Source organism: Streptomyces sp. NPDC001068, from assembly GCF_042897315.1.
Lineage (GTDB): Bacteria > Actinomycetota > Actinomycetes > Streptomycetales > Streptomycetaceae > Streptomyces.
Genome location: NZ_JBIAYD010000002.1, coordinates 1 through 229239, shown reverse-complemented (window position 1 = coordinate 229239; position 229239 = coordinate 1). Strand labels below are relative to the sequence as shown.

Here is a 229239-nt window from a genome sequence, read left to right as displayed (position 1 = left end):
GCTCACCACGTAGTCGATGCCGCGGTGCCGCGCCTCCTGTTCCGTGAGGCCGACGCAGGCGATCTGCGGGCTGGTGAACACCGCGTGCGGCGCCACGTTGTTCGACAGCGTCCGTACGTCCTGCGGGTGGAGGATGTTGTGCCGCACCACCCGTGACTCGGCGTTCGCCACGTGCTTGAGCTGGAAGTGGTTCACCGCGTCACCGAGTGCCCACACCCCGGGTACGGAGGTGCGGTAGGCGTCGTCGGTGACGACGTGACCGTGTTCGTCCAACTGCAGCCCGCCGGCGGCGGCCCGCAGCCGGTCGGTGTTCGGCCTGCGCCCGACGCACACCAGCAGCATGCCGGCCTCGACGTCGTGCTCGCCGTCCGGTCCCGCCACCCGTGCCGTGACGCCGTCGCCCTTCGGTTCGACCGCGGTGACCTCGGAGTCGAGCAGCAGGCGTTGCCGCTGGGCGGCGAGTTCGGTGAAGCGCTGCGACACCTGCTCGTCCTCCGCCATGAGCAGGCGCGGCCCGCGCTGCACGATCGTGACGTCCACCCCGAACGAAGAGAACACGTGACCGAACTCGGCCGCGATGAAGCCGCCGCCCAGCACCAGCATCGACGCGGGCAGGTCGTCGATGCGCATGATCGTGTCCGAGGTGTGGAAGGCGACGGTGTCGAGGCCGGGGATGTCCGGCACCACCGGTCGCGATCCGACCGCCACGACGATCGTCTCGGCGGTGATCCGCTCCGTCCCGACCTCGAGGACCTTGGGGGCGACGAAGCGGGCCGCTTCGGTGAACACGTCGACGCCCTTGCCCCTGCGGTACTCCACCGCGCTCTCGTGCAGCGGATCGATGCGGTTGAACACGCGGTCCCGGACGGACTTCCAGTCGACGTGCGACACGCTCGCGTGGACACCGAGACGCTGCGCCGTCCGGGCGTCCTCGGCGGCGTCCGCGGCGACGACGAACATCTTGCTCGGAATGCATCCCCGGTTCAGACACGTGCCGCCGAACCGGTCCGGGTCGACGATGGCGGTCCGCAAACCGTCGAATTCCTCGGACAGCAGCATGTTGCCGCTGCCCGCCCCCAGGACGACGAGATCGTATTGCCGCATGTCTGGCCACCTTCCGTGGGCGGGACACCGGCCGCGTGGCCGTGAGAGCGCGGTCGCACCGATCACAATTCTGTGCGCGCACGCCGCTTTCCACCACCGCCGGACCCGAGCCCGGCACCTCCTGGCAGCCGCCGCCGGGTCCGAGCCCGGCACGTGGTGGCAGCCGCCGCAGGCACCGGGGCGGAGCCTCGCGGGCCGTCGGCTACAGGTCGTACTGGTACTGGTGGGTGACGTGGGTGGGCCGGTAGCCGAGAGCGTCGTTGACACGCCTGATGTGGCGGTTGCCGTCGGCGGTCTCCGTGAGCAGGGCGCGGAGGAGGGGGTGGACCTCGCGCGTCCGCCGGACGGACGCGGCCTTCATCCACAGGCCCAGGCCGTGTCCCCGGTGCTCGGGGAGTACGGCGGTGCCGTAGTGCCGGGCGTCACCCCGGCCGTCGCCCGGCACGGCCAGTTCGGTGTAGCCGGCGATCGTGCCGTCCGACTCGCTGACGGCGACGACGGTGTGAAGGACCTCGCCGCGTTCCGCGACCGCCGCGACCGCCGCCCGTACCCGCTCCGAATCCCAGGGCACGGCCCGGAAGTCGACCCCGCCGGACGGGGTGTCGTCCATGGCACGGCGGGATGCCACGAAGGTGCCGGTGAACCCTTCCGGGACCATGCCGTCCCAGGACGCGAGCCGGTACCCGGGGTGCGGCCGGTCGACGGCGGCGGACAGGGCGGTGAGGTCCACCTCGGCCAGGGCCAGGCGTGCGGCCGTCAGGGTCAGCACCCGGTGGAATCCCCGGGCGGTGAGGAGCCGCTCGGGGAGGGAGCCGTCGCCGGTGTGGGCGATGACCCGCCGCCGCGCGTGCTCCCGCGCGGCGGCGAGGACCTCGTCCAGCAGGCGGGGGCCGGTGTCCGACGGCGAGTCGTCCGGGCGCACGTGCAGTTCCAGCTCGGCGAGATGCTCCTGGCCGGGACGGGTGTACACGCGGAGGAAGGCCGAGCCGACGGGGAGGCCGGCGGTGTCGGAGGCGAGCCACGCCAGACGGTGGCTCGTGGTGGTGGCGTCGGGTTCGACCAGCGCGGTGATGCGGGCGGGCAAGGCGTGTCCCTGGGGTGTCGTGGGGGCTGGCGGACGTGTGCGATGCGTCAGTTCACGACGCGCGCCGCGCCGCGCAGCCGGCGCCAGGTGTGTCCGACGGACGCCACCGCGCCGCGCCTTGCGCCGGGACCGTCGGCCTGCCAGGTCCGTGCGGACTCGGTGAACGTGCCGGTCGACGGGCCCGGGGCCGCCCGGCGCGCCTGCACGGCCCGTGCGGCGCGCCGAAGTTCCTCCGGCCCGATCGTGTCGAGCCGCGCCCGGACATGGCTGAGCAGGGTTGCGCAGGCGTCGCCTATCGCCGCCTCACCGAGCGGTCGCGCCGGAAGGCTCAGCCCTTCGTGGAGGCACTCCTGGAGGACCGCCCGCAGGTCCGGTACGGAGATGTCGCGGATCGTCAGCGACAGGTGGGCGGACAAGCCGTCCGCGCCGACCGCGCGGTGCGCGAAGCCCCGGGGGACGTAGAGCACGCTGCCGGGCACCAGGTCGCTGTTGAGGAGCAGGGGAGAGCGTTCGCCGTCCGGCAGCTCACCCAGTGTCCAGTCCGCCACCGCCGGTGCGTCGTGCACGTACCAGCTCTTGCGTCCGGACACTTGGAGGACGAAGACGTCGGCGTCGTCGCGGTGGAGGGCGAGACCCTGGCCGCCCGCGGGCGTGACGAAGAAGAACGCCTCGACGTGCCGGCCGAGCTCCTCGGACAACCGTGCCACCAGCCGGCCCGTAGGCCCGTGCCACTGGTCGACGTAGCGCAGGAGCAGTGTCGCCCCGGTACGCAGCAGGGAGAGGACCCTCGCGCGGTCGGCGAAACCGTGCTGCGCGGTGCCCTGGACCGTGCGTGACGTGGTGTAGGCGTCGGCCGGTACGACGACCTTGTCGGAGCGGACCATCTCCAGGTACGGCGTGCGCAGCAGCCCGCTGTCGAAGGCCGCGTCCAGTTCGGCGAGGTCGAAAGGCGAGGTGAACCCCTCGGGCGTGTAGAGGGCGGGTTCGCGCTGCCATCGCCGGCCCGCGAAGCTCTCGACGTCGCCGACCCAGTCGGCCAGCGTGGGTGATTCCATGGTGTTTCCCGTGGTCGGTGCGAGTGGACGCCGCGCGTGGCCGGCGGTGCCGGCGGTCGGCGAGGGGGGCGGTCGGCAAGGGGGGTGGTCGGCAAGGGGGGCGGTCGTGTCGGCGCTCCGCGCCCGTGTCCGGTGTCGGCGGGATGCCGAAGCGCGGTGGCGTCGGGTCACACGCCGGTGTCCGCCTCGAACCGGACCGACAGCAGGGAACGCAGGGGTACGTGCGTCTCCCGCGGTGTGCCGCGCAGGGCGAGCCGGTGGTCGAGGGCGACGTCGAGGAGGCGCTCGGCCAGCGGTACGACCAGGTGCTTGGCCCAGCAGCGGGCCCCGTCGAACCCGAACGGCATGAACGCCGGTGTCTTCTCCGGGTCCGCCACACCCGCCCACCGTTCCGGCCGGAACTCCAGCGGATCGGTCCAGTGGTCCGGATCCCGGTGCATCAGGAGGGGGAAGAGCGCGAGGTCGTCCTCGGGGCGGATTCCGGGGTGGAGCCCGGCGTACCCGGGGCCGCCCTTGCGGAACAGCATCCACGCCGGCGGGAGCAGTCGCAGCGTCTCCCACAGGACCGTGGTGAGGCCGGCCCCGGATTCCTCCCGCGCACGGGCCGGCCCCATGAGCCACAGGGCGTTGGCCGCCAGGGCGGCCACACCGTCGCACAGGGTGGCCGTCGCCCGCCGGTACAGGGCGACGGCCTGTCTTCGGTCCCGGTCGCCGGTGGCGTCGTGGATCAGCCCGGCCAGCGCGGTGCTTCCGCTCCCGGCGCCGGATCCCGGCCACAGGGTGACCGCACGGTCGGCGAGGCGCGAGAGCCCGTCGGAGCGTGTGACGCCGCGTTTCGACAGCAACGAGACCGGAAGCGGGTCGGACGCGAAGAGCCAGGTGCGCAGGTACGAGGTGGCCGATTCGGGCCAGGCGCCGGACAGTCCGCGCGCCGGCGGGGGGAGGAGTCCGGACGCCCGCCATGACGTCCTGCCCCAGTGCGCGGATCGTGCGCGTCGCGCTGTCGTGGTCGACGTCCGCTCCCGCGGCCGGCTTGTAGACCGAGCGTTCCGACGCCAATACGGGGCGCGCGGCGACGATGTCGGAGAGAAGGCGGAAGTCGGAGACGCCGACCGTGGTCGCGTCGATCCGGAAGACCTTGTCCTGTCTCGCGAGCAGGTCCTGGATCCGTGGCGCGAACACGACGCCATGGCCGTGCACCGCTGCGGGCGCCAGTTGTTCCACGGGTGGATCCGCCTTCGGTGGAGGGGAATGGAGGGGAATGCAGGGGATTGCAGAGAACTGGAGGAACCTGTGAGCGATGCCGTCCGGCCCGCGGCTGCGGGCCGGACGGCGACGGAGTACGGCACGGCGGTTCCGGCCGGCCGTACTCCGCCCGCGGACCGCCGGCGGAGGCAGCGTCGTGTCCCTGCCCTCCGCCGGCGATGCGCATCAGATGACGTGGTAGGGCCACGCGTTGGTGGCGAGGTCCTCGTCCTGCTTGAACTTCTTCACGATCGCCTTGATCATCTTCATGGTTTCTCCGTTTCCGGGTGCCGGGCAGGCCGGTACGGCGATGCCCCGCACCTCATTCGATGTGCGGCGTTCCAGGCTCGGAGGCCGAACGACCTCATCGAAACCCAGCCGGAGACCGGAAACGAGGGGCCCTGACACGCCCTTGATGGACAACCCCACGATCTTGGCGGCATGCTCACGCCGGGGGACGCCCCCCGCGGGTGCCTCAGCTCGCGGGACCGCCGCCGTCAGGGATGCCGAGGCGGCGGGCCACGGTGGTCAGAGCCGTTCCCAGGGGGAGCGCGACCCTGGTGAGGGCATGGGTGTCGCCTCGGGTCGGGTCGCGGTTGATGATCAGAACCGGCTTGTTCTCCTGATGCGCCTGACGGACGAACCGGAGTCCGGACATCACCGTCAACGACGATCCGAGAACCAGCAGTGCGGAGGCCTCACGGACCAGCTGTCGGCAGTGCTCGACGCGCGCCGGCGGAACCGCCTCGCCGAAGAACACCACGTCCGGTTTGAGGACGCCTCCGCAGTCGGCGCAGGGCACGGTGCGGAAGTCCCCGACCTGGGCGTCGGTGAGGTCGGCGTCGCCGTCCGGGTTGATCCCGGCGGCCACCGGGTCGAAACCCGGGTTCGCGGCCTCCAGCCGCCGGGCGAGTTCGCCGCGCGCGCTGAAGGTGCCGCAGGAGAGGCAGACGACCCGGTCCAGGCTGCCGTGGAGTTCCACGACTCCCTCGCTGCCGGCGGCCTGGTGCAGACCGTCGACGTTCTGGGTGATCACGCCGGAGAGGTGGGCGTGCCGTGCGAAGGCGGCCACGGCCAGGTGACCGGCGTTCGGGACGGCGCGGCCGAAGGTACGCCGGCCGAGGTGGCTGCGCGCCCAGTAGCGGCGCCGCGCGTCGGCGCCACCGGTGAAGTCCTGGTAGGTCATCGGGGTGTGCCGGCTCAGGCTCCCGCCCTCGCCCCGGTAGTCCGGGATGCCCGACTCCGTGGAGAGGCCCGCGCCGCTGAGCACCAGCACACCGCCGGTGCCCAGCGCGTCGACGACCGGTTCCAGGTCGGTGGTACCCGGCGGCAGGTCCGCGGCTGGGGTCCAGCTCAGGGTGGGGCGCATGCGCATGCCGCCAGGGTACGGAGTCGGCGTCGGCTCAGGGCCGGCGCAGGTGGCTGCCGAAGAAACGGATGGCGGCAGCGGTGCTGGTCTCGAAGCCGTCGAGGTACGGATCGAAGTGGCCGCCGGGGATGAGGACCAGTTCCTTCGGTTCCAGGGCGCGTTCGTAGGCCCGCAGGGCGAGGTCCGCGGGGGCGACCGTGTCGCCGGTGGCCACGAGCATCATCAGCGGGGTGGGTGCGATCTGGTCGATCCAGTGGCCAGGGTCGTAGGACCGGAAGCGCCGGTTGGACTGGACGGTGACCTTGTTCTCCCACAGGCCTTCCGGTGCGTTGTGCCCGAGATAGAACGCGATGGCGTCCGTCGCCCGGTAGGACGCGGTCGTGGACCCGTCGTCACTGACGAACGCCTGGGTCGCCGGGGGTTCGCCCTGGGCCTGGGCGAGTTCGTCGGCGGCGAAGGACTCCTCCAGCTGTCGCGTCAGGTGCGGCGGTACGCGTCGGCGTCCCGTCTCGGAGCCGCTCACGGTGGGGACCTGTGAGTAGACGGCCTTGATCCTGCGGTCGGTGGCGGCCAGGACGAAGGCGTGTCCGCCCGAGTAGCTGGAGCCCCACAGCCCTATGCGGTCGGCGTCGACGGCGGGGAGCGTGCGGAGGTGCGAGACGACCCGGCGCCAGTCCTCGATCTGCTGGTAGGGGTCGATGTCGTGACGGGGCGTGCCTCCGCTGTCGCCGAAGCCGCGGTGGTCGTGGAGCGAGACCGCGAAACCGGCAGCCGCGAGCTCCCGGGCGATGGGCTCGATGTTGTGGTACTTCGTGCCGCCGAAGCCGTGCGCCATGGTGACGGCCGGATGGGGGCCGGGGCCCTCCGGCAGGAACAGCCATGCGTGCAGCACGGTGCCGTCGGGCAGCCGGATGTGTTCGTCGGTGCGGTTGAACATGGGGTTCTCCTCGGGGGGTTCGATCGGTCTGTGGCGGCCATCTGGTTGCAACTTTAAACCACCACTGTCACGATAGAGCCGTCGGATCGTGAATCGCAATGGACTTCGGACTGTTTCGTGCGACATCGACCGTCTCGACCGTCTTGAGGCGGAATTCACCGGCATCAATCGGATCAATTCGGATCAATGAGGAGAGAGTCATATGCGTACCTACGAAACGATCACCACCGAACTGGCCGACGGTGTGCTGTGGGCGACGATCGACAACCCGCCGCTCAACCTGATCGACGAGCGGTTCGTCGCGGACCTGGTAGCCCTGCTCGACGACTCGGAGGCCGACGGCGGCCCGCGGGTCGTGGTGTTCCGCAGCGCCGACCCCGACTTCTTCCTTCCGCACGTCGACGTCAGGCGGATCCCGCAGTACACGGCCGCGGCGGCGACCTCCGGCGGCCCCGACGACGTCAGCCTCGGCGCGCTGTACCGCAGGCTCAGCGAGGCGCGCCCCGTCACCATCGCGGCCCTGGAGGGCCGGGCCCGCGGCGCGGGGGCCGAGTTCCTCTACGCGTGCGACATGCGGTTCGCGTCCCTGGAGCGCGCCGTGATCGGCCAGATCGAGGTGGGCACCGGTCTCTTCCCGGGAGCCGGCGCCGTCCAGCAGCTCGTCCGGCTCGCCGGCCGTGGTCAGGCCATGCAGGTGATCCTGGGCTCCGAGGACCTGGACGGGCGCGAGGCCGAGCGGATCGGCGTGGTCAACAAGGCCCTGCCGGACGGGGAGCTGATCCCCTACGTGGAGCGTCTCGCGGGTCGCATCGCGGGCTTCCCGGAGGCCGCGGTACGGCTCGCGAAGCGCCGGATCAACGCGGCCGGCCTGGCGCCGAAGGAGGACGTCCAGGTGGACTCGGGCTTCTTCCAGATCCTGGCGCGCGACCCCTCGGGCGCCGCGCGGCTGGGGGCCCTCATGGAGCGCGGTATGCAGGAGCGCTCCCGCACCGAGCTCGAGTTCGGCGCGGCGCTCGGCGAGCTCTGAGGGTCCCGCCCGCGGTCAGCTGGTGGTGCTGCGGATCTCCACGTCGTCGGGGTCCAGGACGCGACCGTCCTGGGCGTGCATCGAGAGGCGGGCGACCGGGAGCCCGTCGCGCCGGTCGACGAGGCTCAGCCGTTCCTCGTCCGCCTCGAACAGGTGCTCCTCGCCCCACTGCCGCAGCGCGACCAGCGGAACGCGCAGCGCCTTCCCCTTCTCGGTCAGCCGGTACTCCTTGTAGGCGCTCCCGTCGGCCGCCGGAGCCAGGGTCAGCACGCCCCGTTCGACGAGCTTGGCCAGACGGGTGCTCAGGATGTTCTTGGCACAGCCGAGGCTGCGCTGGAACTCGCTGAACCGGGTCGTGCCCGCGAGCGCGTCCCGGACGATGAGCAGCGACCACCAGTCGCCGATGTCGCTGAGCGAGCGGGCGATGGGACAGGACTCGCCACTGAGGTCGGTCTTGCGCATGTGCGTCCTCCTCCCGGAGCTGAAGGTTTCAATATTAAACCATGCAGGCGGATCCATGCCCGGGACGTCCGGCCCTCCGCCCCGCCCCATGCCGCCGCGGGGCGGACCGGTCGGGAGACCGGTGCCCGCATGTCAGAAACTCGCCGCCTGTCTCGTCAGACGTGGTGAAGGCGGGTTCCGGACGGAGCCCGCGCCGAAGCCTCGACCACAGGGAGCGGATGATGAACGAGGGGAGCGCGCGCCGTGAGGTCGCGCTGGTCACCGGGGCGAACAGGGGAATCGGCCGGGGCGTCGCCGAGCAGCTCGCCGCGCTGGGCATGACGGTCGTGATCGGGGCCCGGGACCCGCTGCGCGGCGAGAAGGCCGCCGCGGCGGTCCGCGCGACCGGCGGCGACGCGCACGCGGTCGCCCTGGACGTCACCGACCGGACCACCGTCCAGGAGGCCGCGAAACGGATCGAGGAGCGCTTCGGGCGGCTGGACGTACTGGTCAACAACGCCGGGATCAGCGGCTCGGGACAGGTGTCGCCCCAGGACGCCCACGACCAGGTTCCCAGCTCCGTCGACCTGGACATGGTCCGGGCGGTGTTCGAGACCAACGTCCTGGGGGTGATCGCGGTGACGAACGCGATGCTCCCGCTGTTGCGGCGGTCGCCGGCGCCCCGTGTCGTCAACGTCAGCAGCCACGCCGCGTCGCTCACGCTCACCAGCGATCCGGACGGCCCCTTCACCGCACTGCCGCCGTCCGCCGCCTACGCCCCGTCCAAGAGCGCGCTGTCGGCCCTGACCGTGCAGTACGCCAACGAGCTGCGGAGCGACGGCATCCTGGTCAACGCGGTCGCCCCCGGATTCGTCGACACGGACGGCAACAACCACACCGGGATCCTCACGGTCGCCCAGGGCGCCGCGACCGTGGTGCGCCTGGCCACGCTCTCCACGGACGGTCCGACCGGCGGATTCCTCGCCGCGGAGGGGCCGGTGCCCTGGTGAAGGCCGCGGCGGACCGCCGCCGGACGGGCGGTCGGCGCTGGAGCGGGCCCGTACCCCGGGGCCGTACCCCGGGCCGTACGGCATTCCGGCGAACCGGGAGGATCCGGCGTGACACCGACTGAGGAGTTCCAGGAGCTGCGGCCGCTGCTGTTCTCGATCGCCTACCGGATCCTGGGCAGTGTGAGCGAGGCGGAGGACGCGGTCCAGGAGACATGGCTGCGCTACCAGGCCGTCGGCACGCCGCCCGAGTCGCCCAGGGCGTTCCTGTCGACCGTGGTCACCCGGATCTCGATCGACGTGCTGCGTTCGGCCCGCGTCCGGCGGGAGGAGTACGCCGGACCGTGGCTCCCCGAACCACTGCTGACCGACCCGTACGAGGATCCGGTGCGGTCGGCGGAGCTGGCGGACTCGGTGTCGATGGCGGCGCTGCTCCTGCTGGAGCGGCTCACCCCGCTGGAGCGCGCGGTCTTCGTGCTGAGGGAGGTGTTCGCCTTCGGCTTCCCGGAGATCGCGGCGGCCGTGGGCCGGTCGGAGGCGGCATGTCACCAGCTCGCGGTGCGGGCCCGCCGGCACATGGACGAGGGCCGGGTCCGGTTCGACGCGGACCGCGAGGAACGCGAGAGACTCGCGGCCCGCTTCTTCGACGCGTTCCGCGAGGGCGACGTCGACGGCCTGGCCGAACTGCTGGCCGCCGACGTCCGGATGATCGGGGACAGCGGCGGCAAGGCGCCCCGGTTCAAGCCGGTGATCCTCGGCGCCGGGCACGTGCTCCGGGTGCTGGCGGCGTTCGCGCCCCTGGTGATCAGGGGCGGAGGCGTTCTCGAACCGCGACAGGTGAACGGACAGCCCGGCTCGGTCTTCCGTGACCGGGACGGACAGGTCCTCAGTACCTGGGCACTTGACGTCCTCGACGGGCGGATCCAGACGATCCGCACGGTCAACAACCCCGACAAGCTCGCCCACGTCGGTCCGGTGGCGGATGCCCGGCAGGCCCTGCGCGAGGCGAACCGGGCGCGCGGGTCCGCGAACTGACCGGGCGTCACAGCCAGGGCCGGGGAGAATCCGGGCGCGGCCCACCGCGTGCGGCGGCAGTCGGGGTGCGAGTCACTCCAGCCAGCCGCGACGGGCCGCCTGGGCCGCGGCCTGGAAGCGGGTGGCCGCGCCCAGTTCCGTCATCAGACGACGGATACGGCGCTGGGTGGTGCGCTCGCTCCAGCCCTGCGTACGGGCGATGGCCGCGTCCGTGCACCCGGAAGCGAGCAGTCCCAGAAGTGCACGGGTGGCGGCGTCCGGGCCGTCGCCCCGGCCGGCCGGCGGGGTGGTGTCGCGCAACGGGGTGGCGCGTTCCCACTCGGCCTCGAAGAGCGCCTCCAACGCGGCGAGTATGGGCGAGCGGTGGACGAGGTAGGCCACCGAGTGGCCGCCGGTGGCCAGACTGAAGGGGATGATCGCCGACCGGTCGTCGGCGATCACCAGCTTCAGCGGCAACTCCGCCCGCACCCGGGCCTCTTCGCCGGTCCGCACGCTCGGCAGGATGTCGTCGCGCAGCCGGCCCGGCCACGCCACGGCGGCCCGGTCGTAGACGACGCGGTGGGCGACTCCGGTGTGCTGCCGCCGCCGCTGGTTCTCCAGGTCGCTGCCGGGGCGGTTCACGTACGGAGGCCGGTCGAAGGCGCGCACCTGCTGCCGGGCGCTCCCGGTGAGCCGCCGGAAGGCCGAGTTGATGTCCTCGTGACCGGTGAGCAGTTCGACCGCGATGCTCGGGTCGCTGATCCGGTGGGCCTCGCGATGCGTCTCGGCGAGCCGGCGCACCAGGAACCGGGCGGCGTCGAGCCGCCGTTCGCCCTCCCGGATGAGCTCGGTGACGGCCACGTCCGGCGCGGCGGCCGTGAAACGAGGCGGACGGCCCGTCGACTTGATCGCGAGACCGTCCTTCACCAGGGCGGACAGCTGACGGCCGGCCGCCACCGCACCCATCCCGCAGGCTTCGGCGATCTCGGAGGCGCTGCCCCGGGGCAGCCCGACCAGTGCCGTGTAGACGAGCTGCGATGCGTCGCTGAGGCCGACGACGTCCAATTCCAATTCCGGCTCCGGTCTCTGCTCTCCACCGGCCGCCACCTGGCACGACGCGGCCACCGCGCCATCCTCGCGCACGGTCCGCTCCCGCCCGCCTCCGCCCCTGGGGCAGGCGGGGTCCGCGGTGCCGGGCGCCTTTGGTGGCCGATCACCGCCAGCTGACGGAAGTCCGCCACCGCCGTCATCTTGTGCGGGTTCCCGCGGGTTGACAGATTCCCCACGCGTCGGTGCCGTTCAGCCGGCCGACGCCCGATCTTTCCCCGATCTCCTCACGCGAGAAGTGGAGCGCCCATGAAACGGCGGAGACGAGCGGTCGCTCGTGGCGTCGGCGCCCTGGCCACCGCGGCCCTGCTGCTCGGCACACCCGTGCAGTACGCGGCCGCGACCGGTGCGACCGCCACGGCGCCCGGCACCGGTCCGAGGGCCGCGTTCGCCACGTCCGGCCCGGCAGCCGTACCCGGGGCGTCCGCCCTCGGGCCGCTGCGCTCCTTCCTGAAGCCCACGCCCGTACGGACCACGCCGGACAGCCCGCAGCAGGTGCTCGTCGTGCTGGGACCCGACGCCCGGGTGACCGGCGCACAGCGGAGCGGCCGACGCGAGTTGCGGGCCCGTACCCCCGTCACCTCCGACGCCGGGGTCAACTCCGCGCTCCGGCGCGCGCACGCCGTCTCCATCCGGCCCCTGGTCCCGGGACTCACCACCGAGCAGGGCCGCCTCCTGCACACGGCCGCCCGGGCGCGGCTCGGCGCCGCGGCCATCGACCTGTCCAGCGTCCAGGTCGTCCAGCTGGCCGGAGGCGACGCCGCCACCGCCGCCCGGGCACTGGCCGCCACCCCCGGCGTCCGCTACGCGGAACCCGACCTGACCGTCTCGCCGATGAACACCGGCGCCGTGCCCCTGCCCGGGACCGCCGCCGCCGCCGGCACCGGCGCCCGGAACACCCCGAAGGCCCGGCACGACGGTGCGACCGGCGCCGGCGGAATCCCCGGCAACGCCGCCCTCGCCACTTCGACGCAGAGCTTCCTCAACGCCGGCGGTGTCGACGCGACGGCCGCCTACAGCCTGCTCGGGAAGAAGTTCGGCCAGCTGCCCGGCACCGGCGAGACCATCACCAACGTCTCGGTCGGCGACCTCACCGACGAGTCGACGCCCGACCTCGGCCCGACAGGCCCGACCACCGTCGTCCGCGACGGCCGCCGGTACCTGGACATCCCCACGATGCCGCTGATCCCCACCTACACGGCGGACCCCACCGGCGCCCTCGACCCGGCCGGCTCGACGCAGGGGCAGGACCCGGCGCTCGGTGAGGTGCTGCTCGACTTCTCGGTGATGGCGCCGCTGCCGCACGAGGCGCAGCGCCCCGGCATGCAGGGCAGCGGTGACTCCGACCTGCTGGGCATCGCACCCGGAGCCAGGTACCGGCTCGTCGTCCCGCAGGAACCGACCTTCAGCCAGATCGCCGTGGCGCTGCTGGCCGCGGCCCGCCAGACACCACGGCCCGACGTGATCACCGCCAGCCTCGGCTACGGCACCGACGCCTACGGCATGCCCGGCCGCTACCTGGAGGACGATCCCCTCCAGCAGTCGGTGATCGCGTCCATCGTGCGCCGGTACGGCATCACCGTCGTCGTCTCCTCGAACGACGGGACCCGGCTCTACACCAACGCCGCCGTCGGACCGGACGGCGGCAGCACACCGACCGACGTGACACACGAGCCCGCCGGCACCACGCGGATCGACGACGACCGGATGTCGACCACGCCCAGCGAGGTCCTCGACTCCGGGGCCATCGCCGCGGGCGCCACCACGACCGACGACACCCTCGCCGTCCCTCCGCGGAGCGGCGGCGCCGACTCGGCGACCGGTACCTGGGCGACCACCCGGCTCAACGGCTCCGGCGTCTACTCGTCGGGGTTCGGCACCCGCGTCGACGTCTCGGCGCCCGGTGACGGCATACCCGCCTTCGAGCACCAGGGACAGACCGCGCAGTCCGTCGCGGAGGTCCTCAGCGGCGGCACCTCCGCCTCCGCGCCGGAGATAGCCGCGGCCGCCGCGGTCGTGCTCCAGACCTCCCGGCTGACCGGACAGCACCCGTCACCGGACGACGTGCGCTCACTGCTGGAACGCACCGGCCGCGCCGTGCCCACGCCACCGCAGATCGACCGGCCGCTGCACGTGGGCCCGCAACTCGACGTCACGGCGGCCGTCCAGGCCGTACTGGCCAAGGCGCACGGCGGTCCGGTCGCCACCGGGGCACCGCGGATCGTGCGGCTCTCCGTCGCGCACCGCCAGACCATCGGTGGCCTCGGCGGCTCCTACCTGGAGTCCACCGACCCCGGCCGCATCGACCTGGCCGGACCGGGCACGGGCTCCGGCGCGACCGGCGAGGGCCTGGTCGGACCGGTGACGATCGGCGCCGACGTGACCGGGCTGACCGGCCCGAGCGGGCACCAGGGCATCCGGTACGTGCTGCGCGTCGGGAAGCGGGAGTTCACCTCCGCCACCCCGGCGATCCGGCTGACTCCCGCACAGATGCTGACCGCGGCGGGCCTGCCCGTCGCCTCCACGGCGGACCGCCGGCTCTCCCTCACCTTCGAGGTGCGCCGCGGCCACCAGGTACTCTGCGCGGCCCGCCGCGAGCTGACCTTCGGGCCCACCGACGGGGGATACGCCGAGGCACTCGCCCCGGTGGTCCGGCCCGTCGTCGAGGCCGGGCACTCGGTGCGGGTGCACTACGACCTCACCGGAGTGCGCGACGTCGACTCGCCCGAACTCGTCGTCTCCGGAGTCGGTCACTTCAGCCCGGCTGCGGCCCCCATATTCTCCGCCTCCTACACCACCCCGCTGACCGCGCCGAGCGGGACGGTCACCGTGCCGGCCACCGCGTTCACCGCGGGCGGCGGCCTCTACGGGATCGGCGTCGTCCAGAACCCCACCGGCGGCGCCAGGGGCGTCCCGCTGTATGGGGAGTTCGCCTCGGTCCGCGTCGACGGCGGAACTCCCGCGCGACGCCCCGCCGCACCGACCCTGGCCGCCGAGCCGTCCGGTGAGCCCGGCCACCTGCTGGAGATCACCCGGGCCGCCCCCCGGTTCTCCGTCCACTACGACGTCTCCCGGGTCAAGGGCGCGACCGGCACCCTGCTGGAGTTCTCCGCCCCCGGCCCGAACATGTACGGCTCCTACAACCTCGTCGCCAACCAGGACGGGACCGTCCGCGACCACGACGGAGTGGACAGCCCGGCCACACTGCACAGCACGCTGAAGGGCACGCGGGGCACGGCGGGGCTGGACGCCCGGTCACTGAGGCTGCCCTCGTCCGACGCCTACGACCTGCGGGTCTTCGCCCTCGACCGGCACGGCGACATCGTCGGGCAGGGATCCCCGACGTCGCTGCTGGCCTACGACGACGGCCTCGCACCGGACGGCACCAACCTCACCGACTTCGCCGTCGTCCCCGGCGGAACCTCCGTGGCGTCGGTCGAGAGCCCCACCGGCGAGGGCTCGGTCTACGACTACGACGCGGCCGACGGAACCTACGGACGCAAGCTCACCGGCGACCCCGAACACGGCTCCGTGTACGAGGTGTTCGGCGTCGACTCCGCACACCACGTGCTCGTGCTGCACAAGCGGACCACCACCGGCGAGCAGTGGCTGGAGACCTACGACACGAGCACCGGTGCCCTCGTCGGACGTCCCGCCCGCGTCGACGACCAGTACGTCGTGACCGGCGGACGGGTGGACGACGCACGTCATCGGGCCGCCGTGCTCGCCTCCCGCGCCGGGGACCGGGCGGGCTTCGTCCTGCCCGTGGACACGGCCACCGGCACCCCCGGCACGCCCCTCCAACTCGATTCCGCCCCGGTGGCCGGCGCCCCCTACGGCCTGCTCGAACTGGACCGGAAGACCGGTGTGTTCACCGCGCAGAGGACCGGCTCCACCGTCAACTGCCTCGCCGGAATGGGCTCGGGCACGGTGGCGGAGGTCGACCTGGACTCCGGCACGGTCACCCAGAGCCCCGGTGGCACCCCGTGCGCCGCGACCCTCGCGTCCGACGACAAGGGCCACCTCTACGAGACCTGGTACCACTCCCTGAGCGTCAACTTCCCCGGTACCGGGTATCTGGCGCAGCTGGGCGGCGGCGACCCGGTGAGCGTGGGGACGGCACAGGCACCCGTCGCCCTCGCCGTCGACGGTGAACACCAACTGGCGCTCCTCGCCTTCCGCTTCCCGGACCTGAAACCCACCGGCGGCTTCCAGCAGTACGGCTTCACCGACAACAACGCCACCGGCCGCGTCGCCGTCGTCGACCTGAGGACGGGCCGGACGGTGGGCACGGTCAGCGGTGTGGAGTACCCGCAGTTCGGCGCCTACAACGGACGGCTCGACTCGCATCACGAGCGTGCCGTCCAGCTCGACCCGGCGACCCGCACCGGCTGGACGTACGCGGGCGACGGCAGCCAGATCCAGCAGTTCTCCTACTGATCCGGCCCACCGGCCGGCCGTCCCGGGTCCGCGGGCACCCTGGTGCCCGCGGACCCCGGCACACCCGCTCAGGGCACGATGTGGCCCGCGGCGCGGAAGAGTTCGTACCACTCCGCACGGGTCAGCGGTACGTCCGATCCGAGGGCCGCGTCCGCGACCCGCTGGGGTGTGGTCGTGCCGATGACCACCTGCATCCGGGCGGGATGGCGGGTGATCCAGGCCGTCGCGACCGCGATGGGCGGCACCCCGTACTTCGCGGCCAGCCGGTCGATGACGGCGTTGAGGTCGGCGTGGTGCTCCGAGCCCAGGAACGGTCCGTCGAAGAAGCCCGCCTGGAACGGTGACCACGCCTGCACGGTGATGTCGTGCAGCCGGCAGTAGTCCAGCAGCCCGTCGTCACGGCTGACCGACTGGTCCAGGCCCTGCATGTTGGCGGCGACGCCCTGCGCGACGAGCGGGGCGTGCGTGATCGAGAGCTGCAGCTGGTTCACCACCAGCGGCTGCCTGACGTAGCGGGTCAGCAGGTCGATCTGCCGGGGGGTGTGGTTCGAGACGCCGAAGGCCCGTACCTTGCCCGCGGTGGCGAGTTCGTCGAAGGCGCGCGCGACCTCCTCGGGTTCCACCAGGGCGTCCGGACGGTGCAGCAGCAGGATGTCGAGGTAGTCGGTGCCGAGAGCTTCGAGCGAGCCGTCCACCGACTCCATGATGTGCTCGTAGGAGAAGTCGAAGTAGGGGCCTTCGCGGACGATGCCCGCCTTCGACTGGATGACCAGCTTCTCCCGCTGCGCGGAGCTGAGCCCCATCGCCTCGGCGAAACGGCGCTCGCAGCCGTGCAGCTCACTGCCGTACACGTCCGCGTGATCGAGGAAGGTGATGCCGGCGTCCATGGCGGTGGCGAGGAGTTCGCGCACCTCCGCGTCGCTCTTGTGCTGGATGCGCATCAGACCGAGCACGATGTTCGGGACGACCATGTCGGTGCCCGGGAGCTTGAACGTCTTCACGATCGGGTCCTTGTCCGTGAGTGGGTGTGCGCCTCAGGCCGCCGACAGGCGGGAGATCTGGTCCGGGGTGAGCACGACCTCGGCGGCCGCCGCCGAGTCACGGATGCTCTCGGGGCGGGAGGATCCGGGGATCGGCACCACCACGGGTGCGAGGGCGAGCTCCCAGGCCAGGGTCACCCGGTAGACGCTGACGCCCGTCTCGTCCGCGACCTCTCGGAAAACGGCCTGCTGCGCCGAGAGTTCGGGCGCGTTCGCGATACCGCCCAGGGGGCTCCAGGGGAGGAACGCGATTCCCAGTCCGGCGCAGTGTTCCAACTCGCCCAGACTGGAGCGGAACCTGGGCGAGAACTGGTTCTGGACCGAGTCGAGACGACCGCCCAGGATCTCGTTGGCCTCGTCGATCTGCGCCACGGTCGCGTTCGAGATGCCGGCCATGCGGATCACGCCCTCGTCGAGCAGATCACGGATCGCGCCGAGCGAATCGGCGTAGGGCACGCGCGGGTCGGGGCGGTGGAACTGGTAGAGGCCGATCGCCTCGACGCCCAGCCGCCTGGCCGACTCCTTGGCCGCCTGCCTGAGATGGGCCGGGTCGCCGTTCACGGTCCAGCTGCCGTCGCCGGGCCGCAGATGGCCGCCCTTGGTCGCGACGAGCACCTCGTCCGCTCCCGGGCCGTACGAGCGCAGGGCCCGCGCGATGAGCTCCTCGTTGTGTCCGACCTCGCCGGCGTCGCGGTGGTACGCGTCGGCCGTGTCGACGAGGGTGACACCGGCGTCGAGCGCGGCGTGGATCGTCTCGATCGACCTGCGGGCGTCGGGGCGGCCCTCGATGGACATCGGCATACCGCCGAGCCCGATCGCCGACACCGTCCGTCCGCCGATCGTGCGTTGCTTCATCGGATGTCTCCTCCGGATGTGGAAGACAAGTGGTCAGGTCCTCTGTCCGGAAGACCTGCCCGGCCGAGCCTAGGAATCGACGATTCAGAAGTCCAACAGCTGTCGGTCATCGCGTTGAGAAGGGGAACCGATGAATCGCGGGGCGGGGTCTACCGGTAGAGCCGCACACCGCCGTTCGACCCGAGGGCGCTGAGTTCCAGCACGCCGCCGTCCGGAGTGACGTAGACCGTGCCCGAGACGAAGTCCCACTTCCCGGTCCCGGCCGGCAGTCCCGCGACCGGGGTGGCGGCACCCGAGCGCGGGTCGATGGTGACGAGCTGCGCGGAGCCGGACGTGGTCACGGCGTACACCTTGTCGCCCTCGCGGGAGGCCGGGACGGCGAGCGCGGCGGACCGGTGGGTCCAGAGCCTGGCGCCGGTGGTGATGTCGAAGCCGTCGATCGCCGTGCCGCCGGCGACCGAGGCCGGGGTGACCAGGACGTCGCCGATGAGCCGCGCCGAGTGGTCGGCCCCGGTGCCGTTGCCGTCGGTGAGCTCGTCGTCGCCCACGGCCAGTTTGCGGCCGGTGCCGGTGGTGCCGAGCACCCGCACGGCGTCCTGGCGGGCCGTGTGGACGGCGGCCACCAGAGGAGCGCCGGACAGGATGTGCGTCACCTCGGAGTGCGCGCTCTGGGCTCTTCGCCAGATCCGCTTCCCGGTCCTGCCGTCGTACGCGGTGAGGGTGAACCTGGTCTTGCGGTCGAGGCAGAAGTCGTCCACCAGCACGGTGCCGCCGGTGCCCCAGCCGTAGGCGTTGCAGTAGTGACCGCGGGCCTTGTAGCCCCATGCGCGGCTGCCGGTGCGGATGTTCACGCCGCCGAGGAAGTTCTCGCCGACGACGGTGGCGACATCGCCCTGCAGGTACGTCGTGACGGTCGTCGCGGTGGGGTGCCGCGCGCTGGTCAGGGGTATGGACCAGAGGATCTTCCCGCTGGAGGCCTGGACGCCGGCCAGCCAGGTGCAGGTGCTGCCGTCCTTGCCGAAGGCGACGGTGCCGATGCCACGGGGGCCGGTCGTCGGGGACATCGCACAGGGGACGGTGCCGCGTTCGGCGTCGGCGGCGGAGGGAGTGGCGCTCCACACCTGCCGTCCGTCGGTGAGGTCGTAGGCGCGCAGGCCGCCCCGGCTGCCGGCGCGGACGAGCAGGCCGTCGGTGAGCCAGCTGCCGATCAGCGTGTCGTCGGCCCCGGCGGCCGGGGCCTGCCACGCCGGCGTCAGCTGCTTCGCGGCGACGGCGGTCGCGTCCTCCTGCTCGACCAGGGCGGCGGCGCCCCCGCCGACGGCGACGAGGACGGCGAGGGTGAGCGCGATCCGCCCCACCGGCCTGGGCCTGCGGGCTTGTTCGCGGCCGGCGTCCGCGTCCGCGGGGTGGTTCGGCCGCGCGGAGGCGGTGGCGGGGAGGGGACGGGAGACCGCCCGGGGACCGGGCTCGGGAACGGCCTCGTGTGCGCCTTCGCGTGGCTGGGGGAAACGCAGCGGCATGGTGGTGTCCCACCGGGTGCCCAGGGGTGTTCCGTACGGCTCGGCCGACGGGCCGCCGTCCCGGGACGGGTCCGTTTCCGGCCGCCACCGGTCCTCGTACGAGTGCGCCGCGGTGGCCGGCCTGCGGGGCCGGGGCCGGAAGGCCCAGCCGGCTTCCTCCTGCGAAGTCCCCTGGCCCGGCGACGATTCCGTCGTCATCTCCGTGATCCCCCCTGATCGGGATTGGCACCCGCGTGTTCCGGTCGCACCGGTGCGAGGTGATGAGCGTCCTTCTTGTGGGCCTGTGCCCGATGTGCCCTGCCCGCTCCGGGTCAGTCGTTCCTGAACGGATGGCCGAAGCCGCTGCGGCCCGACTCCACCTGGAACGCGGCCAGTGCCCCGGTCGAGGTGCCGATCCGCCAGTCCATCAGCTGGTCGCCGCCCGGCCAGTCCTTGCGCTGGTCGTACCAGACGAGGCCGATGACGCCGGCCTTCGCGGCACCCTGGAACAGGTCCCGGATGTGCGCCGCCTTGTCCGCGCCCTGCGCCACCCCGGTCTCCGCGATCAGGACCGGTTTGCCGGAGAAGTCCGCGACCCGGCGCAGGGTCGGGGTGAACAGGCTGGAGAAGGCGACGCCGTCGATCGGCCCGTAGTAGCCGATGAGCCCGACCCAGTCGACGTAGGCGTCGCCCGGGTAGTAGGGGCGGAGGGCCGCGGTGGTGCCCGAGTCGACGACGTGCGGTGTCCACACCCAGATCACGTTGGTGACGCCCTGTGCGGTGAAGACGTCGTGCACGCGCTTCCAGGCCGCGACGAAATCCGCGGGCTCGGCGTGCCGGGGGCCCCAGGAGTTCCACGGACCGTTCATCTCGCCGGCGAAGGAGAGGGCCAAGGGCCCGTCGTAGGCCGCGACCTGACCCGCGAGGCGGCGGATGTAGGCGTCGGCGGTGCCCTGCGCGATGTCGGCGAGCGACGTGTCGGAGGGAACCAGCGCCATCATCGGCAGCTGCCCGTGCCGCCAGAGGAAGGCGTTGCCCTCGGCGTCGAAGTCGTCGCCCCAGGAGCTGTAGTACTCGCGGATGTCGGGGGCCCGTCCCGCCTCCTTGGTGAAGGTGGTGACGATGCCGTACTGCCAGGGCGTCTTGTCGTCGACGACGCCCAGTGCGCGGCCGGACGGCCTGAGCATGGACGAGACCTGGAAGCGCGCGGCCTCGGTGGCGGCCGTACCCGACTTGGCGCCCCCCTCGCTCCCGGCGTCGCCGCAGGCACCCGCCAGGAAGGCGACGGCGACCATGAGGATGGCGGCGACCGTCGGGCGGTTGCGGCGGGCTGTGGCCATGCGGGAGGTCCGATCGGGCTGGAGGCAAGCTGATCAGCAGGAACTCTACGAGACCCGCGTGACATTCACTGAATCTCCATACTAATCTGGCGGCAAGATCGGGAGCGGGTGGGATGACCTCCTTGCCTCGCATATTGATCATTTCTTCTTACTATTTATTGCTTTTGGCAGCGCCGAGCCGGCAGTTGCACCACGACCAAAGGAAGCTCGAGGCTGTCGATGACCACTGCCTCCACGGAGGCCGAGTCGGCTCCCGTCTTTGTGGACCAGACCGGTCTGCGCGGCCGCCGCCTGCGCGGTCTCGGCTGGCTGCTGGGTCTCGTCTGCACCGGATTCGTGGTCGCGATGATCTCGGGACTCGCGGGAACCCAGTCGCAGGCACCCGCGCTCACCGTCCCCGGCACCGCGGACACCACGCCCCCCGGCCAGTACCTCGACGCGCCGCTCCCCGCCGCCCCCGGCGCCGCCGGGTCCGCACCGGCCACCACCGCGGTGACCACGCCCGACGCCACCGCGTCGGACGCCGGAACGGCGTTGTCCGGCACGGTGGCGTCGAGCCCCGCGACAGCCACCGCGCAGTAGTCCAGACGCGACCGACCAGGAAGTCCATGTCCCGCTCCCGCCGCCAACGCTCCCGGCAGTCCATCGCGCGCCCCCGCCGGCTCGCCGCACCACCCTTGCGCTTCTTCCTGCCGGTGACCGTGCTGGCGACCCTGCTGGCGCTGATGGTCCTTCGGGGCATGGCCAACAACGAGGTCTTCCACGACGAGCGCATCGCCGTCTCGGTGGACAAGGGCACGGTCCCGACCAGCGTGCTGGAGGGCGGGCCGATCGTCGACGCGCGCGGCGACCGGAACACCGAACCGGTCAACTACACGATCCCGGACAAGACCGTCGTCCTCTCCTTCGACGACGGACCGTCCGCCCAGTGGACGCCGAAGATCCTCAAGGTGCTCAAGGAGGAGAACGTCGGCGCCGACTTCTTCGTCACCGGCTCGATGGTCACCCGCAACCCGGAGCTGATCCGGCAGATCGTGGCCGACGGCCACGAGATCGGTCTGCACACCTTCACCCACCCCGACCTCGCGCTGCACTCCGGAACCCGGCTCACCTGGGAACTGGGCGAGACCCAGCTCGCGCTGGCCGGAGTCGCGGGCATCCACTCCAGCCTGTTCCGGCCGCCCTACTCCTCCACCGTGGACGCGCTGGACGACTGGTCGTGGCCGGTGACCCGGCAGGCCGGGTCGGAGGGGTACCTGACCGCCTTCATCGACAAGGACACCGACGACTGGAAGCGCCCCGGCGTCGACGCCATCGTCAAGTCCGCCATGCCCGACCTGCCCGGCCAGGGCGAGATGATCCTGCTTCACGACGCGGGCGGCAACCGTGCGCAGACGCTGGCCGCGCTGCCGGTCATCATCCACAAACTCAAGGCGGAGGGCTACACCTTCAGGACGATCGGCCAGGCACTCGGCACCGGCTCCGCCAACACCAGAGTCACCAGCTACAACCTCTGGGTCGGCAAGGCGTTCCTGTGGTGCACCACGTTCTCGGTACGCCTGCTGCCGTGGCTGGTCGGCCTCCTCGCCGTCGTCGGCGTGCTGGTCATGGCGCGGTTCGGGCTCATGCTGGTGCTGTCCACCATCCACGTTCGGCGCATCCGCAGACCGGGCTTCTCCTGGGGCGAACCCGTCACCGAACCGGTCACGGTGGTGGTACCGGCGTACAACGAGCAGGAGTGCATCGCCAACACCCTGCTCTCACTGGCCAGAAGCGACCACCCCATCGAAGTGATCGTGGTCGACGACGGGTCGACCGACGACACCTCCGCCATCGTGGAGGAGCTCGGCCTGCCGATGGTCCGGCTGATCCGGCAGCCGAACAGCGGCAAGCCGACCGCCCTCAACACCGGTGTGGCCGCCGCCTCGTACGACCTGATCGTCATGATGGACGGAGACACGGTCTTCGAACCCGTCACCGTCCGGGAACTGGTCCAGCCCTTCGGGAACCCGCGCGTCGGCGCGGTGGCCGGCAACGCCAAGGTCGGCAACCGCGACACACTGATCGGTGCCTGGCAGCACATCGAGTACGTGATGGGCTTCAACCTCGACCGACGCATGTACGACGTGCTCAACTGCATGCCGACCATCCCCGGCGCGATCGGCGCCTTCCGCCGCACGGCGCTCCAGCAGGTGGGCGGCATGAGCGACGACACGCTCGCCGAGGACACCGACGTGACCATGGGACTGCACCGGGCCGGCTGGAAGGTCGTCTACGCCGAGAACGCGCGCGCCTGGACCGAGGCGCCGGTGAGCATGAAGCAACTGTGGTCGCAGCGCTACCGCTGGAGCTACGGCACCATGCAGGCGATGTGGAAGCACCGGCACGCGGTGCTGGAGCGCGGTGCCGCCGGGCACTTCGGCCGGGTGGGCCTGCCGTTCGTCGCCCTGTTCATGGTGGTCACCCCGATGCTCGCGCCCGCCATCGACATCGGCATGGTCTACGGCGTGGTCTTCGTCGACGCGTACCGGACGCTCGCCGCCTGGTTCGCCGTGATGGCCCTGCAGGCCGTCTGCGCCTGGTGGTCGTTCCGCCTGGACAAGGAGAAGGCGTGGCACCTGATCACGCTCCCGGCCCAGCAGGTCGTCTACCGGGTGCTCATGTACATGGTGCTGCTGCAGTCCTTCATCACGGCGCTCACCGGCGGCCGGTTGCGCTGGCAGAAGCTGCGGCGCACCGGTGAGGTGGGGCTCGACGTCACCACGGGGGCGACATCCTCATGAGTACCGCGGAACGGGACGCCTTCGGCGTCCAGGACTCCTCCACCGTCGCCCTGCGGGTGATCGACCCCGCCGCGCTGCCCGCGCCGCGCGCCGCGCGGTCCGAGGAACCCGAGGAGGCGACCCCGGCCCCCGCACGGAGACCGGGCCGCGACCGCTACCTCGACCTGCTGCGCGCGCTCGCCCTGGTCCGCGTGGTCGTCTACCACAACTTCAGCTGGACCTGGCTGCCGATCGTCTTCCCGTCCATGGGCGTCATGTTCGCGCTGGCCGGATCACTCATGGTGCGCTCCCTCGAACGGCCGGCGCTGAGCGTGATCCGCGGCAGGCTGCGCCGACTGCTGCCGCCCATGTGGCTGTTCGGCGCGGTCGTGGTGCCGCTCATGCTGCTGGAGGGCTGGGGCCCCCACTACGACCACCACCCCCACTGGTGGTGGGCTGAACTGGCCTACTGGGTCCTGCCGCTCAGCGAGCCGCCGTTCGGGGCCTCGCTGCACACCTTCGGCGGGCACCTGCCCGCCTCCTGGGCCGAACAGATCTGTGTGCCGCTGTGGTACCTGCGCGCCTATCTCTGGTACGTGCTGCTGTCGCCGCTCATGCTCAAGGCGATGCGCCGCCTGCCCTGGGTCACCCTGCTGGTGCCGCTGGCACTCGCGTTCCTCGTCAACTCGGGCCTGGTCGACCAGGCCGGTCGGCTGATGGAGGCCGCCACCGACTTCACCACCTTCGGCGCCTGCTGGCTGCTCGGCATGGCCCACCAGGAGGGGCTGCTCCGCCGGATTCCGCAGTACGTCGTGCCGTCCCTGGCACCGCTGGTGCTGCTGTTCGGCTACTGGTGGCTGCTGCGGTCCCCGGTGGACAACCCGCGCCTCGGGCACGACCTCGAGGCGGTGCCGGTCGCCCAGGCGCTCTGGTCGTTCGGGGCGGTACTGCTGCTGCTCCACCTCAGCCCGTCGTGGGAGCGGTGGCCCAAACCGCTGGAGCGGTTCAACGGCGTGATCAGCCTGCTCAACTCCCGCGCGGTGACGGTCTACCTGTGGCACTCCTTCGCCCTCGTGCTGACCGAGCCGCTGATCGACCCACTGTGGAGCAACGCCTTCTTCTACGATCACGCGCAGTGGCTGCTGGCGAGCCAGTGGACGCCGCTCGTGATCGCCGTACCGCTGATATGCCTGGCGATCCTCCTCTTCGGCTGGGTCGAGGACGTCGCGGCCAAGCGCCGCCCCCGCCTCTTCCCCTACCCGCGCCGGCCCAAGGGGCGCCGGCGCGGACAGGCCCCGTCCGGCGGATCACGAGGCCAGAGGGTCTGACCGTGACCGGTCTCCGAGTCCGAAGCGGGACGGGACCGGGCCCGGGGCCGGGACACGCGCGCCGAGCGGGTGGGCGGGAGCCAGGAGCACGCTCGGCGCAAGCGGCCTCGACGACGTCCCGGCCGGGGGGTCGGCCACCGGCGCAGTCACCGTGGCCCGGAACTTCGGGACACCACGCTCGGGTGGTTTACCCGGCGTGCCCCTCCAGCGATGACATGCCCTCACCTAGCTTCATTCCGTAGTCGTCCGACTACCTTGAGTGAATGGAGAACGCGGATGCGTCCGATGTCCAGGGGCCGACCGGCAGCCGTGGCCCTGCCGTCCCGTCCCAGGGGAGCCCTGCGGCCCCCCGTCTCCCGCCTGCGGACGAGGGCACTGGCCGTGGGTCTCGCCCTGGCGGTGTCCGCGCTGGTGCCCGCGGGTTCCGCCGGCGCGGCTGATCACTATCAGTGGGCCGCGCTGGGCGACTCGTACACCGCCGGCGGGTTCGTCGGAGCCCCGCAGCCCCCGCTCGGCGATGCGTCGCGGGACGGCTGTGACCGCACCGGCGACGCCTACCCCGGCGTCGTCGAGCGGGAGCTCGACGAGTTCCCGCCGGGCAAGCCCGTCCACCTCACCAACGTCAGCTGCGGCAACGCCACCATCGCCGACGTCGCCGACACCAGGCAGACGCCGATCAGCCCGGTCCAGCCCCCGGCCGGAGGCTGGACCGCGGTGGACCCGCAGATCCAGCGGGCGAGGCTCAACGACCAGACCGACATCGTCACCGTCGGTGTCGGCGGCAACAGCCTGCCGTTCGGCGGCATGCTCCTCAAGTGCCTCGAACTGGGCGCGACGCCCGGCAAGTCCTGCCGCGAGTACTTCACCAGTCCTCCCGAGGGGGAGGAGAACATCCAGGACAAACTGGCGCGGGTCCAGGACGAGTACATCCAGATGCTGGCCAAGGTCCACCAGGCCGCGCCCAACGCCAAGGTGATCACCGTCGGGTATCCCGCCGTCCTGCCGCAGGAGGGCACCGCCTGCAACCGCCTCTCCCTCACCGAGCTGGGCGCGGTCAAACACGCCGACGTCGACTGGCTCCGCGACCACGTCCTCGAACCGCTGAACAGCAGCATCAAGCGCGTCACGGACTTCTTCGGTGACCGCTACGTCGACGTCTACTCATCCAGCGTGGGCCACGACGCCTGCCAGCCCGCCGGCACCAAGTGGGTCGAGGGAATCTGCGGCGACGCCGCGGACTACTGGCCCGCCAAGCTCTCCGGCACCCTGCTCAACTGCGCTCCCATCAACAAGCGCGTCACCCTGGTCCACCCCAACGCCGACGGCTACGCCAACACCGCGGCCCACGTCGAACGAGCCATCCGCATCGCCCTCCTCGACCACTGACCAACAGGCCGAACCCGAAAGGAGGGCCGCGTGAACGCCGTCTGCGGATCCCCTCGGCGGATCCGCAGACCGCGGAACCGGGGCGGAGTCCTGGCCGAGTCCACGCGCAGGGGCATCACGGCGGGTTCGCCGTCTCCTCCAGACGACTGACCGATGCTGTTCCCATGTGTGGCTCCGTCTCGGGTGGTTCGCAACGTGGTGGGACGATCCTCTCGCGAGCCGGGTCGCCCTGCGCTTGACGCGGCCCCGTCAAGCCGGTTCACTGCCTTGTTGGTGGAGGCGGGGCGGAGAGGGGCGGTCCCGGGGCCGGCCCGGCAGGGGTCCTCGGTCTGCGCCGTGCACGCCGACCGTCGTTGCCTATCGTGAAATCGAGGCGGGTGCCGATGTTCTCGCGCAGCTCGGACATCGTTGTCAGGTGGCGGGTGCTCGGTGTGCTGGTGGCGACCGCCCTCGCGTTCGCCGGCCTGGTGCCGGTCGCGACACCGGCCTTTGCCGCGACCCAGGTCTGCGTACTGGCCTGCGACACGCTCGACCCCTCCCAGGCCCGCCAGGAGACCTTCCCGGTACCGAACAAGGATCTCAACGGCCGCCGCCTGGAACTGCACGTGTCCGACGCGGACGACATGGCCTGGGCCAGCATCGACGCCGGGGTGACCGGGGACTCCGTGTGGCTGGACCGCTCCTGGGACGGCGGCGCCACCTGGGAGGGGCTGCTCGGAAAGGCGAGCATCCCGGGCACCTGGACCGGCACCAGAACGCTGATGTACAACATCACGGACCCCCGCAACCACCGGCGCGGACTCGTCAGGGCGTGCGGCGACGCGGCCGGGGTCGGCTGCACGAACTGGGTGTATCCCACCGTGTGCGACACCCTGTGCGACGGCACGAGTGCCGGCCAGGCGTCCGGCGACGACCAGCCGGTCCCGTCCACCACCCTCCACGGCCGCACGATCCGGCTGCACCTGGACCAGAGGAACGCCATGGCCTGGGCGAGCATCGACACCGGCGGCGCCGGCGACGAGATCTGGCTCGACCGCTCCTGGGACGGCGGTACGACCTGGCCGGACGGCTCCTCCCTCGGCCGGACCGCGACGCCTTCCGGAGCCACCGGCACCCGCACCACGATGTACGCGACCCGCGACCCGCGCGGGCTCCTCTACGGCGGGGCGGTGCGCGCCTGCGGCCGGGAAGCGAGCCACAGCGACGGCAGTTGCACGGCGTGGGTGAGGCCCGTACCGACGAGGGCGCGCGCGGCGGCGGACGCCCTCATGGCGTCGTACGACCCCTACAACGGCTGGTGGCCGAGCAGTTGGTGGAACTCGGCCGCGACCCTCACCGCCCTGATCGACTTCGCCAGGACCACCGGCACGCACGACTACGACTGGGTCGTCGCGCGTACCTTCGACCGGAACAAGGGTGTCTTCGCCGCCGGGGTACGCAGTTCGGACGCGATCGAGGGCGACTTCATCAGCCGCAGCATCGACGATTCCGGCTGGTGGGCGATCGCCTGGATCGACGCGTACGACCTCACCCACGACCCCCGGTACCTCGACGAGGCCGTCACCATCGCCAACTACATCCAGGGATTCTGGGATCCCGGCACCTGCGGCGGTGGCGTGTGGTGGGACCGGGAGCGGACCTACAAGAACGCGGTGACGAACGGTCAGTACCTCTGGCTGACCACCGCACTGCACCAGCGCCTGCCCGGCGACACGGTGTGGCTCCAGCGGGCGACGACGTCCGCGGCCTGGTACCGGGCCAGCGGGATGATCGACTCATCGGGTCTCGTGAACGACGGCCTCACCTCGGCATGCGCCAACAACGGTTCCACCGTGTGGAGTTACAACCAGGGACTCGCCATCGGCGGCTTCACCGAACTGTGGAGGTCGACCGGGGACGGTTCCCTGCTGACCACCGCCCGCACCCTGGCCGACGCCGCGATCGGCAACCCGGCGCTGACCAGCGGGGGAGTGCTCACCGAGTCCTGCGACGTAGGTTCGGCGTCCTGCGACGACAACCAGAAGCAGTTCAAGGGCATCTTCATGCGCCACCTCGCCGACCTCGCGGCGGCCACCGGCTCCTCCGCCTACCGGAGTTACGCCCAGAAGCAGGCCGACACCCTGTGGACACGGGACCGCAGCCCCCTCAACACCCTCGGCGAACGCTGGGCCGGCGGCACCCCCAACCAGTCCGACTGGCGAACCCAGGCGAGTGCGCTCGGGGCCCTGACCGCGGCGACGGGGTGAGGAACGGCTCCGTCAGGTCCGGGGAGGTCGAGGAAGCCTGTCGTGAGCTCGGGATCGTGCTGGCCCGCACCGGTTTGCGGCTCTTCCACCACTGACGGCGGCCGGTTGCTCCCTCTCGAAGCGGCGGCTTCGGGCGGGGCCGGGAACTCAGTGCCCGGCCGGCGGGTCAGGGCGCGCCGACCGGCCCTCATCCGCCGGATGCCGGTAGTCCGGCACCACCAGCAGGGCGAGCCCCGTGCCGCGTCCCCGGGCGAAGCAGGCGTGTGCCTCGCACTGGGCGTGCTCCAGGGCGGCGGCCCGTGCGGCGTCCTCGCCGTCGTACCGCGTCACGTCGAGCCGCTCGTGGCCCTCCCCGGAACCGGCGGCGGTCTGCTCGGCTCGGAGCGCCGGACAGCCGTCCCAGCCGTGGTACTTGTCACCGCGCTCGCTCACCCAGAAGTACCTCATGACGCGGAGTCTGCCACGAGCGGTCATTTCCGGTCAGCGGCTCGACGATCGCCGCGACGCCCTCTCGATAGCCGACGCCGGAGGCCTACGCGCGGGAGTACCGGGGGAGAACCGTCCGCCAGGACGCGGACCCGAGGGGCGACCGGCGAAAGAGGGGCCTCGGGCATGGTGATCCGGGCTTCCCGAGGGCTACCTGTGCCCGCCCGCTGGTGTGGACGACTGCCGAGTGCTTCGATGGGGCGGTCAGCGCGGGGGTGTGATGAGGCTTCTCCTTACCGATTCCGGTGTCAGGAACGCGAGCATCCGGGCCGCGCTGCTCGAACTGCTCGGCAAGCCGCTCTCCGAGGCCGACGCCCTGTGCATTCCGACCGCGGGATACGGAGGTCCGTACGGGGACCCGGGCGGGCCATGGCGTTTCGTCAGCGGCCGGTCGCCCAGCCCGATGACCGGGCTGGGCTGGCGGTCGGTGGGAGTGCTGGAGCTCACCGCCCTGCCCGGCATCGACACGGAACGCTGGGTCTCCTGGGTCCGGGAGGCGGACGTCCTGCTGGTGAACGGCGGCGATCCGCTGTACCTGTGTCACTGGATGCGGGAGTCGGGACTGGCCGCGCTCTTCCCCTCGCTGCGCGACACGGTCTACGTCGGACTCAGTGCCGGGAGCATGGTGCTGACTCCCCGTGTGGGGGAGGAGTTCGTCGGCTGGCGGCCGCCCACGGGTGACGACAGCGCGCTGGGAGTCGTCGACTTCTCCGTCTTCCCGCATCTCGACAGTCCCGACTGTCCGGAGAACACCATGGCCGCGGCGGAGCGATGGGCTGCCGCGATGCGGGGCCCGGCGTACGCGATGGACGCGCAGACCGCCATCAAGGTCACCGAGGACGGCGTCGAGGTCGTCTCCGAGGGGCACTGGAAGCTGTTCAACGCCGAATAGTGCGCGGCTTTACCCGATCCGCTCCCGCCGGTCAAGTCACGACCCCTCGGAACGTGACCGTGCGCCGGCCGCGGGGCCTACTTGAGGTGCGGGCCCAACCGGAAATCGGAACTCCGGAAACGTGAACGAGGCCCGGCACATCCTCCCGGTGCGGCGATCCAGTCGTAAATGATCCGCCGGCCGTTGTTTCGTCAGGAGAAATACCATGAACCGTTTCTTTTCGGCCGGCAGCAATTTCCGGTCCGGCGGCCGTGCCGCCCGCCCCGGTGTCCGTTCCAGGCGGCGGGGCCTCGTCCTGGCGACGTTCGCCGCCTCGGCCGCGGTCGTCACCGGAGCCGTTGTCCTGCCGGCGTCGGCCGCGACCGCCGCCCCGATGCCCGCGACGCGGGTGGCGGCACTCGTCCAGGGCGGCGGGGCCGGTGGTGACGGAGGTGCCGGTGGCGGCGGCCTGATCGGTGGCGGCGGGGGCTCCGGCGGCTCGGGCGGCGGCAGCGTCCTTGGCGTCGGAGGTGACGGCGGCAGGGGTGGCAGCGGCGGCGACGGCATCCTCTCCGGGGGTGGCGGCGGTGGCGGTGGCGGCGGCGGTGACGGGGTCATCGGCGGTGACGGCGGCTCCGGCGGTCGCGGCGGCACGGGCCTGTTCGGTGGTGGCGCCGGTTCCGGTGGCTCCGGCGGCGACGGCCTCCTGCAGGGCGGCAACGGCGGCAGGGGCGGCAACGGCGGCTTCGGCGTCCTCCAGGGCGGCAGCGGAGGCAGGGGCGGTGCGGGAGGCCTCGGCGTGCTCTTCGGCGGCGTGGGCGGAGCCGGTGGCGCCGGCGGCGGCAGCATCTTCTGACGCGGACCCCGGCCAGGTGGGGTGGGCGGGCGGAGGGCCGCTCACGGTACCCGCTCCCCACCCCCCCCGATGATCAAGGAACACGGAGAACTCTCATGTCCACAACTCGCTGGCAGCGTCCACTGGTCCTGGCGGTGGCCTCGCTGGCCCTTGCCACCGGTACCGCGTGTACCGCCCACGCCGCGCCGGGTGCCGCCGTCACCGGTCACACGGCCCCGGCCGCCGCCCCGTCCCTGTGCGGGCACGGCGGGGAGGGCGGCCGGGGTGGGGAGGGCGGGAAGGGCGGCGCGCCCGGGCGGCCGGGGGAACCCGGGAAGCCGGGAAAGCCGGGCTGTCTCACGTTCGGTGACCTGCCCGACAAACCCGGGTCGGACCTGTCGGGCCTGGACAAGGTACGGATCGTGCTGGCCGTCGAGTCCGGGAACGCGGACAGGGCCGACGTGGTCAGGAAGTACAAGATCTCCGAGAAGGAGTTCGACACCTGGGACAGGAAATTCCGCGACGGGAACTGGGCCGCGAACTGGGACGCCCTGCTCGGCCTGAATTCACTCTTCGGCTCCTGAGGAATTCAGGAATTCCCCCACCGCTGCTTTCGGATGCTCCAGCCCATTGCGGGCCGGAGCATCCGAAAGGAACGGGAATCGCACCACGGTGCGCCACCGTACGGAAAAACGCCCCGGAATGAGGAAAGCCATGCGTACACGTTCTTGGACCGCCCGCCTCGGTCTCACGGTCTCCGCCGCTCTGGCCGCCGGTGTCGCGGTCGGCGCGACGGCACCGACCGCGTCGGCGGCACCGATGGCGCACGGCCGCCCGGCCCCGGTAGCCGGTCGGCCGCTTCCCGCCGACGGTGTCCCGCCGGGCGCCGGCATCGGCCGGTTCACCGACGCCCGGTTCGGGCCCGTCCGAGCGGGCGACGGAAGTGTGCGGATCGGCGACCGGCTGTGCGCGGGCAGTTGCGACGGCACCGTCAACGGCAGCGACGGCGGCCGTGGCGGGATCTGCGCCGGACTGTGCAACGGCAGCGCGGGCGGTGGCACCGGCACGACCGGTGCGCCCGGCCGTCAGGGTGGCACCGGCGGCGCCGGCGGGATCTGCGCCGGGATCTGCGGCGGCAGCGCGGGCGGCGGTACGGGCGGCACGGGCGGAGCCGCGGTGGGCAGCGGCGACGGCGGCCGTGGCGGGGACGGAGGCACCGGCGGGATCTGTCTGGGCCTCGGCTGCGGGGGCGGCGCGGCGGGCGGCGCGGGCGGCCGTGGCGGCGCGGGCTGACGAGGATCGCTCCGGGACCTCACGTCTCGGGATCTCCGGGATCTCCGGGCAGTCCGGGATCTCCGGGCAGTCCGGGAGGTCCAGGCGGTCCAGGAGGTCCGGAGGGCGACCGGCGGGGCGGCATCGTCTCCGGGCCCGTGTCGGGATCGACCCGCACCCACGGCAGGTCCGTGAACCGCGCGATGATCCGGCGCCAGCCGTCACTGCGTGCTCCGCCGGTGGGAGCGGAGTCGTCCAGCCAGATCTCCGTGCCCGGCGGGAGGTCCTCCGGTCCGCGCTCGGTGCCGATGACGAGGGTGAACTCGGGATCGTCCGGATGGCTCCGGCTGAAGTAGGTGTCGCCGTCCCGCCACGCCTCCATCGCGAAGTCCGCCAGGATCGCCCGCCCGTGCCGGTACCCGGGGAAGAGAAGCAGCAGGGTGTCGCCCCGCACGGGTACCTCGGAGTCGGCGACGCGGGCCGCCAACTCCTTGATGGAGACGGCGGGTTCGACCTGGAGGCCGAAGCCGGAGCGGTGCGAGCCGGTCACGGTGACGATGTGGTAGGGCACGCCCGATCCTCCCATCGCCGTAGGGCCGTTCCGCAAGCCGGGCACCGGCATCGCCCGCCCGGGACGGGAGTCGGCACACCGGCCCGCCGGACGCCCCCGGAAGGCCCCTCAGGCCGGTGTCTGTGTCGTCGTCCCGGACTCCAGCAGTCTCCTGGACTCGGCGACCACCGCCGGGTCGGTCACGAAGTGGGTGTCCTGGTCGGCCGACGACCCGGCGGCGCCCAGCGGGATCCACGCGGCCCGGGGCCGGGGTGCGGCCCGGCGCTTCGCGGAGAGGTGGACGGCGGCCACCCCGGCGGCGGTCAGTCGCGGGATGTCGGCCGGGTGCACCCCGCCGCCCGCCATCACCTCGACCCCGGGTGCGGCTTCGACCATGGCGGCGAGGCGGGCCAGGCCCTGTACGGCCGTCGGGGCGCCGCCCGAGGTGAGCACCCGGGTGAGCCCCAGGGCGGGCAACAGCGCGGCGGCGGCGACGGGGTCCGCGGACTGGTCGATCGCGCGGTGCAGGGTCACCTCGACGGGGCGGCCCGTGTCGTGTGCCGCCGCGGCGAGGCGGGAGACGGCGTTGGTGTCGAGGCCGCCGTCGGTGCCGAGCGCGCCGACGACCACCCCGGAGGCGCCGGAGGCGATCACCGAGCGCACCTCTGCCGCCATCAGGGCGATCTCCTCGGGGGCGTAGACGAAGTCCCCCGGCCGGCAGCGGACCAGTACCTGCACCGGCAGACCCACCGCGGCGACCGCCTCGACCAGGGCCGCGGACGGGGTGAGTCCGCCCAGTTCCAGACCGGTGCAGAGTTCGAGGCGATCGGCTCCGTGGTCGAGGGCGACCCGGGCGCCGGCCACCGAGGTGACGGCGATCTCCAGCGCGGGCCTGGTGGTGTGCGCCCTCACTCGTCGTCCCCGGTGAGCGGCTCGTCGGAGGCCGGGATGACACGGGCCGTCAGGTCCGGGGCCGGCATGTCACGGTCGAAGGGGAACATCGGGCGGCGGATGCGGCGGTGCCCGAGGCGCGCCAGGTCCTGGTCGACCCCACCGGGGGTGAGGGCCATCTTCCAGCCGACCGACATGTCGAACAGCTCGGGTTCGAGGTAGCCGATCTTGACGATCACGATGTCGGCGGAGCGCGGATCGAGGCCGAGGTCGGTGAAGTCGTGCTCGTGGTGGTAGGGCTTGCGCAGCCTGGTGAGGATCGCGTACACGCTGCCGACGCGGATGACGACCTCGGTCTCGGCGTCCCGGTCGCCGTGCCGTATCGCGTGGACCACGCCGGTGAGGGTGACGGGGCCGGCGTGCCGGTCGTCGACGTCGGCGCCGGCGGTGACGGTGACCGTGGCGCCGGTCCCGGCGGCGACGGCGGTGTCGATCGCGGCGGGGCCGGGCACCGAGGCGTAGATGACGGTGGGCCCGTCCTCCTTCTGGAACTCCGGACGTTCCAGGAGCCGGGTCAGGCCCCAGGTGACGTCGCCCGCGCCGCCCGCAGTGGGGTTGTCGCCGGTGTCGCTGATGAAGTACGGCCGCCGGTCGGAGGCGAGCGCCTCGTCGAGGAGTCCGTCGTAGGTGCCGGTCGGGGCGACGAAGTCGAAGTCGTCGCGGGCGTCCCAGAATCCCTGGGCGAGCCGTTCGGCCCCGGCCGTCACCGCCGCCGTGTCGTCGCCGGTGACGACGACGACGGCGCGGTTGCGGGGCTCGTCCGCCCAGGCGTAGCCCACCCAGATCGCCGCGTCGGTCACACCCGCGGTGGCCTCGACCTCGTCGACCGCCGCGTAGACGCTCCTCGCGGGTTCGATCCGGGTGGAGGTCTGCTCGCCGGCCAGCAGGACGGGGACCGGCACCCAGGCCTTGACCGGGCGGGGGCCGCCGGTGACCAGGAGGTCGACCAGGTTGCGCACGGCGCGCTCCTTGGTCTCCATGTGGTCCTCGTGCGGGGCCATCCGGTAGCAGGTGATCAGGTCGCTGCCGTGGGCGAGTTCACGGGAGACGTTGCCGTGCAGGTCCATCGAGGTGGAGACGATCGCGTCCGGGCCGACGGTGGCGCGGATGCGGTCCAGCAGCACCGCCTCGGCGTCGTCGACGCCCTCCACGGTCATGGCGCCGTGGATGTCGTACCAGAGGCCGTCCAGCCGGGGCAGCGCGGCAAGGCGCTCGATCAGTTCGTCGGTGAGCGCGGTCCAGGCGGCGGCGGTGACGGTGCCGCCCGGCAGCGACTTGCCGACCAGGGCGCCGTGCCATTCGGCGGCCTCGCGCAGTTCCTCGCCCGGGGCGAGGAAGGGGTAGCGGTCGAACACTTCGGCGCCCCGCGCGGGATGGAAGGCGGGTGCCTCGGTACGGGCGGGGGAGAAGGTCGAGGACTCGATGCCGAGGCCGGCGACGGCGATGACGGGGTGGGCGACGGCGGTGCGGGTGTGCGTCATGGCTCCTCGTACGGGTGGTGCGCGGTGGATGGGTTTCTCCGGGCGGTTCCGGGCTGCCGGCCGGGCCCGGGGCGGGGCTCCGGCCGTGGACGGCGGTCCCGGCCCGGACTTTCTTCGCTTCCTCGCGGGCTTCGTTCCCGGCGGCGGCCCGCTGCCGAGGGCCCCGTCCCGGTGGGACGCGGCCCGGCGCGGGATTTCCCTTCGGGGGACGGGAGTTGTGGCCGGTGTCAGCCGTTTCCGGGGGACAGGGCGGGGTGGAATCGGTCCGTTCCGGTGCCACCCGCGTCGCCCAGGGCGCGGGCCAGGGCGCGCTGCAGGGCGAAGAGCCCGACTCCCACGAGTCCGGCGTCGGCGCCGAGGATGGCCCGCTCGATGGTGAGGTGTTCGGTCGCCAGCGGGTGGCAGCTCTCGTAGAGCTGGCTGCGCACCGCCGCGACGAACGGTTCGAGGGTGGAGAGGATACCGCCGAGGTAGACGGCCTCCGGGTTGAAGAAGTTGACGTTGGCGGCGAGCACCTGGCCGAGGTGCTCGCCGGCCCTGCGGACGGCGCGGGTCGCCTCCGGGTCGGCGTCGGTGGCGAGCTGGACCACGTCCTCGGTGCTGGTGATGTCCAGTCCGCGTTCGCGCAGGATGCGGACGAGCGCGGCGCCGGACGCCACGGTCTCCAGGCAGCCCGTGTTGCCGCAGGAGCAGGGGATGTCGGCGCCGCTCTCGATGCGGATGTGGGTGATGTCGCCGGCCGCTCCGGTGGCGCCCCGGTAGAGGTGGCCGTCGATGATGACGCCGGCGCCGATGGCAGAGCCGATCTTCACCGTGATCGTCCGCCGGTGCGCGACGGGCCGGACGCTCTGCTCGCCGACGGCCATGCAGTTGGCGTCGTTGTCGACGACGGCGGGGACGCCGAAGCGCTCCTCCAGCCAGGCGGCGACCGGGAAGCGGTTCCACCCGGGCATCCGGGACGGCAGGACGACCGCGCCGGCCGCCACGTCCACGGGCCCGGGCAGGGAGAGTCCGACGCCCCTGAGCCGGTCGCGTCCGCGGAGTTCGGCGAGGGACTCCAGGTGGTCGGCGAGTCTCGGCAGCGCGGCCTCGGGGCCGTCGGCGATCTCGAAGGGGACGTTGGCGACGTCGCGGACTCCGCTGCCCGGGAGCACCACACCGATCCGGGCATGGCGGCCGCCGACGTCGGCGGCGACGGCGAACTCGTCGGTGCTGCCGGCCCTGAGCACCCTGCGGGGCCGGCCACCGGTCGAGGACTGGGTGCCCTCTTCGGCGATGAGCCCGCGCTCGACCAGCTCGGCCACGGTCAGGGAGATGGTGGAGGCGGCCGTGCCGAGGAGTTTCGCGAGTTCGGCGCGGGACGACGCCTGCCCCGACGCGACGAGTTCGAGGACCCGCGTGGCGAGGGCGGTGCCCTTCGGTGCGGTGCCTTTCGGGTTCACGCCCTTGGTGCCCTTGCGGTCCCGTGCACTTATTTCAGTCATGTACGAAGTAACTTCCGCGGTGGTGGGTGTGGCGGAGACAGTACGCCCGTTCCGGCCGACGGGGAACGGCTCTCCTGGGAAAGCCGCGAGCGCTGACGCAGATCAAATCTATCTCAAATCGGTACATAGCTACCGATTAAGGCGCCCGGAACGAGGGGATCGGACTTTTTTCGAGATCGCAGTAACTTAGTTGTTATTCGTTTTTGTTTGTTTGTTCGGCGTGTCCGTCGTTGACTGTCGCCATACGCAGCGCCGACCCCGCGGCGCCGGTTTGGGACCTCCCATGACGTTTGCGGGTTCTTTCACTCTGAGGAGAGCCATGTTCCTTGCTCCCACGGCCGCCGGCCGCCGCTGGGCCCTCGTCGCGGGTGCCGCCGTCATCACCGGCGCGCTGGTCACCGGCTGTTCCGGCGGTGGCACCTCGTCGTCCGGTCCGGCGTCTTCGGACACCATCGACTACGCGCTGCCGGCGAACTTCACGCCGAACTGGATCCTCCCGATCGGCACCGCCGCGCACCTGAACACCAACAACTCCTCCATATCCCAGGCCGCCTGGGAGCCGCTGATCGCGTACGACGGCTCCACCGGCACGGTCGGCTGGAACAAGGACAACTCGCTGGCCACCGACGCGAAGTTCGCCGCGGACAGCAAGAGCGTGACGATCACCCTCGGGCAGCGGCACTGGAGCGACGGCAAGCCGATCACCTCCCGCGACGTCGAGTTCTGGTTCAACCTGGTCAAGGCGAACAAGGCGGACTGGGCGAGCTACAGCCCGGGCAAGGCGCCGGACAACTGGACGTCCTTCAAGACGGTCGACGACACGCACTTCACGATCACCTTCGACAAGGCCTACAACCAGCAGTGGATGCTCGCCAACGAGCTGAGCATGATCCGCCCGATCCCGCAGCACGTCTGGGACAAGACCGGCGACTCGGGTGCCGTCTCCGACCTGGACCGTACCGCCGCCGGCGCCAAGCAGGTGTGGACCTACCTCAACAACGCCGCCAAGAAGATCTCCGGCTACGCGAGCGACCCGCTGTGGAAGACGGTCAGCGGCCCGTACACCATCAAGTCGTTCTCCACCGCGGGCCGGGTCGAGCTGACCGCCAACGCGAAGTACGACGGCGGCGGCAAGGCCAACATCAAGAACGTCAACCTGCTGCCCTTCACCACCACCGAGGCCGAGGAGAACGCCCTCCGCGCGGGCACCGTCGACTACGGCTACATCAACGCCTCGGACCTCGGCCAGGAGGCCGCCTTCAAGGCCAAGGGCTACTCGGTCAAGCCGTGGAGCGGCTGGGCGATCACCTACATGCCGTACAACTTCAACAACCCCGCCATGGGGCCGGTGTTCAAGCAGCTGTACGCCCGCCAGGCGATCCAGATGTCGGTGGACCAGACGACCCTGTCCAAGGTGGTCTTCAACGGCAGCGCCGTCTCCACCTACGGCCCGATCCCGCAGGGCCAGGAGTCGTCCTTCGTCTCGTCCGACCAGAAGAACAACCCCTACCCCTTCGACACCGCCAAGGCGAAGAAGCTGCTCACCGACCACGGTTGGACCGAGCAGGGCGGCACCATGGTGTGCAACACCCCCGGCACCGGCGCGAACCAGTGCGGCGCGGGCGTCGACAAGGGCACCAAGTTCGAGATGCAGGTGCTGTCCCAGTCCGGCTCGACCGTGACCGACAACATGATGAGCGCCCTGCAGTCGTCGTTCGCGAAGACCGGCATCAAGTTCGGCATCAAGACCGCCCCGGTCAACTCCGTGCTCTCGCAGGCCGGTCAGTGCAAGTCCGGCGATGCCGGCTGCTCCTGGCAGCTGTCCTTCTTCGGCACCGCGGGCAGCTGGTACTTCCCGGCCTACCCCAGCGGTGACTCGCTCTTCGCCACGGGCGGCGGCTCCAACTTCGGCAGCTACTCCAACGCCGCCGTCGACAAGCTGATCACCCAGACCACGACGTCCTCCTCGGACGAGGCGGTGCAGAACTACAGCGCCGCGCTCGCCAAGGACCTCCCGGTGATCTGGCTGCCGGAGCCCGACTACCAGATCTCCGTGGTCAGGAACGGTCTCGGCGGCTTCTCCCAGGACTCGCTCGCCAACTTCCACCCGGCCATGTGGAAGTGGACCAAGTAGGCCGGTCGGTGCCCGCGCGGGCCCGGGGCGCCCGGCCGCACCGGCGGCCGGCCCGGGCCCGCGCCCACCCCTCGCGCACCCGCGTCACCCCGGCATCCCTGCCGCGGTGACGCCCCTGTCCAGGTGACGCCCGCGCGCCACAGAGACGAAGCGACCGGAAAACACATGAGTACTTCCTCGTATCTGATCAGACGTGTCCTCCAGGCCGTCGCGGTGATCGTCATCGTGACCATCGTCGTCTTCGGCCTGCTGCACGCGCTTCCCGGCGGCCCCGCGCGCGGGATCCTCGGCCCCCAGGCGACCGCACAGCAGATCGCCGCCTTCAACCACGAACAGGGCCTCGACAAGTCCCTGCCCGTGCAGTACTTCCACTACCTGGGACAGCTGCTGCGCGGGGACCTCGGAACCTCCTACACCCTCAACGAGCCGGTCTCCCAGCTCATCGGCGAACGACTGCCGAAGACCCTGGTCCTCACCCTGCTGTCGGCCGTCGTGGGTCTCGTCCTCGCCATCCCGATGGGCATGTGGCAGGCCGTGCGCCGCAACAAGGCCGCGGACTACGTCATCACCACGCTGAGCTTCATCGCGTACTCCACGCCCGTGTACTTCCTCGGGCTGATCCTGGTGCTCGTCTTCAGCCAGGAGCTGGCGTGGTTCCCCTCGCAGGCTCCGCAGGGCGAGACCCTGGGCCAGGTCTTCTCCGACCCGCAGGGCCTGGTGCTGCCGGTATTCGCGGGAGCGGCCTCCATGATCGCCGTGTTCAGCCGGTACATGCGGGCCGCCACCCTGGAGAACCTCTCCGAGGACTACGTCCGCACCGCCAGGGCGGGCGGCTCCCGGTCCCGCGCCATCCTGGTGCGGCACGTGTTCCGCAACTCCCTGACACCCGTGGTGGCCATGCTCGGCTACTACATCCCCGTCCTCTTCGGCGGTGCGCTGGTCGTCGAGCAGCTCTTCAACTACCCCGGCATGGGGCTGCTGTTCTGGACGGCGGCGCAGTCCTCCGACTACCCCGTACTGCTGGGCTGCGTCCTGGTGATCGCCGTCGCCACCGTCACCGGCACGCTGCTCGCCGACATCGTCCAGCGGATCATCGACCCCCGAGTGAAGGCAGGCCGGGCATGAGCGCCGTCATCCAGCCGGACGCGGTCCCGACGAAGGCGGCCGAGCCGCGAGAGGCCACCGGCGCACGACTCGCCGTCCGGCGCTTCCTGCGCAACAGACTGGCCGTCGTCGGACTCGCCGTCGTGGTCTTCTTCTTCCTGTTCTGCTTCGCCGGTCCGCTGGTGTACTCCACCGACCAGACCCACACCCTGCTCGAACAGGTCAACCTCGCCCCCAGCGGCGGCCACTGGCTCGGCACCGACGCCGTCGGCCACGACGAGCTGGGCCGGCTCATGTACGGCGGCAAGGTCTCGCTGATCGTCGGCCTCGCCGCGGGCATCCTCGCCACCTGCATCGGCACGCTGTGGGGGGCCGCCGCCGGATACGCGGGCGGCTGGATCGACGCCGTGATGATGCGGATCGTCGACGCGGGCATCGCGATCCCCGCGCTCTTCATCCTGCTGGTGGTCTCCGCCATCACCACCCCCGGCCTCGCCGGACTCGTCCTCATCCTCGGCCTCGTGTCCTGGCTGGTGCCCTCCCGGCTGGTCCGTGCCGAGACCCTGACCCTGAAGAACCGGGACTACGTCCTGACCCTGCGCGCCATCGGCGGCACGCACGCCCGGGCGATCCTGCGGCACATCCTGCCGAACTCGGTCTCGACAGTGATCGTCGCCGCCACCTTCCAGGTCGCCGACGCCATCCTGCTGGTCGCGTACGTCTCCTACCTCGGCATGGGGGTCAGGCCGCCGCAGACCGACTGGGGCGGCATGCTCTCCGCCGGTCTCACCGCCGCCTACTCCGGCTACTGGTGGCTGATCCTGCCGCCCGGCCTGGCCATCATCCTGGTGGTGTGGGCGTTCAACGCGATCGGGGACGGACTCCGCGACGCATTCGATGTGAGGGGACGCGGATGACCGCCACCACGAACGGCTCCCACGACCGCGCCGCGGCCCCCGAGCCGATCCTCGAACTCGACGGCCTCGGCGTCGTCTTCACCACCGAGACCGGTGAGATACCGGCGGTCAGGGGCGTGTCCCTCCAGGTCCGCCCGGGCGAGACGCTGGCCCTGGTCGGCGAGTCCGGCTCCGGCAAGTCGACGATCGCGCTCGCCGCGATGGGCCTGCTCACCGCGAACGCCCGCGCCACCGGCAGCGCCGTGATCGACGGCACCCAGATCGTCGGTACCCCGGAGAACGATCTCGCGGCGCTGCGCGGAAGGACCGTCTCCATGGTCTTCCAGGAGCCGGCCACCGCGCTCGACCCGCTCACCCGGATCGGCAGGCAGATCGCCGAGGTGATCCGCAACCACCGCGAGGTGAGTGCCAGGGACGCGGCCGCCGAGGCCGTCGAACTGCTGCGCCGGGTCGGCATCCCGGACCCGGGCAAGCGGGCCCGCGCCTACCCGTTCCAGCTCTCCGGCGGGCAGCGTCAGCGCGTCGTCATCGCCATGGCCATCGCCAACGAGCCCCGGCTGCTCATCGCCGACGAGCCGACCACCGCCCTCGACGTGACCGTGCAGGCCGAGATCCTCGACCTGCTGCGTCGGCTGGCCGCCGAGACCGGCACCGGCGTGCTGCTCGTCACCCACAACATGGGCGTCGTCGCGGACTTCGCGGACCGGGTCGCCGTCATGTACCACGGGGAGATCGTGGAGACCGGGCCGGTCGAGGATGTCCTCCTGCGCCCGGCCCACGACTACACCCGGCGCCTGCTGGCCGCCGTACCCCGGCTGTCCGTCGCCGAGCCCGCGACAGCGACCGACGAACCCGCGGGGACGGGGCCGGACGCCGCCCGCACCGCGTCGGACACGGCGGGGACCGCGCCGGACGCTGAGCGCACCGCGACGGACACCGCAGGGACCGCGCCGGACGCCGCGCACACCGCGTCGGACACCGCGCGCACCGCGTCGGACACCGCGCGCACCGCGTCGGCCGCACGGCCGGCCGCGGGCCCCGGCGAGAGCGTGGGCGAACCGGTGGTCGAACTGCGCGACATCAGCGTGGTGTTCGGCCGTGGCGGGAGCGCCGTGCACGCCCTCGACAAGGTGTCGTTCCGGGTCGGGCCGGCCCAGACCCTCGGCCTGGTCGGCGAGTCCGGCTCGGGCAAGTCGACGGCGGCCCGGGTCGCCCTCGGGCTGATCCCGCCCACCTCCGGCACCGTCTCCCTGTTCGGAACCGACCTCGGCCGCGCCCGTGCCCGCGCCCGGCGCGCACTGCGGGCCGGCATCGGCGTCGTCCTCCAGGACCCGGTGGCCTCCCTCGACGCCCGGATGACGATCGGCGAGTGCGTGGCCGAACCGCTGCGCGTACACCGTCGGAACCTGACCGCCAAGGACCGGCAGACCAGGGTCGCCGCCGTCCTCGACCAGGTACGGCTGCCCCGTGAGGTGGCCCGCAGAGCGCCCCGGGAACTGTCCGGGGGACAGCGTCAGCGGGTCAGCCTGGCCCGCGCCCTGGTGCTCGAACCCCGGCTGCTGGTCGCGGACGAACCCACCAGCGCGCTCGACGTGAGCGTGCAGGAAGCCGTCCTGGAAGTGATCACCGAACTCCAGGGCGAACTGGGCTTCGCCTGCCTGTTCGTCTCCCACGACCTGGCCGTCGTACAGAACTTCGCCCAGCAGGTCGTCGTGATGCGCGCGGGCCGGATCGAGGAGCAGGGCTCCACCGGGACGACCCTGCTGCACCCGGAGACCGACTACACCCGACGCCTGCTGGCCGCCGTGCCGGTGCCCGACCCGCTGGTGCAGCGGGCCCGCAGGGCCGAGCGCCTGGCCGCACTCGCGGCCGGCCGTGCGGAGGCCCAGGCGTGACCCGACCCGTTCCCTCCCCCCACGAACCGCAGGACCCTGCCATGCCCAGCTCACCCCGGCCGCTGTTCGCCGGCATCGACATCGGCGGCACCACCACGCAGGTGGTGGTCTGCTCGGACGACCTGACGGTCCTCGACCGGGCGGAGACCGCCACCCCCGCGCGCGACGGCGGCCGGGCCATGGTCGGCGCCGCGCTCGACGCCCTCGCCCCGCTGCTGGCCCGGGTCCCGGGCCGCCTGGTGGGCGCCGGGATCGGTGCCGCCGGGGTGGTGGACTCCGCGAACGGCCGCATCCTGGTCGCGAGCGACTCCTTCCACGGCTGGGCCGGTTTCGCCGTCACCGCCGCCGTCGAGGACGGCCTCGGTGTCCCGGCCTACCTGGACAACGACGTCAACGCCTTCCTCTACGGAGAGGTCAACGGCGGGGCGGTGCAAGGCGAGACCGACGTCCTCGGCATGACGCTGGGGACCGGTGTCGGCGGCGCCCTGTGGACCAACGGCTCCCTGTACGCAGGCCCGCACGGCGCGGCCGGGGAGATCGGGCACATCCCCGGCTTCGGGGACCTGCCCTGCTCCTGCGGAGGCCGCGGCCACCTGGAGACGCTGGCCTCCGGCCGCGCCGTCGCGGCCCGTTACGCCGACCGCACCGGCCGCCATCGCACCGCCCGTGAGGTGGCCGAGGCCGCCGCCCTCGGCGACGAGAACGCCCTCGCCGTGTACCGGGAGGCGGGAGCGGGGGTCGCCCGCGCCATCGTGATCACGGCGGGCGTCGCCGACATCACCACGGTGGTCGTCGGCGGTGGCGTCAGCCGGGCCTGGTCCCTGCTGGACCCCTTCATCCGGTCCGCCCTCGCCGCCGACCCCCCGGTCAGCGGTCACCCCGTCCGTCTGGTGCGGGCCGCCCTGGCCTCCGACGCAGTTCCCGTCGGCGCCGCCGCCCGCGCGCGCGGCGAACTGGCCGCGAGGCCCGGGGTGACGGCTTAACGACGGCGGTCCGCGGAAATCGGCCCGCAAGAAATCGACTTGCACTTGCAGAATCTCAACTGATTCATGGAAGTTCGAGTCTGACGTCTTGTCGGCCGTTCCTCGGCGCCCTAATGTCCCGGTACGCAGCGGCACGGCCCTACCCGTCGCGCCGCCGTGCACCGAGCTGCCCTCGGTGTCCTCCGCTCCCAGAGAAACGAGAACCCGATGGCGCGACACACCGTCCACGCGAGTGCGGAGCGGATCCGGGACCGCGCGCGAAGACCGGCCCGGACGCTCGTGGCACTGACCGCCGCCGGCGCCGGACTCCTGCTCGGACTCGGCACACCCGTCCCGGCGGCGGCGTCGGGGCACGGTGGCGGCGGGCCGGCCGCCCCGGTGGTGACCCGCGCCGGGCTCGATCCCGCCCTCGTCGCGGGCCGGGGGGCCGCGGTGGACTTCGCCGAGCAGGAGGCGGAGAACGCGGCGACGAACGGCACCGTCATCGGCCCCGACCGCACCGCCTACACGCTGCCCTCGGAGGCCTCCGGGCGCACGGCGGTGCGCCTGGAGCCCGGCCAGTACGTCGAGTTCACCCTCCCGCGCGCGGCCAACGCCCTCACCGTGCGCTACAGCATCCCCGACGCCGCGCGGGGCGGCGGCATCACCGCACCCCTCGACGTCTCCGTGGGCGGCGGCCGGCCCACCACGATGACCCTCACCTCGCGGTACTCCTGGCTCTACAACCAGTACCCGTTCAGCAACGACCCCCAGGGCGACCTGCTGCACCCCGACTGGTGGATCACCGAGTGCGGCTGCGTGCCCGCCGCCACCACCCCCGCGCCCGCCATCGACAAACCGTTCCGGCCGAGCCACTTCTACGACGAACAGCGACTGCTGCTCGGCAGGCGGTACGCGGCCGGCGACACCGTCCGCCTCACCGCGCCGAAGCACAGCGCCGCCGCCTGGACCGTGATCGACCTCCTCGACACCCAGCTCGTCGGCGCGCCGCACGTCGAGAAGCACGCCGCGAACGTCATCGCGTTCGGGGCCGACCCCACCGGCCGGCGCGACGCCGGCGACGCCTTCGACCGGGCCGTCGCGTACGCCGAGAAGCGGCACCTCAAGGTGTACCTGCCACCGGGCACGTACCAGGTGAACCGCCACATCACCGTGGACGACGTGACGATCGTCGGGGCCGGCAGCTGGTACACCACCGTCAAGGGCCACCAGGTCACTCTCGACACGCCCGCCCCCGACGGCTCGGTGCACACCGGGGTGGGCTTCTACGGCAAGGACGCGGCGGACGGCGGCAGCCACCACGTCCACCTCTCGGGATTCGCCGTCGAGGGCGACGTACGCGAACGCGTCGACACCGACCAGGTCAACGCCATCGGCGGGGCGCTGAGCGACTCGACGATCGACGGTCTCTACCTCCACCACACCAAGGTCGGCATGTGGTTCGACGGCCCGATGACCCGGCTGCGGGTCACCCGCACCGTGATCGCCGACCAGATCGCCGACGGCCTCAACTTCCATACCGGCGTGACCGATTCCAGCGTCTCGGACACCTTCGTGCGCAACACCGGCGACGACGGTCTGGCCATGTGGTCGGAGAAGACCGGCGACGCGCGCAACGTCTTCGCCCACAACACCGTGCAGTCCCCGGTCCTCGCCAACGGCATCGCCCTGTACGGCGGCACCGACAACACCGTCACCGGCAACCTCGTGGCCGACCCCGTCAGGGAGGGCAGCGCCATCCAGGTCGGCTCCCGGTTCGGCGCCGAGCCGTTCACCGGACGGCTGAGGATCACGGACAACACGACCGTCCGCTCGGGTCCGTTCGAACTCAACTGGAAGATCGGTCTGGGAGCCATCTGGTTCTACGCCCTGGAGCGGGACATCGACGCCGACATCCAGGTCACCGGCGACCACTTCCTCGACAACACCTACAACGCGGTCATGCTGGTGTCCGACTTCCCGGTGAAGGACAAGTACGCGATCCGAGGCGTCCGTTTCAAGGACATCCAGGTGGACGGCACCGGCACCTCCGTGCTCAGCGCCCGCTCCGCCGGTTCGGCGTCGTTCGAGAACGTGGACGCCCGCAACGTCGGCGCGGTCGGCGTCAACAACTGCGGCTCCTTCAACTTCCCCGCCACCGGCTCCGAGTTCACGGTGAACGACCTCGGCGGCAACGACGGGGGCGGTACGACGGGCCCCTGGCTGGCGTCCTGGGAACTGCCGAACACCATCACCTGCGACGACCGCCCGGCGGTGGTGCCGCCTCCGGCGCCGACGCCCTGGTGAAGGACCGGCACCGGCGAGGAACCCGGCCGTCGTCGTCGTTGCCGTCCATGGTCGTGCCGACGGACACACGGCGCGGACTACTCCCGCGGGAGTAACGGCCCCCGCACAGCGCCGTGCGGAGTAACGGAGGATTCAGACGTCGGCGGGACGCGGGGGCGGGGACCGGGCCGGAAGGCTGGTGCCCATGGAAAGCACTCGATCATCTCGGAAAAGATGGTTGCCCTGGGCCGTACTGGCACTCTGGGTCGCCGTGGTGGCGCTCGCGCTGCCCTTCGCCGGCGCGCTGGGCGGCGAGACGAAGGACGGCGAGGTGGACTACCTGCCGGCCGCCGCCCAGTCGACGAAGGTCGCGAGGATCGTGGCCGAGATGCCGGGCGGCGGCACGACGGACCTGGTCCTCGTCTACCGGCGGGCCGGCGGGCTGACGCCCGCCGACCGGGCCGTCGCGGCGCGTCAGGCCGCCGCCGTGGACAGGGAGTTCGACCTGGTCGGCGGCGCGCCGAAGCAGATCGTGGCTGACGACGGCGGCACCCTGATGGTGCCGGTGGCGATCGCCGCGTCGGAGGAGGACGGCAAGGACGTCGTCCGGGAGGTGCGCACCCTCGCGGCCGACGGACGTACCGGCGGTCTGATCGTGCGCGTCGGCGGGCCGGGCGCCCTGGCCTCGGACATGGACGAGACCTACGGCCGGATCGACGGCATCCTGCTCGTGGTCACCCTCGTCGTCGTGGCCGTACTGCTGGTCCTCACGTACCGAAGCCCCTTCCTGTGGCTGCTGCCCCTGCTGTGCACCGGGGTGGCGGCGGTCGGCGCGATGGCATCCGCGTACGCGCTGGTCGACGCGTTCGGGCTGACTGTCAACACGATGAGCAGCGCCGTCATGACCATCCTGGTCTTCGGCGCCGGAACCGACTACGCCCTGCTTCTCATCGCCCGCTACCGGGAGGAACTGCGCCGTACCGAGAGGGCGTACGACGCGATGCGCCGGGCCTGGCGAAACACCATGCCGGCCATCGTGACGTCCGCGGGCACCGTGGTGGCGGGGCTCGCCGTGCTCCTGCTCGCCGACCTCAACAGCACGCGGGCCATGGGGCCGACCGGCGCGGTCGGCGTGCTGTGCGCGCTGGCGGTGATGACCACGCTGCTGCCGGCGGTGCTGGTGATGCTGGGGCGGCGCGTCTTCTGGCCGCTCATTCCCGCGTACGCCGGCGAGGCCGCCACCCGGCGCGGGATGTACGACCGGATCGGCGGCCTCGTCACCCGGCGTCCCGTCGCCGTCCTGCTGACGGGCACGATCGTGGTCGGCGCGCTGGCCCTCGGCGCTCACGGCCTCCCCGGCCAGCTGCGCAGGGAGGACGCCTTCACGACCCGGCCCGAGTCCGTGACGGTCATGCGGGAACTCGCCCGGGCCTTCCCCGAGCGGAGCAGCCAGCCCGTCACGGTACTGGCGCACACGACGGACGCGCACTCCGTCGTCGCGGACGTGCGCGGGGTACCGGGCGTCACCTCCGCGACCACCGTCCGGGACGCCTCGGGCTGGGCGGAGATCAGTGTCACCACGACGGCCCAGCCGGAAAGCGGGGCGGAGGCCGCGACCATCACCAGGCTGCGCACCACGCTGGGCGACCGGGCCCTGGTCGGCGGCCACAGCGCCCAGGACATCGACACCGCGGCCTCGGTCGCGAGCGATCGCGGCCTGGTGATCCCCCTGGTCCTGGCCGTGGTCTTCGTCCTGCTCGCGCTCCTGCTGCGCAGCCTCGTCGCACCCTTGCTGCTGCTGGGTGCGGTGGTGGCCGTGTGGGGGGCGGCGCTGGGAGTCGGCGTCCTGGTCTTCGGCCCGCTCCTCGGCTTCGCGGGCGCGGACGCGACACTGCCCACCCTCAGCTTCGTCTTCCTGGTGGCGCTCGGGGTGGACTACGGCATCTTCCTGCTGCACAGGGTGCGGCAGGAGGGCGCGGTGATCCCGGCGCTCACCGCGACCGGCGGTGTCATCGCCTCGGCGGGAATCGTCCTGGCGGCGACATTCAGCGTGCTGACGGTTCTCCCGCTGGTGTCCATGGTCGAGCTGGGTCTCGTCATCGCTGTCGGCGTTCTGCTGGACACCTTCCTGGTCCGGCCGTTCCTGGTGCCGGCCGCGGCACAACTGCTCGGGCGGCGTCTTTGGTGGCCCGCCCGGCCGGCCCGGACCGGCGGCGGGCAGACTTGCCTCGTGGGCGGTGTGCCGGAACCGGCGCGCACGCCGGGCGACACCGCGTCCAGCGCCGTCTGAACGGCGGCCGGGCCGCCTCGCCCGGCCCGCCGCTTCCGAACCCGGCTGCGTGACGGCAGCCGGTGATGGCAGCCCGTGATGGAGGGGAATCGTGTCGGTGGTGTCGAAGACGCCTCGCATCACGCGTCAGGACATCGTGCTCGCGGTCGGCACCTGCGCGGTGCAGTCGGTGCTCGCCGTGGCCTCCGGGAGCGGGGGGCGCGGTCCGGACGCGCTGGGCTGGGGACTGCTCACCGGCAGCGCGGCCGTCCTGGCGTGGCGGCGGCACCGGCCGATGGCCGTCATGCTCGCGATAGTCGTCCTGATCGCCCCCTACCACGCGCTCGACTACGTCCATCAGGCCGCGCTGCCGGCCAGCCTCGTCGCGCTGTACTCGGTGGCCGTCGCGGGACCTCGACCGCGGACGTACGCCACCCTGGTCGGGTCCGTCACCCTCATGGCCGGGGTGATGACCGTGGTCGCCGGGCGGGGCGGGGCATGGGACGTACTGCGCGTCGGCGGCTGGATCCTCGCGGTGGTGGTGCTGGGCGACGCCGTGCGGATCAACCGCCGGTACGTCGCCTCGGTCCTGGAACGTGCCGAGCGCGCCGAGCTGAGCCGCGAGGAGGAGGCGGCCCGGCGGGTGGTGGATGAACGCATGCGGATCGCCCGGGACCTGCACGACCTGCTGGCGCACAGCATCACCGTGATCGGGGTGCAGGCGTCGGTCGCGGGGCACGTGCTCCGGGAGGATCCGGAGCTGCTCGACCGGGCGCAGCTGGCCCAGACCCTGGAGGGCATCTCGGACACCTGCCGGGACGCCCGGGCCGAGCTGCGCGCCACCCTGGAGGTGCTGCGGGCGGGGCAGGCGGACGAACGCCCCGGACCGGTGCCGAGCCTGGCGGGGCTTCCCGACCTGGCCAGGGTGGCGGAGGCGGCAGGCCTGACGGTCGACCTCGGCGACGCCGAGCCGCCGGCGGTTCCTCCGGCCGTCGGGGTCGCCGCGTACCGAATCGTCCAGGAGGCTCTGACCAACGCCGTACGCCATGCTCCCGGATGCCGGGTACGGGTCGCGCTGGCCGTGAACGGGGGGCGGTTGCGCCTCACCGTCGAGGACGACGGTCCGCGGGTCCTGGTGCGGGACACGGCAGCCCGGCCGCCGTCTCCGGGATACGGGCTGATCGGGATGCGTGAGCGCGCCCGCAGTGTGGGCGGCACGCTCACCACCGGACCGCGTCCGGCGAACGACGGCTTCGCCATCAGCGCCGATCTGCCGCTGTGCGCGACCCTGGAGGCCACACGATGAACGACGACGCGGCGCGGAGGATCCGGGTGGTCCTCGCCGACGACCAGGCCCTGGTACGCGGGGCCTTCGCGATGCTCGTCGGGGCGAGCCGGGACATGGAGGTCGTCGGCGAGGCCCGAACCGGCCGGGAGGCCGTCGCGCTGGCACGCACCGCCGGCGCCGATGTCATCGTCATGGACATCCGGATGCCGGATCTCGACGGAATCGAGGCCACCCGCCTGATCGCCGCCGACAAGAGCCTGGCCGGGGTCAGGGTGCTGGTGCTGACCACGTACGACACCGACGACCACGTCGTCGACGCACTGCGCGCGGGCGCCGGCGGCTTCCTGGTCAAGGACACCCGCCCGGCCGAGCTGCTCGAGGGGATCCGTACGGTCGCGGCGGGCGACGCGCTGCTCTCGCCCGGCCCCACGGCCCGGATCATCGCCCGGGCTCTACGGCTGCCGGAGGCCGCCGTCGCGCCGGGCGCCGCCGTCTCCGAGCGACTGGGGTCGCTGTCGCCGCGCGAACGGGGCGTCCTGACCCTGGTCGCGCGGGGCCTCAACAACGTCGAGATCGCGGGGGTGCTGCACCTGAGCCCGCTCACCGTCAAGACGCACGTCAGCCGCATCATGGGCCGGCTCGGTGCGCGCGACCGGGCCCAACTGGTGATCCTGGGATACGAATCGGGTCTCGTCGTGCCCGGCAGTCCGGACCGACCGCACGCGGACCCGGACACCGCAGCCGTCGAGCCTTGACCGTCAGGTGTCCGACGGGTGCGTACGACGGTGTGCGGAACGCCGACCGCCGAGGCGGCCGGTGCCCTTCCGCGCCGTACCGTCCGGCAGTCGGCGGTCTTCATCGGGGGAGAGGGCCGCGATGGGCGCCCGGCTGCCCCAGGAAGGCCACGGCGGTCGCCACGAACCGGTCCGGGTCGTCGAGCCACGGGAAGTGCCCGGCTCCGGGCTGGACCGCGAACTCGGCACGCGGGAACAGCCCGGCGAGTTCCGCCGACGTGGACGGAGGGGCACCCGGGTCGACCTCACCGGCCAGCACGAGGACCGGTGACCCGAACCGGGTCAGCAAGGCGCGGGTGGTGTCCGGAGTGAAGGCACCCTCGGCGTTGAAGGCGGCCACGACCCTCCCGTCCAGCCGCTCCTCCTCGGCGGCCCGGTGGGCCCGGGCCGCCTCGTCCCAGCGGCCGTAGGAGAACGGCGCGACGGCCTGCCAGGAGGCCGGGGTGGCCCGGCCCGCCCCGATCGCCTCCAGAGCCGCGAAGGCCTCCGGGAACCACGGCTCGTCCCGGCGCGACCGGACGGTGTCGCGGCGCAGCTCTCCGGAGATCTCGATGCCGACGGCCCGGACGCTCGGTGTGATCAGCGCGAGCCTGCCCACGCGGTGCGGCAGGCGGCTCACGTACTGCACGGCCAGATTCGCGCCGGCGCAGTGCGCGAGCAGGTCCATCCGGTCCAGGCCCAGGTGCTCGCGAAGCGCCTCCAGGTCGTCGACCAGCCGGTCGCAGCGGCAGGAGGCGAGGTCCGCGGGCATCGCGGACCGCCCCGTGCCGCGAAGGTCCGGCATGATCAGGCGCCGGTGCGCGGACAGGCCGCCGAGCTCGCCCAGGTAGGCCGACTCCTGTGGTCCGCCCGGCAGGCACACCACGGGCGGGCCGTCCCCGCTCACGCGACAGGCGAGCCTGGTTCCGTCGTACGAGGTGAAGAATTCCATGCCGGACAGCGTGGGGGCGACGACGTGGGACCGCCTATCGTTCAGCCACAGCTACATGATGGGCGGCACGGATGGCGGTCGAGATCAGGTTCACCGCGGCGTCGGTCGCGAGGGTGCGGTTCGCCGTCTCGCCGCTGGGCGAGACCGTGCTGGCCGTTCGGATCCTGCTGGGCACGGCCGGGCACGCGGTGCACCAGCCGTGGGTGCGCGCCGCGCGGCCGCTGCTGGCGGGCGAGCGTGAACTGCCGCTGCTGCGGGCGCTGATCGGTGGGCCGCTGCCGTCGTTCCTGTTCCCGGTGCCGCCGGAGCGGCTGCCTTCAGTGACGGCCGAGTTGGACCTGCTGCGGGCCACGGAAGAGGCATTCTTCCGGCGGGAGTACGGCGCCGTCGTGGGCGTGCCGGCGGAGGAGGCCCCCGGGCCGGCGGCGGTGCTGCCGCGGCTCGCGGAAGCGCTCCTGCGCTGCCACGACCTCCTGATCGCCCCGCAGTGGGGGCGGATGCGCGCGGTGCTGGAATCCGACATCGGCAGGCGGGCGCTCACCCTGGTGGACGGCGGAGTCCACGCGCTCCTCGCCGGGCTGCACCGGGATGTCGCCTGGGACGAAGGCCAGTTGGTGGTGCACGGACGGCGCACCCCGCACTCGGTGCACACGGTCGACGCGGGCGGTCACGGCCTGGTCCTGCTGCCCAGCGTGTTCAACTGGCCGAACGTGGGCGTCGACAAGTCCCCGGTGGCGGCCGCGTCGATCCGCTATCCGGCGGAGGGCGTCGGTCTGCTCCGGGAGCCTTCCACCGAGGCCCCGGCGGGGCTCGCCCCGGTGCTCGGCCGCACCAGGACGGCACTTCTCGCCGCGCTGGCGGAGCCCCTGACCACGGGGGCGCTCGCCGGCCGGCTGGGCATCACCCCGAGCGCGGTCTCCCAGCACCTGGGCGCGCTGCGCGGCGCCGGTCTGGTGTCGACACGGCGCACCGGCCGCACGGCGCTCCATCAGCGCACGGAACGCGCGAACCACCTGCTGGGCGAATCCGGTTGAGAGTCGCGCGGTGTTCCCCGCCCCCACTGCTCGCAGGGGACGGGAAACTCCGCACGCGGTGCGGGGACCGGACTCGGTGAGCCGTGGGCCCCCGGCGATCAGTGACGGTCCGGCATCAGGAAGACGGGGTTGGTGAGCGCGGCCATGGGGCCGAACATCAGGGCGTCGCCCATCGTGTTGCCCTGCCCCGGCGACCCGTTCGCCATCGGGTGCCGCACCTCGGCGCGGACGTAGGCGGCCAGCGAAGCCGTCGTACGCCACACCACCGTGCCCTCGCCCGCGGCGTTCACCGACTCCTGGTGCATCTGGCCCTCGTCCGTGATGAAGCGGACCGTGCCGTTGGGGACACCCTTGACGTCCAGCCGGATGTCCACCGGAGCCTCGGCGGGCACCGTCAGCGTCTCGCCGATACCGGCCTGGCGGGCGTCGCCGCTGGCGGTGAACGTGAGCTGGACGGCCGAGGATTCGGCGATCCAGCTGCGTCCGGCGCGGATGCCGTCCATGACGGCGTCGGTGCTCAGGTCGTCGGCGAGGACGACGTTGTGGGGCAGACCGATCACCTGCGGAACGCTGTGCGCGTCGCTGTTGCCCATGGCGGGGATCCAACGTCCGCCCGAGCGGACGGCCTCGCCGATCTTCTGGTCCCAGGTGCTGATGGCGTGCTCGTCGTCGTACGTCCACGGGCCGGTCCACACCTCGGTGGCGTCGGCGTCGTCGAAGCCGAACTTCCACTGGCTCGCAACGTAGGCGCAGTACATGTGGGCGGGGACCACGATGCCGCCGGCGCGGCGCACCTTGCGCGCGAAGCGGGGGAACGCGTCGTCACGGTTGCGGTAGCGCCAGTCGATCCAGTCGCCGGGAGGCAGGCCGAGGGCCAGCCAGTGCCCGTTGCGGGTGGTGACCTCCTCGCCGGTGATGATCAGCAGGTCCGCGTCGGCGTAGTCGCCCCACACCGCGTGCGCGGACGACGTGTTGTGGTCGGTGGAGACCATGAAGTCGAGGCCGGCGGCACGCGCTCCCGTCGCCACCTCCGCGGGCAGGCGCTTGCCGTCGGAGTGGACCGTGTGCAGGTGGCAGTCGCCGCGGTACCAGGCGCGACCGCGTCCCTTGGCCCGCTGCGGCGGGTAGTTGGCCGGCGCGGCGGGGCCGGCCGGACCGTAGGTCAGGGTGATCTGCACCTGGTAGTTCAGGCCCTGCGGTGCCACCTGGTAGGGGCCCAGCACGACGTGCCAGGTGCCGTGGCCGACGGGTCCCGGGAGATATCCCGGCGTGGCCTCGCTGTTGCTGATCTCGAACGAGGTGCGGGCGCCGCCGGACCAGCCGCGGAAGCCGCGGCCGCCGAGCGCGATGCCCCGGTCGTCGAAGACGCCGATGTCACAGGAGTTGCCCGGCGTGCCCGAGGGGACGGCCGGCTTGTCGTAGGAGTACGACACGGAGATCTTCTGCACGCCGCGCGGCACGTCGACCGGCAGGTAGACGAAGTCCGCCACGCCGGTGTCCAGGTGGCCGGTGACGGTGCGGGTCTCCACGCCCGACTCCGGCGGCGTGCCCTGCGCCGCGGCGTCGGCACTCGGCGCGAAGGAGACCGACTCCAGGGTGAGGGCGGCGGCACCGGCGGCGGCCGCGGCCAGGAAGCGGCGGCGCCCGGGGGCGCTCACCGCCGCGTCGGTCTGCTCGACGTGGAGGACGTCCACCTCGTGTTCGCAATGTCCGTCAAGACACATGTGCCCTCTTCGTGATGCGTGGTTGCTACATGGATGCGCGCCGACTGTTCAGGTGTGTCGTGAACGGCGGATGAGCAAAGAGCGGCCGGACCGGCAATTGCCGTAGGAATATCTACGACAGCGTGTCCACTCCGTTCGTACGAAGTGACCGGTCTCCGTGTTCGTCACCGAGGTGACCGCCGACGGTCCCCGGATCTTCGCTTCAGGAGCACCGGGCCCGCGAACTATGCTGGTTTCGTGGCTTTGGTGTTCGGTCGGGACGCCGTGCTGGAGCAGGCGTGGGGATCGCTCGTCGGGTGTGATCCGGTACTACTCACAGGGCCGGCCGGGATCGGCAAGAGCGCCCTGTGGCGCGCGTTGGTGGACAGGGCGCATCAGACGGGCTGGACGGTCCTGGCGTGCGCGCCGGCCGAGTCGGAGTCCGCGCTGGCGTTCGCGGCGCTGGCCGACCTGCTCCAACCGGTCGGACACCAGGTGGCCGGGCTGCCCGCACCGCAACGCGCGGCCGTCGAGGCCGCACTGCTCACCTCGACGGTGGACGCCACGGTCGACGAGCGGGCGCTGGCGGCGGCCACGCGCTCCCTGCTCGCCACCGCCGCGGCCGGTGACCGCCGGGTCCTCGTGGCCGTCGACGACGCGCCGTGGCTGGACCCGGCCAGCGAGCGGGCCCTCAAGTACGCGCTGCGGCGAGCCCCCCAGGTGGCGATCCTGGTCAGCGCCCGCGGTGACGACACCGTCCCCGCGCCGCTGGAACTGCACCGGCTGGCCGGGCGGATGCGCCGGATCGACGTGGAGCCGCTCGGGGTCGGGGCACTGCACCACGTGCTGCGGGACCGGCTGGACGTGACGCTCGGCCGGCCGCTGCTGGCCCGTATCGTCCGGGACTCCGGCGGCAACCCGCTGCTGGTGATGGAACTGGCCCGCGCGGTACTGCGGTTGCCCCGGCTGCCGTCCCCCGGCGAGGACCTGCCGTTCTCCGCGACGATGTCGAAGGTGCTGGCCGAGACCGTCGGCGCGCTGCCGACGGAGAGCCGTGACGCGATCCGGCTCGCCGCACTCCTGTCCGTCGCCCGTCTGCGTGACCTGCGCGCCGCCGGGGTGGACCTCGGCGACCTCGACGCGGCGGAGGACGCCCGGCTGCTCACCGTCGCCGAGAGCGCGGTGCACTTCAGCCACCCGCTCTACGCCGCGGCGGTCCGCGCGGACATACCGGCGGGCCTGCGACGCCGTCTGCACCGCCGGCTGGCCGACGTCGTCCCCGATCCCGACGAGCGGGCGCGCCAGCTCGCCGCGTGCGTGGTGGAGCCGGAGGAGGCCGTGGCCGCCGAACTCGAGGCCTCCGCGGAACGGCAGCGGCGCCGGGGCGCGCCACAGATCGCGGCCGGCCTGTACGAACAGGCGGCACGGCTGACTCCCGCCCGGCCGGCCGGTACCCGGGGCCGCCGGAGGCTGGCGGCCGCCCGCTGCCGCTACGACAGCGGAGACTACGGGCCGGCGGCCGAGGCCGCGGAGCAGGTCGCCGAGGCGGGCGACGGCGACCTGCGGGCGCAGGCGTTGCTGCTGCGCGCCGAGGTGGCCTGGAGCGCCGACGAACCGCTCTCGGTGGCGGCCGAGACGGCCGAACGGGCGCTGGCCGCGACACCGGACCCGGCGTCCGCGGCGGCCGGACGTATCCACGCCTACCTGAGCCTGTTCCAGGACTCGCCCGAATCGGCCCGGCGCCATGCCGAGGCGGCCTGCGCGTTCCTGGCCGGCCCGCCGCCCGAGGACGTCGAGCTGCTGTCGGGATCGTTGCTCCAGCTCTTCTTCAACGAGGTCCGCGGCGGGCGCCCGCCCCGGCTCGAATTACTCGACCGGGCACTGGCGTTGGAGGGGGAGCGTCCGTCCTGGCTGGGTGGCACCGTCCCGGCGATCTGGTGGCGGGCCGTCGACGAGCACGACAAGGCGCGGGCTCGGCTGACGAGCATGCTGGAGCAGGCCGTCGCCCTCGGCGACGAACCGGCGCAGCACGAACTGCTGAGCCACCTCGGGGAGACCGAACTCGTCGCCGGACACTACGACGCGGCCGCCCGCACCATCGCCGAGGCCCGGGACCTCGGTGAACAGCTCGGCACCGGGCTGGTGGGCGAGACGTGGCTGGCCGGCCTGCTCGACGCGCACCGGGGAGAGGTGCGGCGGGCCCGGCAGGTGGCGGAGGCGGGACTGCGGCGGGCCGAGACCGTCGACGACCCGTGGGCGCGCCGGATCCACCTCGCCCTGTCCGCCTTCACCGCGCTGTCGGACGGCCGCACGGCCGATGCCGCGGGGGCTTACCGGGCGCTGGCCGCCGAGGCCGACGCGACGGGCCTCGCCGAGCCGCTGTCGCAACGGTTCGAGCCGGACTGGATCGAGGCCTGCGCCGCCGTCGGTGACCTGGACACCGCCCATCACGTCCTCGACCGGCTCGTCGTACGGCACGAGCGGCTGCCCCGGCCGTGGACGACGCTGGCGCTCGCGCGCAGCCGGGCCCTGCTGGCCGCCGTGCGGGGCGAGGACGCCGCCCGGGCCGTCGGCAGCCTGGAAGAGGCCAGGTCCGCGGTTCCCGCGCACGTGCTGCCGCTGGACCGCGCGCGGTGTCTGCTGGTGGCCGGGGTCGTGCACCGGCGCGCCAGACGAAGGCGGGCCGCTCGCACGGCACTTGAGGGCGCGGCGGCCGAGTTCGCCGCGATCGGGGCCCTGGCGTTCGAACGCCGGGCCAGGGCCGAACTGGCCCGGATCGGGGGCCGGACGCCGTCCGCGCCGGAGCTGACCCCCACCGAGGAACGCGTGGCCCTGCTGGCCGCCCGGGGCCGGACCAACCGGGTCATCGCGGACGAGTTGTTCATCAGCCCGAAGACCGTCGAGGCGAACCTCGCCCGGGTCTACCAGAAGCTCGGTATCTCCAGCCGTGCCGAACTGGGCGCGGCGATGGCCCGACGGGCCGGGAACAACCCGTAGCGGAGCGGGGAGAGTCGGCGGCCGCCCGGGGGGCGGCCTTCATTACGTAGGGAAACACCCGATTCGGCGGCGCCCCGTCCGGACCTAGCGTCGTCTTCGTGACCAGCCGACTCTTCGCCGTGGAACGCTACGACGACTCCGGTGGCGGGGCCATGTGGCAACTGCCCGCACCGGTGGCCGACTCCGTGCGCCTGGTCGCCGTCGTACATCTGCACACCGACGAGGTCGTGCTGGCGCTCGTCGAGGGTCCGGACGCCGATGCCGTGGCGGCGGCCCTGGCCGAGGTCGGCTGGCCGACCCATCGCGTCAGCCCGGCAACCTGGCTTTATCCATGGGGGAACCAGAAATGAAGCGCACCACCCTGACCATGTCCCTGATCGTCTCGCTGGCCCTGGGGACCGCCGCCTGCGGCTCCTCGACCGGCACACCGTCCGCCGCCGACCGGGCCGCGGGCAAGCCCTCGGCCGCCCCGGCCGCGCGGGACGACGCGGGCAAGGGCACGCCGCTCGACGCCTGCACGCTGCTCGAACCCGCGGAGGTGACACCCGTCATCGGCAGGAACGACGGCGGCCGGCCCACCTCGGGAGTGGGCGACAGCGTGTGCGGCTGGGAGAACCCGGACACCTACCACTCGATCACGGTGAGCGTCGGCGGCCCGGGCACGGCCGCCTCGGGCCGGCTCGCCGACCAACCCGGCGTCACCGAGGAGGCGGGGCCCGACGGAATCCGCTTCCTGAGCGGCGGAGTCGCGCGGTTCGCCGCGGGCGACCGCGACTGCCAGGTCCAGGTCGTCACCGCGGCCGGCGGCACCGGTGACCGGGCGACCGCCGTCAAGCTCGTCGGCCTGCTGCGCGACCGGATCTGAGAGAGGACGCCCCGTCATGCGCCGCATGTTCATCGCCGTACCCGTGCTCCTGGCCGTGCTCACCGGATGCGCCGGCCAGGGCGCGCCGGCCCCCACCGTCACCGTCACCACCACCGCGCCGCCGCCCGCGACCGCCACCCCGCCACCGAGTCAGGACGCGGACCCGTCGGCCCCCGCGACCACCGCCGTCAAGGCGTGTGAACTCCTGCTGAAGGAGGACGCGGAGACGCTCGCGACCGTCCCGCTCGAGGACGGCGTGGAGAGCCCCCCGACCAGCCCGGGATGCCGGTACACCGGGCCGACCGACGGCCCGCTGGCCCAGGTCGAGATCTACCTGGGCGACGGGGCCAAGAAGATCTACGACATCGACCGCCAACTCGGGCACACCTTCAGGCCCGTCTCCGGCGCCGGCGAAGTGGCGTACGCGGAGGACGACGCGGTCTTCTTCCGCAAGGCCACCACCTGGGTCGCGATCCGACTGGTCCGGCTCAACGATCCCGCCGAGAACCGCGGGCCCATCGAGGACCTCGCGCGCAAGGTGGCGGGGCGGCTGTGAGAAGGGCTGCGGACAGCGCGAGCACCACGCGCGCCGAGGAGTCGCGCGGGCGAGTTAATCGGACCGTGCGGCTCGCCGCCACGGTCGGGGCCCTGCTCCTTCTCGTCCCGCTGGCCGGGTGCACGTCCTCGAACGGAGGGCCGGACGGGGGCCACGGGAGCTCGGCGTCCCCGGCGGGAGGGAACAGCGGGTCAGGAGGTGCGGACGACACGGCGGCGGCCCGTACCTACGGGGCGGCACCCATCCAGGACGGGTCGGTGACCTACCGGCCCGACGTGGTCCTCGTGAAGGGCGGCGCGAGCGCGATCCGGGCCACCGGCCCGGACGGGCTGACCTGGACGATCGACGGACGGGCACCGGGCGCGGCCGAACTCGCGGTCGGCAAGGTCATGTACGTCACGAGCAGAGCGGTCGGCCGGGTCGTCGCGATGCGTACGGACGGCGGCGATCCCACGGTCACCCTGGCACCGGTCGACCTCACGGAGGTCTTCCTCGACGCGCACTTCCACGACGACCTCGCGATCGACGCGCGCTCCACCCTCTACCAGGAGGTGCCCGACCGTCCCGGAGCGGTGTCCGAACCGGCGGCCGGCACCGCGGGCACGTCACCTTCGGTGGACCCGGCCCTGTTCACGGGACGGGCGGGCGTGGCGCCGGCGAGGGCGGGAGCGGTCCTCGCGGTCGGCCGGCCGCGGCTCCTGCCGGCCGACGGCCCGGACCGGCTGCCGCCGGCCCGGGAGAACAGCGTCACCTGGAGCCACGGGGGCTGGGAGGTGCAACCGGAGGCGTCACCGGGACAACTCGGGCTGAAGATCGGCCACGAGGCGGGCGACGGTCTCAAGGTCTTCGTCGACTTCGCGCTGCGGACCAGCGACCTGCGTGTCCGGTCCGACGTGTCGATAGCGAACGGCAGGCTGGGGTCGGGATCGACCTTCGTCGTCGAAGGGGTCGACGGCTTCTCGATCGCCGTCTCCGCGGGCGCCGCCGACGGTGCCGACGACAACAAGAGGATCAGGGTGGAGGTGCCCGTGGAGCTCACCGTCCCCGTGGTGCCGGGGGAGCCGCTGATGTACAGCAACACCTGGAAGTTCGTCGTCGGCACCGCGCTGAGCGGCCGGAACACGACGGTGACCGCCGGTGGCAGGTGGCGGCTGGACGGCCCGCTGGGCCTCGTCGACGGCAAGATGGTCACACCGCACCTGAGTGTCGAGAAATCCATCATGGACTCGATCGGCGGGGTGTCCGTCGGCGTCAGCGGGGTCGCCGCCGCGGTCGAGGCCAAGTTCCAGCTCGGTCTCGGGATTCCCGCCGCGTTCGCCGGTCCCTACGCCAAGTTCGTCATGGACACGGGAGTGACCAACGGCTCCGCGCTCGGCACCCCGCTGGCGCGGTGCAGATCGGCGAAGCTGGAGGCCAAGGCCGGTGCGGGGGTCGGTATCTCGGTGTCGTCGGAGGTACTCCAGGCGCTGCGAAGACTGCTTCCCTCCGGCGCGAAGCTGGAGATGGAGAGCGAAAGCCTCAAGTCGTATTTCAAGGCGTCCCAGATCCTTCCGAAGGTGCCGCTGTGCGTCGGCTCCGGCTGACCCTGGCGGCGGAGGCGGGCCCACGGGAAGGGCCCGGCCGTACTTCGGGCACATCACTCGACTGGACCGCCGGTTCGGGAACTCGACAGTGCGTCACTCACGGGGGGAAACGAAATGACTTCGGACAGGCCGGCGCCGAACGGCGAACCCGGACCGAGGCCGCTGCTGCGCAAGGGCCTGAGAACCGTCGGCGTACTGGCCGCGATGGCCGCGGCGCTGCTGGTGGCGCGGACGGTGCTGGCCCCCTGGGCGTATCCGCTGCCGGGCCGGCCCAGCCTGACCGGTTACTGGCAGGGGCGGATCGTCTACTCGCCGACCGACAGCCGGCAGATCCTGCTGCGGATCCGCTACGAGGAGAACTGCTCCATGGCCTGTTCCATGACCGGCCGGGTCAAGGTGTGCGGGGCCGGCCGGAACACCGCCGGAGATCTCACGGGCGACGTGCACACCTGGAGCGGCCGCCGCTTCTCGCTCTACCTCCACCTGCCCGCGGCCAGGGACGACGTGCGCATCCAGACCCTCGACGGCGACTGGTACGGCGACGCGGTCCGTATGCGGGCGAAGGTCGACTACTACGACGCCGCGGGTACCTGGAGCTCCTCGCAACAACCGCCCGCGCCGGGGGCGTTCGGGATGCGGCGGATCGACGGGGGACATTTCGACGCCGCGTGCGCGAGTCCCTGACGCCGCGTACACGGTGGCACGAGGCCGGGTGCTGGCGCTTGTCACAGGTCACTGATGTAATTGCCCCATGCGTGTTTCATCACTTACGGGTGTGACTGTCGTCGAGGACTGGGTCTCCGGCTGGGTGGTCTCGCGGGGTGCCTCCGATCCCATGCCGCGGCCGTGGGGCTGGACCGTCGACGTGGGGCAGCAGGGCCAGGTCGCGCGGCAGGTGATCGTCGACGCGGACGAGGCGCGCGTGCGCGAGGCCGCCGCGCAGGCCCGGGGGGAGGGATGGTGGCTCAAGGTCTTCCTGCCCGAGCCGTGCGAGGAGCCGGAGACACGGATCGCCGGATGGCTCGGACCGGCGTGGACGTCCGGCGGGACGGCATCCCTGATGTCGGTCGAGCTGGCACCCGCCACGCCCGGTCCGCTTCCGCCCGACTACACGCTGCGCGGCTGGACCCGGGGCGACGTGGTCCGCGTGGTCGTCGCGGCTCCCGACGGATCGCTCGCCGCACGCGGGCAGATGGGCCTGGCTGGGGAGGTGGCGGTGGCCGACCAGATCCTCACCACGCCGGCCCACCGACGCCGTGGCCTCGGCTCCGTCGTCATGCGCGCGCTCCAGCAGCAGGCCCTGGCCGCGGGCGCCACCCGAGGCGTGTTGGGCGCGACGCCCCAGGGCCGAGCCCTGTACGAGTCCCTCGGCTGGCGCACCCGCACGGCCTTCGTCAGCCTCTGCCGCACCGCACCGCGCACGGAGCCGACCTAGCCCCCTCCGACGGCCCACGCCCCGAGCCGCCGCCGCGACGGCCGGCCGACGTCCCCAACCGTGCGGGCCGCTCCCCGCACGGCGGCACTGGAGCCGGCACGCGGAGCAGCGCCCTCGCCAACCGGCGGCTCCGCCGGGCCGGTGAGTCCTCGAACTCGGCCGCGGCGCAGGCCATGGGCCCAGAGCGCTCGCCGCCAAGGGTGCCGGCATGGCCGGACTCGGCCTGTCCGAGGCCCGACTCCCCGCTGCGCCCGGCTGCCGGGTCAGTCCAAGGTCTGCGTCAGCTCGCTCCGGCCTGCCGAGTGAACGATGCGACCGTGCGCCCCGTTGACGATCGGCATGTGCGGTGGGACGTGGCCGCACTCGACGTCGGCGATGATCGGCACGTTCAGACGGCCGAGGGCGTCGAGGACGGCTTCGTGCTGGCTGAGGGAGCTGCTGTCCGGCGCGTTGGTCCGGCCGACGAGCACGGCGTTCGCGTGGTCGAAGAATCCGGCGAGCCTCATCCCGTGCAGGTTCCGGCAGATGGTGAAGGCGTCGTCTTCGGCCGCTTCCACGTACACCAGCAGCCCTTCTGGGGACTGGTCCCGCGTGAAGGCCGAGACGTCGAGGCAGGGCGTTCCCGCGAGATTGCTGAGCGTCTCGATGCAGCCGCCGATCAGCCGTCCCTCGGCTTCGACATCGCCGTCGCCGTCGAGCCGGATCCACGCACCCCGGGAGTCGAGGGTGTACTCGCGTACGTCAGGGAGAGCGGCGTAGTCGTCGAAGCCCGTGCCCCGGTGGCGACCGGGCGGGCTCTGCGTGAACCGGTGGCCCGAGGGTGCGGTGACGATGTCGAGCCATGACAGCAGTCCCTCGGGCACGCGGTAGGGCGTGTCCATCAGGTTGTTGCCGTGAACGGTCGCCGTTCCCGTGAGAAGCGTCAGCGGTGTGATGAGGGTCGAGAGGTCGGAGAACCCGACGAGCCAGGTCGGTTCTGTTTCCCGGAGTTGGCGCCAGTCGAGCAGGGGGATCAGGTCGATCGCGGTCTCGCCGCCCCACGGAGGAACGACGGCCCTGATGGTGGGGTCGGTCAGCATCGACATCAGTTCGCTCGCGCGGTCGGCAGCCGGAGCGCTCACATGCCCGGCGCCGTCCATGCACCGGCCGACGACGACTTCGTATCCCCGGGCTTGTACGTCACGGACGGCAACGTTCAGCCGCTCACGCATTCCCTTCCCGACTCCGCTCGACGGAGCGGTGACACCGACACGGTCACCGGAGCGCAGAGGGCGCGGGTATCGAACTGGCATGCGCCGGATTTTGGCACAGCGCCGTGTCCGGACGACAGCGAGTTCTCTCCGGGCGGGGCGAAATTCCGAGCAGGCTCCCCCAGGGATGCCTTACGGTGGAGTCACCGGCGCGGGGTGGAGCAGCTCGGTAGCTCGCTGGGCTCATAACCCAGAGGTCGCGTGGTTCGAATCCCGCCCCCGCTACCAATGTTCGGCCCCCTCCGACGCACACGGTCGGAGGGGGCCGACGCCGTGCGGGGGCGTCGTACCGCAAGGACGGACGTAGCCTCCACGGATCGGTCAGGGCCTCCGGCCCGCGGCTCGGCGGCCCGCTCCGGCGCTACCTGCCGTGGGTGGACAGCACGTGGAACAGGCGCGGCTGCACGTCGGTCGCGATGGTCGCGGCCTCGTCCATGTGGGCGCGGGCCTCGGGGTTGGCCAGCATCGCGCGGTAGTGCTGCTCGCTCTCCCACTGGGCGTAGTTGATGACGCGTTCGCCGTCCTGGGAGGCGTGGAAGTTGGCGCAGATGAAGCCGGGCTGGCGCCTCATGGTCTCCTCGGTGGCACGGGCGAGCAGCGCGATCAGCTCGGCCTGACGGTCGGGGGGGACCGTGAAGACGTTGATGAGCGTGGCCACCGGACGGGAGCTGTCGATCTGTGCGCTAACAGTCATGGGTCCAGTCCTCCCCGCGCTCGTCCTGTGAACGGCGGCCGGTGGCGGACATTCCTCCAATCGGACCAGTGATCCGCCCCGCGTGCCGGTGCCGATGTCGAGCACGGGCCTTGGTGCCGGGGCGAGTTGAGTGGCGGGCGACCGCTGCCCGGCGCCGGTTCGGGTGAACCTCCACCGCGGATGTTCAGGAACTGTTCCACGATGGCGATGGCCTCCTGCGGTGCGGTCCTCGCGGCACGCGGACGCCGGTCATCGGGCGGCCACGGTCGGCGGGTGGAGCGCGGCGTACTGGCGTGCCAAGGGGCGCCGACGGGGCGGCCGGCACTTCCCGCGCAGCGGTTCGGGGACCACGCCGGCGTCGTGCCGGGGGTGCCGGTCCTTCCTCGCCGCCACCGCGGGCCCCGGCTGTCGGCCGCCCCGGACGAGTCCGGCGCCGGATCCGTCGCGGGACGACTCGGCGACCGACGCGGTCGGAGAAGCCATGCCACACCTTCCTGCGCTGAGTGCGTTATTGCGAGTAGTGTGCAATAAAGTGGCTCCGGACGCGAAGCCGGACTCGCCGCCCTCGGTCGCGTGTCGGCCGGGTGGACGGCGTTCTCGGCTCGCTGCAACTAGCGTGCAGTTGCATATGTATGGCAATAATGGTGGAGGATGTTGGACATGGCGGTTTACACGCTCCCGGAGCTTCCCTACGACTACTCGGCGCTGGCGCCGGTGATCAGCCCGGAGATCATCGAGCTGCACCACGACAAGCACCACGCGGCCTACGTGAAGGGTGCCAACGACACGCTGGAGCAGCTCGCGGAGGCGCGGGACAAGGAGACCTGGGGCTCGGTCAACGGCCTGGAGAAGAACCTGGCCTTCCACCTCTCGGGCCACATCCTCCACTCGATCTACTGGCAGAACATGACCGGCCCGAAGGACGGCGGCGGCGAGCCGCTGGCCGCCGACGGCGTCGGTGACCTCGCGGACGCGATCGCGGAGTCCTTCGGTTCCTTCGCCGGTTTCAAGGCCCAGCTCACCAAGGCGGCGGCCACCACGCAGGGTTCGGGCTGGGGCGTCCTCGCCCACGAGCCCCTCAGCGGCCGGCTGATCGTCGAACAGGTCTACGACCATCAGGGCAACGTCGGCCAGGGCTCGACCCCGGTCCTGGTCTTCGACGCCTGGGAGCACGCCTTCTACCTGCAGTACAGGAACCAGAAGGTCGACTTCATCGACGCCATGTGGGCCGTCGTCAACTGGCAGGACGTGGCCAGGCGCTACACCGCGGCCAAGGAGCGCGGTGACAGCCTGCTGCTCCGCCCGTGACGCCGTAGCCGCGTCGGCGCAGACGTCCTGCTCGTGATCGTCTTCTCAACCTTCACCTGCAGGCGGTAGGAGGAAGGGCCCCGTGAGCCGGATGCTCGCGGGGCCCTTCTGTCGCAGGGTCGGAACTCGGTGGCTAGGCGCTGGGCGCGATGCGCTCCAGCACCTCTGCCGCGGCGGCGAGGTCGCACCCGTCGAGGCGTGAGAACACGTGCCGGCGGACGCTCTGGAGGTTGGTGGGCCACGCCTGCTTCAGTTGCGCCCAGCCCGCGGGGGTGAGCACGGCGAGCCACGCCCTGCCGTCGTCCGGGGACTTGTGCCGGACCACCAGCGACTGCGACTGCAACCGGTGTACGACTCTGGTCATCCCGCTGAGGGAGAGTCCGCACATGTTGGCCAGCTCGCTCATGCGCATCTGGTTCTGCGGCGCCTCGGAGAGGTGCACCAGAACGGTGTACTCGGTGCTGGTGATCGAATGTTCCTCGAGCATGTCCGCGTCGACGACCCTGGGCAGGAACGTCATCACTCTGCCGAGAGCCCGCAGGAAGGCCTCCTCATCGCGGTTGAGGGGCTCGATGGTCGTCGCGTCTGCCATGAGCACAGTGTAGGAGCCCCGGCCTCGTCGACCTTGCGGCCTCGGCCTCGGCCTCCACGGGAGTCGCTCGGAGTCGCTCCCGGGGAGGGACCTTGCGTTCCCTCGGTCTCACCGCACGCCCACCGGTTGAGCGACCGTCAGGGCGACCGGGGGTGGTGGCCCGTCCCCGACCGACGGGGGCGGACACGTCCAGTCCGGTTCCCCGTCGGTCGGACACCGGCGACCGGCGACCGGGGTCAGGCTGCCCGGAGCGGCGCCAGGGCCTTCGACCAGGCCACGACCTGGTCCAGGGTCGTGACGAGCGTGTCACGCTGGATGTCGGCCGGCTTGAACGTGGCGAAGTCCTCGAAGTCGGTGAACAGGGAGAGGGCGACGTGGGCCCGCACGTCGGCGAGCTGCATCTCGCCCGCGATGCCGCGGAGATGTTCCACGGCCCTGGCACCGCCGACCGAACCGTAGCTGACGAAGCCCACGGCCTTGTTGTTCCACTCGGCGTAGATGAAGTCGATGGCGTTCTTGAGCGCCCCCGGCACGGAACGGTTGTACTCGCCGGTGACGACGATGAAGCCGTCGAGCGAACCGATCTTCTCGGCCCACGCCTGCGTGTGCGGCTGGGTGTAGTTGCCGAGGGACGCCGGGTAGACCTCGTCGAGGAGCGGCAGCTTGTAGTCCAGCAGATCGACGATCTCGAACTCGGCGTCGGTGCGCTGGGAGGCGATGTCGTACACCCAGCGGGCGACGGCCTCGGCGTTCCGGCCGGGCCTGGTGCTGCCCACGATGATTCCGATCCTGGTCATGTCCTGATCCTTCGCACGGGGAGAAGCGGCGTGGATGCACGCCCGCTGCGGCAGGAACTGCCGACGAGACTCACATGCTAGATGATTGACGCGTCAAGTAAAGCGCCGAGCAGGTGCGTGTGTGGAATCGTGCCGCGGCTCACACTTCGCCGGTTCCGTGAAGTGTGAGTACGGTCATGTGATTGATGCGACAAGTATGTGGGTGACGCCGTGCTGCACTCCCTCGTCGAAGTGATCACTAGTTTGGACGGTGATGTGCGGCGATCGCGTGACGGTTTGACCTGCGTCCAAGTGGCCGCAGACTCGTTGTGAAGATGTGCGTCACTAGTTTGACTGGTGACTGCGAGCGTGAATTGGTCAGGGCCAACCGCGGTCGGCGGACCCCCGTAGGAGGCTTTTTCATGATCGACAGGCGTACCTTCAACAAGGCCCTCGGTGTCGGCACCGGTGCGGCGGCGGTCTCGCTGACCGGACTCCAGCTGGACGCGCACGCCGCGCAGAGCCGCACCGCGGGCACGTCGCCGGCGCCGGTGGTGCCCACGGTGACTCCGGGTGCCCGCACCTCGTTCGCCCGGCTGAAGCAGGTCCGGGCGGGCGTGCTGGACATCGGGTACGCGGAGGAGGGACCCCGGCACGGTCCGGTCGTGATCTGTCTGCACGGCTGGCCCTACGACATCCACAGCTACGTCGACGTCGCTCCGCTGCTCGCGGCCCAGGGCTACCGCGTCATCGTCCCGTACCTGCGTGGCCACGGCACGACGACGTTCCTTTCCTCGCGGACCGTCCGCAACGCCCGGCAGTCGGCCGTCACCCTGGACATCATCGCCCTGATGGACGTCCTCAAGATCGACAAGGCGCTGCTGGCCGGCTTCGACTGGGGCTCTCGTACCGCCGACATCATCGCGGCCCTGTGGCCGGAGCGCGTGAAGGGACTGGTGTCCGTCAGCGGATACCTCGTCACGAACGTCGAGGCGCAGAAGCAGCCGCTGGCACCCGAGGCCGAGCACACCTGGTGGTACCAGTACTACTTCGCCACCGAACGCGGCCGCCTCGCCATGGAGAACAGGACCGACCGGCACGACCTGTGCCGGCTCGTCTGGGACACCGTCTCCCCGACATGGAACTTCGACGATGCCACGTTCGAACGCACCGCCGCCGCGTTCGAGAACCCCGACTACGCGGCCATCGTGATCCACAACTACCGCTGGCGACTGGGGCTCGCGGACGGCGAGCGCCGCTACGACCGGTACGAGGGGGTGCTGGCCACCCGCCCCGTCATCACGGTGCCCGCGATCACGCTGGACCCGGAACGCGACCCCTTCACCGCCCCCGGTGACGGCGCCTCCTACCGGGACCGCTTCACCGGCAGGTACGTCCACCGCACACTCGCCGGTATCGGCCACAACCTGCCGCAGGAGGCACCCACCGCCTTCGCCCAGGCGGTCGTCGACGTCGACCGCCTCTGAGGCCGCACCCGGGACGGGTGCCACGGGCCACGCGGACGGGAGGGCCGCCGCACCGGGGATGCGTGGCCGGCGCGTCCGTACGAGGATGGAGGCATGGCATATCCACTCGTGCCTCCTGGGGAGACTCCGCCGGCCGAAGGCTGCATCGCGGAGACACATGAGGAACGCGCGGACGGCGGCCTGTGGGAGCACCCCGCCGTCTGGCTGGGCTTGATCCTCATCGGTGTCGTGGTCGTGGCGGCGTACTTCATCGCGCGCATCTTCCCCATGTAGGCCACCGTCGCGTCCTGCCTGCCGTAGCCGTCGGGCGGGGTCAGTCCGAGGTGAGCGCGGCGCGGTCGCGGGCCGCCAGCACCTCGCCGGCGTGCGCCTCGGCCCGCTCGCGCACCCCGGCGATGGACTCCAGCAGGCTCCGGCCCAGGCCGGTGAGGCGGTACTCCACCTTGGGCGGGACCACCGGGTAGACGGTGCGCGCGACCAGCCCGTCACGCTCCAGCGCGCGCAGCGTCTGGGTGAGGACCTTCGGTGTGATCACGGCGATCCGGTCGCGCAGTTCCGAGAACCGGTGCACTCCTCCGCTGAGCGCGAAGATGATCAGCATCGTCGGCCGGTGACGTGTTCGACGGGACCGGCAGGCCCTATGTGCACACCAGCGGAATGTGGGTGTACGGCGGCGGTGCCGCCATCACCGAGGGCAGCCCCGTCGATCCGGTGGCCGCCCTCGCCTGGCGGCCGCAGGTCGCGCAGGAGGTGCTGAGGATCGCCACGCGCACCGGCATCGTGTTCCCGGGGGTCGTCTACGGGCACGGCGGCGGCCTTCCCGACCTCGTCGCCCGGGCGCCGCGTTCCGCCTCGGGTGCCTTCACCCTGATCGGCGGCGGCGATCAGCGCTGGGTCACCGTGCACGTGGACGACCTCGCCGACCTCTATGTCCGGGTACTTCTGCACGGCCGCACCGGTTCGTGCTGGATAGCGTCCGACGGCAGGAACCCGAGTGTCCGAGCGCTCGGCGAAGCCGCCGCCCGAGCCGCCGGCGTGCCGGGTGAGGTGACCGCGGAGACGGCCGAGGACACCCGCCGGCGGCTGGGCGTGTTCGCGGAGGGGCTGCTGCGCAGCCAGGCGGCGACCGCAGCCAAGGCCCGCTCGGAACTGGGCTGGAACCCCGGCCGTCCGTCCCTCGTCGAGGAGTTGGAGCACGGCAGCTACGCGCCCGGTGGACAGGGCCGGACACCGCGCGCACTCGAAACCGCCGCAGGGGAGGCCGGTCAGGCCGTTTCTTGACGGATCAACTACCTGGGCTTCATGCTTGTCGCGTCAAGTGTGAGCCGACACGGGACGACCGTGTCGGAGCGCGCCGGCCGGGTCCCCTTCCCGGCCGGCGCGTCCGGCCCGCGCCGCCCGGCAGGGCCGGGCAGGTGCAGGTGTGCGAGGTCGGCGTCGACCACGACCAGGACGATCAGGTGGCCGCCGGGACCGGGGCGGTGGATCCGCGAAGGCGCAGTTCGGGTTCGACGAGGATCTCGTCCGTGCTGACGGCGCGGTTCGCGATGAGCGACGTGACGATGCGGGCGACGTTCTCGGCGATCCGCTCGATCGGCTGGCGGACGGTCGTGAGCGGCGGCCCGATGAAGTCGAGGACGGGGGAGTCGTCGTACCCGACGACCGAGACGTCCTTCGGCACGCTCAGCCCCGCACGCTCCGCGGCCCGGTAGGCCCCGAAGGCCATCTCGTCGCTCGACGCGACGATGCCGGTCATGCCCTGGGCGAGCAGGGTCGCCGCGGCCTGCTGTCCGCCTTCGACGTTGAAGTGCTGGCGCACCACGAACTGTTCGGGATCGTCGACGCCGTGGCGCTGCAGAGCCCGGAGGAACCCCTCGACGCGCCGGTCGGCGGGGAGGTTGCCGGTCGGGCCGGCGAGCAGGCCGATCCTCCGGTGCCCGAGGTCGCGCAGGTGCCCGACCGCCAGTTCGGCGGCACGCCAGTCGTCGGTGGAGACGACCGGGGCCTCGTACTCGACGAAACCGCCGTTGATGCTCACGTAGGGGATGCCGCGGGACTCGACGAACTGCACGACGCGGTGGTCCTCGTCGCGCAGGGTGTTGCTCGACGACAGGAAGACGATGGCCGCGACGCCCGCGTCGACGAGCGACTCGACGTAGTCGCGCTCGCGCGGCGTGCCGGGGTACACGGGGCAGATGATCGACGTCAGCCCGAACGGGTTGAGTTCGTTCTCGACGCGTTCGGCCTGCAGGGCGAAGATCGGGTTCTTCAGGTTGGGGGTCAGCATGACGACGAGCCGGTTGTCGAGGGGACGCTCGTAGCCGACCTGCTTCAGCGCCTCCTCGACCGCCTGCCGGGTGGCCGGGGCGACACCGTACTTGCGGTTGATGACCCGGCTGACCGTGGCCTCGCTGACGTCGGCGGCCTGCGCGATTTGAGCGAGTGTCGTGGAACCGATGGGCGCACGAGATCCCTTCCGCCGCTTCGGCGGTTCGGTGCCATTTCCTGTCGTCATCTCAAACCTTCCCGGGTCACGACCCGTACGTGATAGTCCGTCATGTCGAGCGCCGTGGCTCGGGTGTTCACTGTTTCACGGAGCCCGCCAGCAGACCCGCCACGAAGTACCGCTGGAGGAAGAGGAACAGGACCAGGACGGGCACGACCGAGATCAGCGTGCCGGTGAGCAGTTGTCCGTAGTCCGTCGACTGGACGCCGTGCAGTGTCGCCAGGGAGACGGGGACCGTGTAGGCCTCCGGGGTCCGCTGGACGATGAGCGGGTACACGAAGTCGTTCCACTGCCCGAGGAACAGGAAGATGGCGAGCGCCGCCAGCGCCGGCCGCATCGTGGGAATGACGATCTGGAAGAACGTGCGCAGCTCGCCCGCCCCGTCCACGCGCGCCGCCTGGATGAGCTCGTCGGGCACGGACTGCATCGCCTGGCGCATGAGGAAGATACCGAACGGCAGCGCGAGGTTCGGCAGGATGAGCCCCTGGTAGGAGTTGAGCCAGCCGAGCGCGACCATCATCTTGAACAGCGGGACGAGCGTGACCTGCCCCGGCAGGGCCAGCGAGGCGATGATCACGGTGAACATGGCGTCGCGGCCCCGGAACCGGAACTTCGCGAAGGCGTATCCGGCCGTGCTGCACACCAGCATGCCCAGTCCCGTGTACACGGCGGACACCACGAGTGAGTTGCGGAGCGCCTCGCCGAACTGCAACGACGTGAACAGCCCGCTCAGGTTGGTCCAGAAACGGTCGCCGGGCAGGAGCGCCGGCGGCGAGGAGAAGATCTCGCTCGTCGAGTGCGTCGAGGCGACGACGAGCCAGACGAACGGGACCAGCATGAGCACGGCGCCGAGCGCGACGACCCCGGTGAGGACGGCGCTGAGCGACTTCGTCGAGCCGGACTCCCGGCGCCGGTGTCGCACCGGAGGTGATGTGGCGGTCACTGGGCACGCCTCCTCAGGACGAGCATCTGGATGACGGAGACGGCGGTGACGATCAGGGCCAGGACGTACCCGATCGCGGACGCGTATCCGAAGTCGAAGTTCTTGAAGGCGCTGTCGTAGAGGTACATGCCGATGGTGAGCGTGGCGTTGTCGGGGCCGCCGCCGGTGAGCACGTACGGCTCGTCGAAGAGCTGGAGCGTGCCGATCGTCGACAGCACCACGGTGAGCAGGATCGCCGGCCGCAGTCCGGGGACGGTGACGTGCCAGAACTGCTGGCGCCGGTTCGCGCCGTCCATCTGCGCCGCCTCGTACAGCTCGTCGGGGATCGACTGCAGCTGCGCCAGGTACATCACCGTACTCTGGCCCGTGTAGTGCCAGGTCATCGCCATGATGATCGACGCCTTGGCCCAGAACGGGTCGGTGAGCCACGGGATGCGGGGCAACCCCACCGAGGTGAGCAGGTAGTTGATGAACCCGTTCTGGTAGTTGAGGAGCGCGGAGAAGAGGATGCCGTACGCGACGAGTCCCATGACGATGGGGACGAAGTAGGCGACCCGGAAGAACGAACGCCACTTCAGCAGCTTGGAGTTGAGGGCGACGGCGAGCACGACCGCGAGACCGAGCATCAACGGCACCTGGATCACCAGGATCTCGAGTGTGTTGCGCAGCGCCGTCCAGAACAGCGGATCGTGCAGGAGCCGTCCGTAGTTCGCGCCACCGACGAACTCGGTGACGCCTCCCACGTTCCGGGTGAAACTGAGGACCAGGGCGTAGACGACCGGGTAGACCTTGAAGCCGAGGAACAGCACGATCACGGGCGCCAGGAACACGAACGGTGTCGCGCGGGCGCGCAGGGTCCGGCCGGCCGGCCGCCGGCGGGGCGGCACGGCGGCGGACCTGGAGGTGGCGGCAGCCTCCCCGGCCGGGGGCCGGGGGCTGGATTTCGTCGTGGTGGACATGATGCGGGCCGGTCAGTCCCTCGCGGTCTTCCGGCCGGTCTGCTGCGCGAGCAGCGTCGCGGCCTGCTGGAGTGCCGTCCTGGGATCGGCGCCCTTGACCAGGACCTGGGTCTGCGCGTCGTCGTAGACCTTGAGCGCCTTGGGGAAGTCCTTCGTGTAGTGGTCCGGGGGAGTGTCCTGGCTCAGTGCCTTGGTGACGAGCTGGTTGGTGTTGATGCCGAAGTAGGGGTTGGACTCCTTGAAGCCGGCGGTGTCCCACATCGGTTCGTAGCTCGGGAAGAGGCCGTCGGCCTTGGTGATGACCTTCTGCCCGGCGAGCGTCGCCATGCTGTACTTCACGAACTCGTAGGCGAGTTCCCGCTGCTTGCTCGACTTGGCGACGGTGAGGTAGGTCCCGCCGGCGGAGGAGGCCGTGTACCCGCCTTCCTTCATCGCCGGTGACATCCGCACGCCCCACTTGCCCTTCATCTCGGGGGCGGTGCTCGCGAAGCTGCCGACCATCCAGGAGGCGCCCGGCATGATCGCGACCGGCGCCTGTCCCTTCATCTGGGACGTGGTGCCCTGGCTCTGCGGGATGTCCACGACGAGGTGCTTGTCGTTAGCCTCCTTGAGGAAGGTCAGCGCGTTGACGCTGCCCTCGTCGGCCAGGGATATCTCGCCCTTGCCGTTGAAGAAGAACGTGCCCTCCAGGCGGGCGAGCATCTCGAAGAAGTTCGCGGAGTCGGCCTGCGAGGCGGCCTTGTCGACGGCGAGGAGGTCGGCGCCGGTCGTCTTCTTGATCTTCACTCCGGCGGCCAGCATCTGGTCCCAGGTGTGGATCGCGTCGATGTCGACGCCGGCCTTCTGGAAGAGGTCCGCGCGGTAGTACAGGAGGTTGGTGTTCACCTCGAAGGGCATGCCGAACTGCCGTCCCTTCGCGTCCTGACCGCCCTTCCACAGGCCGCTCGGGAAGTCCTTGGCCAGCGGGCCCGCACCCAGGTCGCCGAGGTCGGCGAAGCCGTCGGGGAACGTCTCCAGGTAGTTGCTCATGTAGTCGCCGCCGATGTCCATGACATCGGGCAGGCCCTGGCCGCCGGCCGCCATCCCGGTGGTGATCTTGTCCCAGATGGCGGGGTTGCCGACGTCCTGGACCTTCACGGTGACGCCGGGATGGGACTTCTCGAACTCCTTCGCGGTGGCCTTCAGGCCGGCCGCGGGTGATCCCCAGGCCCAGGCGGTCAGCGTGTTCTTGCCGGCCGCGTCGTCCGAGGACGACATGGAGCAGCCGGTCAGGAGCCCGGTCGACAGGGCGGTGACTGCGGTGAATGCGCCGACCCGGGCGCGCCAGCGGCGACGCGGCGAAGCGGTCATGGCTATCGATCCTCCTCGATCGAGGTGCAGCACTCGGCGTGGTGGGCGTCATCATGACCCGGCTTGCCGCCACCTTGCAAGATTGTCTTGCAAACTTCCAACGCGGATTTGCATACTGATCGACGACAGCCACCGTCACGTTCGGCGGGAACGCCCTCGCACGAAGGAAGTCACGACACCGATGCCACTGATCGCCCCGGACCGCGCACTGCCCACCGACGGGACACCGACACGCGTCGACGCACGCACGTGGACGGTGAAGGCGGCCGAGGGCCCGTCCCGGATCCGCTTCGAGGCACCCGCGGGCCCGAGCGTGCTCCTGGCCCGCGACGAGGCCGGCGGCCGCCGCCTGCTGCCGGACGACGGCTCCGGCCCCGTCGACCTCACCGGAACCGGCGCGTGCTGGCTGCTGCCCCCCGACCCGGGCGCGGCCGAACCCGCCTGGCACGTCACGGGCGAGGGCGTGATCGAACTGCACGGTGACGGCGCGGGCCGCACCCTCACCGTGCACGCCGGCACCGTGACCCTCGTGGCGCACCGGGCACGCCCGCACGCCGACGTCGACGGCGCGGAGTTCGCCCTCGGCCTGGCCGGCGGGGACACCCTCGCCGACGCCCTCGCGGGGTTCTACTGGGGCACCGTGCTGCCCTGCGTCGTCGAGCGGACCACCGCCACCGGCTACCCGGACTCCGACGGCTACGTGATCAGCACCCTCGCCGACAAGTACGTCGGCACCTATCCGGACGTCGACCACGAGTTCCAGATCAAGGGCCGGATCGCGTGGGGCAGCGACACCGACCTCGACGTCGTACGGCGCATGCTCGACCTGCAACTGCGTCTGATGCGCGAGGACCCCCAGCAGCTCTGGCGCGACCCCTGCGCGGTCCAGCCGGACGGCGACCGGGAGTACCACGTGCGCAGGAACAGCCTCGACGGCTCGCGCAACGCCGTCATGTTCCTCGTGACCGGCAACGTCGAGGTGCTCGAGTCCGCCTGGCTGTACTTCGCCCGTACCAAGGACACCACCTGGCTGCGGGAGCGCATCGAGGACCTGGAGGGCGCCGCGTCCTGCGTCGTCGACTGCATGGACCGGCAGGGACGGCTGTGGTCCGACGTGTACTACGAGGACCAGGTCATCAAGGACGGCCGGGAGACCATGGCCGCCTCGCTCGCCGCCAACTCCTTCGAACTCCTCGCCGCGCTGGAGGACGTGCTCGGGCGCGACGAGCGGGCCCGCGGCTACCGGGAGTCCGCCGGACGCCTCGCACAGGCCGTGCGCGCCCCGCTCCCGGCCGGCCACTGGGACGACGCCGGCCACCGCTTCGTGGACTGGGTCGACCGGTCAGGACAGGTCCACGACCACATCCACCTCCTCGCCAACGTGCTCCCGGCGATGTTCGGGCACGCCGACCGCGCCCAGACCGAGCACGTCCTCACGCTCGTCGACCGGGAACTCGACGAGTTCCAGCGGTTCCCGACCTTCCTCGCCGCACGCGTCCAGGACTACACCGACGACGAGATCGGCGACGGCGGCCCCTACGACCTGTGCGCCGCCGGCAGGTACTGGTGCTGGGACGCCGCCTTCTGGTCCTGGCGCCGCGACGGGGCCATGCTCCGGCAACAGCTGGAGACCGTCGCCGCGCAGGGCGCCTCGGACGACTACGTCATGGGCGAGCGCTACGACATGAACCACGTCTACTACACCGACGGCACCGACTGGCACGGCGCCGCGCACTACTACGAGTACCCGTGCGTCTACGCCTGGGTCCTGCTCACCGAATACCTCGGTGTGCGCGCCACCCTCACCGCGGACCTGCGCATCGCACCCCGGGTCGTCGGACACGGCACCGTGACGCTCGGACAGCGGGCCTACGAACTCACCTACCGCGTCGACGAACACGGCTTCGAACTCGTCAACGACGCCGCCCGGCCCCGCACCTTCGAGGTGGACCTCTCGGCGCTCGCGGCCCCCGGCACGGACCCGGCGGCCGCCGCGGAAGCGCGCACGGTCGCTCTGGGACCGGGCGAGTCGGTCCGGTTCGCACTGCCGGGCACCGCCACCGAGGCCGGGACGGAGGACCGCGCGTGACCACCGCACCCGAACTCGGCATCGACCTCGGCACCACCCCGTTCAGCCGCCGCGGATCCTACTTCGCCGTCTCCCGCGTCACCGACCAGCGGGACGTGGGCGTCTACCTGCGCACCGTGCGCGGCGACGCCCGGCACCGCGAGATCGTCCGCCTCCTCCTGGACGGCGGCACCGAGGCCCACTCCCGGGCCACCGCGGGGCAGTTGACCCTCACCCACGGCACCACCCGGGCCGACGTCGTCCTCGACGGGCCGGGCCGGGCCCACCTCCGCGTCCAGGGCGGCTCGCTCACCCTCGACTTCCGCGCGATCTCGCAGTACGACTCCGTCCTCCAGGAGAACGAGCACACCTGGCGGTACATCGACAGCGGGGCCAACCGCAACTACCGCGTCCGCGTCATCGGCGGCAGGACCCGGTTCGACGCCCGGTGGGACGGCGTCCGCAACTCCGAGGCCCGGCTGCGGATCGCCGCGCACGAGGACACCGCGACCGTCGTCGTGGACGAATACGGCAGCGCCGTGCCCACCGGGCCGCTCGCCGACCCGGACGTCCTCGCCGCCGCCGCACAGGCCGACTTCGACGTGTGGTGCCGCACCCACGGCGGTGACGAACGCGACGACCCGGAGATCGGCGACAGCGTCCGCCTGGCCGCGTTCGTCACCTGGGCCGCCCTCGTGCCCCCGGGCGGCGCACTGCGACGCGAGTCCATGCTGATGTCCAAGAACCGCATGACCAACGTCTGGAGCTGGGACCACTGCTTCAACGCCATGGCGTTGTGGCGGGACCCGCGGGCGGCGGCCGACCAGCTCCTCGCCGTCTTCGACCACCAGGACGAGCACGGCTGCCTCCCCGACTACGTCAACGACGCCGGTGTGGAACGCAACTTCGTCAAGCCGCCCATCCACGGCTGGTCCATCGCCCACCTCATCGACCGCGGCGGCCTCGACGACACGGCCGTGGCCGCCCTGTACGAACCGCTGCGGCGGTGGACCGAGTGGTGGTTCGCGCACCGCGTCTACGGCGACGACGGCATCCCGTCGTACAACCACGGCAACGACTCCGGATGGGACAACGCCACGACCTTCGGCGTCGGGGTGCCCGTGCAGAGCCCGGACCTGCTCGCCTACCTCGCGCTGCAGATGCAGACACTCGCGCGGATGGCCCGCCGCACCGGCCGCCGCGAGGAGGCGACGGAATGGAGCCGACGGGCCGACGCCACCGTACGCACGCTGTGCGAACGGTTCTGGACCGGGGACCGCTTCGTCGCCCGGGACACCCGGACCGGCCGGGCCGTCGACTCGCGGAGCCTGCTCACCTTCATGCCCCTGGTCCTCGGCGAACTCCTGCCCCAGGCCCTGCGCGAGACCACCGTGAGGCGGCTCCTCGACGGCGGCTACCTCACCCCGCACGGTCCCGCCACCGAGCCCCCGGACAGCCCGCACTACGAATCCGACGGCTACTGGCGCGGTCCCGTCTGGGCGCCGTCCACCATGCTGCTCGCGGACGGACTGCGCCGAAGCGGGCGGCCCGACCTCGCCGACGACATCGAGACCCGCTTCATGGCGACCTGCGAGGGAGCCGGCATGGCCGAGAACTTCGACGCCGTGACCGGGGCCGGCCTGCGCGACCGCAGCATGACCTGGACCGCCTCCGTCTACCTCTCGATGGCCTCCGAACGCGCCGCCCGCCGCGCGCTCGCCGACCACACCCCCTGTGAGCGTGCGTCATGAGCCGATTCACCGTCGGAGACCGGGACTTCCTCCTCGACGGCGCCCCGCACCGGGTGCTCTCCGGGGCGATCCACTACTTCCGTGTCCACCCCGACCACTGGCACGACCGGGTCCGCAAGGCCCGGCTCATGGGACTCAACACCGTGGAGACCTACGTGCCGTGGAACCTCCACGAACCACGGCCCGGCGAGTGGACGGACTCCGGGGCGCTCGACCTCGGACGGTTCCTGCGGACCGTCGCCGACGAGGGAATGCACGCGATCGTGCGGCCGGGACCCTACATCTGCGCCGAGTTCACCAACGGGGGCCTGCCGACCTGGCTGTTCACCGATCCCACGGTGGGCGTGCGCCGCAACGAGCCCCGCTTCATGCGGGCGATCGAGGCGTACCTGACGCGCGTGCTGGACCTCGTGGCTCCGCTCCAGATCGACGCCGGGGGACCGGTGGTCCTCGTCCAGGTGGAGAACGAGTACGGCGCGTATGGCGACGACGCCGACTATCTCGACGCGCTCACCGCCATGGTCCGCGGCGCCGGCATCACCGTACCGCTGACCACCGTCGACCAGCCGCGGCCGCACATGCTGGAGAACGGCTCACGGCCCGGGCTGCACACCACTGCCTCGTTCGGGTCCCGGTCGCTGGAGCGGCTGACGACCCTGCGCCGGCACCAGCCGAGCGGACCGCTCATGTCGTCCGAGTACTGGGACGGCTGGTTCGACTCCTGGGGGATGTACCACCACACGACGTCCGCAGAGGAGTCCGCCACGGACCTCGACGCCCTGCTCGGCACCGGCGCGTCGGTCAACCTCTACATGTTCCACGGCGGCACCAACTTCGGCCTGACCAACGGCGCCAACGACAAGGGCGTCTACCAGCCCATCGCCACCACCTACGACTACGACGCCCCGCTCGACGAAGCGGGGCGGCCGACGGCGAAGTACTGGGCGTACCGCGAGGTCCTGGCGAAGTACACCCAGGTGCCCGACGAGGTTCCGGCCGACGCCGGACCGGCCCCGACCGGCGAGGTCGCCCTCACCCCCGTCGCCTCCTTTCCCGAGGCCGCGTTCCTGGCGATGCCCGTCACCGCCACCAGCGCCGTCCCCACGTTCGCCGGGACACGCGACGACGCCGTGTACGTCATCCACCGGGCCGGGTTCGAGCGTCCGTCGGTGTCGGTCCTCACCGTGGGCGAGGTCCGTGACCGCGTGCACGTCGTCGTCGACGGGCACCCGGTCGGAGTCCTCCGGCGCGAGGACGGCGAGACCGCCCTCACCCTGCCGCCCGTCGTCGCGGAACTGGTCCTCGTCGTCGAGGACCAGGGACGCGTCAACTACGGTCCGCGACTGGGCGAGGACAAGGGTCTCATCGGCGGCGTGCGCGTGGACGGCGCGCCGGTGACCGGATGGGAGACCGTCGCCCTCACCGCGGACGACATCGTCCGACTCCCGCGTACGGCAGTGGACGTGAGGGAGTCCGGGGCGATCCCGGCACTGACCCTGGCGGCCGGCACGTTCGAGGCCGAGGACGATCGCGACCGGTTCCTCGACGTCTCCACGCTCGGCAAGGGCGTCGCGTGGATCAACGGGTTCTGTCTCGGCAGGTACTGGTCCCGCGGACCGCAGCGCACGCTGTTCGTCCCCGGGCCCGTACTCCGTCCCGGGGGTGAGAACACGCTGTTCGTCCTCGAACTCGACACCGCCCCGGCCGCCGTCGTCCGATTCGTGACCGACCACGACCTGGGACCGGTCGAGGACTGACGCGGTTACGTCGAGGGGCCTCGCCGGTTGAGGCCCGGCCCCTCGACGTGTCCCGGCTCAGTCGGCGAGCCCGCTCGTCCCCCTCACGCCAGGGCGAACTTCTGGGCGCCGGAGCCGTTGCAGTCCCAGATCTGCAGGCGGGTGCCGTTGTCGGTGGCGCCCGACGGTGAGTCGACGCAGCGGCCGGTGACCGGGTTCGACATCGAGCCGTCGGCGTTGGCCACCCAGTTCTGGTAGGCACCGCCGTTGCAGGTGGCCAACTGGAGCTTGGTGCCCGCCGCGTTGACACCGCCGGCGATGTCCAGGCACTTGCCCAGGGAGCGCAGCGTCTGGCCGTTCCAGGTCCACTTCTGGTCCAGCGAGGTGGCCTGCTGGCAGTCCCACAGCTGGACCGCGGTGCCGTCGCCTCCGGTGTCGTCGCCCGCCACGTCCACGCACTTGCCGCCCGGACCGTAGACCGGGGTGCCGATGGCGAACTTCTGGGCGTCGGAGCCGTTGCAGTCCCAGATCTGCAGGCGGGTGCCGTTGGCGGTGGCACCCGACGGCGAGTCGACGCACCTGCCGCTCGTGGGGTTCCTCAGCGAGCCGTCGGTCTGACGCACCCACGTTTGATAGCCGCCGCTGTTGCAGGTGGCGAGCTGCAGCTTCGTCCCCGCCGCGCTGTTGCCGCCGGCGATGTCCAGGCACTTGCCGAGGGTCTGCAGGGTCTGCCCGCTCCAGGTCCAGTGCTGGTCCTTGGCCCCGGACTGGCAGTCCCACAGCTGGACCGCGGTGCCGTCGCCGCCCGTGTCGTCACCTGACACGTCCACACACTTGCCGCCCGGTCCGGTGATCGTCTGGCCGGTCACCGATCCACCGCCGCCTCCACCGGAGCCCGGACCCTTGTTGTAGACGGCCACCGAGTCGACGACCAGCTTGCCACCGGACACCGTGGCCGAGTTCGGGCCCCCGCCGAAGGCGTCCGGGAACCCGCCGCCGATCGCCAGGTCGTAGATGATGAAGAACGGGTGATCGACGGCGTCGGACCAGGTCGTCGCGTCCACCTGGTTGGCGTTGACGGTGAAGAAGTTGTTCCCGTCGAGGTAGAACCGGATCTGCTCCGGCGACACCGAGCGGTCGATCTCCACGGCGTAGTCGTGGAAGCCGGTCTGGCAGCCCCCGCAGGCGCGTTCGCCCGAGCCGATGCCGGTCGACTCGTTGCACGGGCCGCCCGGGTTCACGCCGCAGTGGAGGGTGCCGAAGACGGAGCTGCGGCCGTTGATGTCCTCCATGATGTCGATCTCGCCGGACTTCGGCCAGGTCACACCGGAGCGCAACGGCGCGCCGAGCATCCAGAACGCCGGCCAGTAGCCCGCTCCGTTGGCGGTGGTGACGTTGGGCTGCTGGAGGAGGGACTCCATGCGCACGACACCGCCGGCCGGGGCACCGAAGGACGCCGACTGGGTCTCCACGCGACCGGAGGTCCAGCCGGCCCGCGGATCGGACCCGGAGTGCTGCGCCTGGAGCACCAGATGGCCCTGACCGTCGTAGTAGACGTTCGAGGTGCTGTTGGTCATGGTCTCGATCTCACCGGTGCCGAAACTGCTGCCCGGACCGGTGTCGTACTTCCACAGGCTCTGGTCGATGCCGGTGCCGGACGCGCCGTTGAAGTCGTCGCTCCAGGTGAGCGTGAAGCCCGACGGGGTCGGGGGTACCGCCGCCTGCGCGGTCGGCGTCGTGGTGGCGTTGGTCGCCACCACGACGGCGACGACGGGAAGCAGGGCGAGAAGTCTTCGCCACCTGCTGCCCAAAGGTCGTGCGATCCTCGATCGCATAGGTCTGTCCTCCAGGAGAGAGATTTTCTGCGCCACTCGCTCAGCTGCCACCGGCACACCGGCGACAACACGCGACGATCAGCGGGCAGCCCCGCCCCGGTGCGGTGGCCTGCCGGAATTCCCCCGACGGAACCGCCGTCAGCCTGCGCCGGAGTCGCCGCCGGTGCCCGGGGTGATGCACCAGGACGTGGGTGCGCCCTCCTGGATGTGGCCGTCGACGCGGGCGGCCGGCGGCGGGAACGGGGCGAGGACAACTGCCGCGGTGGCAGCGTCGGCCACGGCCGGTGCGGAACGTCGGGAAACCACGGGAGGCCCTCCCGGAGGATGTGATGGTCAGTCAACAGACTGACAAGTGTGGGGTGTTGGTTCGTGGGGGGGTCTGAGCGGAGGGGACGCTATTGGACTGAACCAATCCCGTCAAGGTGTCGCGGCCCACGAGTCCCTCCCGATGCCTGCCCCACGGCGACTCCCGTGGCGACGGAACGCGGTGGCGGCCGGGCCGGCTTCATCAAAGCTCTGGACACGACCGGCACTTGGTGGTGTCCTGCTGCTTGAAGCGACCCGTTCCCGGCCCGGCGTGAATCTCCGCTTCGGCAAGATGCTCGCCGTCGACGGGATGCGGCGCCGCCGACGCCGCCCTGGTCACCCCGTGCGGGACGACGGTTCCGTCGACCACCCGTGGCGCTTCATCCGATCTCCGACCGGACACCCTCCTGTCCGGCTCGCCCGCGCGAGCCGGATCCCGTCCCGTCTCCCGGCGCACACGGTGCACCGGACCCCCGGCTCATCCAGCGGATTCGGCCTGGGCCTCGTCCGTCGCGGCCGCCTCCTGTTCCGGCGCGTCGGCAGCGGTGTAGAAGACGGAGGAGCCCTGCTTGGAACGGTGGACGCGGCTCCTGGCGACCAGGTTCTCGAGGGTGGTGCGCACCACCTTGGTGTCGATGGTGCGGTCGGTGTGTGCCGACCTGACGGCCTCCGCGATCTCCGCCGCGGACCGCGGTTCGCTCTGCTCGACCACCTGCTGATGGATGAGTTCGACCAGCGTGGGCCCGGCCGGCTTCCCGGCCTCGGACGGGCGCGCCGCTGCCTTCTTGGCCGGCCGCCGCCTCCCGGTCGCGGGCGCGTTCGCCGTCGCGGACGCGGTCTTCTTCCTGGGGGAGGGCACCGTGGCGGCTTCCGCGCTCTCGGCGTCGGCCGGCTGACGGGGCGCGTCCGGGACGCCGAGTGCCTGCCGCATGTTGACCAACACCGTGTGGTTCTGCTGCAGGGTGACCAACTGGTCCTGAAGTACGGCTAGTTCAGCCGTGATGCGGTCCTGTTCCTTGATGTTGTGTTCGAGATCGCCGGTCACCTGGCTGAGGTACTGCGAAGCCAACTCGGTTGCGTGAGCCGTGTTCTCGGGCATCCGTCTCTCCTCGGTTCGTGGCCGGGCCGAAGCGCCGGCGGATGGCTGCGGCGAGTTCGGAACGGAGACGTCGGCCGCAGTAGGCCCCCGATGGAGCGATATTACGGGTGGGAAGTTCTGTTTCCTCTCCATACGCCTGAGAAGTCGCCCTCGGGAGCCCCGACGACCGCTCGTCAACGGCGCGTGCTACTTCTGTTCGAAGGCGCTGAGGTGTCGTCAATCCCTTTGCGGGGCTGCGAAGGCGGTGTCTAACGTGCGGCACACAGGAAACGTGCGGCAGGGCAGCACGGGACGCGAACGAGGAGCGATCGCCGTGGGAGTGATGGTCTCGGTCCGGGGCTGGCTGGAGTGCGACGAGGAACAACTGGCCCGGATCAAGGAGATCGTGACGGCCGACGATCCGGAAAGTACCTACAGCGGGGGCTGGGCCTTTCCCGTCAGGCAGTACAACTTCGTCAAGTGGGCTTTCTACGGCGCCGACATCCGGGCGGTGGCCCTCGAATGGTTCGAGGAGCGGCTGCGCCGGATCGCCGAGATCCCGGCCTCGTTCCAGGACGAGGAGTACGACGAGAGGCCCAGGGGGCTGTTCCTGGTCAGTCACGAGGTGGACGGCATGAGCGAGTGGAGGGTCCGCGACGGCGTCCTGGTGATCGGCCGCCCGGAAGGGGACTACCGCTACCTCGACGCGTAGGGGGAGCAACTGCGGCGCTGTGGACGCCCGGAGCCCCGGCGTCGTACGTCCCGGGCGCCGGGTGGGGTGGTGGTGCCGGGGCAGGCCGCGACGTGCCGTTCGGCACGGCACACGCGAGGCGGGGCCACGGCGTGGTCGGGATCTCCCCGCTGCGCCGTGGCCCCGTGCCCTTCATCCCGTCCAGCGGGTCAGGCGTGCCGGTGCGAATGCCGGTTGCCGGTGACGACGCGGTAGAGGATGAGCAGGATCAGGGAGCCCACGATCGCGGCTATCCAGGTGGAGAGGTCGAAGAACCCGTCGATGGAGTCGACACCGAAGATCACCTTGCCGAGCCATCCGCCGAGGAGACCGCCGACGATGCCGATGAGCATGGTGACGATGATGCCGCCCGGGTCCTTGCCCGGCATGAGGAGCTTGGCGATGGCTCCGGCGAGCAGACCGATGACGATCCAGGCGATGATGCCCACGATGTGTCTCCACTTCCTCGAAAAGCGGCTGGTGTCAGCTCATCGTGTGCACCGATCCGGCCCGAACAAACGTCTCGGCTGGGTCACGGTGCCGCCGGGATGCCATGGGCGGGCGCGCTGCCCGTCACAGTCCGGCGATGTCCCCGACCGCCTTGCGCACGGAGTCCAGTGCGTCCACCACGGCGTTGTTCCGACTCGCGCGCGCCGCCCTGTCCGCCGGCACCAGCCGCGCGGCGACCCGCACGGCGTGGGCGTCCGGGTCACCGAAGGCGGTCCGCGGTTCCTCCTCCGAGTCCTCGCAGTGGGCCGTGACCTCCTTGACCGCCCGCAGGACGACTGCCCGGTCCACCCCCGGCTGCTGGACCAGGCGTACTTGGAAGCGCGCCAACCACTTCTCGCGGTCCTTCTCCCGCGCCGCGTCCGTCGTCCGTCCCGTCTCGTTCTTCTTCGCCACGTGCTCTCCCAGGCGTTCGGCGGTCGTCCGTCACCGACTGGGACGTCGGGACGGCGAAGCGGGTTGCCGGAGGGCGGTCCTGATCTCCTGAGCGGTGCCGGTTCCTCAGACCCGGTCGGGTCCCGAGGGCGGTAGCAGGTCCCGGGACCAGCGGACGGGGTGGTCGCCCGTGCCGTGGGTGAGCCAGGTGCCGTCGCCCAGGGGCCTGAGTTCGTACGGGTTGACCACCTCGATGCCGATCTCGCCGCCGTGCCGGCCCGTGCGCACGTCGATGAGGTGGTGGCGGAACCATTCGTCCCCGTCCTGGGTCTCACCGCCCAGGGTGACGATGGCCGTCTCCGGGGTCAGGTAGCCGCCGCTCCACTCCACGAAGGTGTCCTCCGGGTCGTACCCGAAGGCTTCGACGGGAAGGGTGAGGAGGGTCTCCCCGGTGGGGTGGCGGTGGAAGGCGACATCCCCCTGACCGTGGTCGACGGTCATGAACTGTTCCCCGTCCGGCGCCAGGTCGATCACGATCCGGTCGTCCCACGGGTACGTCATGAACTCCGGTTCGCCGCCGTCCCCGGTCCTACCCCTGAGAACGACGGAACCGTCCTGACCCTCGCCGACGTCGAGGTAGATGCTGCCGTCCACGGGGTGCACGAGATGCTCCGCGCCGTGTCCCACCGTCTCCAGCCCGTGCCGGGCCAGGACCGCGCCGGTGTCCGCGTCGTACACGACCCACTGGTCCGCGCCGCCGCGACGGGCCATCGCGTCCGGCCGGTAGACCCACACCGTCCCGCCGTCCGCCGACAACGTACAGCCAGGCCGGTGACCGTGACGCACGTCCGAGTGCGGTTCGAAGTCCGACGCCCACACGAGGTCACCGGTGCGCGTCAGGCAGACGACCCGATGCAACGTCGTGTACACGACGCGCTCGAGATCGGGCCGGACCGCCGACTCCACGACCTCGTCGCCGGCCAGCGGCCGGTACACGGCGGCGGGTTCCAGGGGACCGAACGCGGCGGAGTCCACCACGTAGGCGTGGATGTGCCCGCCGCGGTGGCGTGTGATGACCTTCGGAGACCGTGCAGCAGTCATCCGCCGAGGCTAGCCCCTCGGCTCAGGCCCGTCACGAGCCGGGATACGGTCCGGAACCGCACGACCTGGCATGTCCGCCGTACTTGGCTAGACTCTGTGCAGAGTTCACCGTTCGCACAGGTGAAACCCGCCGGAGTCGCCCTGTCGCGACGCGTCACCGGAACCGGACCTCCGTCCCCACGACCCGGTCGGAACGACCCGCTCGAAAGCCCGGAAGCGATGCGGTCGACATGATCTTCGCGATGGCATTCGCCGTGCTCGCCGCAGGCAGCAACGCCTGGGGCACGGTCCTGCAACGACGCGCGGCGACGGCCACCCCCGAGTCGCGTTCCCCCTTCGCGCTCGTCCTGGCCCTGGTGCGCAATCCCGTCTGGCTCGGCGGCATCCTCGGAGTGGTCGGCTCGGCGTTGTTCCAGGCGCTCGCACTCAATTTCGGCAGCCTGGCCGCCGTCCAGCCGATCTTCATCCTCGAGCTCCCGCTCGCACTCGTCTTCGGAAGCCTCGTCTTTCACGTCCAGGTCTCCCGGAAGGCGTGGGGGTGCGTCGTCGCCATCTTCGCGGGCTTGGCGATCAGTCTCTTCTCCGCCGCCCCCACCGGGGGCCGGGAGCAGGTGCCCGGCATGTGGTGGATCCCGACGGTCGTCGCCGTGGCCGTGGTGGAGACCGTCCTCATCGGCGTCGGCCTGCGCCGCCCGCACGGCCTGGCCCGTGCCGCCTGCCTGGCCGCGGCGGCCGCCGTCGGCAACGCCCTCACGGCGGCCTTCGTGAAGTCCGCGACGCACATCCTGTCCCGGCAGGGAACCGCCGCCTTCTTCCTGGCATGGCAGACCTACGCCTTCGCGGTCGTCGGCTCGCTCTCCATCATCCTGCTCGGCTACGCCATGCAGGGCGGTCCCCTCATCGCCTCGCAGCCCGCGCTCACCCTCGGGGACGCCGTGGTCAGCTTCTGCCTCGGCGTCACGCTCTTCGCCGAGTCGCCCCGCCAGGGCATGTGGCTCATGCCCGCCTTCCTGGGGGTCGCCCTGCTCTCGTACGGCGTCTTCGTGCTCTCCCGCACCCGGTGCCTGGCGAAGTGCGTCGACCGGGACGAGGGGGACGAGGCGGACCAGGCGCGGGATCGCACCGCGACGACGGTTCTGTAGCCGCCCGGCCGGTCCACACCGCCCTCGGCCCGGCCGCTCCGTACCGCCCTCGGCCCGGCCGCTCCGCGGGCCCGCCCTCGGCCTGGATCCGGCGTTCAGGGCCTGTGGTAGGCGTGTCACACTGTGGGCATGCCGTGGGGTGCGTTCAGGCGGGGGAGGGCGGTGCCGCTCGCGATTGCGGCGCTCTGCCTGGGAGTTGCGGTGGTGGGGGGCTGTTCGCTGGGCGGCGAGATATCCGACGCCCGCACCATCGACGCCGCACCCGTACGGGTCCACGGGGTCATAGACCGCGTCGAGCCGGTCAAAGGGGGCAAGACGTACTGGGTGTCGTACCGGTTCGGGGGTCGTCGGTTCACCACCGCGAATCTTCCGGTGGGTTCAGGTGCCGGGCCGATGGACCCCACGACGGGCTCCTCGGTGTGCCTCGAAGCCTCGGGCGAGCACCCGGGGACCGTACGCCTGTGCGGCCAGCGGTACCCGGGCGGCGACGACCTGATCCCCGCCGAAGGGCTCATCGTGCTGGCAGGTGTCGTGGGCGTCCTGATGGCAGCCGGCTGGATCCTGAAGATCAGGGACACCGGTCGGGACGCGCGGTCGGTCGCGGCCCGCTGACGGCTCCGGGTCCCATGGGCGCCGTGGTTTGCCGATCCGGCAATTTCGCGGGCCGTTCGGCGAGAGCCGGGGCATTGTCGACGACGCGCCCCGCATGCCGGGGCGCGGCAGCTGACCAGCCGTGTGGCACGGCACCATGAGCAACGGGAGGCGTCCGATGGCAGGACACCACGAGCACGGCCGAAGCGGCGCCGACGACGCGCAGGGGGCCGCGGCGATGTTCGAGCCGACGGGATGGGACGAGCGGTACGCGGGGCAGGAGCGGTTCTGGAGCGGCGAGCCCAACCCCCAACTGGTCGCCGCCGCCGAGCGGCTTGCCCCCGGGGCCGCGCTCGACGTCGGCTGTGGTGAGGGCGGCGACGTCGTGTGGCTGGCCGGGCAGGGCTGGCGGGTGACCGGCGCCGACTTCTCGGCCGAGGGCCTTGCCCGTGCCTCCCGGCACACCGAGGACGCGGGCGTGGCCGAGCGCGTCGACTGGTGGCAGGTCGACGCCCGGACCTTCGAGGCCGCAGGCCGGGTGTACGACCTGGTCACCAGTCACTACCTGCATGCTCCCGACGGCGGCATGGTCGACGTGACCCGCCGTCTCGCCACGGCCGTCGCCCCCGGCGGGCTGCTCCTGGTCGTGGGTCACGCGCCCTCCCACGAGTTCACCCAGCTCTCCGAGAGCCACCGCAACGCGATGTTCCTGGCCGCGGAACTCCTCCCCGGCCTGCCGGACGACTTCGAGCCCGTCGCCGTGGAGCAGCGCCGTCGCACACTCGAGCGGGACGGCGGGCCGGTCGAGGCGGAGGACTCGGTCCTGCTGGCTCGCCGCGCGACGCGCTGACGCGGCCCGGACCTGCGACTCCAGGCCGCGCCGCGAGCGCTCAGTAGACCGTGACGTCCCAGTGGTTGCCCTCGTCGCAGTACAGGTTGCCGGAGGCGGCCTGCCACTGCGGGTAGCCGTCACCGCGGTAGCCGATGTAGGTGAAGCTGTTGTGCACGTACCCGTCGAGACACGAGTTGTGTGCCAGGTCGACCTTGTACCCGTTGTAGTGGCTGTAGGTGCCGGAGGCGTGGCCGACCTCCGTGCCGCCGGTGATGTTGACGGCACAGCCACTGGACCGCTTCAGCGTGATCACGGTGTCGACGGTGCCGGAGTTGATCTGGTCGAACGACGTGCACGTCGAGTTGGAGCGAGTGGTGCAGTTGCCGCTGGAGCTCCAGGTGACGCCCGCGGCGGAGAGTTTGGCGGCCGCCGCCGACTGGGTCATCTTGGTGCCGCTGGCCTGGGCGGCCGGAGTGGCGAGGGCGAGGGCGGCCACCGTGAGCAGAGCGGGGACGGCGAGCCGGCGAGGACGGATGGGCACGGAGCCTCCTGAAGTGGGGGAGAGGCGGGACCTGTTGACCTTGCGCCCACCAAGCTAGCGGGATTCGTCGGCGGGACAAGTACGCCTCGTCGCCGCGCGCGTGGCCCCGGAAGCCGCCGGACCGTTGACGGACGTCCGGCGCACATGCGCGCCCGTGATCCTACGGGCGGTGCGGGTGGGCACACTTCGCGCGGCCGGGTGGCGTGCGGGAGGGTGGCGGTCCAGGGTGGGTGGTGTCCGGGAGCGCCGCCGGTGACGCCGGGATCCGGCCGGGCTCGCGGCGGGAAGGGGTTGTCGCTGTGATCGACACCAACGAGCTGGTCGAACGGAATGCCGTTGTCGCCGGTGGCGGGAGGTTCGCCGGTCTGGGGCTCATGCCCAGCGCGGGTCTGACGGTCATCGGATGCGTGGATCCCCGTGTCGACCCGAGCGCAGTGCTCGGGCTCGGGCTCGGCGAGGCCGCGGTGATCCGCAACGTCGGGGGACGGGTCACGCCCGCGACACTCCGGACGCTGGGAATGCTGGCGGAGGTGGTCCAGGCACGCACCGGCGGGTCCGGCCCGGGGATCGGACATTACGCGGTCCTGCACCACACCGACTGCGGGATCACCGACCTGGCCGCGTTCCCCGACCTGCTGGCCGAGTACTTCGAGGTGCCGGCCGCGGATCTGGACGCCAAGGCGGTCACCGACCCGGTGGCGGCAGTCCGCGTCGACACCGAGATCCTCCGACGGCGGCTTCGGCCGGGCGTGTCGGTCTCGGGACTCGTGTACGACGTGGCCACCGGGCTCATCGACGTCGTCGTCCCGGCCGCGGGAGCGGATTCGTGACGTCCGAGCGCGCCCGCGCCAGGCACGGCATGGACGGATCCGAGGTGTGTGCCGGCGGCCGCTCGCCCGGCCCGCGCCGGTGGTCCCGGCGGGAGGTCGTCCCCCGGAATGTGTGACGATCACGGGCATTCGACGGCCGAGGCGGCGTGGTCGGCGCCGCGCGGCGCACCGGGCGCGGCTGTCGACCCGGTGACGCTGCCCGAGGTCGACGAGGTCAGGGTCACGACGATGGTCGACAACACCTTCGACGCCCTGCTGGCCTCCGCCGACGGAGTCACCCGGGCGTCGATGGGCGCCGGGCGGACGGCCGCGCGCGCCTTCGCCGGCGGCGAGACCGTCGCGGGGCTGCGTGCCGAGCACGGGTTCTCCGCCATGGTCACGGTCCGCCGCGGGAACGTCACCAGCACGCTCCTGTTCGACACCGGCGCCTCCCCGGACGCGCTGGCGGTGAACGCCGAGCGCCTGGGCGTCGAGGTCGGCGGCCTGCTGGGCGTCGTACTCAGCCACGGACACTTCGACCACGCGGGCGGCTTCGACGGCCTGGCCCGGTTGCGCGGGCGCTCCGGCCTACCCCTGACCGTGCATCCCGCGGTGTGGACCCGCCGCCGCCTGGCACCGCCCTCCGGCCAGGGTCTGGAGTTGCCGACGCTGTCCCGGGGCGCACTGGAGCGCGAGGGGTTCGAGGTGATCGAGCGGCGGCAGCCGTCCCTGCTGGCCGGCGGCATCCTGATCACCGGCGAGGTGGACCGGGTCACCGAGTTCGAGCGCGGCATGCCACCGGCACACCAGGCCTGGGACGGGGACGGCTGGCGTCACGACCCCACCGTCATCGACGACCAGGCACTCGTCGTCAACGTGCGCGGCCGAGGCCTTGTCGTCGTCACCGGCTGCGGTCACGCCGGGGTGGTCAACATCGTCCGGCACGCCATGAGACTGACCGGCGTGGGCACGCTCCTGGCGCTCGTCGGCGGCTTCCATCTGAGCGGACCCGCCTTCGAGCCGGTCATCGGCCCGACGGTGGCCGCGCTCACCGACCTCGCACCCGAGCTGATCGTCCCCGGCCACTGCACCGGCTGGCGCGCCCAGCACGCCCTCGCCGCGGCCCTTCCGGACGCGTGGGTGCAGACCAGCGTCGGAACCACCTACGCCCTCACCGCGCCGACGGCGGGCGACGCCTGACCAGCTCGCCCGGAACCCCGCCGGAGACCCGATGCGCTGTGCGGTCGCCGGCCTCCCGGATCGTGAGCCGGTCTCCAGGTCCGATCGCGAGCCGGTCCGCGGACCAGGTGGCGAGCCGGTCCGCGGGCGCCAGGTCGTGAGCCCGCCTCGGCGTCAGATCGTGAGGTGGAGGGAGTCCAGTACGGCGGTGACGTCCCGGCGCGCGGATTCGTCCAGGCCGCGCAGGGGACGCGGCAGGTTCGGCTCCGACACCAGGCCGAGGTGCGACGCCGCGGCGGAAAGCACCCGCAGACCACCGTGCCGGCGGAACAGGACCCACAACGGTTCCAGCGCGTCGGACGACTCCGTGGCCCGGTCGGCGTCACCGGCCAGGGCCGCGCGGGCGAGGGCGAGCGCGGTTCGGGGGAACAGGCCGCCCACGGCCGAGTACCAGACGTCGCACCCGGCGTTCAGTCCGCGCACCCCCGCCCAGTCGCCGCTGACCCCGATGGCGACCGTCTCGGGGATCGCCGCACGGAGCGCGTCGATCCGGGCCCTGGCCTGGCCGAAGTCGTCCGGAACAGCGGGGATCTTGACGGACCGGACGTTCGGGAGCCGGGAGATGCGACCGTGCAGTTCGTCGGTGAAGTGCACCTTGGTGGTGCGCGGGTTGTCGTAGACGCACAGCGGCACGGACAGCTCGCGGGTGACGTCCTCGTACAGGCCGAACACCTCGTCGTCCGTGAGCGGTTGGTACGTCACCGGTGCGAGCAGTACCGCCTGCGCGCCGGCCTTCTGGGCGTCCTCGGCCAGAGCCAGGACGTGAGAGGTGCGGGGCGCGCCGATGGCGACCATGACGGGAACACCGTCGGCGGCGTCCACCGCGACCTTCGCGGCGCGGGCGCGCTGTTCGCGGGTGAGGTAGGCGTAACCGCCGGTGGAGCCGAGCGCTCCTACGGAGTCCACTCCGGCGTCCGCGAGCCGGGCGACGAGTGCCGCGTACGCGGTGTAGTCGATGCCCTGCTCGTCGGTGGGTGTGAGGGGAAAGGCGCTGAGGCCGTGGAACATGATGGCTGGCTCGGCAATCGGTCGAAGTGATCCGGGTCGCGGACGGGTGTGCCAGGGGCACGGTTCAGTCGTGAAGCCAGCATGTCACCAGCGCGGGTCGGTCCCGGCGAGCTGGAGCTCGCCCCTCCCGAACGAGAAGTTCTCGTTCGGGACCGGGATCAGGGCGATGAACACGTCGTCGGGTGAGATGCCCAGGGCCTCGACCACCAGTCTGTTGATGGCCGCGGCCACGGCCCGCTTGTTCTCGAGCGGCCGGTGGGCACCCAGGAGAAGGGTGATGATCATGGCGTCGTCGCCGCGCCGCATCCCCATGAAGGCCGGGTCGAGGTACAGCTCGTTCTCGCCGTGCTCGCTGATCATGATGAACCGGTCGCCCTCGGGGATTCCGAGGCCCTCCACCAGCGACTGGTTGAGCGCGTCGGCGAGTGCGCGCTTCTGGTCCGGTGAGTAGCGGCCGGCGGGAACGTGGGCGTTGAAGACGGGCATGACGTGCTCCTGGGGCGGTGGGAGGGTCTCGCGGGCGCCGCCGGCCCTCGTGCGTCGAGGGGGGGCGGGCTTCCTGGCGTGTCTCGCGTTCGCGCGAGGCGGCGGCATGTCCCAGGCTGACATTATTGGTTTAATAATGCAACCAAAGGGGTCGGCCGATTTGCTCGACGGACTTCTTCACGGGGGGCGTGTCCGGCGTACTCCCGGGTCTGTCGGACACCGCCTCGTCGGAGGGGGAGCAGAGGATGCTCTTGTCGGTGCGCGCGGGGCGGGCTCTGCCCGAGGCCCTCAAGCGCGCTGTTCCTCGCCGTCATCCTCGGCCTGGTCGTCCACCTGTCGGTCACCCGGAAGGACGCGCGGGAGCCGGGGCCCACCGCGCGACACGCGCTTTGAGCAGGTGACGGCGGGCGGTGGCCCGCATGCGGACGGACACTGCCAGGGCCGACCGCGGCGACCGCCCCCAGGGTCGCCTCTTCCCACCTGACTCCGGCCCCCGACCCGGGGCCGGAGTCAGGTCGCACTCTCGAACGGAGCCCCCACCGTGGAACGACCGGAACTCCTCACCGATCCCAGCGCGGCGAACAGGACCAGGTCGGTGATGAAGCGACTCCCGGAGGTGACCCTCGCGTTCTGGATCATGAAGATCGCCGCGACCACCCTCGGCGAGACCGCCGGCGACCTCTTCGCGCAGACCCTGGGACTCGGCTACTTCCTTGCCACGGTCGCGCTGTTCCTCCTCTTCGTGGTGACACTCGTCGCGCAGCTCGGAGCCGGCCGCTACCACCCGTTCCTCTACTGGGCCGTGATCCTGTCCACCAGCATGGCCGGCACCACCATGTCCGACTTCATGAACCGGGACGCCGGCGCCAAGTACCTCTCCGGCGGGGCCACTTCGCTCGGCTGGGGGCCGCAGGGCCTCGGCCTCGGCTATCCGGCGGGCGCCGCGATCCTGGTCTCGGTCCTGCTGGCCGTCTTCGCGGTCTGGCGGCTGACCGGGACGACCTTCCGGATCGGGGACATCGTCACCTTCCGCGCCGAGGCCCTGTTCTGGTCGGCGATCCTCGTCTCCAACACGCTCGGCACCTCGATGGGCGACTTCCTCTCCGACAGCTCCGGCCTCGGCTACGGCGGCGGTGCGCTGCTGGTGACCGGGGCGCTCGCCGTGCTGGTCGCGCTGATGAGGGTGCCGGTGGTGCCGAACGTACTGCTCTTCTGGATCGCCTTCGTCCTGACCCGCCCGCTGGGCGCGACCGCGGGCGACCTCCTGACCAAGCCGGCCGCCAAGGGCGGCCTGAACCTCGGCACCATGGGCTCCTCGGCCGTACTGCTGGCCGTCCTCGTCGGCATGGTGGCCCACGCGCAGATCCGCGAGCGCCGGACCGCCACCGCGCAGCCGCGGGGGTGAGAGCCGGTCGCCCCGCGGTCCGACGGGGACGCGCGTCACCCGGACGGCAGGTCGACCAGGAAGCACGCTCCGGCGGCGTGCCCGGGATCGTGGGTCACGTCACCGCCCACGGCCCTGGCCAGTCGCCGGGCGAGCGGCAGCCCGAGTCCCGCGCCGTCGTGGGCGTCGTCGGGGTCGGCGCGGCGGCCGGGCTGGAAGAGGTCGTGGAGGAAGGCTTCCGGTACGCCGGGACCGTCGTCGGTGACGGTGATCCGCACGCCGCCGTGGCGCGGCCGCGCGGAGACGGTCACGGTGGAGCGGGCGTACCGGAGGGCGTTGGCCAGCAGTGGGCTCACCACGCGTTCGAGGAGCGCGGGCGCGACCCCGGCTTCCAGCCGGGCGTCCGGCACGTCGACGGCGGTTCTGATCCGGTTCGGCGTGTCCAGGTGCTGCGCCAGCCGGTCGAGGACCGGTGCGACGGCGGTGGTGCCGGGGGCCGCGGAGGGCGTGTGCGCGCTCTCGCGCGTGTGATCGAGCAGGGTGTCGCAGATCGTGCGCATCGACTGGGCGGCCTCGGCGATCACCTCGTGCGTGGCGCGGGTGTCGGCCTCCGAGCGCGGGCGGGCCCGCCACCAGTCGAGTTCGATGATGATGCGGGTGAGCGGGGTGCGCAGTTCGTGGGACAGCTCGCCGGTCAGCTGCTGCTCGTGCCGCAGCACGGTGCGGATGCGGTCCAGGAGGGCGTCCAACGAGGCGCCGAGGCGGGCGAGTTCGACCGGGTGACGGGCCGCGCCGAAGCGTTCGTCGGAGCCGACGGCGCTCCACTGGGTGGCCTGGTCGGTCATCGTCCGCACGGGACGCAGCGCCCGGCCGACGGCCAGGCGTGTCAGCACATAGGTGCACAGGAGCATGACCGCGTCCAGGACCAGCGACCCGAGCAGCACGGTCCTCGCCGAGTTGCGGAAGGGTGCGAGGTCCAGGGCCGTGACGACGGTGGCGGTGCCCAGGGCTCCCGGCACGGTCCCCGAACACAGGCGTACGAAGCGCGGGTTCACGGCCCGTACGGTCGTACAGAACGGTGATCCGCCGGCGGCGAGCCGGCCGGCGGCCCGGGTGAGGGTGTCGTCGGAGGAGGCCGTCGGCGGCCGTTCCAGCAGCCGAGTCCCGTCGTAGATCCACACGTTGGCGTCGAGGAGGCGGTCGTTGACGCTCTTAACGACCCGCACCCGCGGGCCGCCCGTGTCGACGGTGGTGGCGACGGCGGCCGCGCGGTTGCGCAGTTCGTCGTCCGCCTGGTGCCGCAGATGCCGGTCCATGACGGTGTTGAACGCCACGGTCAGGACGGTCATCAGGAGCGCTGCCGTGGCCAGCGCCACGAGGGAGAGCCGCCCGCGCAGGGTGTGCGGGGCGGGCAGGCGTGGGAGCCGGTTCATGCCAGCCGGTGCCCGACGCCTCGTACCGTGCTGAGGCTCAGGTCGACGGCCGCCTCGCGCAGCCTGCGGCGCAGCCTGCTCAGGTACTGGTCCAGCGTGTTGTCACTGACCTGCGCGCCGTCCGGCCAGGCCGTCCTGACCAGGGCGCGCCGGCTCACGATGCCGCCGTCCGCGGCCACGAGGGCGGCCAGCAGCCGGAACTCCGTCGGGGACAGGTCCAGGTGCGCCTCGCCGGCCGTCGCGCTGTGCCGGGTGGCGTCCAGCGCCAGGTTCCCGGCCCTGACCACGGCCGGCGGCCCGGCACGGCGGAGCGCGACCCGCAGTCGGGCGACGAGTTCGGCGAGGTGGAACGGCTTGGGCAGGTAGTCGTCGGCTCCGGCGGAGAACCCGGAGAGCCGGTCGGTGAGGTGCCTGCGGGCCGTCAGGAAGATGATCGGGGCCGTGAACCCGTTGGCGCGCATCGCCTGGCACACGTCCCTGCCGTCCGCGTCCGGCAGCCCGACGTCCAGGACCACCGCCGCGACGCCGTCGGCGGCCAGCCGCAGGGCGGTGGCACCGTCGGCGGCGGGCAGCGGATCGAACCCTTCGTCGGCCAGGCCGCGGCGCAGCACGTCACGCAGGGCGTGATCGTCCTCGACGACGAGGATCTTGTGCCGCATGGTCCTCCGTCCGGTACATGTGCGCGGGGGCGTGGGGCGAGGCCGGGCGAACGGCACGGCCTGGTCGGGAACGCGGCGTCACGCCCGCTCGTGACCGGTGCGGCGGCGCGCGCGGCGGAACTCGGCGGCCAGCGGGATCAGCGACACGACGACGATCAGGGCCACGATCGGCAGCAGGTAACGGTCGACGTTCGGGATCGACGAGCCCAGCGCGTATCCCGCGAGGGTGAGGCCCAGGCTCCACACGAGCCCGCCGACGACCTGCCACAGCGTGAAGGTCCGCACCGGTACCTCCAGCGCGCCCGCCATCGGGTTCAGCACGGTCCGGACCACGGGTACGAAACGGGCCAGCACGACGGCCTTCGCGTGCCCGTACCGCTCCAGCAGCTCCTCGGCGCGTTTCGCACCCTCGTGCAGGCGCTGCGAGCGGCTGCGTGCCAGCAGGGCCCCGCCCGCCTTCCGGCCGAGCAGATATCCGCACTGCGCCCCGGCCAGCGCGCCGATCGCCGCCGCTGCCAGCAGCGGCCCCAGGGACAGGTGCACGCCCCCGCCCGCCGTGCCCGTGCACAGCAGGCCGGCCGTGAACAGCAGCGAGTCGCCCGGCAGGAAGAAGCCGATCAGCAGGCCCGTCTCGGCGAACATCACCACGCCGACGCCCAGCACACCGAAGGCGGCCAGCAGCGAGTGGGCGTCGAGCACGTTGACGGCCAGCTCTGACGCGAGGGGGAACGGTGTGGTCATGGTCGAGATCCTTTTCCTGCGGACGATCCCACGCGAGCGGTGCGGCGACTACAGCCTTGTAGACCGCACGGGAGAACTGTAGACGATCGAGCGGGGTGCGTGCGGTAGCCGTTCCGGCGCGAGGCGCCCGTATATCAGCAGCAAAACCGGTTTGACCAGGGGATTCGTCGACGCGTTCAGGTTGTGGTCAGGTTCGCCGCACCGCTGTGAAAGTCATTCACCGCAACGCCCAAAGCATTGGCAAAGGCCTCTGTGGCGACGGGAGCCCGCCGTGTCATCGTGCGGGCCATGACCACAGAGCACCTCCTTCACGACCGACCGCTCGCCCGCCACCGCGCCCTGGCGATCAAGGTGCCGGAAGTGACCGTCTACTTCTGGATCATCAAGGTGCTCACCACCGGGATGGGCGAGACCGCGTCGGACTTCCTCGCCCACGTGTTCGGCCCGATACCCGCGGTCGCGCTCGGGGGTCTCGCCCTCGCGGCGGCCCTGACCGTCCAGTTCGCCGTCCGCCGCTACATCGCGTGGGTCTACTGGACGGCGATCGTCATGGTCAGCGTCTTCGGAACCATGGCCGCCGACGTCCTCCACGTAGGCCTCGGCGTGCCCTACGCGCTGTCCACCCCGGTCTTCCTCGTCGCCCTGGTCGCGGTGTTCGCCCTCTGGTACGCCGTCGAGCGCACCCTGTCCATCCACAGCATCCGCACCCGCCGCCGCGAGGTCTTCTACTGGGCCGCCGTCCTCGCCACCTTCGCCCTCGGCACCGCGGCGGGCGACCTCACCGCCACCGCGGGCCTCGGCTACCTCGGCTCGGCCGTCCTCTTCGCCGCGGCGATCTGCGTGCCCGCCCTGGCTCACCGCGCCCGGGCGCTGGGCGCCGTGACCGCGTTCTGGTCGGCCTACGTCATCACCCGCCCGCTCGGTGCCTCCCTCGCCGACTGGATGGCGGTCGGCCACGACAGGGGCGGCCTGGGCCTCGGCCTGGGACCGGTGACCCTCGCCTGGACGGCGGCCATCGTCTGCTTCGTCGGATACCTGGCCGTCTCACGCCGGGACGTGCAGGGCTGAGGCGCCGGGCCCTCCGTGAGGTCGGTCCCGAGGTGTCCGTCGGTGCGGTGGGCGCCGTGGATCAAGGGCCGATGGTGACGAAGGTGTCCGCGATGCGGTCGGCGTCGGTCGGGTGGGCGGCGAGGGCGATGATGCGCCAGGTGCCCGAACCGTCGCGTCGGACCTCGAAGTGCACGCCGAGACGCTCGATCTCGGTGTCGTCGGCGGTGCGGCGCGACCAGATCACGTCGATCCCGGCGGAATGCGAGCCGTACGCGGTCACCCGACTGTCCGGGACCTCGGTGTGGGTGTAGCCGGCGGCCTTCAACGGATCCTGCTGCGCGGCCAGGCACGCCAGGACCGCGTCCGCGTCGGGGCACCAGCCGTGCACGGCCCGGGCCGGGTCGGGGTCGTCGACCGAGACGCTGAGCGGGGGCATCCAGTAGGTCAGCACGGACCGGGGGTCGGCGGACGGGTCCGCGGCCGCGGCGGTCCAGGCGGGGAGGTACACGTCGAAGAACCAGTCGCGGGCCTCTTCGGCCGCACGGGCCGCGATGTCCTCGTACCGTCCGCGCTCCACTTCGTTCCTCCGCCTCTCCGACGGCGGCGGGGAGCCTTCGTCAGGCTGCCGTTCTCCGCTGGTGCGACACGTGTTGACTGCATAGCGTGATCTTATGATCGCAGAAACGGACCGCCCCGCCCTCGACGACCGGCGGTGGAAAGCGCTCGGGGTCTGTCTGACCGCGGGCTTCATCTCGCTGCTCGACGTCTCGATCGTGAACGTGGCCCTCCCCTCGATGGAACGCGGGCTCGGCGCCTCGGAAGCCGCCCAGTCCTGGGTGGTGTCCGGGTACGCCCTCGCCTTCGGGCTTGCCCTGGCGCCCGCGGGACGCCTGGGCGACCTGCGTGGGCGACGGCAGGCCCTGCTGTTCGGCCTCGGCGTCTTCACGGCCGCGTCGGTGGGGTGCGGTCTCGCTTCCGGCGCCACCTGGCTGGTGGTGTTCCGCCTCGTTCAGGGCGCGGCAGCCGGTGTGGTGGCACCGCAGATCTCCGGGTTGATCCAGCAGATGTTCCACGGCGCCGAGCGGGCCCGCGCCTTCGGTCTCCACGGCAGCGTCGTCGCCGTCTCCACCGCGGTGGGCCCGCTCGTGGGCGGGCTGCTGATCCAGGCCTTCGGCACGGACGACGGCTGGCGCTGGGTGTTCTTCGTCAACGTACCCATCGGGGTGGCCGCCCTCGTCGCGGGGCATCGGCTGCTGCCCCGCTTCCCCCAGCCGACCGGCAGGGTCGAGAAGTTCGATCCGCTGGGCGTGCTGCTGCTCGGCACGGGCGTGCTCGCGGTGCTGCTTCCCCTGGTCCAGGAACAGCAGTGGCAGGGACGGGCGAAGTGGGCGCTGCTCCCGGTGGGCGCCGTCCTGTTGGGGGCGTTCTGGGTGTGGGAGAGGAACCTGGGCCGCCGGGGCAAGGCACCGCTGGTCGACCTCGGGCTCTTCACCCTGCGGTCGTTCACGCTCGGCACCCTGATCAGCCTCACGTTCTTCGCCGGGCTCACCACCATCTTCTTCGTCCTGTCCCTCTTCCTGCAGAACTCCGAGGCGTACAGCGCCCTCGGCGCCGGGCTGACGATCCTGCCGTTCGCGGTCGCGTCCGCGGTGGGCGCGGCCTGCGGGGGACGACTGGTGCTGCGCTACGGCCGGAGCCTGGTCGTGATCGGCCTGAGTGCGGTGGTCCTCGGGCTGTTCGGTGTCGTGTTGGCCGTCCGGCAGGTGCCCGGCGAAGGCGTCGGCTGGGCCATGGCACTGCCGTTGGTCGTCGCCGGGATCGGTTCCGGTCTCACGGTCTCGCCCAACACGACTCTCACCCTGATGCTCGTGCCGGTACGGCGGGCCGGTGCGGCCGGCGGGGTGATGCAGACCGGCCAGCGCATCGGCTCGGCCGTGGGCATCGCCGTGGTCGGCGCCGTGTATTTCGCCCACCTCTCCAACCACGGCCCCGCGACGACGGCCATTGAGCTCGGGTTGCTCACCGCCATGGGGATCATCCTCGTCGCCCTGGTCCTCGCCGTGGTCGACCTGCGTGAGCGCCGGGCGCGGCCCGGCGGGAACGACCTCGCGGCGGCTCCGCAGCCGGACGTACGGGAGAGCGGACCCGGCGAGAAGGCGGGCCAAGGGGTCTGAGAACGGGCCCGGGAACGGGCCGGGCCCGAGGCCGGAAGGGCCTCGGGCCGGGCGGTTCTCAGCGGCAGCGGGATGACGGCCGTGCGTCAGCCTTTCGAGGCGCACGGCAGTTGCCGTGCCGCGAAAAGGACCATCGTAATCTTCAGCGCGGTCGAAATGGTCAGGGCCTGCAGGAAAGGCATACCCATGAGCCAAAGTGCCACCATCATGACCGTGAGGACCAGGAGAATCGGGAGCAGGTTTGTGCGCGAGGCCGCGGAACGCAGGAAATTCGTGCGTGTGCGCTGCTGATCGGCCGAATCGATCGCCCCGACGCGGATCTCTTCTTCGTCTACGTGCGGCATTCTCTTTCCTTCCCGCGGGCTCGTTTCCGCTAGCGAGCCTAGGTAGGGCCCGGCCGGGGTGCCACCGGTGCTACGCCGACCACGCCGATGTCGTCCCGTCGATGAAAGGGCAGTGCCCCTTCGCGTCGGTTCCGCGTCCGCGGACGAAGGGGCACTGCCGTTGCACCGGTTGCCGAGAGTGGCCGTGCGGCGGTTGCGGGCGGGCTCAGGCGGGTGCGAGCGCGGGCAGCAGGCGCAGGGCGTTCCCGCGGTTGATGTGGCCGCGTTCCTGTGCGCCGAGGGCGGGATCCGCGTCCAGGGCGGGGGTGGTCACCTCGGTGACCACCCGAGTGGGCGTGGGCGGCCAGTCGCTTCCGTACAGGATCCGGGAGGATCCCGCGGCGGCCAGCAGGGTGGGCGTGGCCGACGGGGACATGGGCGCGGCCGTGTCGTAGTAGAAGCGGTGCAGGTAGTCGCGGACGCGGCCGGGGTCGACGGCGGGGACCAGCTGGCGCCCGAAGACCTCGATGCGGCCCGCGATGTAGGGCAGGTAGCCGCCCCCGTGCGGGAGGATGAAGGTGAGCCGCGGGAAGCGGTCCAGCGTGCCGTTCATGATGAGGCTGAGGGCGGCGCGGGTGGTGTCCATGAGGAAGTCGCACACGAACGGCGGAACGCCCGCGGGGGCGCCGGTGGTGTTCACCTGCATGGGGTGCGTGCTGATCACCGCGGCGCGTTCGTCCAGTTCCGCCATGACCGGGTCGAGGGCGGGGTCTCCCAGGTAGGTGTCGCCCGTACTGGTGCGCGCGCTGACGCCCACGGCCCCGAGCTGGTCCATCCCGTGCGAGACGGACCAGCGGGAGAGTTCGGCGTCGTCGAGGAAGAGGGGCGTGAAGAAGGCGAAGCGCCCCGGGTGTCTGGCGACCAGGGCGCCGGCCGCGTCGAGGGAGACCCGGGTGCTCTCCTTGCGGGCGGCCGCCTCCTTGAAGCGGCCCAGCATGGCGACGGTGAGGACGCTGGTGCGTGTACCGGTCCGGTCCATCAGGTCCAGAGCGGCGGCTTCGTCCCACCGGGTCCACGGCGGCAGGCTGTCGCGGCCGGCGACCCCGTTCTCCTCGGCCCACCGCACCCACTCGGGTGCGGTGTAGTGGTGGTGGACGTCGATTCGTTCGTTTCGTGCGTCGTCGCTCGCACCCGTGCGGTCGGCTATGTGGCCCGGCGCCTGCAGGTCGGTGGACATGTGAGGGCTCCCTACGGTGAAAGGGTCCGGAGGCTTGGGAGAACGGGTCAGCGGCTGAGGATGCCTTCGAGGACGCCCGTCAGTTCGGCCGTGGGGTTCGCGGGGAGGCCCGCGGAGCGCCAGGCGACCATTCCGTCGGGACGGACGAGCACCGCACCCTGCGCGGTCACGCCGTGGACCTCGGCCCAGTCGGCGCCGCCACCGGCTTCGCCGCCTCCGGCGGACGTGGTGTCCAGGTCGAAGTCCGGGCCCGCGCCGACGCGGTAGGACACCAGCGGTACGCCGAACTCGGCCGCCGCCGCCTGGGCGGCCGACTGCCAGGGCCCGTCGGGAACTCCGGAGAGCAGCACGAAGGACCGCTCGTACAGGTCGACGGTCGACTTGGTCTCCCCGTCGTGCACGACGGGCATGTGCGGCGCCCGGGTGCCCGGGTCCGCCTGCAGGTGGAGTGTCTGCGGGATGGTCGGCGCCTCGGTGTCCGCTCCGGACACGGCCGTGGAGAGGTAGCGGTAGCCGAGGGCCACGGTCATCAGGTCCGTGCTCTGGCCAGGGCCCTGCGCGTTGGCGTACCCGGGGTGCTCCTCACGGGCTGCCTGCTCGATGGCCCGCGCGATGGTGGCCAGGGCGACCGGGCGCCGTTCGCTCTCGTAGGTGTCCAGCAGGCCCTCACCCGCCCAGCCGTGCAGCACCGCGGTGATCTTCCAGGCCAGGTTGTGAGCGTCCTGGATGCCCGTGTTGGACCCGAACGCGCCGGTGGGGGGCATCTCGTGGGCGGAGTCACCGATGAGGAAGACGCGCCCCTTGCGGTAGCGGTCGGCGACCCGGTCCGCCGCGTGCCACGGGGCACGGCCGGTGACCTCCACGTCCAGGTCCCGCACGCCGGCGGCGGCCCTGATGTGGTCCCTGACGCGCGTGTCGGTGAAGTGCTCGAGCGTCTGGCCGCGCTCGGGGAACCACGGGATGTGGAAGACCCACTTCTCCTCGTTGTCGACGGGCAGCAGGACCCCGTCGCCCTCGTCCCCGTTCAGGTAGCAGACGAGGAAGCGCTGGTCGCCCACCACCTCGCGCAGGAGCTTGCTGCGGAAGGTGACGCTGACGTTGTGGAACAGGTCGCCCCCGCCGCTCTGTCCGATGCCCAGGCTTTCGCGTACGGGGCTGCGCGGCCCGTCGGCCGCCAGCAGGTAGGCCGAGCGCATCGTGTAGGTCCGGCCGCTCTCGCGCTCGCGCAGTTCGCACGTGACGCCGTCCCGGTCCTCGGTGAAGGAGACCAGTTCCGTCCCGAAGCGCACGTCCCCGCCGAGCTGTCGGGCGTGGTCGAGCAGGACCGGCTCCAGGTCGTTCTGGCTGCACGCGCACCTGTTGGTGGAGCACATGTCCTTCTCGGGAGTGCCGCCGGTGAGCCGGGCCGACAGCCAGCGGCTGTCACCGCCGGACAGCCTGTCCGTCTGCATGATGCCGTGATTGCGGGACAGCGGAGCGGCTGCCTTCCTGATGTCCGGCTCCACGCCGGCGGTGCGGAACAACTCCATGGTCCGCATGTTGTTCCCCCGGCCCCGGGGGTGTTCGGAAGTGGCGGCCCGGCGTTCGGCGACCATGTGGCTGACGCCCAGTCTTCCCAGAAACACCGACGCGGACAGTCCGACAAGCGAACCGCCCACGATCAGTACCGGCACCATTTCTTCGTCGCGTCTGTCCACGGCCGTCCTTTTCCATTGACCCGGCGGAATGTGGGGCAGCGAATCGCACTCATGGCGGCCCTCGTTCCGAACCTGTCATACGGCCACCGGGTCGGCAATCGAGCCTTACCTCAGACGGCGTACTCGTCAGGTGCGTGCCCTTACCGTGCCGATGAGGTCGGCCAGCGTCAGAGTGAATCGCGTTTTCCCGCTACGAGGCGCGTCAATGCATTTCCTTGTTGCAGCGCTCGGCCGACTTGTGCCACCGCGGAAAGAGAAGAAGGAAGGGCCGTCGATGACTCAGTTGCAGGAGCAGGAGACCGCGGACGAGACAGCCCGGGCAGTGGACGCGGCGTCCCGCGGGTGCCCCGTGTACCGGTCCAACCCGCACCCGCTGTACCAGCACCTGCGGGAGAACGCGCCGGTCTCCCGTCTCACTCCGCCCCACGGTGTGGACTCGTTCCTCATCACGCGGTTCGAGGACGCGAAGGCGGCGCTGGCCGACCCGCGGATCAGCAAGGACATGTACGCGGCCATCGACGCCTACCGTTCCATCTTCGGCGACTCCTCGATCGCCCTGGACGACAACATGCTGTTCGCCGACCCGCCGAAGCACACGCGGCTGCGCCGGATCGTCAGCCGTGCCTTCGTCCCCCGCCGTATCGAGGCCCTGCGCCCGCGGGTCCAGGAGATCACCGACGCGCTGCTCGACCGGTGCTCGACCCTGGAGCCCGTCGACCTGCTGTCGGCCTTCGCGTTCCCGCTGCCCCTCCAGGTCATCTGCGAGCTGATCGGCGTGCCCGAGGAGGAGCGGCAGGAGGTCCAGCGGCAGTGCAGCGTCGTCGCGCGCACCGGATTCAGCAAGAAGGACAAGGACCGGCTCAACGAGGCGGAGACCGCGCTGCGCGAGTACTTCGAGGTCCTGATCGCCCGTAAGCGCAAGGCCCCCGAGGACGACCTGCTGAGCGTGCTCATCCAGACGAGCGACGAGCAGGAGTCACTGACGGACGGCGAGTTGCTGTCCACGCTGTGGGTCCTGCTGTTCGCCGGCCACAAGACGACCGCCTACCTCATCGGCAATGCCGTCTACACCCTGCTCACGCATCCCGAGCAGCTCAAGCAGGTGATCGAATCGCCGGAACTCCTCCCGAACGCCGTCGAGGAGATCATCCGCTTCGAGGGCTCGGTCGAGAACGCGACCTTCCGGCACGCGCTCGAGGACATCACCATCGCGGGGACACTCATCCCCAAGGGTTCGCTGGTGCAGATCGCGGTCACCTCGGCCAACCGGGACGCGGCCGCGTTCGACAGCCCCGACACCTTCGACATCACCCGCCCGGGCGTGCAGAGCAACCATCTGGGATTCGGTACGGGGCCGCACTACTGCCTCGGCGCCCCCCTGGCCAGGATGGAGATGCAGATCGCGCTGACCTCGCTCTTCCAGCGCTTCCCCGAACTCGCCCTGGCCAAGCCCGCCGACGAGGCCAAGTGGCTGACCGTCCCGTTCCCGGCGTTCCGCGGCCTGACGGAGCTGCCGGTGGCGCTGTCCCCCTCCAGGCTCGTGAACGACTGGGCCTCCGGGATGCCCCGTACCGACTGACTCCCCCCTCACCGCCGCGCGAGCACCCGGAACTCGTTGCCGTCGGGGTCGGCCAGCAGCACCGTGCCGCCCCCGACGCGCGCGGAGTCGAGACGCGTGGAGTCGAGACGCCTCGCGCCGAGGGAGAGGAGCCGTTCGACCTCGGCCTGCTGGTCGCCGTCCGGCGCGAGGTCCAGGTGCAGGTCCCTGCCCGGGTCCGGCATGAGCGGCGGACCGCCCCACGTGAGCTTCGTACCGCCGTCCGGTGACTGGACGGCGGTCTCCTCGTCCTGGTCCCAGACCAGCGGCCAGCCCAGCGCCGCGCTCCAGAAGTAGCCCACCGCCCGCGAACCGTCGCAGGCGAGCGCTCCGAGGCGGCCGCAGCCGGCGAGGAAGTCGTTGCCCGGCTCGATGACACAGAACTCGTTGCCCTCGGGGTCGGCGAGCACCGTATGGGACGCGTCGGGTCCCTGGCCGACGTCACAGTGCCGTGCGCCGAGTTCGAGCGCCCTGGCCACGGTCTCCTGCTGGTCACTTGCGGAGGAACTGGGCAGGTCGAAGTGCAGCCGGTTCTGGGCGGTCTTGCGGGACTCGGCCGGACGGAAGCCGAGGCGGTAGCCGGCGTCGTTCCCGGACAGCAGGGCGACGCCGTCGAAGGAGTCGTCGGCCTCGTCGGCCCGCTTGAGTCCGAGGAGGCCGGACCAGAAACGCGCCAGGTGCTCGGGCCGGTGCGCGTCGAAGGATATTGCGAAGAGTCGGCTGCTCATTGCGCCACGCATCCTCGGTCCGTTGACTGCCGACGGCCGGCAGGGCGCCGTCCCGGCGCCTCGACCGGGGATCCTACGGGCGGCCCGCCCGCCGCCGCAGCCGAGTTTTCCTCAACCGCGGCGGCGAGGTCCGGTACCGCTCGGTCATGGCCGTCCGGCGCCGGAGCAGCGGCCGGGAGCGCGGACACCGCATCCTGCTGCGGGCGCGACATGTGGTCGCCGTACCATCGGAAGACGATCCACAGGTTCCGTGACATGGCCTGATGCCCGCCTGCTGCCGTGCACCGCGACCAGCGGTGCGGTCGTCGAGGGCGCCGGCCCGGGCGGGGAGCCGACAGCAGGGACAGGCAACGTTGAGCGAGCAGCGCGACCCCACCGCCTCCGCAGATCAGGGCGCCAGGGCATTCATACCGGACAGTTCCACGCTGCACCGCCGTCGCCGGAGGGCGGTCAGGCAGTTCGCCCTGTGCGTGATCGTGCTCGTTCCCTGGACGGTCTACCTGGCGGTCTCGCTGCCCGACCGCTTCGAGGCCCGGTACTGGCCCCTGGTGTGGGTGGGCTTCGACATCATGCTGCTCGTCTCGCTGGCCGGCGCCGGGGCGGCGTTCTGGCTGCGCCGGCAGGCCCTGGTCCCGCTGTCCTTCGTGGCTGCCACACTCCTGGTCTGCGACGCCTGGTTCGACGTCTCCCTGAACGTGGGGCGAGGGGACGTGTGGGGAAGCGTGGCTTCGGCCGTGCTGGTGGAGCTGCCGCTCGCCCTCCTGCTGGTCCTGCGCGCGCGACGGGTGCTGAAGGTCTCCGCTCGGCTGGCCTGGCAGCGGCTGGGGCTGACCGGTGAACCCCCGCCGCTGTACAGGATGCCGCTGTTCGTCGCCCTGGCGTCGTCACGCGTCACCCGGTCGGACGTGGAGGACGGCAAGGGCGGCGAGGGCGATCAGTGTGACAAGGGCGAACAGGACGGCAAGGGCGACAAGGACGCCTGACGGCAACTGGCTCGGTCGAGACTCCCACGGGCAGGGCGCGGTGACGCCGGGTATCAGGCTGTCGCGATCGTCATCGGTGCGGTGGGGGCTGGGCAGCCGAGGCCGGGTGGCGGGGGGCTGGGCGGCCGGGGCGACGCGCCGTCATCCACCCGGAATCCGGGACGCCGTGTCTCCCCGGGCCGTTCCGAACCTTTTATTGAACGCGTTCAAAAAATGGGGCTACGCTGATGTCGAACGAAGGAGCCCTGGAGGTTCGATGAAGGTAGTGCTGCCCGGAGGAACCGGACAGGTGGGCGCGATCCTCGACCGCGCGCTGACGGCCGCCGGCCACGAGGTCACCGTGGTGACCCGGCGTCCCGTGCGAGCGCACGACATCGGATGGGACGGGGCCACGCTCGGCCGGTGGGCGGCGGCGATCGACGGCTGCGACGTGGTGATCAACCTTGCCGGGCGCAGTGTCTCCTGCCGATACACCCCCGAGAACCTGCGAGCCATGATGGACTCCCGGGTGGACTCCACGCGGGTCGTCGGCCAGGCCGTCGCCGCCGCCGCGAGGCCACCTCGGGTCTGGCTGCAGATGAGTACGGCGACGATCTACGCGCACCGCTTCGACGCGGCGAACGACGAGGCGACCGGAGTGATCGCGGGCTCGGAGACCGGTGTGCCGGACTACTGGGCCTACAGCGCCGAGATCGCGCGGAACTGGGAACGGGCGCAGAGCGAGGCTCCCACTCCCGAGACCCGCAAGGTGGCGCTGCGTTCGGCGATGGTCATGAGCCCGGACCGGGGCGGTGTGTTCGACGTGCTGTCGATGCTGGCCCGCCTCGGACTGGGCGGGCCGGTGGCCGGCGGCGCCCAGTACGTCTCGTGGATCCACGACGAGGACTTCGTGAGAGCCGTCGAGTTCCTGATCGCCCGGGACGACATCGAGGGTCCGGTGAACCTGTCCGCACCCGGTCCGCTCCCGCACCGGGACTTCATGCGGGCGCTGCGCACGGCCTGGGGTGTCCCGGTGGGGCTGCCCGCGACCCGCTGGATGGCCGAGGTGGGGGCGTTCGCCCTGCGCTCGGACACGGAACTGCTGCTCAAGAGCCGTCGCGTGGTGCCGGGCCGGCTGCGTGCGGCGGGGTTCGAATTCGCCTGTCCCGAGTGGGAGCCGGCCGCCGGAGACCTCGTGCGGCGGGCGAGGCTGCTTCGCACGGCCTCCGGGCGGGCCCGCGGATCGAGCGGCCGAGCCCGGGAGGCGACCACCGGAGCCGGAGCGGAGGAACGGCGCCGTCCCGCGGAGTCCTGATCGTCCTTCGGGAACTCCCTCCCCCTCGGGCCTGGTTGACCGTCGCCGCCCGCTGACACCGACGGCGGCCGCCGCGCCGGGGCGTCCCAACTCCGGTCCGGCACCGCCTTTTCCGCCCTGGTGACCGCTCAGACGTTTCTTCCTGATAATTTCAGCAGCGCGGGTATCACCCTGGTGGTCACGTCAAGTGGCTGTCAGAGTGGGGTTGTTGGCAACTCCTCGGGAGGTTGGGCGTGAGCGGGGCCCGTTCCAGCGCCGGCGCGGCGAGAAACCCGCGCACGGTTCGTGGGTGTTTGGTGGAGGACATACGGATACGGGCCGTACGCCAAGTCCCCGACCACGCCTACGCCGTACCGCGTGGCGGGTTGCCGAGAAGCAGCGAGAGCGCGCCGGTGAACCGCGTGAGGCTCCGGCAACGGCCGCGCGCTCGCACGCTGACGGAGCGGGAGGACGCTCCCTACGGGCAGGCGCCCCACTCCGGAGGTCGCGTGCCGGACCGGCGGCCGACAGCCCCGGCCGGACCGGCGCCCGCGTGCGTGCCGGAGGGCCCCGCCGTATTCGTTCGCCGGCCGAGGAGGGCCCGGCGGAACTCTTGGCCGCCGGGTGACCGGCGGCAGGTGGAAGGGACGACGACACCGGTCCCGTTCCTGGCCTGCGGGCCGTCAGACACACGCGCGAAGGGGAGAACATGACCACCAGCCAGGCCGGCCGGGAACTCGACACGAGCAAGGCGCACTCGGCCCGCATGTACGACTACTTCCTCGGTGGCAAGGACCACTTCGAGATCGACAAGGCGGCGGCCCTGGTCGCCGCCGAAGCGCACCCCGGCATCTACGTGACCGCCCGCGAGAACCGGGCGTTCATGCACCGGGCCACCGGGGTCCTGGCGCAGGAGTACGGCATCCGCCAGTGGCTCGACATCGGCACGGGCATCCCGACCGAGCCCAACCTGCACCAGGTCGCCCAGTCGGTAGCGACCGACGCGCGTGTCGTGTACGCCGACAACGACCCCCTCGTCCTGAAGTACGCCGAACGCCTCATGCGCAGCACGACCCAGGGCCGCACGGCCTACGTCGAGGCCGACATCAGGGACCCCGACGCGCTGATGAGCGCCGTGGAGGATGCGGAGGTGCTGGACTTCGACCAGCCCATCGCCCTCTCCCTCAACGCGCTCATGCACTTCATCACCGACCCGCACGACCCGTACGCCATCATCCGCCGGCTGCTCGATCCGCTCCCCGTCGGCAGCGCCCTCGCCATGAACCACTGCACGCCCGACTTCGACCCCGTCACCTGGAACAAGGTCGCGGAGGTCTACACCAAGTCCGGGGCCCCCGTGCAGTTCCGTTCGCACAGCGACGTTCGCCGTTTCTTCGACGGCCTCGACCTGATCGAGCCCGGCATCGTGTGCTGCCACCGTTGGCGGCCCACCGTTCCGGCCGACGGCACGGAGCCCACGGACGCTCAGATCAGCCTGTTGGCGGGCGTGGGCATCAAGCGCTAGCCGGGCCGGCCGGCGGTTCGAGCGGCCGGACTCCCGCGCCGGTCGGCCGAGTTGCCGGTCCAGGGGCTCAGCCGGTGCCGGGCTGCCGACCCCGCCTGCTCCAAGGATGCGGAGCAGGCGGGGATGAAGGCGGACGGCGCCCGGGCAGGGCCGCGCATTGCGTGCGCCGCCGCCGGTCTCCACCGCGATGTTCCCCCGACCGGCCGGTCAGGTCACGTCCGTGGAACGAGGCGGAACGGAATGGAACGCCGCAACAGGAGACGGGGTTGGACCTCTCCTGGGAGACATGGCGTGGGTATCTCACGAAGAACGCTTCTGACGACGACCGGTGTGAGCGTGGTGGCGGCGGCCATCGACGCCGGCGGTTTCCGTGCCGCCGCCGAAGCCGCGACCTCGGTCGGCACCGGCAGAGCGGCGGCGGCCGCGTCGGACGCGCGGATCGTCACCACGTGGGACCAGACGGTGCAGCGGGCGAGTTACGCCCAGGGCGCGGGATACCAGCGGCTCGTCGCCGGGCCGGGGGAGCCGCACACCATCCGTACCGATCTCTGGTCCCGCTTCGGCCCTCCGACGCTGGCGCTGGCGACGTTCGCGCAGATGACCGACCTGCACATCGTGGACGACCAGTCGCCGGCCCGCCTCGAGTTCATGGACCGCTACGCCGACGCCGGGGCCCCGCACTACGGCTCGTACCCCACCGATTCGGCCTACCGGGGCCACGAGTTCCTCTCGACCCAGGTCGTCGACGCGATGTGCCAGGCCATCGCCGGGATCGGCAAGGGCCCGCGGAGCAGGAAGCCGCTGCAGTTCACCATCGTCACCGGCGACGCGATCGACAACTGCCAGCACAACGAGAACCGCTGGTACATCGACCTGCTCGACGGCGGCCAGACCATCGTCCCGGACTCCGGCCAGATCGGCCTGGACCAGAGCTTCGCCGGCGGCGTCCTGACCGGCGGCGGCACCGCGGACGACCACTACTACTATCCGTCGGTGCCGCCGCAACAGGTCCCCGGCAACCGGTACACCGGCACGTCTGGGCTCGGATTCCCCTATGTTCCGGGGCTGTTGAACGCGAGCGGAGTGGTGGGCGCGGCTCGTCGCCCCTTCGTCTCGCACGGCCTGGGCATGCCCTGGTACGCGGCGTACGGCAACCACGACGGGCTGTGGCAGGGCAACGAGCCCATCGACAACAACCTCATCGACGTCCAGGGCATGACGACCGGCTCGTCCAAGACCACCGGTACCTCCGCCGACCTGCCGGACGACTACAGCGACCTCGGCACCTTCGGCAAGCTGATGGTCGCGTGGGAGCTGGAGGGGACCCGGGTCGCCGCGGACCCCAACCGGCGGCTGCTCACCCGCAAGGCGTTCATCCAGGACCACTTCAACACCGCGGGTCTGCCGGTCGGTCACGGATTCCAGGGCGTCGGCGTCGACAAGGCCTACTACGCGATCCCGTCGGGCTCCGGTGACCTGGTCCGCTACATCACCCTGGACTCCACCAACACCAACACCGACGGCTTCGGCTCCGGCGCCGCCGGCGGGTCGATCGACACCGACCAGCTCAACTGGCTGGAGCAGCAGCTCAGGGCGAACAGCTCACGCTACATCGACACCAACAACCGGATCGTCACGCAGAGCGGTGTGCAGGACAAGATGTACGTCCTGTTCTGCCATCACACGCTCAACACCATGGACAACCTCGACGACGGCATCTTCGGTGGCATCTTCGGCGACCGGCACACCGGGGACGAACTCAAGTCGCTGCTGCTGCGCTATCCGAACGTGATCGCCATGGTCAACGGGCACACCCACGCCAACAAGATCGTCCCCCATCCGACGCCGTCCTCCAGCCCCATATCCGGCGGCTTCTGGGAGATCTCCACGGCCTCGCACATCGACTGGCCGATCCAGAGCCGCATCATCGAGATCATGGCGAGCCCCGACGCGCAGAACGCGGGCGAGTTCGGCTCAGCCGCCGGCCCCGCCACCATCTCGATCTTCACCACCATGGTCGACCCCGCCGCGCCGCTGTCCTTCGGGGGTGACACCAGCACCCCCGCGCAACTCGCCTCGCTGGCGCGGGAGCTGGCCACCAACGACCCGCAGGAGGTGAGCCACGGCATCACCAACCGGATGGGCGTCAACCAGGACCGCAACACCCAGCTGCTGCTGCCGGCGCCCTTCCCGCTGCACGCCCCGCACCCCCTCGGTTCCCCGGTCGCCGCGGCGCGCAACAAGGACGGGCGGCTGGAGCTGTTCGGCACGGACGCCCAGGGCAATCTGTGGAACACCAGCCAGCAGACGGCCGGCGGCAGCCTGCAGGCCTGGACGAAGCTGGCCGCCGGCCCGGGATGGCAGTCCGTCACCGCCAGTACCCACCAGGACGGCCGGGTCGAGGTGTTCGCCATCGACCAGAACGGCTACGTGACCCGTCGCGCGCAGACCAGCGCGGGCAGCAGCACGTACACGGCGCCCCAGCAGTTCGACTCCGGCTTCACCTCGGCGACCGCGGTCCAGGACCAGTGGGGCGGCATGCAGGTCTACGCGACCCGCGCCGACAACACCATCCGCCACCGCTGGCAGGACTTCCTTAACGACGACACCCCTTCGAACGGCTGGTTCACGCCCTGGACCCAGCTCGGCGGCACCGCCATCCAGCTCGCCGTCGAGACCGGTGCCGACGGGCGTGCCGTCCTGGTCGCCATCAAGGAGGACGGTCTCCTCATCCAGCGCCGGATGAACGTCCCCAACGCCCAGACGGAGAGCGAGTGGGGCGGGGTGCTGCCCGTCGACGGCATCCTCGACTCCGTCGACATGGCCCGGAACCTCGACGGACGTCTGGCGATCTTCGGCACCAATCCCGACGGGATGCTCTGGCGCCGCTTCGAGACCGCCCCGGCGAGCGGCACATGGCAGTCCTGGGCCCAGATCCCGACCCTGTCCGGCACCACCACCCTGCGCATGCGCCACGTCTGCGCGGAGCGGAACGGGGCCGGGAAGATCGAACTGTTCGCCGTCGACGACACGGGCACGCTCTACCACAGCTCGCAGACCGACGCCAACAGCACCACGTGGTCACCCTGGGAGTCGTGCCAGTTCCAGCTGCGCTCCACCCACACCTTCGTGGGGCTGTGACGAGCCCGGACCCGGCGACACCGGGCCCCTCCCGTTCCTCCGCCTGAACGCAGGCGCCGGCCCCACCGCACAGCGGCGGGGCCGGCACCTGCGCCCTGCACCGACTCCGTTCCGCCCTACTCGGTGGCCGCCGTCGAAGGGCGTCGAATCTCCAGGACGACGGCCGTTCCGGCGACCGTTCTGTCCTCGTGCATCGTGATCACCTGTCCGGGCTCGAGGTGCTGCCACCGCGAGGGGTCGAGAGGAGCGAGCCGCACCGAGGACCGCCCACCAGGCGCCAGGAAGGGCATGAACTCCACCCAGATTCCGGCGATGTTGAGAGCGGGCTCGCCGGTCGGGGTGCGATTTCCGATGTTCCACATCGGTCGCAGAACACCGGCACCGTCGAAGGGGCATTGCCGTCGAGACGTAGAGGCCGGCCGCAGGGTGAGGTCGGCCCGAATGATGCCGTTGCGGGTCTCGCAGCAGCGCCAGTGGCACCAGGCCGCGCTCCTCTCCAGGCGCATCTGCTCGGCTGCGGTTGCCATGGTCTCCCAGAAGCCGACCGGGAGCGAATGGACGTCGCCGAGTTCCTCCAGCAGCCCGAGGGCCACCTCCCACTCGTCTTCCCCGAGGTACTCCCAGACGTCCCGCACCGTGATGTCGTTCTCCGTGGCGATCTCCTCGGGGACAAGCAGAGTCGCGGCTTCGAGCAGCTTGAGGACGTCCATCCCCCGATTCTGGCCCAGGGGCTCCTTAAAGTCCCCAGCTGTCGCTGTCCTGGACGCCTCCTCGCAGGCCCCACTCGTCCAGGCCCGAGTAGATCAACGCAGTGCGGCCCCGCGGATAGGAGAGGGCCTCGGCCTCCCCCGAATGGATCGCCACAAGCGAGTCGGCTCCTCGCCACCAGGTGTCGGCCAAGCCCCTCACTTCGCGCACCGGCTCGTACCCGTCCAGCACGATGCCGTCGACATCGTCCCCGGTGACCTTGACGATCTGCTTCGCGCACACGGACGCGTGGTGAGCCAGCGCGAGTGATTCCACCCAGCCGGCGACGGTGGCATGGAGGGGCACCCACCCACCCGCGTGAATGCCGAACTCACCCGACGGCCCGATCATGAACGAGTACGGGACGGCGGTCCGCTGCATCCCGGCTTCGAACGACCACCCAGCGGAGGTCGAGCCCTCGGGCGAGTCCGCCTGGAGGTACCTGGGGCCGCCGTCATATCGCGGTGAGGGGGGCAGTACCAGGCCACCCCACTGCTCCTCGTAGGCCGCCATCCGGTCGATGACCGCCGCCGGGACGTCCCGCTCCAGCCACCACCGCCGGTGCTCCTCGATGGGCCGGATGTCGACCTTGACACCGTGCGCGCGGACGAACGACCGGGCTCGCAGAGTCAGGCCATCAGGAACATCGTCGAAGAGGTTGAGATTCACCGGGCTGACGCTACCCAGTACCCGGGGGATCGCCGACGGTGGGCCGCTCATCGCCCCCTGCGGGAACAGGGTCTGCACTCCGTGCAGGTTCAGTTCCGGATCACGCGCCGTCCGCTTCGCGACCGTGCGCCGCAGGTCGTGCGGGAACGGTACGGACGTACCGTCACGTGGGCCAGTAGGAGCACCGTAGGCCCGTGTGCACGGCGTGGCGCAGGTGCTCGCCGATGAACGGGTCGGCGTCCGTGACCCGTTGCATCACGCGGCGGATCGCCTTGCCCACGGCGATCCGTGCTCGTTCGTCCTCCTCGGCGAGGCGGTGCCGGCGCCCACCCGGTTCTGGGGCGGCGGCCGACCGGCCCACCGGCCGCTCGCGTTCGCGGCCCGGAGCGTCCTCGTGCTCGTCCCGTGGCTCCGGATCGGCCTTCCCGGTCCCGGCACGCTCCGAGAACGCGGTCCTGCCGGCCGCCCCCTCAAGGGCGGTCAGCCCCGCCACCAGGTCCACGGCCCGGATCTCCTGACGCGGGTTGGAGATGAGGACCGCGAGGTGGAACATCCCGATGCCGTGCTCGACCAGGACGCTCCGGCCGCCCAGAGCGATCCGCCATCTACGGCCCTGACGGACACAGGTCGCCTCCGCCTCCGACGGCTCGTCCGCCGCGGTAGCGGGCGGCTCGTCGCCCCGCAGCGCCGCGGCCTCCTCCGCGGCGGTCGCCAACTCCCGCCTGGCGGCCACGTCGTCGCCCGGACGGGCCCGGCCGGCGAGGGCCCGCGCGAGCAACTGCCGGGACGCCATGACCGCGGGCCAGTGCGCCAGGGCGAGGTTGTGCCGCACCGCCGTACGGAGGTGTTCCACGGCCCTGTCCAGATCTCCCGTGGTCAACGACGCGACCCCGAGAGCGTGCTGCACCGAGCCGAAGCAGGTGACGGCGAGGCTGCCCGCCATCGGCAGGTGGGCGAACGGCTTGAGCAGGTCGTACGCCCGTGCCGACGTCTCGACGTCGGCAAGCAGGTGGGCCGCCTGCACGACACCGTTCATCGTCACCAGCCAACTGCTGGAACGCGGCAGGCCGGAAAGGTCGCGGCCGCACAGGGTGGCCAGCGCGCCGACCGCCGTGCGCCGGTCCCCGGCCACCGCCGCGGCCACCGCGAGCGCGGCCAGGCCATGATTGTCGACCGGGCTGAGCTTGGGAGAACGCACCAGGTCCCGGAGGAGCGGCAGCAGTTCCGCGACGCGTCCCTGGTACCACCGGATCGTCAGCAGCTGCCCGTCGAGCCAGACCGTGGCGTCCACGTCACCGGCGGCGGCCCCGTGCTCCGCACACGCGCGTGCGAGTGTCTCGGCCTCGTCGAGGCGTCCCGCCCGCACCGCGAGCATGACCTCGATGGCGCTCACCACGAAGCCGACCGCGAGGTGGTCCCGCTCGGCCAGCAGCTCCCGCAGCTCGGCCAGGCAACGCCCCGCGTGCGGATCGCCGTCGAGGAACAGGTCGACCGTCTGCCACAGCAGGCCCATCAGCAGATCGCTGCGGCGGGACGTCCGGAAGCTCTCCGCGACGAGATCGACCGACAGTCTTCGGCGTAAGGCGCTGTGATCCGGGCCGAGCACGCAGTGGTGGGCGAGGCTGAGGGCCTCGGCCCGCGCCACCGGATCGGCGGTCAGCCCGGCCTCGTCGAGCAGGGCGAACATCGCGGCATGCCCACCGGTCCGGTAGTCGCTCTCACCGGCGAGGCGGACCCGCAGGCGCAGCGCGAGGGGGGAGTCCGGGGCGAGCAGCGACAGGGCGTGAAGCAGCCGTGACCGCAGCAGTGCGGACCCCGCGACGGTGCGGTGTTCGTGGACCCAGAGACCGCCGAAGCCGAGCGCGGCCATGGCCATCGCCCGGCCGTCACCCGTCGACTCGGCGCTTCGGTAGGCCGCGTCGAACCACCGCCGGCCGGTCCGCAGGTCACCCTCGTCGACGAGCGCCCGGGTGGCCGCCGCGAGCAGCGTCTCAGGGCCGCCCGCCGGCTCGGCGCCGCGTCCCGTCGGGCCCGGACCGTCCTCGACCGGTGCGTCCATCGCCGTCCTGGCTCCACTTCACTTCCCGGCGGGCCGCCTTCCCGTCCGGCGCCTTCCCGCTGACTTCCGGTATCCACCGATACCCCGACGCGGCCGGTGCGACAGATTCCCGGCCACGCCGGATTCTGCCGCACCGGCCACCGCACCCCGGTGACCGGGAGCGTCCTCCAGCGGCCGGGACCGGGGGCCGGACCCGGGTTCTGGAGGGTCAGGCGGGCCAGTAGGAACAGCGCACCCCGGTGCGCACCGTGAGCCGCAGATGTTCACCGATCACCGGATCCGCCTCCGCGATCCGGTCCAACGCCCTGCGGATGGCCTTCCGCACCGCGACCCGCGAGCGCTCGTCGCCCTCGGGAAAGCGGCGGACGCGACCACCCATGCCGGTGGCGCCCGCCAACTGGCCAACCAGCCAGTCGTGTTCGACCCGTGCGGCAGCGGCGCGCTCCGGTTCGCCGGCCGCCTCGAGCTCGTCCAGTTCGGCGCGCAGCCGGGCCAGCCGGTCGCGGTACTCCCGCGTCGCCACCTGGTCCAGTACCGGCTGCCCCGACAGGGCCGTGTGCTCGGCGGCCCCGTTGAGCGAGGTCAGACCCGCCACCAGGTCGACGGCGCGGATCTCCTGACGCGGGTTGGCGATCAGCACCACCAGATGCAGCATCCCCACGCTGTGCTCCACCAGGACCCGGCGCCCGCCGAAGTCGATCCGCCACTTGCGTCCCAGCCGGGTACAGAGCAACGCGGGCTGGACCTGGCCGTGTCCGCCCCGTCGGCCCGCGCCGTCGCTCCCGTCGGGCTCCGGCGACGCCGGCGGTCCTTCCTCGGCCGCCACCGCGAACTCCCGGCGGACGGCGTCCGCTTCGGCCTGCCGGCCGTTGCGTTCGAGCGTCTCGGCGAGCCGGTCCGCGGAGGCCCTGACCGCGGGCCAGTGCGCGAGGGCCAGATTCTGCCGTACCGCGTCCCGCAGATGGGCCACCGCCCGGTCGACGTCTCCCAGGGTCAACGCGGCGACCCCCAGGGCGTGCTGGGCCGAACCGAAACAGGCGATGGCGAGGCTGCCCACCATCGGCAGATGACCGTAGGGACTCAGCAGCTCGTAGACCCGCGCCGCCGTGGCGGTGTCGTCGAGGAGGTGGGCGGCCTCCGCGACACCGTGCATCGTCACCATCCAACTGCTCGACATCGGCAGGTCACCGAGGTCGCGGCCGCACAGCATGGCCAGCGCACTGGCCGCCTTGCGCCGGTCCCCGGCCGTCGCCGCGGCCACCGCCAGCGCGGCCTGCGCGTGATCGTCGACGGCGCTCAGCGTGGGGGAGTTGACCACCTCGCTGAGAAGCGGCACGAGTTCGACGACCCGGCCCTGGTACCAGCGGATGGTCACCAGTTGCGCGGCATGCCAGACCGTGGCGTTGACGTCACCGGCGGCCACTCCGCGTTCGGTGCACGCCGCGGCCAGGACCTCGGCCTCGTCGAGCCGCCCCGCGCGGACGGCGAGCATGACCTCCATCGCGCTCACGACGAAGCCAACCGCGAGATGGTCCCGCTCGGCCAGCAGACCGCGCAGCTCCGCCAGACAGCGCTCCGCGTGCGGGTCACCGTCCAGGAACATGTCGACCGTCTGCCACAACAGGCCCATCAGCAGATCGCTGCGGCGGGAGGTGCGGAAACTCTCCGCGACCAGGTCGGCGGCCAGCTCCCGGCGGAGGGCGCCGTGCCGCGGGCCGACCAGGCAGTGGTGGGCGAGGCTGAGAGCCTCCGCGCGCGCCATCGGGTTCTGCCGCGACCTGGCCTGTTCGAGCAGCGCGAGTACCGCCGAGTTGTCCCTGCTGCGGTAGTCGCCCTCACCGGCCAGCCGGATCCGCAACCGCAGCGCCAGGGAGGACCGCGGGTCGATCGACTCCAGTGCCCGGCGGATCTGCGACTCCAGGAGTACCGAGCCCGCGACCGTCCGGTGCTCGTGCGCCCACAGGCCGCCGAAACCCAGGGCGGCCACCGCCATCGCGTGTTCGTCGCCCATGGAATCGGCGAGCCGGAAGGCGCGTTCGAAGCGGTCCCGGCCGGTGCGCAGGTCACCGTCGTCGACCACGGCGAGGGTGCCCTCCGCGAGCAGGTCCCGAAGGTCGCCGGACCGGGGGGCGCCGGGTCCGGCCGGACCGCGTGCGTCCCGCACAGGCGCATCGACATTGTTCACGGCTGTGCTTCACTCCTGGGTGCACTCGGTCAACGCCAGGGGAGGCCGGCCGGACCGCCGCGTCGGTCGTGATCGGTGGCCTTGCCACAGGCGGGGGACGACGGTGTGTGAGCCTAACGCAGAGTCCGTGACGGGGGAACAGCCATGACCTGTACGGGATGTGGACATCGCGCCACGTGCGGCTTCGACGGGGCCGAGCGCGACGGCGGGCCCGCCCACGGCCCAAGGCCGGGGACCGGCCCGTGTGATCCGCGAGCCCTCCGGTGGAGTCGCCCGGATAACCGGCTCTCGCGTTGTCCTCTCCCCGGGTGAGGTCTAGCGTGGAAACGGTGATTCGGGCCATATGTCGTGGGGCATCGCGCCGTCCAGGAAGATCTCACTCCGGCTCTGCGGTGTTCCGCAGTCCCGCGCCGAACGGCGCTTGGAGGTCGATGTGCTTCCCACGCACCACAGGACAGCCACCATCCACGGGCAGAAGGTCTTCTACCGCGAGGCGGGACCGGGTGACGCCCCGGTCGTGGTGCTGCTGCACGGATTCCCGAGCAGCTCGCACATGTTCCGCCACCTGGTACCCGCCCTCGCCGACGACTACCACGTGATCGCGACCGATCACATCGGGTTCGGACACTCGGCCATGCCGAAGGTCGACGCGTTCGGATACACCTTCGACAACCTGGCGAAGGTCACCGCGGGGTTGCTCGAGCATCTCGGCATCAACCGCTTCGCCGTCTACGTCCACGACTACGGCGCGCCCATCGGGTGGCGCCTCGCGGTCGATCCGGCCTTCGACGTCACCGCGATCATCTCGCAGAGCGGCAACGCGTACATGGAGGGCTTCGCCAAGCCCTTCTGGGACGACCTGTTCGCGTACGCCACCGACCCCGGTCGGGAGACGGAACCGGGCGCCAGGGCGAAGTTCAGCCCCAGCACCACTCGTTGGCAGTACGAGAACGGCGCCCCGGACCCGAGCCTGGTGAGCCCGGACACCTGGACCCTCGACCAACTGCTGCTGGAACGGCCCGGCAACGACGAGATCCAGCTGGCGCTGTTCCGCGACTACCCGACGAACATCGAGGGGTACCCGCGGCTGCAGGAGTACTTCCGGAAGAGCCAGGTGCCACTGCTCGCCGTATGGGGCGAGCGGGACGAGATCTTCGGGCCGGACGGCGCACGGGCGTTCTCCCGTGATCTGCCGGACGCCGAGGTCCACCTGCTGCCGGCCGGTCACTTCGCCCTGGAGACACACCTGGACGCCATCAGCGGATACATCCACGGATTCCTCGGGCGGGTCCTCACGTGAACGCGGGCCGTGCCCGACCGGCGACCGCGTCGATCCTCGACGCACCGGGCCGCCCTCCCACGGAATGAACGCGCCGTATGGGCGGGGCCGCCGGCCGCGGTCCCGCCCACACGGTGCCGTCCCGGGCGACTTCCCGGGGTGTCACCTCATCGCAGACCGAAGGCCCTGGTGATCGTCTGCGAGACGGTGTTGCCGGCGCTGTCCCTGGCGCCCACCCGCAGGGTGGCGAAGCCGGCCCCCCGCGGAGCGCGCAGGTTCGTCCGCCATCCGTCACCGCACCGGCTCAGCTCGGACCGCTGCCAGGTCGCACCGTCGTCGTACGACACCTCGACGGACGGCTTGCCGATGGCGGCGGTGGTGCCCGGCAGGTGCGAGGCGGTCACCGTCAGCCCGGCGTGCCGGTCGGCCCGGCCGGACCTGTCGGTGTCCACGCCGTAGTCGAGCTGGATCAGCGGCAGTGACGCCGCCGACTCGCTGCCGGTCGCCGCGGAGGTGAAGTCCCACTCGGTCAGGGTGTGCGTCGAGTAGGGGGCGGCCCAGGCGCCACGGTCGTTGTCGAGGACCAGCCGGTAGGGCAGCCGCTCCGCGGCGAGCCCGGGAACCTGCAGGTACTCGGCGTTGCCCCAGTCGAGCTGCTGATCGCCCTGGTAGAGCGACATCCAGTCCCTGACGTCGAAGTTCGCGCCGGCCTCGCCGACGTGGCCGGCGCCGGAGTCCCCCCAGCCGGGCGCGGTGATGTACATCGTGTCCAGATAGCGCACGGGCTGATAGTTCACCGGGCCCATGCGGGGCCGCTGGATCGGGCCGAACCAGCTCACCTTGCCGGTCTCGCGCGCCGAGTACCGCACCGGTTCGATCGAGTGCTGTCCGGTCTCTCCCTGGATGAAGGCGTCGTCCAGCCAGGTGGTGCCGGAGGTGACCCAGTCGGTGCGCTCGCCCTGGGCGGGCGCCGTGAGCTGGTTGCCGACGGCCCAGCCCCGCCAGACGTCCGGGCGGAACTCCATCGCCTTGCCCTGCCGGTAGTTCCGGAAGGAGACGTTCACCCGGCCGAGGTCGCCCGGCTCCTCACGCCAGGACGGATCCGCCGGGACGGCTCCGGTCCAGTGGTGCACCACGTCGTAGACGTAGTCCGTCGTGGGATGCGAGGTGACGCTCAGCGACACCGCGCCGTGCCGGAGCGAGCCGATCAGCTCCGCGCCCTGGTCGGCGGTGAGCGTCGCCACCGTCACCGGTGCCGGGCTCTCCGGGCTCCAGGGGTTCTCGTCCCAGGGCTGCAGACGGCCGACGCCGTCGTTGACGACCAGCAGCAGCCGGGCACCCGCCGCCGCGGCGGCCGCCGCCTGCGCCTTGACGCCCTCCGTGCCGGCACCACGCACCACGACCGCCCTGCCCCGCACGTTCTGCCGCGCGAGCTCCTCGGCCGTGCCGTCGCCGGCGAAGACCGCCGTCAGGTTCCGGGTCCCGGCGGGAAGCGGCGTGGCCGCGCGCTTGACCAGCGGGTCGTCGAAGGTGGTGGATTTGGTGCTCACGGTCAGCGCGGGCTGCTCCAGACGGAAGCGGGCGCCGGCCTCGAACTCGCCGTCGGTGACCTTCCTGCCGGTCGGGAGTGCCCAGACGCTGTCGTACGACGGGTCCGGCAGCATCGACGTCTCCACCAGGCTGTCGCCGTAGGACCGGTGGGCGTCCAGGCGGGGCGCTACGGCGGTGGTCTGCCGTGGCACGTGCGCCAGGATCCGGCGAGCCTTGCGGCCGTCCAGCGTGACGGTGCGGTCCTGGTCGAGCTTCACGTCGTTGAAGGCGAGCAGCGCCATGCCGCGCGAGTGCGGACCCCCGGCGCCCTGCACGTCACCGGTGAGCCAGCCGCTGTAGCTGCCGACGGGCAGCCGGGCCGTGCCGGTGCCGGACGCGTCGAGGTCCATCACCGTGAAGAGGTGCTCGGCGCTCAGGACGACCCGGCCCGTCAGCGGCTTGCCCGAACGGTCCTTGGCGACCACGGTCAGATTCTGCCGTTGGCCCTCCCGGGCCGCGCCGATCAGAGTCCGGGCGCGGACCGCTCCGCTGCCGTCCGTACCGGTGATCATGGCGCTGACCGACTGGTCGCCGCCCAGCTTGTCCAGATCCGCCGTGAGGGTCACCGTGGCGGTGCCGTGGGCGGGCACGGTGACGTGGTCGGCGGACAGGCTGAACAGCCCTGCCGGGACGGTGCCGTCGACCGCCAGGCCCAGGGTGGCCGGCGAGTCGCCGACGTTGGTGTACGTCACCGTCCGGGTGTCGGTCTGTCCCGGCTTCGGCGGCCACGTGTAGAAGCCGGAGTAGGCGCTCGTGGTGGCGAAGAGCGTGGTGTGTACGGCGGCGAGTGCGTCGAGCCGTCCGGCGCCCGCCTGGTACGGGGTGTACGCCGGAGTCGCCTTGGCGCTGCTGACCAGCGCCTCCTTGAGCTGAGCGCCGGTCCAGTCGGGGTGCTCGGAGGCGAGGAGCGCGGCGGCACCGGCGACATGCGGCGTCGCCATCGACGTACCGCTCATCGTGGTGTAGTAGCCGGAGCCGCGCTTGTAGTGCGAGCGCGCCGCGACGATGTCCACGCCCGGCGCGGTGATCTCCGGCTTCAGCCCGCCGTCGCCGTCCCGCGGGCCCTGGCTGGAGAAGTCGGCGAGCGTGTCGGTGGAGTCGACGGCGCCGACGGTCAGCGCGGAGTCGGCGGCACCGGGGCTGCTGATGGAGTGCGGGCCGCCGTTGCCCGCCGCGATCACGAACAGCGCGCCCGTCTCCTGGCTGAGTTCGTCGACGGCCTGGCTCATCGGGTCGCTCTTGTCGCCGGCCCCGCCCAGACTCATGCTGATGATCCGGGCCTTCTGGTCGCGGGCGGCCCACTCCATGCCCGCGATGATCCACGACTCCTGGCCGCTGCCCTCGGAGTTGAGCACCTTGCCGACGGCCAGCCGGGCGCCGGAGGCGACCCCCCGCTCCTTGCCGTCGGAGGCGCTGCCCGTCCCGACGATGGTCGACGCGACATGCGTGCCATGGCCGTTGTAGTCGGCGATGTCGTCCTCGTCGGGAACGAAGCTGGCGCTGTCGGACACCTGCCCGACCAGGTCCGGGTGCTCGGTGTCCGCGCCGCTGTCGAGCATCGCGACCTTCACGCCCTGGCCGGTGTCGCCCTCCGCCCATACCTTCTGCGCGCCGATCTGCGCCGTGGAGTCGGCGAGGTCGGCCTTCACCCGGCCGTCGAGCCACACATGAGCGACGCCGCCCGCCAGGGACGGCTCCGCGGACCGGGCCGCCGCGCCGGAACCGCCGGTGAGCGCGGCCCAGAACGCCGGTGCCTGCCCGTGGTTCTGGGCGAGAGCCGCGCCCTGGATGCTGTCCAGGCGGCGCACGTCGTCCGAGCCGGCCAGCTTCGTCCGGGTGCGGGCCTTCGCGGCAGCCGCGGTGTAGCGCACGATCAGCGGCAGTCGGGAGCTGTGGGCGTCGTCGTAGCCCTCGGCTATCAGCCGCGTCACGTTGAAGAGCTGCTTGTCGAGCTTCCCGGCGCTCACGTACGGCAGGGCCGAGTCGGGGTAGACGTAGGTGGCGCCGTCCAGGACGGCGCGGTGGAAGCCGGTGGTGGCTCCGTTCGCGGCCTGGAACGAACGCACGACGGTGCCGTCGGCGGCGGTGCCGATGGTGACCTTGTCACCCGTGATCAGGGTGACGGTGTGCGTGCCGGGGCTGCCGGGGGCGTGGTGTCCGGCGTCGTCGTGCGACACCTCGGCGGCGGAGTACGCGGACTCGGCGGCGGTCGCCGGTAGGGCGCCGAGAGCCAGCGCGGCTGCCACGGCGAGGGCGATCGGCCCGGGCCGGGGGATGGGAACCTTGGGCAAGGAAGACTCCTGAGACGCGGCGGAGAGCGGAAGATCACTGGATCCTCCGGCCGCCCCTGCCGTCGTTCAAGGGGTCGCACGCGGCGGTCTTGTGCCATGGCGCAGTTGCGCCGCGGGGAGAGACCGTCGGCGGTCACATCTTCTGTACCTCGGCCGATACCGTGAATCCTTCTCGGCGACAGGCGTCGAGGACCGTCGCCGTGGCGTGGGTCCAGAAGAAGTAGCGGTGGCCCTGGACGGTGCGGAATCCGACACCTTGTGTAGCAAGGCGGCCGCGGCAGGGGAAAATCTCGACGATGTCCTCCGGTGTGCCGTCCAGCGGACGCGCTCCGGACAGCTGCCACATGGGAGCGAACAGGCGCATCCTCAGGCGCAGTCGCCCCGGGTCGACGGTGAGTACGCCGAACGGCCAGGTCGCGTTGAGCCGTCCCTCACCGAAGAGCGTTGTCGGGAAATTCGCCCCACCTGTCATCTGCATCCGCCCAGCATCCCCAAGGCGGGCCAGTGGCTCTCCATCGGGGTGGCATCTCGGTTCCTTCACCATGAAGATCACTACCTGCGGCGGGCGTACTAGTCTCATCGGCCATGAAGCAGCGGCAGCAGAAGAAGCTCTCCCACCGCCTTTTCGAGGCGGTCCTGTCGGCTGACGCCACGAGCGTGAAGGACCTGCTGCGCCGGGGGGCGGATCCGGCGAGGAGGAACACCGACGGCACCACTCCGCTGTACCTGGCATCCGTACAGGGCGAGGCCGAGGTGGCCCGACTGCTCATGGAGGCCGGGGCCTCTCCCGACGCCGAGAGCAGCGGCCCCGGCTCGGAGGGCACGCCGTTGTGCGCCGCTGCCTGCTGGGGGCACGTCGCGACGGTCCGGGAACTGTTGGCGCACGGCGCCGATCCCGGCCTTCGCGAAGACCACGGCGTAGGCTGGTCACCGCTGGACTGGGCGGAGAACGGTCCCCACCCCGACACGGCCGAAACCCTGAGGGCCGCCGGGGCACGGGCGACGGCGAAGGCCCACCAGGTTCCGTAACAGGCGGGATCACTCACTCGCCTTCGCCACAGGCCACCGGCCATGGGCCTGTGTCCGTCCTGCCGGTGTGTGTTTCGGATCCGGTGCGCGGAGCGATGATTTCGACCGCGGATCACAGTCCGAGCTCTGCAACCGGCGGATGGGAGTGGAGATGGGCAAGCTGCAGCAGGTGGCCGACGGCGTCTGGGTCCGGCAGAGCGAGTGGGTCTGGTCCAATTCCGTCGTGGTGCGCGGGGAGGACGGTCTGATCATGATCGATCCCGGCATCAACGGCTCCGAGTTGGACCGACTCGCCGATGACGTCGATGCACTCGGTGTTCCGGTCATCGCCGGGTTCGCCACTCACCCCCACTGGGACCACCTCCTCTGGCATTCCCGGTTCGGCGATGTGCCGCGCTACGCCACCCCGGCCGCCGCCCGCGTGGCCGGCCAGGCGCGGGAGCGGGCGCAGGCCATGGCGGCGGAGAGCGCGGCAGGCGTCCCGCTCGACCTGGTCGCACTGGTCACCCCGCTGCCCGCGGACGGCGGACCGGTGCCGGGCGAGATCATCGAGCACCAGGCGCACGCCATGGGCCACGCCGCGGTCCTCCTGGCGGACCGAGGCGTCCTGCTGGCCGGCGACATGCTCTCCGACGTCCTGATCCCGCTCTTCGACATTCGCCAGGACGGCCAGGTGGGAGCCTACGAGGCCGCGCTCGACCGGCTGGGTGAGGCCGCCGCTCGTGCCGATGTCGTGATCCCCGGCCACGGCGCCGTCGGCACGGGCCCCGAGGTGGCGGCTCGCATCGCCGCCGACCGTGCCTACGTCGACGCGGTCCGGCGAGGATCGGAACCGGTCGACGCGCGCCTGGGCCCGCACGCGGACTGGCTGTTCGCGCCCCACCGGTCGAACCTGCAGCAGCCCAAGAACTCCTGACGAGGTCTCTTGCGGTGCGATGCGGGCCGGGATCTTCTGCCACGAGGGGGTCGCGCCCGCCCGGTCCGGTCGCCGCCTCGTGCCGGGCGTCCGCTCGGTCCCGGTCGCTGCCTCGTGCCGGTTGCCTCGGGGAGTGCGGCCCGAGCGCTCGCACGGATCGGTCCTGCGGTTGGCCTCCGGTGTCCCGTCAGCCGTAACCCTGCTTGATTCTCAGGTGGATCGGCCCCCGGAGAACGGGGCTGGGCCGGTACGGCGGTGGGTCGGTTATCAGCCGGGGGTGGTCGAGTCGCCGTGCCAGTTCGGTCAGCGCGATCTGGGTCTCCCGGCGGGCCAGCGGGGCACCGAAGCACAGGTGGATGCCGCTGCCGAACCCGAGATGCTGGTTGTCGCGCCGATCCGGGTCGAAGCGGTCGGGATCGTGGAAGCGTCGCGGATCGCGGCTGCCCGAGGCCAGCATGAGCATGATCTGCGAGCCCCGGGGGATGACGGTGTCGGCGACCGTGATGTCGCTGTACGCGGCCCGCCAGGGAATGATCTGCACCGGCGGTTCGTAGCGCAGCAGTTCCTCGACCAGCGGCACGACGAGGCGCGGTTCGTCGCGCAGCCGTCGCAGCACGTGCGGGTGGCGCAGCAGCGTCAGCATGCCGTTGGCGATGAGGTTGACGGTCGTCTCGTGGCCGGCGACGAGGAGCAGTTTGGCGGTGGCGACGATGTCGTCGTCGGCCATCCGGCCGTCGGGCCCGTCGTCGTTGGCCAGCCGTGAGAGCAGGCCGTCTCCCGGCCGACGATGGCTCCGTTCCACCAGGTCGGCGAGGCACCGGCGTAGATCCCTGCGCGCCCGTACGCCCTTGTCCCGTTTCTCCTTCGGATCGGTCTCGGGGTCGTAGTCGACCGAGTCCATGAGGTCCCTCACCCACAGGTGGAACATCGGCTCGTCCTCGGAAGGCACCCCGAGCAGGCGGCAGGTCACGGTGACGGGGAGCGGGACGGCGAAGTCGTCGACGACGTCGATCCGCTCCCTGCCCGCCAGTTCGTCGATCAGGCCACCGATGGTGGTGGTCAGGAAGCCTTCGAAGCCGTTCACCAGACCCGGGGTGTGCGGAGGGCCGAAGTGACGGGTCGCCAGGCGCCGGAGGCGGTCGTGCCCGGGGGAGTCCATGTGGATGAACGACGACGCGGCTCCTCCCTCGGCCGGAGGCATCGGGCTCGACAGGTTGCGGACGTCGGAACTCAGATGCGGGTCGTTGAGGACGTCCTTGATCTCGCGATAGGTGCTGATGACGTAGCTGCCGTCCTCCTGCAGGGCCACCGGAGTCCTGCGCAACTCGGCGTACAGCGGGTAGGGGTCGGCCCGGGCCGAGCAGTCGAAGATCCGTCGCAGCGTTCCGGGCATGGTCCCCCGGCGGCCCTTCTGCCCGTGCCCGTCCCCGTTTGCGTCCTCGTGGCCTGACCGATGGGGATGTGCTCGCCGGTCCTGGTGCGGAGGTGTGCGGCGGTGTTCACCCGGGTCATGGCCGGTGACGACCGGCGTGGCACCCGGCGCGAGCGCGGCGGGGCCGGGGAAGCGGACGGGGAGCGGATTCGTGTCCGGCGGCCGGTCCGGTGTGGGACCGGGAGGCGGGAAAGGTGCGGCCGTCTCGACCAGCCGGCGGTAGTGGTGCAGCCACTTGCCGTTGTTGAAGCTCACCGCGGCGGTGACGTGTCCCCGGTAGCCGTATGCGGCGACGAAGCGGTGGTCCTCCAGCGATCCTTGGGCGACGACCACTTCGTCGGCGACGGCGGGCACGCCGACGGATTTGATGTTGACGCCGAACTGGCTCGACCAGAACATCGGGACGGACAGGTGGGTCCGGCGGTCCGTGCCGGAGCTGACCATGTTGTGTGCCGCGACCTCTGCCTGCGCGACGGCGTTGGCCCAGTGCTCCAGTGAGACGAGTGGGCGTGCGTAGGTCGGACTCGGGCAACGGGCCACGTCACCCGCGGCGAAGACGCCGTCGGCGACACGGCCGTCGACGCCCAGGGCACGGCACCCCGCGTCACAGGTGACTCCCCACCCGTCCGCCGCCAGTCCGGAGTTCCGCAGCCACTCGGTGTTGGGGATGCTCCCGAAGGCCACGACCACGACGCCGGCGTCGACCGTACTGCCGTCGGCGAAGTGAGCGCGGCGAAACCGGCCCCGCGCGTCGCCCTCCAGCCGGGTCACGTCGACGCCGCACCGCAGGTCGACACCATGGGTGCGCTGCAGGCCGGCCGCCACTTCGCCGATCACGGTGCCGAGCGCCCCGGCCAGCGGGGCCGGCGCGAGTTCGGCGACGGTGACCGCGATGTCCAGCTCGCGGCAGACGGAGGCGATCTCGGAGCCGGTGAATCCGGCGCCGATGACCAGTACGCGGGACGGCCCGGCGGCGAGGGCCCGCCGCAGTCGCTCGGCGTGCTCGCGCGTGCGTACGACGAACACGCCGTCCAGGGCCGCCTCCGACGCCACGGGCCAGGGCCGGGCCCTGACCCCGGTGCAGATCAGCGCCCTGTCGAAGGGAACCTCCCGTCCGTCGGCGAGGCGGACGTGCTTCGTCACCAGGTCCAGGCCACTGGCGGGCACGCCCCGCAGCCACCGCGCGTCGACGGCACGCCGCCGGGGCAGAGCGGTGCCGTCGGCCGGCACCCACCCGGTCAGCACCTGTTTGGACAGCGGCGGCCGGTCGTAGGGCTCGCCCGACTCGTCACCGATCATGGTCAGCGACCCGGTGAATCCCTCGTCGCGCAGCGTCTCCGCGGCCCGCAGCCCCGCCAGCGAAGCCCCGACCACCACGATGCGGCCCTCGCGCCGGAACGTGTGGAGGTCGTCGGCCCCGGTCATGACGGTGGGGCCGCCGCCGACGGGTGCCGTGCCTCGGGCCGGTCGGCCGGGTTCGCCCGCACGGGGCCGGCGGCCGCGGATCGCGGCACCCGGTCGTGCCGGGCCGCGGCGGGGGTCGGGTCGTGGCCGAGTGCTGCCTCGCGGTGCATCGGGAACGCCATCGGAGCGAGGGACGCGCGCTGTGGGTGTCCCGCGCACCGGGAAAGATCGGCGAATGTTTTCACCCCGGCCTCCCTGCGGAGTGGAGTTCCGGACCTTCAGGCCGGCGTCACGGCGGGCGCGCGGTGACGGGCAATGACGTCGAACAATCAGCGTAACAGCGGCAGGGCTCCCGTCCCGGGACTCCGTCGCGGTGTGCCTTCGGGTCGTGTGCGCACGGCAGCGTGATCAAATGAGACATGGCATCGTCCTGGACCGGTCATCGGGTACGTCTGCGCGCTGTGGAGCCCGACGACTGGACGGCGTTCATGCGCTTCGCGGAGGACGACGGGTGGCCAGGCAGCGGGCTGGATCTGCCACGGTCCGCCGAGAGCCACCGTGTCGGGGCGAGGGAACAGGCCGTCGCCGAATGCGATGACGACCGCTTCCTGCTGGTGGTGGAGGCGACGGCCACCGGAGAATCGGTCGGCACCGTCGGTTCGCATCGCACCGGCCGTCGTTCGGGCTGGTTCGAGTGCGAGGTCAGGATCGGCGCGGAACATCGACGTCGGGGATATGCGACAGAAGCGGTGGAGTTGCTGCTGCGCTACATGTTCGGCGAGCGGCGCTATCACAAGTGCCTCGCCGCGGTCCTCGCCCACAACGAGGCGTCGCTGGCCCTCTTCCGGCGGCTCGGCTTCACCGAGGAGGGGCGCTTGCGGAAACACGTCTTCTTCGCCGGCCGGCATCACGACCTCGTCCTGATGGGCCTGCTCGCCGAGGAGTTCCGCGGGTGACACACGGTGAGCGCACCGTGAACCGGTCTGAACCGCGTGTTCAGTGGCCGACGCCCAGGGCCGTTCAGTGGCCGACGCCCAGGGCCGCCGTCAGTCGCGCACGGTGGCGCGCAGCCGCAGGCCGACCGTCGCGAGGCCCTCGAGGGTGCTGACCTGGTAGCCGGGCTCCGGTCCGGGGGGCTCGCTCAAGTGGCAGCGGCGGGCGGTCTGCGCGGTCAGGAGCGTCAGCATCGTCATGGCCAGGGCGGCTCCCTCGCAGCCGTGCGGCCCCGTGCCGAAGGCGAGGAAGACCCCCGGTCCCGCCGGCGAGTCCGGATCACCGAGCCAGCGCTCCGGCCGAAACCGGTCCGGCTCGTCGTACTCCCGTGCGTCCCGGTGGGCGGTGTACGGGCAGACGAGAACGGTGGACCCGGCGTCGATGGTGTAGTCGGCGAGCTGGGTCTGTCGGGCGGCACGCCGTGTCAGCAGCCAGCTCGGCGGGTAGAGCCGGAGGACCTCGCTCACCACTGCCTGGGTGTACGGCAGACCACCGAGGTGGGCGCTGGTCGTCGCGGCCGGGTCCGCGGGCAGCGAGGCGGCTTCGGCCGCGACCCGGTCGGCGGCCCGGGGGTGCCGGGCCAGGTGCAGCAGGATCCATCCGGCGGCCCGGGACGGGGTCTCGAAAGTGGCGACGGTGATGCCGGGGAGCGTGTCGAGGACGGCCTCTTCCGGCAGCAGGCCGTAGTGCGGGGAGGGCCGGAGCATCTGGCCCAGCATGTCGTCACCGAGTCGGCCCGACGAGCGGCGTCGCCGCACGACGGGCCGCAGGGCGTCGGTGAAGGCGATCTGCTGCCGGGTACGGAACCGGCGGGCCGGCGTGGGGACCCAGCGTGGCCACATCCACCGCGAGGGGCGCACCAGGGCCTCCCTGGCCAGGAAGAGCTGCGAGGCGTACGGCAGCAGGGCGGGAGCGTCTTCGGAGAAGAGGTAGCTCACGCCGATGTCCGCCAGGGCGTGCCGTACCAGGGGCAGAATCTCCACGTCCTGGAGGGTGGGCAGATGGCCGGCGAAACGGGCGGTCCGGGGTGCGATCTCACCGACCCGGTCCGCGACCGCCTGTGCCCGAAGTCCACGCATGCGCGCCGCGTGAGCGTACGAACGCTGCTCGGGTGTCGGTGCCCCCTCCGGGCGCTTCAGCGGCGGGAAGAGCGGCGCGGACGCCTTGGGGAAGTCCTGCGCGCGCCGCAGGACGGCCTCGCACGGCCCGGCAGCGGCGGCCACGTAGACCCCCGGCTCCAGTTGCCATACGTCTCCGCACTCCTCGGCGCCGCGGCGGGCGCACGCCAGCCGGTCGCGGCTCCAGGCCGCGAAGCTGCCTCCGGCCAGCCGAGGCGGCTCGTTCCTTCCGCCCATGAGAACGTCCCTGGCTCCAGCGCCTGTCCAGGCCGATGTCGTCCGGATGAACGCTCGAAGCCGACGGGCGCCCTCGGTGCCCGCCGGCAGTGAGATCAGTCCCTAGTCGTCACCGGCGTACGCGTCCCATTCGTGGGCCCCGTACGCGCCGTAGTGGCGCGTGAAGGACAGCTTGCCGAGCAGCCTGGCGATCATGGTGAACTCCTCTCGCCTGTGGGCAGCACCAAAAGCCACACACGACATATTGCCACATACGTCATATATGCGATACGGGACATGTTCCGGCCGCCGGGAGTGGGAGTGGTGGTGCGAGAGCCCCCGGGGCGGTCCGGCCGATACCGGATCGTTCGTGCCGCTCCGGGGAGTTCAGGCTTCGACGAGATCGCCGGGCGTGGGCTCGTGTCCGGCGACGGCGGCCGTGCGTCGCCGGGCCAGCACTCCCGAGTACCAGTAACCGCCGATCATCAGGGCGATGAGGACGAGGGTCTCGGTGCTTCCCAGCACCCAGGTGGAGAGGCCGGCGGCCTTGTCGGCGATCCTCGGCAGGTCCTCCTGCGGGATCACGGTCGCGGAGTGCTTCGCCGTCTCGGCCTGGAACGCCTGGTTGCGCGCCGAGCCGTGCAGGAACGGCGCGACGAAGAGGAGCGCCATGCCGAGGAGCGTCTCGACGGTGACCACCGCGGGGAACTGGCGCAGCAGGATGGTGCCCAGCGGGCGTTCGTCACCGCCGGCCCGCAGCGCGTCGATCCGGGGGTGCAGCCAGAACTGGTTGAAGACGCCGAGCAGCAGCAGGGTTCCGAAGATCAGGATCTTCACGCCCAGGACGCGGCCGTACATCGTGGTGAACAGCTGTGACGGCCCGTCGACGTGCTCCCAGTACAGGAACAGCCCGGACAGGGTGATGGCGGTGACGCTGCCCATGGCGGCGGCGGAGAAGCGGCGGATGGCGGGTGACCAGAAGGCGGCGCGTGCGGTGGGCGGCACGGCGCCGGGGACGGCCAGCAGCGCCAGTCCGGCCAGTCCGCCCAACCAGACGGCCCCGCCGAAGAGATGGAGCATCCACATGGCTGTCTCGAAGACGGTGCGACCCCAGTCGTCGGGTGCCGAGTCCGGGAACTTGGTGGTGCCCAGGGCGATCAGTCCCGTGCCGAGACCTGCCGCGAGCAGACTCGTGCGCATGCGGCCGACCGTCGCCGCACGGAAGGTGAGAGGGGCGGTGACTGCCGCGCCGACGAGCAGCATCGTCACCTCCAGGCCGGACAGCCGGCCCGCGCCGGTGCCGTCGTAGAGCAGGTTCCACGCGTCCCGGTAGTGAAATCCGCCGGCGTCTTCGGAGTGGGCGAGATCGGTGAGCACCGCGGCGGCCGCGAGCAGGGCCAGGGCGAAGGCCGCGCGGGCGAGTCGGGTCGTCACCGCGCCGAGGGTGTCGGCGCCGATCCGGCGTGCCGCCGGTCCCGCGGCCGTCAGGGCCAGAGTCGTCACCCCGACCAGTCCCATCAGGGTCACCCACGTCGCCCACGCCACGGCACTGTCCTCGAACGGGCCGAGCGGGGTCGACGGTGCCGGTGCCGCGAACAGCGGCGAACCGGACGACGGATCGGGCAGGGGCATGACTGGCCACCTCTTGAGAGCGGGGAGGGTTACAAGAGCGACTTAGGTTAGGCATGCCTTATTTGAAGCGTCAACTGGTTGAGTGTGGCTCCGACATCGCAAGGGGTGTCCGCTCACGGTCGCGGCCCCGCCCGCGCCGGAGCGACGGCAGCGGACCGGACGACCACCGGTCGCCCGGACGCCCTGGACGGGACGGGCGGGGGAGGGGATGGGACGCTGGAGGGAGGGGCCCGCGAAGGGAGTTCCGAGTGCCTCTCGTACGGTCCGGGGCGCTCGCCCTCAGCCTGGCGACTGTCTCCCGGCGCGTGCCGGCGCGGCTCGGCTCGACGGACGCGGCGCGGAACGGTGCGCGGCGCCGGGCGGCGGTGGCGCCGTACGGACCCGGCCCGTCGGAAACAGGCCCCTGCGCCAACCAGGAAGGCAGGTACGTCCCATGCGCACGTCGACCCGTATCGCCGGTGCTCTCACCGGCCTGACCCTCACCCTCGGTGGTGCGGTCCTCGCCGCCCCCGCGGCCCGGGCGGACATCCCCGCCTGCACCAAGATGGCCGAACTGGCCGGTGCCGGCGCTTCCGACGCCGTCACGGCGGCCTGCGGCCGTGGCGTGGTCGGAGACCTGCAGACTTGCGTGACGGGGCTGACCGGGGCCGGAGTGGCGGGCGGCGCCGCGACCGGTGCCTGTCGGGCGGCCGCCCACGAACCGCGCTGACCGACAGACCGGGGGAGTCGCCCTCCGGCACCTCATGCCTGTCCGCCCCGCTGCGGTGTGCGGTGCCCGGCCCCGCGGCCTTGCCGAGCGGGCCCCATGCGGAGCGCCCATGCTGAGAAGGAAGGCGCCGTCGATTCGAGGCATGTCCTTCCCGAAGGCCGGACGAGGGCGCCTGGGAGGAGGAGCACACCATGCGCGTACGAAGAATCCTGGGCCTCGCCCTGGCCGCGGCAACCCTCGTCGGCGCGAGCCTCGTCGGCGCCGCCGGCGCCGGGGCCGCCTCATACCCGAACATCTCCAGGGACGACTGCACGGCCGCCGGCGGACATGTCGTCGCCCGCGCCTACGCCGGCGAAGCCTGCGCGCTGCCGGACGGAACCACGCCGGCGATCACCTGACCGGTCGGCGCACGGCCGGGCAACCGGTCCGGCCGGCGCACCCGGCGCGATGCGCACGGAGTCAAGTAACGACCCCCGCACCACCGTCGGGCGGATCCCCGCCCAGCTCCGCCGCGCCCCGCCCGAGTTGTGCCACCCCGTCGCACCCTGACGTGCTTGCGAGGATCGAGCCTTCCCTCTCGCGCGGGCGGTGATCGCGCCGGTCCGCGTGGAGCGCGCTCCGCCCTGTCCGCGGCACACACGACCCGCGCTCCGCCCCGTCCGCGGCACACACGACCCGCGCTCCGCCCCGTCCGCGGCCCGCACGACCCCGCGTGAATCGGCGACCGGCACGCGGACTTTGACCTTCTCCGCTCTCCGGAGTCGACGAGACGGCGCCGCAACAGCACGACCCGAGGAGCCGACCGGCACGGCAACCGCCGATCGGCTCCTCTGTCGTGCGCCTCGACGTCCCCCGGACGACTTCTTCGTCCGGCCCCTCCAGGGCACCGGCCGCAACGCCGAATAGGGGACCAACACGGCCTACGGGGATCGGACTTCTCCGGTGGAAAGTTCGACGCCGTCCAGCTCGTGCGGTCCGTCGACCACGGGAGTACCTGGGGGAGACACGGAGCTGATCAGCCCCGAGGGCGTTCCGGACCCGTACACCCGCGGTCTCCCGGCCGGCTGACACCGCCGGCCCGGACCGCCGCGGAGTCCTCGGCCGGAGCCCGGGGCGGACTGGCCGTGGTCGGTGATTCCCCTGCTGCTGGGGTCGGTTGCGCAGGCCTCCGGAGAGCGACCTTCCATTCTCCGGCTGTACGGCCGCGTGTCAGACGGCAATCTCCGTCCCGTACGCGGAGGGCGCTGTCCTTGGGGCGCCGCTCGACTCCCCTTCACCCGCAGAGGTCGTCACGCCATGGCAGAAGTCAATCGTCGCAGGTTCCTGCAGATCGCCGGCGGCACCGCCGCTTCCGCGATCCTGAACGAGAGCATCGCGCGAGCCGCCGCGATCCAGGCACAGGTCTCCACCGGCACGATCCAGGACATCGAGCACATCGTCGTCCTCATGCAGGAGAACCGGTCCTTCGACCAGTACTTCGGGACGATGAAGGGGGTGCGCGGCTTCGGCGATCCGCGGCCGGTCCTCCAGGACAACGGCAAGTCGGTCTTCTACCAGTCCAACGGGACGAAGGACATCCTGCCCTTCAACCCGCAGGCCAACAACCTGGGCATGCAGTTCGTGGAGGGCCTCAACCACGACTGGGCCGGTGGCCACCAGGCCTACAACAACGGCAAGTACGACAAGTGGGTGCCGGCCAAGACCACCACGACCATGTCGTACATGACCCGCAAGGACATCCCGTTCCACTACGCCCTCGCCGACGCCTTCACGGTGTGCGACGCCTACCACTGCTCGCTGATCGGGGCCACCGACCCGAACCGCTACTACCTGTGGTCCGGCCACACCGGCAACGACGGCGTCGGCGGCGGCCCGGTCCTCGGCAACCAGGAGGCCGGCTACGGCTGGAAGACGTACCCCGAGCGCCTGGAGGCGGCCGGCGTCTCGTGGAAGATCTACCAGGACATCGGAGACGGCCTGAACGCCGCCGGTTCCTGGGGCTGGATCAGCGACGCCTTCCGCGGCAACTACGGCGACAACTCGCTGCTCTACTTCAACAACTACCGCAACGCCCAGCCCGGCAGCGCCCTGTACGAGAAGGCCCGTACCGGCACCAACGCCAAGGCGGGCGACGGGTACTTCGACCGGCTGCGCGCCGACGTGGCGGCCGGCACGCTGCCCCAGGTCTCGTGGATCGCCGCCCCGGAGGCCTTCAGCGAGCACCCGAACTGGCCCGTGAACTTCGGTGCCTGGTACATCTCGCAGGTCCTGGACGCGCTGACCGCGAACCCGGCGGTATGGGCGAAGACGGCGCTCTTCATCACCTACGACGAGAACGACGGGTTCTTCGACCACGTGGTTCCGCCCTACCCGCCGGCCTCGGCCGCGTGGGGCCTGTCCACGGCCGACGTCTCGAAGGACCTGTACGCCGGTGGCGGCGGTTACGCGGCCGGGCCTTACGGCCTCGGCCCGCGCGTCCCGATGATCGTGGTCTCCCCGTGGAGCAAGGGCGGTTACGTCTGCTCCGAGACCTTCGACCACACCTCGGTGATCCGCTTCATGGAGAAGCGCTTCGGAGTGCAGGAGCCCAACATCTCCCCGTGGCGTCGCGCGGTCTGCGGCGACCTGACCTCGGCCTTCGACTTCAGCCGTACCGACGCCTCCCCGGCCGCCCTCCCCTCGACGGCCGGCTACGTCCCGCCGGACCACAACACCCACCCGTCCTACCACCCGGTGCCGCCGGCCACGGGCACCCTGCCGAAGCAGGAGACCGGCACCAAGCCGACCCGCGCCCTCGGCTACAACCCCTACGTGGACGGCAAGGCCACCGTCTCCACAGGCCAGTTCACCCTGTCCTTCGCCGGCGGACCAGTGCTCGGCGCCCACTTCCACACCACCTCGGGCAACCGCACGGACGGCCCCTGGCCCTACACCGTCGAGGCGGGCAAGACCCTCTCGGACACCTGGAGCACCAGCAGTTCCACCGGTAACCAGATCAATCTCACCGCGTGGGGCCCGAACGGCTTCCTGCGCACCTGGAAGGGGCCGACGAAGACCGCCGGCCCCGAGGTCACGGCCCGGCACGTCGCCTCCACCGGCAACCTGGCCCTCACCATGACCAACTCCGGCGCCGCCGCGGTCAACCTCACCGTGACCAACGCCTACGGGGGCACGGCCCAGACCTTCAAGGTCGGTCCCGGAGCCACCGTCACCTCCACGGTGGACCTGACCGCCACGAGCCGCTGGTACGACGTCAAGGTCGTCTCGGACGCGGACAGCACCTTCCTGCGCCGCTTCGCCGGACATGTCGAGACGGGCGCCCCGGGCGTCTCCGATCCGGCGATCAGGACCGCCTGACCCGGTCACCCGCTCTGCGCGGCCCCCGTCGTGCGCCGCCCGCCGGCCGCGCGCCGCCGACGGGGGTCGCGCCCGAACGGTTCCGTGGGCGCCGGATGCCGCGTCACGGGTGGAATCGCCACCGGCCTTCCGAGACGACGTCCGGACGGCCGTCCCGGACTCGGACGGCCGTCTCGTCGTCGATGAAGTAGATCGGGAAGTCGGCCCGGGCGGCGATGCTGTCGGCCCAGGCGTCGTCCCGTTCGGGGAAGTCCGGCGAGTACAGGTGGGGCTTGAGGTACCAGTCGAAGAGACCGAACGGCGGCTCCACGGTCGTCGCGCCGAGCGCGTGGAGGTCCGTGGTGTCTCCGATGACGTCGGCGGAGTGCCCGGTGAGGTGACGGCTGAAGATCATCGATCCGGCGCTGACCCCCACGTAGACCCGGTTCTCCAGCGCCTCCAGGAAGCCCTCGGCCAGGCCGTTGCCGGTGATGCTGCGCGCGAGGTGGTAGTGGTTGCCGCCCTCGACGTAGACGACGTCGGCGTGGAGCAGCCGGTCGACCACCGTCCGCCGGGGCAGGCCGTTCAGCTCCAGGATGTCGAACTCCCGCCAGCCGAGGCCGTGCAGCCGGTTCATGTCCCGGAGAACCCAGCCGTGGTCCCCGGGTTCGGCGACCGATGCCGTGGGAACGAACACGACCTTCGCCGATTCGAACGGCTTTCCCAGCATGTCCCGCAGCGCGTCGCGCAGGGTGTCGTTGCGCAGGCCGCTCGCCGTCAGCAGAAGGTTCATCGAGCGAGCCAATCACGGCAGGGAGGTGCGCGCAACGAGCCCGCGATCATGACCTGCCGCGTCACGAAGGGCCCGCCAGACGTCTTCGACCGGGAGAGCGGCAGGTGATCACCGGCAGGTGTGTGCCGCCCAAGCCGACACCGTCGTCAGATCTCAGGCGACCCGTCGGACCGGCCCCCGAACCGATCGTGCGCGGCTTGGAGTCGCAGCAACTCCTCCTCGAACGGGTGCTTCTGCTGCGTCGTTCCGTACGGCAGCGGCAGCGGGACCCTGGATCCGTCGCGCAGCACCGCGACCGCCCTCAGCCGTTCGCCCCTGCGCCCGCTGTCCGCCCACTTCACCTGCGCCCGCTCGATGCCGGCGACCTCGATCCAGGCCAGGCGCCGCCACCGCAGCACGGTCCGGAAGCGCAGCCCTCCCCGGTCGGCCACGAGCCCCCGCTGGAACCCGACGGTCGCGCAGCCGATGTACACGACGACCATGGCCGCGGCGGCAAGGCCCGCCACCACCCTGACCCGGCTGTGGGAGAGGGCGATCGCCGACCCCACCGCGAGCACCGTCAGCGCCGCCAGCACGAAGTGGGCGCGCTTGGTCCACCACCGCAGGATGAGCTCGTCTCCAGGAGTCACAGCCTGATTCTGACACCGGAACACCTGTGCCCCACCCCGGAACCGGCAGCCGCCGCGGCCCGTGGGACGGGTTCGCCGCGTCGCCTGTCACAGATGGGGAGGCTGTCTTGTCATTGCGGATGACAGTTCTGTTTGGAGGAACACATGAGTGCCGACCACACGCACCTGCCCCCCGGGGTCGAGATCATCGCGACCCGGCCGGACGCGGCGTCCGGGATCCCGGAGGGCGCCGAGGCCAGGACCGTCAGGGTCACCCTGAACCCCGGTGACCCGGGCGCACCGCCGCACCGGCACCCCGGGCCGATCTTCGGCTATGTGACGGAGGGTGAGGTCCTCTTCGAGCTGGAGGGGCAGCCGCCCCGGGTGCTCAAGGCCGGCGACGCCCTGTTCGAGCCGGGCGGTGACGTGATCCATTACCAGGGCGCCAACAACCTTCCGGACGCGCGCTCGCAGATGGTGGTGACCATGTTCGCGCCTCCTGGTACCCCGATTCTGACCATCGTCGGTGCGGAGGAACTGGCCGAGCGCCGGCACCTGCGGGTCTCCCGACCCTGACGACCGCCGGACGCGGCTCCCTCGACGTGCGGCGTGTCGTCGCTGGTCAACGGGGTGCGGGACGGTGCGGGCAGCCGAGCCGACGCAAGCGGACTGTCCGCTCGTCCCCGAGCCGCCGAAATGGGCACTTCGGCGTTCTTTCCGAAGTATGGGCGCTGGCGTAAAGGTGACTTGACGTCTGCTGGACAGGGCAGACTGCTGACCTCGCCGGTCGGCGGCACCACGCTGTCCTCCCATGAGAGACATGAACAGCAGGTGGCGTCGCGGGGGCAGCACGCCCCGGCCTCGGCACATGGCGGTGACCGGTGCCCTCGTGGCGCTCCTGGCCGGTCTGACCGCCACCCCCGGCGCCGCCCAGGAGCACGGCCCCCACAACGCGCGCACGGAGGCGGTCGCGCGGCCCGGAACCGCCCGGTCGCCGATCACCTCCCGGCACGAGGTCACTCTGATCACCGGCGACCACGTCACGCTGGAGACGGACATCTCGGGCAGGCAGAGTGTGACGGTCGCGCCGGCCAAGGGCCGCGAACGGACGGCGTTCATCAAGCGCCAGAGCGGCCGCGACTGGACCGTCATACCGGCCGACACCCTCCCGCTCCTCGCGACGGGGCGCCTGGACAAGTCGCTGTTCAACGTCTCCGCCCTGGTCCGCGGCAAGTACGCGCAGCGGTCGAGCCTGCCGCTGATCGTCGAGTACGCCGGTGACGCGGCCACCGCCCGACGGCAGTTGACCGCCGCCGGTGCCGACGCCGTCCGCCCCGTCGGCGGAACACCCTTCGCGACCCTCGGCGAGCACTACGCGGACGCCACCGGGTTCTGGAAGGACATCGCCCCCGGCCGGGCGGGCACCACCACCTTCGGCGCGGGCGTGCGCAGGGTCTGGCTGGACGGCCGCTCCAGGATCCAGCTCGACAGCACGGTGCCGCGGATCGGCGCCCCGCACGCCTGGGAGAAGGGCTACACCGGCACCGGCGTCAAGGTCGCCGTGCTCGACACCGGTTACGACGCCGGCCACCCGGATCTCAAGGGGCTCGTCACCGAGTCCGCGAACTTCACCACCGAGCCCGACACCGACGACCTCAACGGTCACGGCACCCACGTGACCTCCACGGTCGCCGGTTCCGGCGCGGCCTCCGACGGCAAGTTCAAGGGCGTGGCGCCCGGCGTGCAGATCCTGTCCGGCAAGGTGTGCACCGCCGACGGCAACTGCGACAACTCCGACATCGTCGAGGGACTGGCCTGGGCGGCGCAGCACGGCGCCAAGGTGATCAACCTGAGCCTGGGCGACACCGACACGCCGGAGACCGACGCCCTCGAGGCCATGGTCGACACCGTGAGCCGCGACTACGGCACGCTGGTCGTCGCCGCGGCGGGCAACAACGGGCCCGGGAAGGTCTCCTCGCCCGCCTCCGACGACCGGGCGCTGGCCGTCGGAGCGGCCGAGGAGGACGACGACCTCGCCTCCTTCAGCTCGGTCGGCCCGCGGGTGGGCGACTCCGGTCTCAAGCCGGACCTCATCGCCCCCGGCGTCAACGTCGTCGCCGCCCAGGCCGGCGGCACCACCGCGGACGACGGCTACGTCGCGATGAGCGGCACGTCGATGGCCGCACCCCAGGTGACCGGTGCCGCCGCCATCCTCTTCCAGCAGCACCCGGACTGGACGGCGGAGCAGGTCAAGCGCCAGCTGATGCAGTCCGCGACCGGCGGCAAGGAGCACGGCGCCTACCTCCAGGGCAGCGGACGTGTCGACATCGCGCGCGCGGTCGACCAGGACGTCAGCGCCGACACCACCTCGGTGGACTTCGGGCTGGTCCGCTGGACCGACGGCACCCGTCCCCCGGTGACCAGGACCATCACCTACCGCAACCCGGGCGCCGCACCGGTCACCCTGCGGGTGACGGACAACCCGAGCAGCGGGAAGAAGGACGTGCCGGCTCCCGCCGGAGTGTTCCGGCTCAGCGCCGACACGGTCACCGTGCCCGCGCACGGAACAGCGGACGTCACCCTCACCGCCACCCCGGAAGCCGCCCCGTACGCCGCGTACAGCGGTGTGGTGGCGGCAGACACCGCGGACGGCCGGGTGTCGGTGCGCGTCCCGTTCGGCATGGACGTCGAGCAGCCGTCGTACGACCTGCGCATCGGCATGAGGAGCCGCACCGGTGCGGCACCCGACAACGCCTACCTGCTGGTCAACTCCGCCGACGGCAAGGCGTACGAGGTCGAGGCGCTCGGGAAGAGCAGCACGGTGGTGCGGCTGCCGAAGGACACCTACTCGGTGAGCGGCTTCTACTTCGACGCGTCCTTCACCGAGGGCACCATCGTCGGGGTGCCGCAGGTCGTGATGGACGCCGACCGCCAGGTGACCATCGACGCCCGCCGGGCGAAGCCCGTCACGGTGTCGGCGCCGAGCCGCTCCGCGCGCATCATGTCGGCCGAGATCGGCACGATCAGCATGGCCGACCAACTGCTCTCGGTCACCATGAACAACGCGATCGGCACCGACCACATCGACGGCGTGTACGCGGTGCCCACGGCCCGGTCCAAGGACTCGAAGTTCACCTACCTCGTCACCAGCGTCTGGGGCGAGCCGACCGGCCCGGACGGCAACCCCGCCTCGGTCTACTACCTGACGCGGCCGGTGCACGGCGCCATCCCGGCGGATCCCGCCTACCACCCCAGCAGGTCCGAACTGGCGAAGGTCGACACCACCTTCGCCGCCACCACGCCCGGGACCACGGCCACGCGCATCGTGTGGACGTACGTCGACAACGTCCGCTTCAGCGGCCGGGCGATGGAGGGCATCCCCGTCCCGGCCCGGCGCGTCGACTACTTCTCGGCGGGCGACGGCCTGCGGTGGCAGACGGCCTTCGACCAGAACAGCTTCCTCGACCCGAACGCGCACGGGCAGAGCTACCTCAGCGACCTGCACGGCTACCGGGCCGGCTCCCATGTCGAGGAGCGCTGGAACGGCGGCGTCCAGGCCGTCGGTCTCTCCTCCCAGATGGCCGCCTTCCGTGAAGGCGACACGATGTACCGTCCCTTCCAGTCGGCCGCGAACGGCAACCTCGACCTGGTGGCCGACACCACCTCCGGCCTGCCCGAGGTGAAGCTGTGGCGCAACGGTGAACTGGTCTCCCAGGACTGGAGCATGAGCGACGTCCCGGCCGACGCCACCCCCGCCGACTACCGCCTGACGGTCGAGCACGACCGTGACCTGGCCCCCAGCTCGGTTTCCACGAGCGTACGTGCGGAATGGCGCTTCCGGTCCGGGACCACGGCGACCAGGCAGGCGCTCCCGCTGTACGCGGTCCGCATGGCACCGCGCCTGGACGAGTGGAACCGGGCCGAGGCCGGCCGTACGGTCGACATCCCGGTGCTGATCCAGCGGACGGCCGGCGCCCCGGCGTCAGCGATCCGTGTCTTCACCACCGAGGTCTCCTTCGACGAGGGCAGGACCTGGCGGTCGGCCCGCGTCAGCGGCTCCGGAACGCAGCGCACCGTGACGGTGGACCACCCGCGCCGCGCCGCGGGCGGCTCGGTCAGCCTGCGCGTCCACGTCGAGGACGCGGCGGGCAACTCCTTCAAGGAGACCGTCATCAGGGGCTACCTGCTCAAGTAGTCGCCCGCGCGAGCCGTCACGCCGTGGGCGGCCGCCGCCGCGAGCAGTGCGGCCCGGCCACGCCGGGCTGCCGGACAGGGCCCACCGGACACATCCGGTGGGCCCTGTCCACGTCCGTGGCGCGTCTAGGGGCCGACGTGCTCAGAGCCAGTCGCGGCGGGCCGCGTGCCAGCCCAGCTGCATCCGGGTGGCGACACCCGCCAGGCTCATCAGGCCCTGGATGCGCCGCTGGACGGTGCGCTTGCTGACCCGCAGCTGTCCGGCTATCGCCTCGTCCGTCATGCCGGCGACCATGAGGGAGAGCAGGTGCCGGTCCTCGCCGACCGGCGAGGCCGGGTCCGTGAGGCCGGCGCCGCCGATCTGACCCTCATCGGTCACCCGGAGCGGGGCACCGATCTCCCAGTGATGTTCGAACAGGGCGATGAGCGCGTCCAGCAGACTGCTCTCCCGCACCACCGCCGCCCGCAGTTCGCTCGGGATGCGGGAGGTGCCCGCGGCGGCCAGCGGCAGGATCGCCACCGAACGGTCGGCGATCGCCATCCGCAGCGGCAGCCGGGGAGTCGCCCGGGCGACCTCGCCCGCGCGCACGCCCTTGACGACGTAGTCCACCGAGTCGGGGTCGTCGAAGTACTCCTGCTCGTACAGGGCCCGGTAGAGCACACCCCGCTCGAGCGCGTCGAACTCCTCCTGATTGCTCTCCGGGGACATGGCCACGTACTGGGCCTTCACGAACCACATCATCTCCCGGCCGGCCCCGTACTGGAGCTGCCGAAGATGCTGGCGCAGTGCCGCCGCGCCGGTGATGATCTCGACGGCCTCGCCCGTGCTCCGGGCCCATGCGCCGCGGCGGTGTGTCTCCGCCAGTTCGTGGACGACGGCCCGGGTCTGTTCCAGGGCGTCGAAGTGGCGTTGCAGCCGGGGCATGAGGGCCACCTGCGGCGGCACGGCCGTGAACCACTCGGGACTGTCCTCGGCCGCCGACGCCAGGCCCTTCTGCTCCAGCGCGCGGAGCAGCAGCAGTGCGCTCGCGACGTCGAGGGCCGAGCGGCCGGAGATGTCCCGGGCGGACGCCGTACCGGTGGCGACCAGGAGGCGGTACACCTCGCTCTCGTCGGCCGTCAGGCCCACCGTCTCCAGCATGTCGCTACCTTTCTCACCGTCCGGGGCGCCTGCACCGTGGTTCCCGTGGCGGGAACGCGGTCGGCCCGGCGCATGATGCCACCAGCGCGGCGACCGGACACCGCGACGTTCGTCACCTCGGACACCAGCACACCACGGTCACCTCTGCCGCCTCCGATGCCGACTCCGTAGGGACGGACGTGGAGCCGGTCCGCCGGCCGCCGGGGTGGGCACGGGAAGTCGAAAGCCCGGCCTAATCGATCGTCGCCGGGCCCGACCGGTCCCAGCCGGGCACGAGGTCCTCCCGGTGGACGTCCTCACCGTGGACCCGCTCCCCGCAGGTCTCGCACACGGTCCGGGTGACCAGTTCATGATCATGGTGCCTGATCCGGCCGGGCGGTTCGGTGACGACCCACCGGTCGCCCCAGCCGATCAGCTCGCGGGTGATGGCACCCAGATCACGCCCGGCCTCGGTGAGGTAGTAGCCGCTGTAGCGGGCGTCGTCCGGCAGCGGGCGCCGCTCCAGGACTCCGCTCTCCACCAGGGCCTTCAGCCGCGCGGCGAGCCGGTCCGTGGGAGCGCCTGTGTTCCTGGCGATCTGCCGGAAACGATGGTTGCCCAGCATGATCTCGCGGATCGCCGGCAGCGCCCAGCGGTCGCCGATGACCTGGAGGGCCGCGGCGAGGGAGCACGGGCGCCCCGCCAGGTCCCGGGGATCGATACGTGTGCTCATTTCCCCATTGTGACGCGAGGGGGTTTGATTTCCAAATCACCCTGTGCTTTGGTGGCCGCATGTCCACGATGCTTCGATTTTCAAAGCACCCACGGGTGGCCGCCGCGGTCGTCCTGGTGGCCGTCTTCATGACCAACCTGGATCTGCTGATCGTCAACGTCGCGCTGCCCGCCGTGGGGGAGGACTTCTCCGGGAACGGCGGTGCGGCGGCCCTCGGATCACTGTCCTGGGTCCTCAACGCCTACGCGATCACCTTCGCCGCGCTGCTGGTGGTGGCCGGCCGCGCCGGTGACCGGATAGGCCAGCGCCCGGTCTTCCTCGCGGGGATCGCCGTCTTCACCCTCGCGTCGCTGGGCTGCGCACTGGCCCCGGACCTGGGAACCCTCATCCTGGCCCGGGTGGTGCAGGCCGCAGGGGCCGCGGCGCAGATCCCGACCTCCCTGGCGCTGCTGCTCGCGTCGGTGCCGGCCGAGCGCCGCACCCGGGCCACCCGCGGCTGGGCGGCGATCGGCGGGCTCGCCGCGGCCGCCGGCCCGGTCGTCGGCGGTCTGCTGACCGAGCTGGACTGGCGCTGGGTCTTCGCCGTCAACCTGCCCATCGGCGTGGCGGCGCTCGTCCTCGGCCGGTCCGCGCTGCCGAAGCCGGCCGCTCGGGAGAGCGGACCGCTGCCCGACCTCCTCGGCGCCGTCCTGGTCATCGTCTCCATCGCGTCGCTGTCCGGGGCGCTGGTGCAGGCACCCGACCAGGGCTGGACGAGCCCCGAGACCGTGACCCTGCTGGCCGTCGCCGTGCTCGGCGGCGCCGCGTTCGTGGTCCGGTCCCTGCGGCACCCCCGTCCGCTGTTCGAGCTGGACCTGCTGCGGCTGCCACGCTTCGGCGCGGCGAACGCCGGCAGCCTGCTGTTCGGTGTCGCCTTCTCGATCATGCTGCTGTCCAACGTGCTCTGGTGCCAGGAGGTCTGGCACTGGAACGCGTTGCGTACCGGGCTCGCCCTCGCCCCCGGACCCGCGCTCGTGCCGGTCGTCACGGTGCTGACCACCCGCGCCGCACAGCGTCACGGGCACGGACCACTGGTCGCGGCGGGCGGCGTGCTGTTCGCGGGTGGCATGGTGTGGTTCGCGGCCCTCGCGTCGGTCACACCGGACTACGCCGTCGAGCTGCTCCCGAGCCAGCTGCTGACCGGTGCGGGAGTGGGCCTGGCCCTGGGCACGCTGGTGGCCGCCGGTGTCCAGGCGGTACCCGGACACCGCGCGGCGACCGGATCGGCGCTCGTCAACTCGGTGCGCCAGATCTCCGCCACGCTGGGCGTCGCCGTCCTGGTCGCGGTCGTAGGCTCCCATGTCGACGCCGCCTCGACCCGCGACTTCCGGGCCGTCTGGTACACGGCCGCGGCACTGGGTCTGGCGACGACGGCGGTCGGGATACAACTCAGCCGCGGCCGGGGTCGACCGGGACCCGCCACGCCGCAGGAATCCGAGGCGACGGGGCGAACCGTGCCGCAGACCTCCTGAACCGCCGCGAGCCGGGACTTGAGTGAGTGTCAGGTCCATCATGCCCGCTCGGACGTGATCTGCGGTAGGACGGAGCGCACGTCCGTTTGACCTTGTCCCGGGTGGTGGCCCGCCCGCAGACTCGTCGTCATCCACTCTCCGACGTCCGTGTCGGCATCCGTTCCCGGGTGCCGGTGCGTTCGTCGTGCTGTCCCGTCGTGGGACGGGTGCAGGTGGGGGTGTGCGAACGGAGGGGGACCGATGGACAAGGACATCGTCGTACGGGCGAGGGTTCAGTTGCTCAGCGCCAACCGGCGGGTGGTGCGCGGCACCGAGGGGTTGCGGATCTACCGCCTGCTGACGCAGGTCCAGCCGGAGGTGTACGGGTCGAAGCTGGCGTACGTCCTGGTGGAGGCGAGCATGTCGGCGCAGGTTCTCGAGATGCCCGGGCAGCGGCTGGCCCTGTTGGACGAGGCGATCGCGGTGGCCTCCGCACTGGACACCGCGAATCCCTACCGGGACATGGTGCTGGGGAGGGCACTCGCCGCCAGGCGGGAACTCGAGGAGCGGCGGACACCGGAGGTCTGACGGCCACGTTCTCCCGGAGCGGGCGGCGCCGTCGCCCGCTCCCGGGTGTGCCGCACGTGGCGGGAGCGGTGTCGTCGGAGCCGGGTTTCCCGAGTCCGACCGAGCGGATCACCGTGCCGGAGCACGCGCACCGCCGAGCCGGAGCCGGCCCGAACGGCCCTGTCGGGAGCGGCGGGTCCCGGTCAGGCCTCGCCGTGCGCCGGCGGTGCGGCCGCCCCTCCGCCGGCATTCCGCTCCGCCGCGCGCCTCAGTGCCTCGTCGAGCGCGGCCTGCCATCGGCTGTCGACCTCCGCGGGCCTCTGGTACCCGCACTCGACGCGGTTCCCTTTCCCGTCGACGATCTCCGCGTCGGGACCGCCGTTCTCGATCCAGACGGCGACGTTCTCGATCCCCGCCGCCCGATCGTCGTCACCGACGAAGTAGGAGACCGAGAAGGCGAGTTCGTCGCCGCTGTAGTCGGAGCGAACCCGGAACGCCTCGTCCGGCCTGAGCCATCGGTCCTCACCGAGCGGCTCGAGCCACATGATGAGCCAACCTTCGGAATCGTTGCGCACATCCATGACGGCCATGGCCACACCCTAAGGCCCGGGGGACGTCGGTGACTTCCGGCCCCGCCGCCTCAGGCCGCCGCGAGATCCTGTTCGGCCCAGATGGTCTTCCCGTCGGCGCCGAACCTGGTTCCCCAGCGGTCGGTCAGCTCCGCGATGAGGAACAGACCCCGCCCTCCCTCGTCACTGGAGCGCGCGTACCGCAGGTGCGGCGCCGTGGCGCTGCCGTCGGAGACCTCGCAGATGAGCACCTGACGGTCGCGGATCATCCGCAGCCCGAAGGGGCCGCGCCCGTAACGGATCGCGTTGGTGACCAGCTCGCTCACCACGAGTTCGGTCGTGAACGCCGCCGCGTCGAGTCCCCAGACACACAACTGGTGCTCGACCAGGCTGCGGGCCGTCGCGACGACGGCGGGATCGGCGGGGAACTCCCATGTGGAGACGTTGTCGTCGCTCAGGCGCTGGGTGCGCGCCAGCAGCAACACCTCTCCCGCGGAGCCCGGAGGGGAAGACGAAGAGGAGGGTGAGGAAGCGGAGGAGGATGCGGAGGCGGCGCGGGTGCTTGCCAGCACCTTCTCCTTCAACTCCTGCAACGGTGCGGTCGCCGCTGCCGACAGTGTCCGCATCAGGCGCTCCTGAACGTCGGCAGGGGAGGCCGCATCGCTGAAGGACGACGAGAACACCAGGGTGCTGCCCGCCTCCAGACCGAGTTCCTCGGCCTTGGCACGCATGTCCGCGGTGCCCAGTGGTGGGCCGACCGCCGCCGGCGGCACGTACAACTCGCCGTCCGGCCGGGCGACGACCGGCAGCCGGTGCCCCGCGCTCGACATGACCAGGCCGCCCGTGGCCGGGTCGTACACGGCGTACACGCACCGGAGGTCCATGGCCGCCGCGCCGCCCCTGTGATCGTCCGGGTCGGGGGCCTGGAAGCCCGAAATGCTCTTCACCACGCCGTCCAGGCGGGCCAGTACCTCCTCAGGGCTCAGATCCAGATGCGTGAGGGTGTGCACCGCCGCTCCGAGGCGGCCCACGGTGGCCGCGCCGCGCAGTCCGGCTTCGTCCGTCGTGGCGAGGACCAGCGCGACGCGGGCGCCCGAGAGGGGAATGACGTCGAACCAGTTCGCCTCCGACGAGGTGGGGGCGAAGTAGTGCGCCGTCTCCACGGCGGCGTGGTCGACGACGCCCTGCGGAGCGAAGTCGCGTTGCATCCCGCGGGCGGTGTCGTGCTCACGCGTGTACTGCCGCGCGTTGTCGATGCACAGGGCGGCCCTGGAGACCAGTTCCCCACAGGTCATGACGTCGAACTCGGTGAACGGATCGGTCAGCCCGAATTTGTAGAACGACACGAAACCCAGGACCGTCCCCCGCGCGGTCACGGGCATGACCAGCGAATACGCGGAACGTCTGCCGCCCGTTCCCCGGTACAGCGGCTCCCCGTCGTCGGCCGGCAGTTCGGTGACCTCGTGACGCGGCTCGGGCGTCCGCACCAGCGAGGCCACCGAAGACGGGTAGGGGAGCCCGGGACGTCCGGAACCGGCGAGGTCGAAACGGTCGCAGGCGAAGCGCATGCCGACACGCAGGAGGTCTCCGGACGTGAGAACGGGCGGCGGGGAGGCGGGCGACGTGGGGGCCGGGTCCTCCCCGGCGAGTACCGGCGCGAACAGATCGACGGCGATGGCGTCCGCGAGGCCGGGGACGCTGACGTCGGCCAGCTGCTGTCCGGTCTCCATCACGTCCAGCGACGTCCCGATCACCGAGCTGGCCTGCGCGAGCAGCGCGATGTGCTGTTCGGCGCGACGCTGCTCCGTGATCTCCACCGCCGTGGTCGCCAGTCCCAGGACGTCTCCGGAGGGATCCTCCAGCCTGAAGATGGAGGTCCTGAACACGTGCTCGTGCTCACGGTCTTCCGGCGGGCGGCCGCGCTTTTCGAATTCGATCCGCGGGACGCCGGTCTCCAGGACCCGTCGCATGTCGATCTCGAAGGCGTCGGCGTTGGAGTCCGGCCAGATCTCGTCAGGGGTCCGGCCGACGGAGTCCTCGTCGAAGACGCCCTGCATGCCCCGCGCGGCCGGGTTGAAGCGTCGCAGCCTGAGTTCCGGGTCGTAGACGCACAGACTCGTGGGAGAGCGGTTGAACAGCGCGTCGAGGACGGCGTCGTCCACCGCCCGTGCCGTCGAGATCTCGGTCATGGGGGTGAGAGCCACGTTCCAGCCGCCGGGATGATCGGCGGCGGGACAGATGCGGACCTGGAAGGCCGCCGTGCTGCCGTCGCGGCAGCGCAGGGCGACCGGCGCCTCCCGGCCCCGGCACGCGCGATCCGGTTCGTCCGGCCGCGCCGCCTGCCGGGCGGCCAGGAGGTCGCAGGCCGCCCGGCCCTCGACCTCCGAGGCCGTGAAACCGAGGCAGCGCTCGGCCGCCGCACTCCACTTCGCGATCACGCCGAACTGATCGACGACCACGTCAGCCGTGGTGGTGCCGGATTCGAGCGATTGTCGCGGTGTCTCGTCTGTGGCGCTCACCTCAGCCACTTCCCTCCATGCCCCGGCCAATTCAGCATGGCAAACGTCGGTGTGCCGGGCATCCGGGGCCGGACCGGAGACGAGGGCGCGGTGCGGGGCGACGGGCTCGTTGAGCAACGGCGCGGGCCACGGGGCGGGGGCGCCGGGGTTCCGGGCGGCATCTGGAATGCTCACCGTCCGACACCTCGTCCGTGTCAGGGAGGCGCTCGCGTCCGTCGACGGCCGGGTCGCCGTACTCACGCATGGAGACCGCCGGGAACCGCACCCGCCCCCTCCGGGAGACCGGTGCGGCTCGCGGCCGAGGTCGCCCGGCACGGTGGTCACGCCCGGCTCTCCGGGCTGCGGCTCCGCTCCGGCCGGGACGGCTTGGACTCGGATGCCTGACCCGTGGACCAACTGGTCAGGAAGGCCAGCGCCTCGGCGGAGTGGGAACCGGGTTCGGCGGTGTAGACCAGCAGCGACTGATCGGATCCGCCCCGGATGTCGAGCACCTGGAAGTCGAGTTCGAGGTCGCCGGCCACCGGGTGGTGGAACCGCTTGCGGCCCTGCCGCTGGGCCCGGACCCGGTGACCGGACCACCACGCGCCGAAGTCCTCGTCCCTCAGGGACAGTTCGCCGACGAGCTGGGCGAGTCCGGGGTCGTCCGGGTAGCGCGCGGCGTCCATGCGCAGGTAGGCCACGCACTCCTGCGCCACCTTCGCCCAGTCCGCGTACAGCCCCCGGACCCGCGGGTCCAGGAAGGCCAGCCAGATGTGGTTGCGCTGCCGCGGGGGCAGCGCGCCGAAGTCGGTGAAGAGTGCCGCCCCGAGCCTGTTCCAGGCGAGGACGTCCATGCGCCGGCCGAGGAGCAACGCCGGTACGTTGACCAGACCGTCCAGCAGGACCCGTGTCGCGGACGACACCTGCTGGCCCTTCGGTGTCGCCCGCGCCGACCTGCCCGAGACGGCCGCCTCGTCGGCGAGGCGCAGGAGGTAATCCCGCTCGTCCGGTTGCAGGCGCAGCGCGTCGGCCAGCGAGAGCAGAACCGAGGGCGACGCGGATCGCACCCGCCCCTGTTCGAGGCGCACGATGTAGTCCACGCTGACGCCGGCGAGCGAGGCCAGTTCCTCCCGGCGCAGTCCGGGCACCCGGCGGCGGCCGACCGCCGGGAGCCCCAGCTCCTCCGCACTGACCCGGGCCCGGCACGCCCGCAGGTACTCACTCAGCTGAGCCATCGGACCCTCCAGAACTCCGCCGGGTCCGGGACACCGCCCGGTCGTCCCGGACCCCGCTGTGCCGGCCGTGCCGGGATCATCCGCGTACGGCGACGTCGTCGTGATCCGTCGACAGCGCGAGGTACCGCCAGGCGTCCGCCTCCGCGGTGAGGTCCGCGATCTTCTGCTCCATCGCCGCCGCGCAGTCGCTGCCGAGCTGTGCGCGCAGCGGGGGCGCGTCGGCGTCGGCGAGTTCCAGGATGGCGGTGGCGCCCTTCACGGGGTCGCCGGGCTGGGAGTGGTTGAGACCCGGGACGATGCCGCGGACGGCGCCGGCCGACGTCTCGTAGTCAGGGATGACCCGCTCCTCGACGTGCAGGCTCGAACCGTCGAGGAAGTCGGTCCGGAAGTATCCGGGCTCGACGACCGTCACCCTGATCCCCAGGGGTGAGACCTCGTCGTGCAGGGCCTCTGACAGACCCTCGACCGCGAACTTCGTCGAGCAGTACACGCCGAAGCCGGCCGCCGCCTGGAAGCCGCCGACGGAACTCAGGTTGAGGACGCGGCCGGCGCGCTGCGCCCGCATGACGGGGAGGACGGCGCGGGTGACGTTGAGAAGCCCGAACACGTTGGTGTCGAAGACACCGCGGGCGGCGGCGTCGGAGGTCTCCTCGACGGCGCCCAGGACGCCTCGTCCCGCGTTGTTGACGAGAACGTCGATCGCGCCGAACGCGTCCATGGCGGCCCTGACCGCGGCGGCCGCCTGCGCCTCGTCGGTGACGTCCAGAGGGACGGCGAGCAGCCGGTCCCCGTGGCCGGTGAGCGCCTGCTCGATGTCACGCGGCCGCCGGGCGGTGGCCACGACCTTGTCGCCGCGTTCCAGTGCCTGGCGGGCGATCTCCAGGCCGAAGCCCCGGGAGGCGCCGGTGATGAACCAAACGGTCATGGGAATTCTCCATCACGAGTTTTTCTGTGGTGTGCAGTCCAATCGTCGGCCGACGGCGAGCGGTCAGCCAGGGAAGGATTTCCACAGGATGCGGTTCCCGTGTCCACGGGCGGCAAGCAGGCGGACCAGGCGTTCCGGTTCTACCATCGGACAGATACCGCTCCGGGCGGTGAAAGCGTTCCCCTGAGCTGGATATCAAGAGCTGGATATCAAGAGCTGAGGCGCCATGAAGTACGTCGAGACCGCGGCGCGCCCCGGAAAAGCAGCTTCCGGCACTCCCGATGTGGACGTCGCCCTGCACGTCAACGGCGATGTCTACCGGCTGCGGATCGATCCACGGGTGACACTCCTCGACGCGCTCCGTGACCACCTGGGTCTCACGGGTGCCAAGAAGGGCTGTGACCAGGGAGCCTGCGGGGCCTGCACGGTCCTCGTCGACGGACGGCGCGTCGTCGCCTGCCTGGCGCTCGCCGCTCAGTACGACGGGCGGGAGATCACCACGATCGAGGGACTGTCGGACGGCGATCGACCGCACCCGATGCAGGCCGCGTTCGCGCGGCACGACGCGTTCCAGTGCGGCTACTGCACCCCCGGGCAGATCATGTCCGCCGTCTCGCTGCTGGCCGAGGGCCGGGCGGGCAGCGAGGAGGACGTACGCGAGTTCATGAGCGGCAACATCTGCCGCTGCGGGGCGTATCCCGGTATCCGAGCGGCGATCCGCGAGGTCGCCTCGGAGGCCGCCAAGGAGGCCGCCTCGGACGTCGCCACGGAGGCGGCCTCGGAGGTTGACACGGAGGCGGCCTCGGAGGTTGACACGGAGGCGGCCTCGGAGGTTGACACGGAGGCGGCCTCGGACGTCGCCTCGGAGGGAAACGATGCATCCCTTTGAGTACGTGCGCCCCTCGGCGGCCGACGAGGCGGTCGCGACCGTGTCCCGCGACCGGCACGCGTCGTACCTCGCGGGCGGGACGACCCAGCTCGACCTGATGAAGGACGGCGTCCTTCGCCCCGAGCGGCTGGTCGACATCACGAGGCTGCCGCTCCGGGGGATCATGCACACGACCACGTCGGTGCACGTCGGCGCGCTGACCACCATGGAGGAGCTCGCCGCCGACCCGGTCCTCGCCGAACGGCTCCCGTTCGTCCGCGAGGCCCTGCTGCTCGGCGCGTCGCCCCAGCTCAGGAACATGGCCACCATCGGCGGCAACCTGCTCCAGCGCGCCCGGTGCCGGTACTTCAGGGACCCGGCGGTCGCCGCGTGCAACAAGCGGACACCCGGATCGGGGTGCGCCGCGTTCACCGGAACCCAGCGCATGCACGCGATCCTCGGCACCAGCCCGCACTGCGTCGCCCTGCACGCCTCGGACGTCGCCGTCCCGCTGGTGGCGCTCGACGCGGTCGTCAGGGCGCGGGGCGAGGACGGACCGCGTGCCGTCCCGCTCACCCGGTTCTACCTGCCGCCCGGAACCACCCCCGACGTCGAGAACATGCTGCGGCATGGCGAGCTGATCACCGAGGTCGAGATCCCCCTGCTTCCCGAGGGCACCCGGTCCCACTACCTCAAGGTCCGCGACCGGGTCTCCTACGAGTTCGCGCTCGTGTCCGCTGGTGTGGCCGTGCGCCTCGACGGCGACATGATCACCGAGGCCCGGGTCGCACTGGGCGGTGTGGGCACGATCCCCTGGCGGGCCTGGGGCGCGGAGAGCGTGCTCCGCGGCTGCCGGGTCGACGGCGAGAACTTCAGGGCGGCCGCCGAGGCGGCCCTGGAGGGCGCCGTGCCCCTGCCGGGCACCGCGTTCAAGGTCGAGCTGGCCAAGCGCACCCTGGTGCGCGCCCTGGAAACCGTCACGGGAGGCCGGCCATGACGACCCTCGAAACCCCCACCACCGTCGGACCGGGCCTCGACCGGGTGGACGCCCCCCTGAAGACCACGGGGACGGCCCACTACCCCAACGACTTCAGCTATCCGGGTCTGGTGCACGCCGCCCTGGTGGGCAGCACGATCGCGGCCGGCCGCATCCGGGCCATCGACGCCTGCGCCGCACAGGCGGCGCCGGGCGTCCTCACCGTCATCACCCACCTGACCGCGCCCCGGCTGGAACGCGGACCCATGACCCTGCTCGGGCAGTCCCCGCCCGCCCCGCTGCAGGACGACCGGATCCTGCACCACGGCCAGCACGTCGCGGTCGTGGTGGCGGACAGCCCGGAGCGGGCCCGGTACGCCGCCTCCTTGGTGCGTGTCACCTACGAACCCGCCGAACCGCTCCTGGACGTGACCGACCCCCGGGCGGAGACCGTCGAGAACCCGTGGGGGCTGGACACCCGGCGCGGCGACGTGGCCGCCGGGCTCGACAGGGCCGACGTGGTGATCGAGGGCGACTACACGACCCCGGACAACACCAACAACCCGCTCGGGCTCATGACCACCATCGCCTCCTGGCACGGCGACTCCGTCACCGTCCACGACTCGACCCAGTGGCCGCACAACGTCCGCACCTCGATCGCCCGGATCTTCGGCATTCCCGAGAGCGGCATCCGGGTCCTCGCGCCCTTCGTGGGCGGCGGCTTCGGCGCCGGACTGCGGGTGTGGTCGCACACCGTGCTGGCCGTCCTGGCGGCACGCGAGGTGAGGCATCCGGTCGAACTGGTCCTGACCCGGCCGCAGATGTTCACCTCGGTCGGCCACCGCCCCAACAGCGTCCAGCACATCAGGATCGGCGCCACCTCCTCCGGTGACCTCGTCGCCGTCGAACATCACGGCCTCTCCTCGGTCGCCATGGAGGACAACGACTACGAACCCGTCTCCCACTGCTCGGCGGTGTCCTACGCCTGCCCCAACGTCGTCACCCGCGACCGCCAGGCCAGGCTCAACATCCCGTGTCCGGGATCCATGCGCGCGCCCGCGGAGGCACAGGGGAACTTCGCCCTCGAGTCCGCGATGGACGAACTGGCCCACACCCTCGGCATCGACCCGCTCGAACTCCGCCTGCGCAACTTCGCCGAGGTCCATCCCGTGCTGGGGCTGCCGTGGTCGAGCAACGCCCTGCGGGAGTGCTACGCCGTGGGCGCCGAACGGTTCGGCTGGTCCCGCCGCACACCGGGGATCGGCTCGATGCGCGACGGCCGGTGGCTGATCGGCCACGGCATGGCGAGTGTGTCGTACCCCTTCTTCCAAGTGCCCTGTCAGGCGCGGGCGTCGCTGCGCCACGACGGCTCGGCCTATGTGCGCAGCGCCGCCACGGACATCGGAACCGGCACGTACACGGTCATGACGCAACTGGCGGCCGAACTCCTGGGCCTGGACATCGGGAAGGTCCGCTTCGACCTCGGCGACTCCGACATGCCGTACGCGCCGATGGCCGGCGGGTCCGGGCTGACCGGGGCGCTGGCGAACGCCGTACGCACCGCCTGCCGCAACCTCGTCGGGGAGTTCCTCCAGGTGGTGCGGGACGACGACGCCTCCCCGCTGCGCGGCGCGGAGCCGGACCGCGTGACGGCCACCGACGGGCGACTGCACCTCGTCGGCGACCCCGGCGCCGGCGAGTCCTTCAGCGACATCCTGGCCCGTCACGGACTGGAGGAACTCAGCGCGGACGGCCGCAGCACACCGCCCGACGCGCGGCGGCTCGGCATGGCCACCGCGGGCGCCTTCGGCGCCAAGTTCGTCGAGGTGCGCATCGACCCGCAGCTCGGACTGTTGCGGGTGGCACGCGTCGTGTCGGCGATCGACGGCGGGCGCATCCTCAACGAGAAGACCGCCACCAGCCAGATCGTCGGCGGCACCGTCGGCGGCATCAGCCAGGCGATCTTCGAGGAGACCGTCACCGACGCCGGGACCGGACGCATAGCCAACGCGACCTTCGGCGACTACCTGATGCCGGTGAACGCGGACATCCCGGACGTGGAGGTCGTCTTCTGCGGCCGGCCAGACCGGGCTAGCGAGGTGGGGACCAAAGGGGTCGGCGAGGTCGGCCTGGTCGGGCTCGCGGCGGCCATCGGCAACGCCGTGCACCACGCCACGGGCCGCCGCCTTCGCTCGCTTCCGTTCACCATCGACCAGCTGATGCTCTGAGACGGCGCACCGAGCGTCTCATGTGCGGCGCACCGAGCGTCTCGATCGTGCGGCGCACCGCGCGTCTCGATCGTACGGGGCGCACCGAGCGGCTCACCCCGCGCTGTTCCGGGCCCCGGGACGCTCGGTACTCCAGCGGGCGAGCGGCAGGAGGGCGGCCACCAGGCTCTCGCCGTCGGGTGCCAGCCGGTACCGGATCTGCACGGGAGTGCTGGGAATCACCGTGCGTTCGACGAGGCCCGCGGCCTCCAGTTCCCTCAGCCGCTGCGACAGCAGACGGTCGGAGATCCCGTCGATCATCGCGCGGTACTCGCCGAAACGCCTGGCGCCCCGGCCGGCGGCCTGCAGTACGGAGCCGGTCCAGCGGCGGCCGACGAGTTCGAGGGTGTCCTCGAAGCGCGGGCAGGAGTCGTCGTGAATGGTGCTCACTTACGAAAGATTAGTTACTTACGGGCAGCTTTGTCGAGGCGCGTCCCCGGCGCAGGGTGGACGCATGACCGACTACCGACGTCCCCTCTCCTTCGGTCTGAGCCTCGACCCCACCGCCGGGTCCTGGGCGCAGACCCGGCAGCTCGCGCAGACCGCGGAGCGCCTCGGCCTCGACCACCTCGCCGTCCAGGACCACCCCTACCAGCCCGACCACCTGGACGCCTGGACCCTGATCTCGCATCTCTCCGCCCTCACCGAACGCATCGGCTTCGTCACGGACGTCGCCGATCTCCAGCTCCGGCCCCCGGTGATGCTCGCCAAGGCGGCCGTGTCGCTGAGCGTGCTCACGGGCGGACGGGTCCGGCTCGGCGTCGGCGGCGGCGGCATCCCCGACGCCATCGCCTCCATGGGCGGCCCGGCGCGACGCGGGCCCGACATGGTGGCCTACGCCGAGGAGTCGGTCGAACTGCTGCGCAGGGCCCTGAACGGCGAGGTCGTCGAGCACCACAGCCCGTACCACTCCGTCGGCGGCTACCAGGCCGGGCCGATGCCTCCCCGGCCCGTCGAACTGTGGCTCGGCGCCCAGAAGCGCCGCATGCTGACCGTCACCGGGCGGCACGCGGACGGCTGGATCTCCCCCCTCAACATCTACGTCACACCGCGGGAGGTGCCCGCCCGGCAACAGATCATCGACGAGGCGGCCGTATCGGCCGGCCGCGACCCCCGGACCCTGCGGCGCGTCTACAACGTGATCGGCGCGATCGGCGGCCCCGCGAGCGGCCCCGGACTCGTCGGCGACACCGCACGCTGGGTCGACACCCTCACGGAGTGGGCCGTCGACCTCGGATTCGACACGTTCGTCCTGTGGCCCGTGGCCGAACCGGAGCGCCAGGCCGCCCTGTTCGCCCACGAGATCGTCCCGGCGGTGCGTGAGCAGGTCGAAGCGATCAGGAGCGCCTGGTGAAGGACATCCTCCGTGCCGCCCCGGCCCGGCTCGCGGGCAGGATCGTCACACCTGACGACAAGCGCTACCCACGCCTGCGGTCCACCTATACGACGGTGGGCCGGCCTGCCGCCGTGGTGCTGCCCGAGTCCGCGGACGACATCGCGGCGGCACTGCGGACCGCACAGGAGGCGGGGCTCCGGGTGGCCGTCCGCAGCGGCGGCCACGGGCTCGCGGGCACCGGAACCAACGACGACGGGCTCGTCATCGACCTGAGCGCACTGCACCGGGTCGACGTCATCGACCGCGGCGCCGGGCTGGTCCGCGTCGAGGCGGGTGCGCGCTGGGCCGGGGTGGCGCAGGCGCTCGCCCCGCACGGCCTCGCCATCAGCTCCGGCGACCACGGCAACGTGGGAGTCGGAGGCATCGCCACCGGCGGCGGCGTCGGTTGGCTCGTGCGACGGTACGGGCTCACGATCGACCGGGTCCGGGCCGTCGAGGTGGTCCTCGCCGACGGAACGGTCGTACGCGCCGACCCGCAGACCGATCCCGACCTGCTGTGGGTGATGCGCGGAGCCGGGGCGGGCGCCGGGATCGCGGTCGCCTTCGAGATCGAGGCGATGGAACTCGGCGCGGTCGGCTACGCGCATCTGGTCGCCGCGGTGGATCCGGCGGGGGAGACCCTGCGCCGCTGGGCGGACGTCGTCACCCGAGCCCCACGCGAGCTGTCCACGGCGGTGATGCTGGCCCCCCAGGGCACCACCGCGGCCGCCTTCATCACCGCCGTCGTGGCCTCCGACGACGAGGGGACCGTGCAACGGGCGCTGGCGCCACTGCTGGACATAGGCGAAGTCGCCGTCCAGCAGGCGCGGATGGTCCACTACACCGACCTCGTGCCCACGGCCCATCTGCACGACAACGCGGCGCAGATGCCGTCGAGCACCACCAACGGCATGCTCACCGGCGTCTCCCGGGACGCGGCGCGCGCCCTGGTGCGCGCCACGACCGCCGCGGACCCCGTCCTCGTACAGCTGCGGTCCCTCGGCGGCGCGACCCACGATCCCGACCCCGCCGACACGGCGTTCGCCCACCGCCACCAGGACGTCCTCGTCGTCGCCTCCGCGTTCCCACCGCACGACAGGGCCCGGCTCGCCGCCGGCTGGGCGCATCTCGCACCGCATGTCGACGGCGCCTACGTCAACTTCGAGTCCAGCCCCGGCAGGGCGACGTTCCGGCGGACCTACCCCGGCATGACCGGCGACCGCGTGCTCGACCTGTGGAAGCGCTACGACCCGGAAGGCGTCCTGCGCCCCCGGCCACGGCCGCCCCTCCCCAGGTGATGGCGGTCGTCGCCGCCGGACCGCCGACGGCAGCCGTTTCCGCCGCCTGCCACGTCGACGGCACCAGGACGGCCGCCCCGCCCGGGCCCCGCGTCCGTCAGGTCGCGACCAGTTCCCAGGTGTCCACCGCGAAGTGGACGGTCATGCCGTGGCGTTCGTACAGCTTGGGCGCCCCGGTCGCGTTCGCGGTGTCCACGCCGAGCCCCACGGTGTCCCGGCCGCGCGCGGCGAAGGCCGCGAACGCGTGCCGGAGCAGCAGTCCGCCGAGGCCCTGCGCACGGGCCTCGCGCAGTACACCGATGCTACGGATCCACCCCATGGCCTCCCGGTCGTCCTGCGCGACGAGGAAACCCGCGTCCCCCAGCGTCCCGGTGCCGGCGATCCACACCAGCGACCAGTCGAGCCCCTCGGCGTCGATGTCGCTCAGCCACTGCCGGTAGGTCCGCGGCCGGAAGTCGAAGTGCCCGACGAAGGCCGCCTGGTGCAGCGCGTACACGGCTTCCCGGTCTCCCTCACCGGAACACGGCCGCACCCGGACGCCGGCGGGCGGCTCGGGCCGGAGGCCCTCGGCGGGTTGCAGGGTCTTCTCCAGCACGTGGTACCGGCGTACGACGGTCCAGTCCCGCGTCCGAAGCAGCGCCTGGTCGATGGTGGGCGTCGCGTTGAGGTACAGGTGCAGCACGGCTCGGCGGGCACCGTTGGCCCGGGCCATCTCCAGCGCCCTGGCCTCGAGGGCCGCCAGCAGCACCCGCCCGGCGTGCTGCTGGTCGGGCAGCACGTAGTGGTCGGCGTCGATCCGCTCGCCCTGCGACTTGTCCCACACCAGCGCGTACGCCACCAGCCGCTCGCCGTCGAAGGCCAGCCAGGAGTCGCGTGACAGGTCGCTGCCGGGCCGCTTGAAGTCGGCCTCCACCGTGTGCAGGTCGGTCTCGGGCCGCCCGATCTCGATGCGGTCGATCTGGTTGAGGAGTTCGGTGACGGCCGGAGCGTCGGCGAGCGTGGCGGGCCGCACGAAAGGGGACATGGGGCCAGCCTGCGGGAGGAGACCGCGCGGCCACAATCGAGTTTGCCACCGCAGCGTGACCGAGGCGGGGCGGTCGGCCGGCTCACAGCTCGTTGCTCCGCGCCGCACGGCGCCCCGTCAAGCGGGTGCCACCGGGCGGGCAGGAACCTCGAAGAGGAGTTCACGGCCGTCCTCCTCGTCCCACTGCTCTCCGACCTCGACGAAGCCGAACCCCGAAATCGCGGCCAGGGACGCCACGTTGTCGGGGCTGATCGCCGCGCGTACGGTCGTGACCGCGGTCTCGGCCGCCGCCCTGCGCAGCAACTCGGTCAGCGTGGACCGGGCGTATCCCCGTCGGCGGAAGTCCGGAGCGACGGAGTAGCCGATCTCGACCATGCCGGCCTCGTCAGGTGGTCCGTGGAAACCGGCGTGCCCGACGACGAGGCCGTGGTCACCGACGACCGCGTGCCGCACCATCCACCGCGCATGCTCCGGATCGGCGGCCATCTGCTCGAGCCGCAGCCGCCACAGCCACCGTGCGCTGTCGGTCACGAAGTACCCGCTCAGCGAAACCCCGGCCACCCTGCCGGCTTCGGACAGGTCGCCGTCGAGCAGGGCGGACATCACCCGACCGGACAACTCGACGAAACGCACGCCCCTCGGTCCGCCCGCGAGAGGCCCCCGGCCGTCGGCAACATCGTTCACCCACGGATACTCACCGACCGCTCCTGCCGGCGTCCAGCGCCCGGCCGCCCGAGAACTCCGAAGGCAGGCAGCCGACTTCGGTGACGGGCTCCGGACCGCCGGTCACACGTAGGCCACCACCCTCGCCCTCGGCTCCGATCCCCTCTTCGCTCACCGGCCCGATCCGGAAACTCGTGCGGAGACGCCGCGGTACGGCCGCCCTCGGACACACCGACGCACACCTCTGGGCCTTTCCCGGCGCCCTCGCGGGACGCCCGATGAGAGAGCGACTTCTGGGCGCCGGCTCGACGGGATCGGGCTCGGAGTTCGTGCCGGCCGCAACGTGCAGCCGAACTCGCTCGAGCACATGAGCACGGGACAACCTCAGGAGTCGCTGAGTCGAAGAAGGGCTCAGTCCCACGTCGGTCAAGGAGACTTGACCGACGTGACCGATGGAGCCCACCGATGCGACATGGTCTTCGTCTGCTCGGCAGCGGTTCAGAGTGGCGGGACCTGTGTGGAGTCGTGGCTCCACACAGTGAGGGTGTCGGGATGATCGGGGCCGAGCACCTGCACCATGGCGGCCAGCAGGGTTCCAGTGGTGGTCTGGTCGCCAGTGTAGTTACTCCAGTAGGCGATCTGATGGCGGTTGGTGCGAGTGTGCGGGTGGTCGGGGCCGAGTACTCGAAGGCGGTCGGTCAGGAGCTCCTCGAACTCCTTGACCGCACCGTCTGGGTCGCCAGACATCGCTCTCCAGTAGGCGAGACTGCCTCGGGTGATCATTGTGTGCGGGTGGTCGGGGCCGAGTACTCGAAGGCGGTCGGTGTGGACCGCTCGCAAGGCGGCCAGCGCGTGGGAGGGATCCCCTGCTGCGCCCTGCCACCAGGCGAGGTTGTTCCGGGTGGTCAAGGTGCGTGGGTGGTCGGGGCCGAGTACCCGCACGAGGTCGGGGAGGAGGGCACGAAACCCGTCGACCGCGCCGTTGGGATCGCCAGCGAGCCCTTGCCACCAGGCCAGGTCATTCCTTGTGATCATTGAATGCAGGTGGTTGGGCCCCAGTGCCCGCTGCCGGTCAGCGAGCAATGCTCGTAGCGCCACAGCCGCCCCGGCCGGGTCACCCGCCTTTCCCCGCCACCAAGCCAGGTCGTTGCGGGTGGTGAGCGTGTCGGGGTGATCGGCGCCTAGCAGCCGCACCATGTCGATCAGCAGGGCTTCGAACGCGGTCGCAGCCCCAGCGGGATCGCCGGACTCGCCTTGCCAGTAGGCCAGGTTGTGCCGGGTGGTGAGGGTGTCAGGGTGGTCGGCCCCCAGCACCCGCAACCGGTCCGTCAGCAGGGCTGCGGTGGCGGTGAAGGCGCCGGCGGCGTCACCTGCCTCGCCCCGCCACCGTGCATGGCCGGCACGGACGGCGAGAGTGTGGACGTGCTCGGTGCCGAGCTGCTGCACTGCCGTGGAGACCAGGTCGCCGTAGTAGGTGGCGGCCGCCGAAACCAGACCGGACTCACCCAGACTGATGCCGGCGGTGAACAGTACGCGGTGGGCACCGGTTTTGGCGTTCCACAAGGCCAGGCCTGCTGTGCCGCGCAGGGCTGTTGCGTTGGCTCGTAGCACCTGCCCACGGGAAGAGTCGCACTCAATGTCCGGCCAGATCGACACGAGAGCATCGGCTGCGGCCGTCGCCAACGCGATGGTGTGTCCCGGTTCCGTAGACTCGCGGACCGCACGCTGGATCAGGGCGTGCACGCGGATGGTTGGATCGACCGGATCGAGTGAGAGCAAGCTGAGACGGTGCAGGCTGTGCAGTACGTCTCGCACATCATCGGCCTCGACTGACTCCGGGGAATTGCGGCGGCCGTCGAGATAGGTGGTGACCCCGGCCGTGGTCAACACCTCAGCTGGGATCGCGTTGGGGTCGAGCAGTGCTGCCAGCTCCAGGATGGGGCGGCCCAGCCCTCGTGGGGGCAAGGTATCGGCATGGTCGATGGACAGGGACCACGTGGCAGCAACGGTGGCTCGGTGCTCATCCGGGAGAGCTGCGGGCTCGGGGGTAAGGTCCGCCAGGCCCCTGCGGGCGTCCTTGAGGCGGCGCCGATAGTCAGCGCAGGTCAATCCCCGATCGAGGATGTATGCCCCGGCCTGAGCCAGTGCCAGCGGTAGATGTCCGAGATCTTGTGCCAGCCCGTCGGCCTCGGCGAGCTGATCGCCGTGACCGCCCAGCCGGGCGCTCAGGTAGGCCGTCGACTGTCTGGGCGTGAATAGACCCACCTCCACGACGCACCGCCCGCTCGACAGGGCAGCATCACGGCGACGAGTGGTGACTACCGCTCGGCCGGAGGGGACCGTCGGAGGCCAGAGCCCATTGAGATCCGCGGGGGTCTGCAGGTCGTCCAGCACGATCAGCCATCGTCGGCGATGCGGTTCGGACAGCCATGCGAGGAAGCGCGCTGCACCCTGTTCGGGGTCATCGTCCTGTAGTCCAGTGACGTCGGCAGCGGCCTGCGCGTAGGCGATGACGACGGCGTCTCGAGACGCAGCGGTCACCCAGAGGAGAAGGTCGACCTGTCGCGCCCGCCAGGCACGTTGAGCGAGAGCTGCGGCGAGTTGCGTCTTGCCGACGCCACCCATTCCCGACAACACCTGCCACACCACGGCGGCATCGCTTTCGGTTGCCATGAACGCGTTTAGGTCGTGGTCAGCGGGGCGCGTCTGGCGGCAGTCGGCCAGCAGGGGCAGGACCCCCACCTGGTGTGGCCACGGCTGCGGCCGGTGCGCCGCTCCGGTGATGCCCTCAGCCGTGCGCGGTGCAGTCGTGGTGCGGTGAGCGCCTCGGGGGCGGTGGCTGTCGGCGTAGCGGTCACGCCAGGTGTCGAGGTGAACTTCCGTGGGGTCGAGTGTGATGGAGGGATGGCGGGTGCGGGCATGCCGGGCGCAGGCCCGGACGAACGCCTCTACTGTTTCGAGGCGTGTGGGCTTGCCGTTCAGCAGGTTGCCGAAGGTGGATCTCGATGTCGCGGATCCTTCGGTCTGAGCGTGCCGGGCGAGTGTTTCCAGCGATGGATACCCGACCAGAGCGTGCAACCGTTTCAGGTTGTCGAGCATCCGCATTCCCCCCAGAAGCGGTCGCGTGCAAGAGACGTCTTTGGTGACCAGCGTCCAGATTTCCAGGTTAGCCGAAAGTGGCCGCTCCCACGCTCACCGTAAAAGCATCGGTTCTCTGAGCGAAGGAGCTCGCGATGTCGTTCACGACGATCACTGCCTGGACAGAGTCAATCTGGACGGTGCTTCCCCAGATCACGATGCTATTGAAGTTCGTGACCGCGGCTGCCAGCTTCTACGTGTCCTGCCCACCGGTGCACCGGCGGTTGCGGCAGCGATCGCGCACGACCGGTGAGGCCACCGACGTAGGTGAGGACACGCAGCAGCGGGGCCCGGAGGGGAGCTGACCAACCTCGGAGGCGCAGACTTCGTCACCAATCTGAATTATGTGGGCTTGGACCTTCCTGCCCGAGGGTTTTCAGACAACTGACGGATCCAACCTCACGCGCGCTGTCGAGGAACTGCTACGTGACCAGCTTGACCTTATTGGCTTGGGGTCGAAACGGCATTCGGATAAGGTGCCCGGATGGCTTCTCAGGGCTTGTTGCTGCCGCGTCTGACACCGGCCGCCTCGGGAATATCGTCCCGGTCGATCGCCGCGCTGCTGGATCGGCTCGAAGCACGATCCGTCGAGTGTCACTCCCTCATGGTCGTACACCACGGTCACGTCGTGGCCGAAGGCTGGTGGGCGCCGTACTCGGCCGAACGCCCGCACCTCCTCTACTCGCTGACCAAGTCCTTCACCTCGGTCGCCGTGGGGCTCGCGATCGCCGACGGGCTGCTCTCACTGGACGATCGGGTGGTGCGCGTATTGCCTGATCACGTCCCGACCGGCATCTCGGAACACGGAAGCCGCATCACCGTTCACCACCTGCTGTCCATGACAGTGGGGTACCCGACGGACAGCCTCGCCGAGGCCTGGGAGCTGGAACCCGACGACCTGGTGAAGGGTTTCCTGGGCCTGTCATTCGCCGAGGCCGAGGGAACACGGCATACCTACGACAACTCGACCACCTTCATCCTGGCCCGGATGGTGGAGCGGGTGACGGGCCGCGGTCTCGCGGAATTCCTCGACGAGCGCCTCTTCAATCCGATGGGCGTCGACCACGCGGAATGGGACCGGGTGAAGAGCGGTGCCGTCTTCGGATTCCACGGACTCCATCTCACGACCGAGGCTGTCGCCGCCTTCGGTGAGCTGCTCCTGCGCGGAGGGGTGTGGGGCGCCCGGCAGCTCGTCCCGCGTGAATGGGTGGAGCTCGCGACCCGACGGCAGATCAACTGCGCGCCGGACGAGGAGGGAGGGAACAACGCCGACTTCTCCTGTGGCTACGGCTACCAGTTCTGGATGTCGCGTCACGGGTACCACGGCCACGGCTCCTTCGGACAGCAGTGTGTGGTGGTCCCGTCGCACGACCTCGTGGTCGCCGTGACCGCCCAAGGAGAATCGCAGGAGGTTTTCGACGCCCTGTGGGAGTGCCTGCTGCCCGCCGTGAACCATGCGGGAAACGCCCGGGACGACGAGATCCTCGCCCATCGGCTGCGGCGACTGTCATTGTCGCCGGTGCCGGGTTCGGCAGGCCCGGCGCATTCGGTCGGCGCGACACTCGACGCCTCCGCTGAGGGCTCGGCCCTGCCCGACGGAACGGGGGTCATCGTCGATCCCGCCGACGGCGGATGGACCGTACGGTTCGAGTCGCATCTGGACGTAGAGGTCGGCCATGGCCACTGGCGGGAGAGCTCCCCACTTGGCCGCCCCGTCGCTGCGGCCGGCGCGTGGCAGGGCCACACGTTCGTCGCCGATCTCTATGTCGTCACCACCCCGCACCGGGTTCGGTTGGTCGCCGACGCCGAGACGGGGACCGCGTCGGCGACTTGGAGCACCGTACCCCTGACCGGCCCCAGCCTGGAGTTGCACGTGCGGTCGCCGCTGATGACACGGCCCGATGTCGCGTAGACGTGGCTTGGTGCGTATTGATCGTGCCGCGGGCGTTCATTCCCAGACGGTCAGTTGGAAGCCGCGTTCATGAGGTCGAGGGCGCTGTGCTGCCGGGCGGCGTCGGTGGAGTCCAGGGGGCCGTACCAGTGGAGGCCGTACTGGTCGAGGGCGTTGCGGTCGCCGCCGTAGGCGAGGTTGGCCTGGCGTTGCAGGTAGGCCGTGTAGGGGTGGTCGGTCAGCGCGGCGTTGAGCTGCGCCAGGCCCCGGACGTCGGCACCCTTGAAGGAGGGGCCGTCGGCTCCGCAACCGCTTCCCTCGCAGGGGTCCTTGAGGATGCCGTCGGCCGTGTTGAGCAGGGACGAGGTGGTGTTGGCGTCGGCGATGCGCCGGGCGGTGTCCAGCAGGCCGCTGTCACCGGTGGCGGTGCGGAGTTCGGTGAGGGCCGCGACGAGGACGCCCTGGTTGTAGGACCACACTGTGGTGTCGCCGGTCTTGCAGGTGGACAGCGACAGACCGTCGGAGACGGTGTTGGCGGCGGTGACGAGTCCGGTGCCCTTCAGCCACGACCAACCCGCCCGGGCCCGTCCCAGGTAGGCGGTGTCACCCGGAAGCCGGTTGTGCAGGGCCGCGTTGAGCTGGATGTAGAGGGAGTTCGGGATGGCGTTCTTCGTCGACTTCGCGGTGCTCCAGTACACCCCGCCTCCGCAGACCGAGTCCCAGTACGACGCCATGTGGTCCGCGTCCGCCCGGGCGGTGTCGAGATAGCGGCTGTCCCCGGTGAGGTCGTAGGCCGCCACCCAGGCCAGGCCCCACCAGCCCGTGTCGTCGATGTAGGCGTTCCTGAACCGACCGCCCTGGGCGTTGACGTTGAGGTCGTACGTCCGTCCGACGGCGTACTGGTAACTCGTGATGCCGGTCGTGCGGATGTTGCCGATCAGGGAGGTCAGCGCGTTGGCCGAGTTCCACCAGCCGGTCGTCGCGAACAGCCCGGTGCCGTAGTCGTAGAACTCCATGAGGGCGGTGGCCGCGGCGCCCCGCCGGTCCGCGGCGTTCCAGGTGGTACGAGCCCAGGGTGTGCACGCGATGTCGGTGCGGTCGCCCGCCTTGCCGCAGGCCCGCAGGGCACCCACCCCGTGGTTGTTCCAGTCGTCGGCGTTGTACATGAGGGTGCGCCATCCCCGCTGACCCGACGGAACGGTGGTGTCGCCCAGCCGGCTGCCCGAACTCCAGGTGCGGCCGCCGTCGAAGGACCGGTCGAGCCAGACTTCGTCGGTCGGGCTTCCGTTGTCGATGGAGGCCCAGCCCATGTCGTCGGCGTCGTCGAGGTGCAGCGTGATGGAGCGCGAGAAGAGGGTGGTGGTCACGGGCGTCCGGTCGCCGGGGGAGAGCGCCGGGTCCCTGCCGTCGCAGTACTTGTCGCACACGGTGCCGGCGGCCTGGGCCACGCCGGGCCCGAGGACTACTGCTGACATCGTTGTCAGTGCGCTGAGGGCCAGCGCGGTGACGACGTTGCGGATACTGTGCATGTGGGCTCCTGTGGGGGACGGCGCGCCATGCTGTGCACGCGGGCGGGAGCGTGCGGGGGGTGCTGTCGTGGTCGGTGCCGACAGCTCCGCCCGTAGCATCGGAGTACCGCATGCCCCTGTCAACAGTCTCCGGCCGGCGTTCTCGAACGGCCCCCGCGACACGGGACGACGGCGGGGCGTTCCGTCAGCCGGGGCGGGCGGCTACCACGGTGCGGCCGTGTCGGGTGCCATGCCCGGTGCGAGGCCTCCCGCGTGAGCCCTGCCGGGAGCGGCGGGTGAGTCCAGGGAGAGACGGGAGACGATGCGGTAGCGGTCACCCCGGTAGATGGAGTGGACGTATTCGACGGGCCGGCCGGCGGAGTCCGAGGTCAGGCGCTCGAACAGCAGCGCGGGGGAGAGGTGGGGAACCTCCAGCAGCTTCGACTCGGCCGGGCTGACGACGGTGGGCTCTATCGTCTGTACGGCCTTGCTCACCTGGACCTGATGCCGCTCCCGCAGGTGCTCGTACAGGTCGCCGGCCTCCAGCTCGCCCGCGGTGAGGGCGGGCGCCGTCGCCGCCGGAATGTGCAGATGCTCGATCGCCATGGGGGCGCCGTCCACGAGGCGCAGTCGCGCGGCGTAGATGATGTCGGCCGCGGGCGACACGTGCAGTCTGCGGCCCACACGGGCGCCGGCGGCGTGGGTGGTGAACTCCAGCAGGCGGCTCGACCAGGTGCCGGACGCCTGGGGGAGGGCCATGCCCGCCGAGTCGGCGACGAGTTCCTGGGTGATCTTCTCCGGTGCCACGAACATGCCGCGGCCGTGTCTGCGGACGAGCACCCCCGCCGCGACGAGTTCGTCGACCGCGGCGCGCAGGGTCGGCCGGGAGACCTGCAGGCTGTCGCACAGGGACCGTTCGGAGGGGATGGCGTCCCCGGGATGCAGTGACTCGGTGAGCTGAAGGATGTGGTCCCGTACCCGTTCACGCTTGAGGACCGCTCCTGAACCGTCCGCCTTCATGTAGACCGCTCCTGCCCCGCCGTCCGAGAAATTCACCGGCACCAGTCGGTGCGGTCTTTACCACTGACTGCCACTGGTCAGGTGCAGTGTAGTCGCTCATCGGCCCGGTTGGTGAAGATCCTTGACTGGTGATGTGTCAAAAGTGCCTTGGGCGTGGGGGGTTGACGCCTCAATTGGTCTATGCCACCTTCATCCACCACTGACAGGTCACCTGTCCAGTTGTCCAACTGGTCAGGTCTCTTGGTGTCATCCCTTCAGAGGTGAACTGTGAAGCTCCGCATGCTTGCAGGTGTGACCGCACTGGTGATCGCCGCAGGACTCAGTGCCTGTGGCGGCAACTCCGGATCGTCCGGGGACGGCACGACCACGATCGACGTCTGGCTCATGCGCGACAGCGTCTCCGCCCGGTTCCAGAAGGAGTTCGTCGCCGGATTCGAGGCCGCGCACCCGCGGATCAAGGCGAAGGTCCAGATCCAGGAGTGGGACGGAATCGGCGAGAAGGTCACCGCGGCACTCGCCAGCAACGACGCACCCGACGTCATCGAGACGGGCAACACCCAGGTCGCGCAGTTCGCCCAGAGCGGCGGTCTGCTCGACCTCAGCGACAAGGTCGGCGAACTGGGCGGCGGCACCTGGCTCAAGGGGCTTGCCGAGCCGGGCGCGTACGAGGGCAAGCAGTACGGCATTCCGTACTACGCCGCCAACCGCGTCGTGATCTACCGGACCGACCTGTTCAAGAAGGCCGGCATCGACCCGGCGGCCGTGAAGACCCGGGACCAGTGGATCGCGGCCACCAAGAAGCTCAACACCGGGCACAACCAGGGCATCTACCTGCCGGGCCAGATGTGGTACGCCCTGGCGGGGTTCATCTGGGACGAGGGCGGCGACCTCGCCGCACAGACCGGCGGCTCCTGGAAGGGCACCCTCGACACCCCGCAGGCGCTGAGCGGAATGGACTTCTACAAGCGGCTCCAGGCACTCGGCAAGGGCCCCAAGGACTCCGACGAGGCGCAACCGCCGCAGGCCGAGGTCATGGCCAAGGGCCAGGTGGCACAGATCATCTCCACTCCCGGCGGAGCCAACGTGATCACCGAGAACAACCCCGAACTCAAGGGCAAGCTCGGCTTCTTCCCGATTCCGGGGAAGACCGCCGACCATCCCGGGTCCGTGTTCATCGGCGGTTCCGACCTCGTCATCCCCGCCGCATCCGGCAAACAGGACGCGGCCTTCACCTTCGTCAAGGACCTCACCGGAGACACCTGGCAGCGCAAGCTCGCCGCCGCCATGAGCTACGTGCCGAACAAGACCAACCTCGCCGACGCGGTCGCCTCCGACCCCGGCGCCTCCGCGATGGCCGCGGGCGCCGCCGTCGGCCGGGCGACGCCCAACACCCCCGGCTGGGCCGCGGTCGAGGCGAAGAACCCCATCAAGGACTACATGACCGCGGTACTCACGGGCGCCGACGAACAGGGCGAGGCCGCCAAGGCCTCCGCCGCGATCACCGACGCCATGAAGGGCAGTTCCTGAGCCGCGACGGCCTGCGCCGCGTACCCGCGGCGCGGGCCCCCGCCCGCACACCGACAGGAGAGGAAGCCGTGTCGATCGTCCACGAACGGAGCGCGGCGCCGGCCGGGAACCGGCCGCGCGGGCCCGCGCCGTCCCTCGCCCGGCAACCAGGCGGCGACGAGGGCCACGACCGCGGCGGACTCTGGCCCTACCTGCTGATCGCGCCCACGGTCCTGGGCATGCTGTACCTGCTCGCCTACCCCCTGGCCCGAGCCGTACTGATGTCGCTCCAGGACTTCCAGCTGCGTCAGCTCATCTCCGGTCACGCCCGGTTCGTCGGACTGCGCAACTACGACACGCTGCTGACCGACGCGCGGTTCTGGCAGGTGGTCCGCCGCACCTTCGTGTTCATGGCGGTCAACGTCGTCCTCATCATGGTGCTCGCCACCCTCGTCGCCCTGCTCATCGAACGGCTCGGCCGCGGGTGGCGGCTGGCCCTGCTCAGCTCGCTCGTGCTGGCCTGGGCCATGCCGGTCATCGCCGCCACCACGGTCTTCCAGTGGCTGTTCCACTCCGAGTTCGGCATCGTGAACTGGTCCCTGAAGCAACTCGGCTTCACCTCGTTCGACCGCTACCCGTGGTTCGCGCACGGCCCGGCCGCCTTCACGATCCTGGTCCTGCTGATCGTCTGGCAGTCGGTGCCGTTCGCGGCCATCACCGTGTACTCGGCCCTGACCACCGTTCCCACGGAACTGTACGAGTCCGCTCGCCTCGACGGAGCCTCGGCCGGCCGTATCTTCCGGGCCGTCACCTTCCCCATGATCCGCCCGATCTTCATGCTGGTGTTCTCGCTCGAGGTCATCTGGACCTTCAAGGCGTTCGTGCAGATCTGGGTGATGACGAACGGGGGACCGGGGGACGCCACCACCATCCTGCCCGTCTACGCGGTCCAGACCGCCCTGTCCAGTCAGCGCTACGACCTGGGCTCCGCCGCCTCCATGGTCACCGTCCTGCTGATGGCGGCCGTACTCGTCCTCTACTTCCGCCAGATGTTCCGCCAGGAGGGCGAGGCCCTGTGAGCACGCGACGCCCCCGCCTTCGACGGCTTCCGCTGCACGCGGCGGCCACGGCGACGATCGCCGTCTGCCTCTTCCCCGTCTACTGGATGGTCACCACCGCGTTCAAGCCGAACCGGGACATCCAGTCCGACACCCCGCAACTCTGGCCGCACACCTGGACCCTGGAGCACTTCCGGACCGCGGTCGGAGCCCAGGGATTCGCCCTCTTCTGGCGCAACAGCCTGCTCGTGACCGCGAGCGCCGTCGTGCTCGCCCTGATCGTGGCGCTCGGGGCGTCGTTCGCGGTGGCCCGCATGCGCTGGCGCGGCAGGCGCCAGTTCATGCTGATGGTCTTCATCGCCCAGATGGCACCCTGGGAGGCGCTGATCATCCCGGTCTACATCATCTCCCGCGACACCGGCATGCTCGACCGGCTCCCGACCCTGACCCTGGTCTACTTCATGATGACCCTGCCGTTCACCATCGTCGTGCTCCGCGGGTTCATCGCCGCCATCCCCAGGGAGTTGGAGGAAGCGGCCCAGGTCGACGGCTGCACCCGCCGCCGCGCCTTCCGCCACATCACCTTTCCGCTGCTCGCCCCCGGGCTGATGGCCACCTCCCTGTTCGGATACGTCACCGCCTGGAACGAGTTCGCCTACGCCAACTTCCTGATCATCAAGCAACAGGACAGCCGGACCCTGCCGGTGTGGCTGTCCTCCTTCCAGAACGTCTTCGGCACGGACTGGGGCGCCACCATGGCCGCCTCCACCCTCTTCGCGCTCCCCGCACTCGCCGTGTTCCTGCTCCTGCAGCGCCATGTGACCTCCGGCTTCGCCGCCGGCGCCGTCAAGGGCTGAGCCTCCTCGCCCATTCCCGCACGCGACCCACGGAGATGAGCCGTGCCCACATCCCCGCCGCACACCGCGCTCGTGCCCCGACCCTCCAACGCCCGTTTCACCCACGGTCACTTCACCTTCGGGCCAGACACCAGGCTGCGCGTCAGCGCCGGCGCGGAACCCGCGGCCGACCTGCTGCGCGACCTCCTGTCCCCGGCCACCGGCCTGACCCTCGGCCACGCCGTCGACGCGGCCGTCGTGTTCCATCTCGACTCCGCGCTGACCGGCCTGGGCGGCGAGGGATACGGGCTGACGATCGGGCCGAACTCCGTCCTGCTGCGCGCCCGGGAGCTCACCGGGCTGCTGCGCGGAGTGCAGACCGTCCGTCAACTCCTGCCGTCCGAAGCCCTGATGGCAACCCCCCAGCGTGGCGTGCCGTGGACCCTGCCCTGCGCCGAGATCACGGACCTCCCCAGCCGGCCCTGGCGCGGAGCCATGCTCGACGTGGCCCGCCACTTCCAGCCCATGCCGTATCTGCTGCGTTACGTCGACCTGCTCGCCCTGCACAAGATCAACATCTTCCATCTGCACCTGACCGACGACCAGGGCTGGCGCATGCCCGTGGCGGCCTACCCCAAGCTCACCGAGATCGGCGGCCACCGCGCCCAGTCCATGGTCGGCGCGAGCGGCGACCGCTACGACGGCACCGCCCACGGCGGCGCCTACACCAGGACCGAACTCGCCCGACTGGTCGACCACGCGCGCGCACGCGGCATCACGGTCGTGCCCGAGATCGAGATGCCCGGCCACGCGCGGGCCGCCCTGGCCGCCTATCCGCACCTGGGAAACCACCCCGACCAGGTCCTCGACGTGTGGACCAGATGGGGTGTGTGCGACACCGTCCTCGGACTCCACGACGAGGTGCTCGACTTCTGCCGCACGGTGCTGGACGAGGTCATGGACGTCTTCCCCTCGCCCTACATCCACCTGGGCGGCGACGAGTGCCCCCTCGCCGAATGGGAGCGGAGCCCGGTGGCCCACGACCGGCTGCGCGCCACCGGACTGGACGGCGCCGCGGCGCTGCACGGATGGTTCCTCGGCCAGGTCGGCGCCTTCGTGACCGCCAACGGGCGCCGGCCCGTCGGCTGGACCGAGACCGGTACCGAACTGCCCCGCGACTTCACCGCCATGGTCTGGCGCGATCCCGTGCACGCCGTCGCCGCCGCGACCCGTGGCCACGACGTGGTCAACGCCTACCACCGGGCCACCTACTTCGACTACCCGCAGAGCGACGCGGCCGACGAGCCCGCCGGGCAGCCGGGAGCGGTCGTCGCACTCCAGGACGTCCACGGCCACGACCCCGTGCCCGACGGCCTGCCCGCCCGGGCGGCCGCACACATCCTCGGCACCCAGGCGCAGTTGTGGACCGAATACGTCACCACCCCGGACCGCATCGAATACCTCACCTACCCCCGCCTGTGCGCCCTCGCCGACAACGGCTGGAGCGGCCCCACTCCTTGGGCCGACTTCGCCACCCGCCTGCGCGGTCACACGGCGCGCCTGAACGCCCTCCAGGTCACCAGCCATCCCTGAACCGCCCCACAGCACACTCCGACAGCCAGGCCGATCCGAGAGGAACGCCATGAAACCCCACACCCCCAGCCGCAGATGGCGCGCCGCCGCAGCCGCGGTGGTCGCCATGGCCACCGGGACCGCCGGCCTCGCCGCCCTGTCCGGCACGGCCGGCGCCGCCGGCGCACCCCTGAGCGTCCAGTACCGCACCAGCGCCACGGGCGCCACGGCGGACCAGTCCGAACCATGGCTCAAGGTCAGGAACACCGGCACCGCGAGCGTCCAGCTCTCCGGCGTCAAGGTCCGCTACTACTTCAAGTCCGACTCCAGCAGCACGAGTTACCGCTTCGCCTGCTCATGGGCGGTCAAGGGCTGCGCCAACATCACCGGAACCTTCGGCACCCTGGCCAACCCCACCGCCACCGCCGACCGCTACCTCGACATCGCCTTCACCTCCGGAGCGGGCAGCCTCGCACCCGGCGCCGACACCGGAGACATGCAGCTGCGGTTCTACCGCGCCGACTGGCAGACCCTCAACCAGGCCGACGACTACTCCTTCAACGGCGCCCAGACGTCGTACGCGGAGTGGCCGAAGATCACCGCGCAGCTGTCCGGCAGCACCGTGTGGGGCACGCCCCCGGCAGGGGACGACCCGACCGGCCCGACGGACCCGCCCACCGATCCTCCGGGCGGCGGTCAGAGCCTGTTCGACGACTTCAACTACACCACGTCCAGCGACCCGAGGATCTCGGCGAACGGCTGGAACGTCCGCTCCAACTCCGGCGGACCCGGCGTACCGGGCGCGGCCTGGGCCCCGGAGAACGTCACCTTCTCCAGCACGGCCGGCAACTCCGTGATGAACCTGCGGACGTCGACCTCCGGCACCGCGGAGACCACCAAGCAGACCGAAGTGGCCACCAAGGCCATGAAGTTCAAGAACGGCACCTACGCCGCACGCGTGAAGTTCTCCGACGCCCCGGTGTCCGGTCCGGACGGCGACCACCTCGTCCAGACGTTCTTCACCATCAACGACCTGACCGCCCCGATGGCCGACGACTACGCGGAGTACGACTTCGAGTACCTCCCCAACGGCGGCTGGGGCGAGCCGTCGAACATCCTGTACACGACCTCCTGGGAGACGTACAACCCGGACCCCTGGCAGGCGGTCAACCAGCACACCGAGGCACGGCAGAGCTACGCGGGCTGGCACGACCTGCTGCTCACCATCGACAACAGCAGCATCAAGTACTACATCGACGGGCAGCTCTTCGGCACTCACGACGCCGCCTACCTGCCCGAGCGGCCCATGTCGATCAACATCAACCAGTGGCTGATCGACCTCGCAGGCCAGACCGCGACCACACCCCGCGCGTACGACGAACAGGTCGACTACGTCCTGCACGTCAAGGACCAGGTGCTGACCCCGGCCCAGGTCTCCGCCAAGGTCAGCGCCTACCGTACGGCCGGAACGACCTTCGAGGACGCGGTTCCCGGCAGCTAGTCCGACACGTCCGCCGTGCCCGTTCCCACCCGAACGGGCACGGCGGACGCGGACGCGGGACGACCGACGCGCCACACCTCGCCCGGTGACGGTGATGACAGGGTGACCGCGCGAATCAGTCGACCCGCACGGCGGCGCGGGCGAACGTCACGTTGGCGACGAGGAAGCTCTGTGGTGGAGCGCCCGGCTCTGATCCCCCGTGACCTCCTTCGTCATCCAGATGCCGTAGGTGATGGCCGCGACGAAGCCGCACAGGAACAGTCCCCCGCCCGGGAACATGAGCTTCGTCCAGCCGAGTTGGCCGGGGAACAGGGCATGTCCCGGTCGCGCCGTGTCGTAGAGGACGGTGACCCGATCGCCCGGCGACAGCCCGTCCGGGGCCAGGAAGACATCGTCGATCGTCGCCCGGACGTCGTGGACGCCGGTGGTGCGGACGCTGATGAAGGAGGGGCTCTGGCGCATCTCGGGTTTGACGTACCTGGCGTCGACCACTACCGCGGGAACCTTCTCGGCGTCGGCGAAGTGCACCCGCGCAAGTACGTTGTCGAAGCCGATGAGGAATCCGGCGGTCATGAAGACCAACCCGACGAGCAGGCACAGCGTGTAGCCGAGCGCCCTGCGGACGCGCTCGCCGCCCTGAGGCCTGTAGACACGTCCGCGCCCCACGGCGACGGGCGTGTCGCTCCGTCGAGCACCTCGCCGCATGTCTCCCCCGCAGTCGACAGTAATCCCATTGTCCTGCCTGTAGGGCGAGTTGACCCCGAGAGCTCGAAAGGGACGGGCCTTTGGGGGGGGCGGTGGACGCGGATCAGCTCGCGACGCGGACCAGCAGCATGGCGATGTCGTCGGTACGCGAATGGTGGGAGCAGTCGCCCAGAAGGGATTCGACGAGGACTTCGACGTCGTTCCCCGAGGCCTTCGTGAAGCGGTTCGTGAGGTCGGCGATGGCGTCCGCGATGTCGATGCCGGGCGCCTCCACGAGGCCGTCGGTGTAGAGGGCCAGCGTGGTGCCCGCGGCGAGCGGAATGTCCACGAGCGGGTATTCGGCGTTCGCGACGACACCCAGCAGCGGTCCCGGCGGGACCATGAGGGCCTGGGCGCGGCCCTCGTGGTGCAGGAGCGGCGGAGGGTGTCCGGCGGTGGCGAGCTGGGCGCGGTGCCGGGCGAGGTCGAGCTGCACGCAGAGACAGCTCGCGAAGAGGCCGGGGTTGAAGTCGCACATGACCTGGTTGGTGCGGGCCAGGAGGTCGTCCGGGCTCATGCCGGCGATGGCGTGGGTGTGTACGGCGGTGCGCAACTGGCCCATGAGGGCGGCGGCTTGGACGTTGTGGCCCTGCACGTCTCCGATGACCGCCGTGGCGGTGCCGGGACCGTTGCGGATCAGGTCGTAGAAGTCGCCCCCGATGTCCATCCCGCGGGCCGCGGGCAGGTACCGGGCGGCGACCTGGAGACCGGGAACGGTGGGCAGTCGTTGCGGCAGCAGGCCGTTCTGCAGCGTGCGGGCGAGGTCGTCCTTGGCCTCGTGGAGGCAGGCTCTGTCCAGGGCCTGGGCCACCAGCCCGGCCATGGAGACCATGAGGTTGCGCTCCGCCGGAGGGAACTGCCGAACGCGGTCGAAGGACAGGACGAGGATTCCCACCGGCCGGCCCCGGATGATCAGCGGCAGGAACGCCCAAGCGTTCCTGGTGCCGTGTTGGACGGCACTCGGATAAGCCCGCTTGAACTCGGTGAAGCTGCTGAAGAACAGCGGAGTGTGCGCGGTGAGCGCCATCGCGGGCGGGTTCGCGGACGACAGGAGGTGGCCGTCGAACAGCGAGAGGAAGTCGGTGGTGTAGCCGCGCTGGCCGACGACATGCAGCCGTCCTTCGCGGGCCGCCATCAGGATCAGACCCGCCGCCCCGAACGCGGGCAGCAGCCGATTGGCGATGGTCTCGGCCACGTCCTTCACCCGTACCGTCTCCGTGAGCCCGGCGGCCAGGTGCATCAGCTGATGGAAGAGTCTGGACTCCGCCTGTGCCGTCGGAGAGGGGACGTGACGCGCCCGGCCGGCCGGTGAGGTCGGGGACGGAACGGTCATGTGGACGCTGACCCCCGAGGCGCCGGGGTGGAGCTCGACGGACAGGGGTTCGGCCCCGGCGCGGCCGGCGGTGAAGTGCACCGGTCGGTGACCGATCAGCGTCGCGCGGAAGCCGTCCTCGAAGGGGGTGTTCCCGAGCCACCGCACGCGTTCCCAGGGGCGTGTCCCCAGCAGGTCGGCGGCTCGGATGTCGAGCAGTCCGGCTGCCGCGTCGCTGACGAAGGTGGTTCTGCCCTCCAGGTCCAGGGACATCGCCCCCGGCAGGCGGTCCGCGTACTCGTACGCCGCCAGGGCTCTGGTCGGATCGGGAGGGGTGGACCGGTCCGCGTCCAGGACCAGCGGATGCTCTCCGGGGAGCACCGGATCTCCGCTCAGTTCCGCCTGCTCCAGCACCTGTCCCGCACGGTCGCAGTACGCGTGGATCGCCGCCGTCTGCCGTGCGCTCAGGTGCCTGGGATGCGAAGGGGGCCAGAGCAGGCACACCGCCCCGTACACGGTCTCACCGGCCATGATCGGTGCGGCCGTGACCGCGTGCTCGGGAACCATGAGCGCGAGCCGCGGATAGTGCAGGGCGAGTTTCTCGGAGTCTCCGACCCACACCAGACGTCTCTCACGGGTGGCCTCGGCCACCGGGATCGACTCCTCCACATGGATCCGTGTCCAGGGAGACAGGACCGTCCAGGACGTTCCGTACAGCATCGACAGTTTGAGGACCGGCTCATCGGGTGCCAGGAGGAACAGCATGGCGCTGGTGGCGGCGGTTTCCTTCGACAGCCGGCGGAAGCGGGCGGCCAGCTCTGTCGAGGCCTCTTCGTGGCCCGAGGCGGCAGCCGTCACGACCTTCACCGACTTTCCTGGAGGCGGGCCGCGCGGTCAGTGGCCGTGCGACCGGGTGGCTCCGGCGTGTGTGACGGGCATGGGCAGGTTCACTCCGGCCCGGTCCGGCTCGCGGTTCACGCCCGGCCCGCCGAACGATGAGTGAGGTATATGAGGACGTTAGCCATTTTATCCATTGAAGGTCGCGAAACATTTGTTTCGCGCCGTTTGTCGCCCGCGCATGGGCCTCCGGAGGGGGCTCGCCCGGATGCGCTGCTACGCGCCCCGCGCACCCGGGCCGACGATGTGCGCGAGCCGGCGCCAGTGGGCGCGTGGCGGGGTGTCCCCGCCTTCTCCGGTGATGACCTGCAGGGCCAGGTGATCGGCGCCCGCCGCGTGGTAGGCGTCCAGGCGGGTGCGGATCGCCTCGTCCGTGCCCCAGACGGTGAGCGCGTCGACCAGGCGGTCGCTGCCGCCGCCGGTGAGGTCCTCGCCGGTGAAGCCCAGACGCTCCAGATTGGCGGCGTAGTTGGGCAGCTTGAGGTAGTAGTCGAGGAAACCGCGTGCCACCTCACGTGCCCGGTCGGGGCGGCTCTCCAGCACCACGGTGACCTCGGGAGCGAGCAGCGGGCCCTCGCCCAGCACGCCCCGTGCCTGTTCGACGTACTCGGGGGTGACCAGGTACGGGTGGGCGCCCGCGGCCCGGTCCCTGGCGAGCCGCAGCATCCTCGGGCCGAGCGCCGCCAGGACACGGCGCTCGACCGGCACGGGCGTGCCGGCGGCGTCGAGGGCGTCGAGATACTCCACCATCGTGGAGTAGGGCCGCCGGTAGTTCTGGGCCAGTTGCGCGTGGCTGGCCCCCAGACCGAGGAGGAACCGGCCGGGGTGGGCACGGTCCAGCTCCGACCACTGACCGGCCACCGCCGCGGCGGCCTCGTACCAGATGTTGAGGATGCCGGTGGCCAGGACGACACGCTCGGTGGCCCCGGCCAGTCGAGCCGCGTGCCGCACGCTGCTGTTGCCGCCGAGCCAGATGGCGCCGAAGCCGAGTTCCTCCAGTTCGGCGGCGGCCGCCGGCAACTCCTCCTGCCGTGAGGGGTCTTCGGAGCGCAACTCGTGGCTGAAGATCCCGTGGCGACCCGTGGCCTGCCGGGGTGTGGTGGGGGCTGGGGTGTTCATCGTGTGCTCCTTGCCGGGAGGGCCGCGCCTTGCGGAGCCGCGCTCCGGTCTGTGGTCCTCGGACCCCGAACACCTGGTAGGTGGTCGCGCTCCGGGTACCCCCTCGGCGGGAGGCCGCGCCTGCCGCGCCGTCGACGCGGGAACGGCCGTGTGCATTCCCCACACCGTTACCGCACGGCGGCTCGTCCCGGAGGCTTCGACCCGGGCGGCGGGAGACCTGTCCACCGGTCGGCCGTCACCACCACGCTCATGAACCCGAGGTCTCCTGAGTAAACCTGGACTCCAGGGGAGGTCAAGGTGGCCTTTGGTTTCCTGGTATAGAATGAGGTCATGACACAGAAGGACGAGTCGGTGGTCATCGACCCGAATCGGCCGATGGACATCCTGGACGCGGCCTGCCCCAGTCGCGACGTGTTCGTGAACCTGGCGGACAAATGGGCGCTGCTGATGCTGGCGAGCCTGCGCGAGCTCGGTGCCCAGCGGTATTCGGGTCTGCAGCGTTCCCTCGGCGGGATCAGCCGCAAGATGCTGTCCCAGACCCTGCGCACGCTGGAACGCGACGGCCTGGTGCTCCGCAGCGTCGACCCCCAGGCGAGTCCGCCTCTGGTGATGTACGGGCTGACCGAACTCGGCACCGAGATCGCCGAGGAGACGAGGGCCCTGTGCGCCTGGACCGAGAAGCGTGCCGCCCAGGTCCACGCCGCACGCGTCACCTACGACGAGCGTCACAGCACCGACCAGGTGGTACCGGCCGACTCGTGAGCCCGCGCCGGGACGGCTCCCGGTGTGCGGGTCGGGTCCCTTGGCGCCAGGTCGCCGCAGGCGGGGTCGAGCCAGGGCTCGCCCCGGCGGACGTACGCGGGGTGGACGGTCGGTCCTCCCCGCTCGGTGAAACCCGGGGCGTCGAGGTCAGCCCCCGTCCGCGACGGGCTCCAGAACGAAGAGCGGGATGTCACGCGCTGTTCCGGCCCGGTACTCGACGAACGGCGGGTACGCGGCGTCGGCACGCGCCCACCACTCGGCCTTCTCCTCGCCGTGCAGCTCGCGGGCGATCATGTCGCGTCTGACCGCGCCGTCCCGCACCTCGACGAGGGGGTGTGAGACGACGTTGCGGTACCAGGACGGATGGGTGTCCGCACCTCCGTTGGAGGCGGCCACCGCGTACGAGCCGTCGTGCTCCACCCGCATCAGGGGCATCTTGCGGATCTTGCCGGACTTCACGCCCTTGGTGGTCAGGATGATGACCGGCAGGTCCAGGAAGGTCCCGCCCTCCGCGCCGTCGGTGGCTTCGTACTGCGCGACCTGTTCGCGCACCCACTCGGTGGCACTCGGCTCGTAGACACCGTTCAGAGGCATCGGTCGTGCTCCTAGTCGTTCTCGGGGTGGGGGCCGCGTGGATCGCCGCGGCCCGGGGGCGGGGGCGCCCTGCGCCGGTCAGGCGGCGGTCGGCGCGGTCCGGCCGGCGGCGAACGCCGCGGCCTGGGTGGCCACCCGCGCTCCGAGGCGCTCGGCGGTGGCGATGTCGGCGTCGTGCACCATGTCCACGCCGCCGTCCTGCGGGGTCTGGGCGCCCGCGCCCACCCAGAATCCGAGGCGGTTGAGATCGCTCTCACTGGCCTGGAGCGCGTTCCAGCCGGGGGCCAGGCCGAGCCCCACCCAGATCATGTGGTGCTGTGCGGCGAAGGCGGCGAGGAAGTTCAGCGTGTTGAGCTTGTCGCCGCTCTTGGACGCGGAGTTGGTGAAACCGGCGGCGATCTTGTCCGCCCAGGTTCCGCGGAGGTACCGGCCGCTGCTGGCCTCCGCGAAGGCGTGGAAACCCGCGGATGCGCCGCCCATGTAGGTGGGGGTCCCGAAGACCACGGCGTCGGCGGCGTCGAGCAGGCTCCACTGCTCGTCGGTGATGGTGTCCACCGCGACGAGGTCGACTTGCGTGGCGGCCTTGCCGGCTCCGCGGGCGACCGCCTCGGCGAGGACGGCGGTGTGGCCGTAGCCGGAGTGGTAGGCGACGACGACGCGCGTTTCCGGGGATGCGGGGGATGCGCCCTGAGACATTGAGGACTCCTTTGGGGGTGTGGTTACTAAAGTAGACCACATCTTTTTTGGTGTCCACATATGGAAAAGAGGCCGGGTTCCGAGGCGTGGGTGTACGGGGTCTCAGCCGACGGGACGGGTTCCGCGCCGGAGGGGCATGACCGGCAGTGGCCGCCAGTCGGCGGGAACGTCGTGCATGATCAGGACGCAGTCCGGCGTCGCGCTGCCCGGCGGGAACCGGTGGGGGTCCTCGAAGAAGGACGACCGGACGGAACGGATCCGGCCGGCCTCCACCCGCCAGGCGTCGGTCCGCAGCTCGATGCCGTCGAGGTGGCCGCCGGCGGTGGTGGCCGAGAGGCCCTTCGCCCCGTCGCGGAAGAAGCCGGAGGCTTCGGCGAGATCGCCGAAGAGTTCGCTGCCGTGCAGTTCGGTGGTCGGTTCGACGGTGACGTCGACGCGGGTGTCGCCGTCCCGGGTGGCCAGCGCGACGCGTATCCGGCCGGGTGTCTCGTGCACCCGGAAGTCGGCGCGGCCGTGTTCGCCGGGGAAAAGGCGGCCTCCGGCCCAGGTGTTGACGCGTGAGGCGGAGTCGCGGCGCGGGATGTAGACGCCGGTCTCGACGCCGTCCGGTCCGTCCCATTCGACGGCGATCCGGTGTGCCGCGTTCTCGCTGCGCAGCCCGAACGCCTGGGGTGCCCAGGCGGGTCGGACGCGTCCCAGGCGCAGCAGGCAGATGCCGGCGACGGCGTGGCCGTGCACGAGCTGCGGGCGAAGGGGGCGGGGGAGCAGGCGTGCCGCGGCATCGGGGGCGACGCGGTAGTTCACCAGTAGCCGGCGTTCGATGACGCTGGCCAGTCGCGGTTGTCTCATGACTCCTCGCCGTGGGCTTCGGGGCGTCGCCACGCGGTGTGGCGGAGGACGATCTGTTCGGGGCATACGGCGCTGAGGAACCGGCCGACGGAGGCGGCCAGGCGGTCCTCGGCCAGGGTGTAGAGGATCCGGTTGCCGTCCCGCCGCTCGGTGATCAGGCCGGCTCCCTTGAGCACGCCGAGATGCCGCGAGACGGAGGGTGCGCTGATCGGGAACCTGGCCGCGATCTCGCCGGCGGCGAGTTCACCGCCCCTGAGGTCCTCGAGGATCTGCCGCCTGGTCGGATCGGCGAGGGCGCGGAAGGCCCCTGCCTCGTTCTGGGCTTCTGTCACCGACCACTATTTAGCATCTTGGCTAAACATCTAACAAGACCGGGTGCGGCCTGCGCTGCCCGGCGCCTCGCCGCTGCTGCCGGCGCGATCGTGGCCTTCTCGACGCGGCGAGGCATGCTGTAGGCGGCCTGGCCCGCGCGGCCTCACATCCGGGATCTGAGCACGTCGACCTCACAGCCCGGCGCGAACGGGTCGAAGCCGTGCTCGGCCAGCCAGCGAACGGCCAGCAGGCTTCGCAGCGACCACCACCCGCGGATCACGTCGAGGTCGACGTCGGTGCCGTAGCCGGCTACGAGGTCGGCGAGGTTCTCCTCATGTCCGAGCGTCAGGGTCGCGAGGTCGAACAGAGCGTCCCCCGGTCCCGCCTCGGACCAGTCGATGATGCCCGTGATCTCCTCGCCGACCGTGAACACGTGCGTGATCTGCAGGTCGCCGTGCGTGAACACCGGGGTCCACTGCCGGAGCGCGGCCTCGGCGACCAGGCGGTTGCGGGAGACGAGGTCGGCGGGCAGGACGGCGTTCGACACGAGCCGCTCGCACTCGGCGTCGAGATCTGCCGCCAGCTCGTCGCGGCTTCGGCCGGGCCAGGGCGGCAACGGCGCGTCGTGCAGCCTCCGGATGGCGGCTCCCGCCGCGGCCCACGCCCCCGGCGACGCGGGCGACGGTTCGCCGAGTCCGCCCAGAGCCCTTCCCGGGACCGCGGCGATCGCGAGCACGGGCGGCTTGCGCCACAGGATCTTCGGGGTCGGCACCGGCGCCAGGGCCATCGCCCTGACCTCGGCGTCGATGCGTGACTGATCGGCGTCCACCTTCAGGAACACGTCGCCGACGCGGAGGGTCGTGCGCTCGGAATGGGCGACTACGACTTCGACCTCATGCATGGAGGACGAGTATCCCGGCGGGGACCGTCGACGTCACCGGGTTTTCCGTGCGCATCGCCCCGGTGCGCGCCGACGAGGGGTACGGCGGGCGCGAACCACGGTCGCCCCGCCTCGATACGGCATCCGGGCGATCACTCGGGCGTGATCGGCCAGAAGTCGGCAGAGGTGGGGGAGAGTCCTACCGGGAGGCGCTGGTGCCGGCGCTCCGGACCCTGGAGGAGGCGATCGTATGAACGACAGCGGTGACGGCGACGAACATGTGCCCGTGCTGGTTGCCGGGGGAGCGCTCGTAGGACTGTCCGCATCACTGTTCCTCGGGCGCCTGGGTATCCGTCACCAGGTTGTCGAACGACGCACGACGCTGTCGGAGCACCCACGCGGCCGGCGCACCAACATGCGGACGATGGAACTCTTCCGGACCGCGGGCATGGAGCCGGCGATCCGCCGGGCGGCGGGGACCCTGTCCCACAACCGGGGCATCCTCCGGGTGGACACGCTGCACGGCGAACACCGGGAATGGCTGCAGCCGCCGGTCACCGGCAGGCCGCCGGAGGACGGCCTCTGTTCGGCGGTCCGCTGCGACTGCCCGCAGAGCGACCTCGAACCGGTGCTGCTGCGGGGCGCCCGGGAACTGGGCGGGGACATCCGGTTCGGCACGGAGCTGATGTCGTTCACCCAGGACGGTCACGGGGTTGCGGCGGTCGTCCGCGACACGCGGTCCGGTGAGTCCCGAACGCTGCGCGCGGACTACCTGCTCGGCGCCGACGGACCACGCAGCACCGTGCGCGAGCGGCTCGGCATCGGCCAGTCGGGACCGGGCGTCCTGTTCCACCGCCTCAGCATCGTCTTCCGCAGCAAGATGCTGCGCGAGTTGGTGGGGGACGACCACTTCGTCCTGTGCTACGTCACCGATCCCGCGGGCCAGGGCGTGCTGCAGCCGGTGGACGACAAGGAACGCTGGATCTTCCAGCTGCCCTGGTCCCCCGAGAGGGGACAGACGGCCGAGCACTTCACCGACGAACTGTGCACCGAGTACATCCGCGCGGCGGCCGGAGTGCGCGACCTGGACATCGAGATCACCAGCAAGGCACCCTGGTGCGCCGCGGAGCGGCTGGCCGACTCCTACCGGGACGGCAGGGTGTTCCTCGTCGGCGACTCGGCCCACGAGATGCCGCCGACCGGGGCCTTCGGCGCGAACATCGGTATCCAGGACGCGCACAACCTCGCGTGGAAGATCGCCGCCGTACTGCGCGGCTGGGCGGACCCCGCCCTGCTCGACACCTACGAAACCGAGCGCCGCCCCCTGGCCCAGGCCATCAGCGCCCGGTCGACCTTCCAGGCGCGCAGCGACCAGAGCTCCGGTTACACCGCCAGGAAGTCGGCGGGCTACTCCGAGGTGCCGATCACGGTGGCGCTGGGCTACCGCTACACGTCCCCGGCGGTGGCCGGTGGCGGCGGGCCCGTCGTACCGGAACTGCTGAGCCTGTGTGCCGACCCGGGCAGCCGCGCTCCCCACATGCAGGTCGTACGGGACGGCGAGGTCCTGTCCACCATCGACCTGTACGAGAACTCCTTCGTCCTGCTCTGCGGGCGCCCGGAGTGGGCGGAAGCGGCACGCGGGGCGGCCGGGCGCCTCGGTGTGCCGCTCGATGTCCACCTCATCGGCAGGGGAGCCGAATACGACCTCGACCCGGGGGAGGGGCCCAACTGGTGGACCGTGCACGGCACGACACCCGAGGGCGCGGTCCTCGTACGCCCGGACGGCTTCGTGGCCTGGAGGACCGGCGACGGACCGGCGGCAGGCGGACGTGAAGCGGACGACCTGTTCCGGCGGCTGCTCGGGCGGTGAACGACGCGGGGTGACACGGGCGTGCCGGATGATGGGGCGGTGCACCTCCCCTACGTCCACCGTGTCACCAAGTACGATCCCGCCGACCGTGACGAACGCGGGCACTACACCGGCGACGAGGACACCGTCAGCGATCACGGCGAGGTCGAGGCGTCGTATCTTCGGGCGGTCGCCGTGTTCGCCGCGGACAGCGGTGTCGATCGGCTGGCCGTACGTGAACCACAGGTCTCGGGCCTCGCGCGCTTCGGTGCGGAGCCTCCGGGGGACGGCTTCGGGCTGGACGGGCTCTTCCCCGGCGGTCTCGCCGGAGTTCACGACGGGGCGGAGGTACCGCTCGCCATCGCCCTGGAACTGGTGCGGGCCATGTTGCGGGAGGACGGCGTCTGGTGCCGCCTGGAGGTGGAGGGCGCGTTCGCGGTTCACGTGGGCTGGGACCAGTACCTCTATATCGGCAGCAGCCGCCCCTGCGAGGCGGCGTTGGCTCACACCCGGCGGAGCGGACTGTTCCCAGAACGCCTGGACGCCTCCCCGTACGCCTTCGAGGCCGAGGAGGAGGAGGTCGTCCAGCGGCCCGCCGACGACGAGTTCTGGGCCGACGTGAGCGTGGAGGTCGCCGACGACCGTGCGGGAGTTCTGGAGGAGACGTACGCCGACGGTGGTTCACGATGGCACCGCCTCACCAGCGACACCATCGGCGCCGTTCGCGCCGCACTGGCTCCCCGGGCCCGTCTCGCCGTCTGGCCTTCTCTGTCCGCCGATGTCGACGCCGTGCTGAGAACTCTGCCGGCCGACGGCCTCGTCGAGGGCGTGTGGGAGGACGCCGAGGGCACCCTCCACAGTGCTGTGGCCGACGAGGAGGATTTCCCTGAACTGATCGCGCGGATGTCCGGTGCTCGTGCCGCCGCGCTCCTGTCCGTCTACGCGGGTGAAAGTGTCCCCCTGTGCACCGCTGTCCTGCCCGACAGCGACGGAGTCCTACGAGCCCGCTGGCGAACCGAGCCGACGCCGGGCGACCGCGACTGGGCACGTCGTCCGACTCGGGGTTGACCGATGCGGCCGGCCGGCGGGTCTCCGCCCGGCGGTCGACTGCCGTCCCGGCCATGGCCCACCTCGCCGGACGGGTCGAACCGAACCCGTTCTCCCGGGCGCGCGTCGCGCACCGGCGGCTGTCGTGGTGACCGGGAACCCGAGTTCCGTGACGCAACCACTGGGCCGGTCAAGGTTATTGACGCCGTGTCATCGACGATGGTTCAGTGGCTCAGCCACTGGACCACTCAATGACCGGGAGCCGAGGTGGAGGCACTGCCACGCGAGACGATCGTCGACGCGCTGGAGAGGCGACTGCGCGAGGACACCCTCGCCGAGCCCCGGATACGGGAGTTCCCGCGTCTGGGCGGGGCGGGGCTCCTGCCGATACCGGTCCCGCACGGCCCCGACCGGATCGGTGAGATCTCCGAAGACCGGCGCGGTGCGCGGTGAGCCCACGCGGGACGGTGTTCAGGGAGACCCTGCTGGGCCGGGTGCGTCTGGCCGACGAGGACCGCGACCACCCGATCCGGTTGGACCTGCTGGTCCGTGCCGACGGCATGCCGCTGTTCCACCGCACGACACGGGCGGACGTGACCGGACGCGTACGCGTGGCGGGACGCGCCGACGACTCCGAGGCCGTGGGTGACCTGGAGACCGTACTCCTGTCGCGCGACTGGATCCGTTACCGGGTCACCTTCACCATGGAAGGCCGGCGCCTCACGCTGGTCGGCCGCAAGTCGATGGCGCTCACGCGCCCGCTCGCCTCGCTGACCGTACTGCCGTACACCCTGTACGAGAACGGTGACCGCGTGGGCGAGGGCACGCTGCGCTTCCCCCTCGTCACCGGCCTGCTGCCCTTCCTCACGAGCTTCCGGTTCCCCCGCGCCGACGCGTCCCCCGCCGGCCGGCATCTCCCGCCGCGCTGGGACGGCGCGGCGGGCCGCACCGAGGTCTGGTACACGACCCTCACCGATCCGGCCACCGACAGCGGGATCTGGCTGCACCACGAACTGGTGGCGCCCGCCGACGGTTCCGCCGCCTACGCGCACGGCTGGATCGCCGTCTTCCCCAAGGACGGTCCCGTCGAACACGCACGCTTCGGCCCCGTCCCGTGGACGGCGCGTCCGGAAGGCTTCACCGCCGAGGGGATCCGCGTCCGACCCGGCCGACTCACCGGCGCGGCGGGGGCGTTCACCTGGGCGCTCACCGAGAGCCCCGAGGGCCCGCCGCTGTACACGTTCCCGCGCTGGTCCTGGCGCCGACCCTGGCTTCCGGCCTCACACATGCTCCCCGCCACCCGCTCCCGCTACAGCGGAACCATCCGGTACGACGCCGGTGAGCTGCGGTTGGACCGGGCTCCCGGGGCCGAAGCACGCATCTACGGCCACGGCAACGCCCGCCGCTGGGCCTGGCTCCACGCCGACCTGGGCGGCGGTGACGTCCTGGAGATCGTCGCCGCGGTGTCCATGCGACGCGGACTCGACAGGCTGCCGCCCCTGGTCTTCCTGCGCCTGCACCGGAACGGCCGCAACTGGCCCCGGCGCGCGGAACGTTCCGCCGTGGGCTGGGCGGGCGTCGGCCGGTTCCGCGCGGAACTCGGCCTGCCGGAGTGGCGGGTCGAGGGCCGGGCGGGCCTGAGGCGCATCAAGGTGACGGTCACCCAGCCGCCCGACCGGACTCTGACGCTCGGCTACACCGACCCCGACGGCTCCGCCGCGGTCTGCCGCAACAGCGAGGGCGCGGACGCGGTGGTCAGTCTGGAGCGCTGGTGGGGCACCTGGCGCCAGGAAGCCGTATGGCGGCTGTCGGGTACCGCGCACGCGGAGGTCGGCGACCGATGAACCATCGCGATCCACCCGCCCCGGGACCGGCGCCGTCGTCATCGTGCCCCGGTCACCAGTCGTACCACCTCCACTCGTACCCCCTCAGCTCCTGAGCCGAGTGCCCCACCCCCGGCCTGCCGGTCCCAGTCACCGTCGGCCCGCCCCGTGCGACACCACACCTTTCCGCGTCCAGGAGGTCCTGTGTTCCCCGTGCACCTGCGCACGACCGCGGCCGGCTTCGCGATGGCCCTCGGGGTCTGCGCCGCGCTGTTCCCGAGCCACGACGCATCCGCCGCCCCCGCCGAATCGGCCACCGCCGTCCGCGCGGCCCGGACCGTGGACCCCTCGCCGGTCCTGACCTCCTCCGACACGCCTGCGGTCGGACCCTTCGCCGAACCGGGCTTCGCCGCCACGTGCACCTGGCACAACTTTGGCGAGGGTGAACAGCCGCCCCTGTGGCTGATGTTCACGAACCCGCTGTGCGTGGAGTACAGCAAGCGCGACATCACCTTCGACGACGGCGGAGCCCTGCGCTTCCTGGTCGCCGAGCCCTCCCGGTTCGCGATCACCATGCTGACCTGCCGCTACTACCAGAAGGACCACTGGAGTGTGCAGGCCACCAACGGCGCCGTACCGTACGTGGCGTGGGACGGCCAGTACTGGTGGGACAAGACCCACCGACGGGCCGGCGCCCGCCTCACCCACTTCAGGATCAACGGACAGACCGCGGGCATCGGTGACGCCGTCGCCGCCCTGCGCGCCTCCGACTTCGACAACCTGGCCGACGCGCTGTCCGACTACGGCCAGGAGGCCGGAGAGACCGGTCTGACGGTGGCGCTGCCGTACGACCTCGGCTGCGCGCTGATCGGCTGACCGGCCATGTCCACCCCCAACCGACGAGCGATCCTCAAGGCGCTCACCGCATCCGTCGCCGTGCTGGCCGCCGGGGAACTCACCGTCACCCCTGCGGCCGCCGCCGCGCAGGCCTCCGAGAACTGGACGACACAGACCCTCGGGGCCTTCGCCGACACCCTCATCCCCGGCGAGCACCGGTTCTCCGGTGACCAGGTCTGCGCCGGGGCGGTCACCGGGCCGGGCGCCGTCCAGGCGGGCGTCATCGACGTCATGAACTCCCCCCAACTGCCGCTGGCACCGCTGCTGCCGGAGATCGCGGCCCTGCTCGACGCCCGTGCCATCTCCTACGCGGCGGTCCGGCTGATCTGGCTTTCCCCCAGCCGGCCGCCCTTCGTCGACCTCTCCTTCTCGCACCGGACCAACCTGGTCGCCGGCCTGTTCGGGTCGGGCGATCTCGACGAGCCGGTCTGGCAGGTGATGAGCCTGATCGTCGGCATCGCGTTCGACACCGCGGGCCAGTTCGACACGGCCGCCGCCCTGGCCCAGGGGCATCCGGGCCTGACCTGGCTGAAGTTTCCCAAGCCGAACCCGGACGGCCGGTGGCGGTTCGAGGACTTCTCCTACGGACGCCGGCTCGCGGCGCTCCACCCCGCCACGACCCCTTCCGGGAGCCCCGCATGACCGAGACCACGGACGTCCTGGTGATCGGCAGCGGCTTCGGCGGAGCCATCCCCGCGTACTACATGGCCGCGGGCGGAGCACGGGTCACCGTTCTCGAACGCGGACCCCGCTGGGGTGCGGACCAGTTCAGCCACTCCATGCGCCTGGGCACCTACAACAAGATCGTCGACGTGATCCGCGGCGACGGAGTCTCGGTGGTCGCGGGCAACTGCGTGGGCGGCGGCAGCGTCGTCTACTTCGCCGCCTCGCTACGGGCACCGTCGTACGCCTTCGAGCGCCACGGCGGCATCGGGCGGCGGATGTGGCCCGCGTCCATCAGCCGCGCCACGCTCGACCCGTGGTACGACCGGGTGGAACAGGCGCTGCCGGTCGCCCGCACCGGCTGGTCGGACGTCTCCTACGCGGGCGGGGTCCTTGCGGCCGCCTGCCAGCGCGCCGGGCACACCTGCAACCCGGTGCCGGTGGCGGTGGACACCGCGACCTGCACCAACTGCAACTGGATGCTGTCGGGCTGCGCTTTCGACGCCAAGCGCTCCATGCTGCTCAACTACCTTCCCGCGGCGGAGGCGCACGGCGCGGTCGTCCGGCCCTTGCACGAGGTTCAGCTGATCACGCCCTCACTGGAGTCCGGCTACCGCTACGCGGTCGCCTACACCGTCCTCGACCCCGATGACTACACCTGCACCGCGAGCGTGGGGATCATCCACGCCAAGGTCGTGGTGCTCGCGGCGGGCGCGGTGGGCACGCCGGTGATCCTCCAGCGCTCCGCGCTGCCGCTCGGCGGCATACCGGGGGCGGTCGGCCGCTACTTCTCCGGCAACGGCGACCACGTCAGCGTCGCCGACGTGGACGAGGGCAAGGCGGGGTCGCTGCTCGGACTCTCCCGCCCCGACGGGACGGCCTACCAGGGGCTGCCGATCGGCCGGCCGATCACGTCCGCCACGTACGACTACCTGGATCCGTCCGCACCGGAGTACAGCCGGTTCATGCTCCAGCAGATCTACTTCCCGCCGCTGACCAACGTCCTCGCCCAGACGACCGGCTCGCCCGGCTGGTTCGGCGTCGACAAGAGGCAGATGCGAGCCCGCTGGCCGTCGTGGCTCACCCTGCTCGCCATGACCGAGGACGACAACGAAGGCACCTTCGGAGTGGCCCCTCCCACCGGGAGCTTCATCCGCCTGGCACCCGGCCTCGGTCAGGGCACGATGTCCTTCCATCCCACCGCCCGGACCCGCCAGGCATGGGACCGGGCGGACACGGCGCTCCGCGGAATCCTGGAGAAGGACGGCCTGTCCCGGGTCCGTCCCTGGAGCGAGGCCCTGGCCGGTACGGTCACGGCCCACCCGCTCGGGTCCGCGCGCATCGGCGACGACCCGGCCACCAGCGCGCTGGACGACAGGCACGAACTGCGCGGGCTGCGGGGCCTCTTCGTCACGGACGGCTCGGCTGTTCCGGCCTCGCTCACCGTCAACCCGTCACTGACCATCGCCGCACTGGCCGAACGCGCCACCACGGGGATCGCGACCCGCGTCGCCGAGGCCGGAGTGGCCATGACCGGGGGTGTCCCGCTGCCCGGCCGGTAGACCGACGGAAGACTCCGGGCCGCGCGCACGTGGGCAGGAGGATCGGCGGCGGCGCGGTCCGGTGCGGACCGCGCCCCGCGGTTCCGGCGGGGTTCCGGCCGGGCGGCTGACCGAGAAGGCGGGACGCGGGCCGTATAGCATGGTGCTACGTGACGAGGCCGAGGGTGCCCGCTCCCATCGCCGCCGAAGGTCACCGATCTCAGCGGCGACGCCGCACCCGCGGACACGGTGCGCTGAACAGCCCGGCTCCGAGCGATGACGACGACTCCTCGGAGAACCCGGTGCGGCTCCCGTCGCGACCGAGCTCGGGTGTTGACCCCAAGGAGAAGACCATGGTGCATCACCACAAGCGCAACCGGCAGGTCGAGGGAGATCCGGACCGCGATCACGGGCGCGGTATGCCCCGGCGGCCCGACGAGACGGAACTGGAGCGACGTACCGAGGAGGACCGGCGCGAACTCGGTCTGCGTGCGGACGCGCCCAAGTCCGCGAACGCGCAGTACGAGGAGATCGAAGCGGAGGTCGACCGCCAGGCGGGCACCGGCGAGGTGCGGTCGGGTCCCGCCTCCCGCAAGGAACGCAAACCGTTCCCGCCGAGCCACTACGACGGCTGAGGGCGCTACGCGATGTGACCGGCCGGGCCCGCGGGGGAGTTGGGGGCACGTCGGTACGGGGGTCCGGCAGCGGTCACCTGCCGCCGAGGGGCGGTGAACGGCACGGATCGGAACAACCGTATCGATGATATTTAAAAGAATCGTAACGGTGTTAAATTGGGCAGATGCAAGACCGGGCCGTACGCACCCAGCAGCGGGTTCTGCGCGCCGCCGCGGAGCTCCTGAGCTCGCAAGGACGTGCGGGTATCTCGACGCGTGCGGTGAGCGCGGCCGCCGGAGTGCAGCCGCCGACCCTGTACCGCCTGTTCGGTGACAAGGACGGGCTCCTCGACGCCCTCGCGGCCTACGGTTTCCAGCAGTACCTGAAGGAGAAACAGGCCCTCGAACAGACCGATGACCCCGTCGCGGACCTGCGCCGTTCCTGGGACCTGCACGTGGAGTTCGGTCTGTCGCGCCCCGGCTTCTACGTGCTGATGTACGGCGAGGGCCGCTATCGCGGCGGCATGCCGGGAGGGCTCGAGACCATCGCCATCCTGCGCCGGACCCTCGGCCGGGTGGCCGCGGCCGGCCGGCTGCGGATGAGCGTGGAGCGGGCCACCCAGCTCGTCCACGCCCTGGGCCTGGGTGTCGTGCTGTCCCTCATCGCCACACCGCCCGCCCAACGGGACGCGAGCCTGCCGGTGACGGCCCGTGAACAGGCACTACGCATGATCACCACCGCCGGCACCGACGGGGAACCGGGCGCGGACCGTGACCTGGGCACCGGAGCGGACCAGGACCCGGGCACGGCCAGGGACCCAGGTACGGAGGTGGCGTGCCGGGCCGCGGCCCTGCGTGAGGCGCTGTCCCGGGGCGGCTCCACCCCGATGACGCCGTCCGAGGGCGCGCTGCTGGCGGACTGGCTCGACCGTCTCGCCGACGCGGGCCCCGCCGGCCGGCCGGCACCCTGAAGGAGGGACGGCGCCGATGGCAGGAGCCAGGATCACGATGCCCCAGGCCGGGCCGGAGGCGGGCCAGTCGGTCGGCACGGCCATGGCGGTGGTCGACGCGCGCGGCGTGGTGGCCGCGTGGAGCGCGGAGGCGGAGCGGCTCAGCGGTGTCGCCGCCGCCGAGGCGACCGGGCTCTTCGTCGGACGGCTCCTGGCGGACCCCGAGGCGATCCTGAGGGCGCCCGCCTTCACCGACCCGAGCCGCCGGGGAGAGGGCTGGTCCGGGATCGCCGGCCTGCGCGGCGGCGACGGCTCGCCACGGGACGTGTACCTGCGGGTACACCCGCTCACCGAGCGCGGCGGAGGGGTGCGCTGGCTGGTCATCGCGACCGAGATGACGGCCGTTCCCTCGTGGCCGATGAACGGCGCCGGCGTGCAGGCACTCCTCACCGGGGCGCCCATCGGCATCGCCGTACGCGACACCGAGCTGCGGTGCACCTGGGTCAACGACGCACTGGCGCTGCAGGACGGCATCCCGCGCGAGAAGAGGCTCGGGCGCCGGCTGACGGAGGTGCTGCCGGGACCCGAGGCCGAGTCGGTCGAGGCGGTGATGCGACTGGTCCTGCGGAGCGGGAAGCCGCAGGTCGACCACGAGTACCGGGCGTGGATGCCCACGAGGCCGCAGCAGGAACACGCGTTCTCGACCTCGTTCTTCCGCCTCGACGACGCGGACGGGCGCACGTTGGGGGTGTGCGTGATGAGCGTCGACGTGACCGACCGGCAGCGGGCGCGCGAACGCCTGGCCGTGCTCAGCGAGGCCAGCACGCGGATCGGCACCACGTTGGAGGTGATGAGAACCGGTCAGGAACTCGCGGACCTCGCCGTGGCCCGCATCGCTGACTACGCCACCGTGGACCTGGCGGAGACCGTCGCGGAGGGCGAGGACTCCCTGGCCCGGGTCGGCTCGACGAACGGCCGTGTGCCCGCGTTCCGCCGGGCGGGGGTCGCCTCGGTCCACGACGGCGCACCGGAGTCGCTCTGGTCGCGCGGCGAAACCGTGTCCGTGCCCGCTCCTTCCCCTTTCATACAGGTCCTGGCCTCGGGCGAATCGCATCTCGAATCGGAGCTGAACACCACACCGGGCGCCTGGCTGGAAGGAGACCAGGAGCGGCTGGACAAGATACGCCGTTACTGCATGCACTCGCTGATGATCGTGCCGATCCACGCCCGCGGCGCGGTGCTGGGCGTCGCGGTCTTCGTCCGCATGGGGGACTCCGTGCCCTTCGAGAGGGACGACCTGCGGCTTGCCGAGGACCTCGTCGCCCGTGCCGCCCTGTCCCTCGACAACGCCCGCCGCTACGTACGCGAACGCACCGCAGCCCTCGCCCTCCAGCGAGCCCTGCTGCCGGGCAGGCTGGTCGGCGGGGTGGCCGTCGAGGTGGCGTCCCGCTATGTTCCCGCGGACACGGAGCACGGCGTGGGCGGCGACTGGTTCGACGTGATCCCGCTGTCCGGCGCCCGGGTCGCCCTGGTCGTGGGCGACGTCGTGGGCCACGGCATCAACGCGGCGGCGACCATGGGCCGCCTCCGGGCCGCGGTGCACACCCTCGCCAACATGGACCTGTGCCCGGACGAGCTGCTGGCCCACCTCGACGACACCATCTCCCGCCTCGGTGTGGAGGACAGCGACATCCCGGAACGCGCCGCCGCGGAGTCGGGCGCCACCTGCCTGTACGCCGTGTACGACCCGGCCACCCGGCGCTGCACGATGGCCCGGGCGGGTCACCCGCCCCCCGTGGTGATCTCGCCCGAGGGCGAGGTGTCCGTCCCCGACCTGCCCGCCGGACTGCCGCTCGGGGTCGGCCCGGCGTCCTTCGAGTCCGTGGAGGTGGAGCTGCCCGAGGGCTGTGTGGTCGCCTTCTACACCGACGGGCTGGTGGAGACCCGGGACCAGGACATCGACGCGGGGATAGGCCGGCTGGGCACCGTCCTCGCGCGGCCGGACCGTCCGCTGGACGAACTCTGCACAGCCGCGTTCGCCACCCTCGTGTCCAGGGCGCTGGAGGACGACGCCACGCTGCTCCTGGCGCGGCCCCGTTCCCTCCTGCCGTCCCAGGTCGCCACCTGGGACCTGCCGAGCGATCCGGCCGTGGTCGCACACGCCCGGGCCCTGGCCACCGCCCAGCTGATCGCATGGGGACTGGAGGGGTTGGTCGCCACCACGGAACTCATCGTCAGTGAACTGGTCACCAACGCCGTACGCCACGGAGCCGGTCCGATCACCCTTCGCCTCATCCGGCACGAGGTGCTGGTGTGCGAGGTGACCGACACCAGCGACTCGGTCCCTCACCTGCGCCACGCCCGTCCGACCGACGAGGGCGGGCGCGGACTCTTCCTCGTCGCACAGCTCGCCAGCCGGCGGGGCACCCGCAACTCCCCGTCGGGAAAGACGGTCTGGGCCGAACAGGAGATCAACGAGCAGTCCTCCTGAGCCCGTCCGCATCGAACCGCCCCCCGTTCGAACCGCTCGGCAACGCGCATCAGTGCATCGTCCGTTCGTCGTGGCCGCCCCGCGTCGCGTGATCACGGACGGACTTCGTGACGCCTGCACAGGCAGGGAGCAGGACCGGGGCCCGGTGTTGATGCGGAACGTCCCGAGGTGATGCAGGCTGGAACCGGAGGGCCGGACGACGGGGCGGCGGCGCCTCGGACCACACATCCGGCGGACACACGCGCCAGGACTCGGATATCGCACTGGGAGCGTCAGGTGGAGATCAGGAACACCGACACTGCTGTGGTTTTCATCGACCCGCAGAACGACGTGCTGAGCGAGGACGGAGCGGCCTGGGAGGTCGTGGGCGCGAGCGTCACGGAGAACAGAACCGTCGAGAACATGGAGAGAATCTTCGAGGCCGCGAAGAACGGCGGCTACGAGGTCTTCATCTCGCCTCACTACTTCTACCCGACCGACAACGGGTGGCGGATGAACGGGCCCCTCGAGTCGAGCGAGCTCAAGACGCACACGTTCGCCCGCGCGGGACAGCTCGACCTGACCGGGTTCGTGAACTCCGGGGCGGACTGGCTGGACCGCTTCAAGCCCTACATCGAAGACGGAAGAACAGTGGTCGCCAGCCCGCACAAGGTATTCGGGCCGGAAACCAACGACTTGGCACTGCAGCTGCGCAAACGGGGAATCCAGCGGATTGTTCTGGGCGGGATGCTGGCGAACATGTGCGTCGAGTCCCACATGCGGCATCTCATCGAGGAGGGTTTCGAGGTCGCGCTGGTCAGCGACGCGACCGCCGGACCACGGCACCCCGAGTGGGGTGACGGCTATCAGGCGGCGATCGTGAACTACCGCTTCTTCGCCCACGCACTGCTGACGACCGACGAAGTGGTCAAGGCCATGCAAGCCTGACTTCGGCAACCGCGCCCGCGCCTACGGGTGCAGTTTCTCGCCCTTCGCCAGCATCGCCACGTACGTCTCTATGCGACGTGCCCGGGTCTCGGCCTTCTTGGCGTCCTGGATCCGGTACAGGATCGCGTAGCGGTTCTGCCGGTCCAGCGTCTCGAAGAACGAGGCCGCTGCCGGGTCGGCGGCGAGGGCCGCCGCGAGGTCGTCCGGCACCGTGGCGCTCTTCGCACTGTCGTAGGCCGCCTCCCAGCGGCCGTCCGCCTTGGCGCGGTCGACCTCGGCCTGCCCCGGCGCACGCATCCGGCCCTGCTCGACCAGGGCGGCCACCTTGTCCCGGTTGATCTTGGACCACCTGCTGCGCGGCGTGCGCGGGGTGAAACGCTGGAGCCACCACTGGTCGTCGAGTCCGGCCTTCTGGCCGTCGATCCAGCCGTAGCAGAGTGCCGCGTCGAGCGCCTGGGCGTAGTCCAGCGCGACGATTCCGGGGCCCTTCTTGCGCAGCTTGAGCCAGATGCCGGGCGAGACGGCGTGGTTCTCCCCGAGCCATGCCTCGAATGCATCGGCGGATTCGAACGCGACGATCTGCAAGTCCTGAGTCACCCCAGCAGCGAACCACATCCGGGCCGGTCGTGGCGACGTATTCGGACCCGGCCCGGCTCCGGCCGCTGATCAGTGTTCGATTTCCGGGGCCGGATCGTCCCGGCTCGTGGCCGGCCCTGCCGCCTGACCGCCCGGACCCCGCCCCAGCCGGGCCAGGGCCGCCGTCACGAGGGCGGCCGTGCCGGTCTCCAGCGTGAGGCGGACGCTGGGCAGGTAGCGGGGCGAGTGGTTCGCGGGCAGGGCGCGGAGTTTCTCCGCCGCGTTCGTGCCGGGGGCGGCCGACCACTGTGCGGGGCCGGTGGCGCCGAGCATCCAGTAGGCGCCGCGGATGCCGGGCCGTCCGTGGAGGTGAGCACCGGCGCCGGTCAGCAGGGGGAAGTCCTCGGTCGCGGTGCTGCCCGGCCAGCCGGTGACCCGGGCGGCGCCGAAGTGCGCCCGGTGGGCGTCGCGGACGGCGGCTGCGAGGCGCGGGTCGGGGAGTGTGACGCCGGAGCGGGTGAGCGGGGTGACGGCCGTCCGGGGCGGCAGGGCGGCGGCCGACGCCTCGGCGTGGACCACGCGTTCCACGGCGGTGACGGCGCGGTCGAGTGCGGCCTCGCTGAACGCGCGCGCGGTGATGTGCAGTTCGGCGCGGGAGGCGATGACGTTCCCGGCGTGGCCCGCGTTCCCGGTGCGCAGCGACGACGCCGTGACGGTGAGCCGTTCCGCGGGATCGGCCTCGCGGGCCGTGATGGACGCGAGCCGGGTCACGACACCTGCGGCGGCGAGCAGCGGGTCGGCGGTGAGGTGCGGGGTGCCGGCATGGCCGCCGTCGCCCTCGAAGACCACCTCCAGTGTCACGCTGCCGGCCAGGACGGGGCCGTCGGAGTGCGCCACCATGCCCGCCGGGAACTGCGCGGTGTGCTGGGCGATGACCTCGTCGGGCGGGGTGATCCGCTCGTACAGGCCGTCCTCCAGCATGGCCCGGGCGCCGCTCAGCGTCTCCTCGGCGGGCTGTCCCACCACGAGGAGGGTGCCGCGCCACCGGTCGCGCCGGGTGGCGAGCCAGCGGGCCGCGGCCGCCGCGCACGCCAGGTGGGCGTCATGTCCGCAGGCGTGCATCACCGGGACCGTGCCGCCGCCGGGGCCGGGCGCGGTGACGGTGCTGGCGTAGGGCACGCCGGTGTCCTCGGCGACGGGCAGGGCGTCGAGTTCGGCGCGCAGGAGTACGGCGGGGCCGTCGCCGTTGCTCAGTTCGGCGGCGACGCCGTGGCCGCCCACGTCACGCAGGACGCGGAAGCCGTCCGCGGCCAGCCAGTCGGCGAAGCGGCCCGCGGTGCGGCTTTCGGCGCCGGAGAGCTCGGGATGGCGGTGCAGGTCGAGGTACAGCTCCGCGGTGGGAGCCAGCAGCGCGGCGAGGCCGGGGAGGGCGGGCCTGGCGGGGGCGGACCGTCCGTGGTCCGGATCGGTGCCGTGTCCGTGGCTGACGGTGGTCATGGGCGGGTCTCCTGGGTGGGGTGTCAGCGGGGTGACAGCGGACGGCGAGGGCGGTGACGGCGGCGCCGCGTAGAAAGGGAGGTGCCGCAAGGCCCCCTGTTCCAGGGGTCGTTCGGCGCATGACCGGGCGGGGCGGTCCCGTCGCGTCCGGCGTCAGGTCCCGCGTACCAGAAGGAGTCGTCATGGCTGACAACACCCTTGCCTCTCTCGCCCAGGAGATCCTGGACCTCGAGTCCGAGACCTTCGAGATCACGGACTACTCGGACGCCAGCGAGGTCATGCTCGGCTCCTCCACCAGCTGCTCCTCCACGAGCACCTGCTCCAGCACCACCAGCACCACCTCCTGCACCGCCTGACGTTCCTCGTCCGGCTGCGAAGGTCCCCGGCGTGTCGGCGTGCCGGGGACCTTCGGCGTGTACGGGCCGGGGCGCGCGGGACGCGGCGGTGCCGCCGCCCGTCACGAGCGCCCGTGGCCGTCAGGGAAACGGGTGGGGCACGAGCCGCAGGTCACCGTCCCCGAGCGGCGCGGGCACCAGGCCCGCGCGATGCGGTGCGGTGCGCAGCCGCGGCATGTGCGGGGCCCGCTGGCGCAGCCATCCGAAGTCGATGGGCAGGAGCCCGGGAGCGAGTGTGGCGACCGTACGCAGCCCCATGCGGCGCTGCTCGGGTGTGGTCTGGTCCACGGCGATGACATCGCAGCCGGCCGAGACCAGCAGGTCGCGCAGAAGCGTCAGGTCGTCACGGAGGTCGCCGGTGCGCGGCCGCTGCTGCTGCCATCCCCCGAACAGGTCGGCCAGCGGCGCCACTTGCGATGGGAAGAGGTAACTCCTCGCGTGACGTCGCATGGCGGGCAGTCCGAACAGGGCGGCGTGGTCGGGCAGATGCTTGACCAGGTCGAAGTCCTCCGCCATGGCGGCGAGTTCGGCGGGCCGCTCGGCGACCTGCCGGGGCAGGTGCGGGATGTAGGTCAGGATCTCCGAGATCGCGGACTCCACGGCCGTCTCCGGGTCGAAGGACGCGCCCGCCGCGAACGCCAGGGTGCCGGGCCCGTCGTCACGGCGGACGGCGAGGCCCGTGACGACCGGCAGCGGCAGGTCGACACGGTTGTCGAAGACGTGGACGTCGTAGCCCTGCAGCGCGGCCCGCGCCACCATGGCCCGCACCTGGGGGCCGCGCAGCGAGTCCAGGTCGATCTCCGGGAGCGGCAGACCGCCGTACCAGCCGAGCAGGAAGGCGTCCCGCTCGACGAGCTCCAGCAGGCCGAAGAGGATGGCCTCCTCCGGGGAGCCGCCGGTGGCACAGCCGTTGGAGCATTCGAAGACGAAGTTGTCCTCGCGGGTCCCGGCGCTGTAGTAGACGAGCCGGGCCGGGACGAGCACCGGCCGTTCGTCGCGCAGGGACCAGCCGGTGACCCACGGGATCGGGCGGGCCGGGTCGAACGGCTCGACCATCGGATCCTCGGCGTAGGTGCGCGGCCCGTACAGGCCGCAGTCGCGCGGGTCGAGGGCACGGTCGCCGAGCTCGTCGAAGGAGGCCGTCGTGACGGGGGCGCGGTGGCGGCGGTGGGTGCCCGCGTAGCGTTCCAGGCCCTCGAGGAAGGCCAGATCGCGGCTGCGGGCGAAGGAGTTGGCCTGACCGCTCCACGTGACGTCGGTGAGTCCGGCGTAGCCGCGCATGAAGACGCTGCCGGCGACGGGCGCGGTGGTGGGGGAGGTGACGTCGATCCAGGTGCCGCCGCCGAGCACCCCGCACACCGGGTTGGCGAGGCCCTTCACCGGCAGCGGGTGGTCGGCGGGGCGGCGCAGCCGGTAGACGTCCGGGTGCGGTTTGGGGCGGGCGGCGAGCGGTGCCACCATGGCCTCCTCCGCGGCCTGCCGCGCGGCCTGTTCGGTGAGCGGCCGGCAGTGCGGGCACATCGGCTCCGGCACCAGTGGGAAGGTCCGTACCCGCAGGCTCTCCAGATCGAGTTCGGTGACGCGGGGGAGGGCGGCGTCGGGGCCGTCCGGGGTGTGCCGGGCGGCGCCGGAGGCGATGAGCCGGTGCAGGGACCAGACGGCGTCCACCGTGTGGTCGGGCAGTGCGGGCCAGCGGCCGGCCGCCGTGGTCTCGGAACCGGTCTCCAGCGCCTCGCGTTCGGTACGGGTGCGCAGCCGCTGCCGGCGCATGGCCAGGCAGGTGCCGCAGGCCGGCCCGGCGTCCCCGGTGCCGCCCCAGGGGCCGAGCAGCACGGCCTGCGCGGTGAGGTGCACGGCCGCCGTGTGTGCGGACACGGCGTGGCCGGGACGCTCGCCGTGGGGGCCGACCTGGTTGACCTGGCCGACCTCGCCGACCTCGCCGACCTCGCCGATCTGGTCGACCTGGCCGGCCTCGCCGGGCACGTCGGTGCCGACCGGTACGCCGCTGCCGACCGGTACGCCGCCGGCGACCGGTACGCCGCTGACGTCCTGTGCGCCGTCGGCGACCGGTACGCCCTTGCGGCCCGGCGAGTTGGTGTCACCGAGCACATTGGCGTCGTCGATCCGGGACACGGCGGGAGCGGGCAGGCCGGCGGCCCCGGCTCGGGCCGCCAGCCGGGCCTGGAGGTCCGCGCGGGCGGCCTCCAGGGGGGAGATGGCCGCCGCGGGGGCGGTGACGGTGGTCATGGCCGGTTGCTCCAGCGGAAGATCCGGGTGGCGATCAGTCCGAAGACGACGGCGAAGACGGCGAGTCCGGCGCAGTCCAGGCCGATGTCACCGAGGTCCCCGCGGCCGCCCATGGCGTCGGTCAGGCCGTCGTTGAGGTAGTGCAGCGGCAGCACCTTGGCGACCGTGCGCAGCCAGCCCGGCATCAGGTCGTCGGGGAAGAACGATCCGGACAGGAACGCCATCGGCACCATCACGATGTTGGCGATGGCGGCGACCGCCTCCGGGGTGTCGGCGACACTGCCGACCACCAGACCCATGGTGAGGAACGCGGTGACGCCCAGCACCAGCAACGGCAGCGCCGCCCACCAGGGCCCGTTCAGCCGCAGCCCGAAGAACGGCAGCAGGGCGACGGCGGTGAACAGCACGGCCTGCACGAGGGCCACGCCCATCGCGACCGTCCAGCGGGAGGCGAGCAGGGTGCGCAGCGGGGTGGGGGAGCGCCAGATGAGACGCAGCACGTCGTCCCGCCGCCACTGCATCAGGGCGAAGCCGACGGAGAACACGGCGGCGTTGCCGACACCCCAGGACAGGACACCCGGGCCGATGTAGTTGATGGACGACAGACCGCCGTCCACCTGCTGACCCCGGAAGATGAGGCCGAAGAGGACCAGGAAGGCGAGGGGGAAGGCGAAGGTGAAGAAGAGGGTCGTCCTGTCGCGCACGCTCGCGACGTAGGTGGCCCTGGTCAGTGCGGCGTACGCGCTCAACGGTGGTGCTCCGATCCGGATCCGGTCAGCTTCAGGTAGGCGTCCTCGAGGGTGGCGGTGCGCACCGAGACCGTGGAGATGTCCACGAGGTCGCCGAGGGCGGTGAGGACGCGGTTGGGGGCGGTGGTCTCGATGACGAGTTCGTCGCCCTCGACGGTGGCCCGGTCGACCCCGTCCAGCGCGAGGGCCTCCTTCGCCGTGAGGTCCGCGGCGGGCAGCAGCAGCCGGGCGGGCGCGGCGAGCGAGCGGATGAGACTGCGGGGCGAGTCGAGCGCCACGAGCCGGCCCGCGGCGATGATCGCCACCCGGTCGCACAGGGCCTCGGCCTCGTCGAGATAGTGGGTCGTGCAGATGATGGTGCGGCCCTCGGAACGCAACGAGCGCAGCAGCTCCCACAGTTCGCGCCGGGCCTCGGGGTCGAGGGCGGCGGTCGGCTCGTCGAGGAAGATCATCTCCGGTTCGTTGAGCAGCGCGGTGGCGACGGCGAGCCGCTGCCGCTGGCCTCCGGAGAGGTGGTCGATCCGGGCGTTCTCCTTCTCGGTGAGGCCGACCCGCTCCAGCGCGGTGCGCGCCACGGCCGGGTCCATGCCGTAGAGCGCGGCGACGGTGCGCAGGTGCTCGCCCGCGGTGAGCCGGGCGAAGAACGCCGACGCCTGGGTCTGCACACCGATCCGGGCCAGCAGCGTGGTGTCGCGCGGCCAGGGGCTCTGACCCAGGACGCTCACGGAGCCGGAATCGGCCTCGCGCATCCCCTCCACTATCTCCACCAGGGTGGTCTTGCCCGCGCCGTTGGGGCCGAGGATGCCGAAGAACTCGCCGTGTCGCACGGTGAGGGAGACGCCGTCGAGAGCCGTCACCTCCCCGTACCGCTTGGTGACGCCGTCCAGGACGACGACCGGCTCGGTCCCGGTGCCGCCGGGGACGGCCTCCGTCTGCGTGTCGGGTCCGTTCATCTCGCCTTTCCTTGGGTGCTGTGACGGCTCCGGGACGCCGGCGGCGCCCTCGGTGTCCGTCCGCGCCGGGGCGGACTGCCCCGGCACACGTTCGATGGGTACGGCGGCGGGCCGGGCCGGCCGCCCGGCGTGAGCGACGCCGGGAACCGCCGCGGGCGCCGCTGTCGGTACGGCCGTCGGTACGGCCGTCGGACCGGACGTGGGACCGGCCGTCAGACCGGAGGTTGGACCGGCCGTCAGACCGGAGGGTGGACCGGCCGTCGGATCGGACGTAGGACCGGCCGTCAGACGGGCCGTCGGAGCAGACGTCGGACCGGCCGGGGCGCGGCGGGCGCGCAGGGTACGGCCGAGCGTGCCGAGTGCCCACAGCAGCAGGAGGGCGCCGAGCAGCGCGGGCGGCATCCACCAGGCGAGCGTCGCCAGGCCGTCCGGCAGGACGGCGCGCAGCGCCGCCCCGCACAGCACGAGCAGTCCCGCGCACTGCACCGCGGTGAGCAGCGCGAAGCCCCCGTACACCAGGCGCAGCCGGGGCGGGTAGGCGCCGAGGCCCGGGCCCCGGCGCAGCGCGGCCCGCACGGCGAGCGCCACGAACGTGCGGCTGCCGGCCGCGAGATCGGCGACCCCGAGCGCGTGCCCGAGCGCCTTGTAGCCGTCGAGGGGTGGCAGCGGCAGCAGGTTGGCGAGGCCGGAGACCGCGCCGAGCAGCAGCAGCGCGCCGAGCGCGGGCCGCGCGTCGGCATCGGACGGCAGAAGCGCCCACACCGGGTAGAAGGGCACCAGGAAAAGGACGTTGGCGAAGACCCCGGCGCAGGCGGTGGCCACCTTGCGGCCGCGTCCGCCCAGGAACTGGACGTCCTCGATCTCGCAGTAGAGGTAGGTGGCGCCGAGGATCCAGCGCAGCCCGATCTCGGTGACCCGGCCCTGCCAGGCGCGCGCGGCCAGGCCGTGCGCCACTTCGTGCAGGGCCAGGCTGCACCACAGGACGCAGCCGACCGCGAGCAGCAGCACGGGCTGACGGGCCGTCTGCCCGGTCTGTCCCCACAGGGTGCGCCATTCGACCCCGACGGCCGTGAGCAGCGCGACGGCCAGCACGACGAGCACGCCCAGCACGGCGGGCCGCCGCAGCGGGGCGGTGGCGCGGTGCAGCCGGTCCATCAGCGCGGGCGCGTCGGCGACCAGCCGGGTCCGTCCGGCCAGCAGCCCGCTCGGCCGAGGCGTCGGCGACACGGCGGCGGACGGCGTGGCGGCGCGCGGCGTGGCGGGTGCGGCGGCGCCGTCGAGGAGGCCGCGGCCGTGCAGCAGCCGCAGCATCTGACCCCACTGGGCCTCGCCGAGGCGGGTGCCGAACTCGCCGGTGTACTCCCGGCCGATCTCCTCCAGCGTGCGGGTGCCGTCCAGCCTGGCGATGAGGAAGTGCTCCTTGGGACCGACCTCCAGGCGCTGCCCGGTCCGTGGGTCCTTCAACAGGTGGATGCGGGCCGCTCCGCGCACCAGGCTCGGGCCGGCCACGATGTCCGGGCGGACGCGTGGCCGGGCCGCGAGGAAGGCGTCGGCGCTCACTCCCCACCGCCCGGGGCTCTGTCGCGCAGGGCGCGGGCGAGGACGTAGGAGAGGAACGCTTCGTCGCGAATGGTCATGCCGAGCCGGTTGTTGGTCATGTGCAGGTACGGCGAAAGCAGCATGGGCAGCGCGTGCGCGGGGTCGGTCGCGTGGATGTCCCGGGTGCCGTCCCACGACCGGAAGGTCAGCTCGCCGGCCTGCGCCAGAGCGGCGGCGCGGTCGCGGAGTTCGGCGCAGTGCGTGGCCCAGCCGCGCAGGAACGCGGGGAGGCGGTGCGGCTCGCCCGCGGCCACCGCCTCGCGGATGTGCCGGAACCGCTCCGGAAGCCGGTCGCCCATCGCCTCGTAGGCGCGGTCGTAGCCCTGGTCGGCGGTGAACGTGGTGCCGCTGAACGCCTTGTTCCAGAACGTGTGGTAGCCGTCCAGGAAGCGAAGCAGGGACTCGTCGTCGGCGAGGAAGGTGCCGGCCATGACCATCATCAGCTGGGCGGACAGGCCGAGCAGCACGGTCCGCAGGTGCAGGTTCATCGTGCGGGCGGCCTCGATGACCAGGTCGCTGGAGTGCTGGAAGTGCCACTCGGCCAGCTCGATCCCGGCCGGGCCGCCGTACTTGCCGTACTCGGGCTCGTAGGGGCGCTCCTCGAAGGAGTTGTTGGGCCGCAGCTTCATCCGGCCGTCCTCGCCGAGGAATTCGGCGCGCTGCTCCTCGCTGTACTCCAGGGTGAAGAGGGTCTCGTAGAGGTCGGCGAGGAAGCCGGCCTTGACCTCGTACAGGGCCGGGCGCCCGCGCAGGAACTCCTCCAGCGCGGCGCTCGTGCGCTCCCGCACCGGCCCGGCGTCCGCGGCCCGTCGCGGCTTGAGCCGCAGCCGCAGGTGGGGGCCTTCCAGCCAGTAGTTGATGAAGAAGTACCCGTCGAGCAGGCCCTCCTCGGTGAGGGCGTCGACCAGCGGCCTGACGCAGGTCAGCAGCAGCGGGCGGGGGCTGGCCGCGTAGAACACGTGGACGGCCAGCCACTCGCCGGGCATGTCGCCGCCCGCCTCGCCGGAGGCCGTGTCGCGGGCGGCCGCGTCGGCCGGGGCCGTGTGAGGAGCGGTCACGTCGGCGAGGGCCGTGTCTGAGGCGGTCGCCTCGGCGGGGATGGTGTCGGAGGCGGAGGCGGAGGCGGGGATGGTGTCGGAGGCGGAGGTGGAGGCGGAGGTGGGGGCGGGGTGGGGTGCGGTCATCGGGTCGGGTCCTCTTCGGGCAGGCCGGCCGGGCCGGGCAGCATCTCGACGGCGAGTTCGGCGACGTGCCGGCCGTGCGGGGAGGTGACGTACAGCTCGTCCTCGCCGGGGAGCATCTCCTCGAAGACGCACCGGGCACGCCTGCCGGCGAGGAGACCTTCGAGGGCGGTGAGCGACAGCGGGCTGTCGAAGTCGACGTACTGGGGTTTGGAGCCGCCGAACCAGGCTCCGCCGCTCTCCTCGCCGTCGGCGGCCTCCTCGTGGACGGTCGCGAAGACCCGGCTGGGCATACCGTGCCGGGTGCGCCAGCGTTGCCAGGCGAGGTACCAGTCGCTGTCGGCGGTGCCCGGCGCACGCCCGGGCAGGCTGCCGCCGGCCGCCGCCCAGGAGCGCCGCTGGAGGACCAGGGAGTGGTGCCGGACTCGGGGCCGCCGGGTGACGCCGTCCTCGGCCGGGCCGGCCGGCACCCCGCGCCAGACGTCCAGTACGGAACGGGCGGTCGGCGAGAACAGCAGCAGGGTGCGCGGGATCTCCGGCAGGACCATGGGGACGAGGTAGCCGAGGTACAGCGGGACGACCTCGCGGCCGAGGCGGCCGGAGCGCAGGATCAGCCGGTCGCTGTCGGCGTCGTGGACGGCGTACAGGTCGTCCAGGTGCAGCTGGGCCTCCTCGGGGGCCGTGCTGTTCTCACCGGGGCAGACGATCTCGTAGTCGGTGAGGGCGCCGTGCAGGTTGAGGTTGGTGGTGGCGTCACCGGCGGTGATCTCGGCGAAGACCGCGCCCGGCGGGCACAGCCGTCGCAGCTCCTCGCGCAGCGCCGCCGTCAGCCCCGGGCCGCCCGCGCCGTCGAAGCAGTGCGTGAACCGGGTGAAGGGGAAGCACAGGCCGCCGAAGGAGTCGTTGAGGACGGCACGCAGTTCGCCGTCCGTGCGTCCGGGCTGGAGGAAGTGGCTGTAGGGCTGGAAGGCGGGCGCAGCGTCGCCGAGTGCCCCGGCCACGGCCTCCACGGTGGCGTCGTCGAGAACGAACTCCTCATCTGAAGACGGGTGTTGGGCCCAGCCGGTACGCATCCGGGCGGTGAGCGCGGACCGGGCCCGGTCCAGGGCGGTGATCTCCGGCATGCCGAGCCAGTTCTCCTCCGGGGCGTGGCTGCCGTCCGCGAGGAAGTCGTCCTTGGTGGCGGTGAATTGGAGGTACTGCCGGAAGATGTCCTCGTGGAAGTCGTGGACCAGGCGCAGCAGGTCGTCGCAGCGTCCGCCGCGACCGTACCGGGCGAGGAAGAAGCCCTTGAGGGTGAGCCGTTGCGGCAGCGCCACGTCGAATGCGGGCAGGATCCGCCCGATCGACCGCAGCGGGCCGGCCAGGCCGGTCCACTCGCCGAGGTCGGCGGAGGTGGTGCCGGCGGAGACGTCCTCGTAGACCAGGGTCTGCGGCAGCGTGGGGTGTTCGGCGCCCAGCTCGGTCTGAAGCGCCGTCAGGTCGGTGCGCAGTGCGGTGAGCAGGTTCCGGCGGGTGTCCAGGTCCGCCGCCGGGTAGCGGTTGACGATGCCGCCGGGGCCGTCGAGGCGGGCGGCGAGCGCGTCGGCCCAGGGGCGGTCCAGGCCGCGCAGCGAACGCTGGAAGGCGAGCAGCGGGTCACCGCTGTGCACTCCGGTGCCGAGACCGGGCAGTTGGAGCATGCCGAGATCGCGCAGGGCGGTCAGGTAGTGCTCGGCCTCCTCCGGTCCGGCGCCGGTGGTGGCGGTCAGCCAGTGCGCCAGGTCGCCGTGGCGCAGGGTGCCCTCGTGTCCGCGCAGCAGGGCGAGCATCCCGTCGAGGGTGCCCTGTCTGCGCAGGAAGAAGAGCCGGTCCTGCGCCGCGTCGAAGCTGACCGTGGCGCTGTCGTCACCGGCGCTGACCGCCCGCTGCACGTAGCGGACGCGGTCCTCGTCCAGCTTCCAGCCGGAGGCGAGGGCCACCGGCAGGTCGGCGCGGCGCTCCGGGTCCGCGGCGACGAGTTCGGCCAGCCGGGTCAGGACGACGACGTTGAGCCTCGGGTGCCCCTTCCAGTCGCCGCCGACCGCGGTGGCGACCGGCCCCGCAAGCCGTCCATCCGCCGAGGCGGCACTCTCGAAGCCGCCCAGGGCCACGCCCGTGAGGGTGCTGAACGGGCTGGTCTTGCACGCGGTGCGGTACAGGTAGGAGAGCAGCGAGCGCTCCATCTTCCGGGCCCGCTTGCCGGGCACCGGCGCCGGGTCGGCGGCGAAGGCGTCGAGCCGCTCCTCCAGGGTGGGCGAGGCCAGCAGCAGGCCCCGGCGCAGCCGGTCGTCGCGGGCCAGGTCGCGCAGCGCGGCGCGGGTGCGGGCCAGCGCCTCCGTGAGGACGGCACCGCCCTCGTCGCGCAACCGTTCCCAGCGCACCCGGGCGTCCAGCCAGGCCGTCAGATCGGCGGCGGTGGCGGGGTCGAGGCGGGCGGCGAGGGCGCGGGCCGCGTCCAGGTCGCCGGGCAGCCGGTTGTTGAAGACCTGCCGGCGCAGGCCGAGCAGGCGGCGGCGCAGCGCGGCGTCCTCGGTGGCGCCCACCGCGTCGGCGAGCGGATCGCTCAGACGGGCGCCGAGTTCGGTGAGCCTGTCCTCCTCGGCGGCGGTCCGGGCGGCCCAGCCGGCCGCATCGGGAGCGCGCAGGGCGAGGACGGTGTCGGCCGGAAGACCCGCGACGCGCAGCATGAAGCGGCTGTGCAGGGCCGCACGCCCTGCGGCGGGGGCGGGGGTGTCGTGGGCCGGGGTGGTGGCGGTCGGGCTCACGCCCTCCTCCTTTCGGGTGGGGTGTGCCGCCGCCGCGCCCCAGGACGCGGGACGCCGGATCGTCGTCCGGCGGTCCGGTGCGGGCGGCGGCACGCGGGTCACGGGGCGACGATGTCGTAGCGGTAGTCGGCGGGGCGCGGCCGTTCGTGGCCGATCATCATGATCAGCAGCGGGATCTCGCCGCGGTCGGCGAGGCGGAGTTCCTCCTCGTAGGAGACGCTGTCGAAGCCGAGGGCGACGCCGCAGGCGGTGCCGGACGCGGAGACGGCGGTGTAGACGGCCTGGGCGGTCGCGCCGACGGCCGCGTTGACCAGGCGGTAGCCGCGGTCCCCGACGGCGTCCAGCACCGCGTGGGTACGGGCCACCGGCACCAGGACGGCGGCGGCCTGCTCCAGGTTGTAGTTGGCGAGGAAGTAGTTGTCCTGGAGGAATCCGGTGTGGTCGCCGGCCTTCATCAGCACCAGGTCCCCGGTGTCCCGGTCGTACTCGTAGAGACCGGCGGGCACGTCGCGCACGTGGTTGACGAAGACGCACAGCCTGGTCAGCGGAGCCGCGCCGGGCGTCTCGGTGTCGCTGTCGAGGGTGCCTGCGGCGACCGCGGCGCGCAGCGCGACCGAGAGCCGGTCGGCCTCCAGGGGAGCGGCGGCGCTGAACCGGCCGAAGCTGCTGCGGCGTTCGCGAAGCGCCCGGCGCACGGAGGTGTCCAGCGGCGCGGGCTCGGGCAGCGGGCAGCGTTCGCCGGCACCGGCGGCCGCGGCCAGCGCGGTGTCGAGAACCCCGGACCCGGGCCGCTCGGCGGCACCCTCCAGGGTCGCCTCGTGGATACGGCGCAGGGTCGGGAAGGCCAGCAGCCGGCGGGACTTCTCGTCGGGCACCCGGCGTACCCGCACCTCGGGCGTGCGGGGCGCGTCCCGCTCCGCGGACCGCCCCGCCCAGCGCAGCGGTACGACGGCGAACACGCCGTCCTCCTCGGGGTCCAGGCCGAGCAGCCGGCCGAGCCGTGGCTCGTCGAACCACAGGGCACTGCCCAGGTGCAGGCCGTGCGCACGGGCCCACATCCGCCAGGTCTGGAGCAGGGCGCCGACGTCCATGGTGACGGCGTGGTAGCAGAAGCTGTTGTACTTGAACGAGTTCTGCCAGAACGTCACCCCGAGCACCAGGAACTGGTCGGTGCCGGCGGCCTCCGGCAGGTCGCCCAGCGCGGCCCGGACCTCGCCGGTGACATCGCCGGACAGCAGCCTGGTGACCCGGTGGCCGGGGGTGTCGTAGTAGTAGACGCCCGGCGTGAGCGGGCCGCTCGCCCCGCTGATCCAGTGCACGCCGACGGGGTAGAGGCCGCCGCCCGAGGCGGTGCCGCGCGACCAGTTGGCGTGCGGGTGGAACGGCAGGGAACCCAGGTCGGTGTTGGCCTGGACGGCGAGGCGACGGCCGGTCAGTCCGTAGGAGTCGCGCAGCATCGCGCCGAGCAGCGGCAGGGTGAACGCGCCCGTGCCCGGCTGCCCGAACAGGCCGCGGCCGAGGGTCGCGTCGTCCGCGCAGCCGCCGTCGGGCAGCGGGAAGGACGGCGCACCCGGGAAGAACTTGCCCTTGCGGGGGCGGTCGGACCAGTCCGGGACGAAGTCGGCCGGCTCCATGGGGATCCTGCCCCGCCGCATCACCGCGGTCGCGTACTCATGGGCGTATCCCATGGTCACTCCCTCTTCTGCTCGTCTTGGTGGCGCCGGCGGCCCGGGCGGCGGGCGCCGGCGTGGGGATGGGAACGGGGTCAGGGGAAGGGATGCGGTGCCGGGTTGAGGTCGCCGTCGGTCAGGTCGTCCGGCCGCAGCCCCGCCTCGCGCAGCGCGGTGCGGGCGCGGGGCATCAGCGGGCCCCGCTGGCGGCTCCAGCCGAAGTCGATCGGGAGGAGGCCGGGCACCAGGACCTTGACCGTGCTCAGGCCGAGGGACCGCTGCTCCGGCGCGGTCTGGTCGACCACCACCACGTCGAACCCGCGCGCCGCCACGGCGGCGACGCATGCCGCCACGTCGTCGCGCAGATCACCCCTGACAGGCGGCACACCGGACTCCGAGGCGCCGGGCGTACGGGGCCGGCCGGGTCCCGAGGCGGCGGGCCCCGGTCCCCACGTGAGAGGCATACCGGACCTGGGCGCTGCGGTGACCGGCGAATCGGGCCCGTGCGCCGAGGTCACCGGCACGCCGGGCCCATACCCCGAAGTGATTGGCACGCCGCGCCCATGCCCCGAAGCGAGCGGCGCTCCCGGCCCGTGCCCCGGGGCGAGCGAGGCGAGCGGGACCCGCTCGCTGTCGTCCCGGCCGCGCAGCAGGAAGTCGGTGTACGGGCCCATCTCGGGCAGCCCGTACAGCAGGGGGTGGTCGTGCAGGACCCGCACCTGGTGGAAGTCGGCGGCCATCCGGCGCAGCCTGCGTTCCTCGCGGGCCGTGCGTCGGCGCAGGTTGACCGAGTCGGTGGCGATCTCGCACAGTCCGGAGGCGAGCGCGGCCTCCGGGTCGAGCGAGGCGCCCGCGCCGAAGCACAGCAGTCCCTGCCCGCCGTCGACGCGTTCGGCTACCGCCGTCACCACCGGCACCGGGAACGTGATCCGGGTGTCGAAGAACCGGGCACGGTAGCCGTACATCGCCAGCCGGTCGACCATGGCGCGGGTCTCCGGCTGGGTGCTGCTCGCCGGGTCGATCTCCGGCAGCCGGACCCGGCCGAACCAGGACAGCAGGAAGGCGTCGCGTTCGACGGTCTCCATCAGCCCGTGGTAGACGGCCTCGGTGAGACTGCCGCCCGAGGCGCAGCCGTTGGAGCTCTCCTGCACGAAGCGCCGTCCGATGCCGCCGGGCGCGTGGTAGTACGCCACCACCTCGGGGACGAGGACGGGCCGGGCGTCGCGCAGCGACCAGCCCCACACCCACTCCACCGGACGGTCGGGCACGAAACGCGGCACATCCGGATCGGCGGCGTGGAAGGCGTCGGAGTACAGCCCGGTGGTGCGCGGGTCGACCGCCTCGGCACCCCGCGCGCGGAGTTCGTCGAGAGAGGCGGTGACCGTGGTCCGTTTGGACCGGGCCCGCATCCCGGCGAACCGCTCCAGGCCCTCGAGGAGTCCCACGCCGACGCTCGTGCCGTACGCGTCGGTGTGACCGCCCCAGTAGCACTCCCGCAGATAGCTGCCGGAGCGGGTGGTGAACGCGCCGATCGCGGAGGAGGTGGAGGCGGAGGTCAGGTCGGGTGCGACGGACGGGCCGAGGACCCCGGTGACCGGGTTGGCGAACGCGGCCGGCGTCAATCCGTAGGCGTCCGGCGGGCGTTGACGAAAGCTGTCCGGGGCGTGCTTCGGCGCGGACTCCAGGACGATCCGAGCCCCGTCGGCGGTGTCGTCCGTGGGCGTCCCGCAGGTGGGGCACTCGCCGTCGGGCACCAGGGGGAACCGGGAGACGCGCAGGGTCTCCAGGTCCAGCAGCCACACCCACGGGTGACGGCCGGACTCGGGCACCCCGGCGCTCGCCGCGACGAAGGCGGCGAGGGCGGCGAGGGCGTCCGCCACGAAGGCGACCCGCCACGGCGGGGTCCCGGTGGCGACGGGCTCCCCGCCGAGTTCCAGCGCGTCCCGCAGGAACCCGGCGCGTACCGCCTGCCAGCGGCGCGCCAGGCACTGCGGGCAGCCCTGGCCCGCGACGGCGGAGCGCGGTCCGACCACGGCGTGGTGCCCGTACAGGCCGACGGGAACCGTGTCAGGCGCGAAGTCCGCTGCCTCCGAGGCCAGTTCGTCCCGGACGCCGAGCCGCGTCACGACGGCCCGCGGTGTGCCCGGGTGCCGTCCGGCGCGGCCCGCGAGGGCGGCGTCGACCGCCGCCGCGAGGTCGGCGCACACCGCCTCCCACGGCCCGGCGGCCGGGTCGGCGGCCGCGGGCCCGGCCTGGGCGCGCGGCGCCACGGTCTCAGTGGGCACCGTGCTCCTCACCGGTCAGCAGGACGCGGACGGCGTGGACCTGACCGGCGGCCAGGTCGGGCGCGGCCGCGGTCACGGCGAACGCGTCCCGGCCGGCCGCGGCGAGCCCGTCGAGGACGGCGGCCCAGGTGGTGGCGTCCCGGACGGCCGGCGAGGTGCCCTCGGTGACGAGGGCGGCGGCGTCCAGGTCGGCCCACAGCGGGTCGCCGGTGTCGGCGGGACCCGCGGCGCGCCGCAGCTGCTCGGCGCCGAGCAGGTCGCGCAGCGCCTCCAGCACGGCGTCCCGGTGCCGCAGGCCACTCCCGGCGGCCCAGCGCATCTCACCGGTCGCCGGGTCGGTGAGCCGGGCCAGCGCGACGGGCAGCGGACCTCCGCCCGCGGCGGTCAGGTCGAGGATCTCCGCGGCGACGCCCAGGTTCTCCGCCGAGCGCAGCAGGAAGAGGAGTTCGGGGTCGTCCGTGAGGGACTCCGGGTCCACGGTGCGCACCGGCGCGGTGCGGCGGAGGGCACCGCGCAGCGCGTCGTGGGCGAGGGCGGTGCGCAGGGCGCGGACGAGCGCGGCGCGCGGGCTGCCGGCGGCTCCGGTGCCGGCCGAGGTCCGCTCGAAGAGGCCGGAGTCGTTCCAGCCGCCCAGGGTGCGCACCGCTCCGGCGGGCACCAGGACCGTGCGCCCGTCCAGCAGCGAGGTGGCCTCGGTCCAGTGGGCGACCCGCTCGGCGGGCGCGTGGAGTCCGCTGGAGAGGGCGAGCGCGGAAGGCGCCACGCGGTCCCACTTGCCGAGGGCGGCCTCCAGCGCGGCGGCCTCCAGCACCCGGGGCGGCACGACGTGTTCGGCGTAGACCTCGGCGGCCCGGAACAGCGCGGTGAGGCGGGCGCCGGCGACGTGGTGGACGTCGGTGGCGGATATCCGGCGCACCCGGCCGGGCGCGGTGCCCAGGCGGACCGTGCTCACCTTGAGCGGGGTCTGCTCCCACTCGTCGTCGGCGTACGCGGTGAAGACGCCGGCCGTCTCCCGGACCAGGACGTCCCGTTCCTCCAGCGCGGACAGGGCGGCGCGGGCGGTGTCCTCGTCGGCGGCCCCGCCGACCGGCAGGGCGCCGGAATCGTCGTCCGTGTGCGGCGCGCGCAGCATCTCGCCCGGAAGACCCACGGCCTCGGGCGAACCGGTGTCGGGCGCCTGGCAGAACGGGCAGCGCGGGTGCGGCAGCAGCGGCTCGGACAGCACGTCCAGGGAGTCGAGGTCCTGCACGATCACCTGGTTGCGGGTCTCGGCCGGCAGCGCCTCGGTGACCAGCCGGAACACCTCGAAGGCCAGCAGATTGCCGAGCATTCCGGCGAGCGGGCCGGCCAGGACGCGCGGGGGAGTGCCGAGCGGCGCACCGGGGCCCACGGCGGCCCACAGGTCCGCGCTGTCGGCCGCGTCGGCGCCCGCGCCGAGCCGCAGGGCGGCGCAGCACCAGCAGCCGGGGGTGCCCGCCGTCATGACCGGGCCGACGACGGCCCGGTCGCCGAACGTCCAAGCGCCCAGCAGCCGTCTGCCCGCGGGCACGCCCTCGCCGAGCAGCCGGAGCATCTGCCGGTGTCCGGCGGCACCGGTGACCAGGACGGTGTCCCAGCCGTCGAGATCGTCCCAGCCGTAGGTGCCGTCGTCTGCGGTCCCCTGGCCGGCCGTCCGGTCGCCGGGCTCGGGCAGGCGCGTCAGTTCAGGAGCGCAGCCCGCCTCGGCGAGGGCGGCGACCTCGGCGTCCAGCTCGGCCGTCCCCTCCACACCGTGCAGCTCTCTGCTGAGGACGCCGGGGGCGCCTCCGTCGGTGACGGCGATCGCGCCGCAGCCGTTGCGCAGCAGCCCGAGCGCTGCCCAGCGGGCGAGCGCGTCGTCGCCCAGGACGGCGACCGGGGTGGAGCGAAAGCGCAGAAACCTTTCGGCAGCACCGTCGGCGTAGTGGTCGAGATAGTCGAGCTGGTGGGCGAAACGCTCGGCGACCTGCGGTGCGAGCACATCGACCGGGGGCCGGGGCGCCGCGTCCCGCGCGAAGCCACGCGCGTAGAGAGCGCGCACGAGTTGGACGACCATGTCGCGCTGCTTGTCCCCCAGGCCGGCGCACAGTTCCTCGACCCGCCGCTCACCGTCGAGGTGAGGGACCATCAGCGCGGCGAAGCGGTATGCGGACTGCGTGACGACGTTGAACCCGCCGTGGGCGTTGTGGAACAGCACGCCGGACGGGGTCCGGGTGAAGAGCACGTCCCTGCGGATGCGGGGCCGTGACTGCGCGATCTCCTCGTACGACGAGGGGGTGTGGGCCATGGGTTTCGAAACCTCCGGGGAGCAGCAGGGCGGTCAGCCGACGGCCGACGGACGCAGGCCCGTCGGGTCGTACGGGGCGGAGGCCGCCAGGTTGGTGCCGGCCGCCTTGACGAAGAGGCGCAACAGGTCGTGGACGAGGTAGCGGTCGGCCGGGCCCTCGTGGAGCAGTCCGGCGTCGACCAGCGAGCGCAGGACGAGAGCTCCGGAGGCGGTGCCGGCCGACCCGCCGGGATCGGGAGGCGGGGCGTGGCCGGCCGCGGGCGGGGTGCCCGCGGGGGGCAGTGCGGGGGGCCCGCCGGACGGGTCGCCGCGCAGCACCGCCAACTGGAGGCGGCGCAGCGCCGGTCCGGGTTCCACCCCCAGCTCCCCGGCCAGGTGGTCGTGGATCCTGCGGTACTCGGCGAGGGCCTCGCCGCGCCGCCCGGAGCGGTACATCGCCTCGATGAGCAGGGCGGAGAGTCCCTCGTGCCCGGGGTGCACCTGGACGGCCTCGCGGGCCTCGGCGATCAGCTCGCGGTGCCGCCCGAGGCGCAGTTCGCCGTCGAAGACCCGCTCCACGGCGAGCAGCCGCTCCTCCGCGAGGCGCGGCACCTGGTCCCGGTGCAGCTCGTCGGAGTGGACGTTGCCGAGGAGCGGCTCCTTCCACAGTCCGAGCGCGGCCCGGGCCAGCCGGAGCGCGGCCTCGGTGTCGTCCTCGGCGTACGAACGGGCGAGCAGACCGCGGAAGTGCAGCAGGTCGAGGGTGTCGGCGTCGGCGTGCAGCCGGTATCCGCCGGGGACCGCCTCGATGGCGTGCTCGGCCACGCCGTACTTGGCGAACAGCCGCCGCAGCCGCAGTACGCAGGTGTGCAGGGCGGACTTGCCGCCGGCGGGCGGGCTGCTGCCCCAGAGGACGCGCTGGAGGAAGCCGGTGGAGACGACGGAGCCGGGGTGGAGCAGGAGGGCGGCCAGCAGCGAGGCCGGCCGGGACGGCGTCAGTACGACCGTCTCTCGGCCGTCCGTGATGGCGAGCAGTCCGAGCACCAGGAACCGCGGCCGGCCGGGGGCCGGTTCGGTGGTGAGCTGCTCGGAAAACGCGCCGTCGCTTGGTTGAACGCTTGTTTTTTCCACAGCCTCTCACATCATTGGGGTGATTGATGCACCAACTGGGTCGCAAAGGGACGCACTTGTCCGTACCCGGGTCGCAGGTCGCGAACAAATGCGTTGCCGGGACGGGAACTTAGAAGCGATTTCGCCGTGAGTCCAGAGGGGGAAGCGAAACGTCAGATGACTTATGCGAAAGGAAGTGGGTGTGGGGAGCAACGAGGTTGGCCGGTCGGAGCCGGGGGCATACTGTGTGCCTGGGTAGCCGCCGTGCTCCCTCGAAACCAGACTCAGCGGAGGAACACCCATGCCGTGGTGGGGCCTGATACCGGTCGTATCGATGATCACCGGGCCTGTCGCTCTTTACATCATGACCCGGCGCAAGCGGGACACACGCGGCACGGACGAGCGTTACGAGGCACTGTCGCGCAAATACACCGAACTCCTGGAGGAATCCACCTCCGGAGAACTGCCCAACGGGCGGGGGCGTTACCCCGACGACCACTGAGCCGCGGGGTCACCGTCGCACCGGCTGCGGGCCGGCGCGACCGGAGCCCGCACAGGTCTAGACCGGTGAGCATGTCCGTCCCCGCGTTCCCGCAGGCGGCGGGGCCGTCATGGCATCCGTCATGGCCCGGGAGGGCGGGGGCGGCCCAGGCGAGTACGCGTGAGGCGCAGTGCGTGCCGACGGGCCACGTCCGATCGTGGGCCGCCGGAAGGTGTCTCTTCGTGTCTCCTCGCAGGTACGGAGACCTGCGAGGAAACCTGTGCGGAAACGGGCGCGACGGGTCTCGGGCGGACCGAGGATGTACCGGGGCGTGCCCGTTCGGGGACGCGGGGACCGTGCGGGGCCGCGCCGCCCCCGCAGCGCCGTGAAGAGCGCACTCGCCTCCCTTTCCTCCCACCCCGTACCGCGATGGGCATGGCCCTGCGCGGAGTTGCGTGAGGGGCTGTCCGAGATGCTGCTTTCCTCGTGAGGCGCCGCATGTTCCTCGGGCGTCCGCGACGTCCGCGACGTGCACCCGAGCGGCAAGCGGTTCCTCGGTGCTCGAGGTGGACCGCCCCTGGCGGAATCGCGCGCGCCATTTCCGTGACGAATGCCGACCGGCGTGCGGATTCCATCACCTCGGACGGTACTTCCGTCAGGGCTTTCCGGCGTCGGCGAGACATGAGCATTGTTCAAATTCCGGAAACGGAACGCGGGCGTCGACGGTGGATGTGGAAGAACTCTCCGACTCGGCCAGAGGGCTGAAAATCCGCGAAGGGAGAAACGGACGCCTACCTTCCGTCTTTCCCTTCGCGCATCGACCGTTCGCTCGCCGAAAAGGCGTTCCGAGTCACCTGGCCGTCCCGGACGTCCGAAGCGGACGTCGCCGCGATGACTGGCTCCGAGCCGCCCCCACGGGAAGCCCGAGGCCACTCGCCGCCCTCTCCCGGAGCCGGGAGGGGAGCCCCCGATGTCATGAGGTGACGGCCCTGGCGGTACGGCGATCGGCTCGTCGTCCCGACCGTGCGGAAAGGACGCCGGGCCCTCCGGCGTCGAGCGTCAGGCGCTCCGGCATTGGTAGAGACCGCTGGCACCGTGAGCGTGGTCGGCCGGGAATCGGTACGCCACCAGCGGTCACCAGGCCCTTTCCCGTGCCGAGGTCCGTGGGTCGACGGCCGTCGGACAGGTCGGACTCCTTCCTTCCCGGCATACGAAGGCCGAGGCTGTGGATCGCCCGCGTGGAACAGCCCGTGTGCGGCCACCTGGCGTGGGAGCGGCTTGATGTGCCAGTGACAGTGGCCCGCAGGGACTGAATGTCTTGATTTGCTCGACTTTGCGACTACTCATAAGGTCAGGGAAACTGACCTGCTTCACGCATCCGAGGGGCCTGTTGTGGCTACTGTCAGTGACGCCTTCTACGGCATCCTCCGTCACCACGGAGTGAAGGCGGTGTTCGGCAACCCGGGGTCGAACGAACTCTCCTTCCTCACCGGCCTCCCGGACGACATCCCCTACTACCTGGTGCTGCAAGAGGGCGCCGCGATCGCCATCGCCGACGGTTTCGCCCAGGCGTCGGACACGATCGGGTTCCTGAACCTGCACGCGGCCTCCGGCACGGGCAACGCGATGGGCTGTATGACCAATACGGCGGACTGCCACACCCCCATGGTGATCATGGCGGGCCAGCAGGCACGTCGCTACGTGCCGGTCGGCGCGATGCTCACCAACGTCGACCCGGTCAAACTCGCGGATCCGCTGGTGAAGTGGTCGGGAGAGCCACTGCGCCCGCAGGACGGTCCGGCCCTGGTCTCCAAGGGCCTGATGCTTGCCGACTCCGCGCCGAGGGGCGTGGTCTACCTCTCCGTCCCCCTGGACGACTGGACCGAGCCCGCCGAGGAGAGCGCGCTGAAGCAGTTGCTCGATCGCGGCGTGGACGGCGCCCCGGTGGTCCCGCAGAAGGCGCTCGACACCCTGGTCCAGGCCCTCGACGGAGCGTCGGCGCCGGTCCTCGTGCTGGGACCGGGCGCGGACACCGAGGAGGGGTTCCGGGCCGCCGTCGCGCTGGCCGAGCGCGCCCGCCTCCCCGTCTGGATCGCGCCCAGCCCGCCGCGTTCGCCGTTTCCGACCCGGCACCGCTGCTACCAGGGCCAGTTGCCGTCCGCGGCGGGCGCGATCGCGGACGTCCTGGCACCGTACGACGTGGTGGTCTGCGTCGGGGCGCCCGTGTTCCGGTACCACGCTCCCAGCACGGACGACTTCCTGCGTCCGGGCGTGCGCGTGTACGCGGTCACCGACGACCCGGACGAGGCGGCACGGGCCCCCTTCGGGCGTATTTCGGTCGGAGACCCGTCCGACGCCCTGGTGCGGATCGCCGAGGCCGCGTCCCCGAGCCAACGCCCCTGGCCGGCGGAGCGCACGATCGCCGAGGCGGACACCGGCGGACCGCACTTCACGACTGAGGCCATCCTCGACGCGGTCGAGGCCGGCAAGAACGACGACACCGTCATCGCCCTGGAGTGGACCTCGTCCGACCTGGTACGAGACCGGCTGACCATCACCCGGGCGAAGTCGCTGTTCTACTGCGCCGCAGGCGGCCTCGGCTGGGGACTGCCGGCCGCCATCGGACTGCGGCTCGGCAACCCCGAACGTCCCGTCGTCGCGCTGATCGGGGACGGGGCGATGCAGTACACCCCGGCGGCGCTGTGGACCGCGGCACGCCACCGGGTGGCCGTCACGTTCGTCGTCTGCACCAACACCAAGTACCGCGCCCTCCAGGAGTTCTCGGAGATCCTGCACGTCCCCGAGGGCGACTATCTCGACATCTCCGGCCTCAACGTGCTGGACATCGCCCGTGGTTACGGCGTGGAGACGCACCGGGCCGAGTCACTGGAGGACCTCACCGAGTACATCCGGAAGGGGATGTCGGCGACCGGTCCCCGACTGGTGGAGATCCTTCAGCGGTGACGGACGGGTTCTGTTCCCGAGGCACCGGGAGAGGCCGCCGGAGCCGACTGGCGACGGCGGCGGAATCGGACGGGTCGAGGGGCAGCCGGACGCCGGGCATCTGACGGCCGGTCTTCCGGGCGCACCGCGTGTACTGCGGTCGTGAGGTGAACTTCCCTGCCCACACTGCCGTGCGTTCGTCGCCGTGCGGTTGATCCCCGGCGGCCTCGGTCCGCTGCCCGCCGTCAGCCATAAGTATGCAGATGTAGACTTGCTATCGGGAACGTCTCCCGACGTTGCCGTCATTCGATATGTCCAAGAAAGAGAACACGGCATGGACCTGAAGCTGAGTGGAAGACGAGCGCTGATCACCGGTTCGAGCTCCGGGCTCGGTGAGGCCATCGCGAAGATGCTGGCGGCCGAAGGCGCGACGGTGGTCGTTCACGGGCGGGACAAGGACCGTGCGGAACGGGTGGCCGGGGAGATCCGCGCGGACGGCGGTTCGGCGACCACGGTGCTGGGAGATCTCGCGAGCGACGAGGCCGCGACCGAAGTCGCTCGCGCGGCGGCCGAACGGGGCCCGGTCGACATCCTGATCAACAACGCGGGCTTTTACCGTCATCTGGGCTGGTCGGAGGCGACTCCCGAGGAGTGGCTGTCGACGTACGACGTCAATGTCGTGTCGGGTGTGCGGATGATCCGGCACCTGGTGCCGCGCATGCGTGAGCGGGGCTGGGGGCGTGTGGTGACGATCGGCGGCGGCCTCGCCTCCCAGCCGATGAACACGCACCCGCAGTACAACGCGACCCTGGCCGCCCGGCACAACCTCGCGGTCTCGCTGGCCCGTGAGCTCAAGGGCACCGGGGTGACCTCGAACGTGGTGTCACCCGGCGCGATCCTCGTGGACTCGGTGAAGGACCTCCTCACCGGAATCGCGCCCGCTCGCGGATGGGGCGAGACATGGGAGGAGATCGAGCGCAGTTCCGTCGAGGCGCTCATCCCGAACGATCAGGGTCGGTTCGGTGAGCCGCGCGAGATCGCGGCGGCCGTCGCCTACCTGTGCAGCGACTATGCCCAGTACGTCAGCGGAGCCACCCTGCGGCTGGACGGCGGACTGATCCGCTCCGCGTTCTGACGCGGGCGAGGGCGCCGGGCCACTCCACGGTCGGTCGCCCACTGGTCCAGGTGAGCGCCTCGACCCGTCGGCACCCTCTCGATCCCGCCTGTCGCGATTCGCGATAGTGAACGCACTCCCGAGGTGATCGCCGTCGACTCCCTACCGCGGGGGGCGGTCGGCGGCCGGATCCGCGGGCGGTGCGATCTCACGCGGGCCGACGACGGGCTCGAGCATGTCGCAGACCAGATCCGCGAGGTCCGCGTTGCCGGCCGACGCCAGAGCGGTGGTGCCGACCATGGTCCGAAGCAGCCAGGTGCCCGCAACCAGGGCGAGGCCGAGCTGCGCGCGTACGTCCGCGTCGGGACCGTCGAGCAGCCCGGCGAAGCGGGCGCCCACGTGGGACTCGATGCCCGCGCGGAGGATGTCCGCGGCTTCGGGTTCCGCGGCTGAACGCAGGAGAAGAAGGAACGGGTCGAGCCGCTCGGCGTCGGGTGCGGTGCGCTCCGCGAGGTTGTGGGCGATGGCGTGGGACAGCCCTGCCGGATCGTCCCCGACGATCGTCGGGGGACCGAAAGCACGTTCGACGGCTTCGGCGAAGAGGTTCTTCTTCGATCCGAAGTAGCGGTTGATCATCATGGCCGTGACCCCCGCCCGCTCGGAGATCTGCCGAACGCCGGCCGCGGCGTAGCCGTGCTCGGTGAATTCGATGATCGCGGCGGCGAGAATGGCTTCACGCGTCGCGGCGCTGTCGCGCTTCCGAGCGGGCTGTGCGGCACTCATGGCAGCGAGCATACGGTGAGTGATCGCACGGTCCGGCCGAGCGGAGCGAACGAATCCTGTATCGGCGTGAGCCCGAGTCCTGGACGACAGGTCGCTCGACGCGCTGAAGGCCCCCGCCGGCCCTGCGGGTCCAGGACCAACGGCCGAGTCGGCGCGCGGATTCAGAGGCCGGGTGATGGCCTGCGGACGATGTGCGGGGGGTGGGTGCCTCCGACGACCTCGATGTCGTCGGGGGTGATCTCCTGACGGCACGCGCCGCACACGGTGAGCGGGTGAAGCTCCGCGCCGCAGCCGTGCCGGAAGACCGCCTTCGGCTCGTCCTCCGTGGCGTGGCGTTCGCCCCACTCCTTGAGGCCGAGTATGACCGGTATCAGATCCGATCCGGCCTCGGTGAGGTGGTACTCGTAGCGCGGCGGATGCTCCGAGTACTGCTTGCGCACGATGACGCCGGCCTCTTCCAGCTTGCGGAGCCGACCGGTCAGCAGCGTTCGCGGCGCCCCTGTGAGGGTCGCGAGATCTGAGAAGCGGTGGAAGCCGTACACGAGCTCGCGCAGCAGGGGCAGTGAGTGGCTGTCACCGATCACTGCGAGCGCGTCGCTCATCGAGCACGGCCGCGGACTTGGTAGCGATTGTGGACTCACCCGGTCAGGGTACACCGGGCTGAGTGCGGAATCTGGACTCAGTCCGGAGCGGTGAAGGTGCCTTCGTTGCGGATGCCCAGGCGTCGGGCGGCCCCAGCGGTGTGCAGGGATCATCCGTTGCCGGGCTGTGCCGCCGGAGGCGCGACATCGGTTTGCTTTTCAAACCGTGATGTGTATGCTGATGTCAGTTTGACATTCAAACTGTACTGGTCCGGGAAGTCACCTCCCCGATCGGACCAGGCTCCGGTGCCGTGCGGGCGCCGTCCGGAAGGGCGTCGAGAAGATCCGGATGCGGGTTGGGGTGTTCGGCTGGCCGGCCCGCTGGTGACGAAATGGGTTTGCTTGCCTGTCGGTTCGATTCGACCATTCGCGATTTCTCTCACCGTGCCACGATCCGAATGGATGGTTTGAGTTTCAAACCGTGCACTGTTACCGTTCCTGAGCGAGTTGCAACTAATAACGAGACATCAGGAGTTGTGTACGGTGAACAACGCGCAGAGCGCCACCGTCGGGGAGAGCCAGGACGCTGTCGGCGACGGTTCCGGGGGTGAGGCCCCCGTGGACAACCGCCGGGCCGGTTGGATATTGGCGCTGGGCAGCCTCGGAGCCTTCGTGGTTTTTCTCGACACCACGATCGTGAACATCGCCTTCCAGACCATCAGTCACAGTTTCAACACCACGGCCGGGCATCTGGCCTGGGTCCTCAACGCGTACAGCCTGGTGTTCGCGGCGATGCTCATCCCGGCAGGCCGGGTAGCCGACCGCTACGGGCGCAAGAACATATTCATCGTGGGTATCGCCGGATTCGCGCTCATGAGTGCGCTGTGCGGGCTGGCGCCGAGTGCGGGAGTCCTGATCACGGCCCGCGCGTTGCAGGCGGTCTTCGCCGCCCTCGTCGTGCCGTCCTCACTGGCGCTCGTCCTGCACGAGTTCCACGACGCGCGACGTCATGTGGCGATCGGCGTCTGGGGCGCGATGGCCGCCGCGGCGGCAGCGGTCGGTCCCACGCTCGGAGCGCTGCTCACCGAGTACGCGTCCTGGCGCTGGATCTTCCTGGTCAACGTGCCGATCGCGGCGGTGATCGTAGGTCTCGGCCGAGGTCTGCTCCACGAGTCCCGTGACCCGCAGGCCTCGGGCCTTCCCGATCCTCTCGGAGCGCTCCTGGTGGCGGCGATTCCCGCGCTTCTCAGTTTCTCCATCATCGAGGGACCTTCTCGCGGATGGTCCGACGCGTGGGTGGTGATCGGATTCGTCGGGGCGGCCGTGGCTCTCCCCGTGTTCCTGTGGCGTACGTCCAGGGCCGCACGGCCGGTGATGGATCTCGCTCTTTTCAAGGAGCGTCAGTTCTCGGAGATCAACGCCGCGACGCTGCTGTTCTCGACGGCCTTCTTCGGCCTTCTGCTGGCCAATCTGATCTTCCTGCAGACGCAATGGCACTACACGGTACTGCGTGCGGCGCTCGCCAGTTCGGCCGGACCGATCGTCGTCACCGTCGTCGCACGCTCCACGACCAAGCTGGCCACCATTGTCGGACATCGACGCGTACTTTTCGCCGGCGCCGTCACCTGGACCATCGGCTGCATCGGATTCGCCCTCTTCGTCGACTCGTCGCCGCACTGGGTGGCCCACTGGCTTCCGTGGACCCTGCTCACCGGGCTGGGTATCGGACTCACACTGCCTGTGCAGTCCGGTGCCGCCGTCGCGAAACTTCCCCCGGCGCAGTTCGCCGTCGGATCCGCGATCAACTCCAGTTTCAGGCAGCTCGGGGCGGTTCTGGGAGTCAGCATCTTCGTCGCCCTCCTGGGAAATTCGAAAATGGGTCCTGGAGCGGATAATTTCCGGCACATCTGGTGGGTCTTCGCGGCTCTCGGCCTCGCCGCGGGCGTAGTCCAGGCGCTGCCTCGTGCGAGATCGGTCTCCGCACCCTCCGGGCGTTGACGGCCACGCCGTCCGAGACGGAAACAACCCTGCCCGAGATCTCGCGTTCGGATCTCGGGCAGGGCCGCGGTCGGCGCCAGGGCGAGCGTGAGACGACGGACCCTCAGGAAGGCGAACCCGCAGTCACGTTCACGAGCCAGGAGGTCCCGAACCTGTCGACACACTGTCCGTGCAGCGCGCCCCAGGCGGACTTGGCGAAGGGCACCGTCACGGTTCCGCCGTCGGAGAGCCGGTGCCAGTAGGCGGTGAGGTGTGTCTCGTCACCGCCGAGGGCCACGGAGAAGGAACCGCCGGCGGAGTGTGCTTCCGGGGACGTGGTGTCCGATCCCATGAGGATGACGCCGTCGGCGCCCTTCAGCATCGAGTGAGCGACCAGATCCTCCTGACCGGCGTCCTGCGCCCGGTGGAGATCGGCGTACGTGGTGATGTCCAGGGTGCCGCCGAAGACCGAGTGGTAGAACTCCATCGCCGCACGCGCGTGGCCACCGAAGTTGAGGTAGGGGGTGACTCGAGCAGTCATGTGCCATCCTTGATTACGGTTTGAGTTTCAAACCGTAGCAGAGTGTGCGGTCCACCCCAAGGCGTCCTGCGCGACGCTTCCCCCGGGCCCTCCGCCGTGTAGAAACCGAGGTCGCGCGGGTTCGTGTCGGATCGAGGTCCGCAATGAGCGGTTTGATATGCAAACCGTAAGTTGTTACGCTGAAACATGTCCGATTTCCCCGTAGTCCCCGGAAGGCCCTGCGCGGCCGCGGCCACCCTGGAGCTGGTCGGCGACCGATGGTCGCTGCTGATCGCCCGCGAGATCATGTTCGGCAACCGGCGCTTCAGCCAGATCGCCCGCAACACCGGAGCGCCGCGCGACCGACTGGCCGCGCGGCTCAAGTCCCTGGTGGCCGAAGGAATTCTCGAAAAGCACGAATACCAGGCCACACGCTTTGAGTACCACCTCACCGAGTCGGGCAGGGAACTCCTGCCCCTGCTCGTCAGCCTGCTGGCCTGGGGCGACCGCTGGGCCGTCGCCGAGCCGCCCATGACACTGGAACACCACGGGCACCGGGTCCGGCCGACCACCGTGTGCGCGGAGTGCGGTAACGCCGTCGGCAGCGGGGATCTCCACTGGGTGCCCAACACGCCGGGATGGTCGATCGCGGGACCGGAGTCCTGAGCCGCCTGGAGGCGTGGGGTGACGTCGTCGACGTCCAGCGGACGCACCGCTCCCGACGCGGGCCACACCGATTCTCAGTGGCCGCGAAGGAGGCGAAGGGGGCGAAGGGGTCGCGGGCCTGATCCCCCCCGTGACGGAGCGGTCAGCCCAGGTAGAAGTCCTTGCGGGCGGCCACGAACTCCTCGATCGGCTGAGGGGCGATGCCGGTCACCCGCTCGACGCCGTCGGCCGTACGGTCGTAGCGGTTCTCCCGGTGCAGGCGGCCCATGGCGGCGATGTGGCGCTCTATGTGCGGCGGCAGTGCCACCTTGGCGAGTACCTCCGCCTCCCACCGGGCCGGCGGGACGTCCACGTAGCGCACCTCGCGGCCGAGGGCCCGGGTGAACTCCGCTGCCAGTTCGTTCATGTCCACGGAGCGTGGCCCGGTGAGCTCGTAGACCTGCCCGATGTGCGGAGCCGGGTCGCCGAGCACGGTGGATACGACCCGTGCGACGTCGTCCATGGCGACCGGTGAGGTGCGTCCGGCGCCGAACGGCAGGGCGATCGTGCCGTTCTCCTGGATGGTCCGTGCGGCCAGCGACGTGAAGAGGGGGTTGTCCAGGAAGGACGTGGGCCGGACGTGGACCACCGGCAGGCCCGACCAGTCGAACACCTGCTCCGCGAGCCAGTGCAGCCGCTGCTGGTGCGACTCCGCGGTACTGGTGGCGGTCATCTGCGACACCGTCATCTGGGACAGGTCGACCAGGGCGTCCAGCTTCCCGTACTCACGCGCGACGGAGGCCACCATCGTGGCCGCCAGCAGGTGGTCCGGTGACACGCGCATGGCGAAGTACATCCGCGTCACGCCCCGCAGCGCGGCCGCCACGGAGTCGGGCCGGGTCAGGTCGCCTACGACGACCTCCGCGCCGAGCCTGCGCAGCTCGGCGGCTCGCTCGTCATCGGTGCGGACCATGAACCGCACGGGCACGTCCTGCTCACGCAGTCGTTCGAACACAGTGCGGCCGACGCCGCCGGCGCCGGGGATGAGAACGAGATCATTGGTGGCCATGAGTTGTTTCCTTGGTGAGTGATCGGATGGGTGTGCCGCGGCGTGATCGCAGGGTCAGCCGCTGTCGCGGTGGGTGTCGACGGCGGACGCCGCTCACGCAACCGCCGGTTCGGTGGATCAGGACTCGTCGTCGGCGAGGAAGTGGTCGGCCACGGGGGTGCCGGCGAATGCCCTGTGCATGAGGCGGGAGAAGAGCAGCATCGCGTTGCGCGGACGGTGCAGCACCGCGAGGTGCTGGGCCTTCCCGGCGGCGTTGCGGGTGACCGTCACGACTACCTTCACGGGCTCGCCGTGGACGGAGGAGTCGTAGATCTCGAGGAAGCCGCCGTCGCCGAAGTCACCGGCGTAACCGAAGTCCTGGTGGCCGTACAGTTCGCGGGCCTTGATCACGATGGAGCGGACCGTCTCGGCGCCGTGTGCCGTGCCGTTCATCGCGGCGCCTTCCAGGGTGGCGTCGTCGGCGAGGTTGTCCAGCCACCACGGGTAGTAGCTGAGGCCCTGGCGGGCGGCCTCGTCGTCGGGTGTCTTCCGCATGTGGGGTCTCCTTCGGCGGTCCCGGCCGGTGGCGGGACGTGGGGGGTGGGTCGCCGGAGCGGAGGGGCGCCGATCGACACATGCGAGCATATGCTCCTATTTGCATGCCGGGCAAGTGTCGGGAACGTACGCGACCGGCAGGGCCGCGCACTGGAACGTGCGGAAGGTCCCGTCGCCCCGGCGTCCGCCCCCGTCCCCGAGACGGCCGGTCGACCTCGAAACGACCTGTGCAGACGACTCATCGGCCCGGGGCACGGCCTGGCGCGGGCTCGTCCGCTGAAACTTCAACTCCGTTGCCAGGCGCGAGAGGTTGTCGCGGCGAAGCACGGCGCTACGTGGGTTGCCCGCGTGACGGCAGTTCGCGTCCGGAGCGGGTGGGGAGGTTGCTGACTGCGAGGCTACGAGGTAGGGCGATACGGGTTGCCGCCGGGCGCCGGTTGGTCATGCCACCACGGCTCCGGCGGAGGCACGGGAACCCAGTCGGGGCCGCGGTGATCCATCCACCACCTGCCGATGCTGTGGAACTTCTCCTCGAAGTCGCGGTCCCGGTTGAGGAACCCGGTGATCGGCGCCCGCAGGCGGGTGCAGCGGCCGCCCGCTTCGTAGATCACTACGGTCTGGCTTCCGAGGAGTGACTCGATATGGATGGCTTGGACGTTCGACCATGGGACGGTCCTGCGGCGGAGGTTGTACACGATGGCCGCCGACGGCGTGAGAGAGACGCCCAGGCGCCGCGAAGTGAACAGCAGCACCGACAGCAGGACAGTCCACATGAGCAGCGTGTCGATCAACGGGAGAGTCGTTTCCCCGTCCAGCCAGAACAGGATCTGGACAACTGTGATGACGAGGGCGGGTGCCACGGACGGCAGACTTTGCAGGGGCGTCAGCCGATACCGGATGCTCTCCGCCGATGTCGTCGCGGCCTGCCGTCGCTCCACAGAACCCCGCCCCTCAAGCAACCCGCACGGCGTTGATCCAACACCGCCAAGGCAGCATGGCTGACCGGGGACATGGTGTCCACCTACAGACGCCAAAGACTACGTTGGCGCCGTCCGCAGCTCGATCCCCACCGGCCGTGAGGCGGGGGCGCGTTCGTTTCGAGCGCCGCCTCCGCCGAGCGCCGGCCGAGCGTCGCAACGGGCGGCCGAACCGGCGGCCACACCGGATTCGTCCAACGCCGACGAGCCGCCGGTCGGGCAACCGGCGGCGCTCCGCGCGCTGTTGGCACTCCGCGCATCCGTCTCGCACGATCAGGGCGTTTGACCCCCAACCACCTGGCACTCACAGTCTGTGCACTGCAGGGTTACCTCCTGTGACGGGACGTCAGTACAGGCGCCCGCACGATCAGGAGGAGAGACATGCGAGCAATGACGGCCCTCACCGCCGGTGCACTGGCGCTCACACTCGCCGCCGGAGCCGGATGGGCCGCCCAGGCAGCCCCCGAGCACGCTCCCGCCACCAAGCCCGCTCAGACCCGTGTCGTCGACGGCTATCAGATCGTCACGCTCCCCAACGCCACCGTGCCGAACTTCCAGCGACGGGTGGCGTACTGCCCGTCCGGCAAGCACGTCATCGGCGGCGGGGCCGAAGCCCAGGGCAACGACGCCATCCTCGTCGGCAGCTTCCCCACCTCCGATGGAACCGGCTGGATCGGCCTCGGCAGGCAGAACGCCTATAGCAGCGTCGGCATCAGCGTCTACGCCATCTGCGCCAACTGACGTCTCCGGCCCCACCAGCGCCCTGCCCCGGACCCCCGGCGGCGGGGCGCGCCCCCCTATCGCGTGGAGTACTCGGGACCGCCGCGCAGGGCGTGTTCGAGATTCTGCGTCAGTTCGGTACTGGGCGGGTGGTCTCCGGCGTTCTCGAACCCTGGACGGCGGTGTGGCCTCGTACGCCTGGCACGTCTCGTCAGGACCGTCCCTCTGGAGGGGCACCTCATGTGTCCGCCGCGTACGTATCCGCGGGCTGTTGATGTGTTGTGTTGCCGGTTTGCCGAGGGTGGGCGAGAGCCTTCGGGAGGGGGCTGAAGGGGAGGGCCGGGGTTGTTGGTTGCGTGCGGAGGGGGTTGAGCCGGTGCGGCGTGGGTCAGGGCGCGCCGCACCGGCGGTCAGGAGGCTGCTTCGGCGGGCAGCGGATGGGCGTCGGTGGTGGTCGCGGTGCCGGCAGGGGTGTGCAGGACTCCGGCCGCTGCCGCGGCGACGGCGCAGAAGAGGGCCGGAAGCAGGAAGGTGTGGTTGAGGTCCATCAGATGGGTCATCCAGCCGATGACGGCGGGACCGGCGAGCATGCCGATGTAGCCCAGGCCGGCGACGCGTGACACATTGGCTCCGGCCGCGGCCGGGTCGGTGTGTCCGGCGGCGCTGAACAGTTGGGGGACGCACCCGGACAGGCCGAGGCCGAACAGTGCCCAGCCGGCGAGGGCCGCCGGGATCCACGGGGCGAGAGCCACGAGCGTGATACCTCCGGCGGCCAGGGCTGAGCCGTAGCGCAGCACGTTCACCGGCCCGAAGCGGGCGCAGATGGCGTCCGCGAGAAGCCGGCCGATGGTCATGGCGGCGGCGAAGGTGCCGTAGGCGAAGGCGGCCGTGCTCTCCGGTGCGCCCAGGACGGTTTTGAGGTGCAGGGCGCTCCAGTCGTTGGCGGCGCCCTCGCACAGCATGATCAGGAACGCCAGGACGGCCAGGAGCCAGATCCTTCTCGGGACGGCCCGGCTGCCGGGCGCGGGCGCGCCGGCTCCCTGGTGGCCTGCGGGGGAGGGGGTGATGGCGGGCAGCAGGCCGCGTGCGGCCGCAAGGGCGACGGCGATACTGAGGACCCCGACGGCGGTGAGCGCGGCGGGCACGCCCAACCCGAGGCCGAAGGCGGCCGCGCCGGCGAGTGCGGCCAGGACGCCACCGACGGAGAACGTGGCGTGGAAGGCCGACATCACCGGGCGGCCGTAGGCGCGTTCGACCTGTACGGCGTGGGCGTTCATGCTGGCGTCCAGGGTGCCGTTGCCGAAGCCGAAGGCCAGCAGGGCGGCTCCGAGGGTCCAGGGCCGGTCGGCGAGACCGGGCAGTACGAGGGTCGCGCTGCAGAGCACCGCGGCGCCCGGGACGACGACACGGGAGCCGATCCGGTCGCACAGCCTGCCGCCCAGCTGCATGCCGGCGAAGGCTCCCACCCCCAGCAGGACGAGGAAGCCTCCCAGGGCCGCGTGGCTGATGCCCACGCGTTCCTCGACGGCGGGGATCATCACCACCCACATGCCCAGCAGCGTGCCGTTGAGGATGAAGTACACGAATGTCACGGCGCGTGCGACGCGCAGTCCTCTGTCCATGCCGAACACCATAACGAACATGGTAGATGTTTGAAACAGCTTCCTTCTCACACTGTAAGTGTTCGAAGCTGATGGTGTTGAATCACGGCTATGAGCAGCACTGCGGAACGGCATCGCCTTATCGCCCAGCAGGTCCAGGACGCGGGGACGGCCACCGTCACAGACCTGGCGCGCCTGACGGGCGCCTCCGAGATGACCGTCCGCCGCGATCTCGACCACCTCGCGGCGCAGGGGGTTCTGGAACGGATGCGCGGCGGTGCCCGCACACTGCTGCTGCGGGGTGAGGAGCCGCCGTTCGCCCTGCGCGTCCACGAGGCACTCGAGGCCAAGCGCCGTATCGCCGCCTCGGTGGCCTCGTCCGTCACCGACGGAGAGACCGTGCTGCTCGACAGCGGCACCACCTGCCTGGAAGTCGCACGGCTGCTGAGGGGACGGAAGATCACGGTCATGCCGCTGTCGCTGCAGGCACTCGCCGTCCTGGCCGAGAGCCCCGAACCGACCGAACTTCTGGTCCCGGGCGGCCGGCCGCGCGTTCCGGAGGGAGCGCTCGTGGGACCGCTGACCCTGGCCTCGCTGGGAGCGCTGCGCTTCGACACCGCCGTCCTGGGCTGCTGCGGCCTGACCGCCGACGACGGACTGACGGCCTACGACCTCGACGAGGCGATGGTGAAGAAGGCGGCCGTCGCGTCCGCCCGCCGGGTGATCGCGGCCACCGACGGCAGCAAGATCGGCCGCACCGCCCGCGCGTACGTCGGCCCGCCGACGATTCTGCGGGCGGTGGTCACCGACGCCACCGCCGACCCCAGCCGTGTGGCCGCACTTCGGGAAGCCGGCATCGACGTCACCATCGCCTGAACCGAGCAGGCGTCCAGGCGTCGACGCGTGCAGGCGTCCCGGCGTGCACGCGCGCATGCGGTAGTCCAGGCGCCGCGTGGATGCCTCGGGACGCGCGCCTGACCGTGGACGCGGCTGGGCCGAGATGTCAGCGCACTTGCCGCACGCGCTCCAGGTAGGCGACCAGCGCGGTCATCTGCTCGGCGGTCCAGGGCAGTCCCCGACTGAACTCGGCGCTGTTGTCCTGCCACATCTTCCGGGCCGCGGCCTTGGTCTGCTCACCGGCGGCACCTTCGGCATGGAACGCGGATCCGAGTTCGTCCCAGCGCCGGACCAGTTCCTGTACCCGCGGATCGGTCACGGGGGAGTCGTCCTGGACGTGGCTCAGGAGCTGCTCGACCAGTCCGGCCCAGCGGGTCCTGGCCTCCTCGACGGACTCCGGGCCGAGTCGGTCTCTGCGGTGGGCCAGTTGGTCCCGCTGTTCCGGTGTGAATGAGGTCTCGAACACTGAGAGCATCTCCAAGGTCGCCATGAACTGGTCCGGATCGGGCATCGAGGCGTCGTCGAGTTGCCGCAGCAGTCCGTCCAGCCGGAGCTGGAGCCGGTGGATTCGCGTAGCCTGCTGCTCCAGCGCACGCAGCTGCCTCGCCAGCAGCTCGCGCAGGGTCGGCAGATCGTCCGCCGGGCCGGCCAGCGCGTCCGCGATCCCCTCCAGCGACAGCCCGAGTGTGCGCAGTGCCCGCACCCGGTACAGCCGCCGCAGGTCAGCCTCGGTATAGCGGCGGTGCCCCGACACGGTGCGCTCACTGGCACTCAGTAGGCCGATCTCGTCGTAGTGGTAGAGCGCGCGAACCGTCACTCCGCTCGCCCGCGCGACCTCGCCGATGCTCCACCGGCGTCCGGTGCCGTCTTTCCCGATCACGACGGCCACGCTAGAACCTCCCGCCACGGGAGATTCAAGCCCGGCGCCCCCGCTACCCGCAGATGCCCCACTCGTCCAGCAGCTCCCGAGGCTGCGTCAGGCTCCGGCGGGCGTGTTGCTCGCGGCGTGCGCGTCGCGAGCGTGCCGTTCTTCTTCGGCGATATCCGGGTGGACCGGGTCAACGCCAGAAGGGGCCGACCGTCATGACGGTCGGCCCCTGGGCGGCCCTTTCGCGGAAGTTCAGGTCACCAGCGGTACCAGCGACCTCGGCCGCCGCCCGCGGCGGGGGAGCGCATCACGAATCCGAGGACCCACAGGACCAGCACGGCGACGGCCACCCACCACAACACGTTGACCGCGAAACCAGCGCCGAAAAGTATCACTGCAAGGAGTAGTACAAAAAGCAAAGGAACCATGACTGTCGACCTCCTGACCTGCCGTATGCCCCTGCGTTTCTCCTTCATGCGGAGCGGGCTTGTTGTTTGCGATGGGAGAGCCGGGGCACTAGCGGGTTACCGCGACAGCGGCACCGAAGGATATGAGGAGGCATTTTCCATGACTGCCAGCGAGAAGGCCAAGGCGAAGACCGAGCAGGCCGCGGGGAAGGCCAAGAAGGCTCTGGGAGACACCATCGGGAACGAACGCATGGCCGCCGAGGGGCAGATGGAGAAGAGCAAGGGCGACGCCCGGCAGGCAAAGGAAAAGGCCAAGGACGCCTTCAAGCGGTGACGTCCGTCTTTCTCATGCAAAAGGCCTCCCTGCGACGAACCGGGGAGGCCTTTTGCAACTGCGGATTAGTAGGCGAGTCGACGGGAAAGCCGAAGGCAAGGACAACAAACGGGATGAGCTTATGGTTACCCCGCTGAAGAATCGGACGTCGGACGAACAGGAACCCGCCCTGCCCCTGCGGTTCGACGCCGCCTGGAAGTCGACGGACGTGTCGGTCGCGGACGCGCGGGCCGCCGTGCGCGCGCTGCTGGCGCGGGCCGGTCACCATCCCGGCCACCGGCCGAGCCAGGACGCCCAGCTCGTCGTCAGCGAGCTGGTCACCAACGCGTTGCGGCACGCGCCGGGCCCGGGCGGTCTGGCCCTGGAGGTGTCACCCGAGACCGGCGTGCTGCGCATCGCCGTGCGCGACAGCTCGCCGCGCCCTCCCGTACTGCCCGGGCACGACGCCCGCCGGGTCGGCGGACACGGCCTGCACCTGGTGATCCGGCTGTGCGGCAGGCTGCAGACCTTCGTGCACGGCACCGGCAAACAAGTGGTCGCCCACTGCCGTCTGCATCCGCCCGGCGCACCCGAGCACGGGAGCCTCTAGTACGCGACCGGGTGGCCCGAGCCCGTGCGGCCCGGGGCCCGGTAGCCGCCTCAGGTGAGCATGCCTTCGCGGAGGCGGGTGAGGGTGCGGGACAGGAGCCGGGAGACGTGCATCTGGGAGATGCCGAGGCGTTCGCCTATCTGGGCCT

Annotated in this window: 195 protein-coding genes, 1 tRNA gene and 1 pseudogene (1 of these 197 only partly in view); 97 read left to right on the top strand and 100 right to left on the bottom strand. The window is 71.5% G+C overall.

Annotated elements, in window-relative coordinates:
- The 7 genes from ACFY3I_RS06355 to ACFY3I_RS06325 form a co-directional block, all read right to left on the bottom strand.
- Positions 1 to 1104, bottom strand: the 5' portion of a protein-coding gene (locus ACFY3I_RS06355) for a mycothione reductase (protein ID WP_390859602.1). The gene continues 252 nt to the left of window position 1, outside the view; the window shows 1104 of its 1356 coding nt (coding positions 1–1104); the start codon lies at positions 1102 to 1104; its stop codon lies off the left edge, out of view.
- A 202-nt stretch (positions 1105 to 1306) separates the two neighbouring features.
- Complete coding sequence (locus tag ACFY3I_RS06350; protein WP_390859601.1) at positions 1307 to 2188, bottom strand: GNAT family N-acetyltransferase; 882 nt, start codon at positions 2186 to 2188, stop codon at positions 1307 to 1309.
- Between the two features lie 47 nt (positions 2189 to 2235).
- Complete coding sequence (locus tag ACFY3I_RS06345; protein ID WP_390859600.1) at positions 2236 to 3243, bottom strand: JmjC domain-containing protein; 1008 nt, start codon at positions 3241 to 3243, stop codon at positions 2236 to 2238.
- Between the two features lie 167 nt (positions 3244 to 3410).
- Positions 3411 to 4088 (bottom strand): cytochrome P450, encoded by a 678-nt coding sequence (locus ACFY3I_RS06340; RefSeq protein ID WP_390859599.1) that lies wholly within the window; start codon positions 4086 to 4088, stop codon positions 3411 to 3413.
- Between the two features lie 586 nt (positions 4089 to 4674).
- Positions 4675 to 4809: a hypothetical protein gene (locus ACFY3I_RS06335; protein WP_390859598.1), complete on the bottom strand. Its 135-nt coding sequence runs from the start codon at positions 4807 to 4809 to the stop codon at positions 4675 to 4677.
- A 154-nt stretch (positions 4810 to 4963) separates the two neighbouring features.
- On the bottom strand, positions 4964 to 5863 hold the full coding sequence (locus tag ACFY3I_RS06330) for an NAD-dependent protein deacetylase (RefSeq protein ID WP_390859597.1): 900 nt from the start codon (positions 5861 to 5863) through the stop codon (positions 4964 to 4966).
- A 28-nt stretch (positions 5864 to 5891) separates the two neighbouring features.
- Entirely contained in the window at positions 5892 to 6794 is a 903-nt protein-coding gene (locus ACFY3I_RS06325) for an alpha/beta hydrolase (RefSeq protein ID WP_390859596.1), read from the bottom strand.
- Between the two features lie 202 nt (positions 6795 to 6996).
- Between ACFY3I_RS06325 and ACFY3I_RS06320 the strand changes: the two genes are divergently transcribed.
- The gene (locus tag ACFY3I_RS06320; protein WP_390859595.1) at positions 6997 to 7821 is read left to right on the top strand and encodes an enoyl-CoA hydratase/isomerase family protein; all 825 of its coding nucleotides are present in this window, start codon (positions 6997 to 6999) and stop codon (positions 7819 to 7821) included.
- Between the two features lie 15 nt (positions 7822 to 7836).
- Here the strand turns inward: ACFY3I_RS06320 and ACFY3I_RS06315 are convergent, their stop codons facing one another.
- Positions 7837 to 8283, bottom strand: a complete 447-nt coding sequence (locus tag ACFY3I_RS06315) for a helix-turn-helix domain-containing protein (RefSeq protein ID WP_365289306.1) — start codon at positions 8281 to 8283, stop codon at positions 7837 to 7839.
- A gap of 221 nt (positions 8284 to 8504) precedes the next feature.
- Between ACFY3I_RS06315 and ACFY3I_RS06310 the strand changes: the two genes are divergently transcribed.
- Entirely contained in the window at positions 8505 to 9272 is a 768-nt protein-coding gene (locus tag ACFY3I_RS06310) for an SDR family oxidoreductase (RefSeq protein ID WP_390859594.1), read from the top strand.
- Positions 9273 to 9380: 108 nt separating this feature from the next.
- The gene (locus tag ACFY3I_RS06305; protein ID WP_390859593.1) at positions 9381 to 10304 is read left to right on the top strand and encodes an RNA polymerase sigma-70 factor; all 924 of its coding nucleotides are present in this window, start codon (positions 9381 to 9383) and stop codon (positions 10302 to 10304) included.
- Positions 10305 to 10376: 72 nt separating this feature from the next.
- Here ACFY3I_RS06305 and ACFY3I_RS06300 read toward each other — a convergent pair whose 3' ends face one another.
- Positions 10377 to 11426 carry a helix-turn-helix domain-containing protein gene (locus ACFY3I_RS06300; protein ID WP_390859592.1) on the bottom strand — a complete coding sequence of 350 codons (1050 nt, stop codon included), beginning with the start codon at positions 11424 to 11426 and terminating at the stop codon, positions 10377 to 10379.
- A 213-nt stretch (positions 11427 to 11639) separates the two neighbouring features.
- Here ACFY3I_RS06300 and ACFY3I_RS06295 point away from each other — a divergent pair, with 213 nt between their 5' ends.
- Positions 11640 to 15830, top strand: a complete 4191-nt coding sequence (locus ACFY3I_RS06295; RefSeq protein ID WP_390859591.1) for a S8 family serine peptidase — start codon at positions 11640 to 11642, stop codon at positions 15828 to 15830.
- A 68-nt stretch (positions 15831 to 15898) separates the two neighbouring features.
- Here ACFY3I_RS06295 and ACFY3I_RS06290 read toward each other — a convergent pair whose 3' ends face one another.
- From ACFY3I_RS06290 to ACFY3I_RS06275, 4 genes are all read right to left on the bottom strand, one after another.
- The gene (locus ACFY3I_RS06290; RefSeq protein WP_390859590.1) at positions 15899 to 16831 is read right to left on the bottom strand and encodes an aldo/keto reductase family oxidoreductase; all 933 of its coding nucleotides are present in this window, start codon (positions 16829 to 16831) and stop codon (positions 15899 to 15901) included.
- Between the two features lie 33 nt (positions 16832 to 16864).
- Entirely contained in the window at positions 16865 to 17725 is an 861-nt protein-coding gene (locus ACFY3I_RS06285) for an aldo/keto reductase (RefSeq protein WP_390859589.1), read from the bottom strand.
- 149 nt (positions 17726 to 17874) lie between these two features.
- Positions 17875 to 19443: a PQQ-binding-like beta-propeller repeat protein gene (locus ACFY3I_RS06280; protein WP_390859588.1), complete on the bottom strand. Its 1569-nt coding sequence runs from the start codon at positions 19441 to 19443 to the stop codon at positions 17875 to 17877.
- Positions 19444 to 19556: 113 nt separating this feature from the next.
- Positions 19557 to 20564 (bottom strand): glycoside hydrolase family 26 protein, encoded by a 1008-nt coding sequence (locus ACFY3I_RS06275; RefSeq protein WP_390859587.1) that lies wholly within the window; start codon positions 20562 to 20564, stop codon positions 19557 to 19559.
- Between the two features lie 219 nt (positions 20565 to 20783).
- On the opposite strand from ACFY3I_RS06275, the gene ACFY3I_RS06270 reads away from it, so the two are divergent.
- The 5 genes from ACFY3I_RS06270 to ACFY3I_RS06250 all read left to right on the top strand — a co-directional run bounded on the left by ACFY3I_RS06270 (position 20784) and on the right by ACFY3I_RS06250 (position 28286).
- Positions 20784 to 21146, top strand: coding sequence for a hypothetical protein (locus ACFY3I_RS06270; RefSeq protein ID WP_365289297.1), 363 nt, complete (start codon positions 20784 to 20786; stop codon positions 21144 to 21146).
- A 95-nt stretch (positions 21147 to 21241) separates the two neighbouring features.
- On the top strand, positions 21242 to 23347 hold the full coding sequence (locus tag ACFY3I_RS06265) for a glycosyltransferase (RefSeq protein ID WP_390860092.1): 2106 nt from the start codon (positions 21242 to 21244) through the stop codon (positions 23345 to 23347).
- Positions 23344 to 24654, top strand: coding sequence for an acyltransferase (locus ACFY3I_RS06260; RefSeq protein ID WP_390859586.1), 1311 nt, complete (start codon positions 23344 to 23346; stop codon positions 24652 to 24654). The genes ACFY3I_RS06265 and ACFY3I_RS06260 overlap by 4 nt, the downstream gene beginning before the upstream one ends.
- A 285-nt stretch (positions 24655 to 24939) precedes the next feature.
- Entirely contained in the window at positions 24940 to 26040 is a 1101-nt protein-coding gene (locus tag ACFY3I_RS06255; RefSeq protein WP_390859585.1) for an SGNH/GDSL hydrolase family protein, read from the top strand.
- A gap of 383 nt (positions 26041 to 26423) precedes the next feature.
- Complete coding sequence (locus tag ACFY3I_RS06250; protein ID WP_390859584.1) at positions 26424 to 28286, top strand: glycoside hydrolase family 76 protein; 1863 nt, start codon at positions 26424 to 26426, stop codon at positions 28284 to 28286.
- Positions 28287 to 28433: 147 nt separating this feature from the next.
- Here the strand turns inward: ACFY3I_RS06250 and ACFY3I_RS06245 are convergent, their stop codons facing one another.
- On the bottom strand, positions 28434 to 28733 hold the full coding sequence (locus tag ACFY3I_RS06245) for a hypothetical protein (protein ID WP_390859583.1): 300 nt from the start codon (positions 28731 to 28733) through the stop codon (positions 28434 to 28436).
- A 259-nt stretch (positions 28734 to 28992) separates the two neighbouring features.
- On the opposite strand from ACFY3I_RS06245, the gene ACFY3I_RS06240 reads away from it, so the two are divergent.
- The 4 genes from ACFY3I_RS06240 (at position 28993) to ACFY3I_RS06225 (ending at position 31771) form a co-directional block, all read left to right on the top strand.
- The gene (locus ACFY3I_RS06240; protein WP_390859582.1) at positions 28993 to 29664 is read left to right on the top strand and encodes a Type 1 glutamine amidotransferase-like domain-containing protein; all 672 of its coding nucleotides are present in this window, start codon (positions 28993 to 28995) and stop codon (positions 29662 to 29664) included.
- A 205-nt stretch (positions 29665 to 29869) separates the two neighbouring features.
- A complete protein-coding gene (locus ACFY3I_RS06235; protein WP_390859581.1) occupies positions 29870 to 30499 on the top strand; it encodes a hypothetical protein in 630 nt (209 codons plus the stop codon).
- A gap of 95 nt (positions 30500 to 30594) precedes the next feature.
- Positions 30595 to 31062, top strand: a complete 468-nt coding sequence (locus ACFY3I_RS06230) for a DUF1153 domain-containing protein (RefSeq protein ID WP_390859580.1) — start codon at positions 30595 to 30597, stop codon at positions 31060 to 31062.
- A 130-nt stretch (positions 31063 to 31192) separates the two neighbouring features.
- The gene (locus ACFY3I_RS06225; RefSeq protein WP_390859579.1) at positions 31193 to 31771 is read left to right on the top strand and encodes a hypothetical protein; all 579 of its coding nucleotides are present in this window, start codon (positions 31193 to 31195) and stop codon (positions 31769 to 31771) included.
- A 19-nt stretch (positions 31772 to 31790) separates the two neighbouring features.
- Here the strand turns inward: ACFY3I_RS06225 and ACFY3I_RS06220 are convergent, their stop codons facing one another.
- From ACFY3I_RS06220 to ACFY3I_RS06205, 4 genes are all read right to left on the bottom strand, one after another.
- The gene (locus ACFY3I_RS06220; RefSeq protein ID WP_390859578.1) at positions 31791 to 32321 is read right to left on the bottom strand and encodes a hypothetical protein; all 531 of its coding nucleotides are present in this window, start codon (positions 32319 to 32321) and stop codon (positions 31791 to 31793) included.
- A gap of 108 nt (positions 32322 to 32429) precedes the next feature.
- On the bottom strand, positions 32430 to 33212 hold the full coding sequence (locus tag ACFY3I_RS06215; protein WP_390859577.1) for a copper homeostasis protein CutC: 783 nt from the start codon (positions 33210 to 33212) through the stop codon (positions 32430 to 32432).
- Positions 33209 to 34732 (bottom strand): M81 family metallopeptidase, encoded by a 1524-nt coding sequence (locus tag ACFY3I_RS06210; protein WP_390859576.1) that lies wholly within the window; start codon positions 34730 to 34732, stop codon positions 33209 to 33211. Before ACFY3I_RS06210 ends, ACFY3I_RS06215 begins: the two co-directional genes overlap by 4 nt.
- 227 nt (positions 34733 to 34959) lie before the next feature.
- The gene (locus ACFY3I_RS06205; protein WP_365289280.1) at positions 34960 to 36216 is read right to left on the bottom strand and encodes an ROK family protein; all 1257 of its coding nucleotides are present in this window, start codon (positions 36214 to 36216) and stop codon (positions 34960 to 34962) included.
- Between the two features lie 319 nt (positions 36217 to 36535).
- Here ACFY3I_RS06205 and ACFY3I_RS06200 point away from each other — a divergent pair, with 319 nt between their 5' ends.
- The 9 genes from ACFY3I_RS06200 to ACFY3I_RS06160 all read left to right on the top strand — a co-directional run bounded on the left by ACFY3I_RS06200 (position 36536) and on the right by ACFY3I_RS06160 (position 49826).
- Positions 36536 to 38350 (top strand): peptide ABC transporter substrate-binding protein, encoded by a 1815-nt coding sequence (locus ACFY3I_RS06200; protein WP_390859575.1) that lies wholly within the window; start codon positions 36536 to 36538, stop codon positions 38348 to 38350.
- A 165-nt stretch (positions 38351 to 38515) separates the two neighbouring features.
- Positions 38516 to 39475, top strand: a complete 960-nt coding sequence (locus ACFY3I_RS06195) for an ABC transporter permease (RefSeq protein ID WP_365289278.1) — start codon at positions 38516 to 38518, stop codon at positions 39473 to 39475.
- On the top strand, positions 39472 to 40371 hold the full coding sequence (locus tag ACFY3I_RS06190; protein ID WP_390859574.1) for an ABC transporter permease: 900 nt from the start codon (positions 39472 to 39474) through the stop codon (positions 40369 to 40371). The genes ACFY3I_RS06195 and ACFY3I_RS06190 overlap by 4 nt, the downstream gene beginning before the upstream one ends.
- Entirely contained in the window at positions 40368 to 42266 is a 1899-nt protein-coding gene (locus tag ACFY3I_RS06185; RefSeq protein ID WP_390859573.1) for a dipeptide ABC transporter ATP-binding protein, read from the top strand. The genes ACFY3I_RS06190 and ACFY3I_RS06185 overlap by 4 nt, the downstream gene beginning before the upstream one ends.
- A 41-nt stretch (positions 42267 to 42307) precedes the next feature.
- Complete coding sequence (locus tag ACFY3I_RS06180; RefSeq protein ID WP_390859572.1) at positions 42308 to 43249, top strand: ROK family protein; 942 nt, start codon at positions 42308 to 42310, stop codon at positions 43247 to 43249.
- Positions 43250 to 43456: 207 nt separating this feature from the next.
- A complete protein-coding gene (locus ACFY3I_RS06175) occupies positions 43457 to 45535 on the top strand; it encodes a glycosyl hydrolase family 28-related protein (protein WP_390859571.1) in 2079 nt (692 codons plus the stop codon).
- A gap of 217 nt (positions 45536 to 45752) precedes the next feature.
- On the top strand, positions 45753 to 47804 hold the full coding sequence (locus ACFY3I_RS06170) for an MMPL family transporter (RefSeq protein WP_390859570.1): 2052 nt from the start codon (positions 45753 to 45755) through the stop codon (positions 47802 to 47804).
- Between the two features lie 100 nt (positions 47805 to 47904).
- Positions 47905 to 49089, top strand: coding sequence for a sensor histidine kinase (locus ACFY3I_RS06165; protein ID WP_390859569.1), 1185 nt, complete (start codon positions 47905 to 47907; stop codon positions 49087 to 49089).
- Positions 49086 to 49826 carry a response regulator gene (locus tag ACFY3I_RS06160; protein WP_390859568.1) on the top strand — a complete coding sequence of 247 codons (741 nt, stop codon included), beginning with the start codon at positions 49086 to 49088 and terminating at the stop codon, positions 49824 to 49826. The genes ACFY3I_RS06165 and ACFY3I_RS06160 overlap by 4 nt, the downstream gene beginning before the upstream one ends.
- A 100-nt stretch (positions 49827 to 49926) precedes the next feature.
- Here the strand turns inward: ACFY3I_RS06160 and ACFY3I_RS06155 are convergent, their stop codons facing one another.
- Positions 49927 to 50796, bottom strand: coding sequence for an alpha/beta fold hydrolase (locus ACFY3I_RS06155; protein ID WP_390859567.1), 870 nt, complete (start codon positions 50794 to 50796; stop codon positions 49927 to 49929).
- 71 nt (positions 50797 to 50867) lie between these two features.
- Here ACFY3I_RS06155 and ACFY3I_RS06150 point away from each other — a divergent pair, with 71 nt between their 5' ends.
- The gene (locus tag ACFY3I_RS06150; protein ID WP_390859566.1) at positions 50868 to 51830 is read left to right on the top strand and encodes a DUF5937 family protein; all 963 of its coding nucleotides are present in this window, start codon (positions 50868 to 50870) and stop codon (positions 51828 to 51830) included.
- Between the two features lie 98 nt (positions 51831 to 51928).
- Here the strand turns inward: ACFY3I_RS06150 and ACFY3I_RS06145 are convergent, their stop codons facing one another.
- Positions 51929 to 53554 carry a CehA/McbA family metallohydrolase gene (locus ACFY3I_RS06145; RefSeq protein ID WP_390859565.1) on the bottom strand — a complete coding sequence of 542 codons (1626 nt, stop codon included), beginning with the start codon at positions 53552 to 53554 and terminating at the stop codon, positions 51929 to 51931.
- A 237-nt stretch (positions 53555 to 53791) separates the two neighbouring features.
- Between ACFY3I_RS06145 and ACFY3I_RS06140 the strand changes: the two genes are divergently transcribed.
- The 7 genes from ACFY3I_RS06140 to ACFY3I_RS06110 all read left to right on the top strand — a co-directional run bounded on the left by ACFY3I_RS06140 (position 53792) and on the right by ACFY3I_RS06110 (position 60969).
- Complete coding sequence (locus ACFY3I_RS06140; protein WP_390859564.1) at positions 53792 to 56530, top strand: AAA family ATPase; 2739 nt, start codon at positions 53792 to 53794, stop codon at positions 56528 to 56530.
- Positions 56531 to 56628: 98 nt separating this feature from the next.
- Entirely contained in the window at positions 56629 to 56880 is a 252-nt protein-coding gene (locus ACFY3I_RS06135) for a hypothetical protein (RefSeq protein WP_390859562.1), read from the top strand.
- Positions 56877 to 57395: a DUF3558 family protein gene (locus ACFY3I_RS06130; protein WP_390859561.1), complete on the top strand. Its 519-nt coding sequence runs from the start codon at positions 56877 to 56879 to the stop codon at positions 57393 to 57395. Before ACFY3I_RS06135 ends, ACFY3I_RS06130 begins: the two co-directional genes overlap by 4 nt.
- A gap of 16 nt (positions 57396 to 57411) precedes the next feature.
- Positions 57412 to 57951: a DUF3558 family protein gene (locus tag ACFY3I_RS06125; RefSeq protein WP_390859560.1), complete on the top strand. Its 540-nt coding sequence runs from the start codon at positions 57412 to 57414 to the stop codon at positions 57949 to 57951.
- Positions 57952 to 58208: 257 nt separating this feature from the next.
- Positions 58209 to 59534, top strand: a complete 1326-nt coding sequence (locus ACFY3I_RS06120) for a hypothetical protein (RefSeq protein WP_390859559.1) — start codon at positions 58209 to 58211, stop codon at positions 59532 to 59534.
- A 114-nt stretch (positions 59535 to 59648) separates the two neighbouring features.
- On the top strand, positions 59649 to 60218 hold the full coding sequence (locus tag ACFY3I_RS06115) for a hypothetical protein (RefSeq protein WP_390859558.1): 570 nt from the start codon (positions 59649 to 59651) through the stop codon (positions 60216 to 60218).
- A gap of 91 nt (positions 60219 to 60309) precedes the next feature.
- Positions 60310 to 60969 carry a GNAT family N-acetyltransferase gene (locus ACFY3I_RS06110; RefSeq protein WP_390859557.1) on the top strand — a complete coding sequence of 220 codons (660 nt, stop codon included), beginning with the start codon at positions 60310 to 60312 and terminating at the stop codon, positions 60967 to 60969.
- A gap of 263 nt (positions 60970 to 61232) precedes the next feature.
- Here the strand turns inward: ACFY3I_RS06110 and ACFY3I_RS06105 are convergent, their stop codons facing one another.
- Positions 61233 to 62180, bottom strand: a complete 948-nt coding sequence (locus ACFY3I_RS06105; RefSeq protein WP_390859556.1) for a S66 peptidase family protein — start codon at positions 62178 to 62180, stop codon at positions 61233 to 61235.
- 189 nt (positions 62181 to 62369) lie between these two features.
- Here ACFY3I_RS06105 and ACFY3I_RS06100 point away from each other — a divergent pair.
- Positions 62370 to 62447 (top strand) — tRNA-Met (locus tag ACFY3I_RS06100).
- 133 nt (positions 62448 to 62580) lie between these two features.
- Here ACFY3I_RS06100 and ACFY3I_RS06095 read toward each other — a convergent pair.
- Both ACFY3I_RS06095 and ACFY3I_RS06090 read right to left on the bottom strand, forming a co-directional pair.
- Positions 62581 to 62913 (bottom strand): antibiotic biosynthesis monooxygenase family protein, encoded by a 333-nt coding sequence (locus tag ACFY3I_RS06095; RefSeq protein WP_365289259.1) that lies wholly within the window; start codon positions 62911 to 62913, stop codon positions 62581 to 62583.
- Positions 62914 to 63162: 249 nt separating this feature from the next.
- The gene (locus tag ACFY3I_RS06090) at positions 63163 to 63396 is read right to left on the bottom strand and encodes a hypothetical protein (protein WP_390859555.1); all 234 of its coding nucleotides are present in this window, start codon (positions 63394 to 63396) and stop codon (positions 63163 to 63165) included.
- Positions 63397 to 63573: 177 nt separating this feature from the next.
- Here ACFY3I_RS06090 and ACFY3I_RS06085 point away from each other — a divergent pair, with 177 nt between their 5' ends.
- The gene (locus ACFY3I_RS06085) at positions 63574 to 64221 is read left to right on the top strand and encodes a superoxide dismutase (protein ID WP_390859554.1); all 648 of its coding nucleotides are present in this window, start codon (positions 63574 to 63576) and stop codon (positions 64219 to 64221) included.
- Positions 64222 to 64354: 133 nt separating this feature from the next.
- Here ACFY3I_RS06085 and ACFY3I_RS06080 read toward each other — a convergent pair whose 3' ends face one another.
- A complete protein-coding gene (locus tag ACFY3I_RS06080) occupies positions 64355 to 64813 on the bottom strand; it encodes a MarR family winged helix-turn-helix transcriptional regulator (protein WP_365289257.1) in 459 nt (152 codons plus the stop codon).
- Positions 64814 to 65049: 236 nt separating this feature from the next.
- A complete protein-coding gene (locus ACFY3I_RS06075; protein WP_390859553.1) occupies positions 65050 to 65610 on the bottom strand; it encodes an NADPH-dependent FMN reductase in 561 nt (186 codons plus the stop codon).
- Between the two features lie 401 nt (positions 65611 to 66011).
- Here ACFY3I_RS06075 and ACFY3I_RS06070 point away from each other — a divergent pair, with 401 nt between their 5' ends.
- Positions 66012 to 67076, top strand: a complete 1065-nt coding sequence (locus ACFY3I_RS06070; RefSeq protein WP_390859552.1) for an alpha/beta fold hydrolase — start codon at positions 66012 to 66014, stop codon at positions 67074 to 67076.
- A 93-nt stretch (positions 67077 to 67169) separates the two neighbouring features.
- Complete coding sequence (locus ACFY3I_RS06065; protein WP_365289254.1) at positions 67170 to 67349, top strand: DUF6480 family protein; 180 nt, start codon at positions 67170 to 67172, stop codon at positions 67347 to 67349.
- Between the two features lie 40 nt (positions 67350 to 67389).
- Here the strand turns inward: ACFY3I_RS06065 and ACFY3I_RS06060 are convergent, their stop codons facing one another.
- The gene (locus ACFY3I_RS06060) at positions 67390 to 67677 is read right to left on the bottom strand and encodes a winged helix-turn-helix transcriptional regulator (RefSeq protein ID WP_390859551.1); all 288 of its coding nucleotides are present in this window, start codon (positions 67675 to 67677) and stop codon (positions 67390 to 67392) included.
- 14 nt (positions 67678 to 67691) lie between these two features.
- On the opposite strand from ACFY3I_RS06060, the gene ACFY3I_RS06055 reads away from it, so the two are divergent.
- Complete coding sequence (locus tag ACFY3I_RS06055) at positions 67692 to 68357, top strand: hypothetical protein (RefSeq protein WP_390859550.1); 666 nt, start codon at positions 67692 to 67694, stop codon at positions 68355 to 68357.
- A gap of 175 nt (positions 68358 to 68532) precedes the next feature.
- Here the strand turns inward: ACFY3I_RS06055 and ACFY3I_RS06050 are convergent, their stop codons facing one another.
- From ACFY3I_RS06050 to ACFY3I_RS06035, 4 genes are all read right to left on the bottom strand, one after another.
- The gene (locus tag ACFY3I_RS06050; RefSeq protein WP_365289251.1) at positions 68533 to 69591 is read right to left on the bottom strand and encodes a LacI family DNA-binding transcriptional regulator; all 1059 of its coding nucleotides are present in this window, start codon (positions 69589 to 69591) and stop codon (positions 68533 to 68535) included.
- 67 nt (positions 69592 to 69658) lie between these two features.
- A complete protein-coding gene (locus ACFY3I_RS06045) occupies positions 69659 to 70525 on the bottom strand; it encodes a carbohydrate ABC transporter permease (RefSeq protein ID WP_365289250.1) in 867 nt (288 codons plus the stop codon).
- The gene (locus tag ACFY3I_RS06040; RefSeq protein ID WP_365289249.1) at positions 70522 to 71484 is read right to left on the bottom strand and encodes a sugar ABC transporter permease; all 963 of its coding nucleotides are present in this window, start codon (positions 71482 to 71484) and stop codon (positions 70522 to 70524) included. Before ACFY3I_RS06040 ends, ACFY3I_RS06045 begins: the two co-directional genes overlap by 4 nt.
- 12 nt (positions 71485 to 71496) lie before the next feature.
- The gene (locus ACFY3I_RS06035; protein WP_390859549.1) at positions 71497 to 72834 is read right to left on the bottom strand and encodes an ABC transporter substrate-binding protein; all 1338 of its coding nucleotides are present in this window, start codon (positions 72832 to 72834) and stop codon (positions 71497 to 71499) included.
- Positions 72835 to 73015: 181 nt separating this feature from the next.
- On the opposite strand from ACFY3I_RS06035, the gene ACFY3I_RS06030 reads away from it, so the two are divergent.
- Genes ACFY3I_RS06030 through ACFY3I_RS06020 form a run of 3 tightly spaced genes read left to right on the top strand, consistent with a single transcriptional unit; the run spans position 73016 to position 78410 of the window.
- Complete coding sequence (locus ACFY3I_RS06030) at positions 73016 to 74923, top strand: hypothetical protein (RefSeq protein ID WP_390859548.1); 1908 nt, start codon at positions 73016 to 73018, stop codon at positions 74921 to 74923.
- A complete protein-coding gene (locus tag ACFY3I_RS06025; protein ID WP_390859547.1) occupies positions 74920 to 76653 on the top strand; it encodes an amylo-alpha-1,6-glucosidase in 1734 nt (577 codons plus the stop codon). Before ACFY3I_RS06030 ends, ACFY3I_RS06025 begins: the two co-directional genes overlap by 4 nt.
- Entirely contained in the window at positions 76650 to 78410 is a 1761-nt protein-coding gene (locus ACFY3I_RS06020; protein WP_390859546.1) for a beta-galactosidase, read from the top strand. Before ACFY3I_RS06025 ends, ACFY3I_RS06020 begins: the two co-directional genes overlap by 4 nt.
- An 83-nt stretch (positions 78411 to 78493) precedes the next feature.
- Here the strand turns inward: ACFY3I_RS06020 and ACFY3I_RS06015 are convergent, their stop codons facing one another.
- The 3 genes from ACFY3I_RS06015 to ACFY3I_RS06005 all read right to left on the bottom strand — a co-directional run bounded on the left by ACFY3I_RS06015 (position 78494) and on the right by ACFY3I_RS06005 (position 81629).
- Positions 78494 to 80200 carry a ricin-type beta-trefoil lectin domain protein gene (locus ACFY3I_RS06015; protein WP_390859545.1) on the bottom strand — a complete coding sequence of 569 codons (1707 nt, stop codon included), beginning with the start codon at positions 80198 to 80200 and terminating at the stop codon, positions 78494 to 78496.
- A gap of 162 nt (positions 80201 to 80362) precedes the next feature.
- A complete protein-coding gene (locus ACFY3I_RS06010; protein WP_390859544.1) occupies positions 80363 to 80530 on the bottom strand; it encodes a hypothetical protein in 168 nt (55 codons plus the stop codon).
- Between the two features lie 478 nt (positions 80531 to 81008).
- Positions 81009 to 81629 (bottom strand): hypothetical protein, encoded by a 621-nt coding sequence (locus ACFY3I_RS06005; RefSeq protein WP_390859543.1) that lies wholly within the window; start codon positions 81627 to 81629, stop codon positions 81009 to 81011.
- Positions 81630 to 81951: 322 nt separating this feature from the next.
- Here ACFY3I_RS06005 and ACFY3I_RS06000 point away from each other — a divergent pair, with 322 nt between their 5' ends.
- Positions 81952 to 82320, top strand: coding sequence for a hypothetical protein (locus ACFY3I_RS06000; protein ID WP_390860091.1), 369 nt, complete (start codon positions 81952 to 81954; stop codon positions 82318 to 82320).
- A gap of 188 nt (positions 82321 to 82508) precedes the next feature.
- On the opposite strand, the gene ACFY3I_RS05995 is transcribed toward ACFY3I_RS06000, so the two are convergent.
- The 3 genes from ACFY3I_RS05995 to ACFY3I_RS05985 form a co-directional block, all read right to left on the bottom strand.
- Positions 82509 to 82787: a GlsB/YeaQ/YmgE family stress response membrane protein gene (locus ACFY3I_RS05995; protein WP_365289241.1), complete on the bottom strand. Its 279-nt coding sequence runs from the start codon at positions 82785 to 82787 to the stop codon at positions 82509 to 82511.
- Positions 82788 to 82911: 124 nt separating this feature from the next.
- On the bottom strand, positions 82912 to 83241 hold the full coding sequence (locus ACFY3I_RS05990) for a hypothetical protein (protein ID WP_390859542.1): 330 nt from the start codon (positions 83239 to 83241) through the stop codon (positions 82912 to 82914).
- A gap of 105 nt (positions 83242 to 83346) precedes the next feature.
- Positions 83347 to 84321, bottom strand: coding sequence for a hypothetical protein (locus tag ACFY3I_RS05985; RefSeq protein WP_390859541.1), 975 nt, complete (start codon positions 84319 to 84321; stop codon positions 83347 to 83349).
- Between the two features lie 242 nt (positions 84322 to 84563).
- On the opposite strand from ACFY3I_RS05985, the gene ACFY3I_RS05980 reads away from it, so the two are divergent.
- From ACFY3I_RS05980 to ACFY3I_RS05970, 3 genes are all read left to right on the top strand, one after another.
- Complete coding sequence (locus ACFY3I_RS05980) at positions 84564 to 85463, top strand: DMT family transporter (protein ID WP_365289238.1); 900 nt, start codon at positions 84564 to 84566, stop codon at positions 85461 to 85463.
- Between the two features lie 162 nt (positions 85464 to 85625).
- Entirely contained in the window at positions 85626 to 86075 is a 450-nt protein-coding gene (locus tag ACFY3I_RS05975; protein WP_390859540.1) for a hypothetical protein, read from the top strand.
- Positions 86076 to 86232: 157 nt separating this feature from the next.
- A complete protein-coding gene (locus tag ACFY3I_RS05970) occupies positions 86233 to 86904 on the top strand; it encodes a class I SAM-dependent methyltransferase (protein ID WP_390859539.1) in 672 nt (223 codons plus the stop codon).
- 40 nt (positions 86905 to 86944) lie between these two features.
- Here ACFY3I_RS05970 and ACFY3I_RS05965 read toward each other — a convergent pair whose 3' ends face one another.
- Positions 86945 to 87427, bottom strand: coding sequence for a hypothetical protein (locus ACFY3I_RS05965; RefSeq protein ID WP_390859538.1), 483 nt, complete (start codon positions 87425 to 87427; stop codon positions 86945 to 86947).
- A 299-nt stretch (positions 87428 to 87726) separates the two neighbouring features.
- Here ACFY3I_RS05965 and ACFY3I_RS05960 point away from each other — a divergent pair, with 299 nt between their 5' ends.
- Both ACFY3I_RS05960 and ACFY3I_RS05955 read left to right on the top strand, forming a co-directional pair.
- Positions 87727 to 88257 (top strand): carbonic anhydrase, encoded by a 531-nt coding sequence (locus ACFY3I_RS05960; protein WP_390859537.1) that lies wholly within the window; start codon positions 87727 to 87729, stop codon positions 88255 to 88257.
- A 108-nt stretch (positions 88258 to 88365) separates the two neighbouring features.
- On the top strand, positions 88366 to 89436 hold the full coding sequence (locus ACFY3I_RS05955; RefSeq protein WP_390859536.1) for an MBL fold metallo-hydrolase: 1071 nt from the start codon (positions 88366 to 88368) through the stop codon (positions 89434 to 89436).
- Between the two features lie 153 nt (positions 89437 to 89589).
- Here the strand turns inward: ACFY3I_RS05955 and ACFY3I_RS05950 are convergent, their stop codons facing one another.
- Both ACFY3I_RS05950 and ACFY3I_RS05945 read right to left on the bottom strand, forming a co-directional pair.
- Positions 89590 to 90483, bottom strand: a complete 894-nt coding sequence (locus tag ACFY3I_RS05950) for a dihydrodipicolinate synthase family protein (protein ID WP_365289233.1) — start codon at positions 90481 to 90483, stop codon at positions 89590 to 89592.
- Between the two features lie 84 nt (positions 90484 to 90567).
- A complete protein-coding gene (locus ACFY3I_RS05945) occupies positions 90568 to 90969 on the bottom strand; it encodes a tautomerase family protein (protein ID WP_365289232.1) in 402 nt (133 codons plus the stop codon).
- Between the two features lie 541 nt (positions 90970 to 91510).
- Here ACFY3I_RS05945 and ACFY3I_RS05940 point away from each other — a divergent pair.
- On the top strand, positions 91511 to 92374 hold the full coding sequence (locus ACFY3I_RS05940; protein WP_390859535.1) for a hypothetical protein: 864 nt from the start codon (positions 91511 to 91513) through the stop codon (positions 92372 to 92374).
- A gap of 35 nt (positions 92375 to 92409) precedes the next feature.
- Here ACFY3I_RS05940 and ACFY3I_RS05935 read toward each other — a convergent pair whose 3' ends face one another.
- The 3 genes from ACFY3I_RS05935 to ACFY3I_RS05925 form a co-directional block, all read right to left on the bottom strand.
- The gene (locus tag ACFY3I_RS05935; protein WP_390859534.1) at positions 92410 to 93786 is read right to left on the bottom strand and encodes a sensor histidine kinase; all 1377 of its coding nucleotides are present in this window, start codon (positions 93784 to 93786) and stop codon (positions 92410 to 92412) included.
- Positions 93783 to 94445, bottom strand: a complete 663-nt coding sequence (locus tag ACFY3I_RS05930) for a response regulator transcription factor (protein ID WP_390859533.1) — start codon at positions 94443 to 94445, stop codon at positions 93783 to 93785. Before ACFY3I_RS05930 ends, ACFY3I_RS05935 begins: the two co-directional genes overlap by 4 nt.
- Positions 94446 to 94523: 78 nt before the next feature.
- Positions 94524 to 95186, bottom strand: a complete 663-nt coding sequence (locus ACFY3I_RS05925) for a DedA family protein (RefSeq protein ID WP_365289228.1) — start codon at positions 95184 to 95186, stop codon at positions 94524 to 94526.
- A gap of 288 nt (positions 95187 to 95474) precedes the next feature.
- On the opposite strand from ACFY3I_RS05925, the gene ACFY3I_RS05920 reads away from it, so the two are divergent.
- Complete coding sequence (locus ACFY3I_RS05920) at positions 95475 to 96254, top strand: hypothetical protein (RefSeq protein WP_390859532.1); 780 nt, start codon at positions 95475 to 95477, stop codon at positions 96252 to 96254.
- 61 nt (positions 96255 to 96315) lie between these two features.
- On the opposite strand, the gene ACFY3I_RS05915 is transcribed toward ACFY3I_RS05920, so the two are convergent.
- The gene (locus tag ACFY3I_RS05915; protein ID WP_390859531.1) at positions 96316 to 96813 is read right to left on the bottom strand and encodes a hypothetical protein; all 498 of its coding nucleotides are present in this window, start codon (positions 96811 to 96813) and stop codon (positions 96316 to 96318) included.
- Between the two features lie 94 nt (positions 96814 to 96907).
- On the opposite strand from ACFY3I_RS05915, the gene ACFY3I_RS05910 reads away from it, so the two are divergent.
- Complete coding sequence (locus tag ACFY3I_RS05910) at positions 96908 to 98410, top strand: MFS transporter (RefSeq protein ID WP_390859530.1); 1503 nt, start codon at positions 96908 to 96910, stop codon at positions 98408 to 98410.
- 86 nt (positions 98411 to 98496) lie between these two features.
- Here the strand turns inward: ACFY3I_RS05910 and ACFY3I_RS05905 are convergent, their stop codons facing one another.
- The 3 genes from ACFY3I_RS05905 to ACFY3I_RS05895 form a co-directional block, all read right to left on the bottom strand.
- Positions 98497 to 98754, bottom strand: coding sequence for a hypothetical protein (locus tag ACFY3I_RS05905; protein ID WP_390859529.1), 258 nt, complete (start codon positions 98752 to 98754; stop codon positions 98497 to 98499).
- A gap of 205 nt (positions 98755 to 98959) precedes the next feature.
- Positions 98960 to 99970, bottom strand: coding sequence for an amidohydrolase family protein (locus tag ACFY3I_RS05900; RefSeq protein WP_390859528.1), 1011 nt, complete (start codon positions 99968 to 99970; stop codon positions 98960 to 98962).
- A gap of 47 nt (positions 99971 to 100017) precedes the next feature.
- A complete protein-coding gene (locus ACFY3I_RS05895) occupies positions 100018 to 101646 on the bottom strand; it encodes an FAD-dependent oxidoreductase (protein ID WP_390860090.1) in 1629 nt (542 codons plus the stop codon).
- A gap of 295 nt (positions 101647 to 101941) precedes the next feature.
- On the opposite strand from ACFY3I_RS05895, the gene ACFY3I_RS05890 reads away from it, so the two are divergent.
- Positions 101942 to 103246 carry a cytochrome P450 gene (locus ACFY3I_RS05890; RefSeq protein WP_390859527.1) on the top strand — a complete coding sequence of 435 codons (1305 nt, stop codon included), beginning with the start codon at positions 101942 to 101944 and terminating at the stop codon, positions 103244 to 103246.
- 8 nt (positions 103247 to 103254) lie between these two features.
- Here the strand turns inward: ACFY3I_RS05890 and ACFY3I_RS05885 are convergent, their stop codons facing one another.
- On the bottom strand, positions 103255 to 103992 hold the full coding sequence (locus ACFY3I_RS05885) for a VOC family protein (RefSeq protein WP_390859526.1): 738 nt from the start codon (positions 103990 to 103992) through the stop codon (positions 103255 to 103257).
- Between the two features lie 353 nt (positions 103993 to 104345).
- On the opposite strand from ACFY3I_RS05885, the gene ACFY3I_RS05880 reads away from it, so the two are divergent.
- From ACFY3I_RS05880 to ACFY3I_RS05865, 4 genes are all read left to right on the top strand, one after another.
- Positions 104346 to 104975 carry a hypothetical protein gene (locus tag ACFY3I_RS05880; RefSeq protein ID WP_390859525.1) on the top strand — a complete coding sequence of 210 codons (630 nt, stop codon included), beginning with the start codon at positions 104346 to 104348 and terminating at the stop codon, positions 104973 to 104975.
- 256 nt (positions 104976 to 105231) lie between these two features.
- Positions 105232 to 106269, top strand: coding sequence for a TIGR01777 family oxidoreductase (locus tag ACFY3I_RS05875; protein WP_390859524.1), 1038 nt, complete (start codon positions 105232 to 105234; stop codon positions 106267 to 106269).
- Positions 106270 to 106957: 688 nt separating this feature from the next.
- Entirely contained in the window at positions 106958 to 107773 is an 816-nt protein-coding gene (locus ACFY3I_RS05870; protein ID WP_390859523.1) for an SAM-dependent methyltransferase, read from the top strand.
- A gap of 291 nt (positions 107774 to 108064) precedes the next feature.
- On the top strand, positions 108065 to 110914 hold the full coding sequence (locus ACFY3I_RS05865) for a TIGR03767 family metallophosphoesterase (protein WP_390859522.1): 2850 nt from the start codon (positions 108065 to 108067) through the stop codon (positions 110912 to 110914).
- Between the two features lie 116 nt (positions 110915 to 111030).
- On the opposite strand, the gene ACFY3I_RS05860 is transcribed toward ACFY3I_RS05865, so the two are convergent.
- The 4 genes from ACFY3I_RS05860 to ACFY3I_RS05845 all read right to left on the bottom strand — a co-directional run bounded on the left by ACFY3I_RS05860 (position 111031) and on the right by ACFY3I_RS05845 (position 116574).
- Positions 111031 to 111624 (bottom strand): hypothetical protein, encoded by a 594-nt coding sequence (locus ACFY3I_RS05860; protein WP_390859521.1) that lies wholly within the window; start codon positions 111622 to 111624, stop codon positions 111031 to 111033.
- Positions 111625 to 111649: 25 nt separating this feature from the next.
- Positions 111650 to 112330, bottom strand: coding sequence for a hypothetical protein (locus tag ACFY3I_RS05855; RefSeq protein WP_390859520.1), 681 nt, complete (start codon positions 112328 to 112330; stop codon positions 111650 to 111652).
- A 163-nt stretch (positions 112331 to 112493) separates the two neighbouring features.
- Positions 112494 to 114389, bottom strand: coding sequence for a hypothetical protein (locus ACFY3I_RS05850; protein ID WP_390859519.1), 1896 nt, complete (start codon positions 114387 to 114389; stop codon positions 112494 to 112496).
- 208 nt (positions 114390 to 114597) lie between these two features.
- Positions 114598 to 116574, bottom strand: a complete 1977-nt coding sequence (locus ACFY3I_RS05845) for a hypothetical protein (protein WP_390859518.1) — start codon at positions 116572 to 116574, stop codon at positions 114598 to 114600.
- 433 nt (positions 116575 to 117007) lie between these two features.
- On the opposite strand from ACFY3I_RS05845, the gene ACFY3I_RS05840 reads away from it, so the two are divergent.
- A complete protein-coding gene (locus ACFY3I_RS05840; protein ID WP_390859517.1) occupies positions 117008 to 117874 on the top strand; it encodes an alpha/beta fold hydrolase in 867 nt (288 codons plus the stop codon).
- Between the two features lie 146 nt (positions 117875 to 118020).
- Here ACFY3I_RS05840 and ACFY3I_RS05835 read toward each other — a convergent pair whose 3' ends face one another.
- Together ACFY3I_RS05835 and ACFY3I_RS05830 are read right to left on the bottom strand one after the other, a co-directional pair.
- Positions 118021 to 121734 carry a S8 family serine peptidase gene (locus ACFY3I_RS05835; protein ID WP_390859516.1) on the bottom strand — a complete coding sequence of 1238 codons (3714 nt, stop codon included), beginning with the start codon at positions 121732 to 121734 and terminating at the stop codon, positions 118021 to 118023.
- A gap of 133 nt (positions 121735 to 121867) precedes the next feature.
- On the bottom strand, positions 121868 to 122278 hold the full coding sequence (locus ACFY3I_RS05830; RefSeq protein WP_390859515.1) for a hypothetical protein: 411 nt from the start codon (positions 122276 to 122278) through the stop codon (positions 121868 to 121870).
- Between the two features lie 41 nt (positions 122279 to 122319).
- Here ACFY3I_RS05830 and ACFY3I_RS05825 point away from each other — a divergent pair, with 41 nt between their 5' ends.
- Together ACFY3I_RS05825 and ACFY3I_RS05820 are read left to right on the top strand one after the other, a co-directional pair.
- A complete protein-coding gene (locus ACFY3I_RS05825) occupies positions 122320 to 122763 on the top strand; it encodes an ankyrin repeat domain-containing protein (protein WP_390859514.1) in 444 nt (147 codons plus the stop codon).
- A 151-nt stretch (positions 122764 to 122914) separates the two neighbouring features.
- Positions 122915 to 123679 carry an MBL fold metallo-hydrolase gene (locus ACFY3I_RS05820; RefSeq protein ID WP_390859513.1) on the top strand — a complete coding sequence of 255 codons (765 nt, stop codon included), beginning with the start codon at positions 122915 to 122917 and terminating at the stop codon, positions 123677 to 123679.
- Between the two features lie 187 nt (positions 123680 to 123866).
- On the opposite strand, the gene ACFY3I_RS05815 is transcribed toward ACFY3I_RS05820, so the two are convergent.
- Positions 123867 to 125072 carry a cytochrome P450 gene (locus ACFY3I_RS05815; protein ID WP_390860089.1) on the bottom strand — a complete coding sequence of 402 codons (1206 nt, stop codon included), beginning with the start codon at positions 125070 to 125072 and terminating at the stop codon, positions 123867 to 123869.
- Positions 125073 to 125171: 99 nt separating this feature from the next.
- Positions 125172 to 126536 (bottom strand): annotated as a pseudogene (locus ACFY3I_RS05810) (NAD(P)/FAD-dependent oxidoreductase); the annotation flags it as partial.
- A 398-nt stretch (positions 126537 to 126934) separates the two neighbouring features.
- Here ACFY3I_RS05810 and ACFY3I_RS05805 point away from each other — a divergent pair.
- Positions 126935 to 127471, top strand: a complete 537-nt coding sequence (locus tag ACFY3I_RS05805; protein ID WP_390859512.1) for a GNAT family N-acetyltransferase — start codon at positions 126935 to 126937, stop codon at positions 127469 to 127471.
- 90 nt (positions 127472 to 127561) lie between these two features.
- Here ACFY3I_RS05805 and ACFY3I_RS05800 read toward each other — a convergent pair whose 3' ends face one another.
- Together ACFY3I_RS05800 and ACFY3I_RS05795 are read right to left on the bottom strand one after the other, a co-directional pair.
- Positions 127562 to 128863: a cytochrome P450 gene (locus tag ACFY3I_RS05800; protein WP_390859511.1), complete on the bottom strand. Its 1302-nt coding sequence runs from the start codon at positions 128861 to 128863 to the stop codon at positions 127562 to 127564.
- Between the two features lie 366 nt (positions 128864 to 129229).
- Positions 129230 to 130474 (bottom strand): copper resistance D family protein, encoded by a 1245-nt coding sequence (locus tag ACFY3I_RS05795; RefSeq protein ID WP_390859510.1) that lies wholly within the window; start codon positions 130472 to 130474, stop codon positions 129230 to 129232.
- Between the two features lie 433 nt (positions 130475 to 130907).
- Here ACFY3I_RS05795 and ACFY3I_RS05790 point away from each other — a divergent pair, with 433 nt between their 5' ends.
- The 3 genes from ACFY3I_RS05790 (at position 130908) to ACFY3I_RS05780 (ending at position 134540) form a co-directional block, all read left to right on the top strand.
- Entirely contained in the window at positions 130908 to 131183 is a 276-nt protein-coding gene (locus tag ACFY3I_RS05790) for a hypothetical protein (protein ID WP_390859509.1), read from the top strand.
- Positions 131184 to 131374: 191 nt separating this feature from the next.
- The gene (locus ACFY3I_RS05785) at positions 131375 to 131581 is read left to right on the top strand and encodes a hypothetical protein (protein ID WP_390859508.1); all 207 of its coding nucleotides are present in this window, start codon (positions 131375 to 131377) and stop codon (positions 131579 to 131581) included.
- 898 nt (positions 131582 to 132479) lie between these two features.
- Positions 132480 to 134540, top strand: a complete 2061-nt coding sequence (locus tag ACFY3I_RS05780; RefSeq protein WP_390859507.1) for a phosphocholine-specific phospholipase C — start codon at positions 132480 to 132482, stop codon at positions 134538 to 134540.
- A 103-nt stretch (positions 134541 to 134643) separates the two neighbouring features.
- Here the strand turns inward: ACFY3I_RS05780 and ACFY3I_RS05775 are convergent, their stop codons facing one another.
- Positions 134644 to 135312, bottom strand: coding sequence for a Type 1 glutamine amidotransferase-like domain-containing protein (locus ACFY3I_RS05775; protein WP_390859506.1), 669 nt, complete (start codon positions 135310 to 135312; stop codon positions 134644 to 134646).
- Positions 135313 to 135458: 146 nt separating this feature from the next.
- Positions 135459 to 135941, bottom strand: a complete 483-nt coding sequence (locus ACFY3I_RS05770; RefSeq protein ID WP_390859505.1) for a PH domain-containing protein — start codon at positions 135939 to 135941, stop codon at positions 135459 to 135461.
- Between the two features lie 144 nt (positions 135942 to 136085).
- Here ACFY3I_RS05770 and ACFY3I_RS05765 point away from each other — a divergent pair, with 144 nt between their 5' ends.
- Complete coding sequence (locus tag ACFY3I_RS05765) at positions 136086 to 136496, top strand: cupin domain-containing protein (RefSeq protein WP_365289199.1); 411 nt, start codon at positions 136086 to 136088, stop codon at positions 136494 to 136496.
- 292 nt (positions 136497 to 136788) lie between these two features.
- Complete coding sequence (locus tag ACFY3I_RS05760) at positions 136789 to 140115, top strand: S8 family serine peptidase (protein WP_390859504.1); 3327 nt, start codon at positions 136789 to 136791, stop codon at positions 140113 to 140115.
- A gap of 141 nt (positions 140116 to 140256) precedes the next feature.
- Here ACFY3I_RS05760 and ACFY3I_RS05755 read toward each other — a convergent pair whose 3' ends face one another.
- Positions 140257 to 141255, bottom strand: a complete 999-nt coding sequence (locus ACFY3I_RS05755; RefSeq protein ID WP_390859503.1) for a helix-turn-helix domain-containing protein — start codon at positions 141253 to 141255, stop codon at positions 140257 to 140259.
- A gap of 232 nt (positions 141256 to 141487) precedes the next feature.
- On the bottom strand, positions 141488 to 141967 hold the full coding sequence (locus ACFY3I_RS05750) for a helix-turn-helix domain-containing protein (RefSeq protein ID WP_365289196.1): 480 nt from the start codon (positions 141965 to 141967) through the stop codon (positions 141488 to 141490).
- Between the two features lie 59 nt (positions 141968 to 142026).
- Between ACFY3I_RS05750 and ACFY3I_RS05745 the strand changes: the two genes are divergently transcribed.
- Both ACFY3I_RS05745 and ACFY3I_RS05740 read left to right on the top strand, forming a co-directional pair.
- Positions 142027 to 143478: an MFS transporter gene (locus tag ACFY3I_RS05745; RefSeq protein WP_390859502.1), complete on the top strand. Its 1452-nt coding sequence runs from the start codon at positions 142027 to 142029 to the stop codon at positions 143476 to 143478.
- Positions 143479 to 143718: 240 nt separating this feature from the next.
- Positions 143719 to 144045 (top strand): hypothetical protein, encoded by a 327-nt coding sequence (locus ACFY3I_RS05740; RefSeq protein WP_390859501.1) that lies wholly within the window; start codon positions 143719 to 143721, stop codon positions 144043 to 144045.
- Positions 144046 to 144227: 182 nt separating this feature from the next.
- Here ACFY3I_RS05740 and ACFY3I_RS05735 read toward each other — a convergent pair whose 3' ends face one another.
- From ACFY3I_RS05735 to ACFY3I_RS05720, 4 genes are all read right to left on the bottom strand, one after another.
- Positions 144228 to 144614: a hypothetical protein gene (locus ACFY3I_RS05735; protein ID WP_390859500.1), complete on the bottom strand. Its 387-nt coding sequence runs from the start codon at positions 144612 to 144614 to the stop codon at positions 144228 to 144230.
- A 50-nt stretch (positions 144615 to 144664) separates the two neighbouring features.
- A complete protein-coding gene (locus tag ACFY3I_RS05730; RefSeq protein ID WP_390859499.1) occupies positions 144665 to 147112 on the bottom strand; it encodes a PAS domain-containing protein in 2448 nt (815 codons plus the stop codon).
- A gap of 320 nt (positions 147113 to 147432) precedes the next feature.
- Positions 147433 to 148326: a helix-turn-helix domain-containing protein gene (locus ACFY3I_RS05725; RefSeq protein WP_390859498.1), complete on the bottom strand. Its 894-nt coding sequence runs from the start codon at positions 148324 to 148326 to the stop codon at positions 147433 to 147435.
- 76 nt (positions 148327 to 148402) lie between these two features.
- Positions 148403 to 149251 (bottom strand): oxidoreductase, encoded by an 849-nt coding sequence (locus ACFY3I_RS05720; protein ID WP_390859497.1) that lies wholly within the window; start codon positions 149249 to 149251, stop codon positions 148403 to 148405.
- A 226-nt stretch (positions 149252 to 149477) separates the two neighbouring features.
- On the opposite strand from ACFY3I_RS05720, the gene ACFY3I_RS05715 reads away from it, so the two are divergent.
- From ACFY3I_RS05715 to ACFY3I_RS05705, 3 genes are read left to right on the top strand one after another with little or no spacing between them, the layout of a single operon-like run.
- Positions 149478 to 150140 carry a (2Fe-2S)-binding protein gene (locus tag ACFY3I_RS05715; protein ID WP_390859496.1) on the top strand — a complete coding sequence of 221 codons (663 nt, stop codon included), beginning with the start codon at positions 149478 to 149480 and terminating at the stop codon, positions 150138 to 150140.
- Complete coding sequence (locus ACFY3I_RS05710) at positions 150127 to 151116, top strand: FAD binding domain-containing protein (protein WP_390859495.1); 990 nt, start codon at positions 150127 to 150129, stop codon at positions 151114 to 151116. Before ACFY3I_RS05715 ends, ACFY3I_RS05710 begins: the two co-directional genes overlap by 14 nt.
- Entirely contained in the window at positions 151113 to 153323 is a 2211-nt protein-coding gene (locus ACFY3I_RS05705) for a xanthine dehydrogenase family protein molybdopterin-binding subunit (protein WP_390859494.1), read from the top strand. The genes ACFY3I_RS05710 and ACFY3I_RS05705 overlap by 4 nt, the downstream gene beginning before the upstream one ends.
- A gap of 93 nt (positions 153324 to 153416) precedes the next feature.
- Here ACFY3I_RS05705 and ACFY3I_RS05700 read toward each other — a convergent pair whose 3' ends face one another.
- Positions 153417 to 153752, bottom strand: coding sequence for a helix-turn-helix domain-containing protein (locus ACFY3I_RS05700; RefSeq protein WP_365289186.1), 336 nt, complete (start codon positions 153750 to 153752; stop codon positions 153417 to 153419).
- A gap of 64 nt (positions 153753 to 153816) precedes the next feature.
- Here ACFY3I_RS05700 and ACFY3I_RS05695 point away from each other — a divergent pair, with 64 nt between their 5' ends.
- Both ACFY3I_RS05695 and ACFY3I_RS05690 read left to right on the top strand, forming a co-directional pair.
- Positions 153817 to 154716 carry an LLM class flavin-dependent oxidoreductase gene (locus tag ACFY3I_RS05695; RefSeq protein WP_390859493.1) on the top strand — a complete coding sequence of 300 codons (900 nt, stop codon included), beginning with the start codon at positions 153817 to 153819 and terminating at the stop codon, positions 154714 to 154716.
- The gene (locus ACFY3I_RS05690) at positions 154713 to 156035 is read left to right on the top strand and encodes an FAD-binding oxidoreductase (protein ID WP_390859492.1); all 1323 of its coding nucleotides are present in this window, start codon (positions 154713 to 154715) and stop codon (positions 156033 to 156035) included. Before ACFY3I_RS05695 ends, ACFY3I_RS05690 begins: the two co-directional genes overlap by 4 nt.
- Positions 156036 to 156132: 97 nt before the next feature.
- Here ACFY3I_RS05690 and ACFY3I_RS05685 read toward each other — a convergent pair whose 3' ends face one another.
- From ACFY3I_RS05685 to ACFY3I_RS05675, 3 genes are all read right to left on the bottom strand, one after another.
- The gene (locus ACFY3I_RS05685; protein ID WP_390859491.1) at positions 156133 to 157059 is read right to left on the bottom strand and encodes a GNAT family N-acetyltransferase; all 927 of its coding nucleotides are present in this window, start codon (positions 157057 to 157059) and stop codon (positions 156133 to 156135) included.
- Between the two features lie 117 nt (positions 157060 to 157176).
- Positions 157177 to 157662 (bottom strand): GNAT family N-acetyltransferase, encoded by a 486-nt coding sequence (locus ACFY3I_RS05680; RefSeq protein WP_390859490.1) that lies wholly within the window; start codon positions 157660 to 157662, stop codon positions 157177 to 157179.
- 558 nt (positions 157663 to 158220) lie between these two features.
- Positions 158221 to 160821, bottom strand: a complete 2601-nt coding sequence (locus ACFY3I_RS05675) for a tetratricopeptide repeat protein (protein WP_390859489.1) — start codon at positions 160819 to 160821, stop codon at positions 158221 to 158223.
- 134 nt (positions 160822 to 160955) lie between these two features.
- On the opposite strand from ACFY3I_RS05675, the gene ACFY3I_RS05670 reads away from it, so the two are divergent.
- Entirely contained in the window at positions 160956 to 161165 is a 210-nt protein-coding gene (locus ACFY3I_RS05670; protein ID WP_390859488.1) for a hypothetical protein, read from the top strand.
- Between the two features lie 179 nt (positions 161166 to 161344).
- Positions 161345 to 162772 (top strand): serine hydrolase domain-containing protein, encoded by a 1428-nt coding sequence (locus tag ACFY3I_RS05665; protein ID WP_390859487.1) that lies wholly within the window; start codon positions 161345 to 161347, stop codon positions 162770 to 162772.
- Positions 162773 to 162822: 50 nt separating this feature from the next.
- On the opposite strand, the gene ACFY3I_RS05660 is transcribed toward ACFY3I_RS05665, so the two are convergent.
- Together ACFY3I_RS05660 and ACFY3I_RS05655 are read right to left on the bottom strand one after the other, a co-directional pair.
- Positions 162823 to 164280, bottom strand: a complete 1458-nt coding sequence (locus ACFY3I_RS05660; protein WP_390859486.1) for a glycoside hydrolase family 76 protein — start codon at positions 164278 to 164280, stop codon at positions 162823 to 162825.
- A 201-nt stretch (positions 164281 to 164481) separates the two neighbouring features.
- On the bottom strand, positions 164482 to 165279 hold the full coding sequence (locus ACFY3I_RS05655) for a GntR family transcriptional regulator (RefSeq protein ID WP_390859485.1): 798 nt from the start codon (positions 165277 to 165279) through the stop codon (positions 164482 to 164484).
- A 267-nt stretch (positions 165280 to 165546) separates the two neighbouring features.
- Here ACFY3I_RS05655 and ACFY3I_RS05650 point away from each other — a divergent pair, with 267 nt between their 5' ends.
- The 5 genes from ACFY3I_RS05650 (at position 165547) to ACFY3I_RS05630 (ending at position 171752) form a co-directional block, all read left to right on the top strand.
- Entirely contained in the window at positions 165547 to 166806 is a 1260-nt protein-coding gene (locus tag ACFY3I_RS05650; RefSeq protein ID WP_390859484.1) for an extracellular solute-binding protein, read from the top strand.
- A 68-nt stretch (positions 166807 to 166874) separates the two neighbouring features.
- Positions 166875 to 167864 carry a carbohydrate ABC transporter permease gene (locus ACFY3I_RS05645; protein WP_390859483.1) on the top strand — a complete coding sequence of 330 codons (990 nt, stop codon included), beginning with the start codon at positions 166875 to 166877 and terminating at the stop codon, positions 167862 to 167864.
- A complete protein-coding gene (locus tag ACFY3I_RS05640) occupies positions 167861 to 168700 on the top strand; it encodes a carbohydrate ABC transporter permease (RefSeq protein WP_390859482.1) in 840 nt (279 codons plus the stop codon). Before ACFY3I_RS05645 ends, ACFY3I_RS05640 begins: the two co-directional genes overlap by 4 nt.
- A 42-nt stretch (positions 168701 to 168742) precedes the next feature.
- Positions 168743 to 170272: a beta-N-acetylhexosaminidase gene (locus ACFY3I_RS05635; protein WP_390859481.1), complete on the top strand. Its 1530-nt coding sequence runs from the start codon at positions 168743 to 168745 to the stop codon at positions 170270 to 170272.
- 49 nt (positions 170273 to 170321) lie between these two features.
- Positions 170322 to 171752 (top strand): cellulose binding domain-containing protein, encoded by a 1431-nt coding sequence (locus ACFY3I_RS05630; protein WP_390859480.1) that lies wholly within the window; start codon positions 170322 to 170324, stop codon positions 171750 to 171752.
- Between the two features lie 147 nt (positions 171753 to 171899).
- On the opposite strand, the gene ACFY3I_RS05625 is transcribed toward ACFY3I_RS05630, so the two are convergent.
- The 3 genes from ACFY3I_RS05625 to ACFY3I_RS05615 all read right to left on the bottom strand — a co-directional run bounded on the left by ACFY3I_RS05625 (position 171900) and on the right by ACFY3I_RS05615 (position 175824).
- Positions 171900 to 172418: a DUF3592 domain-containing protein gene (locus ACFY3I_RS05625; RefSeq protein WP_390859479.1), complete on the bottom strand. Its 519-nt coding sequence runs from the start codon at positions 172416 to 172418 to the stop codon at positions 171900 to 171902.
- A gap of 142 nt (positions 172419 to 172560) precedes the next feature.
- Positions 172561 to 174675 carry a GAF domain-containing SpoIIE family protein phosphatase gene (locus ACFY3I_RS05620; protein ID WP_390859478.1) on the bottom strand — a complete coding sequence of 705 codons (2115 nt, stop codon included), beginning with the start codon at positions 174673 to 174675 and terminating at the stop codon, positions 172561 to 172563.
- 246 nt (positions 174676 to 174921) lie between these two features.
- Complete coding sequence (locus ACFY3I_RS05615) at positions 174922 to 175824, bottom strand: LLM class F420-dependent oxidoreductase (RefSeq protein WP_390859477.1); 903 nt, start codon at positions 175822 to 175824, stop codon at positions 174922 to 174924.
- Positions 175825 to 176154: 330 nt separating this feature from the next.
- Between ACFY3I_RS05615 and ACFY3I_RS05610 the strand changes: the two genes are divergently transcribed.
- A complete protein-coding gene (locus ACFY3I_RS05610; RefSeq protein ID WP_390859476.1) occupies positions 176155 to 176586 on the top strand; it encodes a winged helix-turn-helix transcriptional regulator in 432 nt (143 codons plus the stop codon).
- A 147-nt stretch (positions 176587 to 176733) separates the two neighbouring features.
- Here the strand turns inward: ACFY3I_RS05610 and ACFY3I_RS05605 are convergent, their stop codons facing one another.
- From ACFY3I_RS05605 to ACFY3I_RS05585, 5 genes are all read right to left on the bottom strand, one after another.
- On the bottom strand, positions 176734 to 177180 hold the full coding sequence (locus ACFY3I_RS05605; RefSeq protein ID WP_390859475.1) for a nitroreductase family deazaflavin-dependent oxidoreductase: 447 nt from the start codon (positions 177178 to 177180) through the stop codon (positions 176734 to 176736).
- Positions 177181 to 177258: 78 nt separating this feature from the next.
- Positions 177259 to 177876, bottom strand: a complete 618-nt coding sequence (locus tag ACFY3I_RS05600; RefSeq protein ID WP_390859474.1) for a flavodoxin family protein — start codon at positions 177874 to 177876, stop codon at positions 177259 to 177261.
- A 102-nt stretch (positions 177877 to 177978) separates the two neighbouring features.
- The gene (locus ACFY3I_RS05595) at positions 177979 to 178725 is read right to left on the bottom strand and encodes a DUF2071 domain-containing protein (RefSeq protein WP_390859473.1); all 747 of its coding nucleotides are present in this window, start codon (positions 178723 to 178725) and stop codon (positions 177979 to 177981) included.
- Positions 178722 to 179057, bottom strand: coding sequence for a metalloregulator ArsR/SmtB family transcription factor (locus tag ACFY3I_RS05590; protein WP_390859472.1), 336 nt, complete (start codon positions 179055 to 179057; stop codon positions 178722 to 178724). Before ACFY3I_RS05590 ends, ACFY3I_RS05595 begins: the two co-directional genes overlap by 4 nt.
- A gap of 143 nt (positions 179058 to 179200) precedes the next feature.
- A complete protein-coding gene (locus ACFY3I_RS05585; RefSeq protein WP_390859471.1) occupies positions 179201 to 179938 on the bottom strand; it encodes an aminoglycoside phosphotransferase family protein in 738 nt (245 codons plus the stop codon).
- 229 nt (positions 179939 to 180167) lie between these two features.
- On the opposite strand from ACFY3I_RS05585, the gene ACFY3I_RS05580 reads away from it, so the two are divergent.
- The 11 genes from ACFY3I_RS05580 to ACFY3I_RS05530 all read left to right on the top strand — a co-directional run bounded on the left by ACFY3I_RS05580 (position 180168) and on the right by ACFY3I_RS05530 (position 192719).
- The gene (locus tag ACFY3I_RS05580) at positions 180168 to 181787 is read left to right on the top strand and encodes an FAD-dependent oxidoreductase (protein ID WP_390859470.1); all 1620 of its coding nucleotides are present in this window, start codon (positions 180168 to 180170) and stop codon (positions 181785 to 181787) included.
- Positions 181788 to 181826: 39 nt separating this feature from the next.
- Positions 181827 to 182834, top strand: coding sequence for an RNA-binding protein (locus tag ACFY3I_RS05575; RefSeq protein WP_390859469.1), 1008 nt, complete (start codon positions 181827 to 181829; stop codon positions 182832 to 182834).
- A gap of 246 nt (positions 182835 to 183080) precedes the next feature.
- Entirely contained in the window at positions 183081 to 183266 is a 186-nt protein-coding gene (locus ACFY3I_RS05570; RefSeq protein WP_390859468.1) for a hypothetical protein, read from the top strand.
- Positions 183263 to 184657 (top strand): hypothetical protein, encoded by a 1395-nt coding sequence (locus tag ACFY3I_RS05565; RefSeq protein WP_390859467.1) that lies wholly within the window; start codon positions 183263 to 183265, stop codon positions 184655 to 184657. The genes ACFY3I_RS05570 and ACFY3I_RS05565 overlap by 4 nt, the downstream gene beginning before the upstream one ends.
- A 183-nt stretch (positions 184658 to 184840) precedes the next feature.
- Positions 184841 to 185512: a hypothetical protein gene (locus ACFY3I_RS05560; RefSeq protein ID WP_390859466.1), complete on the top strand. Its 672-nt coding sequence runs from the start codon at positions 184841 to 184843 to the stop codon at positions 185510 to 185512.
- Between the two features lie 6 nt (positions 185513 to 185518).
- Positions 185519 to 186175 carry a DUF5987 family protein gene (locus tag ACFY3I_RS05555; RefSeq protein ID WP_390859465.1) on the top strand — a complete coding sequence of 219 codons (657 nt, stop codon included), beginning with the start codon at positions 185519 to 185521 and terminating at the stop codon, positions 186173 to 186175.
- A complete protein-coding gene (locus ACFY3I_RS05550) occupies positions 186172 to 187758 on the top strand; it encodes a GMC family oxidoreductase N-terminal domain-containing protein (protein WP_390859464.1) in 1587 nt (528 codons plus the stop codon). The genes ACFY3I_RS05555 and ACFY3I_RS05550 overlap by 4 nt, the downstream gene beginning before the upstream one ends.
- A gap of 332 nt (positions 187759 to 188090) precedes the next feature.
- Positions 188091 to 188372, top strand: a complete 282-nt coding sequence (locus ACFY3I_RS05545; protein ID WP_365289156.1) for a hypothetical protein — start codon at positions 188091 to 188093, stop codon at positions 188370 to 188372.
- A 164-nt stretch (positions 188373 to 188536) separates the two neighbouring features.
- Positions 188537 to 189322 (top strand): TetR/AcrR family transcriptional regulator, encoded by a 786-nt coding sequence (locus ACFY3I_RS05540; RefSeq protein ID WP_390859463.1) that lies wholly within the window; start codon positions 188537 to 188539, stop codon positions 189320 to 189322.
- Between the two features lie 16 nt (positions 189323 to 189338).
- Positions 189339 to 191792 (top strand): SpoIIE family protein phosphatase, encoded by a 2454-nt coding sequence (locus tag ACFY3I_RS05535; RefSeq protein WP_390859462.1) that lies wholly within the window; start codon positions 189339 to 189341, stop codon positions 191790 to 191792.
- Between the two features lie 276 nt (positions 191793 to 192068).
- The gene (locus tag ACFY3I_RS05530; protein ID WP_390859461.1) at positions 192069 to 192719 is read left to right on the top strand and encodes a cysteine hydrolase; all 651 of its coding nucleotides are present in this window, start codon (positions 192069 to 192071) and stop codon (positions 192717 to 192719) included.
- A 21-nt stretch (positions 192720 to 192740) separates the two neighbouring features.
- On the opposite strand, the gene ACFY3I_RS05525 is transcribed toward ACFY3I_RS05530, so the two are convergent.
- Together ACFY3I_RS05525 and ACFY3I_RS05520 are read right to left on the bottom strand one after the other, a co-directional pair.
- Entirely contained in the window at positions 192741 to 193334 is a 594-nt protein-coding gene (locus ACFY3I_RS05525; RefSeq protein WP_390859460.1) for a YdeI family protein, read from the bottom strand.
- 51 nt (positions 193335 to 193385) lie between these two features.
- Positions 193386 to 194792 carry an amidohydrolase gene (locus tag ACFY3I_RS05520; protein ID WP_390859459.1) on the bottom strand — a complete coding sequence of 469 codons (1407 nt, stop codon included), beginning with the start codon at positions 194790 to 194792 and terminating at the stop codon, positions 193386 to 193388.
- A gap of 182 nt (positions 194793 to 194974) precedes the next feature.
- Between ACFY3I_RS05520 and ACFY3I_RS05515 the strand changes: the two genes are divergently transcribed.
- Positions 194975 to 195148, top strand: a complete 174-nt coding sequence (locus ACFY3I_RS05515) for a thiazolylpeptide-type bacteriocin (RefSeq protein WP_031179489.1) — start codon at positions 194975 to 194977, stop codon at positions 195146 to 195148.
- Positions 195149 to 195268: 120 nt separating this feature from the next.
- On the opposite strand, the gene ACFY3I_RS05510 is transcribed toward ACFY3I_RS05515, so the two are convergent.
- From ACFY3I_RS05510 to ACFY3I_RS05470, 9 genes are all read right to left on the bottom strand, one after another.
- Positions 195269 to 197434, bottom strand: a complete 2166-nt coding sequence (locus ACFY3I_RS05510; RefSeq protein ID WP_390859458.1) for a TOMM precursor leader peptide-binding protein — start codon at positions 197432 to 197434, stop codon at positions 195269 to 195271.
- The gene (locus ACFY3I_RS05505) at positions 197431 to 198183 is read right to left on the bottom strand and encodes an ABC transporter permease (protein ID WP_390859457.1); all 753 of its coding nucleotides are present in this window, start codon (positions 198181 to 198183) and stop codon (positions 197431 to 197433) included. Before ACFY3I_RS05505 ends, ACFY3I_RS05510 begins: the two co-directional genes overlap by 4 nt.
- Positions 198180 to 200696: an ATP-binding cassette domain-containing protein gene (locus tag ACFY3I_RS05500; RefSeq protein ID WP_390859456.1), complete on the bottom strand. Its 2517-nt coding sequence runs from the start codon at positions 200694 to 200696 to the stop codon at positions 198180 to 198182. Before ACFY3I_RS05500 ends, ACFY3I_RS05505 begins: the two co-directional genes overlap by 4 nt.
- The gene (locus ACFY3I_RS05495; RefSeq protein ID WP_390860088.1) at positions 200693 to 201721 is read right to left on the bottom strand and encodes a lantibiotic dehydratase C-terminal domain-containing protein; all 1029 of its coding nucleotides are present in this window, start codon (positions 201719 to 201721) and stop codon (positions 200693 to 200695) included. The genes ACFY3I_RS05500 and ACFY3I_RS05495 overlap by 4 nt, the downstream gene beginning before the upstream one ends.
- A gap of 194 nt (positions 201722 to 201915) precedes the next feature.
- Entirely contained in the window at positions 201916 to 204702 is a 2787-nt protein-coding gene (locus ACFY3I_RS05490) for a lantibiotic dehydratase (protein ID WP_390859455.1), read from the bottom strand.
- A gap of 98 nt (positions 204703 to 204800) precedes the next feature.
- Positions 204801 to 206390, bottom strand: coding sequence for a nitroreductase family protein (locus ACFY3I_RS05485; RefSeq protein WP_390859454.1), 1590 nt, complete (start codon positions 206388 to 206390; stop codon positions 204801 to 204803).
- A gap of 77 nt (positions 206391 to 206467) precedes the next feature.
- Positions 206468 to 208657 (bottom strand): TOMM precursor leader peptide-binding protein, encoded by a 2190-nt coding sequence (locus ACFY3I_RS05480; RefSeq protein WP_390859453.1) that lies wholly within the window; start codon positions 208655 to 208657, stop codon positions 206468 to 206470.
- Positions 208647 to 210962 (bottom strand): TOMM precursor leader peptide-binding protein, encoded by a 2316-nt coding sequence (locus ACFY3I_RS05475; RefSeq protein ID WP_390859452.1) that lies wholly within the window; start codon positions 210960 to 210962, stop codon positions 208647 to 208649. The genes ACFY3I_RS05480 and ACFY3I_RS05475 overlap by 11 nt, the downstream gene beginning before the upstream one ends.
- Positions 210963 to 210995: 33 nt before the next feature.
- Positions 210996 to 211985 (bottom strand): BTAD domain-containing putative transcriptional regulator, encoded by a 990-nt coding sequence (locus ACFY3I_RS05470; protein ID WP_390859451.1) that lies wholly within the window; start codon positions 211983 to 211985, stop codon positions 210996 to 210998.
- Positions 211986 to 212415: 430 nt separating this feature from the next.
- Between ACFY3I_RS05470 and ACFY3I_RS05465 the strand changes: the two genes are divergently transcribed.
- The 3 genes from ACFY3I_RS05465 (at position 212416) to ACFY3I_RS05455 (ending at position 216610) form a co-directional block, all read left to right on the top strand.
- Positions 212416 to 212553 (top strand): hypothetical protein, encoded by a 138-nt coding sequence (locus ACFY3I_RS05465; RefSeq protein WP_365296813.1) that lies wholly within the window; start codon positions 212416 to 212418, stop codon positions 212551 to 212553.
- A 1371-nt stretch (positions 212554 to 213924) separates the two neighbouring features.
- Positions 213925 to 215496 (top strand): benzoylformate decarboxylase, encoded by a 1572-nt coding sequence (mdlC, locus tag ACFY3I_RS05460; RefSeq protein ID WP_390859450.1) that lies wholly within the window; start codon positions 213925 to 213927, stop codon positions 215494 to 215496.
- 313 nt (positions 215497 to 215809) lie between these two features.
- On the top strand, positions 215810 to 216610 hold the full coding sequence (locus ACFY3I_RS05455) for an SDR family NAD(P)-dependent oxidoreductase (protein ID WP_390859449.1): 801 nt from the start codon (positions 215810 to 215812) through the stop codon (positions 216608 to 216610).
- A 141-nt stretch (positions 216611 to 216751) separates the two neighbouring features.
- Here ACFY3I_RS05455 and ACFY3I_RS05450 read toward each other — a convergent pair whose 3' ends face one another.
- Together ACFY3I_RS05450 and ACFY3I_RS05445 are read right to left on the bottom strand one after the other, a co-directional pair.
- Positions 216752 to 217372, bottom strand: a complete 621-nt coding sequence (locus ACFY3I_RS05450; protein ID WP_390859448.1) for a TetR/AcrR family transcriptional regulator — start codon at positions 217370 to 217372, stop codon at positions 216752 to 216754.
- Between the two features lie 161 nt (positions 217373 to 217533).
- Positions 217534 to 217974 (bottom strand): winged helix-turn-helix transcriptional regulator, encoded by a 441-nt coding sequence (locus tag ACFY3I_RS05445; RefSeq protein WP_390859447.1) that lies wholly within the window; start codon positions 217972 to 217974, stop codon positions 217534 to 217536.
- Positions 217975 to 218571: 597 nt separating this feature from the next.
- On the opposite strand from ACFY3I_RS05445, the gene ACFY3I_RS05440 reads away from it, so the two are divergent.
- A complete protein-coding gene (locus tag ACFY3I_RS05440) occupies positions 218572 to 219951 on the top strand; it encodes an MFS transporter (protein WP_390859446.1) in 1380 nt (459 codons plus the stop codon).
- A gap of 103 nt (positions 219952 to 220054) precedes the next feature.
- Here the strand turns inward: ACFY3I_RS05440 and ACFY3I_RS05435 are convergent, their stop codons facing one another.
- The gene (locus ACFY3I_RS05435; protein ID WP_390859445.1) at positions 220055 to 220471 is read right to left on the bottom strand and encodes a VOC family protein; all 417 of its coding nucleotides are present in this window, start codon (positions 220469 to 220471) and stop codon (positions 220055 to 220057) included.
- 186 nt (positions 220472 to 220657) lie between these two features.
- On the opposite strand from ACFY3I_RS05435, the gene ACFY3I_RS05430 reads away from it, so the two are divergent.
- Complete coding sequence (locus ACFY3I_RS05430) at positions 220658 to 221116, top strand: winged helix-turn-helix transcriptional regulator (RefSeq protein ID WP_390859444.1); 459 nt, start codon at positions 220658 to 220660, stop codon at positions 221114 to 221116.
- Positions 221117 to 221258: 142 nt separating this feature from the next.
- Here the strand turns inward: ACFY3I_RS05430 and ACFY3I_RS05425 are convergent, their stop codons facing one another.
- The 3 genes from ACFY3I_RS05425 to ACFY3I_RS05415 all read right to left on the bottom strand — a co-directional run bounded on the left by ACFY3I_RS05425 (position 221259) and on the right by ACFY3I_RS05415 (position 223636).
- Positions 221259 to 222164 (bottom strand): NmrA family NAD(P)-binding protein, encoded by a 906-nt coding sequence (locus ACFY3I_RS05425; RefSeq protein ID WP_390859443.1) that lies wholly within the window; start codon positions 222162 to 222164, stop codon positions 221259 to 221261.
- 117 nt (positions 222165 to 222281) lie between these two features.
- Positions 222282 to 222698: a hypothetical protein gene (locus tag ACFY3I_RS05420; RefSeq protein ID WP_390859442.1), complete on the bottom strand. Its 417-nt coding sequence runs from the start codon at positions 222696 to 222698 to the stop codon at positions 222282 to 222284.
- Positions 222699 to 223096: 398 nt separating this feature from the next.
- A complete protein-coding gene (locus tag ACFY3I_RS05415) occupies positions 223097 to 223636 on the bottom strand; it encodes a hypothetical protein (protein WP_390859441.1) in 540 nt (179 codons plus the stop codon).
- A 420-nt stretch (positions 223637 to 224056) separates the two neighbouring features.
- On the opposite strand from ACFY3I_RS05415, the gene ACFY3I_RS05410 reads away from it, so the two are divergent.
- The gene (locus tag ACFY3I_RS05410) at positions 224057 to 224416 is read left to right on the top strand and encodes a hypothetical protein (protein WP_390859440.1); all 360 of its coding nucleotides are present in this window, start codon (positions 224057 to 224059) and stop codon (positions 224414 to 224416) included.
- Positions 224417 to 224805: 389 nt separating this feature from the next.
- Here ACFY3I_RS05410 and ACFY3I_RS05405 read toward each other — a convergent pair whose 3' ends face one another.
- Positions 224806 to 226017 (bottom strand): MFS transporter, encoded by a 1212-nt coding sequence (locus ACFY3I_RS05405; RefSeq protein WP_390859439.1) that lies wholly within the window; start codon positions 226015 to 226017, stop codon positions 224806 to 224808.
- 90 nt (positions 226018 to 226107) lie between these two features.
- Here ACFY3I_RS05405 and ACFY3I_RS05400 point away from each other — a divergent pair, with 90 nt between their 5' ends.
- A complete protein-coding gene (locus ACFY3I_RS05400; RefSeq protein WP_390859438.1) occupies positions 226108 to 226872 on the top strand; it encodes a DeoR/GlpR family DNA-binding transcription regulator in 765 nt (254 codons plus the stop codon).
- A gap of 127 nt (positions 226873 to 226999) precedes the next feature.
- Here ACFY3I_RS05400 and ACFY3I_RS05395 read toward each other — a convergent pair whose 3' ends face one another.
- Together ACFY3I_RS05395 and ACFY3I_RS05390 are read right to left on the bottom strand one after the other, a co-directional pair.
- Positions 227000 to 227773 (bottom strand): MerR family transcriptional regulator, encoded by a 774-nt coding sequence (locus tag ACFY3I_RS05395; protein ID WP_390859437.1) that lies wholly within the window; start codon positions 227771 to 227773, stop codon positions 227000 to 227002.
- Between the two features lie 245 nt (positions 227774 to 228018).
- The gene (locus ACFY3I_RS05390; protein WP_390859436.1) at positions 228019 to 228189 is read right to left on the bottom strand and encodes a hydrophobic protein; all 171 of its coding nucleotides are present in this window, start codon (positions 228187 to 228189) and stop codon (positions 228019 to 228021) included.
- Positions 228190 to 228328: 139 nt separating this feature from the next.
- Here ACFY3I_RS05390 and ACFY3I_RS05385 point away from each other — a divergent pair, with 139 nt between their 5' ends.
- Positions 228329 to 228502 (top strand): CsbD family protein, encoded by a 174-nt coding sequence (locus ACFY3I_RS05385; RefSeq protein WP_390859435.1) that lies wholly within the window; start codon positions 228329 to 228331, stop codon positions 228500 to 228502.
- Between the two features lie 121 nt (positions 228503 to 228623).
- Positions 228624 to 229091, top strand: coding sequence for an ATP-binding protein (locus tag ACFY3I_RS05380; protein ID WP_390859434.1), 468 nt, complete (start codon positions 228624 to 228626; stop codon positions 229089 to 229091).
- Between the two features lie 50 nt (positions 229092 to 229141).
- On the opposite strand, the gene ACFY3I_RS05375 is transcribed toward ACFY3I_RS05380, so the two are convergent.
- Positions 229142 to 229239: sigma factor-like helix-turn-helix DNA-binding protein (locus tag ACFY3I_RS05375; RefSeq protein WP_365296841.1), on the bottom strand; the 98-nt coding region annotated here is incomplete at its 5' end.

What these genes read in the sequence shown, in the direction of transcription:
- ACFY3I_RS06345 (WP_390859600.1), bottom strand. Translation starts at nt 3,243, where the DNA reads ATGGAATCACCCACGCTGGCCGACTGGGTCGGCGACGTCGAGAGCTTC.
- ACFY3I_RS06330 (WP_390859597.1), bottom strand. Translation starts at nt 5,863, where the DNA reads ATGCGCATGCGCCCCACCCTGAGCTGGACCCCAGCCGCGGACCTGCCG.
- ACFY3I_RS06325 (WP_390859596.1), bottom strand. Translation starts at nt 6,794, where the DNA reads ATGTTCAACCGCACCGACGAACACATCCGGCTGCCCGACGGCACCGTG.
- ACFY3I_RS06320 (WP_390859595.1), top strand. Translation starts at nt 6,997, where the DNA reads ATGCGTACCTACGAAACGATCACCACCGAACTGGCCGACGGTGTGCTG.
- ACFY3I_RS06315 (WP_365289306.1), bottom strand. Translation starts at nt 8,283, where the DNA reads ATGCGCAAGACCGACCTCAGTGGCGAGTCCTGTCCCATCGCCCGCTCG.
- ACFY3I_RS06310 (WP_390859594.1), top strand. Translation starts at nt 8,505, where the DNA reads ATGAACGAGGGGAGCGCGCGCCGTGAGGTCGCGCTGGTCACCGGGGCG.
- ACFY3I_RS06295 (WP_390859591.1), top strand. Translation starts at nt 11,640, where the DNA reads ATGAAACGGCGGAGACGAGCGGTCGCTCGTGGCGTCGGCGCCCTGGCC.
- ACFY3I_RS06285 (WP_390859589.1), bottom strand. Translation starts at nt 17,725, where the DNA reads ATGAAGCAACGCACGATCGGCGGACGGACGGTGTCGGCGATCGGGCTC.
- ACFY3I_RS06280 (WP_390859588.1), bottom strand. Translation starts at nt 19,443, where the DNA reads ATGACGACGGAATCGTCGCCGGGCCAGGGGACTTCGCAGGAGGAAGCC.
- ACFY3I_RS06275 (WP_390859587.1), bottom strand. Translation starts at nt 20,564, where the DNA reads ATGGCCACAGCCCGCCGCAACCGCCCGACGGTCGCCGCCATCCTCATG.
- ACFY3I_RS06270 (WP_365289297.1), top strand. Translation starts at nt 20,784, where the DNA reads ATGACCACTGCCTCCACGGAGGCCGAGTCGGCTCCCGTCTTTGTGGAC.
- ACFY3I_RS06260 (WP_390859586.1), top strand. Translation starts at nt 23,344, where the DNA reads ATGAGTACCGCGGAACGGGACGCCTTCGGCGTCCAGGACTCCTCCACC.
- ACFY3I_RS06255 (WP_390859585.1), top strand. Translation starts at nt 24,940, where the DNA reads ATGTCCAGGGGCCGACCGGCAGCCGTGGCCCTGCCGTCCCGTCCCAGG.
- ACFY3I_RS06250 (WP_390859584.1), top strand. Translation starts at nt 26,424, where the DNA reads ATGTTCTCGCGCAGCTCGGACATCGTTGTCAGGTGGCGGGTGCTCGGT.
- ACFY3I_RS06245 (WP_390859583.1), bottom strand. Translation starts at nt 28,733, where the DNA reads ATGAGGTACTTCTGGGTGAGCGAGCGCGGTGACAAGTACCACGGCTGG.
- ACFY3I_RS06240 (WP_390859582.1), top strand. Translation starts at nt 28,993, where the DNA reads ATGAGGCTTCTCCTTACCGATTCCGGTGTCAGGAACGCGAGCATCCGG.
- ACFY3I_RS06235 (WP_390859581.1), top strand. Translation starts at nt 29,870, where the DNA reads ATGAACCGTTTCTTTTCGGCCGGCAGCAATTTCCGGTCCGGCGGCCGT.
- ACFY3I_RS06230 (WP_390859580.1), top strand. Translation starts at nt 30,595, where the DNA reads ATGTCCACAACTCGCTGGCAGCGTCCACTGGTCCTGGCGGTGGCCTCG.
- ACFY3I_RS06225 (WP_390859579.1), top strand. Translation starts at nt 31,193, where the DNA reads ATGCGTACACGTTCTTGGACCGCCCGCCTCGGTCTCACGGTCTCCGCC.
- ACFY3I_RS06210 (WP_390859576.1), bottom strand. Translation starts at nt 34,732, where the DNA reads ATGACGCACACCCGCACCGCCGTCGCCCACCCCGTCATCGCCGTCGCC.
- ACFY3I_RS06205 (WP_365289280.1), bottom strand. Translation starts at nt 36,216, where the DNA reads ATGACTGAAATAAGTGCACGGGACCGCAAGGGCACCAAGGGCGTGAAC.
- ACFY3I_RS06200 (WP_390859575.1), top strand. Translation starts at nt 36,536, where the DNA reads ATGTTCCTTGCTCCCACGGCCGCCGGCCGCCGCTGGGCCCTCGTCGCG.
- ACFY3I_RS06195 (WP_365289278.1), top strand. Translation starts at nt 38,516, where the DNA reads ATGAGTACTTCCTCGTATCTGATCAGACGTGTCCTCCAGGCCGTCGCG.
- ACFY3I_RS06190 (WP_390859574.1), top strand. Translation starts at nt 39,472, where the DNA reads ATGAGCGCCGTCATCCAGCCGGACGCGGTCCCGACGAAGGCGGCCGAG.
- ACFY3I_RS06185 (WP_390859573.1), top strand. Translation starts at nt 40,368, where the DNA reads ATGACCGCCACCACGAACGGCTCCCACGACCGCGCCGCGGCCCCCGAG.
- ACFY3I_RS06180 (WP_390859572.1), top strand. Translation starts at nt 42,308, where the DNA reads ATGCCCAGCTCACCCCGGCCGCTGTTCGCCGGCATCGACATCGGCGGC.
- ACFY3I_RS06175 (WP_390859571.1), top strand. Translation starts at nt 43,457, where the DNA reads ATGGCGCGACACACCGTCCACGCGAGTGCGGAGCGGATCCGGGACCGC.
- ACFY3I_RS06160 (WP_390859568.1), top strand. Translation starts at nt 49,086, where the DNA reads ATGAACGACGACGCGGCGCGGAGGATCCGGGTGGTCCTCGCCGACGAC.
- ACFY3I_RS06155 (WP_390859567.1), bottom strand. Translation starts at nt 50,796, where the DNA reads ATGGAATTCTTCACCTCGTACGACGGAACCAGGCTCGCCTGTCGCGTG.
- ACFY3I_RS06150 (WP_390859566.1), top strand. Translation starts at nt 50,868, where the DNA reads ATGGCGGTCGAGATCAGGTTCACCGCGGCGTCGGTCGCGAGGGTGCGG.
- ACFY3I_RS06145 (WP_390859565.1), bottom strand. Translation starts at nt 53,554, where the DNA reads ATGTGTCTTGACGGACATTGCGAACACGAGGTGGACGTCCTCCACGTC.
- ACFY3I_RS06130 (WP_390859561.1), top strand. Translation starts at nt 56,877, where the DNA reads ATGAAGCGCACCACCCTGACCATGTCCCTGATCGTCTCGCTGGCCCTG.
- ACFY3I_RS06125 (WP_390859560.1), top strand. Translation starts at nt 57,412, where the DNA reads ATGCGCCGCATGTTCATCGCCGTACCCGTGCTCCTGGCCGTGCTCACC.
- ACFY3I_RS06115 (WP_390859558.1), top strand. Translation starts at nt 59,649, where the DNA reads ATGACTTCGGACAGGCCGGCGCCGAACGGCGAACCCGGACCGAGGCCG.
- ACFY3I_RS06105 (WP_390859556.1), bottom strand. Translation starts at nt 62,180, where the DNA reads ATGCGTGAGCGGCTGAACGTTGCCGTCCGTGACGTACAAGCCCGGGGA.
- ACFY3I_RS06095 (WP_365289259.1), bottom strand. Translation starts at nt 62,913, where the DNA reads ATGACTGTTAGCGCACAGATCGACAGCTCCCGTCCGGTGGCCACGCTC.
- ACFY3I_RS06090 (WP_390859555.1), bottom strand. Translation starts at nt 63,396, where the DNA reads ATGGCTTCTCCGACCGCGTCGGTCGCCGAGTCGTCCCGCGACGGATCC.
- ACFY3I_RS06085 (WP_390859554.1), top strand. Translation starts at nt 63,574, where the DNA reads ATGGCGGTTTACACGCTCCCGGAGCTTCCCTACGACTACTCGGCGCTG.
- ACFY3I_RS06080 (WP_365289257.1), bottom strand. Translation starts at nt 64,813, where the DNA reads ATGGCAGACGCGACGACCATCGAGCCCCTCAACCGCGATGAGGAGGCC.
- ACFY3I_RS06075 (WP_390859553.1), bottom strand. Translation starts at nt 65,610, where the DNA reads ATGACCAGGATCGGAATCATCGTGGGCAGCACCAGGCCCGGCCGGAAC.
- ACFY3I_RS06070 (WP_390859552.1), top strand. Translation starts at nt 66,012, where the DNA reads ATGATCGACAGGCGTACCTTCAACAAGGCCCTCGGTGTCGGCACCGGT.
- ACFY3I_RS06065 (WP_365289254.1), top strand. Translation starts at nt 67,170, where the DNA reads ATGGCATATCCACTCGTGCCTCCTGGGGAGACTCCGCCGGCCGAAGGC.
- ACFY3I_RS06060 (WP_390859551.1), bottom strand. Translation starts at nt 67,677, where the DNA reads ATGCTGATCATCTTCGCGCTCAGCGGAGGAGTGCACCGGTTCTCGGAA.
- ACFY3I_RS06050 (WP_365289251.1), bottom strand. Translation starts at nt 69,591, where the DNA reads ATGACGACAGGAAATGGCACCGAACCGCCGAAGCGGCGGAAGGGATCT.
- ACFY3I_RS06040 (WP_365289249.1), bottom strand. Translation starts at nt 71,484, where the DNA reads ATGTCCACCACGACGAAATCCAGCCCCCGGCCCCCGGCCGGGGAGGCT.
- ACFY3I_RS06035 (WP_390859549.1), bottom strand. Translation starts at nt 72,834, where the DNA reads ATGACCGCTTCGCCGCGTCGCCGCTGGCGCGCCCGGGTCGGCGCATTC.
- ACFY3I_RS06030 (WP_390859548.1), top strand. Translation starts at nt 73,016, where the DNA reads ATGCCACTGATCGCCCCGGACCGCGCACTGCCCACCGACGGGACACCG.
- ACFY3I_RS06020 (WP_390859546.1), top strand. Translation starts at nt 76,650, where the DNA reads ATGAGCCGATTCACCGTCGGAGACCGGGACTTCCTCCTCGACGGCGCC.
- ACFY3I_RS06005 (WP_390859543.1), bottom strand. Translation starts at nt 81,629, where the DNA reads ATGCCCGAGAACACGGCTCACGCAACCGAGTTGGCTTCGCAGTACCTC.
- ACFY3I_RS06000 (WP_390860091.1), top strand. Translation starts at nt 81,952, where the DNA reads ATGGTCTCGGTCCGGGGCTGGCTGGAGTGCGACGAGGAACAACTGGCC.
- ACFY3I_RS05985 (WP_390859541.1), bottom strand. Translation starts at nt 84,321, where the DNA reads ATGACTGCTGCACGGTCTCCGAAGGTCATCACACGCCACCGCGGCGGG.
- ACFY3I_RS05980 (WP_365289238.1), top strand. Translation starts at nt 84,564, where the DNA reads ATGGCATTCGCCGTGCTCGCCGCAGGCAGCAACGCCTGGGGCACGGTC.
- ACFY3I_RS05970 (WP_390859539.1), top strand. Translation starts at nt 86,233, where the DNA reads ATGGCAGGACACCACGAGCACGGCCGAAGCGGCGCCGACGACGCGCAG.
- ACFY3I_RS05955 (WP_390859536.1), top strand. Translation starts at nt 88,366, where the DNA reads ATGTGTGACGATCACGGGCATTCGACGGCCGAGGCGGCGTGGTCGGCG.
- ACFY3I_RS05950 (WP_365289233.1), bottom strand. Translation starts at nt 90,483, where the DNA reads ATGTTCCACGGCCTCAGCGCCTTTCCCCTCACACCCACCGACGAGCAG.
- ACFY3I_RS05945 (WP_365289232.1), bottom strand. Translation starts at nt 90,969, where the DNA reads ATGCCCGTCTTCAACGCCCACGTTCCCGCCGGCCGCTACTCACCGGAC.
- ACFY3I_RS05935 (WP_390859534.1), bottom strand. Translation starts at nt 93,786, where the DNA reads ATGAACCGGCTCCCACGCCTGCCCGCCCCGCACACCCTGCGCGGGCGG.
- ACFY3I_RS05930 (WP_390859533.1), bottom strand. Translation starts at nt 94,445, where the DNA reads ATGCGGCACAAGATCCTCGTCGTCGAGGACGATCACGCCCTGCGTGAC.
- ACFY3I_RS05925 (WP_365289228.1), bottom strand. Translation starts at nt 95,186, where the DNA reads ATGACCACACCGTTCCCCCTCGCGTCAGAGCTGGCCGTCAACGTGCTC.
- ACFY3I_RS05920 (WP_390859532.1), top strand. Translation starts at nt 95,475, where the DNA reads ATGACCACAGAGCACCTCCTTCACGACCGACCGCTCGCCCGCCACCGC.
- ACFY3I_RS05910 (WP_390859530.1), top strand. Translation starts at nt 96,908, where the DNA reads ATGATCGCAGAAACGGACCGCCCCGCCCTCGACGACCGGCGGTGGAAA.
- ACFY3I_RS05905 (WP_390859529.1), bottom strand. Translation starts at nt 98,754, where the DNA reads ATGCCGCACGTAGACGAAGAAGAGATCCGCGTCGGGGCGATCGATTCG.
- ACFY3I_RS05900 (WP_390859528.1), bottom strand. Translation starts at nt 99,970, where the DNA reads ATGTCCACCGACCTGCAGGCGCCGGGCCACATAGCCGACCGCACGGGT.
- ACFY3I_RS05895 (WP_390860090.1), bottom strand. Translation starts at nt 101,646, where the DNA reads ATGGTGCCGGTACTGATCGTGGGCGGTTCGCTTGTCGGACTGTCCGCG.
- ACFY3I_RS05890 (WP_390859527.1), top strand. Translation starts at nt 101,942, where the DNA reads ATGACTCAGTTGCAGGAGCAGGAGACCGCGGACGAGACAGCCCGGGCA.
- ACFY3I_RS05885 (WP_390859526.1), bottom strand. Translation starts at nt 103,992, where the DNA reads ATGAGCAGCCGACTCTTCGCAATATCCTTCGACGCGCACCGGCCCGAG.
- ACFY3I_RS05875 (WP_390859524.1), top strand. Translation starts at nt 105,232, where the DNA reads ATGAAGGTAGTGCTGCCCGGAGGAACCGGACAGGTGGGCGCGATCCTC.
- ACFY3I_RS05870 (WP_390859523.1), top strand. Translation starts at nt 106,958, where the DNA reads ATGACCACCAGCCAGGCCGGCCGGGAACTCGACACGAGCAAGGCGCAC.
- ACFY3I_RS05860 (WP_390859521.1), bottom strand. Translation starts at nt 111,624, where the DNA reads ATGGACGTCCTCAAGCTGCTCGAAGCCGCGACTCTGCTTGTCCCCGAG.
- ACFY3I_RS05850 (WP_390859519.1), bottom strand. Translation starts at nt 114,389, where the DNA reads ATGGACGCACCGGTCGAGGACGGTCCGGGCCCGACGGGACGCGGCGCC.
- ACFY3I_RS05830 (WP_390859515.1), bottom strand. Translation starts at nt 122,278, where the DNA reads ATGGTGAAGGAACCGAGATGCCACCCCGATGGAGAGCCACTGGCCCGC.
- ACFY3I_RS05825 (WP_390859514.1), top strand. Translation starts at nt 122,320, where the DNA reads ATGAAGCAGCGGCAGCAGAAGAAGCTCTCCCACCGCCTTTTCGAGGCG.
- ACFY3I_RS05820 (WP_390859513.1), top strand. Translation starts at nt 122,915, where the DNA reads ATGGGCAAGCTGCAGCAGGTGGCCGACGGCGTCTGGGTCCGGCAGAGC.
- ACFY3I_RS05815 (WP_390860089.1), bottom strand. Translation starts at nt 125,072, where the DNA reads ATGCCCGGAACGCTGCGACGGATCTTCGACTGCTCGGCCCGGGCCGAC.
- ACFY3I_RS05805 (WP_390859512.1), top strand. Translation starts at nt 126,935, where the DNA reads ATGGCATCGTCCTGGACCGGTCATCGGGTACGTCTGCGCGCTGTGGAG.
- ACFY3I_RS05800 (WP_390859511.1), bottom strand. Translation starts at nt 128,863, where the DNA reads ATGGGCGGAAGGAACGAGCCGCCTCGGCTGGCCGGAGGCAGCTTCGCG.
- ACFY3I_RS05795 (WP_390859510.1), bottom strand. Translation starts at nt 130,474, where the DNA reads ATGCCCCTGCCCGATCCGTCGTCCGGTTCGCCGCTGTTCGCGGCACCG.
- ACFY3I_RS05790 (WP_390859509.1), top strand. Translation starts at nt 130,908, where the DNA reads ATGCGCACGTCGACCCGTATCGCCGGTGCTCTCACCGGCCTGACCCTC.
- ACFY3I_RS05785 (WP_390859508.1), top strand. Translation starts at nt 131,375, where the DNA reads ATGCGCGTACGAAGAATCCTGGGCCTCGCCCTGGCCGCGGCAACCCTC.
- ACFY3I_RS05780 (WP_390859507.1), top strand. Translation starts at nt 132,480, where the DNA reads ATGGCAGAAGTCAATCGTCGCAGGTTCCTGCAGATCGCCGGCGGCACC.
- ACFY3I_RS05775 (WP_390859506.1), bottom strand. Translation starts at nt 135,312, where the DNA reads ATGAACCTTCTGCTGACGGCGAGCGGCCTGCGCAACGACACCCTGCGC.
- ACFY3I_RS05765 (WP_365289199.1), top strand. Translation starts at nt 136,086, where the DNA reads ATGAGTGCCGACCACACGCACCTGCCCCCCGGGGTCGAGATCATCGCG.
- ACFY3I_RS05760 (WP_390859504.1), top strand. Translation starts at nt 136,789, where the DNA reads ATGGCGGTGACCGGTGCCCTCGTGGCGCTCCTGGCCGGTCTGACCGCC.
- ACFY3I_RS05755 (WP_390859503.1), bottom strand. Translation starts at nt 141,255, where the DNA reads ATGCTGGAGACGGTGGGCCTGACGGCCGACGAGAGCGAGGTGTACCGC.
- ACFY3I_RS05750 (WP_365289196.1), bottom strand. Translation starts at nt 141,967, where the DNA reads ATGAGCACACGTATCGATCCCCGGGACCTGGCGGGGCGCCCGTGCTCC.
- ACFY3I_RS05745 (WP_390859502.1), top strand. Translation starts at nt 142,027, where the DNA reads ATGTCCACGATGCTTCGATTTTCAAAGCACCCACGGGTGGCCGCCGCG.
- ACFY3I_RS05740 (WP_390859501.1), top strand. Translation starts at nt 143,719, where the DNA reads ATGGACAAGGACATCGTCGTACGGGCGAGGGTTCAGTTGCTCAGCGCC.
- ACFY3I_RS05735 (WP_390859500.1), bottom strand. Translation starts at nt 144,614, where the DNA reads ATGGCCGTCATGGATGTGCGCAACGATTCCGAAGGTTGGCTCATCATG.
- ACFY3I_RS05725 (WP_390859498.1), bottom strand. Translation starts at nt 148,326, where the DNA reads ATGGCTCAGCTGAGTGAGTACCTGCGGGCGTGCCGGGCCCGGGTCAGT.
- ACFY3I_RS05720 (WP_390859497.1), bottom strand. Translation starts at nt 149,251, where the DNA reads ATGACCGTTTGGTTCATCACCGGCGCCTCCCGGGGCTTCGGCCTGGAG.
- ACFY3I_RS05715 (WP_390859496.1), top strand. Translation starts at nt 149,478, where the DNA reads ATGAAGTACGTCGAGACCGCGGCGCGCCCCGGAAAAGCAGCTTCCGGC.
- ACFY3I_RS05710 (WP_390859495.1), top strand. Translation starts at nt 150,127, where the DNA reads ATGCATCCCTTTGAGTACGTGCGCCCCTCGGCGGCCGACGAGGCGGTC.
- ACFY3I_RS05705 (WP_390859494.1), top strand. Translation starts at nt 151,113, where the DNA reads ATGACGACCCTCGAAACCCCCACCACCGTCGGACCGGGCCTCGACCGG.
- ACFY3I_RS05695 (WP_390859493.1), top strand. Translation starts at nt 153,817, where the DNA reads ATGACCGACTACCGACGTCCCCTCTCCTTCGGTCTGAGCCTCGACCCC.
- ACFY3I_RS05685 (WP_390859491.1), bottom strand. Translation starts at nt 157,059, where the DNA reads ATGTCCCCTTTCGTGCGGCCCGCCACGCTCGCCGACGCTCCGGCCGTC.
- ACFY3I_RS05680 (WP_390859490.1), bottom strand. Translation starts at nt 157,662, where the DNA reads ATGTCCGCCCTGCTCGACGGCGACCTGTCCGAAGCCGGCAGGGTGGCC.
- ACFY3I_RS05675 (WP_390859489.1), bottom strand. Translation starts at nt 160,821, where the DNA reads ATGCTCGACAACCTGAAACGGTTGCACGCTCTGGTCGGGTATCCATCG.
- ACFY3I_RS05670 (WP_390859488.1), top strand. Translation starts at nt 160,956, where the DNA reads ATGTCGTTCACGACGATCACTGCCTGGACAGAGTCAATCTGGACGGTG.
- ACFY3I_RS05665 (WP_390859487.1), top strand. Translation starts at nt 161,345, where the DNA reads ATGGCTTCTCAGGGCTTGTTGCTGCCGCGTCTGACACCGGCCGCCTCG.
- ACFY3I_RS05660 (WP_390859486.1), bottom strand. Translation starts at nt 164,280, where the DNA reads ATGCACAGTATCCGCAACGTCGTCACCGCGCTGGCCCTCAGCGCACTG.
- ACFY3I_RS05655 (WP_390859485.1), bottom strand. Translation starts at nt 165,279, where the DNA reads ATGAAGGCGGACGGTTCAGGAGCGGTCCTCAAGCGTGAACGGGTACGG.
- ACFY3I_RS05630 (WP_390859480.1), top strand. Translation starts at nt 170,322, where the DNA reads ATGAAACCCCACACCCCCAGCCGCAGATGGCGCGCCGCCGCAGCCGCG.
- ACFY3I_RS05615 (WP_390859477.1), bottom strand. Translation starts at nt 175,824, where the DNA reads ATGAACACCCCAGCCCCCACCACACCCCGGCAGGCCACGGGTCGCCAC.
- ACFY3I_RS05610 (WP_390859476.1), top strand. Translation starts at nt 176,155, where the DNA reads ATGACACAGAAGGACGAGTCGGTGGTCATCGACCCGAATCGGCCGATG.
- ACFY3I_RS05605 (WP_390859475.1), bottom strand. Translation starts at nt 177,180, where the DNA reads ATGCCTCTGAACGGTGTCTACGAGCCGAGTGCCACCGAGTGGGTGCGC.
- ACFY3I_RS05600 (WP_390859474.1), bottom strand. Translation starts at nt 177,876, where the DNA reads ATGTCTCAGGGCGCATCCCCCGCATCCCCGGAAACGCGCGTCGTCGTC.
- ACFY3I_RS05595 (WP_390859473.1), bottom strand. Translation starts at nt 178,725, where the DNA reads ATGAGACAACCGCGACTGGCCAGCGTCATCGAACGCCGGCTACTGGTG.
- ACFY3I_RS05585 (WP_390859471.1), bottom strand. Translation starts at nt 179,938, where the DNA reads ATGCATGAGGTCGAAGTCGTAGTCGCCCATTCCGAGCGCACGACCCTC.
- ACFY3I_RS05580 (WP_390859470.1), top strand. Translation starts at nt 180,168, where the DNA reads ATGAACGACAGCGGTGACGGCGACGAACATGTGCCCGTGCTGGTTGCC.
- ACFY3I_RS05555 (WP_390859465.1), top strand. Translation starts at nt 185,519, where the DNA reads ATGTCCACCCCCAACCGACGAGCGATCCTCAAGGCGCTCACCGCATCC.
- ACFY3I_RS05550 (WP_390859464.1), top strand. Translation starts at nt 186,172, where the DNA reads ATGACCGAGACCACGGACGTCCTGGTGATCGGCAGCGGCTTCGGCGGA.
- ACFY3I_RS05545 (WP_365289156.1), top strand. Translation starts at nt 188,091, where the DNA reads ATGGTGCATCACCACAAGCGCAACCGGCAGGTCGAGGGAGATCCGGAC.
- ACFY3I_RS05540 (WP_390859463.1), top strand. Translation starts at nt 188,537, where the DNA reads ATGCAAGACCGGGCCGTACGCACCCAGCAGCGGGTTCTGCGCGCCGCC.
- ACFY3I_RS05535 (WP_390859462.1), top strand. Translation starts at nt 189,339, where the DNA reads ATGGCAGGAGCCAGGATCACGATGCCCCAGGCCGGGCCGGAGGCGGGC.
- ACFY3I_RS05525 (WP_390859460.1), bottom strand. Translation starts at nt 193,334, where the DNA reads ATGTGGTTCGCTGCTGGGGTGACTCAGGACTTGCAGATCGTCGCGTTC.
- ACFY3I_RS05520 (WP_390859459.1), bottom strand. Translation starts at nt 194,792, where the DNA reads ATGACCACCGTCAGCCACGGACACGGCACCGATCCGGACCACGGACGG.
- ACFY3I_RS05515 (WP_031179489.1), top strand. Translation starts at nt 194,975, where the DNA reads ATGGCTGACAACACCCTTGCCTCTCTCGCCCAGGAGATCCTGGACCTC.
- ACFY3I_RS05510 (WP_390859458.1), bottom strand. Translation starts at nt 197,434, where the DNA reads ATGACCACCGTCACCGCCCCCGCGGCGGCCATCTCCCCCCTGGAGGCC.
- ACFY3I_RS05495 (WP_390860088.1), bottom strand. Translation starts at nt 201,721, where the DNA reads ATGCCCGGCGAGTGGCTGGCCGTCCACGTGTTCTACGCGGCCAGCCCC.
- ACFY3I_RS05485 (WP_390859454.1), bottom strand. Translation starts at nt 206,390, where the DNA reads ATGGGATACGCCCATGAGTACGCGACCGCGGTGATGCGGCGGGGCAGG.
- ACFY3I_RS05475 (WP_390859452.1), bottom strand. Translation starts at nt 210,962, where the DNA reads ATGGCCCACACCCCCTCGTCGTACGAGGAGATCGCGCAGTCACGGCCC.
- ACFY3I_RS05465 (WP_365296813.1), top strand. Translation starts at nt 212,416, where the DNA reads ATGACCCGGCGCAAGCGGGACACACGCGGCACGGACGAGCGTTACGAG.
- ACFY3I_RS05455 (WP_390859449.1), top strand. Translation starts at nt 215,810, where the DNA reads ATGGACCTGAAGCTGAGTGGAAGACGAGCGCTGATCACCGGTTCGAGC.
- ACFY3I_RS05450 (WP_390859448.1), bottom strand. Translation starts at nt 217,372, where the DNA reads ATGAGTGCCGCACAGCCCGCTCGGAAGCGCGACAGCGCCGCGACGCGT.
- ACFY3I_RS05445 (WP_390859447.1), bottom strand. Translation starts at nt 217,974, where the DNA reads ATGAGCGACGCGCTCGCAGTGATCGGTGACAGCCACTCACTGCCCCTG.
- ACFY3I_RS05435 (WP_390859445.1), bottom strand. Translation starts at nt 220,471, where the DNA reads ATGACTGCTCGAGTCACCCCCTACCTCAACTTCGGTGGCCACGCGCGT.
- ACFY3I_RS05430 (WP_390859444.1), top strand. Translation starts at nt 220,658, where the DNA reads ATGTCCGATTTCCCCGTAGTCCCCGGAAGGCCCTGCGCGGCCGCGGCC.
- ACFY3I_RS05425 (WP_390859443.1), bottom strand. Translation starts at nt 222,164, where the DNA reads ATGGCCACCAATGATCTCGTTCTCATCCCCGGCGCCGGCGGCGTCGGC.
- ACFY3I_RS05420 (WP_390859442.1), bottom strand. Translation starts at nt 222,698, where the DNA reads ATGCGGAAGACACCCGACGACGAGGCCGCCCGCCAGGGCCTCAGCTAC.
- ACFY3I_RS05410 (WP_390859440.1), top strand. Translation starts at nt 224,057, where the DNA reads ATGCGAGCAATGACGGCCCTCACCGCCGGTGCACTGGCGCTCACACTC.
- ACFY3I_RS05405 (WP_390859439.1), bottom strand. Translation starts at nt 226,017, where the DNA reads ATGGACAGAGGACTGCGCGTCGCACGCGCCGTGACATTCGTGTACTTC.
- ACFY3I_RS05400 (WP_390859438.1), top strand. Translation starts at nt 226,108, where the DNA reads ATGAGCAGCACTGCGGAACGGCATCGCCTTATCGCCCAGCAGGTCCAG.
- ACFY3I_RS05390 (WP_390859436.1), bottom strand. Translation starts at nt 228,189, where the DNA reads ATGGTTCCTTTGCTTTTTGTACTACTCCTTGCAGTGATACTTTTCGGC.
- ACFY3I_RS05385 (WP_390859435.1), top strand. Translation starts at nt 228,329, where the DNA reads ATGACTGCCAGCGAGAAGGCCAAGGCGAAGACCGAGCAGGCCGCGGGG.
- ACFY3I_RS05380 (WP_390859434.1), top strand. Translation starts at nt 228,624, where the DNA reads ATGGTTACCCCGCTGAAGAATCGGACGTCGGACGAACAGGAACCCGCC.